This is a genomic window from Pseudomonas sp. D(2018) (assembly GCF_005502555.1).
Classification (GTDB): domain Bacteria; phylum Pseudomonadota; class Gammaproteobacteria; order Pseudomonadales; family Pseudomonadaceae; genus Metapseudomonas; species Metapseudomonas resinovorans.
This window is the reverse complement of sequence record NZ_SCOK01000001.1, coordinates 114,530-345,215: the sequence shown is the minus strand read 5'-3', so window position 1 is coordinate 345,215 and position 230,686 is coordinate 114,530. Positions and strand designations below refer to the sequence as shown.

The 230,686-nt window shown below is 63.3% G+C and carries 191 protein-coding genes, 6 pseudogenes and 1 riboswitch (2 of these 198 cut by a window edge); of the genes and pseudogenes, 104 read left to right on the top strand and 93 right to left on the bottom strand.

What is annotated here, in order from left to right; genetic code table 11:
* The 4 genes from FFS60_RS01445 to FFS60_RS01430 all read right to left on the bottom strand — a co-directional run.
* Positions 1-178, bottom strand: partial view of an NAD(P)/FAD-dependent oxidoreductase gene (locus FFS60_RS01445; protein WP_137820901.1) — the beginning only. Its footprint begins 1,070 nt before the window's first position; 178 of the gene's 1,248 nt are visible here — the first part of the coding sequence; its start codon is at positions 176-178; the stop codon falls past the left edge of the window.
* 3 nt (positions 179-181) lie between these two features.
* Positions 182-937 carry an SDR family oxidoreductase gene (locus tag FFS60_RS01440; protein ID WP_028630131.1) on the bottom strand — a complete coding sequence of 252 codons (756 nt, stop codon included), beginning with the start codon at positions 935-937 and terminating at the stop codon, positions 182-184.
* Complete coding sequence (locus FFS60_RS01435) at positions 934-1,356, bottom strand: nuclear transport factor 2 family protein (protein ID WP_137820900.1); 423 nt, start codon at positions 1,354-1,356, stop codon at positions 934-936. The genes FFS60_RS01440 and FFS60_RS01435 overlap by 4 nt, the downstream gene beginning before the upstream one ends.
* Positions 1,357-1,624: 268 nt before the next feature.
* Positions 1,625-2,380 (bottom strand): SDR family NAD(P)-dependent oxidoreductase, encoded by a 756-nt coding sequence (locus FFS60_RS01430; RefSeq protein ID WP_137820899.1) that lies wholly within the window; start codon positions 2,378-2,380, stop codon positions 1,625-1,627.
* A 235-nt stretch (positions 2,381-2,615) separates the two neighbouring features.
* On the opposite strand from FFS60_RS01430, the gene FFS60_RS01425 reads away from it, so the two are divergent.
* From FFS60_RS01425 to FFS60_RS01415, 3 genes are all read left to right on the top strand, one after another.
* Positions 2,616-3,503 carry an AraC family transcriptional regulator gene (locus tag FFS60_RS01425; protein ID WP_137820898.1) on the top strand — a complete coding sequence of 296 codons (888 nt, stop codon included), beginning with the start codon at positions 2,616-2,618 and terminating at the stop codon, positions 3,501-3,503.
* Between the two features lie 405 nt (positions 3,504-3,908).
* Positions 3,909-4,115, top strand: a complete 207-nt coding sequence (locus tag FFS60_RS01420) for a hypothetical protein (RefSeq protein ID WP_137820897.1) — start codon at positions 3,909-3,911, stop codon at positions 4,113-4,115.
* 75 nt (positions 4,116-4,190) lie between these two features.
* Positions 4,191-4,415 (top strand): hypothetical protein, encoded by a 225-nt coding sequence (locus FFS60_RS01415; RefSeq protein WP_137820896.1) that lies wholly within the window; start codon positions 4,191-4,193, stop codon positions 4,413-4,415.
* Here the strand turns inward: FFS60_RS01415 and FFS60_RS01410 are convergent.
* Positions 4,357-4,715 (bottom strand): annotated as a pseudogene (locus FFS60_RS01410) (transposase); the annotation flags it as partial. The gene FFS60_RS01415 and the pseudogene FFS60_RS01410 overlap by 59 nt on opposite strands.
* A gap of 211 nt (positions 4,716-4,926) precedes the next feature.
* Here FFS60_RS01410 and rsxC point away from each other — a divergent pair.
* Both rsxC and FFS60_RS01400 read left to right on the top strand, forming a co-directional pair.
* Entirely contained in the window at positions 4,927-6,330 is a 1,404-nt protein-coding gene (gene rsxC, locus FFS60_RS01405; RefSeq protein ID WP_137820895.1) for an electron transport complex subunit RsxC, read from the top strand.
* Entirely contained in the window at positions 6,327-7,379 is a 1,053-nt protein-coding gene (locus FFS60_RS01400; RefSeq protein ID WP_256658016.1) for an RnfABCDGE type electron transport complex subunit D, read from the top strand. The genes rsxC and FFS60_RS01400 overlap by 4 nt, the downstream gene beginning before the upstream one ends.
* Before the next feature lie 34 nt (positions 7,380-7,413).
* Here FFS60_RS01400 and FFS60_RS01395 read toward each other — a convergent pair whose 3' ends face one another.
* The 11 genes from FFS60_RS01395 to FFS60_RS01350 form a co-directional block, all read right to left on the bottom strand.
* Positions 7,414-9,006: a PAS domain-containing methyl-accepting chemotaxis protein gene (locus tag FFS60_RS01395; protein ID WP_137820894.1), complete on the bottom strand. Its 1,593-nt coding sequence runs from the start codon at positions 9,004-9,006 to the stop codon at positions 7,414-7,416.
* The gene (locus FFS60_RS01390) at positions 9,003-11,252 is read right to left on the bottom strand and encodes a bifunctional diguanylate cyclase/phosphodiesterase (protein WP_137820893.1); all 2,250 of its coding nucleotides are present in this window, start codon (positions 11,250-11,252) and stop codon (positions 9,003-9,005) included. The genes FFS60_RS01395 and FFS60_RS01390 overlap by 4 nt, the downstream gene beginning before the upstream one ends.
* A gap of 157 nt (positions 11,253-11,409) precedes the next feature.
* Entirely contained in the window at positions 11,410-11,721 is a 312-nt protein-coding gene (locus FFS60_RS01385; protein ID WP_137820892.1) for a hypothetical protein, read from the bottom strand.
* 47 nt (positions 11,722-11,768) lie between these two features.
* Positions 11,769-11,912 (bottom strand): hypothetical protein, encoded by a 144-nt coding sequence (locus FFS60_RS28595; protein WP_171016465.1) that lies wholly within the window; start codon positions 11,910-11,912, stop codon positions 11,769-11,771.
* A gap of 68 nt (positions 11,913-11,980) precedes the next feature.
* Complete coding sequence (locus FFS60_RS01380) at positions 11,981-13,300, bottom strand: outer membrane protein transport protein (RefSeq protein ID WP_137820891.1); 1,320 nt, start codon at positions 13,298-13,300, stop codon at positions 11,981-11,983.
* A gap of 213 nt (positions 13,301-13,513) precedes the next feature.
* On the bottom strand, positions 13,514-14,872 hold the full coding sequence (locus FFS60_RS01375; protein ID WP_137820890.1) for a DUF1329 domain-containing protein: 1,359 nt from the start codon (positions 14,870-14,872) through the stop codon (positions 13,514-13,516).
* A 15-nt stretch (positions 14,873-14,887) separates the two neighbouring features.
* The gene (locus tag FFS60_RS01370) at positions 14,888-16,771 is read right to left on the bottom strand and encodes a DUF1302 domain-containing protein (protein ID WP_137820889.1); all 1,884 of its coding nucleotides are present in this window, start codon (positions 16,769-16,771) and stop codon (positions 14,888-14,890) included.
* 124 nt (positions 16,772-16,895) lie between these two features.
* Positions 16,896-18,821 (bottom strand): acyl-CoA synthetase, encoded by a 1,926-nt coding sequence (locus FFS60_RS01365; protein ID WP_137820888.1) that lies wholly within the window; start codon positions 18,819-18,821, stop codon positions 16,896-16,898.
* Positions 18,821-19,777, bottom strand: coding sequence for a fumarylacetoacetate hydrolase family protein (locus FFS60_RS01360; RefSeq protein ID WP_137820887.1), 957 nt, complete (start codon positions 19,775-19,777; stop codon positions 18,821-18,823). Before FFS60_RS01360 ends, FFS60_RS01365 begins: the two co-directional genes overlap by 1 nt.
* Before the next feature lie 175 nt (positions 19,778-19,952).
* Positions 19,953-21,041 (bottom strand): VOC family protein, encoded by a 1,089-nt coding sequence (locus FFS60_RS01355; protein WP_137820886.1) that lies wholly within the window; start codon positions 21,039-21,041, stop codon positions 19,953-19,955.
* Between the two features lie 87 nt (positions 21,042-21,128).
* Positions 21,129-21,743 carry a TetR/AcrR family transcriptional regulator gene (locus FFS60_RS01350; RefSeq protein WP_137820885.1) on the bottom strand — a complete coding sequence of 205 codons (615 nt, stop codon included), beginning with the start codon at positions 21,741-21,743 and terminating at the stop codon, positions 21,129-21,131.
* 325 nt (positions 21,744-22,068) lie between these two features.
* On the opposite strand from FFS60_RS01350, the gene FFS60_RS01345 reads away from it, so the two are divergent.
* The 7 genes from FFS60_RS01345 to FFS60_RS01315 all read left to right on the top strand — a co-directional run bounded on the left by FFS60_RS01345 (position 22,069) and on the right by FFS60_RS01315 (position 31,023).
* Entirely contained in the window at positions 22,069-23,304 is a 1,236-nt protein-coding gene (locus tag FFS60_RS01345) for an NADH:flavin oxidoreductase/NADH oxidase family protein (RefSeq protein WP_137820927.1), read from the top strand.
* Between the two features lie 244 nt (positions 23,305-23,548).
* Positions 23,549-26,521, top strand: coding sequence for a molybdopterin-dependent oxidoreductase (locus FFS60_RS01340; RefSeq protein WP_218570585.1), 2,973 nt, complete (start codon positions 23,549-23,551; stop codon positions 26,519-26,521).
* Positions 26,514-27,386, top strand: a complete 873-nt coding sequence (locus FFS60_RS01335; RefSeq protein WP_137820883.1) for a 4Fe-4S dicluster domain-containing protein — start codon at positions 26,514-26,516, stop codon at positions 27,384-27,386. Before FFS60_RS01340 ends, FFS60_RS01335 begins: the two co-directional genes overlap by 8 nt.
* Complete coding sequence (locus tag FFS60_RS01330; protein WP_137820882.1) at positions 27,383-28,522, top strand: VOC family protein; 1,140 nt, start codon at positions 27,383-27,385, stop codon at positions 28,520-28,522. Before FFS60_RS01335 ends, FFS60_RS01330 begins: the two co-directional genes overlap by 4 nt.
* Positions 28,523-28,546: 24 nt before the next feature.
* A complete protein-coding gene (locus FFS60_RS01325; RefSeq protein ID WP_137820881.1) occupies positions 28,547-29,518 on the top strand; it encodes a fumarylacetoacetate hydrolase family protein in 972 nt (323 codons plus the stop codon).
* Positions 29,519-29,570: 52 nt separating this feature from the next.
* A complete protein-coding gene (gene moaA / locus FFS60_RS01320; RefSeq protein ID WP_137820880.1) occupies positions 29,571-30,572 on the top strand; it encodes a GTP 3',8-cyclase MoaA in 1,002 nt (333 codons plus the stop codon).
* 82 nt (positions 30,573-30,654) lie between these two features.
* The gene (locus FFS60_RS01315) at positions 30,655-31,023 is read left to right on the top strand and encodes a DUF5064 family protein (RefSeq protein WP_137820879.1); all 369 of its coding nucleotides are present in this window, start codon (positions 30,655-30,657) and stop codon (positions 31,021-31,023) included.
* Between the two features lie 71 nt (positions 31,024-31,094).
* Here the strand turns inward: FFS60_RS01315 and FFS60_RS01310 are convergent, their stop codons facing one another.
* Both FFS60_RS01310 and FFS60_RS01305 read right to left on the bottom strand, forming a co-directional pair.
* Positions 31,095-31,748 (bottom strand): TetR/AcrR family transcriptional regulator, encoded by a 654-nt coding sequence (locus tag FFS60_RS01310; RefSeq protein WP_371926346.1) that lies wholly within the window; start codon positions 31,746-31,748, stop codon positions 31,095-31,097.
* Positions 31,745-33,400, bottom strand: a complete 1,656-nt coding sequence (locus FFS60_RS01305) for a bifunctional 3-(3-hydroxy-phenyl)propionate/3-hydroxycinnamic acid hydroxylase (protein WP_137820877.1) — start codon at positions 33,398-33,400, stop codon at positions 31,745-31,747. The genes FFS60_RS01310 and FFS60_RS01305 overlap by 4 nt, the downstream gene beginning before the upstream one ends.
* A 330-nt stretch (positions 33,401-33,730) precedes the next feature.
* Between FFS60_RS01305 and FFS60_RS01300 the strand changes: the two genes are divergently transcribed.
* From FFS60_RS01300 to FFS60_RS01265, 8 genes are all read left to right on the top strand, one after another.
* Complete coding sequence (locus tag FFS60_RS01300) at positions 33,731-36,628, top strand: AAA family ATPase (protein WP_137820876.1); 2,898 nt, start codon at positions 33,731-33,733, stop codon at positions 36,626-36,628.
* 222 nt (positions 36,629-36,850) lie between these two features.
* Complete coding sequence (locus FFS60_RS01295; RefSeq protein WP_137820875.1) at positions 36,851-37,066, top strand: hypothetical protein; 216 nt, start codon at positions 36,851-36,853, stop codon at positions 37,064-37,066.
* 117 nt (positions 37,067-37,183) lie between these two features.
* Positions 37,184-38,698 (top strand): efflux transporter outer membrane subunit, encoded by a 1,515-nt coding sequence (locus FFS60_RS01290; RefSeq protein ID WP_137820926.1) that lies wholly within the window; start codon positions 37,184-37,186, stop codon positions 38,696-38,698.
* A gap of 29 nt (positions 38,699-38,727) precedes the next feature.
* Positions 38,728-39,843, top strand: coding sequence for an efflux RND transporter periplasmic adaptor subunit (locus FFS60_RS01285; protein ID WP_137820874.1), 1,116 nt, complete (start codon positions 38,728-38,730; stop codon positions 39,841-39,843).
* Complete coding sequence (locus FFS60_RS01280) at positions 39,840-42,935, top strand: efflux RND transporter permease subunit (protein WP_137820873.1); 3,096 nt, start codon at positions 39,840-39,842, stop codon at positions 42,933-42,935. Before FFS60_RS01285 ends, FFS60_RS01280 begins: the two co-directional genes overlap by 4 nt.
* A gap of 518 nt (positions 42,936-43,453) precedes the next feature.
* A complete protein-coding gene (locus FFS60_RS01275) occupies positions 43,454-43,909 on the top strand; it encodes an Hsp20/alpha crystallin family protein (RefSeq protein WP_028630126.1) in 456 nt (151 codons plus the stop codon).
* Positions 43,910-43,936: 27 nt separating this feature from the next.
* Positions 43,937-44,308, top strand: a complete 372-nt coding sequence (locus FFS60_RS01270; RefSeq protein WP_137820872.1) for an Hsp20/alpha crystallin family protein — start codon at positions 43,937-43,939, stop codon at positions 44,306-44,308.
* A gap of 27 nt (positions 44,309-44,335) precedes the next feature.
* A complete protein-coding gene (locus FFS60_RS01265) occupies positions 44,336-44,839 on the top strand; it encodes an Hsp20/alpha crystallin family protein (RefSeq protein WP_137820871.1) in 504 nt (167 codons plus the stop codon).
* A gap of 300 nt (positions 44,840-45,139) precedes the next feature.
* On the opposite strand, the gene FFS60_RS01260 is transcribed toward FFS60_RS01265, so the two are convergent.
* A complete protein-coding gene (locus FFS60_RS01260; protein WP_081668130.1) occupies positions 45,140-45,493 on the bottom strand; it encodes a YkgJ family cysteine cluster protein in 354 nt (117 codons plus the stop codon).
* A 548-nt stretch (positions 45,494-46,041) separates the two neighbouring features.
* Entirely contained in the window at positions 46,042-46,974 is a 933-nt protein-coding gene (locus FFS60_RS01250; RefSeq protein WP_137820869.1) for a LysR family transcriptional regulator, read from the bottom strand.
* A 102-nt stretch (positions 46,975-47,076) separates the two neighbouring features.
* On the opposite strand from FFS60_RS01250, the gene FFS60_RS01245 reads away from it, so the two are divergent.
* The 3 genes from FFS60_RS01245 (at position 47,077) to FFS60_RS01235 (ending at position 49,149) form a co-directional block, all read left to right on the top strand.
* Entirely contained in the window at positions 47,077-47,403 is a 327-nt protein-coding gene (locus FFS60_RS01245) for a nuclear transport factor 2 family protein (RefSeq protein WP_137820868.1), read from the top strand.
* The gene (locus FFS60_RS01240; protein ID WP_137820867.1) at positions 47,400-48,182 is read left to right on the top strand and encodes an SDR family oxidoreductase; all 783 of its coding nucleotides are present in this window, start codon (positions 47,400-47,402) and stop codon (positions 48,180-48,182) included. Before FFS60_RS01245 ends, FFS60_RS01240 begins: the two co-directional genes overlap by 4 nt.
* Positions 48,183-48,651: 469 nt before the next feature.
* Positions 48,652-49,149: a ProQ/FINO family protein gene (locus tag FFS60_RS01235; protein WP_028630120.1), complete on the top strand. Its 498-nt coding sequence runs from the start codon at positions 48,652-48,654 to the stop codon at positions 49,147-49,149.
* Positions 49,150-49,329: 180 nt separating this feature from the next.
* Here the strand turns inward: FFS60_RS01235 and FFS60_RS29330 are convergent.
* Together FFS60_RS29330 and FFS60_RS01225 are read right to left on the bottom strand one after the other, a co-directional pair.
* A pseudogene (locus FFS60_RS29330) lies at positions 49,330-49,437 on the bottom strand (integrase); the annotation flags it as partial.
* 270 nt (positions 49,438-49,707) lie between these two features.
* Positions 49,708-50,955: a ribonucleotide-diphosphate reductase subunit beta gene (locus FFS60_RS01225; RefSeq protein ID WP_028628950.1), complete on the bottom strand. Its 1,248-nt coding sequence runs from the start codon at positions 50,953-50,955 to the stop codon at positions 49,708-49,710.
* Positions 50,956-51,437: 482 nt separating this feature from the next.
* On the opposite strand from FFS60_RS01225, the gene FFS60_RS28940 reads away from it, so the two are divergent.
* Positions 51,438-51,911 (top strand): HNH endonuclease, encoded by a 474-nt coding sequence (locus FFS60_RS28940; RefSeq protein ID WP_256658015.1) that lies wholly within the window; start codon positions 51,438-51,440, stop codon positions 51,909-51,911.
* Positions 51,912-52,132: 221 nt separating this feature from the next.
* Positions 52,133-52,660 carry a hypothetical protein gene (locus FFS60_RS01215; protein ID WP_137820866.1) on the top strand — a complete coding sequence of 176 codons (528 nt, stop codon included), beginning with the start codon at positions 52,133-52,135 and terminating at the stop codon, positions 52,658-52,660.
* Between the two features lie 63 nt (positions 52,661-52,723).
* Here FFS60_RS01215 and FFS60_RS01210 read toward each other — a convergent pair whose 3' ends face one another.
* The 5 genes from FFS60_RS01210 to FFS60_RS01190 all read right to left on the bottom strand — a co-directional run bounded on the left by FFS60_RS01210 (position 52,724) and on the right by FFS60_RS01190 (position 60,977).
* Complete coding sequence (locus FFS60_RS01210; protein ID WP_137820865.1) at positions 52,724-53,134, bottom strand: hypothetical protein; 411 nt, start codon at positions 53,132-53,134, stop codon at positions 52,724-52,726.
* A complete protein-coding gene (locus tag FFS60_RS01205) occupies positions 53,135-55,342 on the bottom strand; it encodes a hypothetical protein (RefSeq protein WP_171016468.1) in 2,208 nt (735 codons plus the stop codon).
* Positions 55,236-56,696 (bottom strand): site-specific integrase, encoded by a 1,461-nt coding sequence (locus FFS60_RS01200; protein WP_137820864.1) that lies wholly within the window; start codon positions 56,694-56,696, stop codon positions 55,236-55,238. The genes FFS60_RS01205 and FFS60_RS01200 overlap by 107 nt, the downstream gene beginning before the upstream one ends.
* Complete coding sequence (locus FFS60_RS01195) at positions 56,689-57,942, bottom strand: site-specific integrase (RefSeq protein WP_256658014.1); 1,254 nt, start codon at positions 57,940-57,942, stop codon at positions 56,689-56,691. Before FFS60_RS01195 ends, FFS60_RS01200 begins: the two co-directional genes overlap by 8 nt.
* A 143-nt stretch (positions 57,943-58,085) precedes the next feature.
* Complete coding sequence (locus FFS60_RS01190) at positions 58,086-60,977, bottom strand: ribonucleoside-diphosphate reductase subunit alpha (protein ID WP_137820863.1); 2,892 nt, start codon at positions 60,975-60,977, stop codon at positions 58,086-58,088.
* A gap of 711 nt (positions 60,978-61,688) precedes the next feature.
* Here FFS60_RS01190 and FFS60_RS01185 point away from each other — a divergent pair.
* Together FFS60_RS01185 and FFS60_RS01180 are read left to right on the top strand one after the other, a co-directional pair.
* The gene (locus FFS60_RS01185) at positions 61,689-62,411 is read left to right on the top strand and encodes a response regulator (protein ID WP_137820862.1); all 723 of its coding nucleotides are present in this window, start codon (positions 61,689-61,691) and stop codon (positions 62,409-62,411) included.
* A gap of 39 nt (positions 62,412-62,450) precedes the next feature.
* Positions 62,451-64,067 (top strand): annotated as a pseudogene (locus FFS60_RS01180) (ATP-binding protein).
* Between the two features lie 111 nt (positions 64,068-64,178).
* Here the strand turns inward: FFS60_RS01180 and FFS60_RS01175 are convergent.
* Positions 64,179-64,895: a 4'-phosphopantetheinyl transferase gene (locus tag FFS60_RS01175; protein WP_137820861.1), complete on the bottom strand. Its 717-nt coding sequence runs from the start codon at positions 64,893-64,895 to the stop codon at positions 64,179-64,181.
* A 410-nt stretch (positions 64,896-65,305) separates the two neighbouring features.
* Here FFS60_RS01175 and FFS60_RS01170 point away from each other — a divergent pair, with 410 nt between their 5' ends.
* The 3 genes from FFS60_RS01170 (at position 65,306) to FFS60_RS01160 (ending at position 68,026) form a co-directional block, all read left to right on the top strand.
* The gene (locus FFS60_RS01170) at positions 65,306-65,911 is read left to right on the top strand and encodes an outer membrane beta-barrel protein (RefSeq protein WP_137820860.1); all 606 of its coding nucleotides are present in this window, start codon (positions 65,306-65,308) and stop codon (positions 65,909-65,911) included.
* 61 nt (positions 65,912-65,972) lie between these two features.
* Positions 65,973-66,650 (top strand): response regulator, encoded by a 678-nt coding sequence (locus FFS60_RS01165; protein ID WP_028628956.1) that lies wholly within the window; start codon positions 65,973-65,975, stop codon positions 66,648-66,650.
* The gene (locus tag FFS60_RS01160) at positions 66,647-68,026 is read left to right on the top strand and encodes an ATP-binding protein (RefSeq protein ID WP_036997435.1); all 1,380 of its coding nucleotides are present in this window, start codon (positions 66,647-66,649) and stop codon (positions 68,024-68,026) included. Before FFS60_RS01165 ends, FFS60_RS01160 begins: the two co-directional genes overlap by 4 nt.
* Positions 68,027-68,131: 105 nt before the next feature.
* Here FFS60_RS01160 and FFS60_RS01155 read toward each other — a convergent pair whose 3' ends face one another.
* A complete protein-coding gene (locus FFS60_RS01155) occupies positions 68,132-69,130 on the bottom strand; it encodes an AraC family transcriptional regulator (RefSeq protein WP_028628958.1) in 999 nt (332 codons plus the stop codon).
* A 323-nt stretch (positions 69,131-69,453) separates the two neighbouring features.
* Between FFS60_RS01155 and FFS60_RS01150 the strand changes: the two genes are divergently transcribed.
* The 5 genes from FFS60_RS01150 (at position 69,454) to FFS60_RS01130 (ending at position 76,020) form a co-directional block, all read left to right on the top strand.
* Complete coding sequence (locus tag FFS60_RS01150; RefSeq protein WP_028628959.1) at positions 69,454-70,749, top strand: dicarboxylate/amino acid:cation symporter; 1,296 nt, start codon at positions 69,454-69,456, stop codon at positions 70,747-70,749.
* A 311-nt stretch (positions 70,750-71,060) separates the two neighbouring features.
* Positions 71,061-72,200 carry an acyl-CoA dehydrogenase family protein gene (locus FFS60_RS01145; RefSeq protein ID WP_028628960.1) on the top strand — a complete coding sequence of 380 codons (1,140 nt, stop codon included), beginning with the start codon at positions 71,061-71,063 and terminating at the stop codon, positions 72,198-72,200.
* A 91-nt stretch (positions 72,201-72,291) separates the two neighbouring features.
* On the top strand, positions 72,292-73,119 hold the full coding sequence (locus tag FFS60_RS01140) for an amidohydrolase family protein (protein ID WP_137820859.1): 828 nt from the start codon (positions 72,292-72,294) through the stop codon (positions 73,117-73,119).
* Between the two features lie 52 nt (positions 73,120-73,171).
* Positions 73,172-74,809, top strand: a complete 1,638-nt coding sequence (locus tag FFS60_RS01135) for an AMP-binding protein (RefSeq protein WP_137820858.1) — start codon at positions 73,172-73,174, stop codon at positions 74,807-74,809.
* A 29-nt stretch (positions 74,810-74,838) separates the two neighbouring features.
* Positions 74,839-76,020, top strand: coding sequence for a CaiB/BaiF CoA-transferase family protein (locus FFS60_RS01130; protein ID WP_137820857.1), 1,182 nt, complete (start codon positions 74,839-74,841; stop codon positions 76,018-76,020).
* Between the two features lie 136 nt (positions 76,021-76,156).
* On the opposite strand, the gene FFS60_RS01125 is transcribed toward FFS60_RS01130, so the two are convergent.
* From FFS60_RS01125 to FFS60_RS01115, 3 genes are all read right to left on the bottom strand, one after another.
* Positions 76,157-76,648, bottom strand: a complete 492-nt coding sequence (locus tag FFS60_RS01125) for a SprT family zinc-dependent metalloprotease (RefSeq protein WP_028628963.1) — start codon at positions 76,646-76,648, stop codon at positions 76,157-76,159.
* Between the two features lie 126 nt (positions 76,649-76,774).
* Positions 76,775-77,374 carry a Yip1 family protein gene (locus FFS60_RS01120; protein ID WP_028628964.1) on the bottom strand — a complete coding sequence of 200 codons (600 nt, stop codon included), beginning with the start codon at positions 77,372-77,374 and terminating at the stop codon, positions 76,775-76,777.
* Between the two features lie 155 nt (positions 77,375-77,529).
* A complete protein-coding gene (locus FFS60_RS01115; RefSeq protein ID WP_028628965.1) occupies positions 77,530-78,129 on the bottom strand; it encodes a DNA-J related domain-containing protein in 600 nt (199 codons plus the stop codon).
* Positions 78,130-78,229: 100 nt separating this feature from the next.
* Between FFS60_RS01115 and ttcA the strand changes: the two genes are divergently transcribed.
* The 18 genes and pseudogenes from ttcA to FFS60_RS01030 all read left to right on the top strand — a co-directional run bounded on the left by ttcA (position 78,230) and on the right by FFS60_RS01030 (position 94,090).
* Complete coding sequence (gene ttcA / locus FFS60_RS01110; RefSeq protein WP_028628966.1) at positions 78,230-79,054, top strand: tRNA 2-thiocytidine(32) synthetase TtcA; 825 nt, start codon at positions 78,230-78,232, stop codon at positions 79,052-79,054.
* Between the two features lie 89 nt (positions 79,055-79,143).
* Entirely contained in the window at positions 79,144-79,815 is a 672-nt protein-coding gene (locus FFS60_RS01105) for a DNA-3-methyladenine glycosylase I (RefSeq protein WP_028628967.1), read from the top strand.
* A 42-nt stretch (positions 79,816-79,857) separates the two neighbouring features.
* The gene (locus FFS60_RS01100) at positions 79,858-80,622 is read left to right on the top strand and encodes an NAD-dependent deacylase (protein WP_137820856.1); all 765 of its coding nucleotides are present in this window, start codon (positions 79,858-79,860) and stop codon (positions 80,620-80,622) included.
* A gap of 69 nt (positions 80,623-80,691) precedes the next feature.
* Positions 80,692-81,318 carry a C40 family peptidase gene (locus FFS60_RS01095; protein ID WP_137820855.1) on the top strand — a complete coding sequence of 209 codons (627 nt, stop codon included), beginning with the start codon at positions 80,692-80,694 and terminating at the stop codon, positions 81,316-81,318.
* 143 nt (positions 81,319-81,461) lie between these two features.
* Positions 81,462-81,989, top strand: coding sequence for a C40 family peptidase (locus FFS60_RS01090; protein WP_028628970.1), 528 nt, complete (start codon positions 81,462-81,464; stop codon positions 81,987-81,989).
* A gap of 7 nt (positions 81,990-81,996) precedes the next feature.
* Entirely contained in the window at positions 81,997-82,647 is a 651-nt protein-coding gene (locus tag FFS60_RS01085) for an O-methyltransferase (protein WP_137820854.1), read from the top strand.
* 5 nt (positions 82,648-82,652) lie between these two features.
* On the top strand, positions 82,653-82,973 hold the full coding sequence (locus tag FFS60_RS01080) for a hypothetical protein (protein WP_137820853.1): 321 nt from the start codon (positions 82,653-82,655) through the stop codon (positions 82,971-82,973).
* Positions 82,974-83,019: 46 nt separating this feature from the next.
* Positions 83,020-83,231, top strand: a riboswitch (cobalamin riboswitch).
* A gap of 65 nt (positions 83,232-83,296) precedes the next feature.
* Complete coding sequence (btuB, locus tag FFS60_RS01075; protein WP_371926337.1) at positions 83,297-85,168, top strand: TonB-dependent vitamin B12 receptor; 1,872 nt, start codon at positions 83,297-83,299, stop codon at positions 85,166-85,168.
* An 11-nt stretch (positions 85,169-85,179) separates the two neighbouring features.
* Positions 85,180-85,791, top strand: a complete 612-nt coding sequence (gene cobO / locus FFS60_RS01070) for a cob(I)yrinic acid a,c-diamide adenosyltransferase (RefSeq protein WP_137820852.1) — start codon at positions 85,180-85,182, stop codon at positions 85,789-85,791.
* A gap of 63 nt (positions 85,792-85,854) precedes the next feature.
* Positions 85,855-87,183 carry a cobyrinate a,c-diamide synthase gene (locus tag FFS60_RS01065; RefSeq protein ID WP_137820851.1) on the top strand — a complete coding sequence of 443 codons (1,329 nt, stop codon included), beginning with the start codon at positions 85,855-85,857 and terminating at the stop codon, positions 87,181-87,183.
* On the top strand, positions 87,180-87,830 hold the full coding sequence (gene bluB / locus FFS60_RS01060; protein WP_028628978.1) for a 5,6-dimethylbenzimidazole synthase: 651 nt from the start codon (positions 87,180-87,182) through the stop codon (positions 87,828-87,830). The genes FFS60_RS01065 and bluB overlap by 4 nt, the downstream gene beginning before the upstream one ends.
* The gene (gene cbiB, locus FFS60_RS01055; RefSeq protein ID WP_137820850.1) at positions 87,827-88,735 is read left to right on the top strand and encodes an adenosylcobinamide-phosphate synthase CbiB; all 909 of its coding nucleotides are present in this window, start codon (positions 87,827-87,829) and stop codon (positions 88,733-88,735) included. The genes bluB and cbiB overlap by 4 nt, the downstream gene beginning before the upstream one ends.
* Positions 88,728-89,720 (top strand): threonine-phosphate decarboxylase CobD, encoded by a 993-nt coding sequence (cobD, locus tag FFS60_RS01050; protein ID WP_137820849.1) that lies wholly within the window; start codon positions 88,728-88,730, stop codon positions 89,718-89,720. Before cbiB ends, cobD begins: the two co-directional genes overlap by 8 nt.
* A pseudogene (locus FFS60_RS01045) lies at positions 89,717-91,162 on the top strand (cobyric acid synthase); the annotation flags it as partial. The gene cobD and the pseudogene FFS60_RS01045, both read left to right, overlap by 4 nt.
* A 63-nt stretch (positions 91,163-91,225) precedes the next feature.
* Positions 91,226-91,747 (top strand): bifunctional adenosylcobinamide kinase/adenosylcobinamide-phosphate guanylyltransferase, encoded by a 522-nt coding sequence (gene cobU, locus FFS60_RS28590; RefSeq protein WP_162144821.1) that lies wholly within the window; start codon positions 91,226-91,228, stop codon positions 91,745-91,747.
* A complete protein-coding gene (gene cobT / locus FFS60_RS01040; protein WP_137820847.1) occupies positions 91,744-92,799 on the top strand; it encodes a nicotinate-nucleotide--dimethylbenzimidazole phosphoribosyltransferase in 1,056 nt (351 codons plus the stop codon). The genes cobU and cobT overlap by 4 nt, the downstream gene beginning before the upstream one ends.
* The gene (gene cobC, locus FFS60_RS01035; protein WP_137820846.1) at positions 92,796-93,362 is read left to right on the top strand and encodes an alpha-ribazole phosphatase family protein; all 567 of its coding nucleotides are present in this window, start codon (positions 92,796-92,798) and stop codon (positions 93,360-93,362) included. Before cobT ends, cobC begins: the two co-directional genes overlap by 4 nt.
* Positions 93,359-94,090, top strand: a complete 732-nt coding sequence (locus FFS60_RS01030; protein WP_137820845.1) for an adenosylcobinamide-GDP ribazoletransferase — start codon at positions 93,359-93,361, stop codon at positions 94,088-94,090. The genes cobC and FFS60_RS01030 overlap by 4 nt, the downstream gene beginning before the upstream one ends.
* Here FFS60_RS01030 and FFS60_RS01025 read toward each other — a convergent pair.
* From FFS60_RS01025 to FFS60_RS28935, 3 genes and pseudogenes are all read right to left on the bottom strand, one after another.
* Entirely contained in the window at positions 94,087-94,488 is a 402-nt protein-coding gene (locus FFS60_RS01025) for an endonuclease domain-containing protein (protein WP_028628984.1), read from the bottom strand. The two genes, FFS60_RS01030 and FFS60_RS01025, sit on opposite strands and share 4 nt — an antisense overlap.
* A gap of 95 nt (positions 94,489-94,583) precedes the next feature.
* A pseudogene (locus tag FFS60_RS01020) lies at positions 94,584-95,097 on the bottom strand (acyl-CoA dehydrogenase C-terminal domain-containing protein); the annotation flags it as partial.
* A gap of 45 nt (positions 95,098-95,142) precedes the next feature.
* Positions 95,143-95,229: pseudogene (locus FFS60_RS28935) on the bottom strand (acyl-CoA dehydrogenase N-terminal domain-containing protein); the annotation flags it as partial.
* Positions 95,230-95,402: 173 nt separating this feature from the next.
* Between FFS60_RS28935 and FFS60_RS01015 the strand changes: the two are divergent.
* The 3 genes from FFS60_RS01015 to FFS60_RS01005 all read left to right on the top strand — a co-directional run bounded on the left by FFS60_RS01015 (position 95,403) and on the right by FFS60_RS01005 (position 97,791).
* Complete coding sequence (locus FFS60_RS01015) at positions 95,403-95,816, top strand: MarR family winged helix-turn-helix transcriptional regulator (protein WP_028628987.1); 414 nt, start codon at positions 95,403-95,405, stop codon at positions 95,814-95,816.
* Between the two features lie 44 nt (positions 95,817-95,860).
* Entirely contained in the window at positions 95,861-97,066 is a 1,206-nt protein-coding gene (locus tag FFS60_RS01010) for an MFS transporter (RefSeq protein WP_028628988.1), read from the top strand.
* Positions 97,067-97,236: 170 nt separating this feature from the next.
* A complete protein-coding gene (locus FFS60_RS01005) occupies positions 97,237-97,791 on the top strand; it encodes a glutathione peroxidase (protein ID WP_137820844.1) in 555 nt (184 codons plus the stop codon).
* A gap of 57 nt (positions 97,792-97,848) precedes the next feature.
* Here FFS60_RS01005 and FFS60_RS01000 read toward each other — a convergent pair whose 3' ends face one another.
* From FFS60_RS01000 to FFS60_RS00980, 5 genes are all read right to left on the bottom strand, one after another.
* On the bottom strand, positions 97,849-99,117 hold the full coding sequence (locus FFS60_RS01000) for an OmpP1/FadL family transporter (RefSeq protein WP_137820843.1): 1,269 nt from the start codon (positions 99,115-99,117) through the stop codon (positions 97,849-97,851).
* 181 nt (positions 99,118-99,298) lie between these two features.
* Complete coding sequence (locus tag FFS60_RS00995; RefSeq protein WP_028628991.1) at positions 99,299-99,778, bottom strand: hypothetical protein; 480 nt, start codon at positions 99,776-99,778, stop codon at positions 99,299-99,301.
* Positions 99,779-100,019: 241 nt separating this feature from the next.
* The gene (locus tag FFS60_RS00990) at positions 100,020-100,874 is read right to left on the bottom strand and encodes a sulfurtransferase (RefSeq protein ID WP_028628992.1); all 855 of its coding nucleotides are present in this window, start codon (positions 100,872-100,874) and stop codon (positions 100,020-100,022) included.
* Positions 100,875-100,979: 105 nt separating this feature from the next.
* Positions 100,980-102,155 (bottom strand): cystathionine beta-lyase, encoded by a 1,176-nt coding sequence (metC, locus tag FFS60_RS00985; protein ID WP_028628993.1) that lies wholly within the window; start codon positions 102,153-102,155, stop codon positions 100,980-100,982.
* Between the two features lie 203 nt (positions 102,156-102,358).
* Positions 102,359-102,835, bottom strand: a complete 477-nt coding sequence (locus FFS60_RS00980; protein ID WP_028628994.1) for an Lrp/AsnC family transcriptional regulator — start codon at positions 102,833-102,835, stop codon at positions 102,359-102,361.
* Between the two features lie 125 nt (positions 102,836-102,960).
* Here FFS60_RS00980 and FFS60_RS00975 point away from each other — a divergent pair, with 125 nt between their 5' ends.
* Positions 102,961-103,770 (top strand): 1-acyl-sn-glycerol-3-phosphate acyltransferase, encoded by an 810-nt coding sequence (locus FFS60_RS00975; protein ID WP_137820842.1) that lies wholly within the window; start codon positions 102,961-102,963, stop codon positions 103,768-103,770.
* Between the two features lie 102 nt (positions 103,771-103,872).
* Here FFS60_RS00975 and FFS60_RS00970 read toward each other — a convergent pair whose 3' ends face one another.
* The gene (locus tag FFS60_RS00970; RefSeq protein WP_137820841.1) at positions 103,873-104,934 is read right to left on the bottom strand and encodes an SMP-30/gluconolactonase/LRE family protein; all 1,062 of its coding nucleotides are present in this window, start codon (positions 104,932-104,934) and stop codon (positions 103,873-103,875) included.
* A gap of 415 nt (positions 104,935-105,349) precedes the next feature.
* Here FFS60_RS00970 and dapA point away from each other — a divergent pair, with 415 nt between their 5' ends.
* The 6 genes from dapA to FFS60_RS00935 all read left to right on the top strand — a co-directional run bounded on the left by dapA (position 105,350) and on the right by FFS60_RS00935 (position 110,756).
* On the top strand, positions 105,350-106,204 hold the full coding sequence (dapA, locus tag FFS60_RS00965; RefSeq protein ID WP_028628996.1) for a 4-hydroxy-tetrahydrodipicolinate synthase: 855 nt from the start codon (positions 105,350-105,352) through the stop codon (positions 106,202-106,204).
* A 111-nt stretch (positions 106,205-106,315) separates the two neighbouring features.
* Positions 106,316-107,443: a ribonuclease D gene (rnd, locus tag FFS60_RS00960; RefSeq protein WP_137820840.1), complete on the top strand. Its 1,128-nt coding sequence runs from the start codon at positions 106,316-106,318 to the stop codon at positions 107,441-107,443.
* A gap of 47 nt (positions 107,444-107,490) precedes the next feature.
* The gene (locus FFS60_RS00955) at positions 107,491-107,784 is read left to right on the top strand and encodes a YcgL domain-containing protein (protein ID WP_137820839.1); all 294 of its coding nucleotides are present in this window, start codon (positions 107,491-107,493) and stop codon (positions 107,782-107,784) included.
* Entirely contained in the window at positions 107,784-108,713 is a 930-nt protein-coding gene (locus FFS60_RS00950; RefSeq protein WP_137820838.1) for a D-2-hydroxyacid dehydrogenase, read from the top strand. The genes FFS60_RS00955 and FFS60_RS00950 overlap by 1 nt, the downstream gene beginning before the upstream one ends.
* 92 nt (positions 108,714-108,805) lie before the next feature.
* Positions 108,806-109,255, top strand: coding sequence for a YcgN family cysteine cluster protein (locus FFS60_RS00945; RefSeq protein WP_137820837.1), 450 nt, complete (start codon positions 108,806-108,808; stop codon positions 109,253-109,255).
* 277 nt (positions 109,256-109,532) lie between these two features.
* On the top strand, positions 109,533-110,756 hold the full coding sequence (locus FFS60_RS00935) for a hypothetical protein (protein WP_137820836.1): 1,224 nt from the start codon (positions 109,533-109,535) through the stop codon (positions 110,754-110,756).
* 78 nt (positions 110,757-110,834) lie between these two features.
* On the opposite strand, the gene FFS60_RS00930 is transcribed toward FFS60_RS00935, so the two are convergent.
* Both FFS60_RS00930 and FFS60_RS00925 read right to left on the bottom strand, forming a co-directional pair.
* The gene (locus FFS60_RS00930) at positions 110,835-111,530 is read right to left on the bottom strand and encodes a type 1 glutamine amidotransferase domain-containing protein (protein WP_137820835.1); all 696 of its coding nucleotides are present in this window, start codon (positions 111,528-111,530) and stop codon (positions 110,835-110,837) included.
* A 41-nt stretch (positions 111,531-111,571) separates the two neighbouring features.
* On the bottom strand, positions 111,572-111,946 hold the full coding sequence (locus FFS60_RS00925; RefSeq protein WP_137820834.1) for a YajD family HNH nuclease: 375 nt from the start codon (positions 111,944-111,946) through the stop codon (positions 111,572-111,574).
* 133 nt (positions 111,947-112,079) lie between these two features.
* Between FFS60_RS00925 and FFS60_RS00920 the strand changes: the two genes are divergently transcribed.
* On the top strand, positions 112,080-112,406 hold the full coding sequence (locus tag FFS60_RS00920; protein WP_028629004.1) for a hypothetical protein: 327 nt from the start codon (positions 112,080-112,082) through the stop codon (positions 112,404-112,406).
* A gap of 3 nt (positions 112,407-112,409) precedes the next feature.
* On the opposite strand, the gene FFS60_RS00915 is transcribed toward FFS60_RS00920, so the two are convergent.
* Entirely contained in the window at positions 112,410-114,443 is a 2,034-nt protein-coding gene (locus FFS60_RS00915; protein ID WP_137820833.1) for a S9 family peptidase, read from the bottom strand.
* Positions 114,444-114,544: 101 nt separating this feature from the next.
* Between FFS60_RS00915 and FFS60_RS00910 the strand changes: the two genes are divergently transcribed.
* The 4 genes from FFS60_RS00910 to FFS60_RS00895 all read left to right on the top strand — a co-directional run bounded on the left by FFS60_RS00910 (position 114,545) and on the right by FFS60_RS00895 (position 116,815).
* Positions 114,545-115,030: an MFS transporter gene (locus FFS60_RS00910; RefSeq protein ID WP_137820832.1), complete on the top strand. Its 486-nt coding sequence runs from the start codon at positions 114,545-114,547 to the stop codon at positions 115,028-115,030.
* A 128-nt stretch (positions 115,031-115,158) separates the two neighbouring features.
* A complete protein-coding gene (locus tag FFS60_RS00905; protein ID WP_137820831.1) occupies positions 115,159-115,932 on the top strand; it encodes a class II glutamine amidotransferase in 774 nt (257 codons plus the stop codon).
* 18 nt (positions 115,933-115,950) lie between these two features.
* Positions 115,951-116,469 (top strand): DUF2937 family protein, encoded by a 519-nt coding sequence (locus tag FFS60_RS00900; protein ID WP_028629008.1) that lies wholly within the window; start codon positions 115,951-115,953, stop codon positions 116,467-116,469.
* 37 nt (positions 116,470-116,506) lie between these two features.
* Positions 116,507-116,815, top strand: a complete 309-nt coding sequence (locus tag FFS60_RS00895; RefSeq protein ID WP_137820830.1) for an NIPSNAP family protein — start codon at positions 116,507-116,509, stop codon at positions 116,813-116,815.
* A gap of 136 nt (positions 116,816-116,951) precedes the next feature.
* Here the strand turns inward: FFS60_RS00895 and FFS60_RS00890 are convergent, their stop codons facing one another.
* Positions 116,952-118,376, bottom strand: a complete 1,425-nt coding sequence (locus FFS60_RS00890; RefSeq protein WP_137820829.1) for a PLP-dependent aminotransferase family protein — start codon at positions 118,374-118,376, stop codon at positions 116,952-116,954.
* Between the two features lie 57 nt (positions 118,377-118,433).
* Between FFS60_RS00890 and FFS60_RS00885 the strand changes: the two genes are divergently transcribed.
* Positions 118,434-119,393 (top strand): DMT family transporter, encoded by a 960-nt coding sequence (locus FFS60_RS00885; protein WP_137820828.1) that lies wholly within the window; start codon positions 118,434-118,436, stop codon positions 119,391-119,393.
* Positions 119,394-119,459: 66 nt separating this feature from the next.
* Here the strand turns inward: FFS60_RS00885 and FFS60_RS00880 are convergent, their stop codons facing one another.
* Entirely contained in the window at positions 119,460-121,217 is a 1,758-nt protein-coding gene (locus tag FFS60_RS00880; protein ID WP_218570584.1) for a SulP family inorganic anion transporter, read from the bottom strand.
* A gap of 190 nt (positions 121,218-121,407) precedes the next feature.
* The gene (locus FFS60_RS00875; protein ID WP_137820827.1) at positions 121,408-122,490 is read right to left on the bottom strand and encodes a hypothetical protein; all 1,083 of its coding nucleotides are present in this window, start codon (positions 122,488-122,490) and stop codon (positions 121,408-121,410) included.
* A gap of 601 nt (positions 122,491-123,091) precedes the next feature.
* Between FFS60_RS00875 and FFS60_RS00870 the strand changes: the two genes are divergently transcribed.
* On the top strand, positions 123,092-124,507 hold the full coding sequence (locus tag FFS60_RS00870) for a DUF2252 domain-containing protein (RefSeq protein WP_256658013.1): 1,416 nt from the start codon (positions 123,092-123,094) through the stop codon (positions 124,505-124,507).
* 540 nt (positions 124,508-125,047) lie between these two features.
* Here the strand turns inward: FFS60_RS00870 and FFS60_RS00865 are convergent.
* On the bottom strand, positions 125,048-125,710 hold the full coding sequence (locus FFS60_RS00865; RefSeq protein WP_137820826.1) for a hypothetical protein: 663 nt from the start codon (positions 125,708-125,710) through the stop codon (positions 125,048-125,050).
* 325 nt (positions 125,711-126,035) lie between these two features.
* On the opposite strand from FFS60_RS00865, the gene FFS60_RS00860 reads away from it, so the two are divergent.
* Entirely contained in the window at positions 126,036-126,707 is a 672-nt protein-coding gene (locus FFS60_RS00860) for a DUF3313 domain-containing protein (protein ID WP_028629018.1), read from the top strand.
* 248 nt (positions 126,708-126,955) lie between these two features.
* A complete protein-coding gene (locus FFS60_RS00855) occupies positions 126,956-127,981 on the top strand; it encodes a sterol desaturase family protein (protein WP_137820825.1) in 1,026 nt (341 codons plus the stop codon).
* A gap of 37 nt (positions 127,982-128,018) precedes the next feature.
* Here the strand turns inward: FFS60_RS00855 and FFS60_RS00850 are convergent, their stop codons facing one another.
* The 3 genes from FFS60_RS00850 to FFS60_RS00840 form a co-directional block, all read right to left on the bottom strand.
* Positions 128,019-128,513, bottom strand: coding sequence for a PaaI family thioesterase (locus FFS60_RS00850; RefSeq protein ID WP_137820824.1), 495 nt, complete (start codon positions 128,511-128,513; stop codon positions 128,019-128,021).
* Positions 128,514-128,594: 81 nt separating this feature from the next.
* Complete coding sequence (locus FFS60_RS00845) at positions 128,595-129,773, bottom strand: VWA domain-containing protein (protein WP_028629021.1); 1,179 nt, start codon at positions 129,771-129,773, stop codon at positions 128,595-128,597.
* A 140-nt stretch (positions 129,774-129,913) separates the two neighbouring features.
* Positions 129,914-130,759, bottom strand: a complete 846-nt coding sequence (locus FFS60_RS00840) for a MoxR family ATPase (protein ID WP_028629022.1) — start codon at positions 130,757-130,759, stop codon at positions 129,914-129,916.
* Between the two features lie 220 nt (positions 130,760-130,979).
* On the opposite strand from FFS60_RS00840, the gene cysK reads away from it, so the two are divergent.
* Positions 130,980-131,954, top strand: coding sequence for a cysteine synthase A (gene cysK / locus FFS60_RS00835; protein ID WP_137820823.1), 975 nt, complete (start codon positions 130,980-130,982; stop codon positions 131,952-131,954).
* A gap of 262 nt (positions 131,955-132,216) precedes the next feature.
* Positions 132,217-133,302, top strand: a complete 1,086-nt coding sequence (locus FFS60_RS00830; protein ID WP_028629024.1) for a polyamine ABC transporter substrate-binding protein — start codon at positions 132,217-132,219, stop codon at positions 133,300-133,302.
* Between the two features lie 135 nt (positions 133,303-133,437).
* On the opposite strand, the gene FFS60_RS00825 is transcribed toward FFS60_RS00830, so the two are convergent.
* The 3 genes from FFS60_RS00825 to FFS60_RS00815 form a co-directional block, all read right to left on the bottom strand.
* Positions 133,438-134,346, bottom strand: a complete 909-nt coding sequence (locus FFS60_RS00825; protein ID WP_137820822.1) for a DMT family transporter — start codon at positions 134,344-134,346, stop codon at positions 133,438-133,440.
* Positions 134,347-134,562: 216 nt separating this feature from the next.
* Positions 134,563-135,294: a TorF family putative porin gene (locus FFS60_RS00820; protein WP_137820821.1), complete on the bottom strand. Its 732-nt coding sequence runs from the start codon at positions 135,292-135,294 to the stop codon at positions 134,563-134,565.
* Positions 135,295-135,396: 102 nt separating this feature from the next.
* Entirely contained in the window at positions 135,397-137,139 is a 1,743-nt protein-coding gene (locus FFS60_RS00815) for an amidohydrolase (RefSeq protein WP_028630394.1), read from the bottom strand.
* 105 nt (positions 137,140-137,244) lie between these two features.
* On the opposite strand from FFS60_RS00815, the gene FFS60_RS00810 reads away from it, so the two are divergent.
* The gene (locus FFS60_RS00810; protein WP_137820820.1) at positions 137,245-138,162 is read left to right on the top strand and encodes a LysR family transcriptional regulator; all 918 of its coding nucleotides are present in this window, start codon (positions 137,245-137,247) and stop codon (positions 138,160-138,162) included.
* A 242-nt stretch (positions 138,163-138,404) separates the two neighbouring features.
* On the opposite strand, the gene FFS60_RS00805 is transcribed toward FFS60_RS00810, so the two are convergent.
* Together FFS60_RS00805 and FFS60_RS00800 are read right to left on the bottom strand one after the other, a co-directional pair.
* Entirely contained in the window at positions 138,405-139,136 is a 732-nt protein-coding gene (locus tag FFS60_RS00805) for a TorF family putative porin (protein WP_028630396.1), read from the bottom strand.
* Positions 139,137-139,240: 104 nt separating this feature from the next.
* Entirely contained in the window at positions 139,241-140,983 is a 1,743-nt protein-coding gene (locus tag FFS60_RS00800; protein WP_137820819.1) for an amidohydrolase, read from the bottom strand.
* 107 nt (positions 140,984-141,090) lie between these two features.
* Between FFS60_RS00800 and FFS60_RS00795 the strand changes: the two genes are divergently transcribed.
* From FFS60_RS00795 to FFS60_RS00775, 5 genes are all read left to right on the top strand, one after another.
* A complete protein-coding gene (locus FFS60_RS00795; protein WP_028630398.1) occupies positions 141,091-142,005 on the top strand; it encodes a LysR family transcriptional regulator in 915 nt (304 codons plus the stop codon).
* Between the two features lie 97 nt (positions 142,006-142,102).
* A complete protein-coding gene (aceK, locus tag FFS60_RS00790) occupies positions 142,103-143,839 on the top strand; it encodes a bifunctional isocitrate dehydrogenase kinase/phosphatase (RefSeq protein WP_137820818.1) in 1,737 nt (578 codons plus the stop codon).
* Positions 143,840-143,844: 5 nt separating this feature from the next.
* Positions 143,845-144,864, top strand: a complete 1,020-nt coding sequence (locus tag FFS60_RS00785) for an AraC family transcriptional regulator (RefSeq protein WP_028630400.1) — start codon at positions 143,845-143,847, stop codon at positions 144,862-144,864.
* Positions 144,865-145,525: 661 nt separating this feature from the next.
* A complete protein-coding gene (locus FFS60_RS00780) occupies positions 145,526-146,566 on the top strand; it encodes a histone deacetylase family protein (protein ID WP_137820817.1) in 1,041 nt (346 codons plus the stop codon).
* The gene (locus tag FFS60_RS00775) at positions 146,563-147,648 is read left to right on the top strand and encodes an extracellular solute-binding protein (RefSeq protein WP_028630402.1); all 1,086 of its coding nucleotides are present in this window, start codon (positions 146,563-146,565) and stop codon (positions 147,646-147,648) included. Before FFS60_RS00780 ends, FFS60_RS00775 begins: the two co-directional genes overlap by 4 nt.
* A 210-nt stretch (positions 147,649-147,858) precedes the next feature.
* Here FFS60_RS00775 and FFS60_RS00770 read toward each other — a convergent pair whose 3' ends face one another.
* Complete coding sequence (locus FFS60_RS00770) at positions 147,859-149,052, bottom strand: YbfB/YjiJ family MFS transporter (RefSeq protein ID WP_137820816.1); 1,194 nt, start codon at positions 149,050-149,052, stop codon at positions 147,859-147,861.
* 109 nt (positions 149,053-149,161) lie between these two features.
* On the opposite strand from FFS60_RS00770, the gene FFS60_RS00765 reads away from it, so the two are divergent.
* Together FFS60_RS00765 and FFS60_RS28585 are read left to right on the top strand one after the other, a co-directional pair.
* Positions 149,162-150,031 (top strand): LysR family transcriptional regulator, encoded by an 870-nt coding sequence (locus FFS60_RS00765; protein WP_028630404.1) that lies wholly within the window; start codon positions 149,162-149,164, stop codon positions 150,029-150,031.
* A gap of 202 nt (positions 150,032-150,233) precedes the next feature.
* On the top strand, positions 150,234-150,371 hold the full coding sequence (locus FFS60_RS28585; RefSeq protein ID WP_169338778.1) for a PA1414 family protein: 138 nt from the start codon (positions 150,234-150,236) through the stop codon (positions 150,369-150,371).
* 5 nt (positions 150,372-150,376) lie between these two features.
* On the opposite strand, the gene FFS60_RS00760 is transcribed toward FFS60_RS28585, so the two are convergent.
* The 7 genes from FFS60_RS00760 to speB all read right to left on the bottom strand — a co-directional run bounded on the left by FFS60_RS00760 (position 150,377) and on the right by speB (position 157,038).
* Positions 150,377-151,102, bottom strand: coding sequence for an MBL fold metallo-hydrolase (locus tag FFS60_RS00760; protein WP_028630405.1), 726 nt, complete (start codon positions 151,100-151,102; stop codon positions 150,377-150,379).
* Between the two features lie 141 nt (positions 151,103-151,243).
* On the bottom strand, positions 151,244-152,629 hold the full coding sequence (locus FFS60_RS00755) for a sodium:solute symporter (protein ID WP_028630406.1): 1,386 nt from the start codon (positions 152,627-152,629) through the stop codon (positions 151,244-151,246).
* A gap of 108 nt (positions 152,630-152,737) precedes the next feature.
* Positions 152,738-153,460, bottom strand: coding sequence for a class II aldolase/adducin family protein (locus FFS60_RS00750; RefSeq protein ID WP_137820815.1), 723 nt, complete (start codon positions 153,458-153,460; stop codon positions 152,738-152,740).
* Positions 153,460-154,191: an amino acid ABC transporter ATP-binding protein gene (locus FFS60_RS00745; protein ID WP_137820814.1), complete on the bottom strand. Its 732-nt coding sequence runs from the start codon at positions 154,189-154,191 to the stop codon at positions 153,460-153,462. Before FFS60_RS00745 ends, FFS60_RS00750 begins: the two co-directional genes overlap by 1 nt.
* 10 nt (positions 154,192-154,201) lie before the next feature.
* Positions 154,202-154,945, bottom strand: a complete 744-nt coding sequence (locus FFS60_RS00740) for an amino acid ABC transporter permease (protein ID WP_028630409.1) — start codon at positions 154,943-154,945, stop codon at positions 154,202-154,204.
* Positions 154,946-155,023: 78 nt separating this feature from the next.
* Positions 155,024-155,848 carry an ABC transporter substrate-binding protein gene (locus FFS60_RS00735; RefSeq protein ID WP_028630410.1) on the bottom strand — a complete coding sequence of 275 codons (825 nt, stop codon included), beginning with the start codon at positions 155,846-155,848 and terminating at the stop codon, positions 155,024-155,026.
* A 230-nt stretch (positions 155,849-156,078) separates the two neighbouring features.
* Positions 156,079-157,038, bottom strand: a complete 960-nt coding sequence (speB, locus tag FFS60_RS00730; protein ID WP_137820813.1) for an agmatinase — start codon at positions 157,036-157,038, stop codon at positions 156,079-156,081.
* 218 nt (positions 157,039-157,256) lie between these two features.
* Here speB and FFS60_RS00725 point away from each other — a divergent pair, with 218 nt between their 5' ends.
* Both FFS60_RS00725 and FFS60_RS00720 read left to right on the top strand, forming a co-directional pair.
* Positions 157,257-158,150, top strand: coding sequence for a LysR family transcriptional regulator (locus tag FFS60_RS00725; protein ID WP_028629714.1), 894 nt, complete (start codon positions 157,257-157,259; stop codon positions 158,148-158,150).
* Between the two features lie 138 nt (positions 158,151-158,288).
* Positions 158,289-158,891, top strand: coding sequence for a tRNA-uridine aminocarboxypropyltransferase (locus FFS60_RS00720; protein WP_028629715.1), 603 nt, complete (start codon positions 158,289-158,291; stop codon positions 158,889-158,891).
* Positions 158,892-159,199: 308 nt separating this feature from the next.
* Here the strand turns inward: FFS60_RS00720 and FFS60_RS00715 are convergent, their stop codons facing one another.
* From FFS60_RS00715 to FFS60_RS00705, 3 genes are read right to left on the bottom strand one after another with little or no spacing between them, the layout of a single operon-like run.
* The gene (locus FFS60_RS00715) at positions 159,200-160,552 is read right to left on the bottom strand and encodes an HlyD family type I secretion periplasmic adaptor subunit (protein WP_137820812.1); all 1,353 of its coding nucleotides are present in this window, start codon (positions 160,550-160,552) and stop codon (positions 159,200-159,202) included.
* Positions 160,553-160,563: 11 nt separating this feature from the next.
* Positions 160,564-162,723 (bottom strand): type I secretion system permease/ATPase, encoded by a 2,160-nt coding sequence (locus FFS60_RS00710; protein WP_028629717.1) that lies wholly within the window; start codon positions 162,721-162,723, stop codon positions 160,564-160,566.
* A 22-nt stretch (positions 162,724-162,745) separates the two neighbouring features.
* Entirely contained in the window at positions 162,746-164,101 is a 1,356-nt protein-coding gene (locus FFS60_RS00705) for a TolC family outer membrane protein (protein ID WP_137820811.1), read from the bottom strand.
* A 467-nt stretch (positions 164,102-164,568) separates the two neighbouring features.
* Here FFS60_RS00705 and FFS60_RS00700 point away from each other — a divergent pair, with 467 nt between their 5' ends.
* Positions 164,569-176,499, top strand: coding sequence for a retention module-containing protein (locus FFS60_RS00700; RefSeq protein ID WP_137820810.1), 11,931 nt, complete (start codon positions 164,569-164,571; stop codon positions 176,497-176,499).
* A 60-nt stretch (positions 176,500-176,559) separates the two neighbouring features.
* Positions 176,560-176,898, top strand: coding sequence for a hypothetical protein (locus tag FFS60_RS00695; protein WP_028629720.1), 339 nt, complete (start codon positions 176,560-176,562; stop codon positions 176,896-176,898).
* 188 nt (positions 176,899-177,086) lie between these two features.
* Here the strand turns inward: FFS60_RS00695 and lapD are convergent, their stop codons facing one another.
* The 4 genes from lapD to FFS60_RS00675 form a co-directional block, all read right to left on the bottom strand.
* A complete protein-coding gene (lapD, locus tag FFS60_RS00690) occupies positions 177,087-179,033 on the bottom strand; it encodes a cyclic di-GMP receptor LapD (protein WP_137820809.1) in 1,947 nt (648 codons plus the stop codon).
* A gap of 3 nt (positions 179,034-179,036) precedes the next feature.
* Entirely contained in the window at positions 179,037-179,732 is a 696-nt protein-coding gene (lapG, locus tag FFS60_RS00685) for a cysteine protease LapG (RefSeq protein WP_051246764.1), read from the bottom strand.
* Between the two features lie 61 nt (positions 179,733-179,793).
* On the bottom strand, positions 179,794-180,195 hold the full coding sequence (locus FFS60_RS00680) for a YbaN family protein (protein WP_036997579.1): 402 nt from the start codon (positions 180,193-180,195) through the stop codon (positions 179,794-179,796).
* A gap of 12 nt (positions 180,196-180,207) precedes the next feature.
* Positions 180,208-180,795, bottom strand: a complete 588-nt coding sequence (locus FFS60_RS00675) for a YecA family protein (protein ID WP_028629724.1) — start codon at positions 180,793-180,795, stop codon at positions 180,208-180,210.
* A gap of 144 nt (positions 180,796-180,939) precedes the next feature.
* Here FFS60_RS00675 and recQ point away from each other — a divergent pair, with 144 nt between their 5' ends.
* The 6 genes from recQ to FFS60_RS00645 all read left to right on the top strand — a co-directional run bounded on the left by recQ (position 180,940) and on the right by FFS60_RS00645 (position 189,754).
* A complete protein-coding gene (recQ, locus tag FFS60_RS00670) occupies positions 180,940-183,063 on the top strand; it encodes a DNA helicase RecQ (protein WP_137820808.1) in 2,124 nt (707 codons plus the stop codon).
* 164 nt (positions 183,064-183,227) lie between these two features.
* Positions 183,228-184,340, top strand: a complete 1,113-nt coding sequence (locus tag FFS60_RS00665; protein WP_051246779.1) for a diguanylate cyclase — start codon at positions 183,228-183,230, stop codon at positions 184,338-184,340.
* An 87-nt stretch (positions 184,341-184,427) separates the two neighbouring features.
* Complete coding sequence (locus FFS60_RS00660; protein WP_137820807.1) at positions 184,428-185,444, top strand: DUF2804 domain-containing protein; 1,017 nt, start codon at positions 184,428-184,430, stop codon at positions 185,442-185,444.
* Positions 185,445-185,521: 77 nt separating this feature from the next.
* Complete coding sequence (locus FFS60_RS00655) at positions 185,522-185,956, top strand: MarR family transcriptional regulator (protein WP_028629728.1); 435 nt, start codon at positions 185,522-185,524, stop codon at positions 185,954-185,956.
* Entirely contained in the window at positions 185,956-187,359 is a 1,404-nt protein-coding gene (locus FFS60_RS00650) for a DHA2 family efflux MFS transporter permease subunit (RefSeq protein WP_028629729.1), read from the top strand. The genes FFS60_RS00655 and FFS60_RS00650 overlap by 1 nt, the downstream gene beginning before the upstream one ends.
* 364 nt (positions 187,360-187,723) lie before the next feature.
* Positions 187,724-189,754, top strand: a complete 2,031-nt coding sequence (locus FFS60_RS00645; RefSeq protein ID WP_305955941.1) for a FimV/HubP family polar landmark protein — start codon at positions 187,724-187,726, stop codon at positions 189,752-189,754.
* Between the two features lie 134 nt (positions 189,755-189,888).
* On the opposite strand, the gene FFS60_RS00640 is transcribed toward FFS60_RS00645, so the two are convergent.
* The 6 genes from FFS60_RS00640 to gcl all read right to left on the bottom strand — a co-directional run bounded on the left by FFS60_RS00640 (position 189,889) and on the right by gcl (position 197,627).
* Entirely contained in the window at positions 189,889-190,797 is a 909-nt protein-coding gene (locus FFS60_RS00640) for an urea transporter (RefSeq protein ID WP_051246770.1), read from the bottom strand.
* Positions 190,798-190,941: 144 nt separating this feature from the next.
* Positions 190,942-192,357, bottom strand: a complete 1,416-nt coding sequence (gene pyk, locus FFS60_RS00635) for a pyruvate kinase (protein ID WP_028629732.1) — start codon at positions 192,355-192,357, stop codon at positions 190,942-190,944.
* Positions 192,347-193,627: a glycerate kinase gene (locus FFS60_RS00630; protein WP_028629733.1), complete on the bottom strand. Its 1,281-nt coding sequence runs from the start codon at positions 193,625-193,627 to the stop codon at positions 192,347-192,349. Before FFS60_RS00630 ends, pyk begins: the two co-directional genes overlap by 11 nt.
* A 403-nt stretch (positions 193,628-194,030) precedes the next feature.
* Positions 194,031-194,921 carry a 2-hydroxy-3-oxopropionate reductase gene (locus FFS60_RS00625; RefSeq protein ID WP_028629734.1) on the bottom strand — a complete coding sequence of 297 codons (891 nt, stop codon included), beginning with the start codon at positions 194,919-194,921 and terminating at the stop codon, positions 194,031-194,033.
* A gap of 16 nt (positions 194,922-194,937) precedes the next feature.
* Positions 194,938-195,720, bottom strand: a complete 783-nt coding sequence (gene hyi, locus FFS60_RS00620; RefSeq protein WP_137820805.1) for a hydroxypyruvate isomerase — start codon at positions 195,718-195,720, stop codon at positions 194,938-194,940.
* Between the two features lie 131 nt (positions 195,721-195,851).
* The gene (gene gcl / locus FFS60_RS00615) at positions 195,852-197,627 is read right to left on the bottom strand and encodes a glyoxylate carboligase (protein ID WP_028629736.1); all 1,776 of its coding nucleotides are present in this window, start codon (positions 197,625-197,627) and stop codon (positions 195,852-195,854) included.
* 361 nt (positions 197,628-197,988) lie between these two features.
* Here gcl and FFS60_RS00610 point away from each other — a divergent pair, with 361 nt between their 5' ends.
* On the top strand, positions 197,989-198,426 hold the full coding sequence (locus FFS60_RS00610; RefSeq protein ID WP_028629737.1) for a heme-binding protein: 438 nt from the start codon (positions 197,989-197,991) through the stop codon (positions 198,424-198,426).
* A 102-nt stretch (positions 198,427-198,528) separates the two neighbouring features.
* On the opposite strand, the gene FFS60_RS00605 is transcribed toward FFS60_RS00610, so the two are convergent.
* Positions 198,529-199,158 carry a TetR/AcrR family transcriptional regulator gene (locus tag FFS60_RS00605; protein WP_137820804.1) on the bottom strand — a complete coding sequence of 210 codons (630 nt, stop codon included), beginning with the start codon at positions 199,156-199,158 and terminating at the stop codon, positions 198,529-198,531.
* Positions 199,159-199,359: 201 nt separating this feature from the next.
* Here FFS60_RS00605 and moaA (FFS60_RS00600) point away from each other — a divergent pair, with 201 nt between their 5' ends.
* From moaA (FFS60_RS00600) to FFS60_RS00580, 5 genes are all read left to right on the top strand, one after another.
* Complete coding sequence (gene moaA, locus FFS60_RS00600) at positions 199,360-200,355, top strand: GTP 3',8-cyclase MoaA (protein ID WP_028629739.1); 996 nt, start codon at positions 199,360-199,362, stop codon at positions 200,353-200,355.
* Between the two features lie 159 nt (positions 200,356-200,514).
* Complete coding sequence (locus tag FFS60_RS00595) at positions 200,515-201,873, top strand: 8-oxoguanine deaminase (protein WP_028629740.1); 1,359 nt, start codon at positions 200,515-200,517, stop codon at positions 201,871-201,873.
* 74 nt (positions 201,874-201,947) lie between these two features.
* Positions 201,948-202,766: an ABC transporter substrate-binding protein gene (locus FFS60_RS00590; protein ID WP_028629741.1), complete on the top strand. Its 819-nt coding sequence runs from the start codon at positions 201,948-201,950 to the stop codon at positions 202,764-202,766.
* A 236-nt stretch (positions 202,767-203,002) separates the two neighbouring features.
* Positions 203,003-203,323, top strand: coding sequence for a hypothetical protein (locus tag FFS60_RS00585; protein WP_137820803.1), 321 nt, complete (start codon positions 203,003-203,005; stop codon positions 203,321-203,323).
* A gap of 123 nt (positions 203,324-203,446) precedes the next feature.
* Entirely contained in the window at positions 203,447-204,256 is an 810-nt protein-coding gene (locus FFS60_RS00580; protein ID WP_051246772.1) for an outer membrane protein OmpK, read from the top strand.
* Between the two features lie 238 nt (positions 204,257-204,494).
* On the opposite strand, the gene FFS60_RS00575 is transcribed toward FFS60_RS00580, so the two are convergent.
* The 6 genes from FFS60_RS00575 to puuE form a co-directional block, all read right to left on the bottom strand.
* A complete protein-coding gene (locus tag FFS60_RS00575; protein WP_256658020.1) occupies positions 204,495-205,307 on the bottom strand; it encodes a nucleoside-binding protein in 813 nt (270 codons plus the stop codon).
* 212 nt (positions 205,308-205,519) lie between these two features.
* Complete coding sequence (locus tag FFS60_RS00570) at positions 205,520-206,866, bottom strand: nucleobase:cation symporter-2 family protein (protein ID WP_028629744.1); 1,347 nt, start codon at positions 206,864-206,866, stop codon at positions 205,520-205,522.
* Between the two features lie 216 nt (positions 206,867-207,082).
* A complete protein-coding gene (locus FFS60_RS00565) occupies positions 207,083-208,399 on the bottom strand; it encodes a urate hydroxylase PuuD (protein WP_028629745.1) in 1,317 nt (438 codons plus the stop codon).
* Positions 208,400-208,451: 52 nt separating this feature from the next.
* Positions 208,452-208,955: an ureidoglycolate lyase gene (locus FFS60_RS00560; protein WP_028629746.1), complete on the bottom strand. Its 504-nt coding sequence runs from the start codon at positions 208,953-208,955 to the stop codon at positions 208,452-208,454.
* A gap of 162 nt (positions 208,956-209,117) precedes the next feature.
* Positions 209,118-209,633 carry a 2-oxo-4-hydroxy-4-carboxy-5-ureidoimidazoline decarboxylase gene (gene uraD, locus FFS60_RS00555; protein WP_137820801.1) on the bottom strand — a complete coding sequence of 172 codons (516 nt, stop codon included), beginning with the start codon at positions 209,631-209,633 and terminating at the stop codon, positions 209,118-209,120.
* Positions 209,630-210,559 (bottom strand): allantoinase PuuE, encoded by a 930-nt coding sequence (puuE, locus tag FFS60_RS00550; protein ID WP_028629748.1) that lies wholly within the window; start codon positions 210,557-210,559, stop codon positions 209,630-209,632. Before puuE ends, uraD begins: the two co-directional genes overlap by 4 nt.
* Positions 210,560-210,982: 423 nt before the next feature.
* Here puuE and uraH point away from each other — a divergent pair, with 423 nt between their 5' ends.
* Positions 210,983-211,336 (top strand): hydroxyisourate hydrolase, encoded by a 354-nt coding sequence (uraH, locus tag FFS60_RS00545; protein WP_028629749.1) that lies wholly within the window; start codon positions 210,983-210,985, stop codon positions 211,334-211,336.
* Positions 211,337-211,480: 144 nt separating this feature from the next.
* Here uraH and dctM read toward each other — a convergent pair whose 3' ends face one another.
* The 4 genes from dctM to FFS60_RS00525 form a co-directional block, all read right to left on the bottom strand.
* Entirely contained in the window at positions 211,481-212,764 is a 1,284-nt protein-coding gene (dctM, locus tag FFS60_RS00540; protein WP_028629750.1) for a C4-dicarboxylate TRAP transporter large permease protein DctM, read from the bottom strand.
* The gene (locus tag FFS60_RS00535; protein ID WP_028629751.1) at positions 212,761-213,408 is read right to left on the bottom strand and encodes a TRAP transporter small permease; all 648 of its coding nucleotides are present in this window, start codon (positions 213,406-213,408) and stop codon (positions 212,761-212,763) included. Before FFS60_RS00535 ends, dctM begins: the two co-directional genes overlap by 4 nt.
* Positions 213,409-213,483: 75 nt before the next feature.
* A complete protein-coding gene (gene dctP / locus FFS60_RS00530; RefSeq protein WP_137820800.1) occupies positions 213,484-214,479 on the bottom strand; it encodes a C4-dicarboxylate TRAP substrate-binding protein DctP in 996 nt (331 codons plus the stop codon).
* 368 nt (positions 214,480-214,847) lie between these two features.
* A complete protein-coding gene (locus FFS60_RS00525) occupies positions 214,848-216,197 on the bottom strand; it encodes an NCS2 family permease (protein ID WP_028629753.1) in 1,350 nt (449 codons plus the stop codon).
* A gap of 617 nt (positions 216,198-216,814) precedes the next feature.
* Between FFS60_RS00525 and FFS60_RS00520 the strand changes: the two genes are divergently transcribed.
* Positions 216,815-217,585, top strand: coding sequence for a GntR family transcriptional regulator (locus FFS60_RS00520; RefSeq protein WP_028629754.1), 771 nt, complete (start codon positions 216,815-216,817; stop codon positions 217,583-217,585).
* A 357-nt stretch (positions 217,586-217,942) separates the two neighbouring features.
* Here FFS60_RS00520 and guaD read toward each other — a convergent pair whose 3' ends face one another.
* The 5 genes from guaD to xdhA all read right to left on the bottom strand — a co-directional run bounded on the left by guaD (position 217,943) and on the right by xdhA (position 224,251).
* Positions 217,943-219,250: a guanine deaminase gene (gene guaD / locus FFS60_RS00515; protein ID WP_028629755.1), complete on the bottom strand. Its 1,308-nt coding sequence runs from the start codon at positions 219,248-219,250 to the stop codon at positions 217,943-217,945.
* A gap of 135 nt (positions 219,251-219,385) precedes the next feature.
* Positions 219,386-220,219, bottom strand: coding sequence for a xanthine dehydrogenase accessory protein XdhC (gene xdhC, locus FFS60_RS00510; RefSeq protein WP_137820799.1), 834 nt, complete (start codon positions 220,217-220,219; stop codon positions 219,386-219,388).
* Positions 220,216-220,365 (bottom strand): hypothetical protein, encoded by a 150-nt coding sequence (locus FFS60_RS28580; protein ID WP_155945741.1) that lies wholly within the window; start codon positions 220,363-220,365, stop codon positions 220,216-220,218. Before FFS60_RS28580 ends, xdhC begins: the two co-directional genes overlap by 4 nt.
* Positions 220,366-220,422: 57 nt before the next feature.
* On the bottom strand, positions 220,423-222,819 hold the full coding sequence (gene xdhB, locus FFS60_RS00505; protein WP_137820798.1) for a xanthine dehydrogenase molybdopterin binding subunit: 2,397 nt from the start codon (positions 222,817-222,819) through the stop codon (positions 220,423-220,425).
* Entirely contained in the window at positions 222,812-224,251 is a 1,440-nt protein-coding gene (gene xdhA, locus FFS60_RS00500) for a xanthine dehydrogenase small subunit (protein ID WP_028629758.1), read from the bottom strand. Before xdhA ends, xdhB begins: the two co-directional genes overlap by 8 nt.
* A 579-nt stretch (positions 224,252-224,830) precedes the next feature.
* Between xdhA and FFS60_RS00495 the strand changes: the two genes are divergently transcribed.
* The 4 genes from FFS60_RS00495 to ligA all read left to right on the top strand — a co-directional run.
* Complete coding sequence (locus FFS60_RS00495) at positions 224,831-225,490, top strand: GntR family transcriptional regulator (RefSeq protein ID WP_137820797.1); 660 nt, start codon at positions 224,831-224,833, stop codon at positions 225,488-225,490.
* A gap of 13 nt (positions 225,491-225,503) precedes the next feature.
* The gene (smc, locus tag FFS60_RS00490; protein ID WP_137820796.1) at positions 225,504-228,992 is read left to right on the top strand and encodes a chromosome segregation protein SMC; all 3,489 of its coding nucleotides are present in this window, start codon (positions 225,504-225,506) and stop codon (positions 228,990-228,992) included.
* Positions 228,993-229,222: 230 nt separating this feature from the next.
* Positions 229,223-230,038 (top strand): cell division protein ZipA, encoded by an 816-nt coding sequence (gene zipA, locus FFS60_RS00485; RefSeq protein ID WP_028629761.1) that lies wholly within the window; start codon positions 229,223-229,225, stop codon positions 230,036-230,038.
* A gap of 68 nt (positions 230,039-230,106) precedes the next feature.
* A protein-coding gene (gene ligA / locus FFS60_RS00480; RefSeq protein WP_137820795.1) for an NAD-dependent DNA ligase LigA crosses the window boundary here: on the top strand, positions 230,107-230,686 show its 5' end (the start). It continues 1,796 nt past the right edge of the window; only the first 580 of its 2,376 coding nucleotides appear in the window; the start codon lies at positions 230,107-230,109; the stop codon falls past the right edge of the window.

Genomic DNA, 230,686 nt, shown 5'->3' with positions numbered 1-230,686 from the left:
TGAACACGATGAAACCGGTGTCGACCGCATAGCTTCGCCCCTGCCACTCGACGTCGACGGTATGGGTGTGGCCGCCGACCCAATGGGAGGCTTCGAACACCGTCACTTCATGGCGACGCGCCAGCAGGTGCGCGCAGGTGAGGCCGGATATACCGCTGCCGATAATTGCGATGCGCACGATTCAGTCCATTTGTTGAGGGCGTGCCAGACGTCGTCCCAGCGCCAGGCGCCAGCGCACCGGAAGGCTGCCGAACAGGCGAATGGCAAGGATGAAGGGCTGCGGGAAGTTGATCTCAAGAGGCCGATTCCGCAGGCGAGTGGCGATACGTCTGGCTGCGCGCGGTGCTGACCAGCACATGGGCATGGGAAAGTCGTTGCGGCGAGTGAGCGGGGTGTCGACGAAACCGGGGCTGACCAGGGTTACGTCGATGCCTTCGGCGGCAAGGTCGATGCGCAGGGACTCGATGAGATAACGCAGCGCCGCCTTGGACGCGCCGTAGGCCCCCGCACGCGGTAGAGCCAGCCAGGTCACCGCGCTGCCAATGACAACCAGGTGCGGGCGCTTGCCGCGGCGAAGCAGAGGCAACGCCGCCTGTACACAGTGGCTGGCGCCGAGCAGGTTGGTGCGAACCACTCGCTCCACCAGCTCAGTGTCGAAGTGCCCCGGCTCCAGATATTCGCAGGTGCCGGCATTGAGGATCACCAGATCCAGGGCACCCCACGTGCGTTCGATTTGCCGGCCGATCTCTGCGACCTGCTGCCATTCGTTGATATCGCCTGCTACAAGCAGAACCTGGCTGGGAAAGCGCGCGGCCAGTGCCTGCAAAGGCGCAATCTGGCGGGCACTCAAGGCCAGTTGATGACCCTCTTCGAGCAGGATTTCCGCCAGCGCCGCCCCTATGCCGCTGCTGCCGCCAGTCAGCCAGATGCGGCTCATGCGAGCCTCCGCTTGAGCCAGGCAATCAGCCGCCCCATCAAGGGCAGGTGTTCGTAAAGGAGAGCCCCGGCGTCGAAGTAGTCGTGGTGCAGGTAAACCCGCTCGCGCCAGCGCAGATAGCTGCAGCCCTCCACCTGGATGACGGCACCTCCCGCCAAGCGCGGGTGACGAAAGCACAGGGTCCAGCGAAGGTAGCCTTGATCGGGGCCTGCTTCATCGAAGCCCTGGAATTCGTAATGCAGATCCTGGACGCCGGCATACATCTGCCCGAAGTACTGTCGAAGCGCGGGGAGGCCATTCAGGCTGTGTAGCGGATCGCGGAACTGCACATCCGGGGTGTACAACTCCTCCAGCGCGCCCAAGCGGTTCGCATCCAGCGTGGAGAACGACTGCGCAAAGCGTTGCAAGAAAACAGACATCCCGGTGTCTCCTGAATATTTGTACATCATGTGATGTTTGTACAATATTTTAGGAGCGTAACGCGAAATTTGTACAAGTCAAAGTGCTTTATAAGAGGCCGGCGTGGTGATGACGCGGAAAACCCTCGCCCGAGCGCACTAAGCAGGATTGGTGGAGGAACGAAGCCCAACGCTCCGTCAGGAACGTTGGGCTTCGCTTTGCTCGGACCAACCTACGGGGGCACCGATTGTCCTGGGCGGCGCCGTAGCACGATGGACCCAGGTCACTTCAGATGGTCTGGCCGCCCGACACTTCGATTCGCTGAGCGGTAACCCAGCGATTGTCCGGGCTCAGCAAGCTCGCCACCATCGGGCCGACATCATCCGGCACACCTACCCGGCCCAACGCCGTCATATCGGCGAACTGCTTGTTCAGGTCAGGGAGGTCGCGCACCGCGCCACCCAGGAAATCGGTCTCGATGGCTCCGGGAGCCACAGTGTTTACCGCAATGCCACGGCTGCCGAACTCCTTGGCCATATAAACCGTGAGGACCTCGACTGCGCCTTTGGCCGCCGAATAGGCGGAGAAGCCTGCGACCGATACACGGGTCAGACCTGACGAGAAATTCACGATTCGCCCACCATCCTCGATCAGTGGGAGCAACGCCTGGGTCAGGAAGAAGACGCCTTTCACGTGTGTGTTGAACAGCGCGTCGAACTGCGCTTCGGTTGTGTCGGCGATGGACGCCATCTCGCCCTGGCCGGCGTTGTTGATGAGGTGGTCAAAGGTGCTGCGGTTCCAGGTGGTGGACAGTGCCTCGGCGACGGCGTTGGCGAAGGCCGCGAAGGACGAGACATCAGTGACGTCCAGTTGCAGCGCTACCGCTTTGCGTCCGAGCGTCTCGATCTCGGCGACTACGGCTTTGGCTTCCTCGGCGCCGTTGCGGTAGGTAAGGATGACGTCGCCGCCATGGCGGGCGATGCTGACAGCGGTGTTGCGGCCAAGGCCACGGTTGGCGCCGGTGATAATCGAGATGGTGGTCATCGGGGGTCTCCTGGGGTGGACGTTGCAGGTGCTGCAACTATGGGGAGCGATGACCTTTCCAGGTTGCGTGATTATCGACATGTCTTGCCTATTAATACGAGGCAGCACTTGCACATGAAGATCACGCAGGTATCTCAAGAAGGCTTAACCACTTCCTTTGCCTATTCCTATTTGGTTGTTGCCAATTCTTCCGGCTCGTATTGATCTGTATCGATTCACCGGCAAGATTCCATTCATGACGAACAATCTGCTCGAAGCCGCACGCCGCTATGCCGACGCGAACCACAGGAATGGAGTCGCGCAGACGCCATTTCCCGGACTGGTCATCCTCCGTGAGACGATGCCCACACCGCTGCAATATGCGATCTCGAAACCGCTGGTTGCCCTGGTACTTCAAGGGGGCAAGCGTGTCGCGATGGGCAACAGCACCTTCGATTTCAGTGCAGGTGAGTCGCTGCTGATCACGACCGATGTGCCGACGGTCAGCCAGATCACCCGAGCCTCCCTCGGCGAGCCGTACTACTCCTTCGTCGTTGAGCTGGACCCTGCGCTGATCGAATCACTCGTGGTCGAGATGGGGTCGGCGCCCTTCTCCATTGGAGCGCCAGTCCGGGTGGAGCCGACTGACGCGGAGGTCGCGGACGCGGCGCGTCGCCTGATTCGCCTATTGGAACGCCCTGCCTCCGTTCCGGTGCTGGGGAAGCAACTCCTGCGCGAACTGCATTACTGGTTGCTGTCGGGCAAGCACGGCAGCGCGATTCGCTCACTCGGGGTCACCAACAGCCATGCCCAGCGCGTCGGCCGCGCAGTTGCCAGGATCCGTGCCGACTTCGCCAAGCCGTTACGAATGGAGCAACTTGCAGAAGCTGCAGGAATGAGCATTTCCGCGTTCCATGCCCACTTCCGCGCCATTACCTCGCTGACCCCGCTGCAGTTTCAAAAGCAGCTGCGGCTGATCGAAGCCAGGCGCTCCATGCTCGAAGGCACTGCGATCAGCAAAGCCGCGTCCGACGTCGGATACGAGAGCGTCCCGCAGTTCACACGGGAATACGGTCGAATGTTCGGCACCTCGCCCGCCAAGGACATTCGCGAAACCAGGGTGCACCTGCAGGCCTCGACCTGATGCTCTGCTAACGCAACAAGCTGCCCTTGACGAGCAAGGGGCCACGCACCGGGTACGTGGATTTGCCGTGGGCCGCTGGACGGTCGCAATCGGCGCATGATGTCTGCGCCTGCTTCACCGCCGCAGTTGTAGGAGCGAGCTTGCTCGCGAAAGATCGGCGCGGACTGTTCGCGAGCAAGCTCGCTCCTACAGAGACTTCATCCTGCGATCCACATACGCCTGTCGTCGGGAGGCAGCGTCAAGAGGCAGTGCATATGTACAGGTTGTAACACCCAGAAAAGTGCGTCAGTGCTTAACCGTGCTTATAGTTTGTTTGTAGTAGTCAACCTATGTGGTTGGCTTTTTTTTGCCTGCCATTTGGCTTGGCTCATCAGGCTGATTGGCCTTTCACTTTGGAGGTTGTCTATGCACATCGCGGTTCAGCGGCTCGACGACCAGGGACGAGATGTCTGGCAAGTGGAAGCCTGCGGAATGGCGGTGTCGTTCAAGGACCAAGCCTCAGCCATCTCTTTCGCAGAGAAGTGGAAAGCGCGCGTAGAGGCGCCCCACTGCATACCGGAAGATGTTCTTCACCGTTGGGCTGAAGAGCACGCCCGGATGCTGGAGGGCTAAACACCTTACCGAGCGGGTGGCGTGCTTCACGATGCTGTGCCTAACTCTCTTGTCCCTACCCTGGAGGATCAGAGCATGGCGGAAACCTATTGGCAGAAAGCCGACAGGCTCGCGCGCGACGCAGCGAATGCGTTCAACGCGGTTGCGGATTTCCTCAGTTCTGGGCCAGACCTGAGCGATGACGATGTAAGGGTCGACTACTGGGAACTCCAGTGCAAAGCGATTGTGGCTGCCGAGACATTCAAAGAGCACTACGAGCATTCGTTGACCGGTGCCGGCGGGCTGGATACCGACGATTAGGCGGCAAATGTCGGCGCGCCATCCACAGGTTCGAACGGGCGAACAGCGTCATCAGATGTGCAGTGTTCTTGGCCAATGCACGGAAGCGCGCCTTCATGTAGCCAAACTGGCGTTTGATCACCCGAAACGATGCTCGACCTTCGCCCGTAACTGCGCCTTGGCCGTCTCGATCGTGCGCCTGGCCTTTTACAGTGCGCTGCGTTCGTCCAACTGCTTGTAAGTACTGCGCCGGGCTGCGACCTGCCAGATGACCTGGCGCCCTGCGTGCTCTTCGCGTTTCTCTACGCCGGCATAGCGCGCCGGTGGGCCGTATCGCAGGTCGGCAATAGACCTACCATTTGTCAGGTTTTTGATTAAAAACTGAACAGGTCACCCGTTCGACACTCTGAGTCCCGTGAGTGATCGAGTACCCCGCCTCGTTATTCCCTCAAAGACCCCGGAAGCAAAAACCTCTTATGTGCATGAGCGCGCAGGGGGTGTTTTATGTCCAAAAAAAATTGGAGGACAGAAAATGTCTAGCCATTCGTTGCAGGGCGTCGAGCGCATACAGCACCTCGTCCGCGCCCAACGTCAGCCGCAACAGAAACCCTTCTGGCGCCGCCTGCTTGCCATCGCCTCACCCTCACAGCGCAGCTGGCATGGAGGGTTGAAGCTCAGAGGCTACAAGGAGCTATCCAACGCCGAGCCGATTGCTCCAGTGGCGGTCGGACAGGTCCAGCTGGCAATCCCACTCGGGCGGGGTCGCCGTAGTGCCCAGCCTTGTGTGCAGCCGGGACAGCTCGTGCGCAAGGGCGAGGTGATCGGTATCGGCGATGACAACACCCCGTGGGTGCATGCCAGCACCTCCGGCATCGTGGAACAGATCGGCCTCGCCTTCGCGGCTGACTCGGCCGAGCCGGTGATGGCCGTCATTCTGAACGCAGATGGTCTGGATGAGTGGATCGAGCGCCCGGTGATGGAGGCACCGCAAACGCTCGAGGCACTGGTCGAACGGGCCTTGCAGATGGGCATAGTTGGCCTGGGTGGGGCGGGTTTCCCGACGGCTCTCAAGCTGGCCGGCGCCCAGCAGCCGGACCTGCTGCTGATCAACGGTGCCGAATGCGAACCCTTCCTGACCTGCGATGACCGCCTCATGCGCGAACGTGCCGAGGCGCTGATCGAGGCCGCCGACTATCTCGCCGATTTGCTGGGAATAACACTGACGCGCTTCGGTATCGAATCCAACAAACCCGAGGCGATGGCCGCGTTGCGTGCCGCTTCTCGCCAGGCGCGTACCCCAGTCGAGATCTGTCCGCTACCGACGCGTTACCCGGCCGGGGGCCAACCGCTGATGATCAAGAGCCTGAGTGGCCGCAACCTGGCGCCAGGGACCCTACCCGCCGAGATTGGCGTGCTGGCGCTGAATGTCGCAACGCTCTACGCACTGGGACGGGCCGTCTTCCACGCCGAACCGCTGATATCACGCGTGCTGACGCTCACCGGGGTCTGTGAGCGGCCCGGGAATGTCGAGGTGCCGGTGGGTTATCCGGTCAGCGCGTTGCGCGCGGTTGCCGGCGCCGACCCCGAAGGCCAGTTGACCCAGGTCGGCGGCCCGATGATGGGACAGCCGCTACCGGACCCCACTGCGGTCATCAGCAAGACCACTAGCTGCCTGATATTCGGCGCGGAGCGCTACCTGCCGGCCGCCAGCCAATCCTCGGGCAGTTGCATTCGCTGTACGCGCTGCGTGGATGTCTGCCCGATGTCGCTCAGACCGCTGGACCTCTACGCCGCTGCCGAACGCCATGACAAGGTGAGCTTGCAGGCGCTGCGACTGGATGCCTGTATCGAATGTGGCAGTTGCAGCAGCACCTGTCCGAGCCATTTGCCGCTGCGCGAACGCTTCCGCCAGAGCAAGACGGAGCTACGTCCATGAGCCTGATTTGCCGTCCTACCCCGTACCGACTCCGCACGGTAATGCTCCTGGTCAGCGTTTGCCTCATGCCGGGCACAGCCCTGTACGCCTGGCAATTCGGCATCGTGGTCTGGCTGCAGACCTTCTGGTGCCTGTTGCTCGCCGTGGGCTTCGAAGCCGGCCTGCTACGCCTGCGCGGACGTAATGTGCGCGAGGGGTTGAGCGACCTGAGCTGGCTGGTGCTGGGCCTGATACTGGCTCGGGCACTGCCGCTGCTGGTGCCGCTGTGGATGATCGCCCTGGCCAGTTTTGCCGCCCTCGCACTGTGTAAACACGGCAGCGGAGGCCTTGGCCGCAACCGTCTCAACCCCGCCATGGTCGGCCTCGGGATCATCGCCATCTGCTTCTACCAGCAGTTGTACCCCGCGCCATCGAACTATGCCCCCTGGACCCTCGGCCTGGACGCCAAGGCGGTTCTTCTACAACAGTTGCAACTGGCGCCCCCCCTCAACCTCGATGCGTTCGCCGGTGCCACTCAGCTGGCTCGGGATCAGTTCACACCGACCTCCCCCAACCTGTCGGGGTACGGCTATGTTGCCGGCGGTTTAGTACTGGCCGTCCTGCGGGTGATCCGAATCGAAATTCCGTTGGCGATGCTCGCCAGCACGGTATTGCTGTGCCTGGCAGCCGGCCATAGCCCACAGGAAAGCCTGTACAGCCTCAGCCTCGGCGGCCTCCTGTTCACCGCCTTTTTCATCGCCACCGATCCAGTCACCAGTCCCGATACACGTGCCGGCCGCATCCTCTTCGGCGCAGCCATTGGCGTGCTGACCGAGTTGATTCGCGAATTCGGGCTTTATGTCGACGGTCTCTGCTTCGCCGTGCTAGCCGCCAACCTGCTGGTGCCACAGATCGACCAGCTGGTGCTGCGGATACAACGACCTTGGTACTCAGCGAACCGGACCGAAACCGCGCGCAGCGACGCAGGCGGACGCGAAGGGAACCTGAACTCCAGCAGCAGGGGGAAGGCTGTTAAGCGCCAGCTCATCGCGGAACCTGGGCAACACTGACGGTAGCCCGGTGGGCTGGCGGGCTGGCAATGCCTTATCCGTGCCTGCGTTGGCGGTCCCAAAACTGCTGCGCCAACTCCCGCAGGCCCGTCGCCAGCTCGGCCACCCGGTGCGCGCTTTGCTGGCTGCGGCCGCCGCTCTCGGCATTGCTGTCGGCAGCGTTGCGGATGCTCGCCAGGCTGCGCTGGATTTCCTCGCTGGCGGCGCTCTGCTCTTCCACCGCGCTGGCGATCTGCAGGCTCATGCCGCTGATTTCGCTGACCTGGCTTTTGATCCGCGCCAGTGAGTCGCTGGCGCGCAACGCCTGATGCAGGCTCGCGGTCGCCTGCTGGCAGCTCTGCTGCATCGCCGTCACGGCCTGGCCGGCGCCCTGCTGAAGGTTGTCGATCAGCGCGTGAATCTCCTCGGTGGAGCGCTGAGTGCGAGAGGCCAGGGCGCGTACCTCGTCGGCGACCACGGCGAAGCCGCGACCGGCATCGCCAGCGCGGGCGGCCTCGATGGCGGCGTTCAGCGCCAGCAGGTTGGTCTGCTCGGCGACGCCGCGGATCACCGCCAGCACCTGACTGATGTCGCCGCTGTGCCCCTGCAGCGCCTCCACGGCCTGGCTGGCCTGGTGCACTTCCGCCTCGAGGCCGGCGATGTGCGAGCGGGTGGCGTCCACCTCCTCGCAGCCGAGGCTGGCCGCGGCGTCCGTCTGGTCGGCGGCGTTGGCACTCTGCTGGGCGCTGCGCGCCACTTCCTGGACGCTTGAGGCCATCTGCTCGATGGCGCTGGCTACCTGCTCGGTATCGCTCTGCTGCTGGCGCGTGGCCTGGCTGCCGCTGGCTACTGAGGCAGCCAGGTCTCCAGCATGCTCGGCCAGCTGCCGGGCGGACTCGCTGATACGCCCGACTACGGCGCCCGCCTCGGCCTCCAGCATGCGCAAGGCGAAGGCCAGCTCGCCGAATTCATCGCTGCGGCCGCAGTAGAGCAACTGGCCCACGGGGTTATCGGCGATCGCCCTGGCTTTGCCCAGCAGCGCCGCCAGGGGCCGCAACTGCCAGTGGACCCAAGCGGCGCAGAGCCCGAGGCCGCCCACGGCCGCCGGTAGCCAGGCATGGGGCCACTGGCCATGCAGGCTCGCGGCCAGGCCTGCGGCAAGCAGGCAGGCGGCAGCACAGCCGGCCAGCAGGCGCGCTCGCAGGCCCAGAATCGGGCGCCTCAGGGCGCGCGGCGTGCGGCCTTCGCGCAGTTCGGCATAGAGGCGTTCGGCGGCGGCGACCTGGGCCGGCTCCGGACGGGTGCGCACCGACTGGTACTCCACCACCTGGCCCTCGCGCAGCACCGGCGTGACATAGGCGCTGACCCAGTAGTGGTCGCCGTTCTTGCAGCGGTTCTTCACCAGGCCCATCCAGCTGCGGCCGCCCTTGAGGGTCTGCCAGAGATGGGCGAAGGCCGCCTGGGGCATGTCCGGATGGCGCACCAGGTTGTGGCTGCGGCCGAGCAGGTCGTCCCGGTCGAAGCCGCTGATGGCGAGGAAGTCGGGGTTAACGTGGGTGATTACGCCCTTGAGATCGGTGGTGGAGAGGATGTTGGCGTTGGCGTCGAATTCGACTGCCTGACCGCTGACCGGCAAGTTGATTTTCATTGGCTGATTCCCTGGTTGCTCCCGTGGGCCCATCCGGCGCTGGCCGGAAGGCATCCTTCACCCTCGAAACCTTCTTTGCCGCGCAGCAGGGGCTCCAGGCCCTCCGGCGGGCGCGGCCGGCTGAACCAGAAACCCTGGGCATAGCGACAGCCCTCGCCCTGGAGGAAATCCAGTTGCGTTGGGTTTTCCACGCCCTCGGCCACCACTTCCAGGCCGAGGCTGCAGCCCAGGCCGATGATGGCGCGAGAAATGGCGTTCAGCTCCGGGTCGTCCGGTACGCCGCCGATGAAGCTGCGGTCCACCTTGAGGATCTGCAGCGGGAAGCGCTTGAGATAGCCGAGGGATGAATAACCGGTGCCGAAGTCGTCCAGGGCCAGGCGCACCCCGAGTACCGCGAGCTCACGCAGGCAGGCCAGGGTTTCGGCGCTGTCCTGCATCAACAGGCTCTCGGTGATTTCCAGCACCAGGCTGGCGGGCGCCAGGCAGGTTTCCCGGAGGATCACCGCGACCCGCTGGGCGAAGCCCGGCTGCAGCACCTGGCGGCTGGACAGGTTCACCGAGCAGCGCAGCTGCGGCTGCCCGCCCAGCTGCCACTCGCGGGTCTGCCGGCAGGCCTCGCGCAGCACCCAGTCGCCGACGGCGACGATCTCGCCGGACTCCTCCAGCGCCGGAATGAAGTGCAGCGGCGATTCCAGCCGGCTGTTGCGGCGCCAGCGCAGCAGGGCCTCCACCGCAGTGACCTGCGGGCGCGGCCCGTCGATGCGGCAGATCGGCTGGTAGTGCAGCTCGAACTCCTGGCGAGCCAGGGCCTGGGCCAGGGCGTTGTGCAGTTCCAGGCGCTTCTGGGCGGCGGCCTGGAGTTCGACGCTGTACCGGGCGAACTGCGCCTTGCCGGCTTCCTTGGCGCGGTACAGGGCCAGGTCGGCGGCCTGCAGGGTGTCCACCGCCTGGCCTTCGGCGAGCAGCCCGGTGATGCCTATGCTGGCGCTCACCGCGAGGTTGTGTTCGTCCAGGCGCAGGGGTTGGTGCAGGCTTTCGAGCATGCGCTTGGCGACCTGCTCGGCGTCGGCCAGGCAGGCCAGGTCATCCAGCAGGACGACGAATTCGTCGCCGCCGAAGCGCACCAGGTGGTCCCCCGGCCGCAGACAGCTCGACAGGCGCTGGGTCACCGCCATCAGCACCCGGTCGCCCATGGCGTGGCCGAAGCTGTCATTGATCAGCTTGAAACGGTCGAGGTCGATGAACAGCAGCGCCGCTTCCCGCGTGCCGGGCCGCTGGCGGCGCTGCAGGGCCTGCTGCAGCAGTTCGTCGAGGCGCAGCCGATTGGCCAGGCCGGTCAGCGGGTCCTGGCGCGCGGCGTGGCGCAGTTGCTGCTCGTAAGCCTTGCGCTGGCTGATGTCGGTCTGCGAGCCGGCCATGCGGCCGTCCTCGGCCACCCCGCGCACCAGCACCCAGAGGTAGCTGCCGTCGCGCTGGCAGATGCGGTACTCGTGGTGCAGCCATGGCGTTTCGCCGCGCACGTGGGTGTCTATCGCCTGGCGCAGGCCGGGCAAGTCGTCCGGGTGGACCCGGGCGAACCAACTGGGGCTGCCCTCGCCCAGGCTGTCGCGGCTGAGGCCTAACATATTCGCCCAGCGTTCCGAGAAATACAGCCGGTCCTGGTCCAGGTCCCAGTCCCAGAGGCCGTCGTTGGCACCGCGCAAGGCACGGGCGAAACGCGCTTCGCTGTCCTCCAGGGCCTGGCGCTGGGCGCAGCTGTAGGTGTCGATGGCCAGCGCCATGTCGAAGAACACCGCTTTCAGCAGGCTGGCGTAGGTGTCGCGGGTCTCGCCCTGCTCGAGCAGCGCGTCGAGCATGTGGTCGAGGTAGAGGCGGTAGGCGCCCAGGTACCACTTGAGGTCGACGCCGACATGCTGGTGCACCAGCCCCACGCGCAAGCGGTTGAGCACGTAGTCGTGGTCGTAGGGGCCGCGCCAGAGCCGCTGGTAGTAGTCCAGCTGGCTGTGCTTGAGGCGTTGCAGGGTAGCGGGCTCGCGGAGGATGCCGGCGATGGAGTCGAACTGGCCCAGGTGCTCGTAGAGGCGCTCGACGAAGGCCCGGTGGCAGCCGTCCATCTCTGTCGCATGGGCACCCAGGCGCGCGGCGTCCACCTCGCTCCACTCCAGGTAGTGGCGGCGAGTGTCGATTTCCTCGCATGACAGGCCGATCCGGTCGAGCATTTTTGCTAAACGCTGCCCAAGCTCCATGTCTCTTCCTTCCGTAGATTCCGGGCATAAAAAAAGCACCGTGTCGGGAGTCCTGGAGAGAACTCACGCTCACGGTGCTCTGTCTTGCAGGCCCTTGCGTCCTGCCCGGCAAAGCCGGCTTCCGCCTTGGCGGAACCTTGCACAGGCTGGTTTTACATCAGTCAAGCGGTTCCGACAACTCCCTGATAGCTTTCTGCAGGCGCTTGCGTAGCTTTGCTAGATCCGGGGACTTGAAGGCATGGCGCGTGCGCTCCAGGGTTTCCACCGTTTCACCCAGCAGGGCCTGGATACGCCCTGGCTGGTTCAGCGGGGCGTCGCTGATCCAGCGGCAGAGGGGCATCTGCCGGCAGTCTTCGCTCTTACTGATGAGGGTGCAGTCCAACTCGCTTTGGCGCAGCAGGGTGCTGGCCTGACAGGCCGTGTTGGGGTCGTTGCTGGAAAGGATCAGGTAGGGTTGCACTGGTTTCATGGCGCTTTGTGAATGAATGATATCAGTGTGCTATTACGCTAGGTAACTTATCGCGCGCGGATGCTGATCCGGATCAATGAATTGAGCGAGCAGGACCAGCCCATGGCCAGCTTGCCGGTTCTGCCGAACCAGGGCAGCCAGGCGCGTTCGCCGGGAGACAATTGCATGTGGGAGCTTTGCAGCACAGTCATAGTGAACCCCTATTCACTAACAGCGACAGGTTCCGGCACAGGTGAGAAATCACGGACAGAACCGCCTTTTAGAAGTTGTAGGAAAACTGCACGGCCAGTCCGTTTGCCCTGTTGTTGAACTTTGCGCTGTATTCGGGCTGAAGCGCTGGATCTCCCGATTGATGTACCGAAGCCTCGGAGTCCCAGAGATAGCCGTAGGCAATATCCACCGTCAGGTCGGGGCTTGGTGAATAGGCGGCGCCGAATGTCACGGCCTTTCGGTTGCCCACGGGGATTCGTACACTGCGGTCCGCATTGCCAACCGGAGCGGGATCGTATGCGTAACCTGCTTTCAGTACCCACTGCGGGTTGAGTTGATAGGCCACGCCAATGGCCGTTGTCCAGGTGTCATGCCAGTTCAGTGTCTCGCCAACCCGACCCAGGCCTGCACTTTGGCCAATGGCGGAAACATTGCTATTGATGGCTTCGAACTTCTGAAGTCGGCTCCAGCGAGTCCAGGTGGTACCCAGGTATCCAGTCCAGCGGCTATTGAAGCGGTGGGTGATGGATGTATCCACCGACTCGGGCATTTCCAGGTCGATCTTGGCGTCATACTTCCCATCAAGAGCGAGAAAGGCCGGAGCGCCGGATACCTCGGTGTGCCCCTCGAGTTGATAGCTTCGCTTGGAGTGGTAGGTAATGCCCCAGGTGGTTGAATCACTCAGGTCGACCAACAGGCCGATGTTGTAGCCGATGGCGGTGTCGTCTCCCTTGATGGCGACCTCCGTTTCCGTGCCGTTGTTCAGGCTACCGGTCGCCAGGTTGTTCCGGAGGTCCGCTTCAAAATGGTTAAAAGTCAGGCCGCCGCCGATGGATAGGAAGTCATTGACGCGATAGGCAATGGTCGGTTGCAGGGTGATTTCTTTCGTTTCGCTATAAGAACCATGGTGACGGCCCTGGAACGTGCTCTCGTAATCATTGATCAGGCCACTCGGAACATAGAGGCCAAGACCAATCGAAAAACGATCATCAAGTGGCGTGGAGATATAGGCGAAGGGCATGACTCCAATGGGGACCGAGTCTCCTTTATTTGTCCCTGAAGCGTCGCTGCTCGCATCGCTGATATCGTTGCTGACCGATATCAAGGCCGCTCCGCCACTGATCTGGCTGCGCTTCAGCTTGGTCAGGCCGGCAGGATTTCCATAAATGGTGCTGGCATCCAATGCAGATGACGATCTACCGGCATAAGCGGTTCCAGCGCTGCTGGCGCTCTGCTCGTTAAGTGCAATGCCATTGGCACTTGCTGTCGTTGAAAGGCTGAACAGGGCAGTGGCAAAGGTGAGCCTGGTCAACAGAGATTTATCCAGGGATTTGGAAGTGTATCGAGTTGCACGGCTATTAGTTTTCATCTTTCATATCTTTTTTGTACTGGTTTGTTTAACGCTGGCCAAGCTTTAGGCAATGACTTGCTTTTCCGAGCACTTTTCAGTGTCAGTTGGAGTTTTCCTAAGTTGTGCGTAATTCCCTGATTGCCCGTACTTGAAGGCGACTGAGTTGGTAAATGGCACGTAGAAGGCCGCCAGTCGTGGTGGCGGCCTGGGACTCGGGACTGGGGCGCGCTTTTAACGAACCCCGGCGTTGCGCAAGGCGGCAGGGGTGTAGTCGGCGGCAAGGGCTTTGACCCCGAACTCGACACCCTTACTTTCCTCGTTCTTCATGCCTGAAACGATGTAGCGGCCATTCAGCAGGTCATACACGGTTTCCACGGCCAACCAGGGCACCTGGACGTTGTAATAGGGCTGTAGATGGCCTTCGCCAATTCTCCAGAGCGTGCCGCGTGCGTCGTAGTGGTCGGCCAGGACGATTTGCCAGGAGTCCTCATCAATGAAGAACACTCGCTTGGCATAGACGTGTCGCTCGCCGGGTTTCAGGGTGGCCTCCACTTCCCAGACCCGATGCAGCTCGTAACGGGTGAACTCCGGGTTTAGGTGGCCTGCCTTGACGATGTCATCGTATTTCAGCTTGGGAGAGTCCAGCTTGAAGCTGTTGTAGGGGATGTAAAGTTCACGCTTGCCGACCAACTTCCAGTCGTAGCGGTCCTGCGCGCCGTTGTACATGTCGAAGTTGTCGCCGACGCGCAGGCCCTCGGAAGCGGGATAGGGGCCGTCGTATGCCACCTGGGGCGCACGTCGCACGCGGCGTTGGCCTGCGTTGTAGAGCCAGGCCAGGCGTGGCTCCTTTACCTGGTCGAGGGTTTCGTGAACCAGCAATACACTACCGGCCAGGCGCGCGGGGGAGATGACTTCCTCCTTGTAGTAGAACAGCACATTGCCCGGATTAGCTGGATCGAAGTCCTTTAGCTGATCGCGGTAGGTGAACTCCATCTTGAATGTCACCGGCGTGAAGGCACCGCTTTTCTCCGGGGTAGCCTGCACGCTGGTGCGTTTCATGCTGCCGCCGCGGTAGCGAGTGAGGTGGTTCCAGACGACTTCCTGGCCATTCTGTGGGATGGGGAAGGGGTAGGCGGTCTGGAAGTTGGTCAGGCCATTGCCACCTGCCACGAGCTGGGTGTTCTGTGCGTTGGACCGTGCTGCGGCGTAGACGGAGTCCGGGAGTGCGACGCTGCGGTGGCTGGGGTAGACCGGCAGCCGATACGAGTCGGGATAGCGCTTGAACATGGCCAACTGGCCGGGGCTCAGCTTGTCCTTATATTGCTCCGCGTTCTGTGCAGTGATGGTGAAGAGCGGCTGTTCACTGGCGAAGGGGTCGTCGAGAAAGCCTTGGGCGTTCTGCTTGCCACTGTTCTTGTCGAGGCCGCCAGTCCAGGCCGGAATGCTGCCGTCGGCATTGCCCGCTTGCTCTGCGCCGAGCGGGGTCAGGGTCTTGCCGAGCTGGGCGGCTTGCTCCGGGGTGACGGCGGCCAGCGCCGTGCCGGCAAGCAGGGAGAGGCTCAGGGTCGTGCTTTGCATCAAGAATTTCATGGTCTGCTCTCCTGCTCAGAAGGACAAGCCGACGCTGAGCGCGATGAAATCGCGATCGACGCTGGTGTTGTAATCGCCGCCGAAGAAATCGGTGTATGACAGGCTGGCGTTGTAGGTATTGCGGTACTCGGCATCCACGTCCAGGCTGATGGCCTTGCTGCCTTCGTTGAAGCCCGGCTCGGGACCATAACCGTCAACATCGTGGGACCAGGCCAGGTTCGGCTTGAGGGTCACCGCCGGAATCAGGTTGGTGTATTCCCAGATCGCGCGTGCGCGATAGCCCCAGGAGGTGGTGGTGAGGAAACCCTTGTCGTTGCAATTCTGCGGCGTGGCGGAGCTGGTAAGGCACAGGTTGTTTTCCGGGAGCAACTCGCCCTGGCCGAACACCGCATCGCGGCCATAGCGCAGGCCGCCTCGGCCTTCCAGATCACCGACATGCACCATGCCGACTTCGCCGACCAGGGTCAGGCGGTCGGCCCCCATGACTTGATCGAAGAAGTGCACGGCGGTGATCTGCGCCTGAGTCACGGGTTTGCGTTGATAACCCTGCACCAGCCCATTATTCGTCGCCTGATAAGTCCCCGAGGAGAGCAGCGGCGAGACGGCGGTAATGCCCGTGCCGGCGAGGACCTGATCGTTGCCGTTGAGTTGCAGTGGCAGGTTGGGTCGGTAGCTGATTTCCCCGGACAAGGCGGTGCCGGTCGGCAGGGTGGTGGCGAAGCTCAGGCCATAGAGGCGGATATCCTCCGGGTAAGTCACCTGATACTGCGAGGTGCCAAGGCGATAGGCACCGATCAACTGCTGGCCAATGGCCGAGCCGGCGACGCCGGCACAGGCCGCAGGGTCGACGATGCCGACGTTGGCGCAGAGCTGTGGGACGACGGACAGGTCGGTGACGTTCGGGCTGGAGATAGAACTGACGTAGGGCTGACGGCTGTGATAGTTGAGGAAGTAGGCGCCAAATTCGGTATCCAGGCTGGGCACGAACCAGCGTAAGGCGGCGCCCCATTGGCCGCCATCGCGCGCATCGTCATCGGCAGCGCGCGGCACCTCGATGCCTTCCGCGCCCAGGCTTATGCCGAAGGGGCTGAGGGCGGCCTGGGCCAGCGGGTTGGCACTGAGATTCGGGCCAACCGTAAGCGGCTGGCAGCCATCGGCGACGAAGTCGCTTTGCGAGAAGAAGGTGCCGCAGTTGTCCACCACGGTCTGCTGCCAGTCCAACTGGTAGAAGGCTTCGGCCGTCAGGTTCTCGGTCAGGTTCTGCGACAGGTAGAACATATTGACCGGGATCAGGCCTTCCTTGATCTCGGCACCGGGGCGGCGGAAGGCGGACACGTCCACCGGGTTGATGCTGTTGATCCCGCCCTGGATAAAGGTGCTCTCGCCCCAACTGACCACCTGCTTGCCCAGGCGCACGATGCCGGGTAGTTCGCCGATCACGTAGTTGTGATAGACGAAGGCATCCAGCAACTCGGCGCCAGAAGACTTGGCGCCTTCCTTGCGACCGCTGTCGTCGATGTCCTTGAACAGGCGGCTCTCGTCCTTCAATTCGAAGTCGTACCAGTACTTGCCACGCACGAAGAGCCCGGTCTCGCCGTACTTCAGCTCGAGGTCGTGGATGCCCTTGAAGATCTTCGAGAAGGTCTCCCCCTTCTTGAAGTTCAGTCGGCCGTCGTCCGTGACGCTGGCATCGCCCTTGCCGCCGTTGGTGGCGCCGATCAGCTCGGGATCGGCGCCACGCAGTGCCCAGCTGGCGCCGACGCTGAGCGAGGAGTCGAATTGCCCTTCGATCTCACCGAGGTTGAAGTTCAGGCCGAACGCTGGCGTGGCCAGGCTGCCGGCCAGCGCAGTGGCCAGCGGTAGGCGGGCGCGCCGCCAGGTAAATCGCGTGTTGCTCATGTTCGCTACCTCTTGTTGTTGTTTTGCACGCTGACTGACAGGGATTTGCGGTACTGACTCCGGTGCTAAAGGTGGAACTGACGGGAATGCATAGGCTCTGCGTCGACGCTGGCAGTGCTGCCGGCTACGGCGTGGAAGTCGATGCGGTTGCTGGCAGCCACTCGACCTGGAAGCTGTAACGCCCAAGACGAGGGGCCAAGGTTTCCTGGTTGGCGCAACCTCGGATGCAGGCGACCAGTCCACGGCGACTGTCCTGAACGACCTCCACCGTGATGCCGGACAGCCCCAGGTGTTCGACTTCCTGCAGAACTACCCTGGCAACCTCCTGCTGCTGCAAGGCAGGCTTGAAAATCTTGCCCACGGCAGTCAGCGGCAGTGCGTCGAGTATTTCGATTCGTTTGGGCACGGCGGCCCGCTCGCTGATGTTGTGACTGGCGAACGCCTGCAGTTCTTCCACGGTGCAAGCCTGCCCCTGGCGCAGTTGGATAAAGGCCACGGGAACTTCGCCCGAGTAGGCGTCCGGGCTGCCCACTGCCGCGGCCATGGCGACCGCCGGATGGGCCTGCAGGGCCTCCTCGATCTGTTTGGGATCGATGTTGTGGCCGCCGCGGATGATCAGTTCCTTCTTGCGGCCGGTCAGCCAGAAGTAGCCCTGCTCGTCCTGGCGACCCAGATCACCCGTGTTCAGCCAGCGCTGGCCGTTGATATCGATCCAGACGCCGCGGTTATGGCTCTCGTCCAGATACCCGTCGAACAGGTTCGGGCCGCTGATGGTGATCACGCCGATCTCGTCCACCTCTGCATCGCGCACGTAGGCTCCGGCATCATCCAATACGACGGCGCGCATATCCTGGTAGGCGATTCGTATCCCGATCGAGCCAACGTGGCGTTCGCCATGGGGAGGATTGACCGAGGACGCACAGGCGCCTTCGGTAAGGCCGTAGCCTTCGAGGATCTTCACTCCGGTCCGCTGCTCGAACTCGCGGAAGAGTTCGACCGGCATCGGTGCGGCGCCACACAACGCATAGCGCAGGCTGGACAGATCGCGGTCCGACAACTCGGTCTGCAGGAGCGCGGCATAAACGGTGGGAACGGCGGAGAAGAAGTTGATGCCGAAGTGTTCCACCATCTCTCCGAATCGGGCGATCACGCCCTCGCCACGGTAGCCTTGCGGCGTACCGAGAATCACGTGGTCGCCGAGGGTCCAGGGCATCAGACCCGTCACCAGTTGTCCGTTGACGTGGAACAGCGGCAGTCCGCAGAAAATGACCTGGCCATTGTTGCGGGGGGCCAGGTGGGCGGCCATGGCCCAGGCGTTGAACACTTCAGAGCCATGAGTTCGGGTGGCGATCTTGGGCAGTCCGGTCGTGCCGCCGGTGCAGAAGAAAGAGGAACGCTCCTCGGGGCGGATTTGCCGGCCGCTTTTGAGGTGCGTGCCGGGCTGCGCGTCCATCAGCGCGCGAAGATCATGGATCTCGGTACCCTTGCGCAGTTCGCGCTCCTTCTCAGCCAGGGAGCGGAGGGCTTCGCCTTGAGCCTTGCCGACATAAGGCTCCATGCTGACCCAAACGATGTGCTTGATCGAGGGCAGCTGATCCAGTTGCGAGGCCAGCTTGGGCCACAGGTCGCTGCCTGGCATCGGCGCGAGCGTAACCACTACAGTCGCCTTGGCGGCCTGCAGCAAGCTGGCGATCTGCCCGGCCTCCAGCAGCGGATTGATCGCCATGACGATGCCCGCCGCCTCGCCCCCCCAGATGGTGAAGTGAGTCTCCGGCAGGTTGGGCAGGATGAAGGCGATCACTTCGCCGGGCGTAATGCCCAGGTCATGGAAGGCATTCGCTGCGCGAGTGATATCCGCGAAGAGCTCGGAATAGCTCCAGTCGTGGGTGTTCCTGAAGTGTGTGGCGTCGGCGAAGAAGCTCAGCGCGGGCGCATCCGGGGTGCGCTCGGCGGTGCGTCTCAGTGCTTCATAAGTACTGGAAGCCAGGCCCCGCTCCGATAGGGGGACTCGCTCGAGCTCCTTGATGTCGTTCAGGCACTGCACGGTCATCAGGCTTCCCCCACGACTCGGTTACGTTGCACACCCAGGTCGATCACGCCATCCGCGCTGCGAATGCGCGCCTCGACCACGTCGCCAGGCTTGAGGTACTGCGGCCGGCTCTCCTGGGCCTTGAGAAACATTTGCCATTTGGTGGCTTCCGGCAGCAGGGCCGCGATGCGCTGTTTGGCGGGGGAGGGGATCGACAGCGCACAGCCCGCCGGAGTGCCGGTGGCGATCAGGTCGCCGGCGTCGAGATCTTGTACGGAGGACAGTTCGGTCAGGGTTTCAGCGGGGCCGTAGACCAGGTTGGCCGTGCTGTCGCTCTGACGCACCTGGCCATTGACCGTCAGGCGCAGCTGCAGGTCTTTCAGGTAATGCATGTCCTTGGCATCCAGCAGGCAGAGGTAGGGACCGACCGGGCCGAAGGTGCGGAAGCTCTTGCCCTTGTAGAACTGCATCTGGGGAATCTGGATGTCGCGGGCCGAGTAGTCGTTGACAATGACGACGCCGGCGATGAACTCATGCAGGTTGGCGTCGGTAACGGCAACGGCGCCGTTGATCGCGCGCTTCATCACCAGCCCAAGTTCGATCTCGTAGTCCAGGAAACGCACGTTGCGCGGCTTGATCAGGTCGCTGTCCGCCGCCACGAGGCAACTCGTCGCCTTGGTGAAGATCATGTTGTACTTCTTCGCGTCAGGGTCCATGCCCGACTCGATCATGTGCTGACGGTAGTTGGCGCCCTGGCAGACGAACTGCTGATTGCGTGTCAGCGGCGACAGGAGCTTCACCTCGCCCTCATCCAGCTCGGTACCTCTCACTTGAGCGAGCTCATCGATGCTGTTCTGGCGAATGAAGTCACCGGTGGTTTCAAAGGTACCGGGGACGACGGTGATACGGCCCTTGCGTATCACGCCCCAGTGGATACCGTTCTGATATTCAAAGCGGACTACATGTACAGCAGACATTGAAGGCACTCCTGGAGCAGCGTTTGTCTCGAGCTCGGTGGCGCGATGACTGTGGTGTTGTTCTGGATTGGGGCCGGCGAAGCGGTAGACCAGTGAGCCGCCGGCGATCAAGGCACCGGCTTTGAGCAGATGCCGCCGGCCTAACCAGGTTGAATTGCCCGACATGGCGTGACCTCTACCCGAACATCCGCATGAGGGTTATCAGCTTGCGCAGCGACAGGTCCGGGCTGCGTCGCAGGTTGCGGAACAGCGCGCGCAAACTGGCCAGGCTCAGCGTGGGCTTGGTGAAACTCTTGGGCATGCGTTGCCCCCACTGCGCCATGGCCTCGGGGCTGACGAAATGAATGCCAGCGGGTTCTGTGGCGGTGAAGATGTCGCCGTCGCAGCAGTGCTCGTGCTTGTCGCCCCAGGGGTCCTGCCAGTAGTCGAAGATCTGGCTGCCCAGGATGTGGCGGCCGATTCCCCAGGCGTGACGCCAGCCCCGTTCCCGCAAGACGCGCTGTCCCATACCCACTGCATCGGCATCCACGACCTCGTAGGCGCTGTGGCTATAGGCCGCCATGAAGCCTTGGGCGATGGCGAGGGTATGGTGATCGGCGGGAGTCTCACCGAGGTCCAGGCGCAGGAACGTGACGATGGGCGAGCCATCCGGGAGCACCTGTACGTCGCTGGGAATGAACCCCAGATGCTGCGCGTACCAGGCACAGGTCGCTTGGTACTCAGCGACTTCCACAACGACATGGCCGAGTTTCAGGACGTCCGGCGGCGCTACCGGCGGCCGCTGAGTGGTGTTGACTCGCGGATGCTCGATCAGATTCAGCAGAAGGGCGGCTCTATGCGGCAGAGCTTCACAAGGGGCCTGCCCGTAGATGGCTTCGACGATGAATCCGGAGGGGTCAACCAGCCTGACCTGCATTCCGCCACCGGGATGCATGCACGCTTCGACGGAAGAAGCTCTGCTGAGCTGGCTCAGGTGGTTCAGGTCATCCAGGCTGCGAACCTCCAGTCCGAAACCGAGAAAACGCGCCTGCGCCGCGCGATGGATGCGGTAGCAGTAGGGCGAAGGTGCGGCCGCACGGAGATAGAGCGTATCGGCATCCCGATGGCTGACCGTCAGACCGAAGTCGGTCAGGAAGCGTGCCGCCTCATCAAGGTCAGGACGCTCGAAGATCAGGTGAGCAAGGCGTTGAGCCTTGGCCGTGGGCGCGGGATGACGGGCAGGTTGCTGCGTCGTCAGCCGGGGCATTTCAGTTCTGCTGCTCATTGTTCTTGTTGTCCGGTTTTTTGGAGCAAAGCCGATCCCGCACCCCTGAAATGCCAGGGGTGTTGTTGGGTCGGGTCGGTTACGAGATCAGTCGAGGGCAGGAAGTGCGGGCAACTCTTCGGTCGCCAACGCACGAGCCTCCTCTGGCGGCACACCCAAAGCCCGGAGCACTAGCTCGGCTGTGTCAGAGCCTGATTCGCGCCACGTCTTGTGCCCTTCCAGCACCAGGAAAATAGCGCCCAGGACGCTGCTCGAAATCAGTGTCATGACTGAGATCAATTGCTCCTGCTGAAACCTGTATCGCCCACTGGAGAGTCCGCTCAGGAGGTCTGTAGTCGCCTGGCTGGCAAACATTTCGCGCAACGACGTATTGCTCATGGCGAACTTATGGATGAACGCCCCCCACTGGGAGTCCTCGTGAGCGCGACGAATGAAGAATCGAATGCCGTTGGCAAGGCGTTGAGCCGGGTCGGAGAGGGTGTCGAAGCTCTTCTTGACACGTTCATGCATCTCCCCTGCGAGGTGGCCGGCGACCGTCTCGAACAGGCTCTCCATGCTCTCGACGTTGCTGTAGATGGTTCCGCGCGCGACTCCTGCCTCTTGCGCAAGGTCAAGGATGTTCACTTGGGAGGTGCCTTTTGCAGCGAATAGGCGAAAGGCGGCCTGATGAATGCGGCGCTGTGTGGGATTCAGGGATTCCACGCTTTTTCCTCCAGGATTGCTCATGGCTAGATTGAACACGCGTGTTCTGTTGTCGTCAACATGGTTTTTGAATGGAGAACCTGTCTTTCAAAGTTGAGAATGTTCTAAGCCCTGTTTGATGGGCTTCATGAGCGGATTAGCGGTGTTTGTGAAGGTCTATGAGGACCTGCGTATTGACATGATTGAACACGCGTGTTCAGCTCTTGGCGTTTCTGGCTCACCCATCGACTGGGCCACCCGGCTGTCGGCTGGACGTACCTCAGAGGGGCGAAAAGCCCGAAGGAGCACCGTGCTTGCCGACTTTTCATCTGCTGAAGGACAGAACATGACCAGCTCAACGCTCTTCGAACCGCTGCGATTGCCCAATGGCGCGGTGATTCCAAACCGCATTGCCAAGGCGGCCATGGAGGAGAACCTGGCCGATGCGGATCACGCACCGGGAGAGGGGTTGGTCAGACTGTATCGGCGTTGGGCGGAAGGTGGGGCTGGCCTGATCATCACCGGCAACGTCATGGTCGACCGCCATGCCCTGACTGGACCGGCTGGCGTGGTGCTCGAGTCCGACCTGTTCCTGGATCAGTTCAGGTCATGGGCCGATGCCTGCCGTAGTCACGGCGCACAGGCCTGGATGCAGATCAATCATCCCGGTCGGCAGGTGCTGGCTGCGCTGGGGCAGCCGGCGCGAGGTCCGTCGGCTGTGGCGGTCGACATTCCCGGTCTGTCCAAGGCCTTTGCGCCGCCCAGGGCGCTGAGTGAGCGCGAGATCGAGGCGTTGATCGAGCGCTATGCCCGCACGGCGGCATTGGCCGAGCGCGCAGGATTCACGGGGGTGGAGATTCACGCCGCGCATGGCTACCTGTTCAGTCAGTTTCTCTCGCCCTTGACCAACAAACGCGCTGATGCCTGGGGCGGCACTCTGGAGAACCGCGCGCGGATTCTCCTGCGAACCATCGACGCGGTGCGCCAGCGCGTGGCGCCGACCTTCTGTGTGGCGGTGAAGCTCAATTCGGCGGATTTCCAGCGGGGGGGCTTCGAGACCGAGGATGCGTTGCGTGTGGTGGAAATGCTCAACGCCATGCCCGTCGATCTGGTTGAGCTGTCCGGTGGGAGCTACGAAAGTCCGGCCATGCAGGGACAGCCCCGTGACGGCAGTCGATTGGCCCGGGAGGCGTATTTCCTCGAATTCGCAGAAAGGATAGGGGCGGTGGCGCGCATGCCCCTGATGGTTACGGGTGGGGTGCGGCGCAGAGCGGTTGCCGAGCGGGTCGTGAACAGTTCGGTAGCGATGGTGGGGTTGGCCACCGCGCTGGCGCTTGAGCCGACGCTGCCAAACCAGTGGAAAGAGGGACAAGACACCGAAGTGGAGCCCATCGTCGTCCGCTGGAAGAACAGGGCGTTGGCATCCCTTGCTCTGGCTTCAGTGGTCAAGAAACAGCTCGGGTTACTGAGCCAGGGGAAACGAACTCGACCCGGGACATCACCGCTGGTGGCCTTGATTGGCAACCAGCTGAAGTCTCGTCGTCAGGCGAAACGCTACAGGCAATGGATTGGCCAAGCCTAGTGGCCACTCGAAACGCCCGGCCCATCTGTCCCAGCCCGTCGGGAGGCGATGCGTTCTCAAGCAATCAACCCAGGGAGCCGGCCTTCCCCGGCGTGTGAGCCCAGCGGGCGGACGGCAATCGCCGGATGGAGGGAACCGCCCCGCAAACAGGACGCAGTGGCGCCGAGAAGTCGTCCTGCTGCAGTGCCTCGAAACCCAAACACCAGTGGCAACCTGAATGAAAAAAATTCTTCTAAAAACAATATTGTTCGCTTTACCGAAGGTACTCGGCTTCACTGCCCGCAAACATCCGCAATTTCACGCCCGGCTCAAACAGAAAAACTGCACCGCCTATATCGGCCTTCAGGACGGCAGCATCGGCCGCTTCCTGGAAATCCGCGGCGGTAAAGTGTTCTCGCGCGTTGGCAAGGCGGCAGAGGCGGATGTCAGCATGCTGTTCAAGGACCTGCCGACGGCGCTGAAATTCCTCTCGCCCAACCCGGATATGGGCGAGATCGTCCACGCCGCCAAGAACTTCAAGGTCGTCGCCAAGGGTCCGGACCCTCTGGTGGTGTGGTTCACCCAGACGCTCAACCTCAGCCAGACGGTTGGGCTGGAGATGGGTCGGCCGATGCGCGACGGCACCCGGCGCTACACCACCTGCACCAACGGTGGCCCGCTGTTCATCTACGTGAAGGGTGGGCGCATCCAGCGCGTCACGCCGCTGGAGTTGGATGAGAAGGATGCGCCGAGCTGGGAGTTGCAGGCGCGCGGCAAGACCTTCCGTCCCAAACGCCGAGCCCTGGTGGCGCCGCATGCCCTGTCGCTCAAATCCCTGGTTTATTCGGACAAGCGCATTCTGCACCCGATGAAGCGGGTCGATTTCGACCCGGACGGCGAGCGCAACCCGCAGAACCGCGGCAAGTCGGGCTATGTGCCTATCAGCTGGGATGAAGCGCTCGGCATCGTCGCCAAGGAAATCAACCGGCAGAAGCGCGTCCACGGCCCGGGCTCGATCACCTTCCCGATGTCGTCCCACCACCAGTGGGGCAATGTCGGCTATTACCTCAGCTCGCTGATGCGCTTCGCCAACCTGATCGGTTTCACCCGCGTCGCCGCCAACCCGGACAGCTGGGAGGGCTGGTACTGGGGCGCCATGCACCATTTCGGCAACTCCATGCGCGTCGGCGTGCCGGCCGGCTATGGCGCCGTTGAGGACTGCCTGAAGGAAGCCGAGATGATGGTCTTCTGGTCCTGCGACCCGGAGAGCACCAACGGCGCCTATGCCGGCTTCGAGGGTACGACCCGCCGCCTGTGGGCCAAGGAGCTGGGCATCGAGTTCGTTCATATCGATCCGCATAACAACCCCACCGCGCAGCTCCTCGGCGGGCGCTGGATTCCCATCCGCCCGCAGACCGATGCCGCCCTGGCGACCGCCATCATGTATGTGTGGGCCGTCGAAGGCCTGTATGACGCGGATTACGTCGCGAAACGCACCACCGGCTTCGACGAGTGGAAGCGTTACCTGCTGGGCGAAACCGATGGAATCCCCAAGACTCCCGAGTGGCAGGAAGGGGAGACCGGCGTGCCGGCCAAGGACGTGCGCGCGCTGGCCCGCAAGTGGGGCAACCGCAAGGTCTATCTGGCGACCGGCATGACCGGGGCTGGCTTTGGCGGCGCCGGCCGCGGCGCGACCGGGCAGCAGTGGGCGCGTTGCATGATCATGATGATGGCCATGCAGGGCTGGGGAAAACCCGGGGTCAATTTTGGTTGCCTGCAGATCGGCTCGCCGGTGGACCATCATTTCTACTTCCCCGGTTATGCCGACGGTGGCATCTCCGGCGAACTGACGTGGACCGGCAACGCGGTGAACAACTACCAGCGCATGCCCCACATCCTGACCATGAACCCGGTCAAGCAACTGGTGCCCAGGCAGCAGTTGCCTGACGCCATCATCAATGGCCATGCCACGGGCTATCTGTGGGACGGCATGTCGCAGGAGGCGCAATTCGCCCCCTTCACCTATCCGATGGCGGGTTACTCGCCCATCCACATGATCTACCGCTACGGTGGCTCGTCATTCAGCACAGTGACGAAATCCGGCCGCTGGGTCGAAGCCTACCGCCATGACAGCATCGAGTTCGTGGTCAACCAGTCCATCTGGATGGAGGGCGAGGCCCAGTTCGCCGACATTATCCTGCCGGCCTGCACCCAGCTCGAACGCTGGGACATCGGCGAATGGTGCAACTCAGGCGGTTATGCCCACCATGGTTACACCCTGGTCAATCACCGCCTCGTGACGCTGCAGCACAAGTGCATCGAACCGCTCGGCGAGTCGCGTTCGGACTACGACATCTTCGCGGCCATCCTCGAGCGCCTGGGCTTGGGTGGGGTGTTCACCGAAGGTTGCAGCGAGCTCGATTGGGTCAAGCGGGTATTCGACTCCTCCGACCTGCCGGATCACATTTCCTGGCGCGAGTTCTGCCGCAAAGGCTATTACGTCGTACCGCCGGAAAGGCCCGAACTGCGCCCCCCGGTGGACATGCGCTGGTTCGCCGAAGGCCGTCAGAAGGATCTGCCGGAGCCGTTTCCGCTGCCGTCGCAGTGGGCCGAAGAGTTTGGCAAGGGCCTGCAGACGCCCAGCGGCAAGCTGGAGTTCGTTCCCGAAACGCTCAAGCGCCACACCAAGGACAATCCCGACCGGCCGGCGCTCAACCGCTACATCCCCTCCTGGGAAGGCCTGGGGACGACCGAGCTGGTCGGCAAGTATCCGCTGCAGATGATCGCGACCCATTCGCGCTACAGCTTCCACACCTCCAGCGATGGCAAGAACGGCGTGACCAGTCGAGTGGCGGATCATCGTGCCCGCATCCTTGACCACGATTTCTGGCTCTTGCGCATCAGCCCTGGCGACGCGGCAGCCCGAGGCATCGCCCATCGTGACCTGGTCAAGATCTACAACGACCGCGGGGCGGTGATTTGCGCCGCCGATGTATCGGCCCTGGTGGTGCCGGGGGTGGTCAAGTCCTATGAAGCGAGCGCCGAGTTCCAGATGCTGGAAGTGGCCGGCGAAACGGTGGAAATCGGCGGCTGCCTGAACATCCTCACCCCGGATCGGCCGCAAACCCAGGGCACCAGCAGCATGAGCCCGAACTCCTGCCTGGTGCAGATCGAAAAATGGCAAGGCGCCGAGGCGTTCAAGCACCTGCGCGCCGTGGTGGGAGTCGCTCATGAGTAAGTGGAACCTGATCATCAACGTGGGGCGTTGCGAGAACTGCTACAACTGCGTGCTCGCCGAGCGGGACGAACACGTTGGCAACGACTATCCGGGCTATGCAGCCCCGGCCTCCCTCGCCGACGAGGCACCGATCCGCATCCTGCGGCGAGTGCAGGGGGCGGCGCCGATGGTCGAGACGACCTACCTGCCGGTGATGTGCAACCACTGCGACGATGCGCCGTGCATGAAGGTCGGCGGCGACGCGATCAGCAAGCGTGCCGATGGCATCGTCGTGATCGATCCGGTGAAGGCCAAGGGGCGCAAGGACATCGTCCGCTCCTGCCCCTACAGGGCCATCGTCTGGAACGAGGAGCAGCAGCTGCCGCAGACCTGGATCTTCGACGCCCATCTGCTCGACGACGGCTGGAAAGGCCCGCGTTGCCAGCAAGTGTGTCCGACGGACGTGTTCGAGGCCGTGAAGCTGGACGACGTGGCGATGCAGCAGAAGGCACGCCAGGAAGGCTTGCAAGTCCTGCTGCCCAAATTGAAGGCCAAACCCAGAGTCTATTACCGGGGCCTGGAGCGCTGGGACACCTGCTTCATCGGCGGCAGCCTCAGCGCCAGCGTTGACGGCGTGGTCGAATGCGTCGCCGGTGCCGAAGTCACGCTTCTTCAGAACGGGAAATCAATCGCGGTCACCCACAGCGACGCCTTTGGCGACTTCCGCTTTGGCGGCCTGGCCAAGAAAAGTGGCGGCTATCGCATTGAAGTCCGCCACGACCTGGGCGAGGCGCAGCGCGACTGCGACATCGACGAAAGCCTCTATCTCGGCGAGATCCGGCTGGTGAGCAGCCATCAGGAATGCATTGAGGAGCAAACCGTATGAATCACACCCAGGAACTGAGCGTGCCGCCGGAATATCCGGAAAGCGCGGCACCCGCCCACGTCAAGAAGCTGGTCCGGCCAAAGGCCTGGCAGAAGGCTACGCAGCTGGCCTTCCTGCGCTTCGAAAAGAAGGATCTCGCCGAGGCTGAGCGCTTCTGGAACGACTTCGGCCTGGTGACGGTGTCGCGCACCGCGGAGCAACTGGTAATGCGCGGCGCCGGGACTGCGCCGGCCATCCTGGTCGCCACCAAAGCTGAAACCTCGCGCTTCGTCGGCTCGGTCTTCGTGGTTCCGACCGATACCGATTTCGCGCGGCTGGAACGCGAAAGCAATGCCAAGCCGCTATCGCCCGAGCGCATTCCTGGCGGCGGGCGCGGCGTCACACTCAATGACCCGGACGGCACTGAACTGTGGTTGATCACCGACTGGGGTTCGGTGCCGGCATTGCCGACCCGGCCGCCGATCCATCGGGAAATGAACGTACTGGGCGAGATCCAGCGGGTGAACCGCACGGTCCGTTCGCCCATCGAGCCGGCACTGGTCGGTCGCCTGGGGCACGTTGTCTACCAGACCAGCAATTTCGAGGTGATGTCCGAGTGGTACATGCGCCACCTCGGCCTCATTCCGACGGACGTGCAGTACCTGGAGGACGGCTCGCCGCTGGTCACGTTCTTCCGTCTGGACCTGGGCGACCAGCCGGCGGATCACCATACCTTCGTCATGGCGAGCGCTCTGCAGCCGCGCTACGAACACAGCGCCTGGGAAGTGATCGACCTCGACGCCCTGGGGCAGGGGCAGCAAGTCATGCATGCCCGTGGCCACAAGCACTTCTGGGGCATCGGCCGGCACCTGCTCGGCAGCCAGCTCTTCGACTACTGGAAAGACGCGGACGGCTTCGACTTCGAGCACTACACCGATGGCGACGTATTCACCGCCGATCACGAGACGCGCTACGTGCCGTTCTCGACGGGCAGCATCTGGGCCTGGGGGGACGACGCGCCCAAGGCGATCTTCCCGGCCAAGTCGCTTGGCCTGGTCTGGCGCGCATTGAAACTGATCCGCCAGGGGCGCCTGAGTCTGGCCAAGCTACGGATCATCGGCAAGACGCTCGATACCCCGGCGCGTCCCTGGCTCTGAAATCGACACACTAGGACTTGATCCATGGCTATCACCCTTATTCGCTTCATCCCCGCCAACGCACCGGCCGACGCCGATCCCCGCTGGGGGGTCGTCTTCGGCGAAAAGGTCGCACCGCTGGACGGCAGCTACCCGACCACCGCCGACCTCATCCGGAACGGCCGCGAGGCCGCCCGTCAGCTCACGCCAGCCCAGGCAACGCTCGACCTGGGCAGCGTCCGCGTCCTGCCTCCGGTCACCTCGAACCAGCAGTTCATCTGCCAGGGCGTCAATTACGAGAGCCATGTGCGGGAGTCTGGCCTCGATCCGAAGAACTTCCCGTTCAACACGATCTTCACCAAAGCGCCTTCTTGCATCAGCGGCCCGTACGACGACGTAGTGCGCCCCTCCCACGTGAAACTGCTGGACTACGAGATTGAGCTGGGTCTGGTCCTCGGGCGCGATCTGGTTCCCGGTGAGGTTGTCACGCCGGACAAGCTTCACGAGGTCCTGGCCGGCGTGACCATCGTCAACGACATCTCGGCCCGCGATGTCCAACTGCCTCAGGGCCAGTTCTACAAGGGCAAGAGCTACCAGACCTTTGGTCCGGTCGGCCCGGTGCTGCTCCTGCTCGAACCCCAGGAGTGGCAGCGCTGGCGCGAGCTCAAGATGACCCTGACGGTCAATGGCATCGCCCGGCAGCAGGCCTACTGCGGCGAAATGCTGTTCAAGCCGCATCAGACGCTGACCGAACTCGCCTCGCTGCACGGCATGCACGCCGGTGACCTGGTGGCGACCGGGACGCCGGCCGGTTGCGCCGCAAAGGCACCCGGCAAACTGGTCATGTTCATCCTCAAGCATTTCATGTCCGATGCCGGGAAATGGAAGGCCTTCATCGCCAAGGCGAAGAAGAACCCGCTCTACCTAAAGCCCAGCGATGTCATGGCCCTGAGCATCCGTACCGACGACGGCGCCCTGGATCTCGGCCAGCAGCGCACGCGGGTGGTGTCGGCATGACCGTGGCCGAACGGCTGCTCTGCCTGCGTCCGGCCGCATTCATCCCAGTGTGATGGATAGCGTTCTGCAGGATGGCTTCGGTCGCAGCATCGATTACCTTCGCATGTCGGTGACTGATCGCTGCGACTTCCGCTGTGTCTACTGCATGGCCGAGGACATGACGTTCCTACCGCGCCAGCAGGTACTCGCCCTGGAGGAGTTGTATCGCTTGGCGGCGCTGTTTGTGCGCAACGGGGTGAAGAAGATCCGCCTCACCGGCGGCGAGCCGCTGGTGCGCAAAGGCATCGTCCAACTGTGCGCGCAGATCGCCGCCTTGCCGGGGCTGCGCGAACTGGTGATGACCAGCAACGGCTCGCAGTTGGTCAAGCTGGCGCAACCGCTTGCCGATGCCGGGGTCAAGCGCCTCAATATCAGCCTGGACAGCCTGGACAGCCTGGATGCACAGCGCTTTCAGGCGATTACCCGTACCGGCGACCTGGCCCAGGTGCTGGCCGGCATCGACGCGGCGAGCGCCGCCGGCTTTGCCCGGGTCAAGCTCAATACCGTGGTGATGCAGGGGCGCAATGCCGACGAGGTGCTCGACCTGGTCGACTATGCGGTGAACCGCGGTCTGGACATCAGCTTTATCGAAGAAATGCCGTTGGGCGAGGTGGGGCGGTCGCGTGGCGAAAGCTATTGCTCCAGCGACTGGGTGCGCGAGCGTATCGCCGAGCGCTACAGCCTGCTCGATAGTGCCGAACAGAGTGGCGGACCGGCCCGTTATGTGCGCCTCAAGGAGTTCCCTGAAAGCCGTATCGGCTTTATCTCACCGCACAGCCACAACTTCTGCAGCACCTGCAACCGCGTGCGCCTGACCGTGGAAGGGCGCCTGCTGTTGTGCCTCGGGCACGAGAACGCCATCGACCTGCGCGCCTTGCTGCGCCGCCATCCGCAAAGCGATGTGCCCTTGCTGCAGGCGATCCACGCCGGCCTGGCGCGCAAGCCGTTGCGCCACGAATTCAGCGTTGCCGGCGAGGTGCAGGTGCTGCGCTTCATGAACGCCAGCGGTGGTTGACCCACTTGAACAAGATGCATCAAGCACCGCTACCTCCCAAGAAACTGTCGTCCATCCGTTCTGCCATACCAAAGGGGCAAGCATGTTCAAACCAGGCCATCTGCATCTCATCAGTCCGCTCGATATGCCGCACCTACCGGAGTTCGACATCGACGTGTTCTACGAGGTCCACCGCGACGCGGTCGAAGGCGCGCTGATGCATTTCAAGGTGGTCGGCACCATCGGGGGGCGCGAGTTCTGCGAAGAATTCGATCTGCATCGCGATACCGCCTTCAACTTCGCCAGCCCGATAACCAAGGCATTGGCCAAACACGGCCTGCCGCCCAACGTCGGGCCGATCATGCCCGAGCACACTGACTACGACGCCATGTTCGAGGATATCCGCCAGCAGCTCGGCGCGCGGACGGGTGAACCCGTCGATTTCGATCATCTCGACAAGGATGGCTTGTAAGCTCTGCGATTCTTGAGCGTTTTTCCAGGCGCCTGCCCGGAAGCGGGTACCCCAGTGGGTTCGCGAGTGGGTCAGGCGATGGTGGGTAACGGCAGGCTGGCGATCTTCCTGGCCCTGGCGGGGGTAACGCCCAGAGCCTTGAGGACCATCTCGGCGACCAGCACATCGTGCCCCGTCGCCGCGCGACCCTCGACGACCGAACGCATCGCGCCGGTTGTGCAAGACACGACGATGTCCATGGCGATGCCTTCGTCCGCAAAGGTGAAAGCACCCTCGCGCAGGCCTTCACGCAGGTCGTCAAGTACATGGGTGGCCAGCCGGGAGCGAATGGCCTGGTCGAAATGAATGATGCGCAGCAGTGCATTGGCCCACTGGTGGTCGTTGGCGGCGCGGCGGATGAACATGCGCACGCCTATCGAAAGCCGCTGGGCACCGCTTTTTACGTTCGCGCTGAGGGCGGAGATGGCGTCGGAGAACTCGGCAGCCAGGGTAATTCCCACTGCCTCCAGCACTTCGTCGCGGGTGCGGAAGTAGTTGTAGATGGTGCCGTTGGATACTTCTGCTTCGGCGGCGACTTCGAGCAGGGCGATTTCCCCCACCTCCTTGCGTGCGATAAGGCGCAGCGCCGCGTCCACCAGGCCGCGGCGAGTGCGCTCACGCTTCTTGTGGCCTCGCGTGAGAGGCTGGTTCTCGTCCAGGTCTGATGGGGGAGTGGGCATACTCAGGCTCTCAATCGGGGAAGCTCGCCGATGGTAAAGGAAACACTGTCGGCCGTGGAGTCGCCGCTGGCCATCAGGTCCATGCAGGTTTGAACCAGTTTCGCGGCCTCTGTACCGGAGGCATGGTGCATGACGTGGCGGTCGGGGCGTACCACGACAAGCGTGCCCTTGGGCGCCAGCGGCAGGATGGCGTGGTTGAGATCTTCGATGAATGCGGAGTTCCCGCCAGGGTGCTGGCCGCAGGCGCCTACTTGCACGAAGCTGCCACCCAGTTTGAGCCAGGAGGCGATCTGGGCGGGGGATAGCAGCGACATCGGGTCTACGCCGAAGCCGACCAGGGTGAGGTGGTCTCCGAGCGCTTCGTCACTCAGGTGCACCCGCTGCTGAGCGTTGCGAACCCAGGCTTGAGGAAACAGCCCCCCGCGAATCAGTTTGTCGCCGCGCAGATGGGGCGCAAATAGGCCGTGCCTGAAGATGTTCTTCGGCTTGATCTCCAGCTCCTCGAAGTACTTCCGGGTAAATGGCGTCAAGGTGAGTGTGCGCATCAGTCCATGAATCAGGAAGGCGGCCAGCTTGTTCCTGGGCATCACCAGGCGGCCCATCAACTTGGCCATGTCGATCATGGCTTTCGCGTGGGGGCGGCGCTCCTCGTCATAGGTGTCCAGCACCGAAGGCGAGGCTTGACCGCGCAGGACCCAGGCGAGTTTCCAGGCGAGGTTGGCGACATCGCGAAGCCCGGCCACGAGCCCCTGGCCGACGAAGGGGGGCGTGATGTGGGCGGCATCCCCCACGAGGAAGATGCGTCCTTTGCTGAAACTGTTGCAGCAGCGTGCGTGGAATCGATAAACGGCTTTGCGCTCGATCTGCAGCTCCCGTGAGTCGACCCACGGGGCGACCAGCCTGGCGATGTTCTCCGGGCATTCCATCTGCTCGCGTGTTTCGCCAGGGTGCAGCATGAACTCCCAGCGCTCCCGGCCACCCGGGGCGGGCATATGCGGAGCGGGGCGCTCGGGGTCGCAGAGGAACTCGACATGATCGATGGCCGATTGGCGCCGGTTGCCGGCGTCGACGATCAGCCAGTCTTCGGCATAGGTCTCGCCTTCGAAGTCCTGGCCGATCAAGCTTCTGACCCTGGAGCTGGCACCATCGGCACCTACCAGGTATCGGGCGCGAACGAAGTGTCTCTTGCCTTTCTGGTCCTTGACCGAAGCGACCACGCAATCCGGCTCTTCCGACAGGCTTTCGAGCGCGAGTCCGCCCATGCTGGTCACGGACTCGAGCTGTGAGACCCGGTCGCGCATCGCGTGCTCGAGGTCGGGTTGGTAGAAGGTCACCAGCTTGGGATGGCCGTCGACGCACCCCGCTGTATTGGCCCGCGCGAACTGCCCGAGCACCGGAGAGTGCATTCGCACCTCGGGAATCACGATCTTCTCGAAAGCGTCTTCGGCCAATCCGGCAAGTTGCAGGATGCGCAGCGCTTCGTTGTCCAGGGCAATGGCTCGGGGCATCAGCAAGACCTCATGGGTCTTGTCCAGAACCAGCGTGCTTACGCCATAGCGACCCAGTAGTGCGGCGAGTGTAGCCCCTGCGGGGCCGTAGCCCACTACCAGTACATCGACCTCGTCCGGCGGCAGTGCGGAGCATTTCTTGTTGTTCATATCGAGCCCTTGTTGTGATTGAAATCGTGAGACGCGAGGTCTCATCGTCAGGCAGGGTCAAGGTATGTAAAATTGAAGTATTTTTCAATATTGGTGTTTTTGTCATGTTTTCGCGGGATCATTCCCCCGCCAGGGCGAGACCGCGCAGTCTCTGCCGAAGACGGTCCGATGACCGATGTCGTGCGCGACCGCTCACCTGCCGCCGGCCTGTAGGTTTCCGACCGGCGAGGCTTGGCTTGCGCGTCGATAAGCGTTGTCATCGGAGCAATGGAGCAGGTTCCAGCCGCCGAGGCACAACGGTGTTTTTGTCTTAGATTTCAGGAATCAAGCGTGGCGCGTCCGCAGCTCCAACCGAGTCCAGTCCAGATCCGCTTCGTCGACTTCGAACTCGACGAGGCCAATGCCTGCTTGTTGCACCATGGGAAGGCCGTGGCGCTGGCACCCACACCCTTCATGCTGCTGTGCGTGCTTGCCCGCCAACCGGGCGCCCTGTTGAGCAAGGATGCTTTGCTTGACGCTGTGTGGGGCCACCGGCATGTCAGCGATTCGGTACTGAAGACCGCCATCAGCGAACTGCGCACAGCGCTGGGTGACGATCCCAGGCAGCCGCGCTTCATCGAGACCGTGTCGCGGCGGGGCTATCGCTTCATCGCCGCGCTGTCGCCTGGCGCTACGTTGCTGCCTGAACCCACTGTGGCTCCGGCGGCCGACGGGCAACCGTCGCCACCCTTCGTCGGTCGCGTCGATGCGGTCGCAAGGCTGCATCGGGCGTGGGAGCGGGCGTGCGGCGGCCAGCGCGCAGTGGTCTGGCTAGCCGGCGAACCGGGGATTGGCAAGACCACGTTGATTGAGCATTTCGTCTCCGGCCTTGGCAGCGTCGCTTGCGCGCGCGGCCATTGCGTGGAGCACTACGGCGCCGGCGAGCCCTACCTGCCGGTGCTGGAGGCGCTGGCCGATCTGTGCCGGACTGACCCCGCGCTGCCGGTGCTGCTGCGCACAGTCGCACCGACCTGGCTGCTGCAACTGCCGTGGCTGAGCACTGCCGAGGAGCGAGACGGATTGCGACGTGAACTTGCCGGCGTTGGTCCGGAACGCATGCTGCGGGAAATGGGCGAACTGCTCGACCGCTACACGGAGCAGCGGCCGCTGTTGCTGGTGACCGAAGACCTGCACTGGAGCGATCGGGCGACTGTCCAACTCATCGATTACATCGCGCGGCGACGTGGCCGCGCACGGCTGATGTGGCTGGGAAGCTTCCGCGTCGCCGAAGTGGTGGCGCTCGATCATCCGCTCAGTTCGTTGCGCCACGAACTGCGCCTGCAACGGCTGTGCGAGGAAGTCGTGCTCGATCCCTTCTCGGAGATAGAGGTTGCCGACTATGTCGCGCAGCGTTCGGCCTCGCTGGCGCGCGATGAAGCCTTCGTGCGTGCCCTGCACGAACGCACCGACGGAGTGCCGCTGTTCGTGTCGTCCGTCATCAGTGAAGTCATGGACCAAGCCGACGACGACGTCACCATCGAAGCACGACTGGCGAATCTGGCGGTCCCCGAGAATCTGGCGGCCATCATCGATCACTACATCGCCAAACTTGGGCAGGAGCAGCGTGCGCTGCTCTCGGCAGCAGCGGTGTGCGGGGCCGAATTCCGTGTTGAGACGGTTTCGCTGGTCCTCGAGCGCGACCTCGCTTCGCTGTCCCACGCCTGTGAGGAGCTGGTGCGCGAGCAGGTGTGGCTCATGCGGTTGCGCGCTGGCGAAGGTGAAGAGGCGGAGGAGCTTCCCTACTCGTTCCGGCATGCGCTCTTCCGTCAGGTGCTGTACGACCGCACGCCGCGCTCATTGCGCACCCACCTCCATCGCCAGGTTGGCGCTGCCCTCGAACACGAGCGAACGGCCGGCGTGCCGGTTGCTGCCTCGGAACTGGCGATGCACTTCGACCGGGCCCGGCAGCCAATGATTGCGCTGCGCTACTACGCCGAGGCTGCGGAAACCGCGCTGCTGCACTTCAGCCCGGCCTCGTGCGTCGGTCTCACCGAGCGTGCGTTGGTCCTGCTGCAGCAGGCGCCAGAAGGGCTGGAACGCGACGCACTGAAGATCACCCTGGCCACGCTGCAGGGCGTGTCGGCCTTCCATACGCTCGGTGTCGGCAGCGAAGCCAGGAATGCGTTTGAACGCGCGTACACGCTGCTGGCCAACGTCCCCGAGCATCCGATGCGCGGTCGTCTGCTCCACGGGTTCGGCGATCTGCTGGGTATGCGCGGGGACTATGCATTGGCGCTGGCGGTAGCGGAGCGCGCCGAAGCCCTCTCGTCTGAAACGAACGATCCCGCGCTCATGCTGGCGGCGTGCATCGTGAATGGCGGGGTGCACCATCTCCAGGGGCGCACGCAGGCGTGCCGCAGTTGGTTGGAGCGCGCCCTGGCGATTGCTGAGCCGTTGGACATCGGGACGAACGAGATCTTCGCGGTCGATCCCCAGGTCATGCTGCACGGCATGCTGGCCATCGAGCTGGTGCGCTCCGGCCTGCTCCAGCAGGGCCGAGTCCATATACAGCGGGCACGGGCCCGCGCGCAGGCGCTGCGCCAGCCCATGACCGGGCTGGTCGCCGCCTGGCACGAGGTGCTGATCGAGGTGCGGATGGGCAACCATGTACGCGTGGCAGCGTTGGCCGACGACATGCAAGCGCTGGTCGATGAGTATTCGCTCGCACTGGGGCGTACGGCTTGTCGCTGGTGGCGTGGCTGGGCCGACGCGCGCAATGGTGCGCCTCTCGATGGCTACCGCTGCATCCGCGAGGCCTACGAAGAACACGCCCGGCTCGGCATGCGCTCCGGTGCCAGCGAGGTGCTCGGTTACGCTGCCGAGGCCCTGCTGCTGGCGGGCGATTTCGACGGCGCGATGGCTGAGTTGCAGGAAGCATTGAGGGTAGGGGAGGAACTGGGCGAGCGCGTGTACCTGCCACAGCTGTTGCTGCTGGAGGCTGCGATCGCGCGGGCGCAGGGCCGGTCCGACGCCGGTGGTCTTGCAGTGCGCCGCGCGGTCGAGGAGGCGCGCGCCCAGGAAGCCCCGTGGCTGGAGCTGCTCGCCCTGGTCGAGCTGTGCGGGCACCACGACGCCGTGGCCGCGGAGCGGCAGACCCTGGCGGCGCTGCTTGACCAATTGCCCGAAACGGAAGGCACTGAACTGGCGAAGCGCGGGCGTTTGCTGCTGCAGGCGGCCAGTTCGGCTTGAGGCGACAGGGGTGCCCTCGATCGCCAGGTGCCCTGATATCGCGCGCATAGGATGAGCTTGAACTGGCTCTTTCGGGGCGCGAGGGCGCAGTGCTGCAACGCTGACAAGCCACGATCTCTGCGGGTGGGCGCCATCACGACCGAAGTCTGACCTTTCGCTTACGACTCGATCTGGGGGGCGGGCTTACGCTGTCGCCGAACTTCCTCGATCCCCTGGTCTGCCATGATCCTGAATCCTGAATCCAAGTACCCGAGCCGCCGTTCGTATGTCGTGAAGTTGCGTAGCGACTCCACGCCGGGGGTCCTCGTGGGGCGCCTCGAGAACCTGGTCACCGGGCGTCAGCGCGAGTTTTCGTCCGCCGAAGAACTGCTGGTATCGATTGCCGCCGACCTCGTGTCGGCGGCTTGCGAGGACGCAGCGGATGTGGCCGGCGAGTGACCTCTCCAACCTCAATGAGCGCTCTACATGGCGACCGAACTGCGACGCTTCGCTGACAACTTTGCGCGCACCGGGCCCTACGCTGCTGCAACCTCGAATCTGCACGAGTCCAATCCGATGCCGCGACTTCCAACTCACTATCCGTTGACCCGCTACGCCGGGCAGACGCCCCTGAAACATGCCGAACGCCTGGTCGGTGCCTTCGTCGGCGCGGCGCTCGCCGCTTCTATCGCCCTGGCCTTGACCGGTTGCTCCACGGAGGTCGCCAAGCCGTCTGTGGAGTTGCCGGCCAAGTTCGCCGCAAGCACGGCCTCGCAGATGGAGCCTGAAGCTGCCTGGTGGGAAGCTTTCAACGATCCGGTGCTGACGGATCTGGTGCGCCGCGCGATGCGCGAGAACCGTGACATCAAGATCGCCGCCGAGCGAGTGAGCGCCGCACGCGCGGGTGAAACGATCAGCCGTTCCTGGTTGTTCCCGACTGTCGGAGTGTCCGCCTTCGGTGCCGATCGCAGCACCGGATATGACACCGCCAAGAAGCAGGGCGCCCCGGACATCAATACTGCCGGCGCGGGCCTGGACGTCTCGTGGGAGCTTGACCTGAGCGGACGACTGCGCGCGGGCGCGGCCGCAGCGGACGCCGAGGCTCTGGCTGCGGAGCACGGCGTGCGCGGCGTGCGCCTGCTGGTGATGAGCGACGTCGCCAGCAACTACTTCACGCTGGTCGGCGCGCAGCGCCAGGTCGACACCCTGCGTGCCATGTCGGCGATGCAGGATGAGACGCTGCGCCTGGTCACGGCGCGTCACCGTGTCGGGCTGGCGACCGAATTCGACGTCGAGCGCGCACAGACCGATGCCGAATCGGCGCGCGCGCAGATTCCGCCCATGGAAACCGTAGCGGCTGTGGCACGCCATCGCATCGCGGTGCTGATTGGTGATCAGGCCTTCAATGCCACCTCCATCGTGACCTCCCGTGACGATCAGGTCGTGCCTCAGGCGCGGCCGGGCCAGCCTGCCGAGTTGCTGCAGCGCAGGCCCGACGTGCTGGCGCTGATGGCGCAGCTCGACGCGGCCAATGCGCGCCGCCAACAGGCCGCCGCCGAGTGGTTCCCGCGGCTGTTCCTCGGTGCCTCCTTCGGGCGCCAGAACCTGGAGCTGAACGGTCTGGATCTCGGCGCCGCGCGCTTCACCAACGTCGCTGGCTTGCTGGCGATGCCGATCTTCAACGCCGGGCGCACGCGCGCGATCAACGAGGTCGCCGAGAGTGGCCAGCGCGAAGCGCTGCTGCGTGCCGAAGACGGTATGGCACGTGCGCTCGAGGACGTGGAGAACTCGCTGATCAGTCTTTCCCATGAGCGTCGCCGCTCGCAGTCGCTGCAGTTGGCGGCCGCCGCTGCGGACTCTGCGCTGGACCACTCGCAGTCGCTTTACGACCGTGGACAGATCGACCTGCTGCCGCTGTTGGACGCGCACCGTGTGCGCCTCACGTCGCGTCTTTCCGCTAACGAAAGCAAGACGCGGCTGCTGCTCGACAGCGTGCAGCTCTACAAGTCGCTGGGCGGGGGCTGGCAGGTGTTCGATGAACCTGTCCAGCCCACTGCGACGACCGATACCGATCATCCGCCCCTTTCCTGAGAACCTGTCGTCTTCAAAGAGGAATCACCTTGAAGAACTCCAATACTGCGGCCGCTGCCCTGGCCGTAGCCTTCCTGCTGTCCGCGTGTAGCCCGGACCAGCCGACTGTGCAGGCGCTACGACCGGTACGGGTCGTTGAAATCAGCTACGACAATGCCCGTGAGATCAATCGCTACGTGGGAACCGTGCAGTCACGGCACCAAGTCGACCAGGCCTTCCGCGTCGGCGGTAAGGTCACGCAGCGCAAGGTCGATGTAGGCCAGATCGTGCGCGAAGGCGACGTGCTGGCAGTGCTCGATGACAGCGACTACCGCCTTGCCGCTGAAGCGTCGCGGCAACAGTGGGCGGCTGCCGTCGAGCAGGCACGTCAGGCCGAGTCGGACCGCCAGCGCCTGACTGCGCTCAAAGAGGACGGCTCGGTCAGTGCGGCCGACGATGAACGCGCGCACACGACGGCGCAGACTGCCGTTGCGACCGCCGAGGCCGAGGCACGAAAGCTCGAGCTCGCGCGTAACCGGCTCAAGTACACCGTGCTGCGCGCCTCGCGCAGCGGCGTCGTCACGTCCGTGCGCTTCGAGGTCGGGCAGGTCGTGGCGGAGGGTCAACCGGTTGTCTCGATTGCGAATCCCGGCGAGCCGGAAATCGTCGTCGACGTGCCCGAGGATCATCTGGCCGCCTTCAAGGCGGCGCAATTCAAGGCCACGCTGGCCAGCGCGCCGAATAAGGCCTTCGATGTTGCACTGCGTGAGTTGTCGCCGCAGGCGGCAGAGCAAACGCGCACCTACCGCGCGCGGCTGAAGCCTGTGAGTGCACGGTCGCTGCCACTAGGTGCCACCGCCACCCTGGTCGCCGAGCGTGAGATGGAAGAGGTTCCGGTGGCGGCGGTGCCGGCATCGGCGCTGACGCAAGACCGCGGCCAGCCGGCGTTGTGGGTCGTCAAGCCCGAGGATTTAAAGCCTGTGGGCACCGTCAGGCTGGAGCCTGTGGCGGTTATGGGGTATCGCAATGACGAGGTGCTCGTCTCCGGGCTTTCTTCCCGAGCGCTGGTCATTACCGCCGGGGTGCAGAAAATGGCGCCTGGGCTGAGGGTCGCGTTACCAGGTTTCGGGGACGCTAAAACTAATCCCCAGCAGGCCGCCCGATGAGCAACTTCAACCTTACCGATTGGGCGCTGCGCAATCGCGCCATCGTCCTGTTCATGCTCATCCTGGTTGCGGTAGCCGGCACCTTCAGCTTTACCAGGCTCGGTCAGCTCGAGGACCCGAACTTCTCCGTGCCCTCGATGACGGCCATCGTCATCTGGCCGGGCGCGACCGCCCAGCAGTTGCAGGACCAGGTCCTCAACCGCATGGAGAAGAAGTTCGAGCAGATCGACAACTTCGAGAAGGTGGTCACCTACGCGCGGCAAGGCTATGCGGGCATGACGCTCACCGTGCGCGGCGGCACCTCCAAGGCCGACCAGCGCGAGGCCTGGTACCAGGCGCGCAAGAAGCTCAACGACCTGAGCCTCGAGCTGCCCGACGGTGTGATCGGTCCGATCGTCAACGACGAGTACGGCGACGTGTACGGTCTGATGTACGCGGTCAAGGGCGACGGCGTCGGCCAGGCCGATCTGTCCGATGCGGCCGAGGACATCAAGCGCCGCATGCTGAAGGTGCCGATGGTCAAGAAAATCGATGTCATCGGCAAGCAGGCTGAGCGTATCTATGTCGAGTTCTCGCATGAGCGCCTGGCCGCGCTGGGTATCACCCCGTTGGCCATTGCCGAGAGCCTCAAGAGCCAGAACGCCATGCTGCCCGCGGGCCAGATCGACACCCGCAACGACCGCGTCATGGTGCGCGTGAGCGGCCAGTTCGACAGCGAAGACGCCATCCGCAACGTGCCCATCTCCGCAGGCGGCCGGCTGATCAAACTCGGCGACATCGCGACCGTCACCCGTGGTTTCGAAGACCCGCCGACCTACACCGTGCGCCACAACGGTCAGCCGGTGCTGATGCTCGGCATCACCATGACCAGCGACGGCAATATCGTGGACCTTGGCCAGGCGATGGATCAGGCCGTCGCCAAGACTCAGTCTGAACTGCCATACGGTGTGGAGCTGGAGCTCGTGGCCGACCAGCCCACCACGGTGAAAGACGCGATCCATGACTTCGTGCATGCGCTGGCCGAAGCGCTGATCATCGTGATTGTGGTCAGTCTGGTCAGCCTGGGCTGGCGTGCCGGCCTGGTGGTCGCGACCACGGTGCCGCTGGTGCTGGGTGGCGTGGCGCTGGTGATGCTGGCGATGGGCTGGAACCTCGAGCGCATCTCGCTCGGCTCGCTGATCATCGCGCTGGGCCTGCTGGTGGACGACGCCATCATCGCCATCGAGATGATGGTGGCGAAGATGGAAACCGGCTGGGACCGTGTGCGGGCGGCTGCCTTCTCCTACTCGGCCACCGCCATGCCGCGCCTGACCGGCGCGCTGATCACCGTCGTGGGCTTCCTGCCGATTGGCATGTCGCAATCCACCACGGGCGAGTACGCGGGTGGCATCTTCTGGATTGTCGGTGCCGCCGTACTGTTCTCGTGGATCTGCTCCGGCATTTTCACGCCCTACCTCGCGGTCAAGATGCTGCCCAATGACCTGGGCAAGCACCAGCATGGCGATGATCTATACGATACGAAGTTCTACCGCGGCCTGCGCCGTCTCATCGACGCCGCCATCGAGCGCCGCTGGGTCGTCATCGGCGCAACGTTTGGCGCGCTGGCGCTCGCTCTGGCTGGCATGAAACTGGTGCCGCAGCAGTTCTTCCCCAACAGCTCGCGACCTGAGTTGGTTGTCGACGTGCGCGTCAAGGAAGGTGCTTCGTTCGCTGCGACGACCGAGCAGGTCAAACGCATGGAGGCAATCCTGGCGAAGGACGACGACGTACGTTTCTTCACCGCCTACACCGGCGCTGGCGCACCGCGCTTCCTGCTGTCGCTCAACCCCGAGCTGCCGAACCCGGGCTTTGCCCAGTTCGTCGTGATGACGAAGGACCTGGAGGCGCGCGAGCGAGTACGTGAGCGGCTGATGACCATGGCCGACCAGCAGTTCCCGCAGGCGTGGTTGCGCGTGACCCGCCTGGAGCTGGGGCCACCCGTTGGCTACCCGGTGCAGTTCCGCGTCGTCGGTCCCGACACCCAGGTGGTGCGTCATATTGCCCGCGAGGTGGAGGCGGTGGTCGCGTCCAGCCCGAAGGTGCGGGACGTCCAACTGGACTGGAACGACCCGGTGCGCACGTTGAAGGTGGAACTCGACCAGGACAAGGCGAGCGCGCTGGGCCTCACACCGGCCGACGTGTCGCTGGTGACCCAGTCCGTGATGAACGGCGCGACCTTGTCGCAGCTTCGCGAGCACGAGGAACTGATCGACATCGTGGCCCGTGCCGTGCCTGAGGAACGCCTGAGCCTCGACACACTCAAGGACATTAACCTCTACACCCGCGAGGGCACCGTAGTGCCGCTGTCGCAGGTGGCACAGGTGCGCAACGAGCTGGAAGAGCCGGTACTGTGGCGCCGTAACCGCGACATGGCGATTACCGTGCGCGCCGACGTGAAGGATGGCGAGCAGGGCGTGTCGGTGACGCAGCAGATCCAGCCGCTGCTGAAGGACATCGAGGCGAAGCTGCCCTCGGGCTATCGCATCGACGTGGGCGGAGCGGTGGAGGAGAGTGACAAGGCCAACCAGGCGCTGTTGGCGGTTGCCCCGCTGATGCTGGTCACCATTCTGTTGCTGCTGATGCTGCAACTGAAGGACTTCTCGCGCATGTGGATGGTGGTGTTGACTGCGCCGCTGGGCCTGATTGGCGTAGTGCCGGCGCTGCTGGTGTTCCAGTCGCCGCTGGGCTTCGTCGCGATCCTGGGGATCATCGCCCTCGGCGGCATGATCATGCGTAACTCGGTGATTCTGATCGACCAGGTGCAGATCGAGATTTCGCAGGGCCGCGACCCGTGGAATGCGGTGCTGGATGCTGCCATCTGCCGGGCCCGCCCGGTGATGCTGACGGCGCTGGCGACCGTGCTGGCCATGATCCCGCTGACGCGTAGCGTGTTCTGGGGGCCGATGGCCATTGCGATCATGGGTGGCCTCTCCGTGGCGACGTTGCTGACCATCTTCTTCGTCCCGGCGTTGTATGCCGCCTGGTTCAAAGTGCGCCGCCATGTGGCTGCCGGTGACCAGCAGGTGACGGCCGATGCTGCGCTTAGTTCCTGAGTGACGGCATTGCGCCTCGACCTCAGCGACGAAGGCTGATCGGGTCCGATCAGCCTTCGTCGAGTCAAGGTCAGGACGCCGCCCGCGATCATTTGAGCCGTGAGTGAGGCGCTTGCGGACGAAGCCAAGAAAAGCGGTTGCCAAGGTCATCGCCGAGAAGCTCAAGCCCGTTGTCCAAAGGCTCCAGCCTCACGCTGGTGAGCTGCCAAAGACTCTGCCGCCCCTGCCCGGCTTTTAGGGCCGGCCCGCACGAGTAAAGGCGAGGCGTGTTTGGCTTCATCGTCGAACTTGACCGAGCTCGAGAATCCCGGATTTGAGCCGTTCCCCGGGCTACATCCAGTGGGGCCAGGGCAAAGATTCAACGTGCAAAGGGGGGGAAATATCTAATTCCATATTCGTTTAAGCCAGGACTTGAAAACCTCGAAATCGTTTACATATTTCACGTCGACAGGGGCTGGAGCCGGGAGCTTCGAGCCTTCTGTTCGAGATCATGTCCGTCAGCCGGGAGGAGGTTTGTCATGTACGAGTCCCTTCTTAATCTGTCGAGCGATCCTATTGCCGAGTTCGAGAGGCTGCAGCGCGAACTGCAACAAGTCCTGGGACCTGGGCTCGGGCGTCCGGGCAGCATTCGTGCCTTGGCCAGCGGTGCTTTTCCTGCGATCAACGTGGGAAGTACACCGTCCAGCATGGAAGTCTACGCCTTCGTTCCTGGTGTCGATCCGAACGACCTCGACCTGCAGATTCACCGAGGGTTGCTATCGATATCCGGCGAGCGCCGACCCGCGCGCAGCACGGATGAGAGCAATTGCTCCGTGTACGCCAACGAGCGTTATTCCGGACGCTTCAAGCGCACGGTGAGCCTCAACGATGAGGTCGATACCGACAAGGTCGAGGCTCACTATTGCGACGGCGTTCTGCGCATCTCTCTGCCTCGGCGGGAGGCTGCGCAACCCAGGCGCATAGCCATTCAGTAACAGCATCGGTTTGAAGGAGGAATCACCATGAACGACAAGCAAGCGGTCGTGCGCGGCGAGACTGAAACCCAAACACTGCTGCCGCGTGTCGATGTTTTCGAAGACGACAACGGAATCCAATTGTTTGCGGACCTTCCGGGTGTGCCCAAGGAGCGTCTCGTGGTCAATGTGGAAGGTGACACGCTTGTGCTGGAAGGGGAGATCATGCCAGAGATGTCCGGACAGCTGGAGGCCGTCTATGCCGAAGTCCAGCTCTCGCGATTCCGGCGAGCCTTCACCTTGAGCTCCGAGCTGGATACCACCCAGATCGACGCTGAGCTACGAGACGGCGTGCTGAACTTGCGCGTTCCCAAGCATGCGCATGCCCAGCCGCGCAAGATCGTCGTGAAAAGCGAATAGGGCCTTGAGTGTGTGGAGGTCGACCCCATGGACAAACTAGCTGAACTCAAGCATGGCCTGGAGGAAACCTGGCATTCACTGGGTGAGGGCTGGCGCCAGCTTCGTGAGCGTGCCAGCGAGGCGCTGACGCGTTTCACGCCCATCAATCGGAGCAGGAGCGCACTGGAAGATGGCGCTTCACCACCCACACTCGCCTCGAACTGGGGATTGCTGGCCGGCGATCTTTACGAGGATGGCGACCAGGTCGTCGTTCGCCTCGAGGTACCCGGAATGGTGAAGGAGGATCTGAATCTTGAAGTGCGGGGAGATGCCCTGATCATTCGCGGTGAAAAGCGCATCGAGCAGGAGCAGGGCAATGGGCGTTATCGCGTCCGGCAGTGCACCTTCGGCAGTTTCCGGCGCACCTTCCAGCTTCCCGCTCCGGTCATTGCCGAGAAGGCCAGAGCCAGATGCAGTAACGGTGTGCTGCGTATCGAACTGCCCAAGGAAGAGCGCGCGCGTGGCAGGCGCGTCGAGGTTCGCTCGGGTTGATATTGCAACCTCATCTTATCCGTCACAGGCAAGGGACAACCCTCGTCACTTGGACTACCCGCCCGCGGAAATCTCGCGGGCGGGCCGTTCTTCAGCCGGGGAAGTAGACGGCCCCGGGATGCTGGCTGGCGTAGCGACTGGTAGTCGTTGACTGGAGTCGATATCGAATGGGTTCTAGCCACGTGGATTTATTAGTGCGTCTGGTGGATGACGCTCTTTTCATCCACCAAACAAAGCCCTTCCCCCGCTCACTCGCCCCAACTTCTCGCTTCGTTCTCCAATGCACTTTACGCTGGCCGGCTAAACAAGCACTTGGCGGGTGCTGGCAATCAGCTCATGCACCTGGCGTACAACATGCGCCTCCGTCGATGTTTCCGGCCCACGGCCGCGCGGGCAGGCCAAGCTCGGGGTAGTCCCGAACAAGCGGCAGATTAACGGGCGCTGCTCGTAGGCTTCGCAGCCCTGCGGGCCAAGATGTACGCAGTTCCACTGCGCAAGAGCCGCGTCATGCTCGGCGTCGCTTTTCACCGGTAGTCGTGACATTTCTTCGGACGACGCGGTTACCGGCCCGCAGCAATCGTGGCAGCCGGGCTCGCAGGCGAAAGCCGGGATCTGCCGGCGCAACTGGTCGATCTTTCGACTGGTGCAGCTCATCTGGCTGGCCGGCCAAGGTCACTAGCCGCTATCCGCGGATAGCTATGCGATGCCTCGATCCGTTGCTTGAGTTTGGCCGCGAAATCCCTGGCGCAACGCTCATGGCGAAATTGCGCCCGGCGGACACCAAAGCGGACTGTCCAGAGCTCTTCACTCTGACTGGTCGGATGTTCGACTTTCACTGACATGACTGTGCCTCCAAATCGGTCGACTGGTTAGAAATGTGCATTGGCGTGGCAACCTCTTCAGTGCTTTTGCGTCGGTGCGCTGAAGTCTGCCAAGCCCTCTAACCGCGGATTAGCTACGTCTGATCTGCGGTTCTTTTTTCGGGGTGAGAGTTCGCGATGCAGCGTGGAAGAAATGGCGCTCTTTTGAAGCCTGCAATAAAATGGGCCGGTGAACAATGCTCATCGGCCCTTTCGTTTACTCCTGAACGTCCCCACTCCCTTGGGGTCAATGGTCTCGGCAAGCGCTCAATAGCTACCGTCGCGTCCCCTGTTGCTTCGAGATGCTCAATGTCATATTTCCCGCTACTCCTTGCCTCGCGCTTATCGTCGATGGGTTTCGGAACAGGGCTGATCGAACGGGTTGCGATCCAATAGACAGTCTATGAACGCACCCAGGGCGGCTGGCCGGTGTTGCCTATTCGGGTAATAGAGGAACAGCCCTGGACGCGAGATCGACCAGTCAGCAAGGACTTGGATCAGCCGTCCCTGGGCCAAAAGCTCACCCACGCCTTCTTTCTCGAAATGATAGGCAATGCCGAGCCCGTGTAGAGCGGCAGTGATGCCGATGTCAGGGTGATTGGTGACGACGGGGCCGTCGACCGCCACTTCCAGCGGCTGCCCCCGTTCCTGGAACTCCCAGCGATAGGGCCTACCGTCCATCTGCAGCCGCCAGTTGATGCATGCATGATCCTGCAACTCAGCAGGTGACTGGGGGATGCCTCGACGTGCGAGGTAGTCCGGAGATGCCACAGCGACCATGTTCAGGTCTGGGGTGAGGCGGACGGCCACCATGTCTTTCTCAAGCCGGCCACCCACACGGATGCCCGCGTCAAAACGGCCAAGAACGATATCGGCCAGTGCGTCGTCGACCACGATGTCGAGCACCACATCAGGGTGTGCCTGATGGAAGCGTGCCAGCCGGGGCGCAATGAGGGTTCTCGCGGCGATCCCCAGCGTATTGATACGCAGCGTGCCGCTTATCTGTCCTGTCGCCTCACTGGCTTCGGCGACGGCAACAGCCATCTCTCGAAACAAGGGGGCGATACGCCTGTAGAGCAGCTCGCCACTCGTCGATGGCGCGACGCTTCGGGTCGTGCGATTGAGCAGGCGTGCGCCAATGCGACCTTCGAGCTGTCGAATGGTCTGGCTGAGTGCAGAGGGTGATAGGCCCAGATGCTCTGCGGCCCGCGCGAAGCTCTGGCGCTCCACGACGGCCACAAAGGCTTTTAGCTCAGCAAATTCGGATCCACGCATTATGTATTCATTTCTACACAGTCCATCCAGATTCTAGAATATTCAATTAATTCTGTCCGGTACGCATCCTAAGGCTGTCACTGACCCCATGGAGCCAACAACATGCATACCTTGACCCTGCCCGAGCCAATTGCTGCGTACTTCGCTGCCGAACACAACCCTGAGGCATTAGCACATTGCTTCACGGCGCAAGCCGTCATGAAGGACGACGGTCACACCTACACGGGCATCAACGCCATCAAGGCCTTTATGGCCGAGGCATCGGCCAAGTACAACGCGACGAGCGTGCCCTTTGCCATTGAGCGAGAGGACGGATTCCAACTCGTCCGCGCCAACGTCACCGGCAACTTTCCTGGCAGCCCGATCGTTCTGTCGTACCGCTTTCGTCTTGAACGCGGCCTGATCGCATCGCTGGAGATCACGGCATGAGCTTCGACCTTCAACTCAATGGCCTGCGCACAGTCGTCACCGGCGGCACGATGGGCCTTGGCGCTGCAGTCGTGCAGACCCTCGTGGAGGCTGGCGCCCGGGTGGCAACATCGGCGCGCGACGTGTCAGTACGACCTGTGGATGGCGTCACCTATATCGGTGCCGATCTGACAAAGGCACAAGGCGTGGCTCACGTCGCGCAGACTGTGCTCCAGAGCTGGGGTGGTGTCGATATCGTGATTAACGTGGTCGGTGGTTCAGGCACTCCTGGCGGTGGCTTTGCCGCCATCAGTGACGAGCAGTGGCTAGCAGAGCTGAACTTGAATCTGATGCCTGCCGTACGCCTGGATCGCGCGCTATTGCCATCCATGCTTGCCCAGGGCTCAGGCGTCATCATCCATGTGAGCTCGATCCAGCGCATGATGCCTCTGCCTGAGTCCACCACCGCCTACGCCGCCGCCAAGGCAGCGCTCACCACCTACAGCAAATCCCTTGCAAGAGAAGTAACCCCCAAGGGGGTTCGTGTGCTGAGCGTCGCGCCAGGGTGGATTGAGACCGAGGCGTCCGTAAGACTGGCAGAGCGGTTGGCTGCCCAGGCAGGAACGGACTACGAAGGAGGCAAACGAATTGTCATGGAGTCGATAGGCGGAATCCCACTGGGTAGGCCGGCCAAGCCTCAAGAGGTTGCCGATCTGATCGTCTTCCTCGCGTCCCCCCGTGCCGCCTCGATCTCAGGATCCGAGCACCGTATCGACGGCGGTACCATCTCAACGCTGTAATCGACAGCCGCAATCAACTGAACGACGGCGAGCCCTCAGGGCTTGCCGCTTCCCTGGCTCTCTCGGGATGTTCTCGGCGCTATGGGCCGATGCCATTGCATGTTTCGGGGATGTCGGACCGTCCATACCCTCAAGCCTGCAGCACCGCCTCTGTTCTTAAGTCCAGAGAGCCTCTAGCGCCCCATGCTGTCTATTGCTTCCGGCGGCTATTGGCCGGTTTCTGCGTTATCACCGGCCGTTTTGGGTCGACTGCTGCCGGCCGCGACAGACCGGAGTCGGCCCGAAGCAGCCCCTTGTCCTCAATCAGACCGGAACTGCCGCATACCCTGCCGCTCCATTGCTCGTCGGCGAGCGACTGGGATGCCGCGATCACTTGCCTTGATCGTGCCGACGACTGATTAGGCTGTTCCAAAAGACTGTATGAGATAACCTTGCCGCACGAATCAACCATGACGCTGTGAACTGAACGATGGGTTTTGAACAACTAGCTGAGCTGCGTGACCGCCTGCGGGCTGAAAAAGAGCAGGCAAAGACCGATAACTCGAAGCCGCGCAAGCGGAAGTCCGCCCCGCCAACGATGCCTCGTGAGCAGGACCCTGCGGTGGAAGCGATCTGGCGATTGCAGAAGCACTTCCCATTGGCCTTCCCGGTCAATCCGGCCCCCAAGGTTCCGCTCAAGGAGGGCATCTTCAAGGATGCCGAGCAACACCTGGAGCTGCTGGGGATCACCAGCGAACAACTCAAGCTGGGCATCGCTACCTGGTGCCAGGGAAGTCGATACTGGGCAAGCATGACGGAGAATGCGCCGCGCCTGGACTTGAGCGGTCAGGCAGTTGGCACGGTGACGGCGGCTCAGGCGCTGCATGCGAAGCGGCAGGCTTCGCGGCAGCGCGGGCAAGCGCGACGTCTTCAGTCAAAGCCGAAACAGCATACACAGGCCCCCGCCGCCGATACCGCTGCGGAATAGATCGTGGATTGAAATCACTCGCCCGGCATCGAGTCGCCCAATCATTCAAGTCACTAGCAAGGCGCACGAGTGACTGCTAGCCCGCGCCCTCGATGGCGCGGGAAGTGATGGTGAGGTGATTCGAATAGCAGCCAATGGCTGGGTTAGCGACGGCCTCACTTCGACCGTCGCTATGCATGGTCAAACCTCTGTCTGTTCCGCCATTTCCAAGGCGTCGTCGACCTCAATTCCTAGGTATCGAACGGTACTCTCAAGCTTCGTATGGCCGAGCAGGAGTTGGACTGCCCTCCTGAAAACAAGGGCGAAGGTGTAAACCTTATTCAGGACGGGACACAGAAATGAAAAAGGGCCGGTGAGCGTTGCTCACCGGCCCTTTTCTCTTACTCCTTTCTACCCCAGTTCCTTTGGGGCTAATGGTCTTGCCCTGTTGCTAAGGCCATCCGAGGATGGCCAGCGCCGCTGCCTCCCCAGGTAGCGGCTATGCACCGACTCGGTGCATTTGTTTCAACATTCAGTGAAAAAGTTTCAGTGTTTGTTGAAAAACTACGTGACCCGGACTCAATCCCAGCTCAGTGCGCCACCCGTTTGGTATTCAATGACGCGCGTCTCGAAGAAGTTCTTTTCTTTCTTCAGGTCCATGATTTCGGACATCCACGGGAACGGGTTGGTCGCGCCCGGGTATTCCTCTTTCAGGCCGATCTGGGTCAGGCGGCGGTTGGCGATGAATTTGAGGTAGTCCTCCATCATCGCGGCGTTCATGCCCAGTACGCCGCGCGGCATGGTGTCGCGAGCGTATTCGATCTCCAGCTGGGTGCCCTGCAGGATCATCTGGGTGGCTTCGTCCTTCATCTGGGCATCCCACAGGTGCGGGTTTTCGATCTTGATCTGGTTGATCACGTCGATGCCGAAGTTCAGGTGCATGGATTCGTCGCGCAGGATGTACTGGAACTGCTCGGCGGTGCCGGTCATCTTGTTGCGGCGGCCCATGGAGAGGATCTGGGTGAAGCCGCAGTAGAAGAAGATGCCTTCCAGTACGCAGTAGTAGGCGATCAGGTTGCGCAGGAACTGGCGGTCGGTCTCCGGGGTGCCGGTCTTGAACTCGGGGTCGGAGATCGAGCGGGTGTACTTGAGGCCCCAGGACGCTTTCTTCGCGACGCTTGGAATCTCGTGGTACATGTTGAAGATCTCGCCTTCATCCATGCCCAGCGACTCGATGCAGTACTGGTAGGCGTGGGTGTGGATCGCTTCTTCGAAGGCCTGGCGCAGGATGTACTGGCGGCATTCGGGGTTGGTGATCAGGCGGTACACGGCCAGCACCAGGTTGTTGGCAACCAGGGAGTCGGCGGTGGAGAAGAAGCCGAGGTTGCGCATCACGATGCGGCGCTCGTCTTCGGAGAGGCCGTCCTTGCTCTTCCACAGGGCAATGTCGGCGTTCATGTTCACTTCTTGCGGCATCCAGTGGTTGGCGCAACCATCCAGATACTTCTGCCAGGCCCAGTCGTACTTGAAGGGTACGAGTTGGTTGAGGTCGGCGCGGGCGTTGATCATCTGCTTGTCGCCAACCTGTACGCGCGCGGCGGAGCCTTCGAGGTCGTCCAGGCCTTCCTGGATGTCGAGGGCGTCCAGGGCCTTCTTGGCGCGGGCGACGGCGTCGGAGTCGTCGGCCGATACGGCGCGGGCGTCTTCAACGGAGCCGGCGGCTTCGTCGTCGAGCTTGTCGATGTTCTTGGCGGCGGCCTGGGCAACAGCGGGAGCTGCCTTGGCTTCGGTGGGGTCTTCTTTGTCGAATTCGTCCCAGCTGAGCATGGTTCCTCTCCTGGTATCTGGATGCGTGAATGACGGTGCACGCTAAAGCGGTGGTTCATGGCCGGGCGGTGAATTGCCCTGGCTTGTGCACACCCGGTTTGTGGGTGTGGCTGTTCGGATATCGGTGCTGGATGAGTTTTCCCTCACCCCCGGCCCCTCTCCCAGAGGGAGAGGGGAGGGAGCGGCCCCGTGCGATGCCTTATTGGCAAAACGCCGATGCTGATTTCGTAAACATTCATCAAAACTCCTGTAGGTATGAGGGTTCATGAAGGTCAGCATCTTGAACAGCGGAAAAACGTAAACATTGCTGTTTTCGACCGCCTTTTTGGGTGGCGGAAGTATACGCAAATTTGAGGAGGGGCGACGACCGTCTGTGCCATTATTCAGCTCATATTTTGATCTGAGTGAGGGGTGAGCGGTGTTAGGGGTAAAGCTGCCAACGGAGCCATTGCTTGAGGTTGTCAATGAATGGGGGCGCCCTGATGGCAAATAGCTGGAAAATTCCAGCCTGGCTGGAAGCAGAGGTTCGGGCGAGAGACGCAGCATGCGTCTACTGCGGCTGCAAATTTCTATCGCCTGCGGAGTCGATTAAGGCTTCGGCCAGCTGGGAGCACATCATCAATGATGAAACGATCATTACCAGGGAAAATATCGCCTTGTGCTGTCGCGGCTGTAATGCCAGCAAAGGGCAGAAATCAGTCTCCGAGTGGCTGAGCACAAAGTATTGCCAGGATCGCGGCATCACGGCGGAGTCGGTCGCACCTATCATCAAGGCAGCTATTGCTAATGGGGGTAATGACAAGGCCGTGCGAGCCAAGCCAGTCGACAGCGAGTTAGCACTGGCCCGCCAGCTTCTGATCGCCATAAGCCGCAACCTCAGCAGGGGCGATCTGCCGTCAGAGTTGCACGGCATGCTGGACGATTACGTCGAGCGCTTGGAGCTATCCAGCACCTAACTCCCCGTAGGGTAGACCCTATCCCCCGCGAAGGCAGGTATGCGCTGGCGGCTCGGAACGTCGCAATGCCCCTTCAAATCATTGGGGGCAAACTGCTCTCCAGGCAGTGAAGGCCACTACTTGGTGACCTTCTTCTCTGCGAGGGGCAACGGCTTGTCGAGGTCGGTCAGGGGAGTGGGCTCGACAGATTTGCTTTTGACTGATTGGAGGCTTCTGTGTCTATGAGCGAGGTGGAGGATGTGTTGGGGGAGTACGAGCTATGGCTGCTGAGAGACTGCCTTAGCCTGCTGGATGCAAAGCTTGCCGAGCTGTCGACACAGATCGAAATCGCAGGTCATCCAGAGGTGGATGGCCTTGCGGACAAGGCTGAATACTATGCAGGGCTTGGCTTTGTAGCTATGCAGCGATACCTGACCAGTATCCAGTCGCGCTCGGCTTTCCAAGGCGATTCGCTTAGGTTCGGTGCGTCATATGGCGGCGGGGTGTTTGTTGTAGAGGTGATTAATGCGGCGGCTAACTACTGGAAGCACGAGGATGAATGGGGGCTGCTGAACATCGTTAGGCGCGACACCTCTGCTTTGAAATATAGATCGCGCACAACCGTGGAGGCACTGGAAAAAATCACCCCTTGGGATGCCTATACGTGCAGCAATATCGTTGCAGCCCTGAACTCTGATGGGGAGGTAAGGATGCTGCCTCTCCTCGGGTACTTGGAGGGCTGGCGTCTTGCGTTGATGGGGGGTGGCTAGCCCTGATGGCGAGTAGCAAGAAACTCAGGCCTGGCTCTACGCAGACACCAGGCCATGAACCCCCTACTTGGTGACCTTCTTCTCTGCGAGTGGCAACGGCTTGTCTAGGTCGGTCAGGGAGAGGCCTCGACGGGTTGCGTTGTGAGACCACCGCACGAACTGCTCAAGCAGCTGATTGTTTTCAAACGTAAGGCGCTCTACGCGCCTCTCCAGCTCGCGTATCCGCTCTGCTGAGAGGGACATGGCGACATTGCCATAACCCCCGCGAGGCGCACTGTCATGCACCCTGTCCTTGGCCAGATCCCAGGCCGCCTTGATCCTCGGCTGACGCAGCATGGCCACCTTGGTGTAGGTGTGGCCTATCTCCACTGCCAGCACGGCTAGATAGCGATCCCAGGTGAGTTTGCCTGACCAGCCATCAAGCAGCAGGACTGCCTTCTCAATGTCTTTGTCAGTGAGCTTAGGGGCACCCATTTAGAAGAACTCCAGATCAAGTAGGGCCTTCAAGTCGTCATCAGCCTCGTCTTCGGGCTCAGCGGCGTTGACGATGCGCACCGCCTGGGCAAGCCCGGTTTTGGATTGAGAGTGCTCTGGAGGCGGCAGAGTGATGAACGTGCCGTCCGGGGTATCAGGGTCTGTCAGGAGCTCCAAGACAAGCCTCCAGCGTTGCAGGCGGCCCTCGTTGTGCTTGATCCAGCGGGATGCACCAGGCTCCCCGTTCTCCAAGGCTTTCTGGGCCATCTGGAGGGCTTTCTCGTGGATCTCCGTCTGGTATCTCGCCTCTGCCAGATGCTTCGGCTCTCCCTTCACCACGGCGTGTTCTCCGCACATGGTGCAGTCCTTGTCCTTCGGGCAAGGCGTCAGTGCGTAGTCGTGTCGGCAGATGCCGTACCGTGTGCTGTGGATGGCCCCCAGCTCGATCTTGAGGGCCTGACTCTGCGTTAGGCCGTTGTTCTCGGCCATGGCCTTAGCCTTATCGGCAATTGGCCCTTGCACGTTCAATTCAGGGGCGTTGCCGCCTAGCTTGGTGTACGCCTCGATGAAGGCTTCCTGCGGCAGGTGGTCGTACCACGCGTTCTGGGTGATGTGCTTACGGCCCGACCAGAATGCAATTAGGGACTCCGACAGGTGCTTGGACTGGGCCAGGGTGTTCAACAGGTGTCGGAACTGGTGCGTCGTGATGGCGATAGGGCTGCCATCCTTGTGCGTCATGCCGTTGCGCGAGAACACCGTCACCCCGTCTGGGTTGGCGCCCAGCTGGTTGTTCAGCATGTTAGTGGTGATCGTGAACGGCACGTTCATGTTGACCTCTACGTTCGGTCGTAGGGTGTGCTCAGGAATCAGAAACAGTGCTTCATGCCACATCAGGCCTGACATCCCGTCCAGAATTGGGAACGTGGCCGGCAGCTTCGCCAGAACGAATTGCTCCAGGGAGTCCCAGCTAAACAGGGAGGTGCCCCTCGCGCCGCTTAGCTCATCCAGGCGCGCAGGGTCATGCGTCTTCTCACCTATGGGTTTAAGGCCCAGCCTTTTAGCGTGGCCGCTCTGGATAGGGGTTTTCCTGCCCAGGATGAAGCTTGCCTCTCGCAGAGTAAGCGGCTGGCCTCGAAGGTGTTCAAAGCCGGGTGGCAGGTAAAGCTGGCCTGGGTTCTCTGCATACCACTTCGCTGCTATACGGGCACTGGCGCCCAATTCAGTGAAGAACTTCACTGCCTCTTGGGCGATATCTTCCGATGCATCCGAGGTGGAGAATTTGGTCATTGGAGAGCCCCCTTTTGCGGGCCTCCAAGATATTCCCATTATCTCGCCTTCATCGCCCTGCGAAGATGTAATGCAGTCAACTGGTAAAGTCAGTATTTCTGATACCCGGCTAGGTGCAAACATCGCCAGAGAAACGAAGCTAGTGACGATTTTGTCGGGCAGGTGTTTCGATTCGTGATGGATCTTTGCCAGATTCAGAATTGATTGGATGTCAGGAAGCTTAGAGGTGTTCTCCTCACGCATCGTCGGATCGAGGCGATCATTCCTCACTACCTGCTGATAGGGTATTGACGACTTCCACGATAGGTTGTGGTTAACAAGTCTTGCCGGAATGATGATCTCAGTGACAATGCGCTCCAGGCACCTTCCGACACTCCAGGCATCCTTAAAGCGAGCCCGGAGAATATCCGAGGCGCTATCTAATATGTTTGCGTTTACTCTCGTTATGCAGGGCTCTACTTTTGCGTCCAGCAGCGATTGCTCAATGGCCTGTAGGGCATAAAGGAATCGACGGTACTCTTGGAGCTTAAAGCGTCGCATGATTTCGCTGAAGGTGGATTTAGCGAACTCAAGGAATGGCATATCATAGGGCGTCTCGACCGCCGACTTGTTGCCCGACTTATCCCTTAGTGATTTGAAGTGAGCGATCTTCTTGGTTCGCCCTTGATTGCGCCCAATCAGAAAGGTTGAGATATCCCAGCTATTCTCCGCCCAGACAATATCTTGAAATGGGCAGTTGGCTGCGGCATGACGATTGAAGTCGCTCAAGTTCTGCTTGGCTGTAAGATCGGCCTTGCCAGCGAAGTAGACTAACTCACCCATTGGTATCGTCATCCGTGCTGCTGCGCTTTGTATCGCGGGCAATAATAATTTCGTTAATTGCTGACATGGCGTTGTGGTTGATCTGGCGAATCCGATCATCTTTCTCCATGTCTTGATCGGCCTTCAGCGAGGCCATCAGCGTCTCCCAAGGGGCGTCCATCAGGGGCTCAAAGTGATGGCAGTACAGGCACGCAATGGGCGCGTTCTGATGGCACTCAGCGCGAGTGCCGCAAGCCCCCACTGTCTGGCCCGTTAGGCGCAGGAAGTCGGCAATGACCGAGGCATCGTCACCGGCCCGCGTGGACTCGTCCAGAGACGTAATAAGGCGCCCCTGGAAGGCTCTGGCAAAGAACTCCATCTCCTTCCCTATGGCCTGGCGGATGGGGTTCTGAAGCTGCGGCATGGAGGCACGGTAGAACTGGATGCAGCTTGTGCTCCGGTGCGTCAGAAGCCTTGCCACTTCGAAGTCGGAGGCGCCATGGGCCAGGGCACGTGTCGCTAGGGTGTAGCGGAAGCGGTATGGAGAGATTGGGACTCTTTGCTCCAGCCGATCTGAATAGGTATTCAGCGGACTCAGAGTGTCAGTTAGTCGTTTGCCAATAGCGCCTGGTGTGCCATCGAAGAGTTTCGATTCACTGGATATATCGACTCGGTTATCAAGGTAGCTAATCAAACAATCGGCTAGAACGGTAGGGGCCCGCCTTAGCCAATATTCTTGCTTTCCGCCTCCTTCCCCTTTGGCTAGGGGGATGCGCAAAGTAACCTCTTTGCCTTCTGCTCCTTCAGATATCTGTACGTCAGATATAGCCATGCGCGAAACTTGCACAGGGCGAACGCCAGTGCCTATAAAGAACCATGCGAGAGTGTACTCTTCCTGGGTAACTGCGCCCTGAGAATATGCATAGTTCAGTTCGCCATGAATACTGTTTAGCTCTTGGTCGGTCAAGGCGCCACTTACTGGGTCGTTAGTGATGAGTGTGTAGTAGGCGCCATTGCCCTTTTCTTCCCACTTATGGTCGTTCTCTAGGAAGTCAATGACTTCTGGTGACATGCCTTCCAGTCTTTGGTCTTTGATCCGCCTTAGTGCTGGAATGATAAAGGCGGTGTAGTTGGGTGGTATTTTTGAAATTAATCCAATATGCTCAATTTGAATAACTTCATTCTGTCCGCAGTTTTCTACGGATAACCAATTTTGGAGTGCTCGCACAATCCCGCTGTTATATTGCAAGCTGTGGGTTGAAAGGGTTCCGCATATGACTTTGAACAGGGATTGGTGAAAGGAGTTGTTCTCGTTCAGTATGTCTAGGTGGAGAACAATCGGTGTGCCGTCGTTATTGTGTGTGCGGAATGGTTCGCCCATTTTGATAGTGGCCAATCTGCCATCCAGTAAAACCAGCGTGTTTTCTGTGGTGGCTGCGACTTCGCTTCGTTGAACTAGCACTTCGTTATTCATCATCTTTCTTCTTGCCTGTCGCAATTTCGTTCGCTAGTTCTTCTGCAATTTGGTCTGACTTCACTCTGATAGTTCTGCGTGAGTAGCGAGCGCTCATCTCAGAGTCTTTCCGCCAACCCATCAGGCGGTTTCTCACCTGCTCCTCTTCGTTCTTGGCGAGGCGCTTCTCAGGCGGGGCCTTATCAACCTTTGTGCTGAATCTGTCATTCCACGTCCGTCTCAGGGCGTGCGGTGCAAAGTCCTCGGGCAGCTCGTGGGCCTTCTTCCTGGCCGTCCTGAAGATGAGATTGATCGTGTCCGCGCAGATGTGGCGGCCCTCTGCGGTGGTAAGGAGGTAGCCGTGGGCTCGTTGCTTAGCAGGGATTTTCGACCAGTGCTCAAGGACGAAATGGTGAAAGGCGAGCGCTGTCGTACTGGAGATAGGGACGGTGCGACCCTGGGTCTTGGAGACTCGAATACGCACACGATTATTGGCATAGCTGACGTCTTCGATCTGCACGAAGCGCAGTTCACTCCGGCGCATGCCGCTGTCAGACAGCATTCTGTAAACCAGATGGTTCCGGTGCTTGATGAAGTCTGTGCTGAACGGGTTGATCTCTGAGGCAGGATCGAAGATCTGGTCTGCGAAGGCCATCGTGACCTCATCCATGCCCTCCAGCGCGTCGCTCTCATCCGCGTTGCTGACCTTCGGGATCAGTGCCTTCAGTCGGCGTATGGACGGGTGTGCGGCCTTGTCCTTCGCTGTGCCTGGGACTGGGCGCGGCAGGCCTTGCTCAACCCTCTCCAGCTGGAACTCTAGGAAGGCTGCAACGATACGGATTCGATAGGCACCTTCCTCAGCAGAGCAGGCTGTGCGTTCTGCGGCTTTCTGATGGAACCCGCCACGTACCTGCTCAAGCCGAACAACCCGAGACGGCAGCTCTTCTAGGCTCACAGCCAGTTCACGGTCTTGCGAGGCCCTGTCCAAGCGAAGGAAGAAAGCCAGATCCTCACATTGCTCGATGGAGAGTAAGGCTTCTGAGCTGAGGGCTGCATGCAGATCAAGCTTTCTGGCGGAGGCCCACAGATAGGCCATGCCTAACGCTCTGAGCGCTTTCTTGATCGTTGCTGAAGAGGAACCGACATCGCGGTAATGGAACGTCGCGTAGACGTTGGGGAGGAAGAGCGGGCTGCCCTGGTCATCAACCAAGACAGCCATCTCTACACCATCCGAAGCAGTAAATGAACGAATGGAGAAGGCTTGCAATGTATACGTTTCCTAGTCATCAGGTGTAATGGCTAGGAGTATAGATTTTCTCTATACCCCCTGTAAACGATTAAAACCTAGTGTTTACAGGGGTTAGAGAGGATCAAGTAAATCTAAAGTATACGTTTATTACTACATCGGCTTCATTGGCACGCTTCGCAGTCGGGGTTATCGATGGAGCACGCGCTGGGCACCGGAGCCGGTGCCGGCGCTGCAGCAGGAGCGGCTTGCAGGGTTTCGCTGCCACCTGCGGATACGGCGTTCAGCTTGCCGGTGTTGATGGTCGACTTCTCGGTGCTGGTGGCGGCCAGGGCGCGGAGGTAGTAGGTGGTTTTCAGGCCACGGTACCAAGCCATGCGGTAGGTCACGTCCAGCTTCTTGCCGGAGGCACCGGCGATGTAGAGGTTCAGGGACTGGGCCTGATCGATCCACTTCTGGCGGCGGCTGGCGGCGTCGACGATCCACTTGGTCTCGACTTCGAAGGCGGTGGCGTACAGGTCTTTCAGGTCTTGCGGGATGCGCTCGATCTGCTGCACGGAACCGTCGTAGTACTTCAGGTCGTTGACCATGACCGGGTCCCACAGGCCACGGGCTTTGAGGTCGTGTACCAGGTAGGGGTTGATCACGGTGAATTCGCCGGAGAGGTTCGATTTCACGTAGAGGTTCTGGTAGGTCGGCTCGATGGACTGCGATACGCCGGTGATGTTGGCGATGGTCGCGGTCGGCGCAATGGCCATGATGTTCGAGTTACGAATACCTTTCTTGACGCGCTCGCGAACCGGGGCCCAGTCCAGGGACTCGGTCAGGTCGACGTCGATGTATTTCTGGCCACGGGCTTCGATGAGGATCTGCTGGGAGTCCAGCGGCAGGATGCCCTTGGACCACAGGGAGCCGTCGAAGGTCTCGTAGGCGCCACGCTCGTCGGCCAGGTCGCAGGACGCCTGGATGGCGAAGTAGCTCACCGCTTCCATGGACTTGTCGGCGAACTCGATGGCCGCGTCGGAGCCGTAGGCGATGTGCTGCAGGTACAGCGCGTCCTGGAAGCCCATGATGCCGAGGCCAACCGGACGGTGCTTGAGGTTCGAGTTGCGCGCCTGCGGGACCGAGTAGTAGTTGATGTCGATAACGTTATCGAGCATGCGCACTGCGGTCTTGACGGTCTTCTCGAGCTTGGCGGTGTCCAGCTTGCCATCAACGATGTGGTTGACCAGGTTGATCGAGCCCAGGTTGCAGACCGCGATCTCGTCCTTGTTGGTGTTCAGGGTGATCTCGGTGCACAGGTTGGAGCTGTGGACCACGCCCACGTGCTGCTGCGGGCTGCGCAGGTTGCACGGGTCTTTGAAGGTCAGCCACGGGTGGCCGGTCTCGAAAAGCATCGAGAGCATCTTGCGCCACAGGTCTTTGGCCTGAATGGTCTTGAACAGCTTGATCTTGCCGTACTGGGTCAGGGCTTCGTAGTACTCGTAGCGTTCTTCGAAGGCCTTGCCGGTCAGGTCGTGCAGGTCCGGCACTTCGGACGGCGAGAACAGGGTCCACTGGCCATCGTCGAACACGCGCTTCATGAACAGGTCCGGAATCCAGTTCGCGGTGTTCATGTCGTGGGTACGGCGACGGTCGTCACCGGTGTTCTTACGCAGCTCGATGAACTCTTCGATGTCCATGTGCCAGGTTTCGAGGTACGCGCAGACGGCGCCCTTGCGCTTGCCACCCTGGTTCACGGCTACCGCGGTGTCGTTCACGACTTTCAGGAACGGAACCACGCCCTGGGACTTGCCGTTGGTGCCCTTGATGTAGGAGCCCAGCGCACGTACCGGCGTCCAGTCGTTGCCCAGGCCGCCAGCGAATTTCGACAGCATGGCGTTGTCGTGGATCGCGTTGTAGATGCCCGACAGGTCGTCCGGCACGGTGGTCAGGTAGCAGGAGGACAGCTGCGGACGCAGGGTGCCGGCGTTGAACAGGGTCGGGGTCGACGACATGTAGTCGAAGGACGACAGCAGGTTGTAGAACTCGATGGCGCGTTCTTCTTTCTGCTTCTCTTCGATGGCCAGGCCCATGGCCACGCGCATGAAGAAGACCTGCGGCAGTTCGAAGCGGATGCCGTCCTTGTGGATGAAGTAGCGGTCGTACAGGGTCTGCAGGCCGAGGTAGGTGAACTGCTGGTCACGCTCGTGGTTGATGGCCTTGCCCAGTTTTTCCAGGTCGAAGGTTTTCAGTTGCGGATCGAGCAGCTCGAACTCGACGCCTTTTTCCACGTAGGCCGGCAGGGCCTTGGCGTAGAGGTCGGCCATCTCGTGATGGGTGGCGCTCTCGGCAACGCCGAGGAAGCCCAGGGCTTCGGCGCGCAGGGTGTCCATTAGCAGGCGGGCGGTGACGTAGGAGTAGTTCGGCTCGCGCTCTACCAGGGTACGGGCAGTCATCACCAGGGCGGTGTTGACGTCCTTCTCGGCTACGCCGTCGTAGAGGTTCTTCAGGGTTTCACGCTCGATCAGCGAGCCGTCGACTTCGGCCAGGGCTTCGCAGGCTTCGCTGATGATGGTGTTCAGGCGGCCCATGTCCAGCGGCTGCTGGCTGCCGTCGGCGCGGGTGATGCGAATGCTCGGGTGCGGCAGGGCGACGTCGCTGGCGGCGCTGCGCTTGGAGCGCTCCTGGGCGCGGGATTCGCGGTAGATCACGTAGTCGCGGGCGACTTTTTGCTCGCCGGCGCGCATCAGGGCCAGTTCGACCTGGTCCTGGATTTCTTCGATGTGGATGGTGCCACCGGAAGGCATGCGGCGCTTGAAGGTCGCGGTGACCTGTTCGGTCAGGCGCGCGACGGTTTCATGGATACGCGAAGAAGCAGCGGCAGTACCGCCTTCCACGGCGAGGAACGCTTTGGTGATGGCAACGGTGATCTTGTCGTCGGTGTACGGGACGACGGTGCCGTTGCGTTTGATCACGCGCAGCTGGCCGGGCGCAGTGGCGGCCAGATCCTGGTTGGAATCTGCTGCCTGCGGCGCTGCGGCCTGCGGGTTCTCGCGAGTGGTGTCGGTCTGCATGGGGTTCTCCATGTTCTGTATTTATGTAAGGGCGCCCGAGTCGCCTTCATTCCTTTTCACAACGCGATACGCACGGCGAGGTGCCGAGCGCAAAACGTGGTGCTACGAGGCAGAAGGACAGGACTCAAGTGCCTTCCTGGCCCTACAAGTCAAACGTCACGGTGTTAAACCGCCGTGACAACACAATACCTAGTGGTGGGCACTGTTCGCGCCGCACCGGCTTCCGGCCCCCAGTCACGTTCTTTGTGTCCTGGGCCGGCACCACTCGCCTGGGGCGGATGGTGGGTGAAATACCGCAATTGACACACCGGTGGTCAGGCTCTGAAAAAGCCTTTGGCGCTTGATTCTAGTTGTGTCCGGTGGTACGCCCTCACCCCAATATGTAGGGGCTGGGCTCGATGGGGGTACAAGATAATGCGCTATTGGGGGCATTGCAAGGCGACCCACTACATCTAGCCTGTGGATAAACTGTGGGTGATTTGTGGGTGACTGCGGAGTAACGGAGGCAAAGGCCCGGTGGCTCTAGGCTCTGCCGTTCGTCGCCGCCAAATGGTGTGTTTTTCGGCGGCGGCGGTGCTGTAGACGGTGTCGCAAGCTAACACAATATCTTGTGTTTTAGCCTTCATTTGGCATGCGCTGTGCTATCGAGCCGGCATTGCTACAATGCGAGCCCTTTTTCGATGGTCCTGACGCTGTCTGCGGGAGTGTGTGGTGGAGCAAGAAGCCTGGCGAATCCTCATAGTCGAAGACGATCAGCGACTGGCCGATCTGACGCGCGAATACCTGGAAGGCAACGGCCTGCGGGTGGCCATCGAGTCCGATGGTGGCCAGGCTGTGGCGCGCATTCTCAGGGAGCGCCCGGACCTGGTGGTGCTGGACCTGATGCTGCCGGGCGAGGATGGTCTGTCCATTTGCCGCAAGCTGCGCGGCCAGTACGAGGGGCCGATCCTGATGCTCACGGCCCGCACCGACGACATGGACCAGATCCTTGGCCTGGAACTGGGCGCCGATGACTATGTCTGCAAGCCGGTGCGCCCGCGTGTGCTGTTGGCGCGCATCCGCGCCCTGTTGCGGCGCAGCGAAGCTGTGGCAGAAGCGCCAGTGGTGGAAAACCAGCGCCGCCTGGAGTTCGGCCCGCTGGTGATCGACAACGCCATGCGCGAAGCCTGGCTGAACGAGCGCAGCATCGAGCTGACCAGCGCCGAGTTCGACCTGCTGTGGCTGCTGGCGGTGAATTCGGGGCGCATCCTCTCCCGCGAGGAGATCTTCAACTCCCTGCGCGGCATCGAGTACGACGGTCAGGACCGTTCCATCGACGTCCGCATTTCGCGAATCCGCCCGAAGATTGGTGATGACCCCATGCACCCGCGCCTGATCAAGACGGTACGCAGCAAGGGCTATCTATTCGTAAGAGAGGCCGCCGAGGGCCTCTGACGGACCGGCTGACGGTCCACAGCTTCCGGGCAACAGTCCATGAATTCGATCTTTCTGCGCATCTATGGCGGCATGCTGGTCACCCTGGTGCTGGTGGCGCTGCTTGGCGTCTTCACCATTCACCAGGTCAACCAGGTGCGTGCCGACCAGTACCGCGAGAGTCTGGCGCGCGGCACGTTTCGCCTGATGGCCGATAACCTCCAGCCTATGAACGAAGTGGAGCGCCGCCGCGCCGTGGTGCTCTGGGGGCGGCTGTTGGGCATACCCCTGGAGCTGCAGCCCATGGAGGGCTCGAAGCTGGACAACAGCGCCCGCAACCGGCTGATACGTGGCCAGGTACTGGTGGAGGAGACTGGCCCTCATGCCGCGCGGGTGTTCGGCCTGGTCAGCGTGAGCGAGCGGCTGATGCTGACCGGCGAGGTCGAGCAGATCAGCGAACAGCTGGCGCGGGCCACGGTTTACCTGTTGATGGATGAACTGGTGCGCTTCCCGGTCAACGAGCAGCCGCAACGTCTGGCATCCATCAAGGACAACAAGCAGTTCGGCTTCGACCTGCGGCTGATCCCGCTGAGGGAGGCGGACCTCGACGCCGATCAACGTCGGCGAGTGGACGAGGGCGATACCGTGATGGCGCTGGGCAAGGATGGCGACTCCATCCGCGTGTTCGCCGGTATGGTGGACACGCCCTGGGTACTGGAAATGGGCCCGCTGCACCAGATGAACCCTTATCCACCGCAGATGCTGGTGCTGATCGGCTTCCTTGGTCTGACCCTGATCGGCCTCACCGTCTACTTCCTGGTGCGCCAGCTGGAGCACCGGCTGATGGGGCTGGAAAGTGCCGCCACCAGCATTGCCCAGGGCAAGCTGGACGCGCGCGTACCGGCCAAGGGGGCTGACTCGGTGGGACGCCTGGCTGCGGCCTTCAATGGCATGGCCGAGCAGTTGCAGCGGCTGTTGATGCTGCAGCGTGAGCTGATCCGCGCTGTATCCCATGAGTTGCGTACCCCGGTGGCGCGACTGCGCTTCGGCTTGGAAATGATTGCCGACGCTGAAAGCGAGAGCGCCCGGCGCAAGTACATGGACGGCATGGACGGCGACATCCAGGAACTGGACAAGCTGGTGGACGAGATGCTGACTTACGCGCGCCTGGAACAGGGGGCGCCGGCCCTGCATTTTCAGCGCGTGGACCTGGATGCGCTGTTCGACCAGGTGATCGCCGAGCTTTCTCCGTTGCGCGCCACCGTACGCATCGAGCGCGGTCTGTGCCTGAACGTCGGCAGCGACGGCGCCTGGGTGGAGGCCGAGCCGCGCTACCTGCACCGCGCCCTGCAAAACCTGGTGAGTAACGCCATGCGCCATGCGGAGTCACGGGTGCAGTTGAACTATCAGATCGGCCACAAGCGCTGCCGCATCGATGTCGAAGATGACGGCCCCGGTGTGCCGGAGAGTTAGTGGGAGAAGATCTTCAAGCCCTTCATGCGCCTGGACGACAGCCGTACCCGCGCTTCCGGTGGTCATGGCCTTGGCTTGTCCATCGTGCGGCGGATCATCTATTGGCACGCCGGCCGCGCGCAGATCGGCCGCAGCGAAACGCTGGGCGGTGCACGTTTCAGTCTGGTCTGGCCGCGTCGGCAGAGCGAGGCGGAAACGCTGTAGGTTCGTCGGGGGATTGCTTTTCTGTGGGGGCGAATTCATTCGCTTAGCAAACCTAACGTTTTTCCCACAGATGATTGCGCCAGCTGCGCTGCCCAGGGATTTCCACCAGCCTCAGGCAGCGATTGCTACAAGGCTCAGCACCCGCCCCTGGAATTCGCAGTACCAACCCGCCAGTTCACTCCCCGCCGTCCATTCCGCCGACAGGTCGATCAACAGCCGCAGGCGCGCTTGTGCGCCGTTGCAGTCCAGCAGCTCCGCGTCATGGAAATAGAAACGCTTGCGCACCAGCGGATAGAGCGCCTTGAACAGGCTCTCCTTGATGGAGAAGGTCAGGGTGATGCGTTCAGCCTGCTGTTCGGGCGTGAGGCCATCCAGCCGTTGCAGTTCTGCCGGGGTGAGGATTTCTTCCGCCAGGCGCAACGCCCGGTCGCTGGCCAAGGGTTCTTCCAGGTCCAGGCCGAGGCCGCGCCACTGCCTGCTATCCGCAACCAGGGCAGTGGCCAGCCCGTGGCTGTGGCTGATGGAGCCGCTGACGCCGGCCGGCCAGACCGGTGCGCGATCTTCACCCAGGGCGGGCGCGTCGGCGCGGCCGGTGAGGGCGAGGAGGGCGATGCGGGCACAGAGGCGGCCGGCAAGGTACTCCGCCTGCCGCTTGGCCACCGAGCGCTGGATGTTGGCTGGCGCGGGAATGGCACTGCGAGAGAAGTCTTCGGCGACGAGCAGGGCCGGATCGAAGTGGCAAGAGCGCATGACCACGCCGGGCAGGGCTTCAGCGAAGGGCCAGGTGAAGTCGAAGGGGCTGCAGCAGGCGGGGTGGTTCGAAGTCATCGCGGCATTCTGCCCGGCGTCGGTGGAATCGGCCAGCGGCGCGGCCGTTTACATATGTTTGCAAATGGCAAACAAAGCGAAACGGAACCCGGACCGTGCTTTTTGCCAGACTAGCCCGGCGTTTCTTCTGGAACGCAGGTGAGGTTGTAGTCTGGAACCTTGGCAATGCCGGTTTCGGACATTTTCTCTGAATTGAGTGCGGGAGCCCGGATGGGCTCCCGTTTTTTTTGCCTGTATTTCAGGTTCAGATGGCGAGCGGGCTGAAGCCAACCCTACAAAAATGTCTTAAGACGACGTAGGACATTTCGTTCAGCTTAGGTTCAAGGAGGGTTCAGGAGCGGTTCAGTGGTCGGCGGGCAATCTAGCCCCGAGTTCAGCCAATCACTCGATCACTCGAAGAGGAACATCCCATGAACCACACTCTGAGCCGTATCGCCCTCGCTTCCGCCCTGGCCTTTGCTGCTGTTGGTGCCCAGGCCGCAGACAACTTCGTTGGCCTGACCTGGGGTCAGACCAACAACAATATCCAGAAGTCCGATTCGCTGAACGCGAACCTGAACAACCCCAGTCTGGACAAGGTCATCCACAAGACCGATACCTGGGGCGTACGTGCCGGCCAGCAGCACGACAGCGGCCGTTACTACATGACCTACGAGAACTTCTCCGATAGCGACAGCGGCTACAAGCTGCGCCAGCAGAATCTGCTCGGCAGCTACGATGTGTTCGTGCCGGTGGGTGACTACAACACCAAGCTGTTCGGCGGTGCGACCCTCGGCCTGGTCAAGTTGGAGCAGGAAAGCAAGGGCATGAGCCGCGACAGCAATATCAACTACGCGGCTGGCCTGCAGGCCGGTATCCTGCAGGACCTGAGCAAGAACGCCTCGATCGAAGCCGGCTACCGTTACCTGCGCACCAATGTCAGTACCGACATGGGCGAGCACGGCGGTCCCCGCCTGGGCTCCCTGGACCTGCACAGCAGCGGCCAGGCTTACCTCGGCGCCAACTACAAGTTCTGAGTCGTTCTTAACAGCAGGCCGGGCAATTGCCCGGCCGCCTTATTGATAGGGGGAACAGCCCATGAAACTGCTGGTTGTGGAAGACGAGGCGTTGCTGCGCCACCATCTCTACACCCGCCTGGGCGAGCAGGGCCACGTGGTAGACGCTGTGCCCAACGCCGAGGAAGCGCTCTATCGCGCTGCGGAGTACCACCATGACCTGGCCGTTATCGACCTTGGCCTGCCCGGCATCAGCGGGCTGGATCTGATCCGCCAGCTGCGCAATCAGGGCAAGAGCTTCCCCATCCTCATTCTCACCGCCCGTGGCAACTGGCAGGACAAGGTCGAAGGCCTGGCTGCCGGTGCCGACGACTATGTGGTCAAACCGTTCCAGTTCGAAGAGTTGGAGGCGCGGCTCAATGCGTTGCTGCGGCGCTCCTCGGGCTTCGTCCAGTCCACCATCGAGGCCGGCCCGCTTCTGTTGGACCTCAATCGCAAGCAGGCACAGCTCGAGGGCGAAACGGTGGCGCTTACTGCCTACGAATACCGCATCCTCGAATACCTCATGCGTCATCACCAGCAAGTGGTGGCCAAGGACCGGCTGATGGAGCAGCTGTATCCCAATGACGAAGAGCGTGATCCCAACGTGATCGAAGTGCTGGTCGGCCGCCTGCGTCGCAAGCTGGAGGGCGACAACGGCTTCAAGCCGATCGAAACGATTCGCGGCCAGGGCTACCTGTTCACCGAGCGCTGCCGATGACCAATGGCTGGCGCGGGTTCTACCGTTCCACGGCGTCGTCACTGCGCCTGCGGCTGATGCTCGGCGCCGCGGTGATGGCGGTTCTGTTCATGCTGGCCCTGCTGCCCGCGCTGCGCGGGGCCTTCGTGATCGCCCTGGACCAGTCCATCCAGCAGCGTCTGGCTGCGGATGCCAGCGCGCTGATCGCGGCGGCCAGGGTGAATAACGGCCACCTGCAAATGCCAGACAAACTGCCGGACGAGGAGTTCGACAACCTCGAAGCCAGCCAACTGGGCTACATCTACGACAGCGAGGGTGGGCTGGTCTGGCAGTCCCGTTCGTCGCGAGATGAGCGAGTGGACTACCGCCCGCGCTACGACGGCCTGGGGCACGAGTTTCTCCGGGTCGCCGATGGTGGGGGGCGCGAGTTCTTCGTATATGACGTCGAGGTCGATCTGCTGCGCGGACAAAAGGCCGCCTACAGCGTCGTCACCATGCAGCCGGTGAGCGACTACCAGTCCATGTACGACGGTTTCGTCGAGCAGCTCTATCTCTGGCTCGGCGGTGCCCTGTTGGTGTTGCTGGGGTTGCTCTGGTTCGGCCTGACCTGGGGCTTCCGCAGCCTGCGTGGGCTCAGCGCCGAACTGGATGAGGTGGAGTCCGGCAACCGCGACAGCCTGAGTGACGAACACCCTCGGGAGCTGTTGCGCCTGACCCAATCCCTCAACCGCCTGCTGGACAGCGAGCGCCGCCAGCGCGAACGCTACCGCAACTCCCTGGATGACCTGGCGCACAGCCTGAAGACACCGCTCTCGGTGCTGCAGGGCGTCAGCGAGAACATTGCTGTCAGGCCAGATGATCGCGATCAGGCGCGGGTGCTGCAGAGCCAGATCGAACGCATGAGCCAGCAGATCAGCTACCAGTTACAGCGGGCTTCCTTGCGCAAGAGCGGCCTGGTGCGTCACCGGGTACAGCTGGCGCCGCTGCTGGACACGCTTTGCGATGCCCTTGACAAGGTCTATCGGGAAAAGCGCGTGCGGGTGACGCGGGATCTCGACGAGGGACTGATGATTCCCATGGAGCAGGGCGCTTTGCTGGAGTTGCTTGGCAACCTGCTGGAGAACGCCTTCCGCCTCTGTCTGGGCGAAGTCCGCGTCAGCGCCCGTGTGCGCGATGGCTACTGCGAACTCAAAGTGGAAGACGACGGCCCCGGCGTACCGGAGGATCAGCGTGATCGCATTCTCAAGCGGGGCGAACGCCTGGATGCCCAGCATCCCGGGCAGGGCATTGGCACCGCCGTGGTCAAGGACATCATCGAAAGCTACGACGGCGAGCTGTTCCTTGAAGAGTCCCCCCTGGGCGGGGCGGAGTTCAGGATTCGCTTTCCGTTGCTTTGAGCGAGTCGGCCGCTTTTCTGTGGTGGCGAGTTCATTGTAGGAGCTGCCTACAACACGTAACGCAGACTGCAGGTTTGCCATTCGCCCCCACAGGAAAAGCGCGGCTCAAGCCTCTTGCGCTCGATACGCCCCTGGCGTCAGTCCCGTCCATTTCTTGAACGCCCGATGGAACGCCGACGGCTCGGAGAATCCGAGCTGCTCGGCGATGTCCTGGATCGACAGCTCGTCCCGGCCCAGGTGGTAGATGGCCAGGTCGCGGCGCAGGTGGTCCTTCAATTCCTGAAAGCTCGAGCCTTCCTCCCGCAGGTGCCGGCGCAGGGTCTGCGGGCTGATGTGCAGGTGCTGGGCCACCGCTTCCAGGTCGGGCCAGGTGCGGCAGTCTCTGCCGAGCAGGCGGCGGATCTGGCTCGTCAGGCTGTCGCCGCCGTCCGGGCGGGCCAGCAGGTCGGCCGGGGAATGCTCGAGGAAGTGCTTGAGGGTGCGCTCGTCCTGCAGCAGCGGCATGGCCAGGTAGCGGGCGTGGAAACGCAGGCTGATGCACGGCGCCCCGAAGCGCCGGTTGGTGGGGAAGAGCAGTTCGTATTCGCTGGCGTGGGCCGGTTCTGCGTAGCTGAAGGTGGCCTCTTCCAGGCGAATGCGTTGGCCGATCAGCCAACTGCCCAGGCGGTGCCAGATCACCAGCAGGCTTTCCACCAGGAAGTGATCCGGGTCCTGGAGCGTCGAGTCGTCCACCGTCAGGACGGCGAACTCGCCCTCTCGTTCCAGCCGGATGTGCGGAGCATCGGGGAACAGCCCATAGAAGAGGGTGCCCCGGCCCAGGGCCTTTTCCAGGGTGCGGCAGTGGATGATGGCGTGGCACATCATGGCGAAGGTGCCGCGTTTGCTTGGTTGCCGGCCAAAGCCCATGTACTCGTCGTCCAGCGCTTCCCAGAGCAATTGCATGAGTCGTGCGAACTGCTCGGGTGCCACCCGCGCCCGGGGTTCGTCCAGCAGTGCCGGCTGGATGCCGGCGGCGCTCAAAAGGGGGGCGCAATCCACACCATGACGCAGGGCACCGCGCAGGGCGGCACGAACGAAGTGGCTGGCGATGGTGCGCTCGCGCATAGGGGCTGTTCCGTGGTCGGGGAGGCCGATGGTAGGTCGCGGTCGAGCGCGGCCACAAGGGCGCACGTGGCGGAAATCCCCCCGGGGGCTTGGCGGAAACCCGCCTGAAGGGTTTGCTGAAGGTGAGGGGTTCTTTGTTAAGCTATTGAAATATAAGGGTTTTAAGAAATTATTGAGATTGGCACAGCAGCTGCAATAGGGACATCGCCGTCCATTCGACTGGACCGCACAACAACAAAAGTCTCCCAGACAGGGAGATGTGTCGATCACGGTGACGCCAGGCCTTACGGAACGGGTCGGGATCACTTGAAAGGAACACTGCCATGTCCCGCCAACCGTTCTACAAGAGCCTGTACGTCCAGGTCATCGTCGCTATCGCCATCGGCATTCTCCTGGGCCACTTCTATCCGGAGACCGGTGTTGCGCTCAAACCCCTGGGCGACGGCTTCGTCAAACTGATCAAGATGGCCATCGCGCCCATCATCTTCTGCACCGTGGTCAGCGGCATCGCCGGCATGCAGGACATGAAGGCAGTGGGCAAGACCGGCGGCTACGCGCTGCTGTACTTCGAAATCGTTTCCACCATTGCGCTGATCATCGGCCTGGTCGTGGTCAACATCGTCCAGCCGGGCGTCGGCATGCATATCGATCCGGCCACCCTGGACACCAAGGGCATTGCCGCGTTCGCCGCAGCCGGCGAGCAGCAGAGCACCATCGCGTTCCTCCTCAACGTGATTCCCAGCACGATCGTTGGTGCATTCGCCAGCGGCGACATCCTGCAGGTGCTGTTCTTCTCGGTGATCTTCGCCTTCGCCCTGCAGCGCATGGGTGACTATGGCAAGCCGGTGCTGGAGTTCATCGACCGCATCGCCCATGTGATGTTCGGCATCATCAACATGATCATGAAGGTCGCCCCCATCGGTGCCTTCGGCGCCATGGCCTTCACCATCGGCCAGTACGGCGTGGGCTCGCTGGTGCAGCTTGGCCAACTGATGCTGTGCTTCTACATCACCTGCGTGTTCTTCATCCTGGTGGTGCTGGGCGGGATCGCTCGTGCCCATGGCTTCAGCATCATTCGCTTCGTCCGTTACATCCGCGAAGAGCTGCTGATCGTGCTCGGCACCTCGTCTTCCGAATCGGCCCTGCCGCGCATGCTGAACAAGATGGAAAAGCTGGGTGCGAACAAGTCGGTCGTCGGCCTGGTGATCCCCACCGGCTACTCCTTCAACCTGGATGGCACCTCCATCTACCTGACCATGGCCGCCGTGTTCATTGCCCAGGCCACTGACACTCCGATGGACATCACGCACCAGCTGACCCTGCTGGCCGTGCTGCTGGTTGCCTCCAAGGGCGCCGCTGGCGTCACCGGTTCCGGCTTCATCGTGCTGGCCGCCACCCTGTCCGCTGTCGGCCACCTGCCGGTCGCCGGCCTGGCACTGATCCTCGGCATCGACCGTTTCATGTCTGAAGCCCGCGCGCTGACCAACCTGATCGGCAACGGCGTGGCCACCATCGTCGTCGCCAAGTGGTGCAAGCAACTGGACGAGAACACCCTGCAGAACGAACTGGCTGCCGGTGGTAAGCCCGAAGTGGCGACCGCCCCGCAGACTGCTGCCTGATCGACAACTGCTACAGCGTTCTCCTCCTGGTGAGGAGACTTTCTCAAGCCCGGCCCCCGTAGCCGGGCTTTTTTTGCCTGGGGGATGGCTCCAAAGGAGCCGCGCGACCGTAGGATGGGTAGAGCCGTGATACCCATCAGATCCTGCCAACCATGCTTGTCGCGCCGTTCCACCCATCCTGCTGGCTCCCTCAAAGGCCGCCGCGCGCCCCTGAACGATTGAGTCAATTCGCACTGAGCGCTTGCGTCATTGAGGGCGCCCGCTGCTGGCGCCTAACCTGCGGCACGACTTCGGCCCAGGGAGGCAACGCCATGCAGCGCATTCATTTCGAGACTGAGCACAACTTGTTCCGCGAGGCCTTCCGCAGCTTCCTGCAGAAGGAGGTGGTGCCGCACCAGGACGAGTGGGAGGCCGCCGGTGTGGTCGACCGCAGTGTCTGGAAGAAGGCTGGCGAGATGGGCTTCCTGCTGCCCTGGGCGGACGAGGAGTACGGCGGCGCGGGGCTGAAGGACTTCCGCTACGAGCAGATCATGTGTGAGGAGCTCGCCTACATCAACGAGCCGGGTTTCATGATTCCTCTGCACTCGGCCCTTTGCGGTCCCTACATCGCCGAGTACGGCAACGCTGAGCAGAAAGCCCGCTTCCTGCCGGGAATCATCCGTGGCGAAACCATTCTCGCCGTGGCGATGACTGAGCCCAGCGCCGGCTCGGATCTTGCCGGCATGCGCACCACCGCCGTGGACAAGGGCGACCACTACCTGCTCAACGGTTCCAAGGTGTTCATCTCCAACGGCCTGCTGGCCGACGTGGTGATCGTCGCCGCCAAGACTGATCCTTCGAACAAGCACGCCATGGGCCTGTTCCTGGTGGAGCGGGGCATGGAAGGCTTCGAGCGCGGACGCAACCTTGAGAAGCTGGGCATGAAGAGCCAGGACACCGCCGAGCTGTTTTTCAACAACGTCAAGGTGCCGAAGGAAAACCTGCTGGGCGATGCCAAGGGCGGCTTCTTCTACCTGATGAACATGCTCGCCCAGGAGCGCCTGACCAATGCCTGCGGCGCGGTGGCCGGCGCCGAGGCTGCGCTGCTCACCACCATCGACTACGTGAAGGAGCGCAAGGCTTTTGACCGGCCGATCGCGCACTTCCAGAACACGCGCTTCAAGCTGGCCGAGATGCGGACGCAGATCGACGTGGCCCAGGTGTTCACCGACCGCTGCGTGATGGACCACAACCAGAAGAAACTCACCCCGGAAGTCGCCGCCGAGGCCAAGCTGTTCACCACTGAGCTGTTGTGCAAGGTGGTAGACGAAGGCGTGCAACTGCACGGTGGCTGGGGCTACATGTGGGAATACCCGATCTGCAAGATGTACGCGAACGCGCGCATCCAACGCATCTTCGCCGGCACCTCGGAGATCATGAAAGAGATTATCAGCCGCGGTATGAAGCTCTGAGCCGTGCGCTCTTTCGGCTGATCCGCATGGAGCGGGCGCCGCACTGGGTGCAGCGAAGCAGATCTTACGAAGAACTGAGGAGGAGTCTCCCATGTCCAGATTCGGCGCCATCGACGCCTGGGCCCAACTGGCCACAGGTCGTACCCGCGAGCTGATACCTGAGGCCGTGCGGCTGTTTGAGAAGTCCGGCACCACGGCCCTGCTCGACAAGGGCTTGAGTCCCGAAGAAACCGTTGCCGAGATGGATCGCGCGGGTATCGAGAGGCTGATGGTCAGCGCCTGGTGCCGACCGGAGCGCTGGGTCAGCACCAACGACGAGGTGGCCGAGTACACACGAGCCTTCCCCGGCCGTTTCGTCGGTGTTGCCGCGGTGGATATGAGCAAGCCAATGGCCGCCCTGCGCGAGCTGGACCGCGCGGTGAACGAACTGGGTTTCAAGGCGCTGCGGGTGGTGCCCTGGTTGTGGAAGCTGCCGCCCAACCATCGGCTCTACTACCCGCTCTATGCGAAGTGCATCGAGCTGGACATCCCGTTCTGCACCCAGGTCGGCCACACCGGTCCGCTGATGCCGTCGGAAACCGGCCGGCCGGTACCCTATCTGGACGAGGTGGCGCTGGATTTCCCCGAGCTGCGCATCGTCGCAGGGCACATCGGCCACCCCTGGACCGAGGAAATGATCGGCGTCGCCTGGAAACACGACAACATCTATATCGACACCTCGGCCTACCTGCCGCGCTATTACCCGCAAGCCTTGCTGCAGTACATGAAGACCTACGGCCAGGACAAGGTGCTGTTCGGCAGCAACTTCCCGCAGCTGTCGCTTTCCCGTTGTATGGAGCAGGTGGCCGAGATGGGGCTGCCGGAGGACGTGCAAGCGAAGTTTCTGTATGGGAATGCGCGGAGGGTGTTCAAGCTCTAGAGTGATGGTCCATCGGGCAATGAGCCGATAACAACAATAAGAGGGCTGCAGGATGAGCGAAGCACTGCCGTTGCAACGTTTCTCCCACTGGGTGGCGACCACGCCGGATCGCGTCTGGCTGCGTCAGCCGGTGGCGCGGACGTGGCATCCCATCACCTGGCGCGAGGCCGATGACCGCGCGCGGCGGCTGGCCGGTGCGCTGCGGGCCCTGGGCTGCGAGCCGGGAGACCGGGTAGCGATCCTGGCGAAGAACTGCGCCGAATGGATAGTGAGTGACCTGGCGATCATGCTCGCCGGGCTGGTCAGCGTGCCGCTCTATCCGCTGCAATCGGCCGAGAGCATCGAATACGTCCTGCGCCATTCCGCCTGCAAGGTGATCATCCTCGGCAAGCTGGACGACGCCGAGCGCCTGGAGCCGGGTATCCCGGCTGATGTGGTGCGTATCGCGATGCCCTATCCAACCTTGCACGCCGACTACACCTGGGGCGAACTGTTGGCTCGGCATGCGCCCCTGCGTGAGGTCCACGAGCAGCGCCCGGACGACCTGCTCAGCATCCTCTATACCTCCGGGACCACCGGCCAGCCCAAGGGCGTGATGCAGACGGCGCGAGCGTTCGCCTTCGCCTCCAGCCGCTCGGTGAGGGAGATGGGGCTGGGAGAAGGCGACCAATTCTTCTCGTACCTGCCGCTGTCCCATGCCGCCGAGCGCTTCCTGGTGGAAACCAACAGCCTCTATTGTGGGTGCGGCATCGGCTTCGCCGAGTCTCTGGAGACCTTCGCCGAAGACCTGCGGGAAATCCGCCCGACCCAGTTCTTCTCCGTGCCGCGTTTGTGGACGCGCTTCCAGCAGGGGGTTCTGGAGAAGCTGCCGCAGCGTCGACTCGACCGCCTCCTGGCGGTTCCGCTGCTGGGCGCCCTGGTGGCGCGGAAAATACGCCGAGGCTTGGGGCTCGACCGCGCGCGGGTGCTGGTGAGCGGCGCCGCGCCCATTCCCGTGGCGCTTCTGGAATGGTACCGGCGCATCGGTCTGACCATCTGCGAGGGTTACGGCATGACCGAGAACTTCGCCTACGGCAACTTCAACCGGCCGGGGCAGGTGCGTTTCGGCACGGTGGGCCGGGTGATGCCGGACAACGAACTGCGCCTGGCCGAGGATGGCGAGATTCTCTACCGCAGCCCGTCATTGATGACCGGCTACTACCTGGAGCCGGAAAAGACCGCCGAGACCCTGCGCGATGGCTGGCTGCACACGGGTGACAAGGGGCAGATCGACGCCGATGGCTACCTGCGTATCACCGGCCGGGTGAAGGACATCTTCAAGACCAGCAAGGGCAAGTACGTGGCGCCGGCGCCCATCGAAGGCGAGATCGCCAAGAACCTCTGGGTGGAGCAGGTGTGCCTGATGGGCAGCGGCCTGGATCAACCCCTGGCATTGATCGAGCTGAGCCCCGCCGCCCGCGGGCAGGCTCGCGCTGAGGTCGAGGCTGACCTCTTGGCCACCCTCGAGCAGCTCAACGGCAAACTATTGCCTCACGAGCGCGTCAGCCACCTATTGCTGGTTCGAGAGCCCTGGACGGTGGATAACGGTTCCATGACCCCCACCATGAAGATTCGCCGTAACGTGCTGGAAGCTCGTTACGCCCCAGCGGTCGACCGCCTCGATGCGCGCCAGGCGCTGCATTGGGAATGACCGCCAGAACACACGCATCAGGAGTTGCCATGAAAGGCCCGCTGTCTTCGCTGAAAATCCTCGACTTTTCCACTCTGTTGCCAGGGCCCTTCGCCTCGTTGTTGCTGGCGGACATGGGGGCTGATGTGCTGCGGGTGGAGTCGCCCACGCGGATGGACCTGGTGCGCGTGCTGCCGCCCCACGACGGCGGCCAGTCCACCAGCCATGCGTATCTCAACCGCAACAAGCGCAGCATCGCCCTGGACCTGAAGCGGCCCGAGGCGGTGGAGTTGGTCAAGCAGCTGGTGAGCGACTACGACATCGTGCTGGAGCAGTTTCGCCCCGGCGTGATGGAACGTTTGGGCCTTGGCTATGAGGCGCTGAAAGCGGTCAATCCGAAGCTGATCTACGTATCGATCACCGGCTACGGCCAGACCGGCCCTTACCGCGACCGCGCCGGGCACGACATCAACTACCTGGCCCTGGCCGGCATTGCCAGTTACACCGGGCGCCGCGACAGCGGGCCGCTGCCCTTGGGCGTGCAATTGGCGGACATCGGCGGCGGCTCCCTGCATGGGGTGATGGGGCTGTTGGCAGCGGTGATCCATCGCCAGGCGACAGGGGAAGGGCAGCACGTCGACGTGAGCATGACCGACTGCGCCTTCGCCCTGCACGGCATGGCAGGGGCGGGCTACCTGGGTGCCGGCGTGGAGCCGGACATGGAGAACCAGGCGCTCAATGGCGGAAGTTTCTACGACTACTACCGCACCCGAGATGGCCGCTGGTTCTCGGTGGGCAGCCTGGAACCGCAGTTCATGCAGCAGTTCTGTGCTGCTATCGGCCAGCCTGAACTGGCAGCCAAGGGCCTGTCACCCAAGCCCGAAGACCAGCGCGAACTGAAACGGGCCATCGAGATCGAGTTCGAGAAGCGCGACTTTGCCGAGTGGGCGGAGGTATTCGCCGCCCTGGACGCCTGCGTTGAGCCGATGCTGCCGCTGTCCGAGGCGGTGGAGCACCCGCAGATCAAGGCCCGCAACCTGGTGGTGGAGGTGCCGCGCGACGGCCTTGCGCCGCAGAAGCAGATCGCCTGCCCGATCAAATTCTCCGCAGGACTGCCTGCACCGCGCCATACCGGCGGGGCCGTGGGGTCACATACCACTGAAGTGCTGGCTGGGCTGGGGTTGAGCGCAGAGCAGATCGAGGCACTGAAAGCCGCGAAGGTGGTGGGGTAGGGAATGCGGGAGTCCTGTGGGGGCGAATGAATTCGCTCCCACAGGAAAAAACTCGACTCGTAGGATGGGTGGAGCTTGCGATACCCATCGATCCGGGCCGCATGGGTTTCGTGTCTCAACCCATCCTACAGCCCTCTTAAACCCGGCTCTGTTCCCCGCTGAACACCAGCGTTACCCGGCAACGCCTGCAGTAGTAGCGGCGGCCGCGTGCGACCAGGGCGTGGCGCTGCGCCGAGAAGGGGTGGCCGTCGGGACAGGCGCAGCGGTAGAGGTAGCGTGTCACCTGCCGCCGTTTCACCTCATAGGTGTGGCAGCGATTGGGCGGCAGTTCGTAGACCCCGCGCATGATCAGCTGCCACTCCTCGCCATGGGGCTGGATGCGTGGGCCGAACAGTTGGTGGGCCACCAGGTGCGCGACTTCGTGCGCCACTGTCTGGCGCAGGAAGTCTTCCTGGTTTTCGCGGTAGAGCTGCGGGTTGAAGCGCAGCTTGTTCTCGTCCAGATGGGCGACGCCGGCCTTCTGCCCACGCAGCTTGAAGCTCACTTCGGGGCGGGGGAACCGGCATTTGAAAAAGGCTTCGGCCTGTTGGTAGCAGGCCTCGACGCGGGCAAGTAGCTGCTCGGGCATAGGGCACTCCGTTGGCGCGGAATTATGCCGCAAAGCGGTTGCTGCCCAAAGGTGGTGACGCCGAGCGGTCATTCCCGGCCAAAACAAAAGGCCGCCCGCAGGCGGCCTCCTGGTCAGCGAGAGTTTTCAGCTGGTGTACACCGGCCCCAGGCCGAAGCCCCAGAGGATTACGGCGGAGGCGATCATCGCCACCAGCACCACCAGGCCCACTGCCAGCACCGAGCTGGAGAACAGGAAGCCTTCGTCCTTCGGAATGTTCATGAAAGTCGGTATGCCCACATAAAGCAGGTAGACCGTGTAGCAGATGGCTAATGTGCCGACTGTTGCGCCGAACCAGAGGTGCGGGTAGAGCGCCGCGAGACCGCCGATGAACAGCGGGGTCGCGCAGTAAGCGGCAAACACGATGCACTCGGTAACGCTCGGATTGGCGTCGTAGGTGCGCGCCATCCAGTGGATGAATCCGCCCATCACTGCCACGCCGGCGAGCATCGCCAGGTAGGACATGATGGACATCTGCAACGCGCTGGCCTGGGTGAGCATCACGGGATCGCCCTTGCCCAGTACCCAGCCGACCTGGGTGGTGCCGATATAGGCAGAAATCACGGGAATTGCAGCAAGGATCAGGACGTGGGTGAGGTACATGTGGCTGACGCTTTCCTCTTCGCCACGGATCTCTTGCCACTCTTGATCGGGATGGGTGAAGAGCCCCCAAACGTGGTGGATCATGCTGAACACCTCCTCATTATTATGAGGTCGCCCCCCAGACAAGCGCCGGGGGTGCGTAGCCAGCGCCACCCGGTGCCCGGCCGACCTATGCGACCTTATGTCGCAGTATAGGCAGGCTGATCGGCGTCGCCTTAGAGCGAATCGAAGATTCAGCCTCAGCTGTAATAGCGTTGAAGTATTTCCATGGCCTTGTTGATCGATTGCAGGCGCGACGTGCTGCCACCGCGATCAGGGTGGTGCTGGCTCACCAGTTGCCGGTAGCGCTGCTTGATCACGGCCAGGCTGAGGGGCTGGCTGCCGTTGTGCAGGCCGAACAATTCCAGCGCCGCGAGCTTCTCCTCGCTGCCCTGCATGCGGGTCCAGAAGCTGGCCAGCAGGCGTTCCACGTCTTCTTCGGTCGTGTCCCGCAGGTTCTTCAGGTCCAGGTAATAGTCGCGCAGCGGGTCCAGCTCGCTGAGGGAGGAAGTGGTGCCGGGCTTGTATGGCAGTAGCTGCACGCACAAGGGGCTGATGGCGAGCTGCGCCTGGCCCGCAGCGTTGAGGTGGTCGCGCAGTCGGTAGAGGGCGTTGAACACCAGGAAGTGGGTGCGGAACAGCACCAGCCTGTCGGTGAGTTCCAGATGGGGAATGTGGGTGGAGTGGTGAGCCTTGAGTGCCTGGATCAGCTGATACTCGCTCAGGCCCTCGGGTGCCCCGCGCAATAGTTCGTGGAGCTGATCGCTCAGGTCTTGGTTGGGGTCGAGGTCGTGGCTCATCGGCGGGAGCCTAGCACAGGCTGATAATGGGGCTGGGGCCGCGCGCGCTTTGTGCGTAAAATAGCCAGCTTTTCGCATCTCCCCCGGATTTCAGAGCACCATGGGCACCCTTTCGGTCAACCAGAACAAACTGCAGAAACGCATCCGCCGCCTGGCCGGCGAAGCCATCGCCGACTTCAACATGATCGAGGATGGCGACAAGGTCATGGTCTGCCTGTCCGGTGGCAAGGACAGCTACACCATGCTGGACGTGCTGCTGTACCTGCAGAAGGTTGCGCCGATCAAATTCGAGATCGTCGCAGTGAACATGGACCAGAAGCAGCCCGGCTTCCCGGAACACGTCCTGCCGGCCTATCTGGAATCCATTGGCGTTCCGTACCACATCATCGAGAAGGACACCTACTCGGTGGTGAAGGAGAAGATCCCGGAAGGCAAGACCACTTGCTCGCTCTGCTCGCGCCTGCGCCGCGGCACCCTCTACACCTTCGCCGACGAAATCGGCGCGACCAAGATGGCCCTGGGTCACCACCGCGACGACATCCTGGAAACCTTCTTCCTCAACATGTTCTACGGCGGCACCCTCAAGGCCATGCCCCCGAAGCTGCGTGCCGACGACGGCCGCAACGTGGTGATTCGTCCGCTGGCCTACTGCAACGAGGCCGACATCGAGGCGTACTCCATCCTCAAGGAGTTCCCGATCATCCCGTGCAACCTCTGCGGCTCCCAGGAAAACCTGCAGCGCCAGGTGGTCAAGGAAATGCTCAACGACTGGGAGCGCAAGTCCCCGGGCCGTACCGAGATCATGTTCCGCGCCCTGCAGAACGTGGTGCCCTCGCAGCTGGCCGACCGCAACCTGTTCGACTTCGCCAACCTGCGCATCGACGAAACCGCGGCGCCGCGTACCCTCGACGTGGTCAATATCTGACCTGCCCTTGTAGGAGTGAGCTTGCTCGCGAAGGCTCGCCAGCAAGCTGGCTCCTAAAGGGAATCGTTTCCGCATCGAAAGGACACTGCATGCGCGACTACCGTTGGCTCCACGAGTACTGCCTGAACCGCTTCGGCTCCGCCGAGGCCCTGGAAGCACGTCTGCCGCAACCGCGCAGCGAAGCCGAGCTGCGCGCACTGAGTGACGACCGTTATCTGTCGCTGATGGCCTTGCGGGTATTCCGTGCAGGCCTCAAGCACAGCCTGGTGGACGCCAAGTGGCCCGCCTTCGAAGAGGTGTTCTTCGGCTTCGACCCGGAGAAAGTGGTGCTGATGGGCGCCGAGCATCTGGAGCGTCTAATGCAGGACGCGCGACTGATCCGCCACCTGGGCAAGCTCAAGAGTGTGCCGCGCAATGCGCAGTTCGTGCTGGACGTGGCCCGGGAGAAAGGCAGCTTCGGCGCGCTGATCGCCGACTGGCCGGTGACCGACATCGTCGGCCTGTGGAAGTACCTGGCCAAGCATGGCAACCAGTTGGGCGGGTTGTCGGCGCCGCGCTTCCTGCGCATGGTCGGCAAGGACACCTTCATTCCGACCGATGACATGGTTGCGGCCCTCAAGGCCCAGGACATTATCGACAAGGCGCCCACCAGCCAGAAAGATCTGGCCCAGGTCCAGGCGGCCTTCAACCAGTGGCATGCCGAAAGCGGCCGCCCGCTGTGCCAGCTGTCCGTGATGCTGGCCCATACCGTCAATCACTGAGCCGCGACGGGCGCTCGGCGCCGGCCGGCAGAGGAGGGGAGCATGTCGGATATCCAGCGCGTGGCATCAGCCATCAAGGCGGCCGAGCGAATCCTGGTCATCACCGGGGCCGGGCTGTCGGCTGATTCGGGGTTGCCCACCTATCGCGGATTGGGTGGGCTCTACAACGGCGTGACGGAGGAGGGGTTGCCTATAGAAGAGGCACTCTCCGGGCCGATGCTGCGGCGCAACCCGACGCTCTGCTGGAAGTACCTCGCCCAACTCGGCCGCGCCTGTCTGGGCGCCCGGCCGAACGCCGGTCATGAAGCAATCGCCCAGCTGCAGCGGCTCAAGCCCGAATGTTGGGTGCTGACCCAGAACATCGATGGCTACCACCGCCAGGCGGGCTCGCCGCCGGAGCGGCTGATCGAGATCCATGGCGACTTGTCGCCGCTCTACTGCCAGTCCTGCGGGGCGGAAAGTTCTGACCTTGCCCGACATCTGGCAGGAGAAATGCCTCCCAAATGCCATGAATGTGGTGGTATTCTCCGCCCACCCGTGGTGCTGTTCGAAGAAATGCTCCCAGAGCAGGCCATCGACAGCCTCTACGCCGAGCTACGCAAGGGATTCGATGCGGTGATCTCGGTGGGAACCACGGCGAGCTTTCCTTACATCATCGAGCCCGTCATCCGCACCCGCCAAGCAGGCGGTTTCACCGTGGAAATCAATCCGGCGCTCACCGACCTCAGCCCCGTCGTCGATGTTCACCTCAGAGGAAAGGCCTTAGATGTTTTGCAAGGACTGCTGAGTCACATTTCGGGCGATTAAATTTGCAAATGGATTTGATAGCGGGCATAGTCGCGCCTTCATCAGAAACCATTCGACACGGTCGTGCCCATGCTGAAGCGCTTCGCACCCCTCGTGCCTCTCACCTTCGCTCTGTTTCTCGCCGCTTGCGCAGGCAATGTGCAGCAGCAACCGCAATCCCAGGCCCAGGCCCAGGCTCCCGTAGCCGACGGCGCACCCGATTCGCTGCTGGCGGATCGTGGGCCCACCGCCCTGGATCTTGCCAACCTCACCGACGATGAGCCCTACCAGATGCCGTCCCTGGCCGATGGCCTGCTGGAGCGTGGTTTCGAGCTGGTGGGTACTCCGTATCGCTTCGGTGGCCGTTCCATGAAGACCGGCTTCGATTGCAGCGGTTTCGTCGGTTACCTGTTCAAGGAAGAGGCTGGTATCCAGCTGCCGCGTTCCACTCGCGAAATGATCAACCTGGATGCTCCGGTGATCGCTCGTAGCGAGCTGAAGCCCGGCGACATCGTGTTCTTCAACAATCGTGGCCGCGGCCGCGTCAGTCACGCCGGCATCTATATCGGCGATGATCGCTTCATCCACTCCAGCAGCAGCCGCAGCGGTGGTGTGCGCGTCGACAGCCTCGACGACCGCTACTGGAAGGCCAGCTACATGGAAGCCAAGCGCGTCCTGGCCATGAATACCCCGACTCGCCACCTGCTGCATCGCTGATCCAGCCGGCGCGAGACGACAAGCCGAGGCGGCCCCAAGTGGCCGCCTCGGCTTTTTTCTGCCCAGTCGTGCAGCTTTCGCTTGCAATATCATTGTGAGATCAGCAAATTAGCGTGCATTCCTCAAGTCAGGACTGACTTGCCATGCTCGCACTGAACCGCCTCGCCATCATCACCCTGGCTGCGCTGCTCACCGCTTGTGCGGGCAAGTCACCGCCGCCTTATTCCCCTCCCGCTGTCACCAGCCCTGCCCACTCGTTCTCGCCCGTAGCCGAAGACGTGTTGTTCCGTGCCCTGGGCCTGGTGGGCACGCCCTATCGCTGGGGCGGCAACACCCCTGACAGCGGGTTCGACTGCAGTGGCCTGATCGGCTACGTCTACCGTGACGCCGCGGGTATCGCCCTGCCGCGCTCGACGCGCGAACTGATCTCCATGCGTACACCCAGCATCAGCCTCAATGCCCTGCAAAGCGGCGACCTGGTGTTCTTCGCCACCAATGGCGGCGGGCAGGTCAGCCATGCCGGTATCTATGTAGGCGAGGGGCGTTTCGTCCACGCGCCGCGCACCGGCGGAACGGTGCGTCTGGACAGCCTGTCGAACAGCTATTGGCAACGCAGCTATCTCAGCGCCAAGCGCGTAATCTTCGATCCACGCCTGGCCCAATCCCACTGAGGTTGTCATGACCAACCGCACGCTGAACCTCGACGACGCCCTCTACGGCTATCTCCTCGATGTTTCGCTACGGGACACGCCGCTGTTGCAGCGGCTGCGCGCCGAAACCGCCGTCATGCCCATGGCGCGCTGGCAGATCGCCCCGGAGCAGGGCCAGTTCATGGCCTTGCTGGTCAAACTCACCGGCGCTCGTCGCATTCTCGAAGTGGGCACCTTCACCGGTTACAGTGCCCTGTGCATGGCGGCGGAACTGCCGGCTGACGGCCGGATGATCTGCTGTGACCTGCCCGGCGACTACAACGCCATCGCCCGTCGCTATTGGCAGGAGGCGGGGCTGGCCGAACGCATCGAGCTGCGCCTGGCGCCGGCACTGGATACCCTGGCGAGCCTGGAAGATGACAGCCTCGACCTGATTTTCATCGACGCCGACAAGGCCAACTATCCGGCCTACCTGGAAGAGGCCCTGCGCCTGGTGCGCCAGGGCGGGATGATCCTTTTCGATAACGTGCTCTGGAGCGGTCGCGTGCTGGAAGCCGAGCCGGACAGCGCCGACACCCGCGCCATTCAGGCCCTGAATCTGACCCTGAAGACTGATGAGCGCATCGACCTGTCGCTGCTGCCCGTGGGCGATGGCCTGACGCTCTGCCGCAAGCGCTGACGGGTATGCCCGAACCGATACGCCTGCCGCCCCAGCCCGATGCCTGCGAGTTGTGTGGCCGGCCTGCCGCGCTCACCCGTCATCACCTGATTCCCAAGGCCCTGCACGACAAGCCCTACGTGCAGAAGCGCTACGCGAAAAACGAGCGCATCACCGCCACCCTCTGGGTGTGCAGGCCCTGCCACAACCAGATCCACAAGCTGTTCAGCGAAAAGGAGCTGGCCCTGAACTACAACAGCCGGGAGGCCCTGTTGGGTGACGAGCGCCTGCGCACCTTCGTCGACTGGCTGGCGGGCAAACCCGCCGGCTTCAATCCGAGGCACTGAATGGCACGTGTCCGCTAGCATTTGACGCTACCCCGCGCACCCTCTAACCTTCGCCGCTGCCTCAGGTGCCCCGTGGTTCTGAACTACGGGGTGAAACAGGGAAGCCGGTCCATTCCGATGAAGAATCCGGCGCTGCCCCCGCAACGGTAGGCGAGTAGAAGTCGCAATCGGCCACTGTGCTAACGCATGGGAAGGCGCGGCACAGGAGCTCAGCTCCACTCGCAAGCCCGGAGACCGGCCTGTCGCAACCTGGGCATCGCGGAGCCTTCCGCATGCAGTACCCCCTACAGATGTCGCGCGGGTGGCACGACGGAGATCCAACCTTGATTCGCAAGCCTTTCATCAGGCCGGCGGCGCTTGCGCTGCTCGGCGGTACGTCCGTTTCCCCTTTCCTGGCCGCAGCGCCCCTGACGCTGGATGAGCAGGTCGTCACCGCCACCCGCAGCGAGCAGCCGGTGCGCGCCAGTCTTGCTGCCACCACCGTGATCGACCGCGAAGAGATCGAGCGCAGCCAGGCACAGTCCGTCCCCGACCTGCTGCGCAAGGTGCCGGGCGTCACCCTCAGCAATAACGGTGGGCCGGGCAAGAACACCACGCTGTTCATGCGCGGCACAGAGTCCGATCACGTGTTGGTGCTGATCGATGGCGTCAAGGTCGGCTCGGTGAGCGCCGGGCTGACGGCCTTCCAGGACCTGCCTGTCGAGCTGATCGAACGCATCGAGGTCGTCCGTGGGCCGCGCTCCAGCCTTTATGGCTCCGAAGCCATTGGCGGCGTGATCCAGATATTCACCCGCAAAGGTGGCAAGGAAGGGGCCAAGCCTTGGTTCTCCGCAGGCTACGGCACTCACGACAGTTATGAAGGCAGCGCTGGCGTGTCCGGTGGCGATGGCAAAGCCTGGTACAGCCTCGGCGTTAGCAGCCAGGACACCGACGGCATCAATTCCCGGCGCCTGGGCAGTGATTACTACGAGCCCGATGCCGACGGCTACCGCAACCTTTCCGGCAGCCTGCGCGCCGGTTACCGGTTCGAGAATGGTCTGGAACTGGACGGCACGCTGATGCGCGCCAAGGCGCACAACGACTACGACGACATCGACCAGTTCGGCTTCTTCCACCCGCTGGGCGGCCACAACGCTAATGCCGACAACCGCCAGGAACTGTTGGGTGGTCGTGCGCGCTTCAGTCCGGTCGAAATCTGGGATGTGACCCTGCAGGCCGGCCGTAGCGAAGACAAATCCACCAGTTGGACCGACGGCGTGTTCGATGCGCGCTTCGATTCCAAGCGGGACAGCGCCTCCTGGCTCAACGACCTTACCCTGGCCGAAGGGCATGTACTGACCCTCGGCTACGACTGGCAGCGTGACCGGGTCAGCAGCTCCACGGCCTTCGAGAAAGATTCCCGCCTGAACAAGGGCTGGTTCGCCCAGTACCTGGGTGAGTACGGCCGCCAGGACTGGCAACTCAGTCTGCGTCGCGACGACAACGAGCAGTTCGGCACCCACGACACCGGCAATGCCGCCTGGGGCTACGCCCTGACCGACGCCGTGCGCTTCAGCCTGAGCTACGGCACCGCCTTCAAGGCGCCCAGCTTCAACGAGCTGTACTACCCGGGCTACGGCAACCCCGACCTGGACGCGGAAACCTCGGAAAGCTTCGAAGCTGGCCTTGCCGGTCAACACGACTGGGGCCGCTGGTCGATCAACGCCTACCGTACCCATGTGGACGACCTGATCGCCTACGACTCCACCCTCGGCCTCTATGGCGGCCCCAACAACATCGGCAAGGCGCGCATCGACGGCCTGGAGCTGGTCCTCGGTAGCCAGTGGCTGGGCTGGGACTGGAACGCCAACGCCACCTTCCTCGATCCGCAGAATCGCGAGTCCGGCGCCAATTCGGGCAACGATCTGCCGCGTCGTGCGCGCGAGGTGTTCAATCTGGACCTGGACCGCCGCTTCGGCCGCTTCGGCATCGGCGCCACGCTGCATGCCGAGGGTCGCAGCTACAACGACCTGGCCAACCGCGAACGCGTGGCCGGCTACGCTACCGTCGACCTGCGCGGCGAGTACTGGCTGACCGAGGAGTGGCGCCTGCAGGCCAAAGTGACCAACCTGCTGGACGCCGACTATGAAACCGCTCTGGACTACAACCAGCCGGGGCAGGCAGTGTTTTTCAGCGTTCGCTATCAAGCGCTTTGAGGGGATCACCCATGACCGAATCCGCAGATCGCGATGTCCGCCACAAGGCCCGCATGCAACGCAAGAAGGCCGTGGTCGACGAGAAGATCGCCCAGGCCCAGGACGAATACGGCCTGCTGCTGGTTCATACCGGCAACGGCAAGGGCAAGAGCAGTTCGGCCTTTGGCATGGTCGCCCGCGCCTTGGGGCACGGCCTCAAGGTGGGGGTGGTGCAGTTCATCAAGGGCGGCATGTCCACCGGTGAAGAGAACTTCTTCCGCCGCTTCCCCGAAGAGGTCAGCTACCACGTGATGGGCGAGGGCTACACCTGGGACACCCAGGACCGCCAGCGCGACATCGAGAAGGCCCGTGCCGCCTGGGCCGTTGCCCGCAGCCTGCTGGACGACCCGCAGATCGGCCTGGTAGTGCTGGACGAGCTGAACATCGCCCTTAAGCACGGCTACCTGGAGTTGGACGAGGTGCTGCGCGACATTGAGTCCCGTCCTGAACACCAGCACGTGGTCGCGACCGGCCGGGGCGCGCCCCAGGGCCTGATCGACGCCGCCGACACCGTTACTGAGATGAGCCTGGTCAAGCACGCCTTCAAGGCCGGCGTTAAGGCCCAGAAGGGCGTGGAGTTCTGATGTCGGGCACCGTCGCTGCATTTACCCCCTCTCTCCGGGAGAGGGCCGGGGAGAGGGCCACCCATGCCTGACGCGAAATCCCTCACTCCTCTCCCAGCGGGAGAGGGGAGACAATGTCCCGCCCTGCTGATCGCCGCTCCCGCTTCCGGCCAGGGCAAGACCACGATCACCGCCGCGCTCGCACGCCTGCACACCCGACAAGGCAAGCGGGTACGGGTGTTCAAGTGCGGGCCGGATTTCCTCGACCCGATGATCCTCGCTCGCGCGTCGGGCGCACCGGTCTATCAGTTGGACCTGTGGATGGTGGGCGAGGCGGAAAGTCGCCGCTTGCTCTGGGAAGCCGCAGGGGAGGCCGACCTGATCCTGATCGAGGGCGTGATGGGGCTGTTCGACGGCTCGCCCTCGGCGGCCGATCTGGCGCGTCACTTTGGCGTGCCGGTGCTGGGTGTGATCAATGGCGCCGCCATGGCGCAGACCTTCGGTGCCCTGGCCGTGGGGCTGGCCACCTACCAGCCCGGCCTGCCTTTTGCCGGCGTGCTCGGCAACCGGGTTGGCAGCCAGCGCCACAGTGACCTGATCCGCAACAGCCTGCCGGACTGGATCCGCTGGTACGGCTCCCTGCCGCGCAGCGCCGATGTGGAGTTGCCCAGCCGCCACCTGGGCCTGGTGCAGGCCGAGGAACTGGCCGACCTGGATGCGCGCCTCGACGCCGCCGCCGACGCCCTGGCTGCCAGCGCGGAAGTGGCCCTGCCCCCGGCGGTGAACTTCAGCGCCCCCGAGCCGCAGGCGCTGGGTGACGGTCTGGCTGGTGTGCGCATCGGCGTGGCGCGGGATACCTCCTTCGCCTTTCTCTATCAGGCCAACCTGGACTTGCTCCAGCGCCTGGGGGCCGAGCTGGTGTTCTTCTCGCCGCTGGCGGATGAGCGCCTGCCCGAGGTGGACAGTCTCTACCTGCCGGGCGGCTACCCCGAGCTGCACCTGCGCCAACTGGAAGGCAACCGCGCCATGGCGGAGGCCATCCGCGCCCACCATGAAGCGGGCTGGCCGATCCTCGCCGAGTGCGGCGGCATGCTCTACCTGCTGGAAGCCCTGACCGACGTGGCTGGCGAATCCGCTGAGCTGGTCGGTCTGCTGCCCGGTCGCGCTACCCTGCAGAAGCGCCTGGCGGCCCTGGCTCTTCAGGAAGCGCCACTGCCGGAAGGCAGCCTGCGCGGCCACACCTTCCACCATTCGTTGCTGGATTCGCCGCAGGAACCCCTGGTGCGCGGCCTGTGCCCGAACGACAAACCGGTGGCCGAGGCAGTGTTCCGCAGGGGCCGTTTGACCGCCTCCTACATTCACTTCTACCTGCCGTCCAATCCACGGGCGGCCGTGGAGCTGTTCCGACCATGAGCGAGCATGCCTTCAGCCCTGACGAACGGGCAGCGGTCTACCGCGCCATTGCCGAGCGCCGCGACATGCGCCACTTCAGCGGCGGTGAGGTTGCGCCCGAGGTGCTGGCTCGGCTGCTGGAGGCGGCGCACCATGCGCCCAGTGTCGGGCTGATGCAGCCCTGGCGGTTTATCCGCATCACCTTGCAAGGGCTGCGCGATGGTATTCACGCGCTGGTGGACGCCGAACGGATAAGCACCGCCGAAGCCCTGGGTGAACGCTCCGACGAGTTCATGAAACTCAAGGTAGAAGGCATCCGCGATTGTGCCGAACTGCTGGTGGCCGCCTTGATGGACGGACGTGAGGCCCATGTATTCGGCCGCCGCACCCTACCGGAAATGGACCTGGCCTCGCTCTCCTGCGCTATCCAAAACCTCTGGCTGGCCGCCCGCGCAGAAGGCTTGGGAATGGGCTGGGTTTCGCTGTTCGATCCCGCTGCCCTGGCTGACCTGCTCGGCATGCCCGCAGGCAGCAAGCCCATGGCGGTGCTCTGCCTGGGGCCGGTCACCGAGTTCTACCCGGCGCCCATGTTGGCGCTGGAAGGCTGGGCCCAGCCGCGTCCGCTGGCCGAGCTGGTGTTCGAGAACCAATGGGGGGAGCGCCCATGAGCCTGGGTTTCCTCACGCTCGGCGCCGTGGCGCTGGATGCCCTGTTTGGTGAGCCCAAGGGCTGGCACCCGCTGGTGGCTTTCGGCAGGCTCGCCAACCGCCTGGAGCAACGCTTCAACACGGGGGGCCGTGGCTGGCGCAGTCATGGCGTGAGTGCCTGGGTACTCGCCGTGCTGCCGCTGACCTTCGCTGCCTGGCTGCTTTCGGAACTGCCCTATATCGGTTGGCTGGTGGGCGTTATTGCGCTCTACGCCGCCATTGGCCTGCGCAGCCTCAACGAGCACGCAGAGCCGGTGGCCAACGCGCTGCAAGCGGGGGACTTGCCGGAAGCACGCAAGCGCGTCGGCTACATGGTCAGTCGCGAAACACGCGAGCTGGACGAAGCGGCCGTGGCCCGCGCCGCTACCGAGTCGGTGCTGGAAAACGGCAGTGACGCGGTGTTCGCTGCGCTGTTCTGGTTCGCCGTGGCAGGTGCGCCCGGAGTGGTGCTGTACCGCCTTTCCAACACGCTGGACGCCATGTGGGGTTACCGCAACGAGCGCTTCGAGCGCTTTGGCTGGGCCGCTGCGCGCATCGACGACGTCCTCAACTACATCCCGGCCCGGCTTGTGGCCCTGACCTACGCGGTGCTCGGCAAAACCAGCCTGGCCCTGCGCTGCTGGCGCAGCCAAGCGCCGCAGTGGGACAGCCCCAACGCCGGGCCGGTGATGGCCGCCGGCGCGGGCGCCCTGGGCGTGGCCCTCGGTGGCCCGGCGGTCTACCACGGCGAACTGCACGACCGCCCGGTACTGGGCGAAGGTCCGGCTGCTCGCGCCGAAGACATCCGTCGTGCGATGGACCTGGTGCGCCAGGGGGTGATGCTCTGGCTCGCGGCGCTGATCATCGGAGGCTGGCTCCTTGCTTGAACATGGCGGGCGGCTGCGCGCGGCGGCGCAGCGCTGCGGCATAGCCGAGGCCGATTGGCTCGACCTGTCCACCGGCATCGCCCCCTATGGCTGGGAACTGCCGGCCATCCCCGCGGCAGCCTGGGCGCGCCTGCCCGAGCTGGACGACGGCCTGGAACACGCGGCCCGGCGCTACTACGGCTGCGAGTCGCTGCTGCCCGTTGCCGGTTCCCAGGCGGCGATCCAGGCCTTGCCGCGACTTCGCGAGCGCAGCCGGGTCGGGGTGATCTCACCCTGCTACGCCGAGCACGCCCACGCCTGGCGCCGCGAAGGGCATGAGCTGGAAGCGCTGGACGCCGACACTGCCGAGCGCGAGCTGGAACGATTCGACGTGCTGCTGGTGGTCAACCCGAACAACCCCACCGGAGAGCGACTGGCGCCACACACCCTGCTGGCCTGGCGTGCGCGTCTGGCAGAGCGCGGTGGCTGGTTGCTGGTGGACGAAGCCTTCATGGACTGCACTCCGGAGCTGAGCCTGGCGCGCCATTGCCCCTTGCCAGGGCTGTTGGTGCTGCGCTCCTTCGGCAAGTTCTTCGGCCTGGCAGGCATCCGCCTGGGCTTTGTCCTGGCCGAACCTCAACTGCTGGATCGGCTCGCCGAGTGGCTCGGCCCCTGGACGGTGAGCGGCCCGGCCCGCGCCCTGGCCAAGGCGTTGCTCCAAGACAAAGCGGGGCAGGCTCGCCAGCGGCAATCCCTGCTGCGGGACGGTCAGCGCCTGGTAGCCCTGCTGAACGACTGCGGATTGCCGCCATCCGGTGGCACGGCACTGTTCCAGCGCCTGGTCCGCGAGGACGCAACGGCCTTGCACGAATTTCTCGCCGCGCGCGGCATTCTCACCCGGCTATTCAGCGTGCCGGCCAGCCTGCGCTTCGGTTTGCCGCCGGACGAGGCGGGTTGGGAAAGGCTGCGGCGGGCCCTGATCGACTATTCCAAGGAGCGTCCATGACCACCCTGATGGTGCAGGGCACCACCTCCGACGCCGGCAAGAGCACCCTGGTGACGGCGATTTGCCGCTGGCTCAGGCGCCAGGGCGTGGCGGTGGTGCCGTTCAAACCGCAGAACATGGCCCTGAACAGCGCGGTGACCGCCGATGGCGGCGAAATCGGCCGCGCCCAGGCCGTGCAGGCTCAGGCATGTGGCCTGGCACCTCACACCGACATGAACCCGGTGCTGCTCAAGCCCAACACCGACATCGGCGCCCAGGTGATCATCCATGGCCGCGCCGTCACCAGCATGAATGCCGCCGCCTACCACGACTACAAGAAGGTCGCGATGGCCGCGGTGCTGGAGTCCCACCAGCGCCTTGGCAGCCAGTATCCGGTGGTGCTGGTGGAGGGCGCTGGCTCCCCGGCAGAGATCAACCTGCGCGCCAACGACATTGCCAACATGGGCTTTGCCGAGGCGGTGGACTGCCCGGTGATCCTGGTCGCCGATATCGACCGGGGCGGCGTTTTCGCCCATCTGGTGGGCACCCTGGCGCTGCTCTCGCCCAGCGAACAGGCGCGGGTGAAGGGCTTCGTCATCAACCGTTTCCGGGGCGATATCGGCCTGCTCAAGCCGGGCCTGGACTGGCTGGAGCAACGCACCGGCAAGCCGGTGCTCGGCGTGCTGCCGTACCTCACCGACTTCCACCTGGAGGCCGAGGACGCCATTGACCTGCGCCAGGCAGCCAAGGCCGGAGAACTGCTGCGGGTAGCGGTGCCGGTGTTGCCGCGCATCAGCAACCACACCGACTTCGACCCGCTGCGCCTGCACCCGCAGGTACAACTCAGTTTTGTCGGCCCGGGCCAACCCATTCCGCCGTCGGACCTGATCATCCTGCCCGGCTCCAAGAGCGTGCGCGCCGACCTCGCGCGCCTGCGTGAACACGGTTGGGACCAGGCGCTGCAGCGTCATCTGCGCTACGGCGGCAAGGTGCTGGGCATTTGCGGTGGCTACCAGATGCTCGGCCGCCGCATTGCCGATCCCCACGGCCTGGAAGGTCCCGCCGGGGAGAGCGCCGGCCTCGGCCTGCTGGACATCGACACCGTGCTGGAGCCCGAGAAGCAGCTGCGCAATGTCGCCGGCCACCTGCGCCTGGAAGACGCGGCGGTGAGCGGCTACGAAATCCATGCCGGTGTCACTACCGGCATTGGCCTGGAAAACCCCATGGTCACGCTGGACGACGGCCACACCGATGGCGCTCGCAGTTCCGACGGCCAAGTCATGGGCACCTACCTGCACGGCCTGTTCGAATCCTCCGAGGCGTGCGCCGCCATCCTGCGCTGGGCGGGTCTCTCCGCCGTGCAAAGCGTCGACTACCACGCCCTGCGAGAACGCGATATCGAGCGCCTTGCCGACCAGGTGGAACAGCATCTGGATACGCGGAGGCTGCAGTTACTGTGCGGGCTGTCCCCTACGGGCATGCACTCGAACCACGGCAGAACGCCCCACGAATTACGAGGTTTACCGATGCCTGAACTCATCCTCGGCGGTGCCCGCTCCGGCAAGAGCCGGATGGCAGAGAAGCTCGCCGCTGAAAGTGGCCTCAAGGTCATCTACGTCGCCACCAGCCAGCCGCTGGACGGTGAGATGAGCGCGCGGGTCGCCCATCACCGCGCCCGCCGTCCAGAGCACTGGGGCCTGGTGGAAGAGCCGCTGGAACTGGCCCGCGTATTGCGCGAGAGCGCCGCCGCCGATACCTGCCTGCTGGTGGATTGCCTGACCCTCTGGCTGACCAACCTGCTGATGCTGGACGACCCGGCGCGGCTCGATGCTGAGCGCGAAGCGCTGCTCGGTTGCATCGCCGAGCTGCCGGGCCGCGTGCTGCTGGTGAGCAATGAAACCGGGCTGGGCGTCGTGCCCCTGGGCGAGCTGACCCGTCGCTATGTCGACGAAGCCGGCTGGCTGCACCAGGCCCTGGCCGAACGCAGCGAACGGGTGATCTTCACCGTCGCTGGCCTGCCCATGATTCTGAAGGGAGAGCCCCTATGACACTCGATTGGTGGTTGAAACCCTGCCAGCCGCTCGACCCGGTAGCCCGCGCCAAGGCCCAGGCCCGCCAGGACCAATTGACCAAACCGCGTGGCGCGCTCGGCCAACTGGAAGACCTGGCCATCACCCTTGCCGCCCAGCAGGGCCGTGAGCGGCCGTGCATCGACCGCCCCTGGTTCGCGGTGTTCGCCGGCGACCATGGCGTGGTGGAGGAGGGCGTATCCGCCTACCCGCAGGCGGTGACCGGCGAGATGCTGCGCAACTTCGTCCGCGGCGGGGCCGCCATCAGCGTGCTGGCGAAGAGCCTGGGCGCCACCCTGGAGCTGGTGGATCTGGGCACCGCCGTGCCATTGCAGCCGCTGCCAGGCGTGCTGCATTTGCAGGTGGGAGCGGGCACCGCGAACTTCGCCCGAGAGCCGGCGATGACCGCGGCCCAGTGCCTGATCGCCCTGCAGGCCGGCCATGCCAGCGTGGAGCGCGCCCTGGAAGCGGGTGCCGACCTGTACGTCGGCGGCGAAATGGGCATCGGCAATACGACCACTGCCAGTGCCTTGGCGTGTGCCCTGTTGGACCTGCCGGCCTCCTCGCTGGCTGGGCCTGGTACCGGGCTGGATGGCAAGGGTGTGGCGCACAAGATCCAGGTGATCGAGCACGCCCTGGCCCTGCACCGCGATCACTGCGACAGCCCGCAGGAAACCCTGCGTCGACTTGGCGGCTTCGAAGTGGCGGCGCTGACTGGCGCCTATCTCGCGTGCGCCCAGCAGGGCCTGCCGGTCCTGGTGGATGGCTTCATCTGCAGCGTCGCTGCGCTCTGTGCCGTACGCCTGAACCCCGCGTGCCGCGAGTGGCTGTTGTTCTCCCACCGCTCCGCCGAGCCCGGCCACATGGCCGTACTCGATGCGCTGGAAGCCCAGCCGCTGCTGGACCTGGGGCTGCGCTTGGGCGAAGGCAGCGGCGCGGCGATCGCCCTGCCGTTGCTGCGCCTGGCGTGCGAGCTGCATGACGGAATGGCCACGTTCGCCGAGGCTTCGGTATCGGACCGACCTGCATGAAGCTCGACCTTCTGCGTCATGGCGAAACCGAGCGCGGCGGCGGCTTTCGCGGCAGCCTGGACGACGCCCTGACCGATACCGGCTGGGCGCAGATGCGCTCCGGGGTCGCAGAGGCGGGCCCGTGGGATGTGCTGGTGAGTTCGCCCCTGCAACGCTGCGCGGCCTTTGCTCGCGAGCTGGAGCAGCGTCTTGGCCTGCCGCTGCACTTCGATGCCGATCTGCGCGAACTGCACTTCGGCCAGTGGGAAGGCCGCAGCGCCGCTGAGCTGATGGAAGAGCACGGCGAAGGCCTGGGCCTGTTCTGGAACGACCCCTACAGCTTTACCCCGCCGGACGGCGAGACATTGCAGGACTTCGAAGCGCGGGTCATGGCCGCAGGCGAACGCCTGCATGAGCGTTTTGCCGGTCAGCGGGTGCTGCTGGTTACCCACGGCGGGGTGATCCGCCTCCTGGTGGCGCGCGCCCGGCAACTGCCGCGTGCCCAACTGATGCAGGTGGAGGTCGCCCACGGCGAACTGTTCCGCCTGGCCGTCGACGAAATCGGCCTGCGGGAACGCCCATGACGCCCCTGCTGATCGCCCTGCAGTTCCTCACCCGTCTGCCTGTCCGCCTGCCGGGTATGCCCGAGCCGCGAGAAATCGGGCGCTCGCTATTGTGGTACCCGCTGGTCGGCCTGCTGATCGGGGGACTGCTGCTGGCCGCAGCCTGGCTGCTGGATGGGCAGCCGATGCTGTTGTCCGCGGCGCTGCTGCTCGCGCTCTGGGTGGGGCTGTCGGGCGGTCTGCACCTGGACGGCCTGGCCGACACGGCGGATGCCTGGGTGGGCGGCTACGGCGACCGCGAACGCACCCTGACGATCATGAAGGACCCACGCAGCGGCCCCATCGCGGTGGTCGTGCTGGTGGTGGTGCTGTTGCTCAAGTTCGCGGCGCTCGCGGCTGTGCTGCAGGCAGGGCAATGGCTGCCCCTCGTGCTGGCCCCCTGGCTGGCGCGCGGAATGCTGCCCTTGTTGTTCCTGACCACTCCGTACGTGCGCCCGGGTGGCCTGGGCCAAGCGTTGGCCGAACACCTGCCACGCCGGGAACTGCGCCTGTGGCTGGCTGCGCAGGGTGTGGCAATGCTGGTGCTGGGCTGGTCGGCCTGGGTTGCCCTGGCCGCAGCGCTGGTGGTGTTCGGCTGGTTGCGCGGACGCTTCCTGCGGCGGCTGGGCGGCACGACAGGGGATACGGCGGGGGCGCTGGTGGAGTTGGTGGAGGTGGGGGTGCTGGTGGGTGTGGCGCTTGTCGGTTAGGCCCTCACCCCTAGCCCCTCTCCCGGAGGGAGAGGGGCTAGGGGTGAGGGCGGTTTGATAGAGAGCTCCGGCTCCTGCGTCGTCAGCCAGATTGCTTCAAGCACGGCGTTCGTCTGTTGCAATACGTCGTGGTTCCAGAAGCGCAGCACGCGATATCCGTTCGTTACGAGCCAGGCATCGCGTCTAGAGTCGACGGGATTCTCCAGGTGCTGGCCGCCGTCGAGTTCGACGACGAGTTTGTGTTCATGGCAGTAGAAGTCTGCGAAGTAGGGCCCCAGCGGTTGTTGCCGACGAAACTTCAAGCCGGATAGCAAGCGATTGCGCAGATGCTGCCATAGCAGACGCTCCGCATCCGTCTGCTCCACCCTGAGTCTCCTGGCAAATTCGAGCCTTTCCATAAGCATCCTTGCTCAGTGAATAAAGACTCGATTGTCCGGGGTTAGCCGGCAGGAAACTTCCGATATCCGCCCCCGATTCCCCCGATTCCCCCGATCTACTCAAACACAAAATGCTCGCTCGCCAGCCCCATCACCGACGCGGTCGGCTTCAGCATGGCGGCTGCATGCCCCTTGGCACGGGGTAGCGGGCGGGCGAAGTAGAAGTCGCTGGTGGCCAGCTTGGCGCGGTAGAACTCGGTGGATACCACGCCGCCGTCACGCAGTCGTTGGCGGGCCGCGCGTTTCTGCAGGGCCCAGGCGTAGGCGAGGGCGGCGTAGCCGGAATACATCAGGAAGTCGTGACTGGCGGTGCTCACCACGTCGCGCTCCTTGCGGGCGCGTTTCTCAGCAGGTCGACGGCCAAGCGAGCGATCTGGCCGGTGATGTCACGCACGGCCTTGCCTTGGGTCATCAGCAGCACCTTGCGGCCGAGCAGGTCGAGTGCCTGGATTGCCAGTAGTGCCTTCGTAAAGGGGTGGCGATGCGGGCGTCGCGGACGATCTGCTCCATGCCGTGCTCGCGGATGTAGCCATGGCCGCCAAACACCTCTTCGTAGAGCCGGGCGCATTCGCCGAGGATGGCTTCGACCATGTCCGGAGTCGCGTCGCTGCCATTGGCCAGCGCGCGGTAATGGGCGGGGAAATCGAAGACTTCGTTGAGCAGAAAGCGCATGTCGCGCAGCGGTGCTTTGTAGCTGGGCATGGTGACCTCGGCGTGCGTTGATGGCCCGGTTTATATGGGGCGGGCAGGACGCCGGCCTTGGCAGCGGCAACGAGGTGTTCTGGCAGTTGGGACAATCGGGTCCGTTCCCGGCCACCTGCCATCGGCAGGATTCGATTGACGCTCAGGGAGATGCGGGTATATACATGCAACCCATGTTGCCGACTCAATGTCTCTGTACCAAGCTGCGCCGCGCCACACGTAACGTGACCCGGCTCTACGACGATGCCCTTGCCGGCGTCGGGGTGAATGTCGCCCAGTACTCGCTGTTGAAGAACCTGGCGCGGCTCGACCAGCCGAGTATCACCAGCCTGGCCGAAGCCATGGGGCTGGACCGCAGCACCTTGGGGCGCAACCTCAAGGTGCTGGAGGCCAAGGGGCTGGTGTTGCTGGAGGGCGGCGAGGACCAGCGCAATCGGCTGGTATCGCTGACGCCGGCTGGCCGCAACAGCCTCGACCAGGCTTTGCAGGCCTGGGAGCGTGTGCAACAGGACATGGGGCAACGCATGGGGCCGGAGAAGCGGGCAGCACTGATGGCGCTGCTGGACGATCTGGAACATATCGCCTGATATTTTCGCTGGAAAACGGGTATCTACCCGTAAAGGAATTTTCTATGACATCGGTATGGCGTACGAGTGGCTGGGTCCTCCTGGGGGCGTCGTTGATCCTGGCCTTGTCGTTAGGCATTCGCCATGGATTCGGCCTGTTCCTGGCGCCCATGAGCAGCGAGTTCGGTTGGGGCAGGGAAGTCTTCGCGTTCGCGATTGCCCTGCAGAACCTCATCTGGGGTCTGGCGCAACCCTTCACCGGCGCTCTGGCCGACCGCTTCGGCGCGGCAAAGACCGTGGTCGTCGGTGGCGTCCTGTATGCCATTGGCCTGGTGCTGATGGGGTTTTCCGATTCGGCATTGTCGCTGTCCTTCAGCGCCGGCCTGCTGATCGGCATTGGCCTGTCGGGCACCTCATTCTCGGTGATTCTTGGCGTGGTGGGTCGCGCCGTGCCGGTGGAAAAACGCAGCATGGCCATGGGGATCGCCGCAGCCGCCGGCTCTTTCGGCCAGTTCGCCATGCTTCCCGGTACCCTCGGGCTGATCGGCTGGCTCGGCTGGTCGTCCGCACTGCTGGCGCTGGGTCTGCTGGTTGCGCTGATCGTGCCGCTGGTGGGGTTGCTCAAGGACAATCCGCCGCCGCCCCAGGCTCATGAACAAAGCCTTGGCGATGCCCTGCGTGAGGCGGCGGGTCACTCAGGCTTCTGGCTGCTGGCGCTGGGCTTCTTCGTCTGTGGCTTCCAGGTGGTGTTCATCGGCGTGCATCTGCCGGCCTACCTGGTGGATCAGCACCTGCCGGCTGCGGTGGGCACCACGGTGCTGGCGCTGGTGGGGTTGTTCAACGTATTCGGCACCTACATCGCCGGCTGGCTGGGCGGCCGCCATGCCAAGCCCAGGCTGTTGACCGCGCTTTATCTGCTGCGCGGCGTGGTCATCGTCGCCTTTGTCTATTCGCCGCTGACCATCTGGAGTGCCTATGCCTTTGGTATGGCCATGGGGCTGCTGTGGTTGTCCACCGTGCCCCTGACCAACGGCACCGTCGCAACCCTGTTCGGCGTGCGCAATCTGTCCATGCTCGGTGGTATCGTTTTCCTGTTCCACCAGTTGGGCGCCTTCCTCGGCGGCTGGCTGGGGGGCTACCTTTATGACCACACGGGCAGTTACGAACTGGTATGGCAGATTTCCATCTTCCTCAGTCTGCTCGCCGCCGTGCTGAACTGGCCGGTGCGGGAGCAACCGGTGGCGCGCCTGCAGCCCGTCGGGGCCGTATGAGCCAGCGTCTGGGCTGGGCGTTGGGAGCACTGGTGCTGGGGCTGCTGCTGGCCCTTGTATGGTGGGGCTGGCAGCAGGGTGGACTGGCGCTGATGCAGTTGGGATTCAATTGCTAGGCGGGTCGCTTGGCAGTAGCGTAGACAGATCGCCCGATCGTGCCGGAGTCCGCCATGAAAGCTTTGCCCGCCCTGTCTTTGCTACTGCTCGCCTTGTTCGGCGGCCAGGCCATGGCCGCCGAGTGTCCCTCGCTGCTGCAGCATGAATTGCCGCAACTGCGCTCCAAGAACACCCTCGACCTTTGCCAGCGTTTCGCTGGCAAGCCCCTGGTGATCGTCAACACCGCCAGCCATTGCGGATTCACCCCGCAGTTCAAGGGGCTGGAGGCGCTCTACAAGCGCTACAAGGATCGGGGGCTGGAGGTGTTGGGCGTACCCTCGGACGACTTCAAGCAGGAAGCCGCCAGCACTGAGGAAACTGCCAAGGTCTGCTACGTGAACTACGGTGTGACGTTCGCCATGACCCAGCCACAGCACGTGACCGGTGACGAGGCGACGCCGCTCTACAAGGAATTGATCGCCCAGTCCGGGCAGACGCCGCGCTGGAATTTCTACAAGTACGTGGTGGACCGCCAAGGCAAGGTAATCGCCCATTTTTCCAGCCTTACCAAGCCGGATGACCCGGATTTGCTGAAGGCCGTGGAGCAGGCGCTGGCCAGTCAACCCTGAATGACAGATAGAAGAAAGCCCGGACTTGTCCGGGCTTTCTTTTTTTCTGCTGCCTGATCAGAAGCGATAGGTCAGCTGCGCACCCAGGCCATGGGCGCTGTTCTTGTAGGTGGCGCTGTATGAACCCTTGATCGGGCTGGTCTGATCGATCTTGGCGTCGTCTTCCTTCAGGTAGGAGTAGGCCACGTCGACGGTCACATCGTCGTTGGGGCTCCAGGCGGCACCCAGGCTGAAGATCTTGCGATCGTCGGTGGGAATGCGCGGCGAGCGCAGCTCGTTGCGGGTCGGGGACTGGTCGTAGGCCAGGCCGGCGCGCAGGGTCCACTGCGGGTTCAGCTTGTAGGCGGCGCCGACGGCATAGGACCAGGTGTCGCGCCAGTCCTGTTCTTCAGTGATGGTGCCGAGGGCTGGGCCGAGCAGACCGCCAACGCCCTTGTTTTCCACCTTGATCTCTTCCAGGCGGCTCCAGCGGGTCCAGGTGCTGCCGGCGAAGAGGGTCCAGGTGTCGTTCAGGTCGTGGGTGACGGAGAAGTCGACGGATTCGGGCGTTTCCAGCTCCAGCGAAGCGTCGTACTTGCCAGCGGAGCTGCCCAGGATGGGGCCGCTACCGGAGATGGTGGTGTCACCGCGCAGCTTGTAGTCCACCTTGGAGTGGTAGGTCAGGCCGAAGCGGGTGCTTGCGTTCAGTTCGTAGAGCACGCCGGCGTTGAAGCCCAGTGCGGTGTCGTCGCCCTTGACCTTCACCTTGCCGTCATTGCTGCCCATGGACAGCGGGTTGAGCACGGCGGAAGTCAGTTCGCCGTCGATGCGGTTGATGGTGGGGCCGAAGCCGACGGACAGCTGATCGTTGATGCGGTAGCTGACGGTGGGCTGCAGGGTGATTACGCGTACTTCGCTCTTGTCGCCGTAGTAACGGCCGGCGAAGCCGGTTTCGTAATCGGTGATCAGGCCGAAGGGTACGTACATGCCGAAGCCGATGGCCCATTTGTCATCGATCGGCTTGACGTAGTAACCCATCGGCACGCCCACGGTGGGAACCATGTCGCCATCGTTGCTGCCGCGGAAGGAGCTGCGGGCGTCGTCGATGTCGGTCTTGGCGAAGATCGCGGCGGCGCCGACGCTTACCTGCTCGCGCTTGAGACGGGCCATGCCGGCGGGGTTGCCATAAACGGTGGTGGCGTCATCGGCGGAGGAGGAGCGCCCGGCGAAGGCGGTACCCATGCCGCTGACGCTTTGCTCGTTGAGGGCGAAGCCAGCGGCCAGGCTGTAGCTGGAAGCGGCGCTAATGGCCAGGGCGAGGGCGGTCTTGAGGGCTCTGCTGGTCACGGTGAACTCCTGAACGATCGTGCAAAAGGGCGGCACGCTAACAGGATTCAGGAGGGCTTTCCAGCCTGGAAGAATGTAAGGAAAATCCTTGTAAGATTGTCGAACAAAAGGCAAAACGATGGCATCTTCGCTGATCGTGCAGATTGCCTTGTACGCTCGTTCCTGACTGGTTGGTCAGTGATCAGGCGGCCTGGCTGAGATGGGCAACATGACGCTGCCAGGCATCGATGAAGTCCCGCGGGCTGCCATCGGGCTGGAAGACCTGGCGCCAGATCATGGCCATGCCGACCAGGTCGTCGGCGGCGGGAAGCACCAGGACGCTCGACTCCACCAGCATCCACGCGATGGCGGTGGCGTAGCGCAGGTTGACGGTCAGTTCCAGGTGCGGTGAAGCGAGGAAGGCGTGCTGGCTGGCGAGCCCGCGCACCTGGCTGGCAAGTTCCGGGTCACGGGCCAGGTGCTGGTCCCAGAGCTGCTGGTGGCGCTCATCGCTGATGCAATAGAGGCCGCGTCCCGTGCCGCCGTCCAGTGCCGCGCCGAGGGCGGACTGGCAGGCGGCAGCGCCTAGCAGCAGGCTTTCGGCGGTGGAGGAGGGGCGCTGCAGGTAGAGCAGCGTCGGTCGTATCACATGTTGGCGGAGATCGCAGGCGGCAATTCCCATATGGCCCTCGCGAAAGGTGCCGGCGGGGCCGGGCGCTTTGGCAGCTTCTCATCGTTCTAAGGAAGGCCCCAGCGGGAGCGGAGTTAGCCGCTCGATTTGAAGTCTAGTGGGATATTTGTGCTGTAAAGGCCTGTTTTTAAACTGTTTCAGGCTTCTGGTTATTGTCTATATAGCTGCCTGTGATTAAAAAACAGCCAGCAGGGCGAGGCCGCCAAGCTCATCGCCCGCTGGTTTCTCGGTCTTACTCGCCCTTGGCCTGAGGGCGGGCGGGGTTGGTGATCCACTCGCTCCAGGAGCCGGCGTAGAGCCGCGCCAGCGGGTAACCGGCGAGATTCAGGGCGAAAAGGTTGTGGCAGGCGGTGACGCCCGAACCGCAGTAGGCCACCAGCTCGTCCACCGGGCGGTCGCCGATCATCGCGGCGAAACGTTGCTTCAGCGCCTCGGCCGGAAGGAAGCGGCCATCGCTGCCGAGGTTGTCGGTGAAGGCTGCGCATTGGGCGCCGGGGATATGGCCGGCCACCGGGTCGATGGGTTCCACTTCGCCCTTGAAGCGCGGCAGGGCGCGGGCGTCCAACAGAGTGAGGCTGGCATTGCCCAGGCGTTGCTGGAGGCTGTCGGCGTCGATCAGCAGGCTGTCGTCGGGCTGGCCTGCAAAGTTGCCCGGCTGCACGGACGGCTCCACGGCAGTCAGCGACAGACCGGCATCGCGCCAGGCCTTCAGGCCGCCATCCAGCAGGAATACGCCATCGCGCTTGCCCAGCCAGGTCAGCAGCCACCAGGCGCGGGCGGCAAAGGCGCCGGGGCCGTCGTCGTAGAGCACGATGGCGCTGTCGGCATTGACGCCCCAGTCGCGCAGCCTTGCGGCAAGTACCGCAGCGTCTGGCAGCGGATGACGGCCGGTCACACCCTTGCTCACCGGGCCAGAGAGGTCACGCTCCAGGTCAGCGAAGCGGGCCTTGGGAATGTGGCTTTCGGTGTAGCTGCGCTGGCCGTAGGCCGGGTCGTCGAGGGAGAAACGGCAGTCAAGGATGACCAGGCCCGGTTCATCCTGGCGGGCACTGAGTTGGGCAGGGCTGATGAGTTGCGCGAGCGACATGGCGGGGTCCTTGTCGTGACCATTGTTGTGGCGAGCATCATAAGGACGCCCGCATGGCCTGTCGCGCGCTATTGGCGGCGGCGCGGAGCCCGCGCCGCCTGTGCGTCAGCGGCAGGCGCTGCGCAGGCGCTGGAAGCCGGCGTCGAGATCGGCGATCAGGTCGTCCGGATGCTCCAGGCCGATGTGCAGGCGCACCAGCGGGCCACTCGCCTTCCAGGTGGTGGCGCTGCGGTGGGCGCTGGGGTTGGTCAGCAGGATCAGGCTTTCGAAACCGCCCCAGCTGAAACCCATGCCAAACAGTTGCATGTTGTCGAGCATGGCGCGGATAGCCTGCTCGGGCATCGCCTTGAGGACCACGCTGAACAGGCCGCACGCGCCGCTGAAGTCGCGCTTCCACAACTCATGTCCAGGGGCGCCGGGCAGTGCGGGGTAGAGGATCTGTTCCACTTCCGGTTGCTCGGCCAGCCACTGGGCGACCTTCTCCGCGTTGCGCTGGTGCCGCTCCAGACGGGTCGAGAGCGTGCGCAGGCCGCGCAGGGCGAGATAGGCATCGTCGGCACTGACTGACAGGCCGAGCTGTTTGTAGAAGCCACGCACCTGCGGGAACAGCGCTTCGGTGGTCATGATCACGCCCATCAGCACATCGGAGTGACCGACGATGTACTTGGTCGCGGCGTGGATGGAGATGTCCACGCCGTGCTTGAAGGAGGCGAAATGCACCGGCGTGCCCCAGGTGTTGTCGAGCATCACCAGGGCGCCGTGGGCATGGGCGACTTCGGCGATGCTGGGCACATCCTGCACTTCGAAGGTGAGCGAGCCCGGGGACTCAAGGAACACCACGCGGGTGTTGGGGCGCATCAGTTCGACGATGCCACCGCCGATCAACGGGTCGTAGTAGGTGGTCTCGATGCCGAAACGCTTCAGGGTTTCGTCGCAGAAGGCGCGGGTCGGGTCGTAGACCGAGTCGGTCATCAGCAGATGATCGCCAGGCTTGAGCGTGGCCAGCAGGGCCGTGGTCAGAGCGCTCAGGCCGCTGGGGGTGAGCATGGCGCCGTAGGCACCTTCCAATTCGGCCAGGGCGCTCTCCAGGGAGCGGGTAGTGGGGTTGCCGTGGCGGCCATAGGTATTGAGGGTGCCATTTTGCGCGTGCAGGGCTTCCACGGTGGGGAAGAGCAGCGTGGAGGCGCGATAGACCGGGGTATTCACGGTGCCACCGACGCGGCCCCGTTCGCGGCCTTCATGGGCCAGCAGCGTTTCAACATGCAGCTTGCGGTCGTCCACCTGGGTGTTTCCTCTGAATCCGAATGACGAGATGGGGCGGTGCCTTCCGTTAGGAGAGGCAACTGGCGTGGGGGAAAGATTACCGATGGGCGCGGGGAAATTCTTTGCTTTGATTTGCTGGGAATGGCGGTTTTGTAGAATCAAAATCTACTTATTCATTATTTTATAGAAATATTTTTCGGTTGTGCGTCGTGATGCGGAAATCATGGGTCGCCGGCCTGCTCCAGGTGACCGAGTGGCAGGGCCGTGGTGTGCTTGATCACTTCCATGGCGAAGCCGGAGCTGACGTCGGACAGGTCGGCAACGCGGATCAGGCGCTTGTACACCGCGTCATAGCCCTTGATGTCGGGCACCACGATCTTCAGCAGGTAGTCCACGTCCCCGGTCATGCGGTAGATCTCGACGATCTCGGGGATGTCGCGGGTGCCTTCGATGAACTGGCGGGTCCAGTCGTCGCTATGGCGGCTGGTGCGGATGGTGACGAATACGGTGACCCCGAGCTTGAGCCGTTCGGCATCGCAAAGCGCCACCTGCTTCTGGATCACGCCGTCCTCGCGCAGCTTCTGCAAGCGCCGCCAGCAGGGTGTAGGAGAGAGGTTCACCGCCTCGGCCAGTTCCGCGAGTGAGATGGAAGCGTCCTGCTGCAGGAGGGCGATGATCTGCAGGTCTTTCTTGTCCATGGGCTGGGTCCGTGCGGATGCGTTTGGTCGGGAGGCTGGCGGGCCAAGTGTGTCGAAACGATGACAATCGGCATCATAAAGTCGCTCGTGCATGAAGTCGCGCGGGTAGAAGATGGGAGAGCTCGATGCCAAGCCTGCAAATACTGAGCGAACGTGCCTCGTTGGTCCGCCGTCTTGGCGTGATCCTGGGGACTTTGTCGGTGGTTTTCTACTACTGCTGCCTGGTGCTGGTGCGCGCTCTGCTGGGGCGCCTCGACCGCGCCTGCGTGGACCGCTATACCCGCGCCATGTCACGCCTGCTGCTGCGTCTGGTACGTATGGACCTGTCGGTGCACGGGGCGATTCCCGACTTCAACGATGGTCGCCGCTACCTGATTCTCTGCAGCCATTCCAGCCACTACGACATTCCGGCCAGCTTCGTCGCCCTGCCGGGGTCGATCCGCATGCTGGCGAAGAAAGAGCTGTTCCGCATCCCCTTCCTCGGCCCGGCCATGCGCGCAGCGGAGTTTCCCTCCATTGACCGGCACAACCGCCGCCAGGCCCTGGCTGACCTCGACACCGCCCGGCGCATGATGGAGAGCGGCATCGTCCTCTGGGCCGCGCCCGAGGGCACGCGCTCCGCTGATGGTCGCCTGTTGAAATTCAAGAAGGGCTGCTTCCACCTGGCACTGGATACCGACGCGGTGATCATCCCCGTGTCCATCCGCGGCATCCACCGCGTGCTGCCGGCGCGTACCTTCCGCCTGAACCTGGGGCAGAAGGTGGAAGTTCACGTCGGTTCGCCCATCGATGCCAGCCAGTACGGCCCGGAACGGCTCGGTGAGCTGATGGCCGACACTCGCGAGCGGATGGAGGGGTTGCTGGGGCAGCCGCCCGGTGACGCCACGAATCCTGTCGGCGTGACTTCCGAACTGCCGCCGGCGCGAACCTTGTAGGAGCTGGCAAGCCAGCTCCTACGGGCAATGCAGCTGCTTGCAACATGTAACGCAGGCATAGCCATTTCATTCGCCGGGCAGGGCAAAGGCTCGCCCCGGTGATCAACGAATCTTCAATTTCCCGATCCGGTCATTGTCCAGGCTGCCCAGGTAGAGGTAGTCCCCCACCGGCTTGACCGAGGTCACCATGCGCAGGTGGGTGCCGCTGGTGTCGTGCAGGCTGTGGACGATCTCGCCATTCTCGTTCAGTTGCAGCACCAGGCCGTAGGGCACCGGCTTGGGCCAGAACATGCGCGGCAGCTTGGCGATCTGCGCCTTCAGCCAGGGCTGGGTGTGCATGAAGTCGGCATCGGCCTTGCGCGGGGAGGGCAGTGCGACCCAGAAGGTGCCTTGGTGGTCACCCTGCAGGTTGTCCGGCAGGCCCGGCAGGTTGTCGATGAATACATCGTGGGTGCCGGCCTTCTCGCCGCTCAGCCAGTAGCGGGTGATGCGGTAGCGGTAGGTTTCGTTGACCAGCACGAAATCCTCGTTGGCCGACAGCGCCACGCCGTTGGCGAAGTAGAGGTCCTTGAGCAGCACGTCGGTCTTGCCGGTGGCCGGGTCGAAGCGCATCAGGCGGCCATGGGGGCGGGCTTCCAGCAGGTCCAGCAGGTAGTCCGGCTGCTGGAACTTGCTCGAGGCGTCGGTGAAGTAGATGCGGCCGTCCTGGGCGATGTCCAGGTCGTCGGTAAAGCGGAAGGGCACGCCCTCGGCCTCGCTGGCGAGCACCGTGATCTTTCCTTGCGGGTCGATGCGCAGCAGGCCCTTGTAGGCATCGCCGACGATCAGGTTGCCGGCGGCGTCGAAGTCCATCCCCAGCGGCCGTCCGCCGGTGTCGGCGAAGGTCTCGACCTGGCCGTTCTCGGCGATGCGCACGATGCGCCCGTCATGCAGGCCGGCATAGAGGCGGCCCTGGCCGTCGACGGCAGTGTCTTCCGGGCCATGCACCTGGCCCTGGGCGACCAGCTCGGCCTTCATCAGGGTGTCGTTGGGCTCCAGCACACCGGTCATGTCCGGCGCCTTGGGTGCATCCCAGGCCAGCGGGTCGATGGGAGACGGCGTGATGGCGAGATAGACCGTCAGCGCGACGATCAGCAGGGCGAATATGCCCAGCAGCTTCTTCATCTTCTTGTATCCATTCAGGTGAGGGGGTGGCCGGAGCCTTGTTCTTCTTCGCGCGGGCTTTTTAGCAGTCGTCCGCCCCCGGCGCCAGGGCTGAATGTTGCGGCATTAGACAGGCCGCAGTTGACAGGCGCCGGGTAGCTTTCGCAGTATCGGTGCCTTCGCTGCATTCAACCGAGCTTTCAATGCCCGCCATCGCCTCCAACGCCGTTCTTGCCCTGGACCTCCCGGCCCAGGCGTCGGCTATTGGCGTTGCCGCGGACAAATCGAAGAAACAGTCGCTCATTTGACCGGGGCGCGCTGTCCCGTCAGATGGGCTGACAGGACAGTAGGCGCGAAGTAGGTCGATCCTTCCTCGAATCTCCCTCCCTGCATCCCTCCGACGGTGACTCTGACGGTCAACCAAAGGAGATCTGCAATGCCTGTGTTTTCTGGAATCTGGGTTGCCCTGGTAACCCCCTTCAATGAAGGCGCCATCGACTTTCCCGCCCTGCGCCGCCTGGCCCGGCACCTGCTGGACGCCGGCGTTTCCGGCCTGGTGGCCTGTGGCACCACGGGGGAGGCGGCGGCCCTGTCCAAGGATGAGCAACTGGCGGTGCTCGACGCGCTGCTCGACGAGGTGCCCGGCGACCAACTGGTGATGGGCGTGGCAGGCAACAACCTGACGGAGGTGCTGGCCTTCCAGCGCGAGGTGCAGCGCCGCCCCATCGCCGGCGTGCTGGTGCCGGCGCCTTACTACATCCGTCCGTCCCAGGACGGTCTGCTGGCCTGGTTCGGTGCCATTGCCGATGCCTCGACGGTGCCGGTGATCCTCTATGACATTCCCTATCGCACCGGCGTGCGCCTGGAGCTGGACACCCTTCGCCAGTTGGCCCGGCACCCGCGCGTGGTGGCCATCAAGGACTGCGGCGGCAACCCGGAAACCACCCTGGCGTTGATTGCTGACGGCGAGCTGGACGTGCTGACGGGCGAGGACGGGCAGATCTTCAACACCCTGTGCATGGGCGGTCGTGGAGCGATTGCCGCTTCGGCTCACATCCACCCGCAGGAGTTCGTGCGCATGGCCGATTGCATTGCCAACGGTGAACTTGCTGCCGCCAGAGTGATCTTCCAGAAACTGCAGCCGCTGATTCGCCTGGCCTTTGCCGAGCCCAATCCGGCCCCGGTGAAAAGCCTGCTGGCCATGCAAGGGCTCATCGTGGATGAGCTGCGCCTGCCCATGCAGCGCAGCTCCGCAACGCTGCTGCAGCGCCTGCGTGCCGAGCTGGCCTAGGCGCCGGCCCGCCTCACGCGAATCAGCCGCGACGGGGCGGGAGCGATGCAAGGCGCGAAGCGAGGACCCGGCGCGATATATACTGCGCGCCACTGATTCTAGGAGAGCCCTGTGGCCATCGACATTATCTGGATTCGCGACGACGCTTCGCTGGCCAAACACTGCGCCGAGTGGCGGCGCCTGCCCTTCGTGGCCCTGGACACCGAGTTCATGCGGGTCGACACCTTCTACCCCAAGGCCGGCCTGGTACAGGTCGGTGACAGTGAGCGGGCCTTCCTCATCGATCCGCTGCTGATCGGCGACTGGTCGCCCTTCGCCGAACTGCTGGAAGACCACGCCGTGCTCAAGGTCCTGCATGCCTGCAGCGAGGACCTGGAAGTCTTCATGCGCCTGACTGGCGCCTTGCCACAGCCGCTGCTGGATACCCAGCTGGCCGCCGGTTATCTCGGCATCGGCTATTCCATGGGCTATTCGCGCCTGGTGCAGGCGGTGCTCGGCATTGAGCTGCCCAAGGACGAAACCCGTTCCGACTGGCTGCAGCGCCCGCTCACCGAGATGCAGGTGCGTTACGCCGCCGAAGACGTGCAGCACCTGGCCGAGCTCTACGCCGCCCTGGAGCCGCGCCTGACCGACCCGAAACGTGCCTGGGTGCTGGAAGATGGCGCCGAGCTGGTGGCCAACCTGCGCCGCGAAGTCATTCCGGAAGAGCTCTACCGCGAGGCCAAGCTGGGCTGGAAACTCACTCGCGCCCAGCTCGCCGTGCTGCGCGAACTCTGCGCCTGGCGCGAGATCGAAGCGCGCCTGCGTGACCAGCCGCGCAACCGCATCCTGCGTGAGCACAGCCTCTGGCCCCTGGCGCGCTTCCAGCCGGACAACCTCGTGGCCCTGGCGCGAATCGACGACATGCACCCGCGGACCGTGCGCCAGGACGGCAATACCTTGCTTAAATTGATTCGCGAGGCCGCCGAAACGCCGCCTGAGCAGTGGCCCGAGAAGCTGCCCGAGCCGCTGCCGCCCGAAGCCTCGCCGCTGCTGAAACAGCTGCGCGCCGTTGGCCAGGCCGAAGCCGAGCGCCTGGGCATGGCCCCGGAACTGATGCTGCGCAAGAAGCACCTAGAGGCCCTGCTCAAGACCGGCTTCCCCGACGGCCCCTACAGCCTGCCCGAGGGCCTGCGTGGCTGGCGCCGCGAGCTGATGGGCCAGGCCCTGCTGGACACCCTGGCCACGGCCGGCCAATGAACCCTTCCGCCGTGCCGCCTGGCACGGCTCGCCCCACGAGCCTGACCATGAAACGTATCTGCTCCATCTACAAAAGCCCGCGCAAGAACGAGATGTACCTCTATGTCGACAAGCGCGAAGCCCTGAGCCGCGTGCCCGAAGGCCTGCTCAGCGCCTTTGGCGCCCCTCAACACACCTTCGATCTGGTGCTTAGCCCCGAGCGCCAACTGGCCCGTGAAGACATCGGCAAGGTGCTGGAGAACATCGAGAAACAGGGCTATCACCTTCAGATGCCGCCGGCCCAGGATGAGTACATCGAGCACCTGCCGGAAGAACTCTTGCGGATGAACGATCCTCTCTGATGAAAATCCTCATCGCCGAAGAAGAGTTCGCGCTTTACGCCGATCTGCTGCGCACCGAAACCGGTCTGCAGTTGCATGGCGGCAGCGAGGCCGAGCGCCTGCTGGAGGCCGCGCGGGAATGCCCGGTCTGGCTGGGCCAGCCCGACCTGCTGGCGCAACTGTTGCGCCAGGGCCGCAAACCGGAGTGGATGCAGTCCACCTGGGCGGGCATCACGCCGCTGCTGGCGGCCGACCTGCCCAACGACTACCAACTGACCCGCGCAGTCGGCATCTTCGGCCAGGTCATGGCCGAGTACGTACTCACCTACCTGCTGGCACACCAGCGGCAAACCCTCTCGCGGGTTGCTGCCCAGGCCGAGAAGCGCTGGGATAACCGCCTGCCGAGCAGTCTGGTGGGTAAGCGGGTGTTGATCGTCGGCAGTGGTGATATCGGCCAGAGCGTGGCGGGCTTCCTCGAACCCTTCGGCGTCGAACTTCACGGCATCGCCCGCGAGCCCCGTCAACTGGAGCCCTTCGAGCGGGTCTTCGGCATGGAGTCTCTAGTGGAGCAGGTGGGGTGGGCCGACTGCGTGGTGAACCTGCTGCCCGATACGCCGGCCACCCGCGATATCTACGATGCCGCGATTTTTGAGCGCATGCGCCCGACCGCGCTGTTCATCAACGCCGGTCGCGGCGTGGCAGTGGTGGACCACGACCTCGTGGCGGCGCTGCAGGCCGGACAGCTGGCCGGTGCTGTGATCGATGTCTGCCGTGAAGAGCCGCTGCCCACCTGGCACCCGTTCTGGACCGCTCCCAACCTGCTGGTCACGGGCCACAGCTCGGCGCCAACGCTGCCCAGCGCCATGGCGCGGCTGTTCGTCGATAACCTGGGGCGCTACCGCGCCGGGGAACCGCTCAGGGGGCAAGTCAGCTTCGAGCGCGGCTACTGAGTTCGCCGCGCTGTAACCAATGGTCAGCTATGCTTGGCCGACACCCTGGACCCGACTAGACTACGCGCCCCCGAAATAACCCCCCGTACGCCATGGCCGCCAAAGTCGAACCCTTCTGGAAGCGCAAGACCCTCGATCAGCTCGATCAGGAGGAATGGGAGTCCCTCTGCGATGGCTGCGGACTTTGTTGCCTGCAGAAGCTGGAAGACGAGGACGACGGCAGCGTCTATTACACGCGCATCGCCTGCAAGCTGCTGGATCTGAAGACCTGCCGCTGCACCGACTACGCCAATCGTCGCCAGTTCGTTGCCGACTGCATCCAGCTCACCCCGGCCCAGGCCGATCAGTTCAGCTGGTTGCCGCCCACCTGCGGCTACCGCCTGGTGGCCGAGGGCAAGGACCTGCCGCCCTGGCACCACCTGGTCTGCAATGACCCCGAGGCGGTGCACAAGGCCGGCATCTCCCAATCCGGACGCATGCTCAGTGAAAACAGCGTGGCCGAGGATGATTGGGAGGAGTATCTGATTTTTCGCGCAGGCTAGCAGGCAGTTGAAAAACTACCTGCGTTGCCGAAGCGTCGTTAAAAATCGACTCAAATTGCTCATTTACAACACGTAAACTCCGCATTTTCGTCGGTTTGATTTGCTGGCGCTCACCCTTCGGGCCAGCCTTTGGCTGTTACTCCCGTTGGTCGTTGCGCCTCGCCTCGGCTGCCTCGCTCACGTTTTTCAATGAGCTGCTTTGGCCGGTCACGGATCAAACCACTGCCGTTCGAGTCTCAGGGACTGACTGTCACACCCACCAAGGAAACCATCCTCGATGTCCGCCCGTTCCCAGCTCCTGCTGTCCACCGTCCTGTTGACCCTCAGCGCCCCGCTGTGGGCAGCGAAGAAGGTCGATCTCGACTATCAGGTGCGCTTTCTGCCCGAGAGCGACCAGGCCGAAGTCAGCCTGGTACTGGAGAAGGGCGACAGCGTGCGCAGCCTGCGTTTCGACCTGGGTGACAAGGGCTACTACAGCGACTTCAAGGCCAGCGGCAGCTGGACTCAGGATGACCCGCAACACGGCACCTGGGTGCCCGGCGACGGCCAGGCCAGCCTGAGCTACAAGGTGCGTGTCAGCCACCCGCGTGGCGATGGTCGTTTCGATGCCCGCATGACCCCCGATTGGGCATTGCTGCGGGGCGATGACCTGGTGCCGGCGGCGCGCCTGGACATGGTGGATGGCATCGAGCTGGTGGCGCGCCTGCAGATCGATATGCCCAAGGGGTGGAAGTCGGTGGAAACCGGCTGGCCACGCGTCGGCAAGAACCGCTTCCGCATCGACAACCCCGAGCGCATGTTCGACCGTCCCACCGGCTGGATCCTGGCCGGCAAGCTGGGCAGTCGCCGTGCCACCCTGGGGGCTACCGACGTCACGGTCAGTGCGCCGGTGGGCGAGGGCATGCGGCGCATGGACATCCTCACCTTGCTGACCTTCGTCTGGCCCCATGCCCAGGAAGTCTTCCCCCGCGAGCCGGGCAAGCTGCTGATCGTCGGGGCCAACGACCCCATGTGGCGAGGCGGCCTGTCTGCTCCCAACTCCTATTTCATGCACTCGGCGCGACCACTAGTGAGCGAAAACGGCACCAGTTCCCTGGTGCATGAGCTGGTGCATGTACTCAGCCGGATCAGCGATACCGACAAGAGCGACTGGATCAGCGAAGGGGTGGCCGAGTACTACGCCATCGAGCTGCTGCGCCGTGCCGGTGGCCTGAGCGACGATCGTTACGAGGCCATTCGCAAGCAACTGCGCCAGTGGAGCAAGAAGGTGGGCAGCCTGCGCGGCGAACACGCCAGCGGCCCGGTCACCGCACGCGCCGTGCTGCTGCTGCAGGACCTGGACAAGGAAATCCGCCTGCGAACTGACGGCCTGCGCTCCATGGACGACGTCGCCCGCGGCCTGATGCGCCTGGACAAGGCCAGTACCCAGGACTTCATCGAAATCACCGAAAACATCATGGGAGGCGCGTCGGACGTGCTGGATACCAAGCTGTTGCGTTGATACCTCGTCCACCGCGACTACCCATCCTACGAACTGGCCGGCGCTTTTGCCTGTAGGGGCGAATTTCCCACTGTCGGCCTACATCTCCCCCCGCCGCCCGCTCAACAGTTCCAGCATGGCTGCCGCCGTCGGCTCGGACGAGGCCGGGTTCTGCCCGGTGATCAGGTTGCCGTCGGTGACCACATGGGGCTGCCAGTCCGCCACCTTGGAGTAATGGCCGCCGTTCTCCTTGAGCGCATCTTCCAGCAGGAAGGGCACCACGTCGGCCAGGCCCACAGCGGTTTCCTCGGAGTTGGAAAAGCCGGTCACCGCATTGCCCTGCACCAACGGCGCGCCGTCCGGCGCCTTGGCGTTAAGCAGCACGGCTGGTGCGTGGCACACGGCGCCCACCGGCTTGCCGGCGGCGTAGAAGCTTTCGACCAGCACGATGGAGTGCAGGTCGTCCACCAGGTCCCACATCGGGCCGTGGCCGCCGGGGTAGAAGAGGGCGTCGTAGTCCCCCGGCGCCAGCCCGGCCAGCAAATGGGTGTTGGCCAGTGCACGGCGCGCCTCGTCATCCTCGCGGAAACGGTGCGTTGCCTCGGTCTGGGCGTCCGGGTCGTCGCTCTTCGGGTCCAGCGGCGGCTGGCCGCCCCTGGGCGAGGCCAGCACCACCTCGGCGCCGGCATCGCGAAAGGCGAAATAAGGCGCGGCGAACTCCTCCAGCCAGAAACCGGTCTTCTTGCCGGTGTTGCCCAACTGGTCGTGGGAGGTCAGTACCATCAGGATCTTCATCGTGATCTCCTTGCGGACTCGGTGACGAACGGCCCGGCGGGCTATTCCTCGCGCTTCAACAGGTTGCCGATGTCGGCGAACGCCTTGTAGGTGGTACGCGGACCCTGCCGCGCGCCGGGTTCTTCCTCGCTGTGCCACTGCTGGTCGGTGTAGCGGGCGTGCTCGTTGTCATGACAGTAGAGGCAGAGCAGCTCCCAGTTCGAACCGTCCGGCGGGTTGTTGTCATGATTGTGATCGCGGTGATGCACCGTAAGTTCGGACAGGCGCTTGCCGCTGAACTCGCGCCCACAGCGGCCACATACCCAGGGAAACAGCTTCAGTGCCTGTTCCCGGTAGCTGTGTTCGCGCCGCTTGCGTTCGTCGGCGAGCAGTTTGTCCAGCTTGCTTGTGGGCGGTGCTGATCGCTCTGTGCCCATTGGTTGCGCTCCCGAGTCTGGATCTGTGAAAAGTCTAGTCCGGGCATGCCGGATCGCGGGTATCCCGTCGCACGGGGCGTCGCGCCGGCCGTCGGGGTTTAGACTCAGACAAGGTATGAACCGGAGGCAGCCCATGAAGCTTTCGCACAGGTCGTTGCTGCTGGCGCTGGCCCTGATCGCCGGCAGCGCGGCCGCGCAGAATCCACCGCTGCTGCGTGCGCCCTTGCAGGCGCCGGCCGGATCGCCCGGCACCGTCAATCCGCAGCCCTACCCGCAAGTGACGCCGCGTGCGATCACCAGCCCGGCGCCGCAGAGCGGCAGCCCGCAGATGATGAAGCGGCCAGACCAGGAGCAACGCCTGCGCCAGTCCCTGGAGCAGCGCGACCAGCCGATCCCGGTGCTGGAGCAGCAACTGGAGCGCAACACCAAGGGACTCGGGACCGGCACCGGCAATCCCTGATCGTTACTGGGGCAGCCCCAGCACCTTGAGCAGGAAGGCGTACTCCAGCGCCACGTCGCGTAGCGCCTGGTAGCGGCCGCTCATGCCGCCATGGCCGGCGCCGAGGTCGGTCTTGAGCAGCAGCGGGTTGTTGTCGGTCTTCGTTGCGCGCAAGCGGGCCACCCATTTGGCGGCTTCCCAGTACTGCACGCGGCTGTCGTTGTAGCCGGCCACCACCAGCATCGCCGGGTAGGCCTGTGCGCTCACGTTCTCGTAGGGCGCGTAGCCCTTGATCCGCGCGAACACCTCAGGCTCGTTCGGGTCGCCCCATTCGTCGTACTCGGTCACAGTCAGCGGCAGGTCGGGGTTCTGCATGGTGTTCAGCACATCCACGAACGGCACTTCGGCGATGGCCGCGGCGAACAGCTCCGGGCGCAGGTTCAGCACCGCCCCAATCAGCAGGCCCCCGGCGCTGCCGCCACTGATGGCCAGTTGCGCGGAGGTGGTGTAGCCCTCGGCGATCAGGTGCTCGGCGCAGGCGATGAAGTCGCCGAAGCTGTTGGTCTTGTGCTCCAGCTTGCCGGCGCGGTACCAGGCCTCACCCAGCTCGCCGCCGCCGCGCACGTGGGCGATGGCGAAGACGAACCCGCGCTCCAGCAGGCTCAGCCGTGCATGGGAGAACCAGGGGTCGAGGCTCTCGCCATAAGCGCCGTAGCCATAGAGGTAGAGCGGGGCGGGCTTGCCCAGCGTGTCGCGGTGCGCCACCAGGCTGATGGGGATGCGCGTACCGTCCGCCGCCGTCGCCCAGAGACGCTGGCTGACAAAGGTGTCCGCATCGAAGGGGCCTTCCACCGGCGTTTCCTTGAGCACCTGCTGCGCGCCTGTGGCCAGCTCCAGTTGGCGCACCTGCGCCGGCCGGTTGAGGGCCTCGTAGCGCAGGCGGACCACCGGGCTGTCGAACTCCAGGCTGTCCTGCACGTAAAGGCTGTAGGCCGCATCCGGCAACTGGAGCGGGTAGGGCGCCGCACCTTGCGGGTGCACCTGGATGATCGGCAGGCCCCCTTCGCGCAGGCTCAGGACGAAGCCGCCGGCATTCAGGCTGACGCCTTCCAGCATGCGCGTCTCGTCATGGGGGATCAGCGTCTGCCAGCGGTCGCGAACGGGTACCGCTTCGGTGCTCTGGTAGAGCGCGAAGTTGATGCCGCTCTGGTTGCTGCGGATCAACCAGGCCCACTGGCCGTCCAGCTTGCCGTGGTCGATGTAGTACTCGTGCTCTTCTTCGCGCTCGGCCACGCAGGCCCAGGTACCGTCAGGGGTGTCGGCATCCAGCACCCAGGCTTCGCTGGTGGTCTTGCTGTTGAGCAGGAGGATCAGCTGGCGCTCGGAGCTGGCACGGTAGCAATGCAGGAAAAAGCGTCCGTCGCCTTCCTCGAATACCAGTGCCGCGCCGGGCTCGCCCAGGCGGGTGCGGTACAGGCGGTGCGGGCGATGGGTGTCGTCCAGTTCTCCAAAGAACAGCGTGGCACTGTCGTTGGCCCAGGTCATGCTGCCGTCGCAGTGCTCGAAGGGCAGGGCGGTGATTTCTCCCGTCGCCAGTTCCTTGACGAACAGCTGGTAGATCTCGTCGCCGCTGGTATCCAGGCTGTAGGCCAGGCGTGCGTGGTCCGGGCTGATGCTGAAGGCGCCAATGGACAGGAAGCCGCCAGCGGCCAGCTCGTTCGGGTCCAGCAGCAGTTCCTCGCCGGCGTCGTCCAGGGTCAGGGAGCCGTCGGTCGGGCGCGGGCAGCGGTAGTGGCGCGGGTACTCGTCACCGGCAGTGGTGCGCTGGTAGTAGAGCCAGGGGCCCCAGGGCACCGGCAGGGACAGGTCGGTTTCGCGGATGCGGCCCTTGATCTCCTGGAACAGCGTCTCGCGCAGCGCCTTCTGATCGGCCAGCACGGTTTCCAGCCAGGCGTTCTCCGCCTCGAGGTGGGCGAGCACGTCGGGCGCATCGCGCTCCTCCAGCCAGCGGTAGGGGTCGTCACCGGGTTCGATGCGGGCGATGGGGGCTTGGGACATGGGTACTCTCGAAGGCAGGCGGGGCGGCGACGGCAGGAGCGCCGGAACCGTGAAAAGCGTTTATCATAAGCGCCCTTTTGCCAGCCTTGCCACGGACGCCAATGACTGAAAACGACTACCTGCTCGCCTGGGCTGCCTATGGAGTGGCCGCGCTCGGCTGCCTGCTGGTCTGGTTCCGCCTCACGGGCTGGATGTGGCGTTGGCTGCGTGAGCCGATGCGTTTGCTGGTGGCAGTGCTGTTGCTGACCCCCACCATCGTCGACCCGGCCAAGGACATGTTCGCCCCGGCAGTGGCCATCACCGCGCTGGATGTGCTGTTCAAGGTCGGCAACAACGCCTGGAAGGCTACCCTCGATCTGACCATGTACAGCATCATTGCGCTGACCCTGTACCTGGTATATGCCAGCATCCGCTGGCCCATCGAGAACAAGCTCAAGGCCCGCCGTGCCGAACGCGAAGCGGCCCAACAGGCCGAAGCCGAAGAAGGGCCGACCCTGCGCGAAATCATGCGCGACAGCAAACCCGAAGCGGACACCCGCTACGACCAGAACGGCGACCGCCGCTTGCGCATCGAACCCCGCCTCTGATGCACCGGGCCTTGCGGCCCGGACACGGGACGTTCAGCATGGGCCACCCCGGCCCGGAACGTCCCTTTCACTTCCCGGTGCGGGAAGTCGCCTCCTTCCAAGAACGCCTGACGCCAGAGTCCTGAACCATGTGCGAATTGCTCGGCATGAGCGCCAACGTCCCCACCGATATCGTTTTCAGCTTCACCGGCCTGATGCAACGCGGCGGCGGCACCGGCCCGCACCGCGACGGCTGGGGCATCGGCTTCTATGAAGGGCGCGGCCTGCGCCTGTTCCAGGACCCTGCCGCGAGCATCGAGTCCGAGGTGGCGCGCCTGGTCCAGCGTTACCCGATCAAGAGCGAAACCGTCATCGGCCATATTCGCCAGGCCAACGTCGGCAAGGTCTGCCTGTCCAACACCCATCCGTTCGTCCGCGAGCTCTGGGGCCGCAACTGGTGCTTTGCGCACAACGGCCAACTGTCCGGCTTCGAGCCGCCCAAAGGTTTCTATTGCCCGGTGGGCGATACCGACAGCGAAGCGGCCTTCTGCAACCTGCTCAACCGTGTGCGCGGTGCCTTTCCAGAGCCGGTCATGGCGGAGATCCTCCTGCCGGTGCTGATCCAGGCCTGCTTCGAATTTCGCCAGAAGGGCGTGTTCAACTGCCTGCTCAGCGATGGCGACTGGCTGTTCAGCTTCTGCTCCACCAAGCTGGCCCACATCACCCGCCGCGCGCCCTTCGGCCCAGCAAGCCTGAAGGACGCCGACCTGACCGTGGACTTCCAGGCCGAAACCACCCCCAACGACGTGGTCACGGTGATTGCCACCGAACCGCTGACCGACAACGAAAACTGGAACATCTTCCAGCCCGGCGAGTGGATCCTCTGGCGCCGCGGCGAGATCGTCACCCAGGGCCGGGCCTGACAACAGGAGATACAGGGAATGTTGCGAAGCTACCTGCGCCTGATCCTGTTCACCCTGGGCTTGCTGGTCGGGGTGCAGGTGCCGGGCTTCATCGAAGACTACGCCCAGCGCGTCGACGCCCACCGGCTGGAAGCGGAGCAGGGCCTCAAGGGCTTCCGTGAAACCGCCCAGCGCTTCTTCGAGGGCGACCTCGACGCCCTGGTCGCCCACTACCGCGCAAGCGCCGACCCGGTCATGCGCAGCGACGCCGACAGCGTGGCCCACCTCGTCACCCGTAACGACCTGATGCAACGCGAATGGCGCGCCCTGCAAGGCCCCTGGTACCAGCGCGCCTGGCATGTACTGGCCATGGCCAACCCCGAGCTGCGCCAGGAAACCCTCACCGCCTACAGCTATCAACTGCTGCTCAAACCCGAAGCCATCGCCTGGGGCCTGGCCTGCGGCCTGCTGCTGGCGTGGCTGGTGGAAAGCCTCCTCCTGCTCATCGGCGCTGGCATCGGCCGCAGCAAGAAGGTGCAGCAGCGGCATTGGCGGTGACGCTCATGCCACCCATCCATTGCCAGAGAGGGAAGAAATGGTCACCTGTTACCTGAGATACGTCCTGGACCCGTACAAGCTGAGTGAATTCGAGCACTACGGGAAACTGTGGATTCCGCTGGTGAAGAAGTTCGGCGGCCAGCACCACGGCTACTTCCTGCCATCCGAAGGCGCAAACAACATCGCGCTCGCGATGTTCACCTTTCCCAGCCTGGCGGACTACGAGCGCTACCGGCAGCAATCCATGAACGACCCCGAATGCGTCGCCGCCTTCAAGTACGCGGAAGAGACCCGGTGCATCCTCAGCTACGAGCGCTCGTTCTTCAGGCCTGTGTTTGGCGCGTAGAGAGCGCCGGCAGTGCTCCATCGGACCGTCGCTGATGGGTATCGCTGTGTTCCAGCGGAACGCTGCCCGCCCCATCCTGCGAGTGGCACGTCTCGAATCCGGGTGTTGCGGCTGAGTTCGATGCGCTGCCAGCCGATCACGTATCCACCGTTCTGACTTCCTGCCGCAATGCATCGGCCAATGCCTGAAAGGCCTCAATCAGCCGCCCATCGTCCCCAGAGGCATTGCTGACGCTGGCTCGCACGAACTGCGGCACCGCTGCCCGGCCAATCGCAAAGGCTTCGGCTGTTGCGATCAGGTAGTGCTTGAGCTTCAGGTCCGCCTCCACATCCGAGGCGCGCCAGGGCTCCGGCACTTCGATCCAGAAGTGCGGGCTCTGCGGATGCGTCCGGTAAGCCAGCCCCTCCAGCAGACCCTTCACCAGCGCCTTGCGTCGTTCGATCTCGCTGATCTGCTGGCGCAGCAGCTGCTCCGCGATACCGTCCTCGATCCACTGGCTGGCCAGCTCCATCGCCAGCGGCGTTGCCATCCAGCAGGATGCGCGCAGTGTTGCCGCCATTCGACCCACCAGCGTCACCGGGGCGTGCAGGTAGCCCACGCGCAAGCCCGCCGCCACGGCCTTGCTCAGGCTGCCGATCAGGATGCTGCGTTCCGGCGCGTAATGACTCAGGGGCAGCGGCCGGTCTGCCACCAGCACGGCGTGGGCTTCGTCCTCGATGAGCAGCAGGTTGTGCGCTCGGCAAAGTGCGGCAATGGCCTCCCGGCGGGCAGGCGACATGACTGCCGCCGTGGGGTTCTGCAGGGTCGGGGTGCAGTAAAGGGCGCTGACCCGATTGTGCCGGCAGAGCTCATCCAGCGACGCCGGAATCAGGCCTTCCTCATCCATCGCCACGCCCAGCAGCCGGATGCCCAGCATGCGCGCGGCGCTGATCAGGCCGGGGTAGGTCAATTGTTCCGTGACGACCGTATCGCCCGGCCGCAGCAACGCCATCAGCGCGCAAAGGAGGCCGTGCTGGCCGCCATTGGTGCAGAGCACCTGTTCGGCCTGTGGCTGAAACGCGCCGTGGGCCAGCCAGTGGGCGCCAGCCTGGCGATGGCGCGAAAGGCCCTGTTCCGGGCTGTAGGTCGTCAGCTCGTGCAAGCGCTGCGGCTGCTCGGCCAGCGCCATCAGGCTCCTGGCGAGAAACACCGTTTCCTGCCCGGGGATATGCATGTTGCGGCTCATGTCGAAGAACGCGGCCGTCTCTTCCTCGGCGTTGCGAAAGCCTGCATCCCTTTTTCGCTCAAGCGCCCGATGGCACACGAAGGTCCCGTCGCCCACCCGTGCCGCCACCAGCCCAAGATGCTCCAGCTCGGCATAGGCGCGGCTCACCGTGCCCGCGGTAACGCCCAGTTGATCGGCCAGGATGCGATGAGGCGGCAACTTGCTGCCGGCTTCCAGGCTGCCACCGCGAATCAGTTTCTCCATCGCGTCAGCCAGGCGCTTGTACTTGGTTCCCTGGCCCGACTCCAGCGCATCCTTGAGCAATGACAGGGTGTCATTAATCAGTTTGACAGTCATTTTAAGTCCAAATAGCGTGAGTTGACTGCATAAATCTAGCAAATTGGATGCTTTGATATGGTGTCAATTACCGAGCGCGGCGTTGGACGGATCACAACAAAACAGCGTTGGCTGGCAGGGCTGCTCAGCGCGCTGCTGTTTCTCATCGTCTGCCTCAGTTGGGGCACTACTTGGCTGGGCATCAAGATCGCCGTGGAAACCGTGCCACCGCTCACCGCCTCCGGCCTGCGCTTTCTGATCGCGTTCCCTCTGTTCCTCGGCTTCGCCCTGTTGCGGGGCGACCCGGTCTTTTTTCCGAGGGCGCGGCTGGGCTTCTTCGTCTTCGTGACCCTGTGCTACTTCAGCCTGCCGTACTACCTGCTGAACTACGGCGAGGTGTACGTCTCATCGGGACTCACCGCCTTGCTGTTCAGCTGCATGCCGGTGTTCATCCTGATCTTCTCGTCGCTCTTCCTCCGCGAACGCATCCATCTCTCGCAAGTGCTGGGCATCGCCATCGGCTTCGGCAGCCTGTTCATGATCCTCCGCAGCCAGGGCCTGAGCCTGGAACATGCGGGGTTCGGTGGCGTGCTGGCGATCCTCGGCGCCGCGCTCATGCATGCGCTGTGCTACGTGGTCACCAAGCAGAAGGGGGCCGAAATCAGCGTCATCACCTACAACACGCTGCCAATTGGCGTCGCCGGACTGATGCTATTTTTCGCGGGGTTCATCCTTGAGCGGCCGGACTTCGACGGCATCAGCGTGCGTTCCTGGGGCGCGCTGGCCTACCTCGGGCTGTGCGCCTCGGTCGGCGGTTTCATCGTCTACTTCTACCTGCTCAAGCGCATGAGCCCGGTGATGCTGTCCTTCATCTTCATCATCTTTCCGGTGTTCGCCGTGCTAGTCGGTACCTGGTACGAGAACCAGCCGATTGCCAGCGACTTCGCGCTGTACGCCTCCACGCTGCTGATGGGCTTTGCGGTGACCAAGCTGCCGCTGGAAAAGCTGGTGCGCCGCCGGCCCGGATTGCAGGGTTGATGCTCGGGCGCCTCGCCCCCGGCCCCTCTGCGCTTCCAGCTCGGCTCGTCCTTCAACCACGGGTCATCATGTGCCAGCTACAGCCTTGCCCTGGAACTCGTCGATGACATCGGCCACCGAAACCGTGTGGCCGAAGTTGCCGAAGCGTTCCTCCAGCCCTTCGGTGCGCAGTATGTCCCGTACTCGCGCATGGGCCCCGACGGGTCGCAAGCGTATCCCTAACCCCTGCAGTTCCCCATGCAACGCCTCAAGCATACGTACGCCGGCCAAGTCGACGAGCGGGGAGGCGGACATGTCGCAGACCACCAGTTTCAACGCGTCGGGGGTAGAGCGGATTCTCTGCCAGAGCACATCGCGCACGTGCTCGACGTTGAAGTAGAGCAACGATGCTTCGACGCGGAACACCAACACGCCCGGTACGGCCAGATTGTCGGAACTGCGATCCATGTCGGAGTAGCTCCGGGTGCCGGGGATCTGGCCGAGAAACGCCACGTGGGGGTGCGCGACACGATGTATCAGCAACAGGAGCGACACCAGTACCGCCAATAGCACACCCTTGAGAATCCCCAGCAGTAGCACGGCGGCGAAGGCGACCATCGACACGCTGAACTCGAAGCGACTCACACGCCAGACGTGGCGCAGCTCGGGGATGTTGATCAAACCTTTGACGGCCACCAGCACGATGGCTGCAAGCACCACATTGGGCAGGTTGGCCAGTAATCCCGTCAGGAACATCAGGCACAAGGCGATGGTGATCGAGGCAAAGACCAGTGCCAGCGGCGTCTTGGCGCCGGCTTTGTCATTCACCGACGATTGAGACAGACCGCCGGCCACCGGATAGGCCTGGAACAAGGCTGCACCCAGATTCGCGGCACCCAGGCCAAGCAGTTCCTGGCGTGGATCAATTTCCTGCCCGTGCGCCTGGGCCAGGGCTCGGGCCGCTGAAACGCTTTCCACATAGGCCAGCAGCATGCACGCGAACGCGAGGGGGATGACCCCGTCCACGTCCCGCAGTCGCAGCTCCGGGGGGTGGAAGTCGGGGAGGCCGGTCGGCAAAGCCCCGACCACCTTGAAGCCAAGGCTGCTCAGCGGTGTCACCGACAGGGCGATGATCGATATCACCACCACGAACAAGGCCACCGGGCGGCCTGGCAGAAACCTTTCCCCGAGCATCAGCGCCGCGATGGCTGCCAGGCCGAATATCAGTACAGCGAAGTTGGTGTCGGGAAGTTGGCCGGCCAGGACAACAATGCGCTCGAAGAAGTCTTCCCCGCCTCCCGGGACCCCGAACAGCTTGGGCAACTGGGTCATCGCAATGGTCAGCGCTGCGCCGGCCTTGAAACCCAGCAGAATGGTCTCGCTGATGAAGTTGACCAGCGAGCTCAGGCGCAGCAGCCATGCCAGCGCACACATGGCGGCGATGACCAGCGCTGTCAGTGCCGCTATGTCGGCCCAACGTGTCGGATCGCCCCCCGCCATGCCCGCAACCGTGACGCCGATGAGCATCGAGATGGCGGATGTGGGGCCGATGGCCAGCTGGCGAGAAGAGCCGAACAGCGCATAGAACAGGCCGCCGACCAGATAGCAGTAGATGCCGTACTGCGGCGGAAGACCCGCGAGCAAGGCGTAGGCGAGGGAGACCGGAATGCCGTAGGCCGCCAGGGTCACACCCGCGACAACGTCATTGCGAAGCCACTTCACCTGGTAGGTCGGGAGCCACTGGGCCGGAGGAAAGGCCGCGCGCCAGCCGCGAACCGGCGCATGGGCGGCAGGCATCGTTGCGGGCGTGGCCTTATTGGTCGCGGGGGGATCGTTTCTTGGCATGAGTCCATCCGTCCTGCATGCGGAGCGTCAGTCTTCTACCACCTCGACTGCGACATGACCGCGGTGGGCCTCAGCTATCCGTGCAGATTAGATCGCCCCGATTGGGCCAGCAAAGGCGGGTGGGCCGCTTTCCGCTGCCTTGTCGACGGCGTCGGTTCGCAAAGGGGCAGGTCATTGCTGGTGTACGCCATCACTGCGCCGGGATGGTGATCAGCGGCAGACTGTTATTCCCCTTGGCCTCCGACAACGTGAAGAAAAACATGATGGCGGCCAGTGCCCGCTTCGCCTGCCAGTTGCTGTGATCTATCCAGAACCAGTAATCGCGATAACGCACGGCCGTGTAAGCGTGCTCGGGCTTTTCCTTTCCGCTGTGAACGAGCGTTCCAGATGCGGGATTATCCGCACTGCCCGTGTCGACGGTCGGTACGGCGCTTCGGTCCTGAATATGCGCTTCGGGCACGTTTATGTAACTGGAGAAGGCCGTCATGATCTGCAGCATCGAACGGCTGTTGACCGACAGTTCGCCCTCTTCGCCCCGTGATGGCGAGTACTTGAGCACGAAGCGCTGGCTGTCTTCAGGCAAATGAAGCAGGCGACGGAGCTGATTCTGCTTTTCCAGTATGTCCGGTTCTACGTCATCTCGACGCATGATCAGCAGCGCGGTCGTGCCCGTGGCCTTGTTTTCATCCACGCGCAAACCCACGGCGCCCGCTGCCTGGATTTCGCGCAGTAACGCCAGGGCACGCAGGAAATCCGGTTCGGCCTCACGCACGGCGCCAGCCAATGCCGTGCGATTGCGGACACCGTTGAGCGACTCGACCGTCAGCCCGAGGATGAAGTCCGCCGCATAGCCTGACTGGAGCAAGGAGAAAATGTTCTTTGGGTCGATGGGCGTCAGCAGTCCGATCAGGAACTTCTCACCGGTCATCGGCACATAGGTAATCGTGGGGCGATCGGTGTATTTGCCGTTGGCACCGAGTACGACGCTGTTGCCCTGAACGGCATCGGCCGAGGAAATCTGGCCGCCGATGTTGCCTCCGGTTTCCAGCGAGTAGCCGGCGACGATCGAGGCAACGTCGACAAATACGGGCATGTCCATGTAGCGCAGCTTGACGATGTTGAGCAGGGTCTGCTGCTTCCAGGAATCGGCGATGGCCGAACTGTAATCGAAGCGATCCACCGTCACGGTACCGGGGCCGATGCTCGCGCAACCCGACAGCACCAGAGATGCCAACACGGCGGCAATGAGAAGGATCGTCTCGTTCGGAGTCACTCTCACCATCCTCAGCTGGGGGCGGGCATCAGCGCTGCATCAACGGGTGCGCGCTCGACTTCCGCGTACCGACTGCGCCATGCCGATCCGGCCAGGGAAACATCGTTCTCTTGATCGCACTGAGTCAGCGGCTCCGTAGATGCCACGCCACAGCGCAAGGTGTCGGCCGGTGCATTGATCCGGGTCCTGATGATGCTGGCAGTCCGATCACGGGCCTCAACCTGAGAGGTTAGCCCAGCTCCGCAGGCCTCAGCGTCGCTGCGCATCATCCGCTCACGCGGATATCCGGGCCGAGGGCGTGCATAAGGTCGAATGTTCAACTTTCATTTGAACGTGGGAAGCCACTTCCTTAGGGCGTGGTCATGAGTCATCGGCTCTGCCTGTGACGATCGAAATGCCTGATTTAAAGGATGAAACCGGATTGTCAGTAGGAGCGAGCTTGCTCGCGAACAGCCCGAGCACGATCTTTCGCGAGCAAGCTCGCTCCTACACGTCGGTAGCGCGGATGAAATCCGGGCCACGATCTGGCCGGCTGCATCCGCGATGCCCCCTTATGGGGGCCAACCGACGATTACTGTGAGCGGGAACGCGGGGCGCAACCATGGCAGCCAGCAAGAAAACCACCCACATGGCAAAGGGCAAAGCCACCAAGGCAGCAGCGGCCCTACCGCAATTCCGCTCTCGCGAGGAACGACTGAATGCCGGGAAGCTGCTGCGTGACAGGGTGCCGCGCAGCAGCCACGCCGCCTGGACAACAAAGGACAAGCGACGGGACCCGATCGCGATCCTCGAAAAGTCGAACAAGGATCGGCTTCAGGAGCTGGTGCCGATCCGCTACGGACGCATGCTCCGCAGCCCCTTTACTTTCCTCCGGGGCTCGGCGGCGCTCATGGCCCATGACCTGGCCAGCACCCCCGACATCGGGGTGCAAGTGCAGGCCTGCGGCGACTGCCACCTCTTGAACTTCGGTCTGTTCGCCACGCCAGAGCGCAACCTGGTGTTCGACCTCAACGACTTTGACGAAACCCTTCCCGCCCCCTGGGAGTGGGATATCAAACGGCTCGCCGCGAGTTTTGCGGTTGCCGGACGCGATAACGGGCTGTCCGATGACCAGGCACGGGAAGCCGCGGTGGCATGTGCGCGCGCCTATCGGGAGAACCTGCACGAATACTCCAGGAAGAACCCGCTGGAGGTCTGGTATTCGCGCCTGGACATGGACACCCTGATCGAGCTGGCGCCCGATGAAAAGATTAAAAAGAGTCGCCAGCAACTTGCCGATAAAGCCCGCGCGCGGGTGGTCGAAAACGTCTTTCCCAAGATTACCGAGCAGGTTGCCGGGTACCCGCGCATCGTCGATCAACCCCCGATCCTGTACCACGTCGACACGCCACGATTCCTGGAAACGGCCCACCGTGCGATGGCGGACTACCGTTCGACGCTGTCCGACGAACGCCGCGTTCTCCTGGATCGCTATCGCCTGGTGGACGTAGCCATGAAAGTCGTGGGCATTGGCAGCGTTGGCACCCGCTGCTTCATCGGATTGCTCTTCTCCGAAGAAAACCATCCGCTGATTCTTCAGTTCAAGGAATCCTGTCGCTCGGTTCTCGAACCCTATGCGGGGAAAAGCCAGTACACGAACCAGGGGCAGCGCGTCGTCATGGGGCAGAGGCTCATGCAGTCCTCCAGCGACATTTTCCTGGGCTGGACGCGTGGCCAGGGTGGGCATGATTACTTTGTCCGGCAGATGCGCGACATGAAGATGTCCGTGCCCATCGAGGGGGTTTCAGCCACGCGGCTCAAACGCTATGCCGGAGTCTGTGGCATTACCCTGGCTCGCGCCCATGCCAAGTCGGGTGATAGTGCGACCATCACGGGTTACCTGGGCAACGGCGACAGTTTCGATGAGGCACTGGGTGACTTTTCCCTCGCCTATGCCGATCAGACGGAGCAGGATCATGCGGCCTTGGTGAAGGCCGTGAAGTCCGGGCGATTGGAGGTCCTTATTGAGGAGGAGTAATGATCAGATCGGGTGTTCGGAGACAGGGTGGACACATCATGGATTCGTAATCCGGGCTGTTCAGGTCCATCGTTCTGAGCCGGTGATGACAAAAACAGACGTCGAACCGCCCATCGCTATCCTGGCAGGGTTGCAACACGGGCGCCTCGCCCCCTACCCCGCTCCATACTGCGAGGGGCCGGGGGAGGGGAACCAGTCCAACCTCGGAGCCGCTAGGCTCTGTACGAAAAGTGCCTGCGGGCTTCGCGCGTGATGCTGCGTTGAAATCGGCCTCAGAATGCTCATTTACAACGCGTAAACTGCGCTTCTTCGGCCGATTGATTCACTGGCGCTCACCCTTCGGGCCAGCCCCTGGCTGTTACTCCCGATGGTCGTTTCGCCTTGCCTGGCCTTCGCTCGACGACTTTTCGTACAAAACCTAGCGATGCGTACGGGGGCTCGATTCTTCGCTTTTTTGTAAGCCTTGGCACCGGGGGACGGGCGCGGCGTGTTGTGGGTAGTCCGTCCGTTGGACTTCGCTGCTTGTTTCAGGCAATGCCATCACCCACCCAGCGCAATGATCGCGAATATCAGTGCCGTGCCGACGAGCGCCAACACCGCGCCTGTCGCCCAAGGGTTGCCGCCGGAATAGCGGGCCAGCAGCCAACCTGAAAGAAACAGCATTGCCAGCGACACCAGGTTGGACGTTCGAATCGCCGGTCCGGTCTGGTCTATCAACAGAAAAGGTATGACCAGGGGGAACGTTGCCAGCACGACCAGCAGGAAGGTGCCCAGTGCACCCGCGAAATCCCTCAGGTCCAACCGCGCGCGAAGGGTTTTATCCGCGTTGGCCAGCAGGCGCAAACGCAACAACTCCAGGCCGTCCGGACCTGCCGCTGCGGAAATGCTCAGTGGCAAGGCGTCGGCAATCAGCTCCTGACCTTTGGCCGGACTTGCATCGCTTTGCAGGCGGAGGAGCAATGTGCGGCTGCGAGTGCGTTCAGTCCAGGTACGCAGCAGGTAGATGAGGGCATCGGCCAGGCCCCATGCGAGGTTACAGCCGAAAGCCGCGATCAGCATGGTTCTTGCCTCTTCACGGCCTGCCGTGGCAACGCTCAGCGATCCAATGAAGGTCATTGCCATCAGCAGTCCGAATATCACTTCGGTGATGCGGTCGACGGGTTCGAGTATTCGCTGCCGGGTGCCTCTTTCCTCGTGTTCCATCGCAGACCCTCGCTTTTTCAGCTTCGCGAGAGAAGTGTAGGCAAGGCGTCGGACCCGCGTGGGTTTCAGGGTCGACCCAGACCCAGACCGGCTTCCTACCCGCACTCGTAATCCCGTGGTCGCCCTTGATTAACGTGTGATCCGGACTGGAACTCGGCATGGCGCCAACTACGCTTGAGCTTGTCCCCACAGCGGGGATCGCCCTGACTCCCGACCTGATAGCGGGAGCAGAAGCGAGGAGTCCGATTCTCTTTTCCGCACTTTGCATCCTGCTTTCCAGGCAACTGGAGGGCGGACATTCAGATTTTTCCATCGGGGGTTCACCATGCGTTCTCACGTGATTGCTGTAACGGTCGCTGCACTTCTGGCTACGGGGGGATGCTCGAGCACAATGGTCGAGCCCGCCAATTACTCGGGGTTCCTTCCTAACTACCAGGTGCTGGAAAAGCAGGAGTCCGCCAGTGGGGTGAAGGTAGCCCGCTGGATAGATCCCGACATCGACCTGTCGCGCTATAGCAGCATTTATCTGGAGCCCAGCCAGTTCTACCCGCGTCCCCAGCCCAGCTCGCAGATACCCCAGGCCACGCTGGATGACATCACCCGGTACTACGATGCGGCGCTCAGGCGAGAGCTCGGATCGGTGGTGAGGATCAGCGATTCGCCCACGGCCGACAGTGTCATCGTGCGCCCGGCCATTACCGCTGTTTCGACGTCCACCGAGGGGCTCAAACCTTACGAGGTGATTCCCATCGCGCTTGTCGTCGCCGCGACATCTACAGCGATTGGCGCCCGGGACCAGCAAGTGGAAATCGCCACCGAAGCGATGTTCCTCGATGGAGGCAATACCAAACTCCTGGCGGAGGTGGTGCGCCAAGGCACCGGCGAAAGTTTGGAGAACAAGGAAGCGGTGCTTTCGGTGAAGAACATCCAGCCCGTAATCGACGGGTGGGCAAGTGACATGAGACTCGCCTATCTCCAGTTCCATAAACGTCCCTGACTGAGGCCGGCTGCCACAAGCCGACCAGCAAAGAACTCAGCAGGCTTCGTGCAAACCATCGTCGAGGGTGATGCCCTTTGCTCGCATCTGCTTGATCCGGAGAAAAAGGGGACCGGCTAATGGGTGTCCCCTTTTTGCCCCACTCGTTCCCTCCAGCCCGCTGGGATGCAATTTGATCGCGGAATGCAGCGGCGGATGATTCCGATTTTGATTTAGAATGCGCCTCTTTTCGTCGAGGCCAGCCATTCATGGATGTGCTCTTGTACGTCCATGAGCGCGTGGCCCAGTGGACGATCGATCCCGTAATCACCCAGTTCGCCGGCATTTTCGATCTGAATGGCCGCTTCGGCGTGTTGTTCCTGTGCATTTCCTATTGCATCGCCTACGGGCTGTTCCGATTCAGGAAGCATCGCGGGCTGACCGACGCGAGTTCGTTCTGGCAGTTCATCGGTGGCAGCGGGGTGTATTTCCACAGGTCGGCGTTGCTGGATTACCGCTACTACTTCGTGCGGGCGGTGCTCAAGGTGGCGCTGGTGGTGCCCATTGTCGGCCTGGTCGACCCGTACATCCTGAAGTCGGGGGACTACATCGCTTTTTTCACCAACCTCTGGGGCGAGCGCCCGCGGCTGGGTGAGAACCTCTCGCTTTCGCTGCTCTACGGGTTGGGCGTGTTCCTGGTGAAGGACTTCGTGCACTACTGGGCGCACCGGGCTTTTCATTCCCGCTGGCTCTGGGCGTTTCACAAGGTTCATCATTCGGCGCCCGTGCTGGTGCCGGCGACGGCGAGCCGGGTGCATTTTGTGGAGAAGATCGTCGAGAAGCTGAGCACCGGCGTCTTCCTGGGCCTCTATGCCGGCACCTTCTGGTATGCCTGCGGTGGGGAGATCAGCCGCTATACGTTGTTCGGCGTTACCTACCTGGTGTTCATCTGCAATGCCCTGGCGGCCAACCTACGGCACAGCCATGTGTGGCTGTCGTTCGGGCCTGTGGTCGAGCATGTGCTGAACAGTCCGGCCCAGCATCAGATTCACCACAGCGACGCGCCCAAGCACTTCAACAAGAACTTCGGCACCAACCTGTCGATCTGGGACTGGATGTTCGGCACGCTCTACGTCACCACCTCGAAGCCTGAGGACATCCGCTTCGGCACCTTGGAAAAGGACCACGACCGCTACCTGACGATCTACAGCCTGATCGTCACGCCATTCGTGGATACCGCGCGCAAGCTCGCCAGGGTGAAACGCCCGCAGCGATTTCCGCTGCGCAATGGCTGAGCCGATTGGCTGATGGTCGGTTGGGCTCCCGCGTTGCTCAAGATTCGCGACCGTGGGCCGACGCAGCCAGCTGCCCGGTGTCCACCCGCACGAACACGGAATCGCCGACGGCGGTCAGCAGCTCTCCCGCATAAACCTCGCAGATCACCCGGGTCTTGCGGCCCAGTTCGCCCTCCAGCCGGGCGCGCAGCAGCAGCGGTACGCCCATGGGCGTCGGCTTGATGAACTTGATGCCGAGGTTGCCGGTGACGCACTCGATGCGCGGCAGGCTACCGGGTTCGCGGCCCTCGGCGCGGTAGTGGTAGGCCATGGCGGTCCAGTTGGAGTGGCAGTCCACCAGCATGGCGATCAGCCCACCGTAAACCAGGTCCGGCCAGCCGCAGTACTTGGCATCCGGTACGTGCTCGGCCACGACATGGACGCCGTCTTCGTGCCAGTGGCTCTTGATGTGCAAACCGTGATGGTTGCGACCGCCGCAGCCATAGCAGACGCCATCCGGCGCGGCGGCGTCCTGCAGGGAGATGTCGTGCATGATCGACTCGTTTCGAAGGAATACGCGCCAAGCCTAGCGGCTTTGGCAACAAAGCAGAACGGGCCCCGCAGGGCCCGTTGCTCATTTCGACAGAAACTTCATCCCGTCTTCCAGGCCCCGCAGGGTCAGCGGGTACATCTGGTCGTTGATCAGCTCGCGGACGATGTTGGTGGAGGCGGTGTAGTTCCAGGTGTCTTTGGGGTAGGGGTTGATCCAGATGAGCTTCTTGTACTTCTCCATGAAGCGCTTCATCCAGGCGTAGCCCGGTTCTTCGTTCCAGTGCTCGACGCTGCCGCCGGCCTGGGTGATTTCGTAGGGGGCCATGGCGGCGTCGCCGACGAAGACCACTTTGTAGTCCGGGCCGTACTTGTGCAGCAGGTCCATCGTGGCGGTGCGTTCGGAGGTGCGGCGCAGGTTGTTCTTCCACACGGATTCGTAGACGAAGTTGTGGAAGTAGAAGTATTCGAGGTGCTTGAACTCGGTCTTGCAGGCCGAGAACAGCTCTTCGCAGACCTTCACGTGGGCGTCCATGGAGCCACCGATGTCCAGCAGCAGGAGCAGCTTCACGGTGTTGCGGCGTTCCGGGCGCATCTGGATGTTGAGCAGGCCGGCGTCCTTGGCGGTGTGGTCGATGGTGCCTTCCAGGTCCAGCTCTTCCGCCGCGCCTTCGCGGGCGAACTTGCGCAGTCGGCGCAGGGCGACCTTGATGTTGCGGGTGCCGAGTTCCACCTGGTCGTCGAGGTTCTTGTATTCGCGCTGGTCCCAGACCTTCACGGCCTTGCCCTGGCGCTTGCCGGCATCGCCGACGCGAATGCCTTCGGGGTTGAAGCCGCCAGAGCCGAAGGGGCTGGTGCCGCCGGTGCCGATCCACTTGTTGCCGCCAGCGTGGCGTTCCTTCTGCTCTTCGAGGCGCTTCTTGAATTCCTCGATCAGCTTGTCCAGGCCGCCGAGGGACTGGATCTGCGCACGCTCTTCATCGGTGAGCATGCGTTCGAATTCCTTGCGCAGCCATTCCTCGGGAATCAGCGCCTGGAGGTAGTCGTCGAGCTTTTCCAGGCCCTTGAAGTAGGCGCTGAAGGCACGGTCGAACTTGTCGAAATGGCGCTCGTCCTTGACCAGCACCGTGCGGGCGAGGAAGTAGAACTCGTCCATGTCGGCGAACACCACGTTGTGCTTCAACGCGTTGATCAGGTCCAGCAGCTCGCGGACCGAGACCGGCACCTTGGCTGCGCGCATTTCGTTGAACAGGTTGAGCAGCATTTATGCGCCCTCATCAATAACCGTAGGGTGGGTTAGCCGCGTAGCGACGTAACCCACCTTCGATGCCACAGGCATCGTTTTGGCCAGCCTGGCGGCCGGTTGGTGGGTTACGCTTCGCTAACCCACCCTACAAGCGCTTCTTAGCGGCTCGCGCGACGGCTCATGAAGGCCAGGCGTTCCAGCAGTTGCACGTCCTGCTCATTCTTCACCAGGGCGCCAGCCAGCGGCGGGATGGCCTTGGTGGGGTCGCGCTCGCGCAGCACGGCTTCGCCGATGTTGTCGGCCATCAGCAGCTTCAGCCAGTCCACCAGTTCGGAGGTGGAGGGCTTCTTCTTCAGGCCCGGCACCTTGCGCACGTCGAAGAACACGTCCAGCGCCTCGGCCACCAGCGAGTTGCTGATGTTCGGGTAGTGCACGTCGACGATCTTCTGCAGGGTGTCGCGGTCAGGGAAGGCGATGTAGTGGAAGAAGCAGCGGCGCAGGAAGGCGTCCGGCAGTTCCTTCTCGTTGTTCGAGGTGATGATGATGATCGGGCGCTGCTTGGCCTTGATGGTTTCGTTGGTCTCGTAAACGTAGAACTCCATCTTGTCGAGTTCTTGCAGCAGGTCGTTGGGGAACTCGATGTCGGCCTTGTCGATCTCGTCGATCAGCAGGATGACGCGCTCTTCGGATTCGAACGCCTCCCACAGCTTGCCTTTCTTGATGTAGTTGCGAACGTCGTGGACCTTGTCGGAATCCAGCTGGGAATCGCGCAGGCGGCTGACGGCGTCGTATTCGTACAGGCCCTGGTGCGCCTTGGTGGTGGACTTGATGTGCCAGGTGATCAGTTTGGCGCCGAAGGAGGCGGCCAGTTGCTCGGCCAGCATGGTCTTGCCGGTACCCGGTTCACCCTTGACCAGCAGCGGGCGCTGCAGGGTGATGGCGGCATTCACCGCGAGCTTGAGGTCGTCGGTGGCGACGTAGGACTGGGTGCCTTCGAACTTCATCAGTGAATCCTCGGACGTGAGACTCCGGTTGGAAAACCGGGCGGTTCAGTATTTGGGAAAACGCTGACTATAACGCGCGCACGAGTCGACTGTGAACGCAGACGATTCATTCAGTCACTGAATGGCAGGAATGCCCTCAAACCGCCCCCGTGGAGCGCTGGACGCTCCTGAGGATGGGCCGTAGGCTTGGGCACTTTTCCGCCATGACAAGGATTCCGCCATGAGCCGCATTTTCGCCGACAACTCGCAAGCCATTGGCAACACTCCCCTGGTGCGTATCAACCACCTGGGGCCGCGCAGTGTGACCATTCTCGCCAAGATCGAGGGCCGCAACCCCGCTTACTCGGTGAAGTGCCGCATCGGCGCCAGCATGATCTGGGACGCAGAGGCTTCCGGCCGACTCAAGCCGGGCATGACCCTGGTGGAACCCACCTCCGGCAACACTGGCATCGGCCTGGCTTTCGTCGCCGCCGCCCGTGGCTACAAGCTGATCCTCACCATGCCGGCCTCCATGAGCCTGGAGCGGCGCAAGGTGCTGAAGGCGCTGGGTGCGGAGCTGGTGCTCACCGAGCCGGCCAAGGGCATGAAGGGCGCGATCGAGAAGGCCAATGAACTGGTCGCGTCCAATCCCGAGCAGTACCTGCTGCTGCAACAGTTCGAGAACCCGGCCAACCCGGCGATCCACGAGAAGACCACTGGTCCGGAAATCTGGAACGATACTGATGGCGCGGTGGATGTACTGGTGGCCGGCGTCGGCACCGGCGGCACCATCACCGGTGTGTCTCGCTACATCAAGCAAACCTGCGGCAAGCCGATTCTTTCGGTGGCGGTGGAGCCGGTGTCTTCGCCGGTGATCAGCCAGACCCTGGCCGGCGATGAAGTGAAGCCCAGCCCGCACAAGATCCAGGGCATCGGCGCCGGCTTCGTGCCGAAGAACCTCGACCTGACTCAGGTCGATCGCGTCGAGCAGAGCACCGATGACGAAGCCAAGACCATGGCCCTGCGCCTGATGCGCGAAGAGGGCATCCTCTGCGGCATCTCGTCCGGTGCTGCAATGGCAGTCGCCGTGCGACTGGCCGAGCGTCCGGAAATGCAGGGCAAGACCATCGTGGTGATCCTGCCGGACTCGGGCGAGCGCTACCTGTCCAGCATGCTGTTCGACGGCCTGTTTACCGAGCAAGAGCTGCAACAGTAGGTTGGCGTTGAGCGCAGCGAAACCCAACGTGGGCATCCGTGCCACTGGCGTTGGGCTTCGCTCCGCGCTGTCACGACCTACATAGTTTCCTGGCATTTGGCACACCCTGCGGCATGCGGGGTGGGCCATCTCCTTCTTATGGTCTGGTTTCCTCGCGGGCACGCTGGGACTTGTCGCGCATTGTCACTGGCAGCGGTGATGGCGAAGCTGGAAACCCCGCACGACGGGGTCTCGATCCACAAGCAGCCAGGACAAAAAGACAATGACACGTTCCTTCGCGCCCCTCCTTCTGACGCTGGCCATGTCCGCCGCCGCCCAGGCGGCCGATACGGTGAAGATCTACAACTGGAGCGAGTACATCGCCCCGGACACCGTGGCCAACTTCAGCAAGGAAACCGGCATCCAGGCCAGCTACGACGTCTACGACAGCAACGAGACCCTCGACGGCAAACTGATGACCGGCAAAACCGGCTACGACGTGGTGGTGCCGTCCAACCACTTCATGGCCAAGCAGATCCAGGCCGGTGCCCTGAAGAAGCTGGACAAGGCCCAGCTACCCAACTGGAAGAACCTCAACCCGGTGCTGCTCAAGGCGCTGGAAGTGAACGACCCGGGCAACCAGTACGGCTTCCCTTACCTCTGGGGCAGCACCGGCATCGGCTACAACGTCGACAAGGTGAAGGCGGTGCTGGGCGATAACGCCCCGGTGGATTCCTGGGACCTGTTCTTCAAGCCGGAGAACATGGAGAAGCTGGCCAAGTGCGGCGTTGCTGTGCTCGACAATGGCCCGGAGCTGCTGCCCATCACCCTCAACTACCTGGGCCTGCCGCACCACAGCCAGAAGCCGGAAGACTACAAGACCGCTCAGGCCGAGCTGCTGAAAGTGCGCCCCTACATCACCTACTTCCATTCCTCGAAGTACATCAGCGACCTGGCTAATGGCGATATTTGCGTGGCGGTCGGCTTCTCCGGCGACATCCTCCAGGCGGCCACCCGCGCCAAGGAAGCGGGCAACGGTGTGAACATCCAGTACTCCACGCCGAAGGAAGGCTCGCCCATGTGGTTCGACATGGTCGCGATGCCCGCCGATGCGCCCGATGAAGCGGCTGGCTACGCCTTCCTCAACTACCTGCTGCGCCCGGATGTGATGGCCGGCATCAGCAACTCGGTGCACTACGCCAACGGCAACGCGGCCGCTGACCCGCTGGTGGAGGCCGCGATCAAGGCCGACCCGGCCATCTACCCGCCGGCCGACGTGATGAAGAACCTCTTCGCCTTGGAGTCCATGCCGCAGAAGATCGACCGCGTGCGGACCCGTACGTGGAATGCGGTGAAGACGGGGCGCTAGGGCTCGTCCCGCACGATCTCGTGTAGGGGCGAATTCATTCGCCATGCGGGCCGAAGGTCCGCCCCTGGGGGATTCGGTGGAGCACGGTGTGCTCCTTGGCGAATGAATTCGCTCCCACAGAGAAGCGCACTGCGGTTACCCCGCCGATTTTGCTGCAGCCGGCACCGCCGCCGGCTTGAGCACCAGCCAAAGCGCCAGCGCGATGAGCACGCCGCCTTGCAGGTGCGCCATCGACACCGACTCATCGAGCAGCAGCACACCCCAGAACACGCCGAACGGCGGGATCAGGAAGGTCACGGTCATGGTCTTCACCGGTCCGACGTTGGCGATCAGGCGGAAGTAGAGGATGTAGGCGAACGAGGTGCAGACGAATCCCAGCGCTGCCAGGGCCAGCCAGGTTGCAGGATGCAGCAGGGGCTCCAGCGGCATGCTCGGGGCTTCCCAGGCGAATGCCGGCACCAGGCAGAGCGTGGCGCCGATCTGGCAGCCGAGGGCCACCATGCCGCTGTCCATGCCGCCTGCCTCGGTGATCCAGCGTTTGGTCATGAAGCCGGCGAAGCCATAGCAGGTGGTGGCCACCAGGCAAGCTGCCGCGCCCCAGAGCAACTGAGCGTCGAAGGCCACCGGCCCGGTGCGGGTCAGCACCGCCACCCCGGCCAGGCCCATGAGCACGCCAGCGGCCTTGGCGCCTGTGAGTTTCTCGGCGAAGAACAGCGCGCCGATCAGCACGCCCATCAGCGGTGTGGTGGCATTGAAAATGGCGGAGTAACCGGCCGGCAAGACCTGCGCCGCCAGGGCGTACATGGCGGCGGGAACCCCGGAGCTGACGATGCCGATCACCATCGTCTTGCCCAGCTTGCCGCGAAAGTCCCAGTTGCTGCGCAGCACTGCAAGAATCACTGCCAGCCCGATGGCCGAGAGCAGTACCCGCAGGAAGGCCGTGGGCAGTGCACCGATGTCCGGCACCAGCATGCGGATGAACAGGAAGCTGGCGCCCCAGATGGCGGCAAGGCTCAACAGGCGGATGAGGTCGGCGGGTTTCATGGCGGGCTCCAGGCAGTGGAGCCGGCACGATGCGCCGCCGTGAACAGCGGCGCAATCCACAACTTGCTTTCAAATTGGCGGAACAGTTTGGCTGGGGCGAAATCGCCTTTTTGTAGGGGCGAATTCATTCGCCAAGGGCGGCGTAGCTGCCCCATGGATGCTTCCTGGGCAGGTCTTCGACCTGCATGGCGAATGAATTCGCCCCCACAAGAGCCATCAGAAACTCTTGCTCACGCTGGCCACCCAGGTCGCCGTGCAGACGTCGGTGAAGCCGTAGTTGCTGGCGCACTCGGACTCGGACAGGTCGGTGTCGACGTAGGCGATGCCCCAGGTGGCGCCGATGAAGTCGCGGGTCAGCTTGGCTTGCCACTCGCGGTAGTCGTCGGAGCTGGTGCCATTGTTGGACCAGAACATCGGGTCCTTGAAGTCCACGCGCCCGTAGCGCAGTTCCAGGCCGACTTCCAGCGGCAGGGTGGTCTGATAGCCGACGTAGGTATACAGAGAATCCTGGTCTTCGCCGAACACGGTGGACGCGTCGTTGGAGTAATACGCACCCATCTGGAAGCCATAAGCGCCGAGGATGGCGTACACCTCGCTCATGTTGAACTGGCTTTCCTTCGGGTAGCTGTACTTGATGTAGCCAAGGTCCAGGTTCACATCGTCCGTGGCCTGCCAGTACCAGCCGGCGTAGTAGTCCACCTCCTGGCGGGTCTTGAGGCCGAAGCCGAAATCCACGTTCGAGGTCCAGGCGCCCGCGTACAGGCCGCTGCTGTGGAGCAGGGTGGCGCCACCTTGGGCGGCCGGGTCGTTCTGGGTCTGGGAAATGCCGCGGGTGCGGTAGTCGCTGGCCAGGGTCAGGTCGATCTGCACGGCGAAATCGTCGTTCAGTTGCACGGCCTGGCAGGCGAAGGGAGCCAGGGTCAGGGCGAGGAGCGTGATGCGGCGCATGGGGTGTCCCGTTGTTGTGGTTGTTATGGCAGATGCGGGCAAGGCTCCGCCCGGCCCCCGCCATGCGGCGGGAGCTGAGCGTGGAGCAGAGGTTTCTTGTGCTTAGCGGTCGGCGCTGAAGACTTCGCGACCGGCGAACCAGGTCTTGAGAACGCGAGTTTCGGCCAGGTCCTTGTCGGGCACACTGAGCACATCGCGGTCGAGCAGGATGAAGTCGGCCTGCTTGCCAGGGGTGAGGGAGCCGATCTGCTTGTCCAGGCCGATGGTGCGGGCGGCATTCAGGGTGTAGGCCTGGAGCATGGTTTCCCGGTCGATGCGCTCGTCGGCATTCAGTACGCCTTTGGGACCATCACGGCTTACGGCCTGGTAGATCGCCAGCCACGGGTTGGGCGACGACACCGGCCAGTCACTGGCGCCGGCGATGGTGGCGCCCTGGCTCAGCAGCGAGTGGGCCGGGTACTGGTAGCGGAAGGCGAAGGCGCTGACGTAGGGCTTGACCAGGTCCAGCGTGTAGTCGTCGCCGGAGGCCCAGAGCAGTTGCATCGAGGCCGTCACGTCAAGCGGCTTGAAGCGCGCGAATTCCTCGGGGTTCACCAGTTGCAGGTGGGTGATGGAGTGGGCGATGCCGCTCTGCCGGTCCTTGCGTGCCTGTTCGATACCGTTGAGGGACTCGCGCACCGCGCGGTCGCCGATGGCGTGGATATGCACCAGCCAGCCACGGGCGTCGGCGGCGCTCACCAGCTCACCGAAGTGCGCCGGGTCGATCAGCAGTTCGCCGCGCTTTTGCGAGTTGTTGTACGGGTCGATCAGCGCCGCGCTCTGGGCTGGATACTCCAGCACGCCATCGGCGAAGACCTTGATGCCCGGCAGGCTGAGGTTGGGGATGCCCTGGAACTGCTGGCGCACCTTGTCCAGTGTTTCGAGGTCGGCGGGGCGGCTCTTCGGGTTGGCCACCAGCAGTGCGGCGACGTGGGCGTTCAGCTCGCCTTTGTTGGCCAGGGCCTTGTACACCGGCAACACACCCACCGTCTTTTCCGTGGGTTTGAGGGCGAATACCGCCTCACCCGGCGCAGCGTTCGCGGCCGGGTCCATCCAGGCAGTGATGCCCTGGCTGTTGTTGAACTTCACCGCCGATTCGCCAGCGCGCAGCAACTCGTCGGCGCTGGCGGCTGGTATCACTGCAGCCAGGCGGTCCCAGCCGGCGTCCACGGCAAAGCCGTTGGGCTGACCGTCCTTGCTCACGCCCAGGGTGCCGCGCTCGGCTTCCGGCAGGGAGGCGACCAGCTTCGCGTCGATACCGGCACGCTCCAGCATGGCCTGGTTCGCCCAGCCGGTGTGGTGGTCGCTGCCACTGAACACCACCGGCACCTTCGCCCATTCGCCGTTGTTGAACACCTGGCGCAGCTCCTCGGCCTTGCCCCAGTAGGCCGAACTCATGCCGGCGATGTTCAGCACATCGCCGTGGCGGGCGCTGCCGTCGTCGCGCCAGGTGCGCAGGCGCTTCTCCAGTTCGGCCAGCTCGACCACCTCGTCCTCCATGTTGGCGGACATCATCTCCAGGCCGCCGAAGATGGCGTGGGAGTGGGTGTCCACCAGGCCCGGCAGCAGGCGCTTGCCGGCCAGGTCGATGATCTGGGTGGAAGCGTCGGCCAGGGCCTTGATCTCGGCGTCGGTGCCCACTTTCAGGACTTTGCCGTCAGCCACCGCCATGGCTTGCGCGTCGGGTTGGGACGGGTCGGCGGTGTATAGCTTGCCGTTGAGCAACACCAGGTCGGCGGCTGCCATGGACGCCGTCGAGGAAAAAGCCAGTGCCACGGCCAGGAGGGTGGGCGTGAAGCCTTTCATTGGTAAACCCCTTGTTTTTATTGATCTGGCAGCGAGACTAGCGATTGGCCCGGGCTGGCAGAACGCCCGAATCGCGCAAAACCCTTTTTCCTGAATGGAAAAACCATGGACAAGCTCGGCGCTATCAGCATGTTCGTTGTCACGGCGGAACACGGCAGTTTCAGCCGTGCTGCCGAGCAACTGGGCAAGACCCCTTCGGCCCTGACCAAGGCCGTTACCCATCTGGAAGATGAACTCGGCGTGCGGCTGTTCGAGCGCAGCACGCGACGCACGGTGCTGACCGAGGCCGGGCGGGTCTACCTGGAAACCGCGCGCCAGGTACTCCAGCGCCTGCATGAGGTGGGTGAGGAAGTGGGGCAGTTGCAGCATGGCCTGTACGGCAATCTGCGGCTCACCGCGCCACTGGCGTTCGGGCGGGCCTTTCTGGATGACGTCTGCGCCGGCTTCCTCGCCGAGTACCCGCAGATTCGCCTGCGGGTGGACCTCAGCGACTCGTTCGTCGATCTGGTGGAAAGTGGCTATGACCTGGCCCTGCGCGAAGGCCGTGGTGATCAGCCGGGGTTGATCGCCAAGGTGGTCGGGCGCAATCGCCTGGCGTTGTGCGCCAGCCCGGCCTATCTCGCGCGCAAACCCCTGCCGGTCACCCCGGAAACCCTCGACCAGCACGACTGGCTGCTCTACCGCCACGCGGCGCTGAGCCGGACCTACTGGTGGGTGGAGAAGGACGGACAGCGCCTGAGTCTCCTGCAGCCTGCAGCACCACGTCTGGAAAGCGACAACTACGACCTGCTGCTGGCCAACGCGCTGGCCGGTGCGGGCCTGTTCCATGCACCGCTCTGGAGCGGCGCCCCTTACTTCGCCGACGGCCGCCTGGTCCGCCTGATGGCTGACTACGAGATCGACCCGGACGCCTTCGGCCCGCAGATCCTCGCCGTCTACCCCAGCCATCGCCGCGCCACCGGCAAGGTGCTTGCCTTCATCGACTATCTGGCTCGCTACCTGGCGCAACGCGGGCTGGCGTGAAGGATGGCTTCTCGTTGTTGTGGGGGCGAATTCATATGAACGTGGGAAACCACGTCCTTAGGGCGTGGTCATGAGTCATCGGCTCTGCCTGTGATGATCGGAATGCCTGACTTACAGGATGAGGTCGGATCGTCAGTAGCCCGGATGATATCCGCGGAAAGTCCAATCGCCGCTCCCGGACTTCATCGGGGTTACGGCGAACCTGCGGTCCGCTTGGCGATTGAAATCGCCCCCACAGATGACTAGAAACGCTTGCTCACGCTCGCGACCCAGGTTGCCGTGCACACATCGGTGAAGCCGTAGTAGCTGGCGCACTCGGACTGGGACAGGTCGGTATCGACGTAGGCGATGCCCCAGGTGGCGCCGATGAAGTCGCGCGTCAGCTTGGCTTCCCACTCACGGTAGTCGTCCGAGCTGGTGCCGCCGTTGGACCAGAACAGCGGGTCTTTGAAGTCGTTGCGCCCGTAGCGCAGTTTCAGGCCCACCTCCAGGGGCAGGGTGGTTTCGTAGCTGACGTAGCTGTAGAGCGTGTCCTGCTTCTCGCCGAAGAAGTTCTTCGCGTCGTTGGAGTACTGGGCGGCGAGCTTGAAGCCGTAGGCGCCGAGGATGGCGTAGACCTCGCTCTGGTTGAACTGCCCTTCCTTCGGGTAGCTGTACTTGATGTAGCCGAGGTCCAGGCTTACATCGTCGGTGGCCTGCCAGTACCAGCCGGCGTAGTAGTCCACTTCCTGGCGGGTTTTCAGGCCGAATCCGAAGTCGACGTTCGAGGTCCAGACCCCGGCGTACAGCCCGCTGCTGTGGAGCAGGGTGGCGCCGGCCTGGGCGGCGGGGTCGTTCTGCGTCTGGGAAATGCCGCGGGTGCGGTAGTCGCTGGCCAGGGTCAGGTCGACCTGCAGGGAAAGGTCGTCGGAAAGTTGCACGGCCTGGCAGGCAAAAGGGGTCAGGGCAAGGGCGAGGAGGGTGAAGCGTTTCATCGAGGGGTTCCCGTTGTTGTGATTGTTCGGGCAGGTGCAGGCAAGGCTCCGCCAGGCCCCCGCAGGTGGCGGGAGCTGGGCGCGGAGCAGGGACTTTCTTGTGGTTAGAGGTCGGCGCTGAAGACTTCGCGGCCGGCGAACCAGGTTTTCAGCACGCGGGTGTCACGCAGGGCTTCGGGCTCTACCTGGAATACGTCGCGGTCCAGCAGGATCAGGTCGGCCTGTTTGCCGGGGGCGAGGGAGCCGATCTGCTTTTCGAGGCCCATGGTGCGGGCGGAGTTGAGGGTGTAGGCCTGGAACATGGTTTCCCGGTCGATCTCCTCGTCGGGGTTCAGCACGCCCTTTGGCCCCTTGCGGCTGACCGCCTGGTAGATCGCTTTCCAGGGTTCGGGCGTGGTCACCGGCCAGTCGCTGGCGCCGGAAATGGTGGCGCCGTTCTTCAGCAGAGAGCGGGCGGGGTACTGGTACTGGAAGGCCATGGCGCTGATGTAGGGCTGCACCAGGTCCAGGGTGGAGTCGTCGGCGCTGGCCCAGTAAAGCTGCATGGAGGCGATGACATCCAGCGGCTTGAAGCGGGCGAACTCCTTGGGGTTGACCATCTGCAGGTGGGTGACTGAGTGGGCGATGCCGCTCTGGCGGTCCTTGCGCGCCTGCTCGATGCCATTGAGGGCTTCACGCACCGCACGGTCGCCGATGGCATGGACATGCACCAGCCAGCCACGGTCATCCGCCGCGCTGACCATCTCACCGAAATGCGCCGGGTCGATCAGCAACTCGCCGTACTTTTTCGAGTTCTTGTAGGGCTCCAGCAGGGCGGCAGTCTGCGCGGGAAACTCAGGCACGCCGTCGGCGAAGATCTTGATGCCCGGCAGGGTCAGGTTGGGCAACCCCTGGAACTGCTGGCGCACTTGGTCGAGCGTTGCCAGGTCGGCCGGGGTACTGCGCGGGTGGGCCACCAGCAGGGCGGCGACATGGGCGGTCAGCTCGCCTTTCTCGGCCATGGCCTTGTACACCGGGAGGATGCCGAGCGTTTGGGCAGTGGGCTTGAAGTCGAACAGCGGCTCGCCCGGCGCGGCGTTGGCGGCCGGGTCCATCCAGGCAGTGATGCCCAGGCTGAGGTTGTAGCGCAGGGCGGCGCGGCCGGCTTCCAGCAGTTGCTCGGCGGTGGCCTGCGGGAACTGCGCCAGTACCGGGTCGAGGCCTGCATCGGCGAGAAAGCCGTTGGGGCGTTTGTCTTCATGGTGGCCGATGGTGGCCAACTGTTCGCCCTTGAGGGCTTTCACGGTTTCGGCGTTGATACCGGCCCGTTTGAGCATGGCCTGGTTGGCCCAGCCGGTGTGGTGGTCCCAGCCGACGAACACGATGGGCTCATCGGCCCATTCGCCCTGATTGAAGCGTTGCTCGAACTCCGCAACCTGGCTCCAGTAGGCCGAGGGCAGGCCACCGACGCTGAGGATGTCGCCATGGCGCGCCTTGCCGTTGTCGCGCCACTCGCGCAGCCGCTGCTCCAGCTCCGCCATGGGGAGGAGCTGCGTGTTGACGTTGGCCGCGGCGAGCTCCAGCCCGCCCATCACGGCGTGGGAGTGGGAGTCCACGAAACCCGGCATCAGCACCTTGCCGTCGAGGTCGATTACCCGGGTGCCGGATTCCTTCAGTCGCAGCACCTCGGCGTTGTTGCCGACGGCGCGGACTTTGCCGCCCTCGACTGCCACGGCCTGTTGCAAGGGTTGGCCGGGTTCGGCGGTGTACACCTTGGCGTTATGCAGAATGAGATCGACAGCCGCCATGCTTTCCATCGAGGAACAAGCCAGCGCGGCGGCCATCAGGGTGGGGACGAAGGTTTTCATCGGGTAGTTTCCGGTTCTTGTTGGTCTACTGGTGAGCCTAACCAAGCCGGTCGTGCGGCAGAATGCTATGTTCTCGCACAACTTTTGTGCCGATTCGGAATAGATCAATGGACAAGCTCAGCGCGCTCACCATGTTCGTCGCCACCGCCGAGCACGGCAGCTTCAGCCGTGCCGCCGAGCAATTGGGCAAGACGCCCTCCGCGCTGACCAAGGCGGTGGGGCACCTGGAAAGCGAGCTGGGCATCCGTCTGTTCGAGCGCACTACCCGACGCATGGCGCTCACAGAAGCTGGGCACATCTACCTGGAAGGCGCGCGCCAGGCACTGATGCAGTTGCAGTTGGCTGGAGAGGAGGTGGACCAGTTGCAGCACGAGCTGCGCGGTAGCCTGCGCCTCACGGCGCCGCCGTCGTTCGGGCCGGCCTTTCTCAATGAAGTCTGCTGTCGCTTCATGCTCGAGCACCCCCAGGTGCGCCTGGAGGTGGACCTGAACGACGCCTTCGTCGACCTGATCGACGGCGGCTACGACCTGGCCCTTCGCGACGGGCCAACGGACTTGCCGGGGCTGATTGCCCGGCCGTTGACGGAGAACCGCATCCTGCTCTGCGCCAGCCCGGCCTATCTGCAACGCAAGGGAATGGACCTAAGCCTGGAAAATTACGAGCAGCACGACTGGCTGGTATTCCGCCATCCGTTGCTCAACCGGCACTTCTGGTGGGTGCGGCTGGGTGAAGAGCGTATCCGCCTGCAACAGCCGGCGCCCAGGCTGGCCAGCGACAACTACGACTTCCTGCTCGCGTGCGCGCTGCGCGGCCAGGGTCTGCAGTTCCTCCCGCAATGGAGCGCCGCCCCGTACCTGGAGCGAGGTGAGCTGGTGCGGCTGTTGCCCGACTACCTTCTCGAGCCCGATGCCTTTGGCCCCTGGGTGCATATCCTCTACCTGGCCCACCGCCGTCGTACCCGCAAAGTGCGGGTATTCATCGAGATGCTGGAGGGGTACATGCGGGAGCGGGGGATAGCCTGAAAGTACAGGCGCAAACGGGCGAATGAACTCGCCCCTACAACCCGCAATTTTTTCTGGCTAAGCTCGCCTTTCCCGTTCCGCAGCCGAGACATCCCACATGGCGCAGCAATGGCCGGCCGAAGGCATCGCCCGACTGATCCTCGAAGGCTTCGACGATTACCGTGAGCATTTCCGCCAGATCACCGACGGCGCCCGCGCCCGCTTCGAGCTGGCGCAGTGGCAGGCCACTCAGCAGGCGGCAGCCGAGCGGATTGCCTTGTATGAGGTGAAGGTCAGCGAAACCAGCGAGCGACTGCGCGCGGCCTATGCGATGGATGAGTTGCTGGACGTACAGCTCTGGCCTCTGGTGAAGAGCGCCTATATCGGTCTGATCGACGTGCGCCTCGACGATGAACTGTCCGAGACCTGGTACAACTCCGTGTTTTGCAGCCTGTTCAGCCATGACCTGATCAGCGACGGCTGCATGTTCATCCATACCACCCGGCCTTCGCTGCGCGCCCATGAGCGCGCGCCCCAGACTCGCAATTACCGTCCCGAAGGGCGGCTGCACGCGGTGCTCTCGGCGATACTCGACGACTTCCGCTTCGACATGCCCTACGACGACCGCGCCGGTGATCTCGAACGCCTCGAAACCCAACTGCGCGAGCACCTGCCGGACTGGGTGTGCAAGGACCCGGAGTTGCGCATCGAGCTGTTCGCCGCACCCTTGTTCCGCAACAAGGGCGCCTACCTGGTTGGCCGCATCTACACCCGCGACGAACAGTGGCCGCTGGTGATCCCGCTGTTGCACCGCGAGGATCGCGGCATCCAGGCCGACGCCATAATCACCGACGAAGCGGAAGTGTCGATCATCTTCTCCTTCACCCGGTCCTACTTCATGGTGGACGTGGCGGTGCCCGCCGAGTTCGTTGGCTTCCTCAAGCGCATCCTGCCGGGCAAGCACATTGCCGAGCTGTATACCTCCATCGGTTTCTACAAGCACGGCAAGTCGGAGTTCTATCGCGCGCTGATCAACCACCTGGCCAACACCGACGACCGCTTCATCATGGCCCCCGGCGTGCGTGGCATGGTGATGAGCGTGTTCACGCTGCCGGGCTTCAACACCGTGTTCAAGATCATCAAGGACCGCTTTGCCCACGCCAAGACGGTGGACCGCAACACCGTGATCGAGAAGTACCGGCTGGTGAAGACCGTCGACCGGGTAGGGCGCATGGCGGACACCCAGGAGTTCGCCGACTTCCGCTTCCCCAAATCCAAGTTCGAGCCGGAGTGCCTGGCCGAGCTGCTGGAGGTGGCACCGTCCACCGTCGCACTCGAAGGCGACGTGGTGCTGATTCGCCACTGCTGGACCGAGCGTCGCATGACGCCGCTGAACATCTATCTGGAAAGCGCCAGCGAGGCCCAGGTGCATGAGGCGCTCTACGACTACGGCCTGGCGATCAAGCAGCTGGCAGCGGCCAATATCTTCCCCGGCGACATGTTGCTGAAGAACTTCGGTGTTACCCGTCACGGCCGCGTGGTGTTCTACGACTACGACGAGATCTGCTACCTCACCGAGGTGAACTTCCGCGTCATCCCGCCGCCGCGCTACCCGGAAGACGAAATGTCCGCCGAGCCCTGGTACTCGGTGGCGCCCAACGATGTGTTCCCCGAGGAATTCCCGCGCTTCCTCTTCGCTGATATCGGCCAGCGCCGCTTGTTCAACAAGCTGCATGGCGACCTCTACGAAGCCGCGTACTGGAAGTCCCTGCAGGATGCGATCCGCTCCGGCAAGGTCATCGACGTCTTCCCCTATCGGCGACAGGAACGGGAACTCACCGAGGCCATCCAGTAAAGGCCATGGTCGAGCACATCTTCTCCCGTGCCACCTGGCTCAACTCCCTGCACATGTCGGCGCTGACCGTGGCGCTGTTGCAGGAGGAGGGCATCGACGCGTGCGACGTGCTGGCCGGCAGCGGCATCAGCGAGCAGGATCTCGTCGAGCTGCAAAAGCTGGTCAACCCCGAGCAGGAGCAGCAGGTTTACGCCAATGCCGTGCGCCTGGCGCCGCGCGTGGCCCTGGGCCTGACCCTTGGCCTGCGCACGCGTATTTCCGCCTATGGTTTGCTCGGTTACGCGATGCTTTCAGCGCCCACCTTCGGCGAGGCACTGCGCGTGGGCTTGAACTACCCGGTGCTGCTGGGCACCTATTTCCGCCTGGCGCTGGAGCAGGACGGCGATACCGTCTGGCTGACTGCCGCCGGCTATGGCGAAGAGGAGTCGCTGCGGGCCTTCAATACCGAGCTGTGCCTGGGCTCGCTGAAAGTGATCTTTGCAGACCTGCTGGGCCAGCCTCTGCCGCTGCGCTCGGTGCAGCTGGACTACCCGAGCAGCAGCGGCATGGCGCGGCCCTACGCCAAAGGGTTCGGTTGCCCGGTTACCTTTGGCGCGGCCCACAGCGCTATCGGTTTCGATGCTGCCTGGCTGGCCCGGCGCCTGCCCCTGGCGGACCCGGTGACCCACAAGGAAATGCTCGAACAGTGTCGCCGGCAGAACGTCGAATTCGCTGCCCGCCGCGCCTGGCTTGAGCGGGTGCGCGGCCTGCTTGCCGCCCGACTACAGGACCCGCCGGGGCTGGAAGAGCTGGCGCGGCAGATGAACTGCTCGTCGCGCAGCCTGCGCCGCCACCTGGCCCAGCAGCAGACCAGCTACCAGCAGTTGCTCGATGAGCTGCGCTTCACCCGTGCCAAGGAAATGCTCCAGAAAGGCGACATCCCCATCTACCGCATCGCCGAAGAACTCGGCTTCAGCGAAACCGCCAGCCTGCGCCATGCCTTCCAGCGCTGGAGCGGCCAGCCGCCGAGTCATTTCCGGGGTTAATGGCGGCAGGGGAGTCGCTTGTCCATGTGGGGGCGAATTCATTCGCCCCCACAGTACGGCTACGCGGCGCTCAGTGCCGGCACCACTTCCTGCGTCAGCCAGTGGCGCAGGTTGCGGTTTCCGGGTGGTAGAAGCGGCGCAGGAGCGGGTCGTAGCTGCCCGATTCGCTGATCATCCACCCGGATAGGTCCAGAGAAGGGTGGCGGACTGTGCAAGGTTGGAACCACCGGTGTAGCAACCGGCCGGGCGAATGCCCGCCTCGCACAGTCCGCCATGACTGCCAGATGACTGAAGGTGATGCCCAGTCGACCTGCATGGCTTTCTGCGCGCTACATTCCGGGGTTCCAGCCCGGGTCGCGACCAGCGTCGCAACGAGGCCGGATGCTGCCCAAGGGGCTTGTAGGACGGCAATGCGGTTGGAGGATTGGCTCGGAGCGCTGCTTCGGTAGGATGGGTAGAGCGAGCGAAACCCATCAATCCGGCAGCATGGGTTTCGCAGGCTCGCGGAGTGCCGCCCGATCCATCCGATGATGGCTGGATTGTTTTGTGGCCACATATGTTGGCCATTTAGATCCCCTATTGGCCGTCCCTGCCACTGCGCAAACACCCATGGTTCCGCACAGAATCCCCCATCAATAACAAGACCGATGAGGTGCTCCCCATGCTGACCGTCTATAGCGACGATCACCGTCTCCACTTTGGCCAGTCGGAACTGGTCGATGGCAAGCTCCAGCCCTGCTTCGAAATGCCCAGCCGCGCGGACACCGTGCTGGCGCGGGTACGCCAGCAGGCAATCGGTGAAGTGATCGAGCCGAAGGACTTCGGCCTGGAGCCGGTCCTGCGCGTGCATGACGCGGCTTATGTGGAGTTCCTCAAGGGTGCCTGGGACCGCTGGGCCGCCGAAGGCCATAGCTGCGACATGCTCCCCACCACCTTCCCGGCACGCCGCCTGCGCCGCGATGGCCCGATCCCCACCGCGCTGCATGGCCAGCTCGGTCACTACTGCTTCGACACCGAGGCGCCGATCACTGCCGGCACCTGGCAGGCCGTGTACAGCTCCGCCCAGGTGGCGCTGACCGCCCAGGACCACATGCGCCAGGGCGCCAACACCGCCTTCGCCCTTTGCCGTCCGCCGGGCCACCACGCCGGCAGCGACTTCATGGGCGGCTACTGCTTCTTCAACAACGCCGCCATCGTCACCCAGGCCTTCCTCGACCAGGGCGCCAAACGCGTGGCCATCCTCGACGTCGACTATCACCACGGCAACGGCACCCAGGAGCTGTTCTACGATCGCAGCGACGTGCTCTTCGCCTCCATCCACGGCGACCCGCTGGTGGAGTACCCCTACTACCTGGGGCATGCCGATGAGCGCGGCGAAGGCGAAGGTGCCGGCTTCAACCACAACTACCCGCTGCCCCATGGCACCGGCTGGGACGGCTGGTCCGCTGCGCTCGACGACGCCTGCCGGAAGATCGCCGCGTACGCGCCGGATGCGCTGGTGATCTCCCTGGGCGTGGACACCTACAAGGACGACCCCATCTCCAAGTTCAAGCTGGACTCGCCCGACTACATCCGCATGGGCCAGCGCATCGCCGCCCTCGGTCTGCCGACCCTGTTCATCATGGAAGGCGGCTACGCGGTGGAAGCCATCGGCGTGAATGCGGTGAACGTGTTGCAAGGCTATGAAGGAGCTGCGCAATGAAGGCGCGCATCCTGCTGGCGGGGGCCCTGCTGGGCGCTTCGTTGAATGCCGTCGCCGAGCCCCAGGTACGCATCTACAACTGGTTCGATTACATCGGCCCGGACACCCTGAAGAACTTCCAGGCCGACAGCGGCATCAAGCCCCAGTACGACGTTTACGACAGCAACGAAGTGCTGGAGGCCAAGCTGCTTTCCGGCAATTCCGGCTACGACCTGGTGGTGCCCAGTGACAGCTTCCTGCCCAACTACATGAAGGCCGGGGTGTTCCAGCCGCTGGACAAGAGCAAGCTGCCCAACTGGAAGAACCTCAACCCGGCGCTGCTCAAGGTGCTGGCCGCGAAGGACCCGGGCAACCAGTACGTGATGCCCTACATGTGGGGCACCAATGGCATCGCCTACAACGTCGACAAGGTGAAAGCGGTACTGGGGGAGAACGCCCCGGTTGATTCCTGGGAGCTGATCTTCAACCCGGACAACCTGGCCAAGTTGAAGCAGTGCGGCGTTGCCTTCCTCGATTCGCCCACCGAGGTGATCCCGGAAGTGCTGCACTACCTGGGCCTGTCGCCTAACAGCCACAACCCGGACGACTACAAGAAGGCCGAGGAGCTGCTGGCGAAGCTGCGGCCTCACGTCAGCTATTTCAGCTCGTCGAAGTTCGTCACCGATCTGGCCAATGGCGAAGTCTGTGTGGCGCTGGCCTGGTCCGGCGGCGCGATGCAGGCGGCAGCGCGGGCGCGTGAGGCCGGCAACGGGGTGAAGGTGGAATACCGCATTCCCAAGGAAGGCACCGCCGCCTGGTTCGATGTGCTGGCCATTCCGAAGGATGCGCAGAACGTCGAGCAGGCCCACGCCTTCCTCAACTACCTGCTGCGCCCGGAAGTGGTGGCGCCCATCTCCGACCACGTGGCCTACGCCAACCCCAACCAGGCGGCGGATCAGTTGACCTCTGCGGAGCTGCGCGACAACCCCAACGTCTACCCGCCGGCCGAGGTGCAGGCCCGGCTGTTCTCGGTGGAAATGCTGCCGCCGAAGCTGGAGCGCATCCGGACCCGCACCTGGACCAAGGTCAAGACCGGCACCTAGCGCCGGCCCTTTGCAGGATGGTGCGGACGGCGTACCACTAGGGCAGCGATACCCATCAGTGTTGATCGATGGGTATCGCTGCGCTCCACCGCATCCTACGGGCCCGGTTCCCACACTGGAACTTCGTAGGATGGTGCGGGCGGCGTACCGCTAGAGCGAAGCGAAACCCATCAGTGCGAGTCGATGGGTATCGCTGCGCTCCACCGCATCCTACGGGGCGGGGTCCCATTCAGTTTCGGCCTGCTTGGCGAATGAACTCGCCCCTACAGGGTTGGCGCCCGGACGAGCCATCAATCCCCCCGCCAGCACCAATCCCGCCCCCGCTAAATAGAGTGCCGGTTGCAGGCTACCGCCGAGGTGGCTGCTGACCGCTGCCAGCAGCGGGCCGAGCAGTTGCCCAAGGGCGAAGGCGGCGGTCAGCAGCCCGACATTGCGCGAATGGCCGTGCGGGTCCAGTTCCCGTGCGTACTGCATCACCAGTTGCATACCGGCAAGGAAGGGACCGCCGCTGAGGATCACGCCCAGGGTCAGTCCAGCCATGCCCGGCAGGGTGCAGGCGAGGGTGCCGAGCGCCTGCAGCCAGAGCGCTACCACCATCCAGCGCCGTGTACCGCCGGGGCTCCGCCGGCGCAGGCTGACCAGCACTACGCCCAACGCAGCCGCCAGGCCGAAGGCCGGCCAGAACAGGTCTGCCTGCCATTGTCCGTGGAAGCGCGCGGCTGCCATCTGCGAGAGGAAGGTGGCCGGGATGATGTAGCCCAAGCCCACCAGTCCGTATGCAACCAGCAAGGCGTAGAAGGCTTTTGGCCGGGCGCGGGCCGGCGTTTCCATCTGCGGCGCTGCTGTCGGTGCGGAGGGCAGCAGTGGCTGGGTCAGCAGGGTCAATACGAGTGCCAGCGCGCCGAACGCCAGCCAGAGCGCGGCAGAGCCTTGGCCTTGCAGGTTCAGCTGCAGGGCCAGCAGGCCGGTCAGCATCACGCCAAAGGCCGGGCCCGCGAATACCAGGCTGCCCAAGCGAGGCCGATTGGCGTCCGCTGCAATACGCTGGCTGAGGCCGGTGACCACCACCAGCACCCAGGCGCTGGCGACGCCCAGGGCGAAGCGCAGCAGGACGTGGGGCCAGAGACCTTCCGCCGGCACCGAGGCCAGGGTCAGCAGCGCAGTGGCCCAGAGTCCGATCACCAGACGCAGGCGAGCCTGGCCCGGCGACCTGACATTGAAGGCATCCAGTGCGCCGATCAGGTAGCCCAGGTAGTTGGCGGCGGCCACCAGGCCGGCGCCGGTCAGGCTTACCTGGCCTTCGGCGATCAGGTGCGGGAGTTGCGGGGTGAGGGCAAAGCGGCCAACGCCCATGGCGACGAGCAGGGCCAGAAAGCAGGCGAATAGACGGATCAGCGTGGGCATGGGAGTTCTCCGGTGCTGGTCATCGGGATTTCCATGCTAGGGGCTGGATGTATTCATTAAAAACGAATAAAAATGAACGTATATGTTCTCTTTTATTGAATGGTTTGCCATGGAACTCAGCCAGCTCCGCATCTTCCAGGCCGTCGCCGAGGAAGGCTCCATCACCCGCGCTGCCACGCGTATGCATCGGGTCCCGTCCAACCTCTCGACGCGCTTGCGCCAGCTCGAGGATGCCCTGGGTGTCGAGCTGTTCCTGCGCGAACGGCAGCGCCTGACGTTGTCTCCGGCGGGCAAGGTGCTGTTGGGTTACGCCGAGCGCATGTTTGCCCTGCAGGCCGAGGCCGAGGCGGCCTTGCGTGGCGGTGAGCCGGCTGGGGACTTCGTGATTGGGTCCATGTTCAGCACCGCCGCCATCCACCTTCCACCCATGCTGGTGCGCTACCACCGCACTTGGCCCGCGGTGAACCTGCAGGTGCAGACCGCACCCAGTGGCGAGCTGCTGGAAGGCCTGCTCGGTGGCCGGCTGGATGCCGCTCTGGTAGACGGCCCGGTGGAATTCGCCGAGCTCGACGGCCTGCCGATGTTCGAAGAAGAGATGGTGCTGATCACCGAGGCTGCCCATGGGCCGGTGAAGTCGGCTCAGGATGTGGCCGGGCTGGAGGTCTACGCCTTCCGCCAGAGCTGCTCCTATCGCCGCCGCCTGGAAGGCTGGTTCGTTGCCTCGCGGGTGCCCATGGCGCCGCCCATGGAGATCGAGTCCTACCACAGCATGCTGGCCTGCGTGATCGCCGGCGGCGGCATTGCCCTGGTACCGCGTTCGATGCTGGAAAGCCTGCCCGGGCGGGACGAGGTGCGGGTTCACCAACTGGACGCGCCATTCAATCGCACCACCACCTGGCTGATGTGGCGCAAGGGCATGCTCGGCGCCAACCTGCGTGCCTGGATCGACCTGCAGCAGGACGGCCGCCAGGCGCAGTAGGATCACGCGCCACCGATCCATCATCGGTGTCATGCATGGTTGTAGGGCGGCTCCGTAATACCGTTCAGCGGTTTGATTCAGGTCAGTAGGAAATTTCTGGGCGAGCGTATTTTGGATCTTGCCCGGAGCAACTAAGCTCCAGACAAGGGTGGCCGAAGAAGCACGGGCCACCCGACCAATGTCCCAGGAAAGGGGGTCAAGCATGAAGAAACGACTAGAAGCGTGGATGTGGCAACTGGGTGTCGCGCTGGGTCTGATCGAAGCACCGCGCCTGCAACCCATCCCAATCCGTAGCGAAGAGCAGCGCCGTCTCGCCGAGCAGCGCCGCTTGAGGGAGTAACCGGCTTACTCGTGAGCCCTGAGCCAGTTGTCCGCCAACTCGCGCAGGCGCTCACCCGAGAAGCTCGGGAAATGACCACCATGCACGGTGCGCACCGGAAGGTCGCGCAGCCGTGCGAGGCTTTTGGCGTAGTCATCCAGGTTCGAGTGGTAGGCGTTATCGATCAGCGGACCGTCGTAGATGATGTCGCCGCTGAAGAGTGTGCCTGTCTTCGATTCCCACAGGCTGATGCCGCCGGGTGAATGCCCGGGGGTATGCAGCACCTCCAGGACCCGGTCTCCCAGGTCCAGCACATCGCCCTCATCGATCAACCGCGTCGCCGGCGCCGCTTTCACGCGGTATTCGGCGTAGCACAGCGGGCAGTCCGGGTGCGCTTCGAACATCTCATCACCGACGAAATCCGCCGACAGGGTATTGGCCCCGGTGGGCGTGGCCAGTATGTCCGCTTCCGCTGGGTGAACCAGGCGTTCGGGGAATTCGTGGTGGCCGGCGATATGGTCGAAGTGGGTGTGGCTGGCCACGGCCAGCAACGGCCGCTGGGTGAGCCAGGGCAACTGTTCGCGCAGGCTGACCAGGCCCGATCCGGAGTCGATCAGCAGGTCCTTGTCGCGGCCCTGCACGTGCCAGAGGTTGCAGCGGTAGAAGGGGCGCACGAAGGGCTCGCTGATCAGGCTGATGCCGTCGTAGCAGTGCTCGACGTCGAACCATTGGTCACGACTGACGATTTTCATGGGGTGCTCCGTGCCTGGATTGCATGGGCTGAATCTGTAGGGTAGGTCGCCCAGGGGGGGCTATCGAATAAAAAAAGCCCCGGTCGGCAGGGCCGGACCGGGGCGGGAAATGCCGCCTCCGGGGAGAGGCGGCAGTGCATGTCAGGCCAGTTCGCCCGTTGCAGCCGGGCGGCGGGACAGCAGGCTGATGACCACGAAGCTCACCGCGCCTACAGCCAGGCTGTAGTAGATCGGGGTGTTGGCTTCGAGGCCGTCGGTGTACATGAAGACGCAGGCGGTGATGCTGCCCAGGACCATGCTGGCGATGGCACCGGCGGTGCTGGCGCGCTTCCAGTAGATGGCACCCAGCAGCGGAATCAGCATGCCGCCTACCAGCAGGTTGTACGCCAGGGTCAGGGCGCTGATCACGTCGCTGACGACCAGGGCGATACCGAGGACCACCAAGCCGAGCAGCAGGGTGAAGACGCGGTTTTCATGGGCACTGCCTTCCTCGTCCTTGCGGCCGGTGAACAGCGGCCACAGGTCCTGCGCGGCGGTGGTGGAGGCGGCCAGCAGGCCGGCGCTGGCGGTGGACATCAGGGCGGCCAGGGCAGCGGCGATCACCAGGCCACGGATGCCATCCGGCAGGCTCAGTTGAACGATGCTGGCGAAGGCGTTGTTGACGTTGTCCAGGTCGGGCAGCAGCACCTTGGCGGCCATGCCGATCGCTGCGGCGGCCAGACCGTAGAGCACGCAGTAGACGCCAGCGGCAGTGCCGGCGACCTTGGCCACGTTTTCGCTACGGGCCGTGAACACGCGCTGCCAGATGTCCTGGCCGATGAAGATGCCGAAGAAGTAGATCAGGAAGTAGGTGATGATGGTGTCCCAACCGATGGCGGTCATGGAGAAGTAGCTTGCCGGAAGCTTCTCGACCAGAGCGTCCCAGCCACCTGCGTCACTGATGGACATCGGCATCAGGATGAAGACCAGGCCGATGGTCATGATCAGGAACTGCACGATGTCGGTCAGCGTCAGGGACCACATGCCACCGATGGTGGAGTAGGCAACCACGATGCCGCCGCCGATCAGGATGGCGATCCAGAAGGGCATGTCGAACAGCACCTGCATGACGGTGCCGATGGCGATGGTGGAGGTCGCGCCGATCATCAGGGCGTAGACCAGCATGATGGCGGCGCTGGCGTGGCGCGCCGTTGGGTTGTAGCGACGTTCCAGCACCTGGGTGACGGTGTAGATCTTCAGCTTCAGCAGCGGCTTGGCGAGGAACAGGCTGATACCGATGATGCCCAGGCCCAGGGCGGCGCAGAGCCAGAAACCGGAAAGGCCGTGGACGTAGCCCAGGCGAACGGTGCCAATGGTGGAGGCGCCGCCGAGAACCGTGGCGGCCATGGTGCCGAGGTAGAAGCCCGGGCCCAGGTTGCGCCCGGCCACCAGGTAGTCTTCACGGGTCTTGGCGCGGCGCATGCCGTACCAGCCCAGTGCGAGCATGGCAGCTACGTATAGGAGTACTACGAATAAATCCAAAGCCATTTCAGGTCTCTCTTACTATTGTTGTTGTCGCGGTTCGCAAGTCCACGACTGGTGTTGCAAGGCGCGCAACGCTTCACACTGCGCCGTTATCAAGCAATCCCGCTTGTCCTAGTCCTTGTATTCGGGGCACTCCCGCTCGAGCTTTCTCAGCCAGGCTTCCCAGACCAGCTGGCGTTGCCACTCGCTCGCCTGGAACTGCTCGCACGCGTGCACGCTGAGCTCGTTGGGCATCTCACGGATGCCCCGCAGGGTGGAGGCGGCGATCTGTATCTCGCACGCCTTGTTCAGGTAGTACATGACGTAGAAGGCGTCGGCGACGCTGGCGCCCACGCTGAGCAGGCCGTGATGGCGCAGCATCAGGGCGATGTTGTCGCCCAGCGATGCCACCAGCCGCTCGCGCTCACCCAGGTCCAGGGCGATGCCTTCGTAGGTGTGGTAACCCACCCGCTGGTGGAACTCGGCGCTGATCTGGTTGAGCTGGGCCAGGCCGTTGTCCGCCGCGGCCACCGCCATGCCCGCCAGGGTATGGGTGTGGATCACGCAGTGGGCATCGGCGCGGGCCATGTGCACGGCGCTGTGAATGGTGAAGCCCGCGACGTTGTAGTCGGCGTTGCCTTCCAGCACCCGGCCATGCATGTCGACCACGATCAGGTCGCTGGCGCGGATTTCCTCGAACATCAGCCCGAAGGGGTTGATCAGGAACCGCGGCTCGACGCCCGGCAGGCGCACCGAAAAGTGGGTGTAGAGGGTGTCGTCCCAGCCGAAGAGGGCGGCCAGCCGGTAGGCGGCCGCCAGGTCACGGCGCAGGATGGCTTCGTTCTGTGCGTTCATCAGTGACGGATCTGCGAAAGGAATGCGCGGGTACGCGGATGCTGTGGGTTGTCGAAGAACTCGCCGGGCGTGGCGGTTTCCACGATCTGGCCGGCGTCCATGAACACCACGCGGTCGGCCACCTTGCGGGCGAAGCCCATCTCGTGGGTCACGCAGAGCATGGTCATGCCGTCCTGGGCCAGCTCGGTCATCACTTCCAGCACTTCGCCGACCATTTCCGGGTCCAGCGCCGAGGTGGGCTCGTCGAACAGCATCACCTTGGGGTTCATGCACAGGGCGCGGGCGATGGCCACGCGCTGCTGCTGGCCGCCGGAGAGCTGGCCGGGCTTCTTGTGCGCCTGGGAACCGATATGCACGCGGTTGAGGTAGCGCAGGGCCAGCTCCTCGGCTTCCTTGCGCGGCATGCCACGGACCTTCATCGGCGCCAGGGTGCAGTTCTCGAGCACCGTCATGTGGGGGAACAGGTTGAAGTTCTGGAACACCATGCCCACTTCGCGACGCACGTGGTCGCTACCGGCCTTGGTGGAGATGTCCTGGTTCTCGACAATGATGGTGCCGCTGTCATGGGGATTGAGGCGGTTGATGCAGCGGATCAGGGTCGATTTGCCGGAGCCTGACGGGCCGCAGATGACGATTTTCTCGCCCTGGCGCACCGACAGGTCGATGCCCTGCAGCACCTGGAAATCCTCATAGCGCTTGCCGACGTTCTGCAGACGAATGATTTCGTTCATGGCGGGGTCCTCAGATACGACGCATGCGAGCCAGGGTGCGTTGCACCAGGCCGACGGATTTGCTGCTGGCGCTGCCCTGGGCATCCCAGGAGAGGCGTCGTTCGAGTCCGCTTTGCATCCAGGTCAGGGTGTAGACCATGGCGAGGTAGTAAACGAGCGCGACGGCGTAGTACTCGGAGAACTGGAAGGTGGTGGAGACCGTCTGCGAGGTCACCGCCATCAGTTCCTGCAGCGAGATGACCGACGCCAGCGAGGTGATCTTCAGCAGGGTGATGAATTCGTTGGCGGTCGGCGGTACGGCGATGCGCGCGGCCTGCGGCATGATGACGTAACGGAAGGTGTGCCAGCGCGACAGGCCCAGGGCGTGGCCGGCGGCGTACTGGCCCTTGTCCACGGATTTCAGCGCGGCGCGGTTGATCTCCACCTGGTAGGCGGCTTCGTTGAGCGACAGCGCGATCCAGGCAGCGATGAAGGGGGTGAACCATTCTTCACGGAACACCGGGAAGAACTGCGGCAGGGCGTTCCACACGAACAACAGTTGCAGCAGCGTCGGGGCGCCGCGGAATACGCTGAGTACGCCGCGCAGCGTGCTGCGCCACACGCTCGCCGGACCGTCCAGGGCCAGGGCGCAGGGAATGGAAATCAGGATGCCCACCGAGTGGGACACCAGGGCCAGCACCAGGGTGATGCAAGCGCCCTGGAAGAAGTGCCAGGACGTCAGGGCGTCCCAGAAGACAGTCACATCGAAGTTCATGTACGTGTCCTGCGTGAATGGAAGCGTGCCGTTGCACCCTCCCCCGCGAGCGGGAGAGGGGCGGGCCGTTGGCCTTGCTTACTGCGCGGCGGTTTCCAGGTTGGCTGGATCGAGCTTCCATTTCTCGGCGATGGACTTGAGGGTGCCGTCGGCTTTCAGGGCCGACACCGCGTCCTCGACGGCTTTCTTGTCTTCCGGGCTCGGACGCATGTAGGCGCCGAAGATGTCCTTTTCGGGGAACGCGTAGAGGGTCTTGAACTGGCCAGGGGTCTGCAGTTCGCGGTAGGCCAGCTCGGTGTCCTGGGACAGGCCGGCGGCGGCGCGGCCAACCAGTACCTGCTGGGCCACGTCACTGCCTTTCGGATAGGTCTGCAGGGTGGCCGGGGCCTTGCCAGCGGCCTTCAGGTCAGCATTGAGCTTTTCCATGATGGTCACGTAGCGGGTGCCGGACTGCACCGCCACTACCTTGCCGGAGAGGTCGTCCAGGCTGTTCAGTGTGAGGTCGCTCTTGCCGCTGCCAAAGACGATGGTGGCGCTGGAGAGGTAGGCCACGGCGTTCAGCTTCTGGGTGCGCTCGGGTGTGATCAGCGTGCCGCTGATGACCGCGTCGCAACGCTTGGCATCCAGGCCCGGGAGCAGGCCGGTGAACTCGGTGACGATGAAGCGAGGTTTTACGCCCCAGTGCTTGGCCAGGGCGCGAATCAGGTCCGCGTCGAAGCCGCTGGGTTCGCGGTCACCGGTTTTCTCGAAGAACTCCAGCGGCGGGAACGTCGGGTCGGAACAGACCTGGAAGCTTCCCGAACTCACGAACGAGGGCTTGGCATCGGCGGCCATGGCGCCACCGCTGAGGGTGGCGGCGAACAGACCGGCGAGGGCAAACAGTTTCAGCGGACGATTGCTCATCGTTAACTCCTTCAAGGCGTATTGCAGTGGTTGTTGTTGTAGGCAGTCGCAATAAAGTGGAGCTGTTTCGTTCTTATGCAGCGTCAGGAGAAACCTGAGCGGTCGTTTCGGATGTCTTGCCCGCCGGGAGCCAGCGCGGGCCCTTGGGGCCGTTGTTAAGGGCCGGTTCCTGAACAGTTGTCAGCAGTGCCAGTGGGCAGCGGCTCGTTGCTGCCCGGTCATGGCTGCGTTCAACGACGCACAACGCCCGGCAGGACGCAGAGCATTTCGTAGAGCAGGTTGGCGCCCAGCAGCGAGGTGTTGCCGGTGGTGTCGTAGGGCGGGGAGACTTCGACCAGGTCGCCGCCGATGACGTCCAGGCCCTGGCAGCCACGGATGATTTCCATCGCCTGGATGGTGGTCAGGCCGCCGATTTCCGGGGTGCCGGTACCGGGCGCCCAGGCCGGGTCGATGCCGTCGATGTCGAAGGAGAGGTAAACCGGGCCGCCGCCGACTTTCTCGCGGACTTCGGCCATCAGCGGTGCCAGCGACTTGTGCCAGCACTCTTCGGCCTGGACCACGCGGAAGCCCTGCTTGCGGCTCCAGTTGAAGTCTTCGGCGGTGTAGCCCTGGGCGCGCAGGCCGATCTGCACCACGCGGTCGCAATCCAGCAGGCCTTCTTCCACGGCGCGGCGGAAGGTGGTGCCGTGGGCGATCTTCTCGCCGAACATGTGGTCGTTGACGTCGGCGTGGGCGTCGATGTGCACCAGGCCCACCTTGCCGTGCACCTTGTTGATAGCACGCAGGATCGGCAGGGTGATGGTGTGGTCGCCGCCCAGGGTCAGCGGAACGATGCCGTGGCCGAGGATGCGGTCGTATTCCTGCTCGATGATGCGCACGGCTTCCAGCAGGTTGAAGGTGTTGATGGCCACGTCGCCGATGTCGGCCACGTTCAGCGAATCGAAGGGCGCTGCGCCGGTCGCCATGTTGTACGGACGGATCATCACCGATTCGGCGCGGATTTCGCGGGGGCCGAAGCGGGTGCCGGAGCGCAGGGAGGTGCCGATGTCCAGCGGAACGCCGACGAAGGCGGCATCCAGGGCGTCGAGTTCGGCGGGAGTTTGAATGTGGGGCAGGCGCATCATGGTGGCGATGCCGCCGAAACGGGGCATTTCATTGCCGCCCAGGGGCTGATGGAGTTTCTTGTCCACGGGGTGGCCTCACGGTTGTTGTGGTTGTAGGTAGTGGGGGGATTCTGGTGACAGTGCCATCACGGACAAATCGCTGGCGGCAAATAATTACTTCAAGGATTTCTAAACTATCGGGAGCGGGTAAGATGCCGTCCTACCGGCAGGGGCTCTGCTTCCTGTAGGGCCGAATGAATTCGCCCCTACATCGTTCAACCGCACCCGGAACCGTGAGTACTTCCATGTCCACCGCCATGCCTGATCTGAAACTCCTGCGCATCTTCGCCAGCGTGGTCCGCAACCAGGGCTTCGCCGCCGCGCAGCAGGAGCTGAACCTCTCCACCTCGGCCATCAGCACCTATATGAGCCAGCTGGAAGGGCAGGTCGGCCTGACGCTCTGTCACCGTGGGCGCGGCGGGTTCAGCCTGACCAGCAAAGGCGAACTGTACTACCAGGAAACCCTGCGTCTGTTGGGTGAACTGGAAAGCTTCGAGCGCTACTCCGCCTCCCTCAAGGGCGAGCTGCGCGGCACGCTGAACCTCGGCGTGCTCGACTCCACGGTGAGCGATCCCGCTTTGCCGCTGGCTGAAGTGATCGGCGCCTACAGCCAGGAACACGCAGCGGTGCACCTGCACCTCTCGGTGATGAGCCCTTACGACCTGCAGCTCGGCGTGCTCGACAACCGCCTGGACCTGGCCATCGGCGCGTTCTCCACGCGGATGAACGGCCTGGTCTACCAGCCGCTCTACCGCGAACAGCACTGGCTCTACTGCAGTGAACGCCACCCGCTGTACAACGAGCGGCGCATTCCCGGCGAGCTCATCACCCAGCAGCGCATGGTGGGGCGTGGCTACTGGAGCCAGGCAGAACTGGCGCGCCACGGCTTCAAGCACAGTGCGGCGACCGTGGAATCCATGGAAGCGCAACTGATCCTGGTGCTGTCTGGCGCCTACATCGGCTACCTGCCCGAGCACTATGCCCAGCCCTGGGTCGAGCAGCAGCGTCTGCGGGTTCTGCTGCCGGCCACCTTCGGCTACCAGGCACCGTTTTCCATGATCCTGCGCCGGGGGCGGGCGAAGGAACCGTTGATCCTCACCTTCCGTGACCTGCTGCGGGCCCAACTGAACCTGCGCTGACGCACGCGGAATCATTGTGATGTGCTTTGCGTTTGGCGACCTCACCCGCGAGTTCCTTGCAGGGGCGAATTCATTGGCCAAGGGTGGCGTAGCCGCCCGGACACCCTGTGGCAGAATGCGCCTCTCAGGAGACCCTTCATGCCTCGCCCTCAATGCCCGCGTTGCCAGCGCCCCGAAACCCATTGCCTGTGCCCGCTGATTCCGTATCTGGCCAGCCGCACCCGCGTGCTGCTGTTGCAGCATCCGAGCGAGGTGAACCATGCCCTGAACACCGCGCGCCTGGCTGCCCTGGGACTGGCGAATGCGGAGTTGCGCGTGGGCGAGCGCTTCACCGATCTGGCCGAGACCCTCGCCGATTCCCGGTTCCGCGCCTGCCTGTTGTTCCCCGGCGAGACGGCCCGGCCGGTGGGTGAAATGGGGGCCGCCGATCCGCGCCCGCTGCTGCTGGTGGTGCCCGACGGCACCTGGCGCAAGGCGCGCAAGTTGCTCTACCTCAACCCCGAACTCGAAGCGCTGCCACGAGTGACCCTGCCCGAGGGGCTGACCTCCCGCTACCGCCTGCGCAAGGCACCCATGGCGGGTGCCCTGTCCACCCTCGAAGCCATCGTTGCAGCCCTCGACATCCTCGAAGCGCCGAATCGTTTCGATGAACTGCTGCGGCCGTTCGAGGCGTTGATCCAGGGACAGATCGAGGCGATGGGGGAGGAGACCTTCAGGAAGAATCACGGCGATGGTGAGTAAATCCCGAAGGGATGCACAAGCCAGCTCCCTCTCCCTTTGGGAGAGGGTTGGGGGTGAGGGTCGGTGGGAAATGCAGGGACTCGAAGGGGCAGGACTTCGTCCTGCTTGGCGATTGAAATGGCTCTGTCTGCATTACATGTTGCAAGTAGCTGCATTGCCCGTAGGAGCTGGCTTGCCAGCGAATGGCCGCGTTTCGCTGGCAAGCCAGCTCCTACAAGGCTCTTGGCCCGATGGTAAGTCTCTCGCAACCGCTAACGCAGACCTAGCGATTGAAATCGCCCCCACAGTGCCCAGGGGACTGAATCGCCTTACCGCTCGCGCATGGCTTCCTGCCGGGCTTTCAGCACCGGCTTGAGCAGGTAGTCGAGCACGCTCTTCTGGCCGGTGATGATGTCCACCGTGGCGACCATGCCGGGGATGATCAGCAGTGGGTGGTCGTCCTGTCCCAGGTGATTCTTATCGGTACGCACCTGGATCAGGTAGAAGCTCTTGCCTTCCTCGTCCTGGATGGTGTCGGCGCTGATCAGCTCCAGGCCGGCCTTGAGGCCGCCGTAGATGGTGTAGTCATAGGCCGTGAACTTGACCATGGCTTTCTGGCCGGGGTGCAGGAAGGCCACGTCCTGCGGGCGGATGCGCGCTTCGATCAGCAGGCTGTCTTCCAGCGGCACCACTTCCACCAGATCGCTGCCGGGCTGCACCACGCCGCCGATGGTGTTCACCTTGAGCTGCTTGATCACCCCGCGTACCGGAGACACCACGGTGGTGCGGCTTACGCGGTCATCGATGGCCTTGCCGGTGGAGGTTATCTTCGACAGCTCGGTGCGCACCTCGTTGAGTTCCTTGAAGGCGTCGGAGCGGAAGGCAAGCTGGCTTTCCTCCATCTTCCGCTCGATCTCGGACATGGCCGATTCGGCGCGAGGGATGGCCAGGTTGGTCGCCTCCAGTTCGCCACGGGTTTCCACGGCGCTGCGCTGCAGGCGGAGGATCTCCACCTGGGAGATGGCGCCGGCCTTCACCAGGGGCTGGGACATGTTCAGCTCCTGCTGGATCAGCCCCAGGCTGGAGCGGTACTGCCCGCTCTTGGAACGGAACTCGGCCAGTTCTTGCTTCTTCTGCCGCAGCTGTTCGCTGAGAATGCGCTGCTCGCTTTCGAGGCGCTGGGCGCGTGCCCGGTACAGCGATGTTTCGTCCTCGGCCAGTTGCGGCGCCTCGCGGATGATCTCTTCGGGCAGGGCCAGTTCGCGGCCCTCGGCTTCGGCTGAAAGGCGTTCGACGCGGGCCGTCAGGGCCAGCCTGTCAGCCTCGCTCTCGCCCTTGTTGGAGAGGAAGCGGGTGTCGTCCAGGCGCAGCAGCACGGCGCCCTTGTCCACCACCTGGCCCTCGCGCACGAGGATTTCCGAGACGATGCCGCCTTCCAGGTTCTGGATCACCTGCACCTTGCTGGAGGGGATCGCCTTGCCTTCACCGGTGGTCACTTCTTCCAGCACCGCGAAGTGCGCCCAGATCAGCGCCACCAGCAGCAGGGTACACGCCACCCAGACCGTGATGCGGGTGGCCCGTGGCGAGTCTTCCAGCATGGCGCCGGCCACTTCCGGCATGAACGCGGTATCGGCGCCGTTGCGGCGACCGAAGTAGGGGGTGGACTTTTCTGCGCTGGCCATGGCGTGTCTCCTCAGGCATTGCCCTGGCCGATGCGGCCTTTGCGCAGGGCGTCGATGACGGTGTCCTTGGGCCCGTCAGCGACCACCTGGCCGTTGTCCAGTACCACCAGGCGATCGACAAGCGCCAGCATCGAGCTGCGATGGGTGATGAGGATCAGTGTCTTGCCCGCCGACCAGGTCGCCAGGCGCTGCCGCAGTTGCTCTTCGCTGCTGTTGTCCATGGCGCTGGTGGGTTCGTCGAGCACCAGCAGTGGCGGGTCGAGCAGCAGTGCGCGGGCCAGCAGCACGGCCTGGCGCTGGCCGCTGGAGAGCAGTTGGCCACGTTCGCCCACCGGTCGGTCGTAACCTTGCGGGTGCTGGCGGGCGAGCTCGCCGACGCCGGTCATTTCCGCGACTTCGAGCATGCGCTCGTCGCTGACGTAGCGTGCGCCCAGGGTCAGGTTGTCGCGCAGGCTGCCGGCCAGCAACGGCAGGTCGTGACTGACGTAGCCGATCTGCTGGCGCAGGTCGCCGATGTCGGTCTGCCGGAGGTCGATGCCATCCAGCAGCAGTTGGCCTTCGTCTGGCGCGTAGAAACCGAGAATCAGGCGTGCCAGGGTGCTCTTGCCCGAGCCGCTGCGGCCTATGATGCCGACGCGTTCTCCGGCGGCCAGGCGCAGGCTGACTTTGTTGAGCGCCGGGGTGGTTTGCCCTGGGTAGCGGAACTCCACCTGACAAACGTCCAGGTTGCCCTTGAACACCTGGTGTTCCAGCGGCTGCTGGATGGCCTCGCGCTCCTGGGGCAGGGTCATCAGGGCGTCGGTGGATTTCATGGTCAGACGCGCCTGCTGGTAGCGGGTTATCAGCCCGGCGATCTGCCCGAGTGGCGAGAGCACGCGGCTGTTGAGCATGTAGCAGGCCACCAGTGCACCGACGCTGAGGTTGCCGGCGATGATGCTGTAGACCCCGGCGACGATCACTGCCAGGCCGGCGAACTGCTGCATGAACAGGGTGCCGTTGGTGGCCAGGGCAGAGAGGAAGCGGGCATGGCTGTCGAGCCGGGTGAGGGCGCCGTGGGTGTGTTCCCAACGATGCTGGCGCTCGCTTTCGGCGCCGCAGGCCTTGAGGGTTTCCAGGCCCGAGAGGGTTTCGATCAGCAGCGCCTGGCGTTCGGCGCCCAGGGTCAGGCTGCGCTGCACCGTGTCACGCAGGCGCGTCTGGATGATCCAGGCGAAGAGCGCGGTGAGCGGGAAGGCGAGGAGCGGGATCACTACCAGGGGCCCGCCGAGCAGGCCGATCACCAGCAGCATCAGCACCGAGAAGGGCAGGTCGATCAGGCTGGTGAGGGTCACCGCGGTGAGGAATTCCCGCAGGCCCTGAAAGTCGTGGATGCTCTGGGCAAAGCCCCCGATGGTGGCCGGCCGCGCCTTGATCGACATGCCGATGATGCGCTCGAACAGCGTCGCCGAAAGCACCACGTCGGTCTTCTTGCCGGCGTTATCCAGCAGGTTGGCGCGCAGCACCCGCAGCAGCAGGTCGAAGCCAGTGCCAATGAGCAGGCCGATGGTCAGTACCCAGAGCGTCGAGGTGGCCTGGTTGGGCACTACGCGGTCGTAGGTCTGCATCACGAACAGCGGCACCAGCATGCCCAGCAGGTTGATCAGCAGGCTTGCCAGCATGGCATCGGCATAGAGCCAGCGGGATAGCCGCAAGGTGTCGCGGAACCAGGAGGTTACCCGTGGCACGAGCGGCGCGTGGGCATCTTCCAGTTCATGGCGCGGGCGAGCGAACAGGGCCTGGCCGCTGTACTCCAGGGCCAGTATGTCGCGGGGCACCCATTGCTCGCCGCCGTCGGCTTCGCAGGGCAGGATCAGCGCGCGGCCCTTGTCGTCGAACCGGGTCAGTACCGCGCTGCGGCCGCCCTTGAGCAGCAGCAGCAGCGGCAGGTTGAGTGGCGAGATGGCGTCCAGTTCGCGGCGCAGCAGACGACCCTGCAAACCGGCGCGCGCCGCCGCGCGAGGCAGCAGTTCCGCTGACAGGCGCTGGCCCGGCAACGGCAGGCCGCTGCTCAGGCTGGCGCGGCTGGCGGCACGACCATGCAGCCGGCACAGGATCAGCAGGCCGTCGAGCAGCGGGTCGTCATGGCCCTGGCGCGGATCTCTGGGACTGTCAGTCCGTTCCATGGTGGTCATGGTCCTGGACTCCCATGCGGGTTCACTTCATATCCGGCAACTGGGCTTCGCTCCTCACCTCGGTGAGGGCGACGGCTTCGGCCGGGACCACGACTTTCTGGCGGCGCAGCAGGTCGCCCATGGCCGAAATCACCCGGTACATGGAGAACTCTTCGGTGTAGCGCACCTCGACATAGCGGCGGTTGGCGGTGAAGAGCTCGTTCTCGCTGTCCAGCAGGTCCAGCAGGGTGCGCTGGCCGAGGCCGAACTGCTGCTGGTAAGCCTCGCGGACGCGGGCCGTGTAGTCGGCGTAGGCGCGTGCCTCGGGGGTCTGCTTGCGGGCGTTTTCCATGGCGTTCCAGGCCAGGGCAAGGTTTTCGTTCAGCACCCGCAGTGCGTTGTTGCGGATGTCCATCGACTGGTTGATCTGGTGGGCGGCGGCTTGCAGCCGGGCTTTGTCGCGCATGCCGTTGAACAGGTTGTAGTTCATCACCACACCGGCCCGCCAGGTGTTGTAGTGACCCTCGTCGCCCTGCACGTTGTCGTCAGCGGTGGTGGCCAGCTCGGCGTCCACGCGCGGGTAGAAGGGTGCCTTGGCGGATTCGTACTGGCTCTCGGCGGCCTGCACATCGGACTGGGCCGATTTCAGCAGGGGGTTGGTTTCCATCACGCCCTGGCGCGCGGCCACGAGGTCGGCGGGCATCTCACCCTTGATGGTGGCCGGTGTCACCAGTTCGTCGGCCGGCACGCCTACGGCGCTATAGAAATTGGCTTCGGCGTCGGCCAGGTTCACTTCCTCGGTGTAGAGGTTGTTCTTGGCCAGGGCCAGGCGCGCTTCGGCCTGGTCGAGGTCGGCGGTGCTGCCCACACCGCGCTCGCTGCGCAGGCCGATCTGGTCGTGGATACGCTCGTGGGCCATCAGGTTGTTCTTGGCCAGTGCCACCATCTCACGACGCTTGAGCACGTCCAGGTACACCTCCACGGTGCGCAGTGCCAGGCTCTCGGCGGTACCCAGGGTGAAGTAGGCGCGTGAATTGACCACGGCCTTGGTGCGATCCACCTCGTTGGGCGTGTTGAAACCATCGAACAGCATTTGCCGCAGACGCAGTTCGGCATCACGGAAATTCAGGGTTTCCTTATTGTGATCGCCGAGCGCTCGTGTGGACGGGCTGTCGCTCTGCTCCCGACCTACACCGGTTATCAGGTCGACGGTCGGCAGGTACCCACCTTTGGCGACTTTCGCTTCTTCGTCGGCGACCAGTCGATTCTGGGCGCTGGCGAGGAGTTCGGGGTGTTTGTCCAAGGTGCTCTGGATCGCGTCCGTGAGCGTCATGGCCTGGATTTGCGTGGCAGCCATGGCAAGCAGAATGCTGGACCACAGGGGAGTGAAAGTGCGCATTTTTTGTCGTTCTCCATGTCGGATTCTTGCTTCCTGGCGCCGAAAAATTGGCGAAAATCCATGGCAAACCGTTTCAGGCTTGTAACATCAGAGCTAAGAACAACTTTAGAAGGGGCTAAGAAGAATTTTTCACATGGATTATCAGGAAAAATTCTTATGCACTCGTCGGAAATTCAAGACATCTTTTTGCCAGCAGATCGCATGTTTTGGGGCTTCCAGGCCCCACTTGTGGGTGCCAAATGTGGTCAAGCACATATCAAGGAACTCAGGGCGGGGTAAATCCGACGGAGAAGGGCGACGTCGGACTGCGTGACGTTTTATTGACATTGCGTGGTTTTGTGCGGGTGTGAGCCTCTTCTCTCTGACGCTTCTTCATCGGACCGATGTCCGGTTTGACGTGCTGTGACTCTCATTGACTAGTGTCGGCGCTGCCCGTTTGGCAGCACGCGGTGCGGGAGGAAGGAGTCATGGCTGGATCAATCGGGGTCGTTCGGCAGGTCGTAGGTGAAGTCTTCGCCGTGGCAGCGGATGGTTCGCGTCGCTTGCTCACCGAAGGCGATCGGGTATTCGCTGGCGAGCAACTGGTCACCGGCGCCCAGGGCGCGGTGGCAGTGGCCCTGGCCAACGGCCAGGAATTGGTGCTCGGCCGCGAGAGCAGCATGGCGCTGAACAACAGCTTGCTGGCCGGCACCCCAGATGCCACCCAATCTGCCGCCGCTGATTCCGCCGCCACACCCAGCGAGCAGGACCTCACCGACGTCGAGAAGCTGCAGGCCGCCATCGAGGCGGGCGTAGACCCGACCCAGGCAGCCGAAGCAACTGCGGCAGGGCCGGGCTCGGGTGGCGGTGGTTCCGGTAACGCCGGTGGCGGTCACTCCTTTGTGCTGCTGGGAGAGACCGCAGGCAGGGTCGATCCCAATATCGGCTTCCCTACTGGCCCGATCGGCTCCGTTCCCGAGTTTCCCAATCCCGATGTCGCCATCGCGGCAGAGGAACTGGAGGTCGTCGTCCCTCCGGTCAATGGTGTGCCGGTCGCCGAAGATGATGCCCAGACGGTCGGAGAGGGCGGCGAAGGCGTGCAGGGCAATGTGCTGGATAACGACGACGGCGGCCCCGATCTGCCGACGCAGTTCCTTTCCTGGCAAGCCCCCGGTGCATCCAGCGGTCCGAACGGCAGCCTGCTGGTGAGCACCCCGTATGGTGTGGTGACCCTGAACCCCGACGGCAGCTACAACTTCGAACTGGCCAACGGTACGCCGGCAGTCGAAGGACTGGGCGAAGGGGAAACCGTCAATATCGACTTCGGCTACAGCATCCAGGACGGCAATGGCGACCAGAGCTCCGCAAATCTGACCATTACCATCGTCGGCCAAAATGACGTTCCAACCGTGGAAGTCAATTTCCCCAATGCCGAGGGCGGTGTCGTCCGGGTGTTCGAGCGTGGCCTGCCTGGCGGCTCCAGCGAAGGCGATGGCAGCAATGTGGTGCATGGCACCTTCACGATTCGGGACCCTGACGGCCTGGATAAGTTGAAGAGCCTGGGCGTTGGTGGCCTGGACCTGCAGATCGACCCGGATCACCCGCTTGCCAGCTTGATCGGCGGGGGGTTCGAAGCGGCTTTTGGCACGGTTCGGATCACAGGATTCGACGCTTCCACCGGCACCTTCAGCTTCAGTTACACGCTGACCAGGCCCATTTCCGACCTCGCCGCAGGCGACGAGCGAGATGGATTCCTCATCAGTTTGAGCGACGGCCTGGGTCTCCCGATTTCTACCAATGTCAGCATCGAGATCGTCGACGATGTGCCGCAGGCCAACCCGGACAGCGGCAGCCTGACCGAGAACGGCGTGCCGTCGAGCCTGTCCGGCAATGTGCTGGGCAACGACGTTGGCGGTGCCGACCAGCCCAAGGCCTTCACCAGCTGGAACGGTGTGGCAGGTGCCACCACGGGCGAGAATGGCAGCCTGCTGGTGAACACCCCGTATGGCGTGGTCACCCTGAATGCCGACGGTAGCTACAGCTTCGCGCTGGCCAACGGTTCGGCCGCGGTGGAAGCCCTGACCGAAGGCCAGCAGGTGACCCTGCAATACGCCTATTCGATGCAGGACGCCGACGGCGACCCGAGCAATTCGACGCTGACCCTCACCATCATCGGCAGCAACGACATCCCCACCATCGAGGTCAGCACCCCGGATGCCGAGAACGGGCTGGCCCAGGTCTTCGAGAAGGGCCTGGCGGATGGCAGCAGCGCGGGTGACGGCAGCACGGTCACCACTGGCAGCTTCAGCGTCGCGGACTCCGATGGCCTGGCCAACCTGAAGACCCTCAGCGTCGGCAGCCTGACGGTCGACCTGACCACCAGCGGCTTCGCCAGCCTGGTCGGGCAAAGCTTCGCGGCTGCCCATGGCACGGTGCTGATCACCGGCTACAGCAACGGCACCTACAGCTTCAGCTACACCCTGACCGAAGCCATCACCGACACCGCTGGTCCGGAGACGGACGGCTTCCTTATTAATGTGGGCGACGGGCTGGCCAATGCGTCGGCCACGGTGACCATCGAGATCGTCGACGATCTGCCACAGGCCAATCCCGACAGCGGCAGCCTGACCGAGAACGGCGTGCCGTCGAGCCTGTCCGGCAATGTGCTGGGCAACGATGTGGGCGGTGCCGACCAACCGAAAGCCTTCACCAGTTGGAACGGCGTGGCCGGTGCCACCACGGGTGAGAATGGCAGCCTGCTGGTGAACACCCCCTATGGCGTGGTCACCCTGAATGCCGACGGTAGCTACAGCTTCGCGCTGGCCAACGGTTCGGCCGCGGTGGAAGCCCTGACCGAAGGCCAGCAGGTCACCCTGCAATACGCCTATTCCATGCAGGACGCCGACGGCGATCCGAGCAATTCGACGCTGACCCTTACCATCACCGGCAGCAACGACATCCCCACCATCGAGGTCAGCACCCCGGATGCCGAGGGCGGGCTGGCCCAGGTCTTCGAGAAGGGCCTGGCGGATGGCAGTAGTGCGGGTGACGGCAGCACGGTCACCACCGGCAGCTTCACGGTCGCGGATTCGGACGGCCTGGCCAACCTGAAGACCCTCAGCGTCGGCAGCCTGACGGTCGACCTGACCACCAGCGGCTTCGCCAGCCTGGTCGGGCAAAGCTTCGCGGCGGCCCATGGCACCGTGCTGATCACCGGCTACAGCAATGGCACCTACAGCTTCAGCTACACCCTGACCGAAGCCACCACCGATGCCACTGGTCCGGAGACGGACGGCTTCCTTATTAATGTGGGCGACGGGCTGGCCAATGCGTCGGCCACGGTGACCATCGAGATCGTCGACGATGTGCCGCAGGCCAACCCGGACAGCGGCGGCCTGACCGAGAACGGCGTGCCGTCGAGCCTGTCCGGCAATGTGCTGGGCAACGATGTGGGCGGTGCCGACCAGCCCAAGGCCTTCACCAGCTGGAACGGTGTGGCCGGTGCCACCACGGGCGAAAATGGCAGCTTGCTGGTGAACACCCCCTATGGCGTGGTCACCCTGAATGCCGACGGTAGCTACAGCTTCGCGCTGGCCAACGGTTCGGCCGCGGTGGAAGCCCTGACCGAAGGCCAGCAGGTCACCCTGCAATACGCCTATTCCATGCAGGACGCCGACGGCGATCCGAGCAATTCAACGCTGACCCTTACCATCACCGGCAGCAACGACATCCCCACCATCGAGGTCAGCACCCCGGATGCCGAGAACGGGCTGGCCCAGGTCTTCGAGAAGGGCCTGGCGGATGGCAGCAGCGCGGGTGACGGCAGCACGGTCACCACTGGCAGCTTCAGCGTCGCGGACTCCGATGGCCTGGCCAACCTGAAGACCCTCAGCGTCGGCAGCCTGACGGTCGACCTGACCACCAGCGGCTTCGCCAGCCTGGTCGGGCAAAGCTTCGCGGCGGCCCATGGCACCGTGCTGATCACCGGCTACAGCAATGGCACCTACAGCTTCAGCTACACCCTGACCGAAGCCACCACCGACACCGCTGGTCCGGAGACGGACGGCTTCCTTATTAATGTGGGCGACGGGCTGGCCAATGCGTCGGCCACGGTGACCATCGAGATCGTCGACGATGTGCCGCAAGCGAAGGCCGACGATGCTTCGGTCAGTGAAGGCAGCAGCGTCAGCGGAAACGTGGTCAGTGGCGCTGGCTTGGGATCAGTAGCGGACGTGTTCGGTGCCGATGGCCGACCCTCACCGGCGACCGGTGTTGTGGGCGTGCGTACCGGTGGCGATGTTTCGACGCCGGCCGCTGGCGGCGTGGGGGTGCCAATCGATACCGGCCTGGGCACCCTGGTGCTGCATGCCGACGGCAGTTACACCTACACCAGCCACGCCAACGCCCTGGGGCAGGCGGGTGCAGTGGATACCTTCACCTACACCATCGTCGACGCCGATGGTGACCTGAGCACCACGACCCTGACCATCGACCTGTCGAACATCACCGTGGTTGGCGACGTGAAGGCCGGCTCGGACGACGACGTCCGCGAGGCAGCCCTGGGCTTCGGCAGCGAACCCACCAGCAATGACGAATTCGCCAGCGGCACCCTGGTAGCCAACGGAGGCAACGGCCCCTACAGCTTCAGTCTGGGCGTTGGCGCCGGCACCGGCCAGTACGGCCAGTTGGTAGTCAACAGCAATGGGTCTTACACCTACACGCTGATTTCTGCGCCCAAGGTCAATCCGGACAACAACGGCAACAACCTGCAGTTCACTGAAACCTTCACCTTCACGGTGACCGATGCCAACGGCAATACCGGCATCGGCACCCTGACCATCGACATCATCGACGATGTGCCGAGCATCAGCGTGAGGGGGCTGGAAGGGCTCGACCTGCAGGTCGACGAGACCACCCTGGGCGCCACCGACAGCACCAGCTTCGCCGGAGCCTTCTCGTCGGTGTTCGGCGCCGATGGCGCGGCCCTGAGCAATGCCATTACCTACAGCCTGGATGTGAAGTCGCCAGGGGTGGACAGCGGCCTGCGCGATACTGCGACCGGCAGCAGCATCCTGCTGTTCAAGGAAGGCGCGGATATCGTCGGCCGCGTGGTTGGAGGAGGGCAACTGGCCTTCCGCCTGAGTGTGGCCGCTGACGGCACGGTAACCCTGGAACAATCGCGCGCGATCTTCCACACCCCCAATGACGGGCCGGACCAGGCCGCAGGGCTGGCCGGTACCGATCTGATCACTCTGAACGCCACCATCACCGACGGCGATGGTGACCAGGACAGTGCCTCGCTCGACCTGGGCAACGCCATCAGCTTCAAGGATGACGCGCCCTGCATCGATCCGTCCGTGAAGGTCTATCTCGACGATGACGCCTTGCCCTATGGCAACCCCGGCGGCGAGGGCGACAGTGATCCCGACACCCGGAACACCAGCGGCACCATCGCCCATGATTTCGGTGCTGATGGCCCGGGTGAGATCGAGTTGCAGGATAGCGGCGCACCCCATGGTTTCACCTATGTGGAAACCCAAGGCGGCCTGCTGATCAAGCAGGGCGACGTGACCGTCATCACCATCACCCTGGACAAGTTCACCGGCGCCTACACCGTCACCCAGAACGCACCGATCCTGCATGCCAACGGTTACGACGAGAACGACCTGACCTTCGAGGTCGAGTACAAGATCGTCGACCGCGACGGCGACCGCGCCGATGGCTCGCTGTACATCAAGGTGGATGATGATACGCCTGTGGTGACCAGCCACCTGGCCCAGAGCGGCTCGCTGGAAGTGGACGAGAGCTACCTCGGGCAGTCCGCTTCCACCGATTTCTCAGGGCTTTTCAGTGGCGGTCATGGCGCCGATGGCGCGGGTTCCAGCCAGTACAGCCTGGGCATCAGCGGCGAAGGTGCCGACAGCGGCCTGGACGACTCCGAGACCGGCGTCGATATCCTGCTCTACACACTGGGCGACGGCGTCGTTGGCCGGGAAGGTGGTGAGGATGGCGAGATCGTTTTCAAGGTTTCGGTGGACGGTTATGGCAACGTCAGCCTGCAGCAACTACGCGCCATCCTGCACACCCCCGACAGTGGGCCGGATCAGGCCGCCGGCCTGGCGTCGGCCGATCTGGTCACCCTGACCCTGACCCTGACCGACCGCGATGGTGACAGCGCTTCGGCCTCGATTGGGCTGGGCAATGCCATCAGCTTCCGTGACGACGCGCCCAAGGTCAGCGCCAACGAGGCCGTGCAGCTGGACGACGATGCCCTGTACGGTGGCAACCCGAGCGGCACGGGCGACATCGACCCGAACACGGCGAACCTCACCGGTACCCTGGCTCACAGCTTTGGCGCTGATCGGCCGGGCTCCATCAGCCTGCTCACCAGCGGCGCACCGGACGGCTTCAACTATGTGAAAGACGGCGACAACTTGCTGATCAAGCAGGGTGGGGTGACCGTCATTACCGTGACCCTGGACTCGCTGAGCGGGGCCTATTCCGTTACCCAGAACGCCGCCATCCAGCATCCGGACGGTTACAACGAGAACGATGTCAGCTTCACCCTGACCTACAAGGTCACCGACCAGGACGGCGACTGGGCGCCGGGCAGCCTGACCATCAATGTCGATGACGACACCCCGACCGTCGGCAGCAATGCAGCGGTGCAGCTGGACGATGATGCGCTGTACGGCGGCAACCCGAGCGGCACGGGCGACGTCGACCCGAACACGGCGAACCTCACCGGCACCCTGGCTCACAGCGTTGGCGCTGATCGGCCGGGCTCCATCAGCCTGCTCACCAGCGGCGCACCGGACGGCTTCAGCTATGTGAAAGACGGCGACAACTTGCTGATCAAGCAGAGTGGGGTCACCGTCATTACGTTGACCCTGAATTGGGCCACCGGCGCCTACAGCGTGGTGCAGAACCTGCCCGTCAGCCACCCGGCCGGTGGGGATGAGAACGATCTGAGCTTCACCATCGGCTACAAGGTGACTGATGCAGATGGCGACTCGGCACAGGGCAGCCTGACCATCAACGTCGACGACGACATGCCTACCGTGACGACGACTGCGCCGGTGCAGCTCGATGATGATGCCCTGTACGGCGGAATTCCCTACGGCACGGGCGACGTCAGTCCGGACACCAGCAATCTGGGCGGAATTCTGGGTCACAGCTTTGGTGCCGACGGCCCCGGCGCGGTCAGCCTGCTCGCCACAGGTGCGCCGGATGGCTTCAGCTACGTGAAGGACGGCCATAACCTGCTGATCAAGCAAGGGGGGCAGACTGTCATCACCTTGACCCTGAACCCGGCCACCGGTGCCTACCAGGTGACCCAGAACAAGCCGATCCTGCATGAGGACGGCCAGCACGAGAACGATGTCAGCTTCACCATCAACTACCAGGTAAGCGACAAAGATGGCGACACCGCTGACGGCAGCCTGACCATCAATGTCGATGACGATACGCCCCAGGCAAAGAACGATTCGGCCTGCGTCAATGAAGCCCGGACCGAGGACTTCAATGTGGTCTTCGTGCTGGACTTCAGCGGCAGTATCGACAACGCCGAACTGGACCAGATGCTCACCGCGGTGCGTGCGGCCGGCCAGGCGCTGTTCAACGGTGCCAACGGTGATGTGAAGGTGCAAATCGTCGCGTTCTCCGGCACCGCCGGGTCCTATCCGGTGGCGACTGACTTCACTACCTTCTCCAACCAGATCAAGGCACTCAACCCGGCCGAGAGCGGCAGCCGGCCTTTCAATGGTCAGACCGACTTCACGGCCGCCATTGAAAAAACCATGACCGACTATCACCCGATTGCCGGCTACAACAACCAGGTGTTCTTCATCAGCGATGGCAACCCCAACGAGCAGACCGGTACGGGCGACAACTCCCTGGACGATGGAACCGCTGGCGACTGGAGCGACTTCATCGCCGAGCACGGCCTCCATGTCACCGCCATCGGTGTGGGTAACGGCATCAGTACTCCGCGCCTGCAGGATGTGGATCTCGACGGCTCGGGAATGCCCATCGCCGTAGGTAATTTCTCCGGCCTGATCAACACCCTGCTTGGGCAGGTCAGCAATGGCCTGGTCAGCGGCAACGTGCTGCGTGGCAACGATGGTGCGGTAGGGGGGGGCGATGACGATAACTTCGGCGCCGACGGGGCCGGCTACATCAAGTCCATCGTGATTGGTGGCAACACCCACAGCTGGAACGGCGACTCGGCCAGCGCGCAACTCAGCAACATCCTCACCACCGCAGGCGGCAAGCTGAGCTTCAACTTCGCCACCGGCGCGTGGAGCTATGTGGCACCCAGTGGCATCAGCGCCGACGTGCTGGAGCAATTCACCTACACCCTGGTGGATGCCGACAACGACCCCTCCAGCGCGGTGCTGAGCATTACCGTCAAGGCGCTGGACGATGCGCCCATGGCCAAGGACGACTTCCTGAGCACCAGCGAGGACCAGGCCCTCACCATCACCGCCCAGCAGCTGTTCGGCGCCGATGGAACCGGGCCGCTGAACGACAGTGATGGCGACTCCGCCAGCTTCACCAGCATCCGTATCACCCAGCTGGCCAGCAACGGCGTGCTCAAGCTGGATGGCACCAACGTGAACCCGAACCAGGTGATCTCCCTGGCCGACATCAACGCCGGCAAGCTGGAGTTCGTGCCCGACGCCAACGAGCACGGCGACCCCTACGCCACCTTCAAGTACCAGGTGAGCGACGGCACCAGCTACAGCAACGTGGCGACTGTAACCATCGAGGTCACGCCGGAGAACGATGCGCCGGTGGCGAAGGACGACAGCTTCAGCACCCACGAGGACTCGGCCGTCACCATCAGCTACAGCGGGTTGTTCGGTGCCGATGGCACAGGCGGCAACAACGACTACGACATCGATTCGGCGAGCTTCACCAAGATCAAGATCACCCAACTCCCGGTCGATGGACAACTGCAGCTCAACGGCGTACCCGTTGGACCTGGCGCCGAGGTGACGGTCGCCGATATCAGCGCCGGCAAGCTGAAGTTCGTGCCGGATGCCGATGAAAGCGGCAATCCCTACGCCACCTTCAAGTACCAGGTCAGCGATGGCGCGCTGTACAGCAACGAGGCCTCCGTCACCATCAAGGTGGACCCGGTCAACGACAAGCCACTGCTGGACCTGGACGACAACGACAGCAGCGGTGCCACGGGTGCCAACTACCAGTCCAGCTACACCGAAGGTGGACCGGCGGTTGCCATCGCCGACCTGGATACCCGTGTGACGGACGTAGACGACAGCAACATCGAGTCGGCCACCATCGTACTGACCAACGCCAAGGCGGGTGATGTGCTGTCTCTCGGCACCCTGTCGGGCGGTATCAGCGGTGTGGTGAACACCAGCGTGGCGGGCAAGATCACCGTCACCCTGACCGGCTCGGCCACCAAGGCGGCCTACGAGACGGCCATCGAGTCCATTCGCTACTCCAACAGCAGCAATACGCCGGATACCACGCCTCGCAACCTGACCGTGGTGGTCAACGACGGCAACCTCAACTCCAATGTCGCCGAGTCGCGCATCAGCGTGAGCGCCGTGGACAATGCGCCGGACGCCAGGAACGACCAGGCTTCGGTCACCGAAGGACAGGGCCAGGATTTCAACGTGGTGTTCGTTCTGGACTTCAGCGGCAGCATCAGCAACACCGAGCTGAACCAGATGCTCAGCGCCGTACGCGCGGCGGGGCAGGCGCTGTTCGATGGCACCACGGGTGACGTCAAGCTGCAGATCGTAGCCTTCTCCTCCACCGCGACCTCCTACCCGGTGGCGACTGACTTCAGCACGTTCTCCGCGCAGATCGCCGCCATCAACCCGGCCGAGGACGGCTCGCGACCGTTCAATGGCAATACCGACTTCACCGCTGGTATCGAGAAGACCATGGATGCCTACCAGCCGCTGTCGGGCTACAGCAACCAGGTGGTCTTCATCAGCGACGGCAACCCGAACGAACAGACCGGGAGCAACAACAATTCGCTGGCCGACGGCACGGCGACGGACTGGAACAACTTCGTCGACGGCTATCACCTGAACGTGACCACCGTCGGTATCGGCGACGGCATCAACTCCAACCGCTTGCAGGATGTCGACCTGGATGGTCAGGGCTCGCCGCTGACCGTGTCCGGCTTCGAGCAGTTGGTCGGTGCATTGCTCAGCCAGGTAGTCGGCGGCGACGTCTCGGGCAATGTGCTTCACGGCAACGACAACACACCGGGGACTGCCGACGACGACAGCTTCGGGCTGGATGGTGCCGGCTACATCAAGTCCATCGTCATCAATGGCGTCACTTACACCTGGAATGGCTCGGACAACATCGACGCCAGTGCGGGCCAGGACATTGCTGGCAGTGTCCTGAGCAATATCGGTACGACCGCCGGCGGCAAGCTGACCTTCAACTTCGCCAGTGGCGCCTGGAGTTATGTGGCGCCCCAGGGCATCACGGCCAATGTCACCGAACACTTCACCTACAGCCTGGTGGACGCCGACGGCACCTCGGATTCGGCGACCCTCAGCGTGACGGTGGTGGATGTGAACACGGCGCCCACCGGCGCCGACAAGAGCATCAGCGTGCTGGAGGACGGCAGCCGTGTGCTGACTGCGGCGGACTTCGGCTTCAGCGACTCTGACGGCGACAGCCTGCTGGCCGTGAAGATCACTACGTTGCCGGGTGCCGGCAATCTGGTGCTGGCTGGCGGTCCGGTGCTGGTTCCCGGCGCCAGTGTGAGCGTGGCGGATATCAACGATGGCAAGCTGAGCTTCGTGCCCACGGCGAATGGCTATGGCAACGGTTACGCCAGCTTCTCCTTCCAGGTGCAGGACAACGGCGGCACCGGCAACGGCGGGATAGACCTGGACCAGAGTGCCAACCTCATCACCTTCAATGCCACACCGGTGAACGATGCGCCGTTGCTGGGCAGTATGGGCGGCACCCTGATCTACACCGAGAATGCCAGCGCCAAGGTGATCGACAGCAGCGTGACCCTGAGCGATATCGATTCGCCCAACTTCGACGGCGGTAAACTGACCGTGGCCTTCAGCGCGAACGGCACTGCGACGGACCAGCTGTCGATACTGGCGGGCGGCAACATCACCCTGCAGAGCAATCAGAACGTGCGCTACAACGGCAACACCATCGGCACCTGGGGCGGCGGCAGTAACGGCAGTGGGTTGGTTATCAGCTTCAACAGCGCGGCGACTCTGGTTGCGGTGCAGGCGCTGATCCAGCGAATTGCCTATGCCAACAGCGACGATGCGCCGAGCGTGCTCGACCGCACCCTGAGCTTCACGCTGGACGACGGCGACGGCACCGCCAACGGTGGTCAGAACCTTGCCACGGCCTATGCACTGGTGCAGGTCAATGCGGTGAATGACATACCGGTGGCTCAGAGCGACCGGGTGGTCACCAACAGCTCCGGCTCGGTTGCCATTCCCGAATGGGCCATCGTATGGAACGACCGCGATCCCGAGGGCAGCCCCCTGGATGTCGCCTACGTCGGTGGCGGCAGTGGCGGTTCGCCCACCCACAACCCGGGCGCGGGCTACCTCGGTAACGTGACCTTCAGTGATGCCAGCGGCAGCTTCACCTACCGCACCGGGGACGAGAACGGCGCAAGCAGTGCCAACTCCACCATCACCGTGACCTCGGACACCAGTGGCGCACTGGGTAACAGTGGTACCAGCACTGACCAGATCGTTATCGATGCCGGTAATGACGGCAAAACCTTGCGAGGTGGCAGTGGCGAGGATGTGCTGATCGGTGGCGTCGGTGACGACACCCTCGAAGGCAATGGTGGCGATGATCTGCTGGTGGGCGGCGCGGACGACGATATCCTGCGCGGCGGTTCGGGTTCGGATACCGCCGCCTACCTCGATGCACCCGGCGGGGTGACGGTCAACCTGGCGCTGACCACTGATCAGGACACCGGGAACGCCGGACTGGATAGGCTGATCGACATCGAGAACCTGCTGGGTTCGCGCTTCGATGACGTGCTCACCGGCAACAGCGGCGACAACGTGCTCGCTGGCAATGGCGGCGACGACCTGCTCGATGGCGGCGCCGGGGCGGATACCTTCAAGTGGTTGCCTGGCGACAGTGGCGTCACCACCATCGCCGGCTTCAACCCGGGCGTGGACAAGCTGGACCTGTCGCAATTGCTCAGTGGCGAGCACAGCGATGTAGGCAGCCTGGACGATTACCTGACCATGGCCTTCGGTGCCAACACCACCATCACGGTGGACAGCAACGCGGCCGCGACGGGCGGGGAAGGACAGACCATCGTGCTGCAAGGGGTGAATCTGATGGCCGCATATAGCGCGCCGGATACCGCCTCGGTGATTTCGCACATGCTCGATGACGGTTCGTTGAAGGTGGATGTCTGATCGGCAGAAGGGGGCCGCTCTCAGGGCGGCCCCGATTCTCGATGGCAAAGGGAGGGAACCATGGTTTTCGTGCAACGCGACGAAAAAGGAAGAGTGCTGCGGGTGGAACACGAGCCCTTCGAGAGCATGACCCAGAGCATGCCGGCCAACGACCCGGAGGTGCAGAGCTGGTTCGCCAGCCGCAGCCTGCATGACCACCTGATGTCCTTGCAGCATTCCGACCTGGAATTGGTGCGGGTGATCGAGGACCTGGTGCAGGTACTGGTGAGTCGGGGCTTGATGAACTACACCGACCTGCCGGAACCTGCTCGTCACAAGCTCCAGCACCGTGCCTACGCCCGTGCGCAGGTGGAGGATCTGGGCGGATTGGTGCCCGACGAGACGCGCTTGCCGCAGTGAACGGGTTGCACCTGGACGCGTGCAAAGCCAACGCTCGCGCGTCTACGCCGGGTTCACCTCCGAACTTGTAGGAGCGAGCTTGCTCGCGAACAGTCCGAGCGCGATCGTTCGCAAGCAGCTCACCACCTACCGAAACGCCGACTTCACCCGGCTAGTCAGAGTCTTTCAATCATCACAGGCAGGGCCGGTTACTCATGCCAGGGCGCCGGTGCGCCGATCAGTCGGCCCATGGCCCCCTGGATTCCCAGTTCCTTGAGCACCTCCAGCTCGCCCTCGGTTTCCACCATCTCCGCGATCAGTGGCAGGTCGATGCTGTTGGTCGCACGGTACAGCGCTTCGATGAACAGGCGTTTGTCGCTTTCCTGGTCGATGGTGCGGATGTAGGTGCCGTCGATCTTCAGGTAGGCCAGCCCCAGGTGGGCCAGGTTGCCGATCAGGCTGAAGCGTCCGCCGAAGTGCTGCAGGCCCACGCTGTAGCCGGTTTCGCGAATTGCCTGGCAGATCTGCCCGAGCTCGTTCGCGGGCGGTAGATGGCGCTCATCCAGTTCCAGCGTGAGCAGCGCCGCTTGCTGTGGATGGCTCTTCAGCAACGCGAGCAGGCGTTCGCGGTTGTCGCCCTGCCGCAGGCTGGCGGCTGACAGACTGAGGGCGATAGGAGAAGGCGTCTGCTGCAGATGCGCCAGGCAGTGCTCCAGCATCGCCAGGTCGAAGCGCGCGGCCCAGCCCAGGCGTTCGATCCAGGGCAGGAAGCGTCCGGCGGGGACGGCTTCGCCCTGAGGGTCGAGCAAGCGCGCCAGCACTTTGTGGTGCAGGATTTGCGCGGTATTTGTGCAGAGGCCCACTGGCTGGAAGTAGAGGCGCAGCTTGCCCTTGTTGAGGGCGTCGTCGATCCAGACCCGCCAGTCGTGCAGGCTCTGGCCGGGTGCGGCGTCGTAGTCGTCCAGGCGGACCCAGGGTCGGTCCGTGCTTTGGGCCGCCTGGGCCAGCGCCTGATCGGCACGGCCCATGACCTTATGGATGTCTTCCCCCGGTCGGTAGGCGGCGATACCCAGCAGGGCTACCGGGCTGCGGTCACTGGCGCCAGTGGCATGCAGGTTCTCCAGGCGATCAGCGAGCTCTGCGGTCAGGTGCTCGATGTCTTCGCTGTTGAGACCGGGGGCGAGCAGCGAGAATTCACCGCCGCGGCTGCGTGAGGCGAGCCAGTCCGGGGTGCCGCGCTTCTGTTCAAGGTCCTGGAGGAGCTCGCCGATATCCCGAATCAAGGCGTCGGTGCGCTGACCGCCGAGGCGCTGGTTGAGCCCAGCCAGGTCGTTGACCCGCAGCAGCAGCAGGTAGCCGGCGGCGTTCTGGTCGTTGGGCACCAACTGGTTGGCCAGGCGAATGTCGAACTGACGACGGTTGGCCAGGCCCGTGAGGCTGTCTTGATAGGCTTCTTCGCGTAGGCGTTCGCTGCGTGCGGCTTCTTCGGCGAAGAGGTTGCGCAGCTTGTCCACCATCTGGTTCATGGCCAGTACCACGCGACGCAGCTCCGGCGTGCGCGGCACTTTCGGCAGGGCTAGAAATTCTCGGCGGCTGATGGCTTCGGCTTGCTGGACCATGTTGTCCAGCGGCCGCAGTTGGGTACGCAGCAACCACGCGCCGACCAGCGCGCTGAGCAGGCCACAGAGCAGCAGCCAGGCGAGACTGCCGACTGCGCTGTCCCAAAGCTTGGCCAGGGCGAACTGGGGATGGCTGAGCACCTCCACCCGCGCCGCCTGTTGCCAGCCGCGCATGATCAGCGCATCGCCTCCCTGGGGCCGCAGATCGACCAGGTTGGCGAACCAGCTGGGCACCTGTTCGCTGGTCGTGGTGGTGCGGCGCTCGGCAATGACGCCGCCATCGGGGATGCGCACCACTCGGATGCTGGCGAAGTAACCGCTGTCGAAGATGGAGCTGACCATCAGTTCGATCATTGCCGCGTCGTCGACATGGGGCGTCATCGACAGGCCAAGCGCCGTCGCCGCGTCCTGGGCATGGGAGCGCAACTGGCTGAGCAACTGCTCGCGGGAGCTTTCGACTCCGGCGAGGAAGCTGCCGGCGAAGGCCAGTGCGAGCAGCAGGCAGATGGCCAGGAACAGTTGCTTGAGTAACGACATGAACTAACCCTCTCCAATGGCGAAGCCCTCGGCTCGCATCTTTTTCAACAGGTCCTGCCAGCGCGACAGTTTCTTGGTATCACCGGCGCGCTTGGCGCCGGTGTAGAGGCCCTCGGCATTGAAGGCATACACCGGCAGCAGGTCGGTGCGCTGGGAGGCGGGACGGATCTCGCCGATCAGGTTGTCCAGCACCAGGGGATCGGCGGTCGGGGTCTTGTAGTAGGTGAGCACCATATGCGCCTGGTTCTGGCGCAGGGCCTTGACGTAGGTGATGCGCAGCTTCTCGGCGGGAATGCCGAGCCGGCGCAGGGTGAAGTACTTGGCGATGGAGTAGTCCTCGCAGTCGCCTGCCCCCTTCACCAGGGCCTCGACCGGGGTGGCCCAGTAGTCGTTCTCGCGCCAGGTGCGGATATCGTCGGTGAAGCGGATCTGGCGGTTGAAGAAACGGTTCACCGCGCTGAGCTTGTCGGCCTCGGGCAGGTCGGCGCTGCCCTGGATCAGCTCGCTCCAGGCAAGGATGCGCGCCTTGGCCGGGCCGAGGTCGCCGTAGCGTTTCGAGGCGTTCTGCAGGATCAGCTCGAAGTCCCAGTTGGCCAGCACGCTGGCCAGGCAGAGCAGCAAACCGGCGAGCAGGCAGCCGCCTTGCCATGCCAGCCACGAGGGGTTCCGCAGTTCCTTTGCTGCCCACCGTTGCCGCATCAGCCGTCTCTCCGCCCAGGATGCTCAGAGTCTAGGCGGAAATCGGCGATCTGCCGGGGCTTCAGTGGCTGCGCAGGGTTTTCTGGCGAAGGATGTAGACGCTGACCAGCACGGCGCTGGTGAGCATGAAGCCACGGGCCCAGGGCAGGGGCACGAGGAAGCAGGAGAGGGTGATGCTGGTCCACATCAGGCCCAGGGCGTAGACCTTGCCCTTGAGGGGGATGCCCTGGCCTTCCAGGTAGTCGCGAATCCAGGGCCCGAGTTTCGGGTGTTCCACCAGCCAGAGGTAGAAACGCCGCGAGCTGCGTACGAAGCAGGCCGCGGCGAGCAGCAGGAAGGGCGTGGTAGGCAGCACCGGCACGAAAATGCCGATCACGCCCAGCACAACGCTGAGCCAGCCGATGATCAGGAGGACCATGCGCAGCGCCGGGTGGCGCTGTTGCTGGATATCGCTGTGCGCCATGCGCGCCTGGCCTTAGTGGTGGCGGGGCTTGAGCAGGGCGGGCTTTTCTTCCGGGGCGTTGCAGAGCAGGAAGAGGGCGGTCAGCAGTTCGGGGATCTGCTCGATCATCTCGTCCACCAGGTTGCGGTCCTTGGCGATGTCGGCGAACTCGGGCTGCTCGTCGAACAGGCCGGAGCCCACCATGATCGGCAGCAGCAGTTCACTGACTTCTTCCTCGGCGTTCTCGAACCAGGCTTCTTCACGCAGGAACACGCCTTCCATGAAGCCGATGCACCAGCCGCGCAGGTCGGAGTCGTCCGGGTCACTGCCCAGGTCCAGGTCGCACGGCAGTTCGGGGTCTTCATCGCTGGCCAGTTGGCGGGCGATGTGGGCCTTGAGGGCCAGCAGGGTGGTTTCGATCTCTTCGCGCTCGGCGTCGCTGCGGTAGTGCGGCGGCTCTGCGAACAGGGCGTCGATCCATTCACGCTCGGGCACCTGGTCCGGGCAGATCGACAGGGCGGTCAGGTAGCCGTGGGTGGCCACATAGTCCAGAGCCTCCTCGTGCAGGTCATCGGCGTCGAGAAAGGCTTGCAGGCGGGACAATTGCGCAGCGAAGGACATCGTGGGACTACCTTGAGGGATAAACGACGCTGAATTCTAGTCGAGTGCGAGGTCCGCGGCAAAAGGCACGCGCGATGGGCGATGGGCGTGGCCATCTTGCCGGTGCGGCTGACGTATAATGCGCGGCTTGTTCCGGAGACCCCCATGCTCGATCAGGCACTGCGCATCCTCAAAGACGTATTCGGCTACGACGCTTTCCGTGGCAACCAGGCCGCGATCATCGAACGTGTGGCGTCGGGTGGCGATGCCCTGGTGCTGATGCCCACCGGCGGCGGCAAGTCGCTCTGCTACCAGGTGCCGGCGCTGCTGCGCGAGGGCCTGACGGTGGTGGTTTCGCCGCTGATCGCGCTGATGGAGGACCAGGTTGCCACCCTGGATGAACTGGGTGTGCCGGCCGTGGCGCTGAACTCCATGCTGACCGCTGAAGCCCAGCGGGAGATCGCCGATCGCATTCGCCGGGGCGAGATCAAACTGCTCTACCTCGCGCCTGAGCGCCTCGTGCAGCCGCGAATGCTGGCATTCCTGCAGCGGCTGCAGATCGGCCTGTTCGCCATCGACGAAGCCCACTGCGTATCCCAGTGGGGGCACGATTTCCGTCCGGAATACCTGCAACTCGGCCAGTTGGCCGAATTGTTCCCCAATGTCCCGCGCATGGCGCTGACCGCCACCGCCGACATGCGTACTCGCGAGGAGATGGTCCAGCGCCTGCACCTGCAGAACGCCGAGCGTTTCCTGTCCAGCTTCGACCGGCCGAACATCTTCTATCGCATCGTCGCCAAGGATCAGCCGCGCAAGCAGCTACTGGGCTTCCTGGCCGAGCGGCGGGGCGATGCCGGCATCGTCTACTGCATGTCGCGCAAGAAAGTGGAGGAGGTGGCGTCCTTCCTGTCCGAGCAGGGATTCCCTGCGCTGCCCTATCACGCGGGCCTGCCCAACGACCTGAGGGCGTTTCACCAGAAGCGCTTCCTCAATGAGGAAGGGCTGATCATGGTCGCCACCATCGCCTTCGGCATGGGCATCGACAAACCCAACGTGCGCTTCGTTGCCCACCTGGACCTGCCCAAGTCCCTCGAAGCCTATTACCAGGAAACCGGTCGCGCCGGCCGCGACGGCCTGCCGGCGGATGCCTGGATGGCCTATGGCCTGCAGGATGTGCTGCTGCTCAAGCAGATGTTGAGCAACTCTGAGGGTGACGAACGCCACAAGCGCATCGAACAGCACAAGCTGGACGCCATGCTGTCGCTCTGTGAGGAAACCCGCTGCCGCCGCCAGGCACTGCTGACCTACTTCGACGAGGAGTTGCCCCAACCCTGCGGCCACTGCGATATCTGCACCGACGGCGTACAGACCTGGGATGCCACCGAACCGGCGCGCCAGGCGCTCTCGGCTATCTACCGCAGCGGCCAGCGCTATGGCGTCGGCCATCTGGTCGACCTGTTGCTGGGGCGTGACAACGAAAAGGTGAGGTCCTCTGGCCACCAGCACCTGTCGGTGTTCGGCATGGGCAAGAGTCTGTCCGAGAATGAATGGCGAACCCTTTACCGGCAGTTGGTCGCCCGCGGCCTGGCCGATGTGGACCTGGAAGGCTTCGGCGGCCTGCGGTTGACCGAGGCTTGTCGCCCGCTGCTGCGCGGCGAGGTGCGACTGGAGTTGCGCCGCGACCTGTCGACCAAGGCACCCAAACCAACCGCCAGCGCTGCCAGCCAACTGGTGCGGGGCGAGGAGCGCGAGCAGTGGGAAGCCCTGCGTACGCTGCGCCGCAAGCTGGCGGAAGAACACAGCGTGCCGCCCTACGTCATCTTCCCCGATGCGACCTTGCTGGAGATGCTACGCAGCAAGCCGCGCAGCCTGTCCGAAATGGCCCAGGTCAGCGGTGTGGGTGCGCGCAAGCTGGAACGCTATGGAGAGGCCTTCCTCGAGGTACTGAGCGGTACCGGAGAAGCGCCGCCGGCCGTTGCCGACCTGCGCCACGAGTTGGTGAGCCTGGCTCGTGCGGGCATGACCCCGGCGCAGATCGCCCGTCGGCTCAATTGCAGCGAGAAGAATGTCTACAGCCTGCTGGCCGAGACCATCGGCAACCAGCAACTGAGTCTGGAGCAGGCGCTGGACCTGCCGGAGGAACTGCTGGGCGAGATCCAGGATGCCTTCCTGGACGGCGAAGGTGAGCTGCCGCCGGTGGCAGAAGTGGCCGAGCTTTTCGCAGGCCGGGTGCCTGATGGCGTGCTGCATTGCGTGCGGGCGGCCCTGCAGGCGGAATTCGAGACCTGATTGGTTCGAACTTGACGTAAAAATGGCGGGATAAAGCGACAAACTTGTGACGCCGCGCACGACCGGCTAATGTGCGTCAGAGGCCTCCGACAGAAGAGGTAGACGTGTCCTACAGCAATACTGCCTGGCTCAATGACGTCCGCCCCAATCCCTATGCCGATCAAATGGCCCTGGGGTTTCGGCATCTGCGTTTCTCGCCCTCCCTGGAGCGTGAGTACCGCGACTATTTCCTTGAAGAGAATTTCGATCTCAAGCGCATTGCCCTTGGCGTCGGCCTGCTGATCTGGCTGGCGTTCGCCGTGCTCGATTTCTATCTGATCAGCAGCGAGGAGCGCTGGTGGATGCTGGCCGTGCGACTGGGCGTGCTGGGCTTGTTGCTGGTGTGCGGCGTGCTGATGCTCCAGCGGCGCCACCGCAACTTGCTGGCGCCGCTGAGCCTGGTTTGTATCGGTGCTCTGGGAATAGGCGCCGGTGCGGTGGTAGCCATCGCCCATCGCAGCGATCCGTCATTCCCCTATGAAGGGCTGGTGCTGGTGTGCATGGCTGCCTATTTCCTGGTGGGGCTGCGGCTGGTGGAGGCCTTGGGCGTTTCGCTGGTGATCCTGCTGGCCTATGTGGGCCTGGAGCTCTGGGCCGGGCTGCCCTGGCCGCGATTGATCAACAACCTGTTGTTCCTGTTGTTCGGCAATGTGGCGGGCGCCGTCGGTTGCTACCTGCTGGAATTCAAGTCTCGCGAGCACTTCCTTATCAGCCGCCTGATGCGGGTCCTGGCGGATCATGACAGCCTGACCGGTCTCCATAACCGCCGCAGCTTCAATCGTCAGCTGGAGCGCCTGTGGCGCCAGGCCCAGCGCGAAAAGCACGGGCTGGCGCTGTTGCTCTGCGACGTTGACCACTTCAAGGCGTACAACGACCGCTACGGTCACCAGGCCGGCGACCAGGTACTGCAGCAAGTGGCCCGGGTGCTGGAAGGAACCGCGCGCCGGCCCCTGGACATGGCTGTGCGTCTGGGAGGCGAGGAGTTTGCCGTGCTGCTCTATGACATCGGCGAACAGGAGGCGCGTCGCTGCGCCGAGACACTGCGCGCGGCGCTGGAGGGCCAGTCCATTCGCCACGAGGCGTCACCCACCGCGCCGGTGTTGACCATGTCCATCGGCGTTGCCTGCATTCATCCGATTCCAGGCATGCCCCTGGGCAAGCTCTACGAGCTGTATGAACACGCGGATCGTGCGCTCTATGAAGGCAAGGCTTTCGGCCGTAACCGGGTCGTGGCATAGATAGTCGCTCCGGATGGCGCGCGCCGTGACTGCCCAAGGCCGCGGCCGGTGCTAGCATCGCCGCTCCTCCCGCCTTGAGCGACCTGCATGGACAAGCTGATCCAGGCCGATGGCCGACCGCATTACGGCATCTTTCCCGCCGCACCGGGCGTCATCAACTACCGCGACTTCGACTTTCGCTCGCCCATGGGGCGCCGCCGCGGTGCGCTGGCCAAGTGGCGTCGCTTCCACCAATTCCAGTACTTCGGCCTGCTCAGCAACGAATTGATCGGCGGCTGCGCCCTGGCCGACCTGAGCCTGGCGGGCGTCGGCTTCGTCTATCTCTTCCACCCAGCCAGTGGGCGCATGATCGAGCGCCAGTTCAAGCTGCCGCTGGGGATGGGCACCTCGTTTTCCCAGACGCCGGACGAGGGTGTCTGCGAGCTACGCCAGGGCCGCAACCTGCTGCGCCTGGAGAATCGTGGCGATACGGGGGAGAAGCGGCTTCTGGTGGAGCTGGATGACGGCACTCGCATCGACGCGCGATTCAGCGAGCGGGAGCCTGCCTTCCAGCCCATGTGCATCTGCACGCCGACGGCGGTGAACGGTTGGGTATATGCGCAGAAGGTGGCGGGCGTCACCTGCCGGGGGCAGGTGAGCAGTGTCCTGGGCAACTTCGATCTCGGGCAGATCGGCGCCTACGCCCACCACGATTGGTCGGCCGGCTATATGCGCCCGGAAACCCACTGGAACTGGGCCTGCCTGTCCGGCCTGGCCGATGGGCTACGGGTTGGACTGAACCTGTCGTGCGGGGTGAACGAGACCAGTTTTACCGAGAACTGTTTCTGGCTGGATGGGGAGCTGCTCAAAGTCGATTCCGTGCGTTTCGCCTTCGATCGTGACCAGCCCCTCAAGGCCTGGACCATCGCCTCGCATGACGGCCAGGTGGCGTTGACTTTCGAGGGGGCAGGGTTGCATCAGGAGCGGCTGAACCTCGGTTTCATTGCAAGTAATTTCAAGCAGGTGTTCGGCTGCTTCAGCGGCACCCTGCGGCCGATCGGGCGTCCGCCGGTGCGAATCGAGCGTATGTGGGGTTTCGTCGAGGACCAGTATGTGAAGTGGTAGGGCAGGGGGGCTTGCTCGCGGCATTCGGCTATGATTAGCTGGCTAATTATTAGTATAAGAAGTCCGAGTCAATTTCGATGTCCTATCCCGATCAACACCGTTTCGCTATGCAGCTTGCGCAGATGTCTCGCGCTTGGCGCGCCGAGCTCGACCGTCGTCTCGCCGGCCTCGGGCTGTCCCAGGCTCGTTGGCTGGTGCTGCTGCACCTATCCCGTTTTGAAGAGTTGCCCACCCAGCGCGAGCTGGCCAAGAGCGTCGGCGTCGAAGGCCCGACCCTGGCTCGCCTGCTGGACAGCCTCGAAGCTCAGGGCCTGATTCAGCGCATGGCCGTCATCGAGGACCGCCGGGCGAAGAAGATTGCCCTGTGCCCGCCGGCTCGCCCGTTGATCGAGAAGATCGAAGCCATCTCCAGCCAATTGCGCCAGGAGCTCTTCGCCGGTATCGACGAAGAAGAATTGCGCCATTGCCAGCAGGTTCACGCGCGGATACTGGCGAACCTGGACAACTTCTGATGGGGCAGGACCTTGAGGCGCTGCACGGGCGCTTCGGTGCCCGCTATCCGCAATGGCTACTGGCTTTGTTGATGCTCGGCAGCATGGCGATGATCCTTGCTTCCACCAGTATCAACGTCGCACTGCCGGCGATCATGGACGACTTCGACATCGGCCGGCCGCTGGCGCAATGGCTTGCCACCGGATTCCTCGCCGCCATGACGGCTGGCCTGCTGCTGGCGGCCTGGTTTCAAGCGCGGCTGGGGGCACGGCGTACGGTGCAGCTCGGACTCGGCTTGTTCGGCCTGGCGTCGCTCCTTGCGCTGGTGGCGACGTCCGCCTGGCAGCTGATTGCGCTGCGCATTGTCATGGGGGCCTGTGCCGGCATCATCCAGCCACTGGCGATGGTGCTGATCTTCCGCGTCTATTCCGAGGGTGGCCGTGGCCTGGCCCTGGGGATCTATGGGCTGGGCATCATGGTGGCGCCGACGCTGGGGCCGACCATTGGCGGTTATCTGATCGACCAGTTCGGTTGGGGCGCGGTGTTCTGGCTGCCGCTGCCGCTGTGTTTGTTGGCGCTAATAGGCGCGCAATGGTTGATGCCCAGTGTTCGCGACCGCAATACACCCGGCGTGGACCTGCGGGCATTCGCCCTCCTTTGCATCGCACTGTTCGCCCTGCTCGGCGCTCTGGCCGAGGCCCAGCGCTTCGGCTGGCTGGCGCCGAGCACCTGGTTGACGGGGACGCTCGGCCTGGTATGTGCCGCGGCTTTCCTGCACCGCAGCCGTGCCTGCGAGAAGCCTTTGCTGCCGCTGCAGCTCTGGCGCCATGCTGCGTTCCGCAACGCCAGCTGGGTCGCCCTGGTGCTCGGTCTGGGGTTGTACGGGTCTACCTACCTGATCCCGCTCTTCCTGCAAACCGTGGAGGGTTACAGCGCGGGTCAGGCCGGTCTGCTGCTGTTGCCGACCGGCGTTGTGCTGGGGCTGGCATCCTTTCTCGGTGGATGGGCCAGCGACCGTCTGTCGGCTGCTTTCATGCTGGTCGTGGGCCTGCTGGTGTTCGCGCTCTCTTCGGCCGCACTGGGTCTGATGGGGGAGGGGACATCCTTCCTGGCGCTCTGTGGCTGGGCCTGTGTCGGCCGGCTTGGGCTCGGGTTGCTGCTGCCGGCCATGAGCACAGGGGCGCTGGATGTCCTCAGTCCGGAAGAACTGGCCCTGGGCGCCGGCGCCATCACGTTCGTTCGTCAGCTGGGAGGCGCATTCGGGGTCAACCTGCTTACCTTCTTCCTGGAGTGGCGCCACACCGCCGGAGGCGGCGATGCCGTGGCCGAAGCGCTGGCGTTCGAGCAGAGTTTCTGGCTGGTTGCGCTGCTTTTCCTCCTGGCGGTAGTGCCGGCGCGAGGCGTGCGTCCTGCAAGGAAGTGAGGTTGCAAATCGCACGACGAAAAATTTGTCAAGCCCAATAGCGAAATTCTGTGGATTGTGGAGTAAGCTACAACGCAGGTCTGTGGCCAGCTGCCATTACGACGGGCAAGGGAGCGAGAAGCCCGGTGCCATGGGTCTTGAGTGGGATGGATAGGGAGCGGCATCCCGCTATCATTGTTGTTTTGAGGTCAAGGTTTTCACGACGTTTCGAGGATGCCCGGGCGGGACATCAGAGGCGTGATTCGTGAGTGCGAATGACCGGGGAGGACGTATGGCAAGGGTTCACAAGCTCCTTCTGACGCTTGCATCTGGCTCTGCACTTTATTCAGGCCTGGTGCCCGCGCTGGGGCTAGGCGAAATCACCTTGCACTCCGCCCTCAACCAACCGCTGGATGCCGAAATCGAGTTGCTAGAGGTCGGCGACCTCAATGACAGCGAGATCAAGGTCAGGCTGGCGTCCGCCGACGATTTCGAGCGTGCCGGTGTCGACCGTTTCATCTTCCTCAACGACCTGCGCTTCAGCCCGGTGATCCGTGGCTCGGGAAGTCGCATCCGTGTGGTGTCGAACAAGCCGGTCCGAGAGCCCTACCTGAATTTCATCGTCGAAGTGGCCCGCCCCAATGGCAAGCTGCTGCGCGAATACACCTTGCTGCTGGACCCGCCCGGTTCCGCCTATACCGCCAATGCGGCGCCGATCAACCCAGCCCGCGCGGTGCCTGTCGCAACCTCGAGCGTGGCGCCGGTACAACCCAAGCCGGCCCCTGCGGCCACCCAGGGCAAGTCCTACCAGGTTGCACGGGGTGACAGCCTTTGGTTGATCGCCAAGCGACTCAGTTCGGGCAGTGGCGTGACCCAGCAGCAGATGCTGGACGGCATTTACGCCCTGAATCCCCAGGCTTTCCCCGGTGGTGATATCAACCTGCTCCATGCCGGCCAGTCGCTGCTGCTGCCGGATAGTGCCGTGCTGGCCAGTGCCCCGGCACCTGTCGCCACAATCCCGGCGGCCGTACCGATCGAGGCGCCAGCCCCTGCTGTCGTGGCACCGTCCGGTCCGACCCTGGAAGCGTTGACCCAGGCCCAACAGCGGGTAGATTCCAGCATTGCCGAGGGTGACGCCGAGCGCGCTGAACTGCGCCAGCATATTGCTGAGTTGCAGGCCAAGCTTGACGCCATGCAACAGCAATTGAGTGGCAGCGATCAGCAGATGTCGGCATTGCAGACCCAGGTCCAGCAAATCACCACCGCTCCAGCTGTCGAGGCACCGCAAGTCCAGCCGTCCCCGGCTCCCGCAATGATCCCTTCCGCCCAGGCCGCCGAGCAAACCGCGCCGATGCCGGTGCAGGAAAACAGCTCCGGCATCAGCCCCTTCTGGTGGGCGATCATGGTGTCCGGCCTGGTTCTGTTGTTCCTGCTGGATTGGGTGCTGCTGCGTCGCTCCCGTCGCGAAGCCCAGGAGCAGGAGCTGGAAGAAGCCCAGACCACAGGCAAGGCCAAGGTGGCCTTCCAGCATCGTCATCAGGACGTGCAACCGGCCGCCCCTGCTCCGGTATTCGCCCAGGCTGCCGTTGCGCCGTTGCAGGTCGTCTCGGTGCCCAGTGCCAAGGCCCACTCCGATGCCCTGGAGGGCGCCAACATCTACATCGCCTATGGCCGCTGGCGGGAAGCCCTGGCCGTACTGCGCCCGGCTGTCGCCCAGGAGCCTCAACGCCTGGAGCTGCGTTATCGCCTGCTGGAAGTGCTTGGCGAACTGCGTGAGCCGGTGGCCTTCACCCTTGAAGAGGCGGCCCTGCGCGAGCTGCACGCGGATGAAGATCGACTGGCCACCATTCGTGCCCGCTACGCCGGCGTGGCGTCGGCGACTGCTTCGACAGATCCCGTATTCGTGCTGGAAGAAGCCACACCGACACTGGCAGCAGCGAGCAACGAGCCAATCGATGGCCTGCAAGCCGACTTCGACGGCTATCCGCTGGATGCCGACTGGGAAGAGGTCAGCCCCTTCAAGACCGCAGAACCCAAGCGCAAGGCGTCTGTGGTCCAGGCCTTCCCGACGGTGGACGACGACGTGGGCTTCCCCACCAATCTCCAGGAGCTGCCGGAAGTCTACGAGCTGACCCTGGATGCCGACACGCTCAGCCCGTTCGGTGAGCTGCCGGAGCTCGCCCAGGCGGAGAGCCTGGACGAACTCACCGCCGAGTTCGTCGACCCTATCGCCAGCCTGGACGATTTGGACAAGCTGGATGCTCGCCAGGAGAACCTCATCAAGCTCAATCTGGCGCTGGCTTATATCGAGCAAGGCAATATCGAAGCGGCCTGCAGCATCCTCAACGAGGTCATCAGCGAAGGTGACGATCAGCAGAAACAGGAAGCGCGCGACCTACTCGCGAAGATTGCCTGAAACGCCTCAGCCTGAATGAAGAAGCCCGGACTTGATCCGGGCTTCTTCATTCGGGGAGATTCCATAGATCGGATGCAGTCCATGCCCGGCTCTCGATGGGTAGCCCTCCGGCCTGCTTGGCGAATGAACCCGCCCTACGACGTCCGCGACGGTGCAGGCTGTGCCAGCCCGATCACCCGCTTGGTGGCCAATACCAGCCAGCAGGCAAGGATGAAAGGGGCGGTCATGGCTGGCAGGCCGATGGCCTCGAAACCGGGTTGCAGCGTGACGCCCAGCAGGATGCCGGCGAGGGCGCACCAGGGACGGCGCAAATCCTTGCCCAGGGCCAAAGCGATCAGCGCGCCATTCAGGCTGAACAGGCCACCCAGTACCGCCTGCATTGGCATGCCCTGGAGCAAGGCGAGAACCAGCGCGGTAATCGAGCCCAGCAGCGCCCAGAGCGCTACCCGCCAACCGGCAAGGAAGAGCGCGCCCAGCACCAGGGCTCCGGCGAGGGGTTGGTCGAGGAACATTACCTGGCCGATGCCCCGCACGAACGCCAGCGCCGTGTTGATCCAGCCGGGTTGCAGCGTTGCGGCGGCTTCAAGGGCTGGCGTCAGCTCCAGCGGGCCACTCAGGGTCAGCAACAGCCAGCCGAGGCCGACGAAAGGCGAGGTGTAGGCCGGCAGCCAATTATGTTGGCGCGTCGCCTTGAGCAGGGGGTTGAGCAGCAGGCTGGACAGGCCGCTGGCGCAGAGGATCAGCAGCGCGAGGTAGAGCGAAGGCTCGAAGCGGGCGCTGAGCAGTAGGCCGAGCAGGACACCGTTGTAGCCGTAGAGTCCGGCCTCGATGTCTTCAGGGGCAAAGCGACGGCGCACGGCCGTAAGCCAGGAAGCGGCACCTCCGAGCAAGGCACCGCCCAGCAGGTTGGGGGCGCCGACGGCGATGGCGAGCAGGATCAGCGCGCCGCAAGCAGGGTGGCGCTGGAGGAAAATCTGGCTGAAACCGTTCAACTGGGCAGTCGCCCAGCTACGGACTTCGGGTCGTAGAGGCAGTCGATACATGGCAGCTTGAAAAAAGAGGCGCCCCGGTGAAAGGGCGCCGACTAACTGGCCGTGGCCAGATGGGATTTCTGTTAACGCCCGGCATCGGGGCCGGTGCGGGGAGCGCGGGTTCTCTTTGGACCCCGTCGCTCGGGGTGCTTTACATCAGTTCAGGGTTTCGATCCGCAGGCTGTTGGTGCTGCCCGGCTGACCGAACGGCACGCCAGCGGTGATCACCACGGTGTCGCCACGCTTGGCCATGCCCTGGGCCTGGGCGATCTCCAGCGCGGTGCTGGTGACTTCCTCGACCTTGTGCAGGCGTTCGTTGACGACCGAATAGATACCCCAGGCCACGGTCAGGCGACGCGCGGTGTGGAGATTCGGCGTCAGGCTGAGGATCGGCGCCTTGGGCCGCTCGCGGGAAGCGCGCAGGCTGGAGCTGCCGGACTCGGTGTAGTTCACCAGGGCAACCACCGGCAGGATGCTGCTGATGCGGCGGATGGCGCAGCTGATGGCGTCCGAGGAGGTGGCTTCGGCCTGCGGGCGGCTGACGTCGAGCTGGCTCTGGAAGTCCGGACCGTTCTCCACCTGGCGGATGATCTTGCTCATCATCTGCACGGTTTCCAGCGGGTAGTCGCCAGAAGCGGTCTCGGCGGAGAGCATCACTGCGTCGGTGCCTTCAGCCACGGCGTTGGCCACGTCGGTCACTTCGGCACGGGTCGGTGCCGGGGAGAAACGCATGGATTCCAGCATCTGGGTGGCCACCACCACCGGCCGGCCGAGCTGGCGGCAGGTGCGGATGATGTCTTTCTGGATGCGCGGCACATTCTCGGCCGGCACTTCAACGCCCAGGTCGCCGCGGGCAACCATGATGGCGTCGCAGAGGCGGGCGATCTCTTCCAGGTGCACCACGGCAGATGGCTTCTCGATCTTGGCCATGAGGAAGGCGCGCCCCTGGATCAGCTCGCGGGCTTCGATGATGTCTTCGGGGCGCTGCACGAAGGACAGGGCCACCCAATCCACGCCCAGCTCCAGGCCGAAGTCCAGATCACGACGGTCCTTGGCGGTCAGCGGCGAGAGTTGCAGTACGGCCTCCGGCACGTTGACGCCTTTGCGGTCGGACAGTTCGCCACCGGCGATCACGGCGGTTTCCACTGCATCGGCGTGCTTGGCGGTCACCTGCAGGCGCAGGCGGCCGTCGTCCAGCAGCAGGTTCATGCCGGGTTCCAGGGCTTCAATAATTTCCGGATGCGGCAGGTTGACCCGGCGTGCGTCACCCGGGGTGTTATCCAGGTCCAGGCGGAAGGCCTGGCCACGCTCGAGGTTGACCTTGCCGTCGGCGAAGCGGCCCACGCGCAGCTTCGGACCTTGCAGGTCCATCAGGATGCCGATGGGGTAGTTGAGCTGACGCTCTACCTCACGCACCCACTGATAGCGCTGGGCATGGTCGGCGTGCTCGCCGTGGCTGAAGTTCAGGCGAAACAGGTTGACGCCGGCTTCCACCAGTTGGCGGATGTCGTCGATTCCTTTGATAGCCGGACCGAGGGTGGCGAGGATTTTTACTTTCTTGTCAGGCGTCATTTTCAGGGCTCTCGAGAATCAGGATGGCGCGGAAGTCGTTGACGTTGGTGCGGGTCGGGTCAGTGACGATCAGGTCGCCGAGGGCGGCGAAATACCCGTAACCGTTGTTGTTGTCCAGTTCGTCGCTGGCGGAAAGGCCTTGCTTGGCCGCGCGGCCGAAGCTGCACGGGGTCATGATGGCGCCGGCGTTGTCTTCTGAACCGTCGATGCCGTCGGTGTCGCCGGCCAGTGCGTAGACGCCGGGCAGGCCCTTCAGGGTGTTGGTCAGGCTGAGCAGAAACTCGGCGTTGCGCCCGCCACGGCCGTTGCCGCGTACGGTCACGGTGGTCTCACCGCCAGAGAGGATCACGCACGGCGGCGTGATCGGCTGGCCGTGAAGCACCACTTGGCGGGCGATGCCAGCATGAACCTTGGCCACCTCGCGGGATTCGCCTTCCAGATCGCCGAGGATGAGCGGGGTGAGGCCGGCGGCGCGGACTTTCTCGGCGGCGGCATCCAGGGACTGCTGGGGGGTGGCGATCAACTGGAAGTGGCTGCGGGAAAGGCAAGGGTCGCCCGGCTTGACGGTTTCCGAGCGCGGGTCCTGCAGCCAGGCGCGCACGTGGGCCGGTACGTCGATCTCGTAGCGGGCGAGGATTGCCAGGGCTTCGGCTGACGTGGTCGGGTCAGCCACGGTCGGGCCAGAGGCGATCACCGTAGCCTCGTCACCCGGTACGTCGGAGATCGCGTAGGTGTAGACGGTGGCCGGCCAGCAGGCCTTGGCCAGGCGGCCGCCCTTGATTGCCGAGAGGTGCTTGCGCACGCAGTTCATCTCGGAGATCGCGGCGCCGGATTTCAGCAAGGCCTTGTTGATGGCCTGCTTGTCTTTCAGGGTCAGGCCTTCGGCGGGCAGGGCGAGCAGGGAAGAACCACCGCCCGAGAGCAGGAAGATCACCCGGTCGGACTCACTGAGATTGCTCACCAGCTCAAGTACGCGCTGGGCGGTTTCCAGGCCGGCGGCGTCGGGCACTGGGTGGGCGGCCTCGACCACTTCGATCTTCTTGCAGTTGGCGCCATGGCCGTAGCGGGTCACTACCAGGCCGGAGATTTCGCCTTGCCATTCACGTTCGATCACTTCGGCCATGGCGGCAGCGGCCTTGCCGGCGCCTATGACGATGACGCGGCCGGAGCGATCGGCGGGTAAGTGATCAGCCAGCACCTGGCGGGGGTGGGCGGCGGCGATGGCGGTGGCGAACAGGTCGCGCAGGAAGGCTTTGGGATCGAGGGGCATGGCAGGCTCCGGGGCGCTGGATTCTTGTTGGAACCCGCTCAAGATCGGCTGCGCGTCGGAATAACTGCGTTGAGAAATGGCTTCGGACTGCTCATTTACCGCTCGTAAACTCCGCGTCTTCAGCCATTCTCGCCTTGTTCTTCTCTAGCTCGCTCGCTCTTGAACGGGTCCTTTGTGTGCTGCGTGCCAGGCATCGGCAATGCCTGGCCTTCAGGCCGATTTCAGTCCCGAGCCGCCGCGTACAGCGGCTCGGGACTGGAATCGACCTTCCTGATCCTTGGCGCCGTGTCACCGCGGATCAGGAGGGTCGAAAGGGGTCGTAGGACGGGGAGGGCGGGCGCTGGCCATCGCGGGAGCTGCCGGCTCGAGGGGCAGTGCTTCGTCCGCCCCGTCCTACGAAACATCACTCCTCGCGAATCGAGAAGTTGGCCATGTGCTCCAGGCCCTTGATCAGGCCGGAGTGGTCCCAGTTGCTGCCACCCAGCGCCGCGCAGGTGCTGAACACTTGCTGGGCGTTGGCGGTGTTCGGCAGGTTCAGGCCCAGCTCGCGGGCGCCGGACAGTGCCAGGTTCAGGTCTTTCTGGTGCAGGCTGATACGGAAGCCCGGATCGAAGGTGCCCTTGATCATACGCTCGCCATGGACCTCGAGGATCTTGGAACCGGCGAAGCCGCCCATCAGGGCCTCGCGCACCTTGGCCGGGTCGGCGCCGTTACGGGCGGCGAACAGCAGGGCTTCAGCAACCGCCTGGATATTCAGGGCGACGATGATCTGGTTGGCCACCTTGGCGGTCTGGCCATCACCATTGGCACCCACGCGGGTGATGTTCTTGCCCATGGCCTGGAACAGCGGCAGGGCGCGTTCGAAGGCGTTCGGGCAGCCACCGACCATGATGCTCAGGGTCGCGGCCTTGGCGCCTACTTCACCGCCGGAAACCGGGGCGTCCAGGTAGGCGGCGCCGGTGGCCTTGATCTTCTCGGCGAAGGTCTTGGTTGCGGTGGGAGAGATGGAGCTCATGTCGATCACGACTTTGCCAGCACCTACGCCTTCAGCTACGCCGTCCTTGCGGAACAGTACGTCTTCGACCTGAGGGGTGTCCGGCACCATGATGATGATGAACTCGGCTTCCTGGGCAACCTCTTTCGGGTTGGCCAGGCCGATGCCGTTGTCACCCAGCAGGTCGGCCGGGGCCTTGTCGAAATGCTCCGAGAAGAACAGGGTGTGGCCGGCTTTCTGGAGGTTCTGAGCCATGGGCTTGCCCATGATGCCGGTGCCGATGAATCCGATCTTGGCCATGTGATGTACCTCTTTCTTAGATGGCGTTATGGGTTTTCAGCCAGCCCAGGCCGGCAACGGTAGTGGTAGCCGGCTTGTACTCACAGCCGACCCAGCCCTGGTAGCCGATGCGGTCCAGGTGCTGGAAGAGGAAGCGGTAGTTGATCTCGCCGGTGCCCGGCTCGTTGCGGCCCGGGTTGTCGGCGAGCTGCACATGGTTGATCGCAGCGAGGTTGGACTCGACGGTACGCGCCAGGTCTCCTTCCATGATCTGCATGTGGTAGATGTCGTACTGCAGGAACAGGTTGGCGCTGCCCACTTTCTCGCGGATGGCCAGGGCCTGTTTGGTGTTGTTCAGGTAGAAGCCAGGGATGTCGCGCGTGTTGATGGCTTCCATCACCAGCTTGATGCCAGCGGCCTGGAGCTTCTCGGCGGCGAACTTGAGGTTCTCCACGAAGGTTTGCTCGATGGTGGCGCAGTCAAAGCCCTGCGGGCGGATGCCGGCCAGGCAGTTGATCTGCGAGTTGCCCAGCACTTTGGCGTAGGCGATGGCCTTGTCCACGCCAGCGCGGAATTCTTCCACGCGGTCGGGGTGGCAGGCGATGCCGCGCTCACCCTTTGCCCAGTCGCCGGCGGGCAGGTTGAACAGCACCTGCTCCAGTTTGTTGGCGTCCAGGCGGGCACGGATTTCCTCTACCGGGAAGTCGTAGGGGAAGAGGTATTCGACACCGCTGAAGCCGGCTTCGGCAGCAGCGGCGAAACGGTCCAGGAAGTCCACTTCGGTGAACAGCATGGAGAGGTTGGCAGCAAAACGGGGCATGAATGTCTCCTCAAATCTAGCTCCCTCTCCCACCACGAATAGGCGAGGGATTGGGGTAGGGGGGCACCGAGTCGCCTCGAACATCCCTTACCCCCGGCCCCTCTCCCAATGGGAGAGGGGAGTCAGAGCGATCAATCCAGCAGCGAGATGGCGGTCGGGGCGTCGACGCCGCGCTGGGCCAGTTCCTCGAACTCGTTGATGGCGTTGATCTCGGTACCCATGGAGATGTTGGTGACGCGCTCCAGGATGACCTCGACCACGACCGGCACGCGGAACTCTTCCATCAGTTGCTTGGCCTTGGCGAAAGCGGCCTGCAGGTCGTTGGCGTCGAACACGCGGATCGCCTTGCAGCCCAGGCCCTCGACCACTGCGACGTGGTCCACGCCGTAGCCGTTGAGTTCCGGTGCGTTGATGTTCTCGAAGGACAGCTGCACGCAGAAGTCGATCTCGAAGCCGCGCTGTGCCTGGCGGATCAGGCCCAGGTAGGAGTTGTTCACCAGTACGTGGATGTAGGGCAGGTTGAACTGCGCGCCCACGGCCAGCTCTTCGATCATGAACTGGAAGTCATAGTCGCCGGACAGTGCCACGACCGGACGGGTCGGGTCGGCCTTGACCACGCCCAGGGCTGCCGGAACGGTCCAGCCCAGCGGGCCGGCCTGGCCACAGTTGATCCAGTGGCGCGGCTTGTAGACGTGCAGGAACTGTGCACCGGCGATCTGCGACAGGCCGATGGTGCTGACGTAGCAGGTGTCCTTGCCGAAGAACTCGTTCATTTCTTCGTACACGCGCTGCGGTTTGACCGGCACGTTGTCGAAGTGGGTCTTGCGCTGCAGGGTGCGCTTGCGCTCGCGGCAGGATTCGACCCAGGCGCTGCGATCTTTCAGCTTGCCGGCGGCTTTCCACTCGCGGGCGACTTCGAGGAATGCGTCCAGTGCGGAGCCAGCGTCGGAAACGATGCCCAGGTCCGGGGTGAATACACGGCCGATCTGGGTCGGTTCAATGTCGACGTGGATGAAGCGGCGGCCCTGGGTGTAAACGTCGACGGAACCGGTGTGGCGGTTGGCCCAGCGGTTGCCGATGCCGAATACCAGGTCGGATTCCAGCACGGTGGCGTTGCCGTAACGGTGCGAGGTTTGCAGGCCGCACATGCCCGCCATCAGCGGGTGGTCATCGGGGATGGTGCCCCAGCCCATCAGGGTCGGGATGACCGGAACACCGGTCAGTTCGGCGAACTCGACCAGTTTGTCCGACGCGTCGGCATTGATGATGCCGCCACCGGCTACCAGCAGCGGACGCTCGGCATCGTTCAGCATGGCCAAGGCCTTCTCGGCCTGGATACGGCTAGCCGCCGGCTTGTTGACCGACAGCGGCTGATAGGCGTCGATGTCGAACTCGATTTCAGCCATCTGCACGTCGAACGGCAGGTCGATCAGCACCGGGCCGGGACGGCCGCTGCGCATCTCGAAGAAGGCTTTCTGGAAGGCGTAAGGCACCTGGCCCGGTTCCAGAACGGTGGTTGCCCATTTGGTGACCGGCTTGACGATGCTGGTGATGTCGACGGCCTGGAAGTCTTCCTTGTGCAGACGAGCACGCGGAGCCTGGCCAGTGATGCAGAGGATCGGGATGGAGTCGGCGGACGCCGAGTACAGGCCGGTGACCATGTCGGTGCCGGCGGGGCCGGAAGTGCCGATGCAGACGCCGATGTTGCCCGCGTTGGTGCGGGTGTAACCCTCAGCCATGTGCGAGGCGCCTTCGACGTGACGGGCCAGTACATGGTCAATGCCGCCGATCTTGTTCAGGGCCGCGTACAGCGGGTTGATGGCGGCGCCGGGAATGCCGAACGCGGTGTCGATGCCTTCGCGGCGCATCACCAGGACGGCAGCCTCGATTGCTCTCATTTTGGCCATGTTTTGTGCCTCTTTCTTGTGAAAATTGTATACAAGCTACGTGACTGGATTCTATTCAGCACCTGACTGAAGGGTCAAGGCCATTTGTGAGGCTAAAGGTCGCAGGGTGGCGACTCTTTTAAAACGCCCGTTTCACGGGCCTCACCATGGAGACTCAAAGCGCTGACGAACACACTGTATACAAAAAATAATCTGATTGTATCTATCTGTTGATTTTTTTGTGTTCGATGGGATAGTGGGCTACAGCTTTCGGATGCGTCGCAGGACGGGCTGGAAAATGCCCGCGTGGATCCAGGGGTGCGCCAGCCCTGGCCCGGACGACGCCGCACAAGGTTCAACCACTCACGAGGAACGCTTGAAAATGACCACTCTGACCCTGGAAACCGCTGTGAGCATTTCCAATCACGCCCTGGCCGTTGGTCGGGAGCTGCGCACGGCGCCGCTGACCATCGCTGTGCTGGATGCCGGCGGGCACCTGATCACCCTGCAGCGCGAGGATGGCGCCAGCATGCTTCGCCCGCAGATCGCCATCGGTAAAGCCTGGGGCGCCGTGGCGCTGGGTAAGGGGTCGCGCCTGATCGCCGCCGACGCCCAGCAGCGACCGGCCTTCATTGGCGCGGTGAACAACCTCGCCGACGGCAATCTGGTACCGGCGCCAGGTGGCGTGCTGATCCGCGATGGTCAAGGTGCCGTGATCGGCGCCATCGGCATCAGCGGTGACACCTCGGATATCGACGAGCAGTGCGCGGTGAGTGCGGTGGAAGCGTTGGGCCTGCAGGCGGACGCCGGCGCGGCCTGATACGAGGCAGGGGCTGCTGCGCAGCCCTCGGCGAATGAATTCGCCCCCACAGGGTTGGTACCTTGTGGGGGCGATTTTTTTCAGGGGATTTTTGTCGGGGTATCAGGCACTCTTGGCCTGAACCTTTTCCTCGACCTCACAACCCTTGATCACCAGGCGGATGATGGTTTCCGCGGCGGCATCGTAGTCGGCATCGCTGAGGCTGGACTTGCCGGTAACGGTAGATATCTGCCAATCGAAGTCAGCGTAGGTCTGGGTTGCGGCCCAGATGCTGAACAGCAGGTGATGAGGGTCGATCTTGGCCATCAGGCCCTGGTCGATCCAGCGCTGGATGCATTCGATGTTGTGCTTGGCCTGCAAGTTGAGCTGCTCGGTCTGTTCGGGCGAGAGGTGTGGTGCACCGTGCATGATCTCGCTGGCGAACACCTTGGAGGCGTAAGGAAGGTCGCGGGAGATGCGGATCTTCGAGCGAATGTAGGCGGTTAGCACCTCAAAGGGGTGGCCGGTCTGGTTGAACGGCGCTGACGCCTGCAAAAGCGGCTCGACGATGCTCTCGAGCACCTCGCGGTAGAGGTTCTCTTTCGACTTGAAGTAGTAATAGACGTTGGGCTTGGGCAGGCCAGCCTTGGCCGCGATGTCGCTCGTCTTGGTGGCGGCGAACCCTTTGTCGGCGAATTCCTCGCTGGCCGCGCGCAGGATCAGGTCTCTGTTGCGCTCGCGAATACTGCTCACATCGGCTCCTTTTTTGGCTCGCCCGGGCGCCAGGAAGGCCGGCCGGCGAGAGGTCGGGCATGTTATCACCCGCTTTGCGAGGCCCTCAAGCGAGACACTGGATGAATTTCCTGTATACAAAATTACGGTCTTCTGTTTCCATTCGGCATCCGTCCATGTCACCGGAGTCCTGTCCGGTGTGTGTTGCGGCAGACTTCACCCATGCAAGACAACCACTTGCTCGACCCCTTCGGGCGTCGAATTTCCTACCTGCGCCTCTCGGTCACTGACCGTTGCGACTTCCGTTGCACCTATTGCATGAGCGAGGACATGGTCTTCGCTCCCCGCGCGCAGATCCTCAGCCTCGAAGAGCTCTATGCCGTCGCCGATGCGTTCATTGGCCTCGGGGTTTCGCGCATCCGCATCACCGGTGGTGAGCCGTTGGTACGCAAGGGCCTCACCTCGTTGTTGGCGCGTCTGGGCGCCCGTGAGGAACTGGAAGACCTGGCCATCACCAGTAACGGTTCCCAGCTCGGGCACATGGCTGCTGACTTGCGCCGGGCTGGGGTCACTCGCCTGAATATCAGCCTCGACTCCCTGAAGCGCGAACGCTTCGCCGCCTTCACCCGCCGTGACCGCCTGGAGCAGGTACTGGCTGGAATCGACGCGGCTCGAGCGGCTGGCTTTCGTCGCATCAAGCTCAATACTGTCGTGCAGAAAGGCCGTAACGACGATGAAGTCCAGGAACTGGTGGCCTTCGCTGTGGAACGCGGCCTGGACATCAGTTTCATCGAGGAAATGCCGCTGGGCAGCGTTTCCAGTCACGAGCGCAAGGTCACGCTGTGTACGTCGGACGATGTGCGCGAGCGGGTGGAGCAGCGCTTCCAGTTGCTGCCCAGCAGCTATCGCACGGGCGGGCCGTCGCGCTACTACCAGGTGGTCGGCAGCGGCACCCAGGTCGGTTTCATTTCCCCCCATAGCCGCAACTTCTGCGGCGACTGCAACCGGGTGCGCGTCACCGCCGAAGGCAAGCTGGTGCTCTGCCTTGGCCACGAAGGCGCGCTGGACCTCAAGTCGCTGATCCGGCGGCATCCCGGTGACCGCGAGCGGCTGCGGGCGGCGCTGATCGAAGCGCTCAGGCTCAAGCCCGAGCGGCATTTCTTCGAAGCAGACCAGCAGGTGCAAGTGGTGCGCTTCATGAGCATGACCGGCGGCTGATCGAGTTCCCTGGATCAGCGCTGGCTGCGTGGCTTCAGCTCGCCGCAGGAAACCTGCTGTGTTCGATGAAGCGCCTTGCCATGGCGTCCCAGGGGCCTCGATTCCTTTCTGATCAGATCCTGATAACAAGAGCGCCCGCCAGGGCGAAGGAGAACACACATGGGCAAGACGCTACTGGTAAAGAACGCTGACCTTCTGGTGACCATGGACGGCCAGCGCCGGGAGATCCGGCAGGGCGGGATGTTCATCGAGGACAATCGCATCGTTCAGGTCGGGCCAAGCAGTGAGCTGCCTCAGACCGCTGACGAAGTGCTGGATATGAAGGGCAAGGTCGTCATTCCTGGCCTGGTCAACACCCACCACCACATGTACCAGAGCCTGACGCGCGTGGTGCCAGCCGCCCAGGACGGCGAGCTGTTCAACTGGCTGACCAACCTCTATCCAATCTGGGCGCGGTTGACCCCAGAGATGATTGGCGTCTCGACCCAGACGGCCATGGCCGAGTTGATTCTTTCCGGCTGCACCACCTCCAGCGACCACCTCTACATCTACCCCAACGGCTGCAAGCTGGATGACAGCATTCACGCCGCCGGCGAGATCGGTATGCGCTTCCATGCCGCACGCGGCAGCATGAGCGTTGGCCGCAGCCAGGGCGGCCTGCCGCCGGATTCGGTGGTGGAGAAGGAAGCGGACATCCTCAAGGAGTCCCAGCGCCTGATCGAGGACTACCACGATGCGTCCCATGGCTCGATGCTGCGGGTGGTGGTGGCGCCGTGCTCGCCCTTCTCGGTGAGCCGCGACCTGATGCGCGAAGCCGCTGTGCTGGCGCGTCAGTACGGCGTATCGCTGCACACCCACTTGGCCGAAAACGTCAACGACATCGCTTACAGCCGGGAAAAGTTCGGCATGACGCCGGCCGAATATGCCGAAGACCTGGGGTGGGTCGGCCACGACGTCTGGCACGCCCACTGCGTGCAACTCGACGAGCATGGCATCGAGCTTTTCGCCCGCACCGGCACGGGCGTTGCCCACTGCCCCTGCTCGAACATGCGCCTGGCCTCCGGCATCGCGCCGGTTCGTCGCATGCGCGATGCCGGTGTGCCGGTCGGCCTGGGCGTGGACGGTTCGGCATCCAACGACGGTGCCACCATGATCGGTGAAGTGCGCCAGGCACTGCTGCTGCAACGGGTTGGTTTCGGCCCCGACGCCATGACCGCCCGCGAGGCGCTGGAAATTGCCACCCTGGGTGGCGCCAAGGTGCTCAATCGCGACGACATCGGCGCGCTTGCGCCGGGCATGGCGGCCGACTTCGTCGCCTTCGACCTCAACCATATCGCTTACGCCGGCGCCCTCCATGATCCGCTCGCGGCGTTGGTGTTCTGCACGCCGACCCAGGTTTCCACCAGCGTGATCAACGGCAAGGTCGTGGTACGCGACGGCCAACTGGTCACCGTCGACCTGCCGCGTGTACTGGAACGCCACAACCAACTGGCGCGGCAACTGGTACTGGGCGAGTAAATCGTCCTGATGGGGCGTGGCCGGGTGCCGCGCCCCTTTTCTGTTCGTGCCCACATGAGAACAAGGAGAAGGTCATGAAACCTCAGGTTTTCGGCTGGCTGGCTGCCGGCCTGTTGTCCGCGAATGGCGCCTTGGCGCAGACCTACGTAATCGGTGTCGAAAAGCAGTCGTTCCAACCCCATTACTGGATCAGCGACCAGGGCGAGTACCAGGGCTTTGCCCGTGATGTGCTCGACTTGTTCGCGCGCGAAGCCGGGCTGGACATTCAGTACCAGGCCCTGCCGGTCAATCAGCTCACTCAGCACCTGCTCAATGGCAGCATCGACTTCAAGTACCCGGATAACGCCAAGTGGGCCGGTGACCTGAAGGGCAACAAGGACATCGCCTACAGCCTGCCGGTGGTGCAGTACGTCGACGGTGTGCTGGTGCCGCCCAAGCGGCAGGGCAAGGGAATCGATCAGTTGGCGAGGCTGGCGGTGGTGGATGGCTGGACGCCCTGGACCTACCAGGACCGTATCGATGGCGGTCAGACCCAGGTGGTGCGCAGCGCCGATCTGGGCCAGATGATCAAGCAGGCAATGAAGCAGCAGGCAGACGGCGCCTACTACAACGTCGTGGTCGCCACCTACTACCTGGACAACATCCGTGCGCGCCCCGGTGCCCTGGTGTTCGATCCGAACCTGCCCCACACCCGTGGAACCTTCAATCTCTCCAGCCTCAGGTATCCGGAGCTGATAGCGCGCTTCGATCGCTTCCTCGCTGAGCACCGGCAGGAAGTCGATGCGCTTAAGGCGCGCTACCAGGTGGAGTCCAACCTGGATTCCGAGTACCTCGGCATGGAGCAGTGGAAGATCGACTTCCTGAAACGCCAGAAAGAGAAGGATAACCCCTGACTGCGATTGGCCTGGAAGTGCCGCAGCAGAGCGCTCGGAAGGCTGTTTGGTTATTCTGTTTGGCGGTTTTGTACACAATTCTGAAAGAAAGTGTTGTTTGTGACGTTCGCCGCGTGTATATAATTCGGAAAATCCTGACCGCAAGATCAGCTTTTTCTGATGAAGTAACTACATGGGGTGTTCATCGGCACCCGTGTAAGCCAACGACCGACAAGAACAATAGGCAGGCTTTACCCATGAGTTCATCCGACATTTCCGGGGTTCGCTCCGACCTCAGTCACCACCTGGAGGATCGCCCAGGGACGAGGTACTCCCGCTTCACAGCTTTCGGCCGACTATCTGCATGCTTCTCCGGCATTGCCGCGTCGACGCTGATTGTTGGCGGCCTGCTCGGACCGCCCGGCCTCGTCCTTAATGACGCAAGCGCACACGTACTCGAAGCCCTGGCCTCGATGAGCGAGGTCCAGCGGAACGCCTTGGACGCAGCCGAACGGCGCAACGCTGAAGACAGCCCGTCCAGCATCGTCCGCCACTCCAGCCTCGACCTGACCGGCTGACACTCGGCGCGCGCAACCCCCTTCAATCCCGAACCTGCCTGCAGCCTGCCTTCATGCCCAGGGCGGTCTTTGGGTGGGCGCGGGGCGGAAAAACCTGAAACCCACTAAAACAAGGAAAAAACCATGAAAGCCAAGTATCTGCCGCACTGCCTCGCCCTCACGACCGGATTGCTCGGTGGCGGCCAGGCGATCGCCGGTGACCTGCTGTTCTGGCAGAACAACAGCCTGAGCTACCTCTACGGCCAGAACTTCAAGATCAACCCGGAGATCCAGCAGACGGTGACCTTCGAGCACGCGGATGGCTGGAAGTACGGCGATAACTTCTTCTTCCTCGACAAGATCTTCTACAACGGTGACAAGGACGATCTCGTTGGTGACAACACCTATTACGGTGAATTCCAGCCGCGCCTGTCGCTGGGCAAGATCTTCGACCAGAAGATCCAGTTCGGTCCGGTTACCGACGTACTGCTGGCCATGACCTACGAGTTCGGTGAAGGCGACGTCGAGTCCTACCTGATCGGCCCGGGCTTCGACCTGGCCATTCCTGGCTTCGACTTTTTCCAGGTCAACTTCTACAACCGCACTACCGATGGCAGCCGCCCGGGCGACAACGTCTGGCAGATCACCCCGGTGTGGAGCTACACCATTCCGGTGGGCAATTCCGACATCCTGATCGATGGCTTCATGGACTGGGTGGTGGACAACGACGAAAACAGCCGCGGCACCTACCACGCCAACCTGCACTTCAACCCGCAGGTGAAGTACGACCTGGGCAAGGCTATGGGCTGGGGTGAAAAGCAGCTCTACGTCGGTTTCGAATACGACTACTGGAAGGACAAGTACGGTATCGACAACGACAGCTTCCTGGGTGACGTGATCCTCGATGGCACCGACCAGAACACCGCCAGCCTGCTGGTCAAGGCGCACTTCTGATCGCATTGCGTAACAAGACGAGGGGGACGGCGCGCGGCGCCGTCCGCCCGTTCAGGATGGGAGGGGAGCCATGGCTGTTTCTGTAGGGGCGAACTCATTCGCCAGGGGCCGCGCAGCGACCCCCAGCCTGGTATTGCACCGGAGGGCAGGCCGTTGGCCTGCTTGGCGAACAAATTCGTCCCTGCAACAGATGAGGTCACTCCACCACAAACCGAGCGATTTTGCGGCGGGCCTTAACTCAGAAGGTGAACTCCAGGTTCACCGTCGGCGTCGAGGTGCGGCTGCCACGGCCACCGTCGACACCGAACTTGTTGTGCCAGTACTCGTAGCCGACACCCAGCCACAGGTTCGGCTTGCGCTTTGCTCCGGGCATGGCAGCGACCATGAGCGAGGTGCGCATCAGGGTTTCCGGGGCGGTGTCCTTGTCGAAGTAATCCTCGCCCTTCTCACCGACGTAGTTGACGAACCCCTGGAACTTGGCGTCGTGCTCGCCGAGCTGGAAGGGCTTGAGCCACGTCAGGTTGACCATGTACGTGGCGTCGAAGGTGTGGTCCGGATGCTTGGCGTTGGGGATGCCCGAGTGGTTCTTCTCCCGGTAGTACATCAGGCTCAGGTCGAGCACGCCGGAACCGTTGAACTTGAGGGTAGGGCCGAACACCAGGGCGCGTTTCTTGGCCGAGGCCAGGTTGTTGTTGCGGCTGGCGTCGAAGCCGAAGGTGAAGGCGTAGTCCTTGATCAGGCCGGTCCCCAGCGGTTGGTCGAATACCCGTGAGGCAAACAGTTGATGGCGGTAGACCGCGTAGACCTCGCTGCCACCGTGGTCGGTGCCCTTGCGCGGGTCGCGACTGTCGGAGAGGAATACATCGAGGTTGAAGAAGTTGCTGCCGTACCGGTAGCCGTCGGCATGGGTAAAGCTGTAGGCCCGTTTCGCAAACTTGTTCGGGTTGTTCGGATTGGTGAACTGCTGGCCGTAGCGGAAGCCGACGCTGTTGTTCATCCACTCGAAGAACTTGCCGTCCTCCGCGGCGAAGCCGGTTGGGCCCGCGGCCATCAAGGCGGCGCCAAGCGCCAGACTGGTGTAACGACGCATTCGGGTACTCCTTCTTTTTGTTGTTGAGCTGAAAGCGGAAAAGTCTTCCCCTCAACGGCAGCGCGCGAGGGCGGCCGTCACCGGGGGCTGAGGTTAAAAGAGCCCGCCGGGTAGGCGGGCTGTTGAAGTCCGGCTGTACCTCATGGGAACGGCCGGATGGGAGCAACTTCAAGTCAGTGGGCGACGTACTGCCGGCTGCGACCCTTCTCCCCGAGAATGTTGAACAGCAGATTCAGGGTGAGGGCGCTGACGGTGGCCATGGCGATGCCGCTATGGGTGATGGGCTCCATCCAGTGGGGGAGCTGGGCGAAGAGTTCGGGGCGTACGACCGGCGCCATGCCCATGCCCATGCTCACAGCGACCAGCAACTGGTTGCGGCGATCGCCGATGTCGGCCTCGTGAAGGATCTTGATGCCGGTGGCGGCCACCATGCCGAACATCGCCAGGCCCGCGCCACCCAGCACTGCTGGCGGGATCGAGGCCACCAGGAAGGCGGCCTTCGGGAGCAGGCTGAGGCCGATCAGGAAGGCGCCCGCAGCGACCGTCACGTAGCGGCTGCGCACGCCGGTCATCTGTACCAGGCCGATGTTCTGGGCGAAGGAGGAATGGGTGAAGGTGTTGAAGAAGCCGGCCAGGAAGGACGCGCCAGCGTCACACATCAGGCCGCGGCGCAGGGCGTTGGGGCAGACCTCGCGACCGGTGATCTTGCCCAGGGCCAGGAACATGCCGGTGGACTCGACGAAGATGATCACCACCACCAGGCACATCGACAACACGGAGGCCAGCTCGAACTTCGGCATGCCGAAGTGCATGGGTTCCACGATCTGGAACCAGGGCGTTTCGTCCAGGCCATCGAGGTTGACCATCCCGCAGGCGCCGGCCAGGGCGTAGCCCAGGGCCATGCCGACCAGCACCGAGACATTCACCCAGAAGCCCTTGAGGAAGCGGTTCACCAACAGGATGGTGCCCAGTACCAGGGCCGCGATAGACAGGTATTCCAGCCCGCCAAACTGCGTGGCCGTGTTACCGCCGCCGGCCCAGTTGACTGCAACCGGGAAGAGCGTGAGGCCGATGGAGGTGATCACGGTGCCGGTCACCAGCGGCGGGAAGAAGCGCACGATGCGCGACATGAAGGGGGCCAGCAGCAAGCCGAAGAAGCCGGCGGCAATGGTGGCGCCGAAAATACCCTGGATGCCGACGCCGGGCATGCCGGCCATCACGACCATGCTGCCGACGGCGGCGAAACTGGCCCCCATCATCACCGGCATGCGGATGCCCACCGGGCCGATGCCGATGGATTGCACAATGGTGGCGATGCCGGCAACCAGCAGGTCGGCGTTGATCAGGAAGGCGATTTCTTCACGGGAAAGACCGGCGGCCTGGCCGACGATCAGGGGTACGGCAACGGCGCCGCCGTACATAAGCAGGACATGCTGGAAGCCGACAAGCAGCAATTGCATCAGGGGCAGGCGCTGGTCAGCGGGCGAAAGGGCGATCTCTCGCTCTGTCGGAGTGGTCATGCAACACCTCGGGCGCTTTTGTTCTTGTAAGTCGCTTGGCAATGCCGCGCCTCGTGGGTGCGGCGTGCCGGGTATTCATGTTGCTGGCCGGGTGGGTGACACCTGGCAGGGGTACTGCGGGTACTGCTGGAAGAAAAAAAGCCTGCCTGGGGCAGGCTTGAAGCGCGGGTGGTGCTTGGGGTCACCACCCGCCGTGGTCTTGCTTGCAGGGGGCGCTTAGTTGGTCTTCGCGCCTTGTGCGATCCAGCGGCCGATCAGGTCACGCTCTTCCTGGGTCATCTGGGTGATGTTGCCCAGCGGCATGATCTGGGTGGCGACTGCCTGAGCCTGGATCTTCGGTGCGAGCATCTGGATCTGCTGCGGGGTGTCGAGCATCACGCCGCCCGGCGCCGAGGTGAACATCGGACTGGTGGGCTTGGCGGAATGGCAGACGGTGCAGCGTTCCTGAATCACGGTGTGGACCTTGCCGAAGTCATTGCCGCTGGCGCTGGCCTGGGCCGGGGCGGCCTGAGCGGATTGCGCCGGGGCGGCAGCCTGCGGCTTGCTTTCGGCGCTGGCGGGGGCAGCGCTGGTGCTGGTTGCCGGAGCAGCATGCTCCTGGTGGGCAGGCTCTACGGCCAGGCTCGGTTCAGCGGCCTTGTAGTTCGGCGCGGTGACGAAGGCCAGGCAGATCATGCCAAGGGCGCCGGCGGGGAGAGTCCAGGCGAACTTGTTGCTCTCGTGGCGGGTGTTGAAGTAGTGGCGCACCAGCACTGCGATTACCGCGATTCCGGCCAGGATCAGCCAGTTGTACTGGCTGCCGTATGTGCTCGGGAAGTGGTTGCTGATCATGATGAACAGCACCGGCAGGGTGAAGTAGTTGTTGTGGCGCGAACGCAGCAGGCCCTTGGCCGGCAGGGTCGGGTCAGGGGTGCGGTTCTCTTCGATCGCCTTAACCAGGGCGCGCTGCGCCGGCATGATGATGCGGAACACGTTGCCCACCATGATGGTGCCGATCAGGGCGCCGACATGAATGTAGGCACCACGGCCGCTGAATACCTGGGTGAAGCCCCAGGCCGCGCCGATCACCAGCACGAAGAGGATCAGGCCGAGCAGGGCGGGGGTCTTGCCCAGCGGCGAATCGCAGAGGAAGTCGTAGATGAACCAGCCTGCGACCAGCGAGCCGATGCCGATGGCGACGGCGGCAGCCGGGGCGATATCCACGCCGGGTGCGATCAGGTACAGGGTCGGATTCAGGTAAAACACCACGGTCAGCAGGGCGACGCCTGACAGCCAGGTGAAATAGGCTTCCCATTTGAACCAGTGAAGGTTGTCGGGCATTTTCGGCGGAGCGAGCTTGTATTTCTCCAGGTGGTAGATGCCGCCACCGTGGATGGCCCAGAGATCACCCGACAGACCGTCGCGCGGGTTGGCGCGGTTGAGGTTGTTCTCGAGCCAGACGAAATAGAAGGACGCGCCGATCCAGGCGATACCAGTGATCATGTGAACCCAGCGAATGCCCAGGTTCAGCCATTCGGTCAAATGTGCTTCCACAGTTGTTACCTCTTTCCCGCCGACCGGCACGCCGATCGTTGGGCTTCTCTTATTAGTGGTGGGGGTTGAGGAGGAGCTGTTCGTCCTCGGTGAAGTAATGCTCGTCGCAGTTGTTACCGGAACCACTGCGATCAACCACCAGGAAGTCATCCCGCTTTTCGATCGTCAGCACAGGGTGGTGCCAGACGCCGCGATGGTAATTAACGCCCTGCCTGCCATTGGAAATGAAGGCACGGACCAAACCCGGTACAGGCACATCGCCAAGTGGCGCGACCACGACCAGAAAGGGATTGCCGAGCAGCGGAATGAAAGCCTGGCTGCCCTGCGGGTGTCGTTCCAGCATGCGGATGCGCAGGGGCATCTCGAGGGATTCGGCGCTGAAGATGCTGATGATCGCCTTGTCGTCGGGCTGGGCGGTCTCGACCGTTGCCAGCTTGTGATAACGGCGGGTGGAGCCGTTGTTGATCATGAAGTACTCGCTGCCTTCGGTTTCGATCACATCTCCGAAGGGGGCGAAGGCTTCTTTGGTCAGGGGCTCGATCTTCAGGGTTCGCATGGCTGTTCTACTTGTTCGTTGCTGGTTCCCATCCCGCGAGCGGGGGAGGGGCCGGGAAAGAGGGTGGTCATTCCATCCTCTCTCCTGGCTCTCCGAATCGGTGGAGAGCCGATGGGCGGGCCTAAGGCCGCCCGGTCTTGATTGGGGCGGTGCGCCTGCGGCTTACATCTGCTGCAGACGGAACAGCGCGATCTTGTTGATCTCGGCCAGCGCCCTGGAGAACTCGGCTTCAGGAGTGTTGTGGATCCGCTCCTCGAAGGCCGCCAGGATCTGGTGCCGGTTGCTGCCTTTCACCGCCATGATGAAAGGAAACCCGAACTTGACCTTGTAGGCGTCGTTCAGTTCGGTGAAGCGCGCGAACTCTTCAGCCGTGCACTCGTGGATACCGGCACCGGCCTGTTCGCTGGTGCTGGCTTCGGTCAGCTCGCCGCGGACGGCAGCCTTGCCGGCCAGGTCCGGGTGAGCATTGATCAGTGCCAGCTGGGCTTCATGGCTGGCGCTGAGCAACAGGTCGGCCATGCGCTGGTGCAGGCCGTCGATGTCGTCGATGTGGGCGTCCTGGCCCAGGTCGAAGGCCTTCTCGGCGACCCAGGGCGAGTGTTCATAGATGTCGGCGAACGCCTTGACGAAGGCATCGCGGGACAGGGTGGACGGGGTCAGGGTCTGGAAGCGGCTCATTTCGCTTGCTCTTTGAAAGGGTGGGTGGCGTGCCAGTGACGGGCGATGTCGGCGCGGCGGGCGAACCAGACTTTCTCATGGCCCTTAACGTATTCGATGAAGCGTGCCAGGGAGGCGAGGCGTGCCGGGCGGCCCAGCAGGCGGCAGTGCATTCCGATGGAGAGCATCTTCGGCGCGCCAGCGGCGCCTTCGGCATAGAGCACGTCGAAGGCGTCCTTCAGATACTCGAAGAAGTCGTCGCCCTTGTTGAAACCCTGCACCTGGGTGAAGCGCATATCGTTGGTATCCAGGGTGTAGGGGATGACCAGGTGCGGTTTTTCCGTGGTACTGGCGGCGTCCCAATAGGGCAGATCGTCGTCGTAGGTATCCGAGTCATACAGGAAACCGCCTTCTTCCATCACCAGGCGGCGAGTGTTCGGACCGGTGCGGCCGGTGTACCAGCCCACCGGGCGTTCGCCGGTCAGTTCGGTGAGGATGCGGATGGCTTCGAGCATATGCTCGCGCTCCTGGGCCTCGTCCATGTACTGGTAGTCGATCCAGCGGTAGCCGTGGCTGCAGATCTCGTGGCCGGCCTCGACCATGGCGCGGATCGCGTCCGGATGGCGCTGTGCGGCCATGGCGACGGCGAAGACGGTCAACGGAATGTCGTGCTGCTTGAACAGGTTGAGCAGGCGCCAGACGCCGACGCGGCTACCGTATTCGTAGAGGGATTCCATGCTCATGTTGCGCACGCCCTGTAGCGGTTGGGCGGCCACCATCTCTGACAGGAAGGCTTCGGACTCCTTGTCACCATGGAGCACATTGCGTTCGCCGCCTTCCTCGTAGTTCAGGACAAAGGACAGGGCGATGCGGGATTCACCCGGCCAATGCGGGTGGGGAGGGTTGTTGCCGTAACCGATCAGGTCGCGTGGGTACTCAGCGCTCACTGCAGTCTTCCTTTCTTGTCTGTTGGACGATCAGCGACAGCCTGGGGAGTGGTGCGCGACCGTGGATGGGGTGATTGTATACAAACTGTCTTGTGTTTTGTAAATCAAAAAATCACCTGATTCGTTATCCAGACACCAAGCAAGAAACCTGCCCATATGGTCAGGTAGATTCGATGTAAGGCCCGCTGGGTGGACGGTACGCGTAAATTTCGAATGACTGTGGTGCGACGCAGGCTCGGCGGGATTTGTTGCTGTAATTGTGTACAATTTGTCTTGTTTATGTCTTACATTCTGTCAGGTGCATGTTATTCTGCGCACCGTACCGGGGCCTCAGCCCTGACCACGCACCGATATGAACAAGCAGAGGAGGTGTGGCGTTTCGATCGCGGCCAGCGCACCGGCCCGAAGAACGCCCAGCGAGCAATGGGACGTTTGACCACGCATGTACTGGATGCCGCCCACGGTTGCCCTGGCCGTGACATCAAGATCGAGCTCTATCGCGTAGAAAACGCGGGCCTGGAGCTGGTCGCCACCACCACCACCAATGACGATGGTCGCTGCGATGCGCCCCTGCTGCAGGGTGCCGACTACCAGAGCGGCGTCTACCAGATCCATTTCCACGCGGGTGACTACTACCGCGCGCGTGGCGTTCAGCTGGCCGAGCCGGCTTTCCTCGACGTGGTCGTGCTGCGCTTCGGCATCTCCTCCGAACAGGACCACTATCACGTGCCGCTGCTGATCTCCCCTTACAGCTACTCCACTTACCGCGGTAGCTAGTTCGTTACCCTCGACTCACTGGAGTCTTTCTAGCCCGTTCACACTGCGGGCTTTTTTTCGTCTGCAGGAAAGTGCAGACGGTGCTCATAAAAAAGCCCGGCGCAAGGCCGGGCTGAAACGCATCACGGGGAGATGCGCAAGGGATCAGGTCATGCCCAGCCAGTTCGGCAGGGCCAGGGAGATCCAGGGTACGTAGGTGACCAGGATGAGGAAGGCCAGCAGGATCATCAGCCAGGGCATCGCGGCCCGGATGGTGGAGGTCAGCGGCATGCCGGTCACGGCCGAGGTGACGAAGAGGTTCAGCCCCACGGGCGGTGTCACCAGGCCGATCTCCAGGTTCACCACCATGATGATGCCCAGGTGGATGGGGTCGATGCCCAGTTTCATCGCGATCGGGAAGAGGATCGGGGCCAGGATCAGGATGATTGCCGAGGGTTCCATGAAGGCGCCAGCAATCAGGAGCACGATGTTCACGACCAGCAGGAAGGTAACTGGCGTCAGGCCGGCATCGATCACCCATGCAGTGATCTGCTGGGGCAGTTGCTCTGTGGTCAGCACGTGTGCGAAGAGCATGGCGTTGGCGATGATGAACATCAGCATGATGGACAGCTTGCCGGACTCCAGCAGCACCTTCGGCGCCTCGCTGAGCTTCATGTCCTTGTAGACGAACAGGGCAATGAAGGCCGAGTAGACGGCTGCCACGGCCGCGGCTTCGGTTGGCGTGAACATGCCGCTGTAGATGCCGCCCAGGATGATCACCATCAACAGCAGGCCCCAGAGGGCCTTGCGCCCGGCGTTCAGCCATTCGCGGAATGTGGCGCGCGGTAGCGCCGGCAGGTTCTTTTTCACGGCGATGATGTAGATCGCCACCATCAGCACCAAGCCAAGCAAGACGCCGGGAATCACGCCGGCCATGAACAGCTTGCCCACCGAGGTTTCGGTGGCGGCGGCGTAGACCACCATCACGATTGAAGGCGGAATGAGAATGCCCAGGGTACCGGCGTTGCAGACGATGCCCGCGCCGAAGGCCTGCGGATAACCCGAGCGCACCATGCCGGCGATGGCGATGGAGCCCACTGCGGCCACCGTGGCCGGGCTGGAGCCGGACAGCGCGGCGAAGAGCATGCAGGCCAGCACCGCGGCAATCGCAAGGCCGCCGCGGATGTGGCCGACGCAGGCGTTGGCGAAGTCGATCAGGCGCCGCGCCACACCACCGGTGGTCATGAAGGCCCCAGCCAGCAGGAAGAAGGGGATTGCCAGCAGGGTGTAGTGCTCGGACGTCTCGAACAGCTTGATCGCCAGGGATCGCACCGAATCCGGGCTGAACAGCATGATGGTCATCGAACCGGCAAGGCCAAGCGAGATGGCAATGGGTACGCCAATGAACATCAACAGGAAGAGCAGGAAGAAGAGAAACAGGACAGTCATTGCTTGTCTTCCTTGTGCTGTGGCTCGTCGTGCTCGGTCAGCTTGAGCGCCTCGGCAGCCTCATCGGCGAGGCCTAGACCGGTCTGCCGGTTCTGCAGGATACGAACGAAAATTTCCGCGTAGCGGATGAAGACCAGGCCGAATCCCACGGGCACGATCAGGCCGATGTGCCATTGCTGGACGCCGTAGTGGCCGAGGTCTTCGGCGCCGATTCCCGCCGTGAAAAGGGTTTGCACCCACTCGAAGCTGGCAACAGCCAGCAGTCCCGCATAAAGCAGGCAGCACAGGCAGGCGATGATTCCCAGGGCTCGCTGCACCGGGCGGGTGGTCAACTTGACCAGGGCATCGACGCCAATGTGGCCGGCGGTACGCACGCCGTAGGAAAGGCCGAAGAAGATCAGCCAGGCGAACAGCGCCTTGGTCAGCGAGTTGCTCCAGGTCATGGCCTGGGCCATGGCAAGGATGCTGTCGCCGATGCCGAAGAGCGCTTCGCTGGCGGCCTCCCAGCGGTCGGCCAGGTCGTAGAAGACGGTGTAGAGGTTGTTGAGGATGACGTAGACGAAGGTCACCAGCGTCATGGCCGCCAGAAGGAAGGCGATGAAACCTTCCTCGAAGTGGTCCCAGACGCGCCGCAGAGCGTTCATGGATGGCATCTCCCGATGGCAGAAGCGTCGTTTGCTCGGGGCTGGCGGAAAACCGCCAACCCCGGGCGGGGCGTCTTACTGGGCCTGATTGGCGGCTTCGGCAGCCTTGATCAGATCAGGACCGATTTCGGCTTCGAACTTCTTCCACACCGGCTTCATGGCCTCGCGCCATTCGTTGCGCTGCTCGGGAGTGAGCTCGATGATCTCGCTGGTCTTGGCATCGATGATGCGCTGCTTGTCGCCCTGGTTCAGCGCCTCGGCCTGCTTGTTCACCTCGTTGGTCACTTCCACGGTGATCTTCTCCAGTTCGGAGCGAACGTCCGCCGGCAGGCCGTTCCAGAACTTGGTGTTGGTGATCAGCATGTAGTCGAGCACGCCGTGGTTGGACTCGGTGATGTACTTCTGCACCTCGTGCATTTTCTGCGAGTAGATGTTCGACCAGGGGTTCTCGGCACCGTTGACCACGCCGGTCTGCAGCCCTTGGTACACCTCGGCAAAGCTCATCTTGCGCGGGTTGGCACGCACGGCCTTGAACTGCTCCTCCAGCACGGCCGAGGCCTGTACGCGGAACTTCAGGCCGCGGGCGTCCTTCGGTTCGCGCAGGGGTTTGTTGGCCGAGAGCTGCTTCATGCCGTTGTGCCAATAACCCAGCCCGGTGATGTTCTTGCTTTCCATCGACTTGAGCAGGTTCTGGCCTTCGGGGCTGTGCTGGAAGCGATCCACGGCCTGGATGTCGTTGAACAGGAAGGGCAGGTCGAACAACTGCACCTGCTTGGTGTACTGCTCGAACTTGGCCAGGGACGGTGCGATCAGCTGCACGTCGCCCAGCAGCAGGGCTTCCATTTCCTTGCCGTCACCGAAGAGCGACGAGTTGGGGTAGACCTCCACCTTCACCTTTCCGGGCAGGCGTTCTTCCGCAAGCTTCTTGAAAAGCAATGCGCCTTGACCCTTGGGGGTGTGCTCGGCCACGACGTGGGAGAACTTGATCACGATGGGGTCGGCGGCCTGGGCCAGGCCGGCGGCACCCAGCGCGAGGGCGCAGGCGAGCGCTTTCAGAGCAGGTTTGAACATTGATGCATCCTCTTGTTGTTCTAGATCAGGTCCGGACAGCCGGGGGCGGTCCGAGCGAGGCAACAAGAAGGAGTCTAGGCGGCAACCGCGATTTGGTCGGTTGGATCGTGAAAACGCGGCTTGGCTTGTTCTTGTTGGCTCGCTTGCCGATCACATGGCAAGCACTGTGCCAGCAGTCTGCAAGCCACGATTATCAAGGGAGGGCGGGTGCTGAAGGGGCGTGAAGAGGAGGTTTGCGTGGCGGGTTTCCGCCGTATTGCGTGCGGTTGGTGGCGGAAATCCGCCAGGCTTGGTCGGGCTTTTCATCAGGCGAAAATGAAAAGCCCTGTCGCATTGCGACAGGGCTCGGTTTCGCGGTGGCTGATCGGTTACAGGAAGATGAACTTCGCCACGAAGATGGCGCAGAGTGCATACAGGCTTACCGACACATCCTTGTACTTGCCGGTGAAGGCCTTCATTACGACGTAGGTCACGAAGCCCAACGCGATGCCGTCGGCGACCGAGAAGGTCAGCGGCATCATGATCACGGTGACGATGGCCGGAATGGTCTCGGTGTGTTCTTTCCAGTCGATGTGGGCCATGCCGCCCATCATCAGCATCGCAACGTAGATCAGTGCGCCGGCGGTGGCGTAGGCGGGGATCATGCCGGCCAGCGGGGCGAAGAACATGGCGGCGATGAACAGGATGCCCACGGTTACGGCAGTCAGACCGGTGCGACCGCCAGCGGCCACGCCGGCAGCACTCTCAACGTAGCTGGTGACCGGCGGTACGCCGAGCACGCCGCCGAACACGCTGGAGGCGCTGTCTGCCTTCATGGCTTTGGACAGGTTCTCGATGCGGCCGTCTTCCTGCACCAGGTTGGCACGTTGGGCCACGCCCATCAGGGTGCCGGCGGTGTCGAACATGTGCACGAAGAGGAAAGCGAGGATCACGCTGACCATGGTCACGTCGAACGCGCCGGTGATGTCCATGGCCATGAAGGTCGGGGCCAGGCTCGGGGGCATGGAGAACACGCCGCCGAACTTGACGATGCCCAGACCCACGCCGACCAGGGTGACGGTGAGGATGCTGATCAGGATGCCGCCGAAGATACGACGGTATTCCAGCACGGCGATCATCAGGAAGCAGATGGCGGCCAGCAGCGGACCGGGGGAGGTCAGATCACCGATGTGCACCAGGGTGGCCGGATGGGCAACTACGATACCGGCGGTCTTCAGGCCGATGAGCCCGAGGAACAGGCCGACGCCAGCGCCCATGGCGAACCGCAGACTGCTTGGGATGCTGTTGAGCAGCCATTCGCGGATGCGCGAGAAGGTGAGGATCATGAACAGCACGCCGGAGAGGAACACCGCGCCAAGCGCGATCTGCCAGCTGTAGCCCATGGTGTTGACCACGGTGTAGGTGAAGAAGGCGTTCAGGCCCATGCCCGGGGCGAGACCCACCGGCCAGTTGGCGTAAAGACCCATGAGGAGGCAGCCGAAGGCTGCGGCAAGGCAGGTAGCAACGAAGGCTGCGCCATGATCGATCCCGGCATCGGCCATGATGTTCGGGTTGACGAAAATGATGTAGGCCATGGTGATGAAGGTGGTCAGACCTGCAGCCAGTTCGGTTCTCACGGTGGTGCCGTGAAGGCTGAGCTTGAAGAGACGTTCAAGCAGGCCATTGGAGGGCGGTGTTGCGGCGTACGTTCCTTGTTCTTGTTGTTTGATGCTTTCCACAGCGTGGTACTCCTCATCTCTTTTGTTTTGTTCACCCAGAGCCTGGAGTTGGCTCCGGACTGACTGAGGCGGATGGCGTGAGTGGTGCACTCCCCTTAATACTTGACCGCAGGGTCAGGAAGTCACGGCGCGATTATGCCTTTGTATACAAAAAAAACAAATAATGTTTTCAATGTTCGAAAAATCGCACCAATTCGTTAAAGCTGACCATGAGGGCAGATTTTGCTGCGACAATTCGTTGGACGATGAATTAATAAAGTCATTTAAAAACAATGGGTTGAGAGGAGTGGCTTGTGCGAGGGCAGGAAAGGGAAGGAAGCGCCAAAGCACTGAATGGCACTGGAGCAATTGCGCTTATGACAAAAAAATGTAGGGAAATCTGTCTTTCTGTCGCTTATGCCTTCGTCGACCGGAGCCATTCGAGAAGTACTGGAAAAACCTGTGCAACTGGTCAGGAATGGGGCTTGAGCTGAGGCGAAACTGTTCAAGGCTGGATGATTGTGTACAATATCACTCGCTTTTTCCCTGATTTCCCTCGCTGACACACCTGCTCAGCCCGGCGGAGAGGGGCAAAAAGGGCCCTGGAAGACCGCCGAATCCCTTTGACGCGAGCCCCCATGAACGAACAGTTGCAGCCACTCAAGAAGCAGCCGCGCACCGCCAAAAGCACCCGCAGCGGCACGCAGGACGATGTCGTCTATGCGCATATTTTCGATGCCATTCTCGAGCAGCGCCTCGCACCCGGTACCAAGCTGAGCGAGGAGGCCCTGGGCGAGATATTCGGCGTCAGCCGCACCATCATCCGCCGCTCGCTGTCGCGCCTTGCCCATGAAGGTGTGGTGCTGCTGCGACCGAATCGCGGCGCTGTGGTCGCGAGCCCCAGCGTCGAGGAAGCCCGCCAGATCTTCTACGCCCGCCGCCTGGTTGAGCGAGCCATTACCGAGTTGGCGGTGGAACACGCCACCGCCGAGCAGTTGCAGGAGCTTCGGCAGATGGTCAGCGAGGAGCAGGCCTGCTTCTCTCGTGGCGACCGTGGTGCTGGCATCCGTCTTTCCGGTGAGTTCCACCTGAAGCTGGCCGAGGCGGCGAAGAACGCTCCCTTGGTCAGTTTCCAGCGCAGTCTGGTGTCCCAGACGTCGCTCATCATTGCCCAATACGAGAGCGGTAGCCGCTCCCACTGTTCCTTCGATGAACACAATCGCCTGATCGATGCCATCGAGTCGCGCGACGCCGAGCGCGCGGTGATGCTGATGATGCATCACATGGATCACATCGATGACAAGTTGAATCTGGATGAAGGCGGCGCTTCGGATGACCTGCACGCGGTGTTTTCGCACCTGCTGCAGACCAAGAAGAAGCCAGGCCGCAACACGCCCCGCAGCGCCTGAGCCAGCCTGACGAATGAGCCCCGCGCATGCGGGGCTTTTTGCTTTCTGTAGGGGCGAATTCGTTCGCCAAGCAGGTCGAAGACCTGCCCCCGGACCAGCTTCCAGGGCCACTGCGCGATCCTTGGCGAATGAATTGGCTATGTCTGCGTTAGCCACCCGGTGAGCGTGAGCGCCTGTTGGAGCCTGTAGGACGCCGAGTTCTTGCGGGGGAGAATGTCCGCATTCGCTAGCAAGCTAGCTCCTACAAAGGATTCCTGGACCTTCAACACTTTACGCAGACAGAGCGAATGAGTTCGCCCCCACTGGGGCGCCAAAAGAAAACCCCGCCGAAGCGGGGTTCTTTTCATCATGCGAGCGTTAGCCGCGCTGATGCACGCTGCGGCCGGCGGCGAAGGTTTCCTTCACGGTACGGTCGTCGCCGAGGATGGTCAGGGCGAACAGCTTTTCCTCGAGGCTGCGAGCTTGCTGCAGGCGGTAATCCATCAGCGGGGTGGCTTTGTAGTCAAGGACCACGAAGTCAGCGTCCTTGCCGCTCTGGAAGTTGCCGATCCGGTCATCCAGGTAGAGCGAGCGGGCGCCCCCGAGGGTGGCCAGGTACAGGGACTTGAACGGGTCGAGCTTCTTGCCCTGCAATTGCATGACCTTGTAGGCCTCGTTCAGCGACTGCAGCTGGGAGAAGCTGGTGCCGGCGCCGACATCGGTGCCCAGGCCCACGCGCACGCCGTACTCTTCCAGCTTCTGCAGGTCGAACAGGCCGCTGCCGAGGAACAGGTTGGAGGTGGGACAGAACGCTACCGCCGAACCGGTTTCCGCGAGGCGTTTGCACTCGTCATCGCACAGGTGCACACCGTGGGCGAATACCGAGCGCTCGCCGATCAGCTTGAAGTGGTCATAGACGTCCAGGTAGCCCTTGCGTTCCGGGAACAGCTCCTTCACCCACTCGATTTCCTTGCGGTTCTCGGACAGGTGGGTGTGCATGTACAGGCCCGGGTACTCGGCATACAGCTTGCCGGCCAGCTCCAGCTGTTCCGGGGTGCTGGTGGGGGCGAAACGCGGGGTGACCGCATAGTGCAGGCGACCCTTGCCGTGCCAGCGCTCGATCAATTCCTTGCTGTCGGCATAGCCGGATTCGGCGGTGTCGGTCAGGTAGTCCGGGGCATTGCGGTCCATCAGCACCTTGCCGGCGATCATCCGCAGGTTGAGCGCTTGCGCGGCTTCGAAGAAGGCGTCCACCGACTCTTTGTGCACCGTGCCGAACACCAGGGCCGTGGTGGTGCCGTTGCGCAGCAGCTCCTTGATGAAGATGCCAGCAACGTCAGCAGCATGGGCCTTGTCGGCAAACTGCTTTTCGGTGGGGAAGGTGTAGGTGTTCAGCCAGTCCAGCAGTTGCTCGCCGTAGGAGGCGATCATGCCGGTCTGCGGGAAGTGGATGTGGGTGTCGATGAAGCCGGGGGTGATCAGGGCGTCGCGGTACTCACGCACTTCGACGCTGGCATCCAGGCCTGGCAGCAGGGACTTGGCTTCGCCCACGGCCTTGACGCGACCGTCCTCGACCACCAGCAGGCCGTCGTCGAAATACTGGTAGGACTGCTCGACGCCCACCAGGGCTGGGTCGGCGATGCTGTGCAGGATGGCGGAGCGGTAGGCGGTTACGTGGCTGGTCATGTCAGTCTCGTTCGTTAGCATTACGATTCTTGCGTCCTCGCCCAAGGGGAGGGGCCGAAGTGGGGGACGCCCTGTCACGCGGCTCCCCCCACCCGGCACTACGCGTCATCCACTTCCCAGGGAAGAGGAAAAAACTCAGGCCTGTTCGCGGCGGGAGGAAGGAATCAGCTTGGCGACCGTCTCGCCCTTTTTCACTTCCTGGCCGAAGTTGGCGTTGTAGGTGGCGACGACTTCACCGGCGATGGAGATGGCGATCTCGATCGGCAGCTTGCCTTTGACGTCCTGGATACCCATAGGGCAACGCATGCGCTGGACGGTTTCGGCGGCGAAGCCACGCTCGCGCAGACGATGTTCGAACTTGACGCGCTTGGTCTTCGAGCCGATCAGGCCGAAGTAGGCGAAGTCGTTGCGCTTGAGGATTTCGGCTGTCAGTTCCAGGTCCAGCTGGTGATTGTGGGTCATGACGATGAAGTAGCTGCCCTTGGGCATCTCGGCGATCTCGTCGATCACGTCTTCGTTGACCACTTTCTCCACGCCGGCCGGAATGTGCTCCGGGAACTCATTCTCCCGCGAGTCGATCCAGCGCACCTTGCAGGGCAGGCTGGCGAGCAGCGGCACCAGGGCGCGGCCGACGTGGCCAGCGCCGAACACGGCGATATGCGCCTGGGGCTGGCCCATGGGTTCGAACAGCAGCACGGTGGCGCCGCCGCAGCACTGGCCGAGGCTGGCGCCCAGGCTGAAGCGCTCCAGGCGGGTGTCCTGGCTGCGATTTTCGAGCATCTCGCGGGCGATCTCCATCGCCTTGAATTCGAGATGACCGCCACCGATGGTCTCGAAGATTCGCTCGGCAGTGACAACCATCTTGGAGCCGGCATTGCGCGGGGTCGAGCCGCGCTCCTCGATGATGGTCACCAGCACGCAGGGTTCACAGCGTTGCTGCAGGTCGGCGAGGGCGCTGATCCAACTCATTTGCTCAGTCTCCAGCTACGCAGTGGCCTGGTGGTTCGCGACAGGCGCCAGTCGTCCTTGGGACGTACAGGTGCCGGCAGCGTTTCCAGCAGCACCGCTTCGGTGTCTTGCTGCATTGTCTTCGGTCGATCGGTGGATGTTGTCATTGTTCTTCACCGTGGGTTTCGTGTGGCGGCCGACCCTTGCGGGGCGGCCGCCACGGGTCATGCCGGTTCGGGCTGCGTCTGCGTGGCAGCCTTGGCGGGTTGTTGCAGTTTCTTCATCTGCTCGACGCCCCAGAGCACGCGTTCGGGGGTGGCCGGCGCGTCGATGTTCGGCTGGGCCTTGTAATCCCCGAGGCTCGCCACGGCGTCCTTGATGGCGCACCAGACGGCGATGCCCAGCATGAAGGGCGGCTCGCCCACTGCCTTGGAATGGAACACCGTCTGCTCGGGGTTCTTGCGGTTCTCCACCAGCTTCACGCGCAGATCGATGGGCATGTCGGCGATGGCCGGGATCTTGTAGCTGGCCGGACCGTTGGTCATCAGCTTGCCTTTGGCGTTCCAGACCAGCTCTTCCATGGTCAGCCAGCCCATACCCTGGACGAAGGCACCTTCCACCTGGCCGATGTCGATGGCCGGGTTCAGCGAAGCACCCACGTCATGCAGGATGTCGGTACGCAGCATCTTGTACTCGCCGGTCAGCGTGTCCACGAGGACTTCGGCGCAGGCTGCACCGTAGGCGAAGTAATAGAAGGGGCGGCCGGCGGCCTTGTCGCGGTCGTAGAAAATCTTCGGTGTGCGGTAGAAACCGGTGCTGGAGAGCGAGATCTGGTTGAAGTAGGCGAGCTGAATCATTTCCTCGAAGGAAAGGTAGCGGTCGCGCACGCGCACCTGCTCGTTCTTGAACTCCACATCCTCGGTCGTCACCTTGAAGTGATTGGCGAGGAACTCCACCAGCCGTCCCTTGATGGTTTCGGCCGCGTTCTGCGCCGCCTTGCCATTCAGGTCCGTACCGCTGGACGCTGCGGTCGGCGAGGTGTTGGGCACCTTGTCGGTGTTGGTGGAGGTGATCTGGATGCGGCCGATATCCACCTGGAAGACTTCGGCCACGACCTGGGCGACCTTGGTGTTCAGGCCCTGGCCCATCTCGGTGCCGCCGTGGTTCAGGTGAATGCTGCCATCGGTGTAGACGTGCACCAGCGCGCCGGCCTGGTTGAGGAAGGTGGCGGTAAAGCTGATGCCGAACTTCACCGGGGTCATCGCCAGGCCTTTCTTCAGCACGGGGCTCTTGGCGTTGAACTCGCGGATTTCCTCGCGGCGCTTGGCGTACTCGCTGCTGGCTTCGAGCTCAGCAGTCATTTCGGCGAGCATGTTGTGCTCGACGGTCTGGTAGTAGTGGGTAACGTTGCGCTCGTCCTTGCCGTAGTAGTTCAGCTTGCGAACTTCCAGCGGGTCCTTGCCGAGGCTGCGGGCAATGGCGTCCATGATCTCTTCGATCGCGACCATGCCCTGTGGGCCACCGAAACCACGGTAGGCGGTGTTCGAGGCGGTGTTGGTCTTGCAGCGGTGACCATTGATGGTGGCGTTTTCGAGGAAGTAGGCGTTGTCCGAGTGGAACATCGCGCGGTCGACGATGGAGCCAGACAGGTCGGGCGAATAGCCGCAGTTGCCGGCCAGTTCCAGTTCGATGCCGGTGAGCAGGCCGTTATCGTCGAAGCCCACGTCGTACTCGACGTAGAAGGGGTGGCGCTTGCCGGTGATCGACATGTCTTCCATGCGCGGCAGGCGCATCTTGGTCGGGCGCCGGGTCAGGTGCGCGATCACGGCGCACAGGCAGGCCGGGCCGGCCGCCTGGGTTTCCTTGCCGCCGAAACCGCCGCCCATGCGGCGCATGTCGATGACGATCTTGTTCATCGGCACGCCCAGCACTTCGCCGACCAGCTTCTGGACTTCGGTGGCGTTCTGGGTCGAGGTGTAGACGATCATGCCGCCGTCTTCGGTGGGCATGACGGAGGAGATCTGGGTCTCCAGATAGAAGTGCTCCTGGCCGCCGATGTGCAAGGAACCTTGCAGCCGGTTCTTCGCATTGGCCAGTGCGGTGGTCGAGTCACCGCGCTTGTGCTGGTGGCTGTCCAGCACGAAATGCTTCTTGCGCAGGGCGTCGACAACGTCCAGCACGGGCTCCAGGTCCTCGAACTCGACGATGGCTGCCATCGCGGCCTTGCGCGCGGTCTCCAGGCTGTCGGCACCGACGGCCAGTATCACCTGGCCGACATACTCGACCTTGCCGTCTGCCAGCAGCGGGTCACCGGCGACCACCGGGCCGATGTCCAACTGGCCGGGTACGTCCTTGGCGGTGATGGCAATCGCCACCCCCGGGAACTGGTAGCAGGGCGTGGTATCGATGCGGGTGATGCGCGCGTGGGCGCGGTCGCTCATGCGGGCGTAGACGTGGAGCTGGTTGGGGAACTCCAGGCGGTCATCCACGTACACGGCTTCGCCAGTCACGTGTTTCGGCGCGCTCTCGTGCTTGACGCTGCGGCCGACGCCGGTGGTGATGTCGGCACGGAACAGTTCCGCGAGTTCTTCCTGGGTTTTGTGATGGTGATTGTTAGACATACGCGGTCACCCGGGTTTCGACTTCTGGGGATTGCAGTTCGAGGAAGAACTTGCGCAGCAGGTTCTGCGCGGTCAGCAGGCGGTATTCCTTGCTGGCGCGGAAGTCCGAGAGCGGGGTGAAGTCCTTGGCGAGGGCCTCGCAGGCGCGCTCGACAGTGCCCGGATACCAGGAGGCGCCTATCAGGGCCTGTTCACAGGCGCTTGCGCGCTTGGGAATGCCGGCCATGCCGCCGAAGGCGACTCGGGCCTTGCGTACCACACCGTTCTCGATCACCAGGTTGAAGGCGGCGCAGACAGCGGAGATGTCGTCGTCCAGGCGCTTGGACACCTTGTAGGCGCGGAACGCCTGGTTCTTGCGGGCGCGGGGCACGCGCACCTTTTCGATGAACTCGGAATCCTGGCGGGCAGTGACCTTGTAGTCGAGGAAGTATTCGTCCAGCGGCAGGATGCGGGTCTGGTTGCCTTTGCGCAGAACAATCTCGGCGCCCAGGGCGATCAGCAGCGGCGGGGCGTCGCCAATGGGCGAGGCGTTTCCAATGTTGCCGCCCAGGGTGCCCTGGTTGCGAATCTGCAGGGAGGCGAAGCGGTGCAGCAGCTCGCCGAAGTCCGGGTACTCGCGGGACAGGGTTTCGTAGCAGTCGGACAGCGAAGTGGCTGCGCCGATCTCGATGAAGTCGCCGTTTTCCTCGATGCGCTTCATGGCGTCGATATGGCCGACGTAGATCATCACCGGCAGCTCACGGTGGAACTGGGTGACTTCCAGGGCCAGGTCGGTGCCACCGGCCAGCAGGCGGGCCTGCGGGTTGGAGACGTAGAAGTCGGCCAGGTCTGCCACGGTCAGCGGCACCAGGCAGCGCTTGTCGCCGCTGTTCAACTCAGCGGTTTCGCGCGGGGCAATGGCCTTCAGCTGGGCGACGGTCTGCGCTTCGGCATTGTCGAACTGGTCCGGCTGCTTCTGGCAGCAGGCCTGCTCGGCGGCGTCGATGATCGGGCGATAGCCGGTGCAGCGGCAAAGGTTGCCGGCCAGGGCTTCCATGGTCTGCGCCTTGTCGAAGCCGTTGCTGTTTTTTTGCAGCGCGAACAGCGACATGACGAATCCAGGGGTGCAGAAGCCGCACTGGGAGCCGTGGCAATCAACCATGGCCTGTTGCACGGAGTGCAGTTGGCCCTGGTGCTTGAGGTCTTCCACGGTGATCAGTTGCTTGCCGTGCAGCGAGGACACGAAGGTCAGGCAGGAGTTGAGGGTGCGATAGCGGACGCGGTCCCCGTCCAGCTCGCCGACAACGACGGTGCAAGCACCGCAATCGCCCGAGGCACAGCCTTCTTTGGTACCGGGTTTGCCGACATGCTCACGCAGGTAGTTGAGCACCGTGACATTGGGATCGAGGGCTTGCTCGGTGCGCAGCTCCCGATTGAGTAAAAACTGGATCAAGGACGACCTCCAGGCACTTTATTGTTTTTACGAGGGCTCGTATGGGGGCAAATTTAGAGGCGTCTGACTTTTGGGTCAATAAATATTTGACTCGAAAGTCAGGAAATCTTCATCTCTTTCGGTTATTAGCCCGCCGTACCGGCTCTGTCTCAAGGTTCAAGCGCAATTCGTGCCACCTGTCCTAAGTGTAGGTAAGGGAGGGCAGGGCGCTTTTTGTCGGGGTGAATTCATTGGCTCTGTCTGCGTTAGCTGTTGCGAAAGATTTACCATCGGGCCAAGAACCTTGTAGGAGCTGGCTTGCCGGCGAAACGCGGCCATTCGCTGGCAAGCCAGCTCTTACGGGCGATGCAAGTGCTTGCAACACGCAATGCAGGCGTAGCCAATGAGTTCGGCTCTACAGGAGCTCTTGCTGCCTTGTGATAGACTCCGCGCCCTGCCAGCGTCCTGCGGCAGAGTCGGACATTTCCCCCCTTTTGCTCTTGCGTCCACTGCCCGTACCCGTAGTACTGTCAGCGCCGGAGCTTTGGCGTGGGAAAGCTCCGGCGCAGCGCACAACGTTCCCCAGTTCAAAGGAAAACCATGACGTTCAAGGCACCGGACAGCCTCTCCGAGCAGATTGCCCGCCATTTGGCCGAACGCATCATCCGCGGCGAGCTTAAAGAGCGTGAGCGTATCCAGGAACAGAAAGTCACCCAGGCCATGAATGTCAGCCGGGGTTCCGTGCGCGAGGCGCTGCTGATCCTCGAGCGTCGCCACCTGATCACCATCCTGCCGCGCCGTGGCGCCCAGGTGTCCGAGCTGACGCAGCAGCATGTACGCAGCCTCTATACCCTCGTGATGGAGCTCTACATCCTGCTGGGTTACGCCGTTGCCGAGCATTGGCGCGGGGAGGACGATCTCGCGCCATTCCGTTCGATTCAGCAGCGCCTGGCAGAAGCGCGCGAGCGTGAAGACATCCTGGCGTTCGTCGACTCCAGCTTCGCCATCATGCAGGCGGCCTATCCGTTCGCCGATAACCCTTACCTGCAGCAGACCCTGGACAACCTGCAGCCGGCCATCGCGCGTACCTACTACATCGCCCTGGAGCGCCGCCGAGGCCAGATGAGCCTGTTCGGTGCGGTTTTCGACGACCTGTTGATGGCCGTGATCGGCCGCGACCAGGCGAAGATTCGCGAAGTACTGCTGGGCTACGGCAAACAGAACTGCGAGCTGGTGCTCGCGGCCCTGGCCGAGCGTTGAGCGGAGCGCACCGATGCGGCTGAAGTGCATCAAGCTGGCCGGGTTCAAGTCCTTCGTGGACCCGACCACCGTCAGCTTCCCCAGCAACATGGCGGCCGTGGTCGGCCCCAATGGTTGCGGAAAATCGAACATCATCGACGCCGTTCGCTGGGTCATGGGTGAGAGTTCGGCGAAGAACCTGCGCGGTGAGTCGATGACGGACGTCATCTTCAACGGCTCCAACACCCGCAAGCCGGTGGCTCAGGCCAGCATCGAGCTGATCTTCGACAACTCCGACAACAGCCTGGTAGGCGAATACGCCGCCTTCGCCGAGATTTCCATTCGCCGCCGCGTCAGCCGCGACGGCCAGAACACCTACTTCCTCAACGGCACCAAGTGCCGCCGTCGCGACATCACCGATATCTTCCTCGGCACCGGCCTGGGGCCGCGCAGCTACTCGATCATCGAGCAGGGGATGATCTCCAAACTGATCGAGGCCAAGCCTGAGGACCTGCGCAACTTCATCGAAGAAGCGGCCGGCATTTCCAAGTACAAGGAGCGCCGCCGCGAGACCGAGAGCCGCATCCGCCGCACCCAGGAGAACCTGGCGCGCCTGACTGACCTGCGTGAGGAATTGGAGCGCCAGCTGGAGCGTCTTCATCGCCAGGCCCAGTCCGCCGAGAAGTACCAGGAGTACAAGGCCGAGGAGCGTCAGCTCAAGGCCCAGCTCGCCGCCCTGAAATGGCGGGCGTTGAACGACCAGGTCGGCCAGCGCGAGGCGGTAATCGGCAACCAGGAAGTCAGCTTCGAGGCCCTGGTGGCCGAACAGCGCAATGCCGACGCGAGCATCGAGCGTCTGCGCGATGGGCATCATGAACTGTCCGAGCGCTTCAATCTGGTGCAGGGCCGCTTCTACTCCGTGGGTGGCGATATCGCCCGCGTGGAGCAGAGCATCCAACACGGCCAGCAGCGCCTGCGTCAGCTGCAGGACGACCTGCGCGACGCCGAGCGCGCGCGCCAGGAAACCGAATCCCACCTGGGCCACGACCGTACTTTGCTCGCCACGCTGAGCGAAGAGCTGGACATGCTTGGCCCTGAACAGGAAATGAGCGCCGCCGCTGCGGAAGAAGCCTCCGCCCAGTTGGAAGAAGCCGAAACCGGCATGCACGCCTGGCAGGAACAGTGGGATGGTTTCAACCAGCGAAGCGCCGAACCGCGTCGCCAGGCTGAGGTGCAGCAGTCGCGCATCCAGCAGCTGGAGCAGAGCCTGGAGCGTCTGCTGGAGCGCGAGCGCCGCCTGAGCGATGAGCGCGCTCAATTGGCCGCTGATCCGGAAGATGCGGCGGTGCTGGAGCTGAGCGAGGAACTCGCGGTAGGCGAAATGCGCCTGGAAGAACTTCAGGTCGCGGAGCAGGGCCTGGCGGAACGCCTGGACGAGCTGCGTGAAGAATTGCAGCAGGCCAATCAGACCCAGCAGCAGGCCCAGGGCGAGCTGCAGCGGCTGAATGGACGTATCGTTTCGCTGGAAGCCCTGCAACAGGCTGCACTGAACCCTGGCAAGGGCGCTGCCGAATGGCTTCGTGAACAGCAGCTGTCCGAACGTCCGCGTCTGGCCGAAGGCCTGCGGGTGGAGCAGGGCTGGGAGCTGGCGGTGGAAACCGTGCTCGGCGCCGATCTGCAAGCCGTATTACTGGAGGAATTCACCGGCCTCGATCTATCCGGCTTCAGCCAGGGTGAGCTGCGCCTGGCCAGCGCCGGCAGGGGCGGGGCGCGAGCCCCCGGCAGTCTGTTGGAGAAGGTAGAGGCGCCCATTGATCTGGCGCCCTGGCTGGCCAAGGTCCTGCCGGTGGAGAACCTGGATCAGGCCTTGGCCCAGCGCGGCATACTCGGCGAGGGCGAAAGCCTGATCAGCCGTGACGGTTACTGGGTCGGTCGCAACTTCCTGCGGGTTCGCCGCGCCAGCGAAGCGGAGAGCGGCCTGCTGGCCCGTGGTCAGGAGCTGGAACGTCTGCATGCCGAACGCGAGGAGCGCGAAGCCGCCCTGGAGAAGCTGGAAGAACGCCTGCACCAGCTGCGCGACAGCCAGCGTCAGCAGGAGGAGTCCCGCGAGCAGCAACGTCGTCTGTTGCAGGAAGAGTCGCGCAGCCTGGGCGAACTGAAGGCTCGCCTGTCCGCCCAGCAGGCGAAAGTGGAACAACTGACCTTGCGTCGTCGTCGCCTGGAAGACGAAGTCCGAGAGTTGGACGAGCAGCGTGCCCTCGAGCTCGAGCAGTTGGGCGAGGCGCGCCTGACCCTGCAGGACGCCCTGGACGCGATGGCCAGCGACACCGAGCAGCGCGAAAAACTGCTCGCCGAGCGCGACAGCTTGCGCGAGCGTCTCGACCGGATTCGCCAGGAGGCTCGCCAGCACAAGGACCATGCCCACCAACTGGCCGTGCGCGTCGGCTCGCTGCGAGCGCAGCATGATTCGACGCGTCAGGCTCTGGAACGCCTGTCGTTGCAGTTCGAGCGCCTCAACGAGCGGCGCGAACAGCTCAGCCTGAACCTGGAGGAGGGCGCTGCGCCGTTGGAGGAGCTGCGCCTGAAGCTGGAGGAGTTGCTGGATAAGCGCCTGGGTGTAGAGGACGAGCTCAAGCTGGCAAGGCTGGCGCTTGAAGATGCCGACCGTGAACTGCGCGACGCCGAAAAACGCCGCACCCAGGCCGAGCAGCAGGCGCAATTGCTGCGTGGCCAACTGGAGCAACAGCGTCTGGAATGGCAGGCCCTCACGGTTCGTCGCAAGACGCTGCAGGATCAACTGCATGAAGACGGCTACGATCTGCACGGAGTGCTCGCCACGCTTCCGGCTGAAGCCAGCGAAAGTGCCTGGGAAGAGGAACTCGAGCGACTGGCGGCGCGCATCCAGCGCCTCGGACCGATCAACCTCGCGGCCATCGACGAATACCAGCAGCAGTCCGAGCGCAAGCGCTATCTGGACGCGCAGAATGACGACCTTGTGGAAGCCCTGGAGACGCTGGAAAACGTCATCCGCAAGATCGACAAGGAAACCCGCAATCGCTTCAAGGAAACCTTCGACCAGATCAACGCCGGCCTGCAGGCACTGTTCCCGAAAGTGTTCGGCGGTGGCCATGCTTATCTGGAATTGACAGGCGAAGACCTGCTGGACACCGGTGTGGCCATCATGGCGCGGCCGCCGGGTAAGAAGAACAGCACGATTCACCTGCTGTCCGGTGGTGAGAAGGCGCTCACCGCGTTGGCCCTGGTCTTCGCGATCTTCCAGCTCAATCCGGCGCCATTCTGCATGCTGGACGAGGTAGACGCGCCGCTGGACGACGCCAACGTCGGCCGTTATGCGCGTCTGGTGAAGGAAATGTCCGAGAAGGTGCAGTTCATCTATATCACCCACAACAAGATCGCCATGGAAATGGCTGACCAGTTGATGGGTGTGACCATGCACGAGCCCGGATGCTCGCGCCTGGTAGCGGTGGATGTCGAGGAGGCGATGTCGATGGTTGAGGCCTAGTAGCCAGTCGAATGCGAACTCCAGATGGGTCTGGAGATCAAATTCGCGTTGGCATCGGTGTAAGCCTCTATCAGAGGTTTCTCTGCTGGGCTGGTCGTGCTAGCTTTATGCCCAATTTTGTCGCACGTGGAAAACGCCATTCAGAACATGGAGTTGGGCGCCACGTTTCAGGGGACGGGATGTCCTTTCTTCACCATTGTTTGCATTTTCACTAGGGGACACAGGACTACATGGATATCGGTCTGCGCGAGTGGCTGATTGTCATTGGCATCATCGTAATCGCCGGCATTCTGTTCGATGGCTGGCGCCGCATGAGTGGCGGCAAGGGGAAACTCAAATTCAGACTGGATCGCAGTTTTTCCAATGCCCCGGGCGATGAAGACGATCCGAACCTGCTTGGTCCGGCGCGGGTCAAGGATCGTGCTCATCAAGAGCCGTCTCTGGACGAGGAAGACCTGCCTTCCCTGAGCGCCCGCGAAGCCGGCAAGCGTCGCGGCGAGCCGCAACAGGGCGATCTGAACCTCGATGAGCCGGTACCGACCCTGCTCAACCCGGTTGATGAAGGGAAAAAGAACGGCAAGCCCCATCCGCAGCTGCAGACCCCGGAAGTTCCGGTTGAGGAAGTCCTGGTGATCAACGTCGTTGCACGCGACGAAGCCGGCTTCAAGGGACCGGCTCTGCTGCAGAACATCCTGGAAAGCGGTCTGCGCTTCGGTGCCATGGACATCTTCCATCGCCACGAAAGCATGGCCGGTAATGGCGAAGTGCTGTTTTCCATGGCCAACGGTGTCAAGCCCGGCACCTTTGACCTGGACGACATCGACCACTTCAGCACCCGCGCTGTGAGTTTCTTCCTCGGTCTGCCGGGCCCACGCCATCCGAAGCAGGCCTTCGACGTGATGGTTGCCGCCGCCCGTAAGCTGTCCCAGGAGCTGAACGGCGAGCTGAAGGATGATCAGCGCAGCGTGATGACTGCCCAGACCATCGAGCACTACCGCCAGCGCATCGTCGAATTCGAGCGCAAGCACCTGACCCATAAGCGCTGATCCAGCGCGCAGTCAACGAAAGAGCAGCCCCGGCTGCTCTTTTTGTTTCAAGAGAACGAGCCTGAACCATGATCGATGCCCAAACTGCCGCCGAACGCATCTACGCGCTGCGCTCCGAGCTGGATGCGCACAACTACCGTTACTACGTGCTGGATGAGCCCAGCGTGCCGGACGCCGAGTACGACCGCCTGTTTCGTGAGCTGCAGGCCCTGGAGGCGGAGCACCCTGAACTGGTGACCCCGGAATCGCCGACCCAGCGGGTCAGCGGTACGGCCCTGTCGGCCTTCGGCGAGGTGCGCCACGAAGTGCCCATGCTCAGCTTGGGGAACGCCTTCGAGGAACAGGACCTGCTGGACTTCGATCGGCGGGTGCGCGAAGGGCTGGGTGAGTTGCTTCCAGGCGGCGACCTGTTCGGTAGTGGCCCGGAAGTGGAATACACCTGTGAGCCCAAGCTGGACGGCCTGGCCGTGAGCCTGCTGTACGAGAACGGCTTGCTGGTGCGCGGGGCGACTCGCGGCGACGGCACCACGGGCGAGGACATCAGCAGCAACGTGCGCACCATTCGCAATGTGCCGCTGAAGTTGCAGGGCGAGGGTTGGCCCGCCGTGCTGGAGGTGCGGGGTGAGGTCTTCATGTCCAAGGCCGGCT

What these genes read in the sequence shown, in the direction of transcription:
- FFS60_RS01305 (WP_137820877.1), bottom strand. Translation starts at nt 33,400, where the DNA reads ATGAACAACAAGAAATGCTCCGCACTGCCGCCGGACGAGGTCGATGTA.
- FFS60_RS01095 (WP_137820855.1), top strand. Translation starts at nt 80,692, where the DNA reads ATGCTGAAGCGCTTCGCACCCCTCGTGCCTCTCACCTTCGCTCTGTTT.
- FFS60_RS01240 (WP_137820867.1), top strand. Translation starts at nt 47,400, where the DNA reads ATGAGCTTCGACCTTCAACTCAATGGCCTGCGCACAGTCGTCACCGGC.
- FFS60_RS00725 (WP_028629714.1), top strand. Translation starts at nt 157,257, where the DNA reads ATGTCCACCGCCATGCCTGATCTGAAACTCCTGCGCATCTTCGCCAGC.
- FFS60_RS00785 (WP_028630400.1), top strand. Translation starts at nt 143,845, where the DNA reads ATGGTCGAGCACATCTTCTCCCGTGCCACCTGGCTCAACTCCCTGCAC.
- FFS60_RS01290 (WP_137820926.1), top strand. Translation starts at nt 37,184, where the DNA reads ATGCCGCGACTTCCAACTCACTATCCGTTGACCCGCTACGCCGGGCAG.
- FFS60_RS00715 (WP_137820812.1), bottom strand. Translation starts at nt 160,552, where the DNA reads ATGGCCAGCGCAGAAAAGTCCACCCCCTACTTCGGTCGCCGCAACGGC.
- FFS60_RS01170 (WP_137820860.1), top strand. Translation starts at nt 65,306, where the DNA reads ATGAACCACACTCTGAGCCGTATCGCCCTCGCTTCCGCCCTGGCCTTT.
- FFS60_RS01235 (WP_028630120.1), top strand. Translation starts at nt 48,652, where the DNA reads ATGGGTTTTGAACAACTAGCTGAGCTGCGTGACCGCCTGCGGGCTGAA.
- FFS60_RS01355 (WP_137820886.1), bottom strand. Translation starts at nt 21,041, where the DNA reads ATGAGCAGCAGAACTGAAATGCCCCGGCTGACGACGCAGCAACCTGCC.
- xdhC (WP_137820799.1), bottom strand. Translation starts at nt 220,219, where the DNA reads ATGAGTTGGATCAGCGCCCTCGCCGACCTGCAGCAACGCTGTGAACCC.
- xdhB (WP_137820798.1), bottom strand. Translation starts at nt 222,819, where the DNA reads ATGTCTAACAATCACCATCACAAAACCCAGGAAGAACTCGCGGAACTG.
- guaD (WP_028629755.1), bottom strand. Translation starts at nt 219,250, where the DNA reads ATGACCAGCCACGTAACCGCCTACCGCTCCGCCATCCTGCACAGCATC.
- cbiB (WP_137820850.1), top strand. Translation starts at nt 87,827, where the DNA reads ATGAGCCTGGGTTTCCTCACGCTCGGCGCCGTGGCGCTGGATGCCCTG.
- FFS60_RS01145 (WP_028628960.1), top strand. Translation starts at nt 71,061, where the DNA reads ATGCAGCGCATTCATTTCGAGACTGAGCACAACTTGTTCCGCGAGGCC.
- FFS60_RS00885 (WP_137820828.1), top strand. Translation starts at nt 118,434, where the DNA reads ATGGTGTCAATTACCGAGCGCGGCGTTGGACGGATCACAACAAAACAG.
- FFS60_RS01190 (WP_137820863.1), bottom strand. Translation starts at nt 60,977, where the DNA reads ATGCAGACCGACACCACTCGCGAGAACCCGCAGGCCGCAGCGCCGCAG.
- FFS60_RS00905 (WP_137820831.1), top strand. Translation starts at nt 115,159, where the DNA reads ATGTGCGAATTGCTCGGCATGAGCGCCAACGTCCCCACCGATATCGTT.
- FFS60_RS00720 (WP_028629715.1), top strand. Translation starts at nt 158,289, where the DNA reads ATGCCTCGCCCTCAATGCCCGCGTTGCCAGCGCCCCGAAACCCATTGC.
- FFS60_RS00865 (WP_137820826.1), bottom strand. Translation starts at nt 125,710, where the DNA reads ATGGAACACGAGGAAAGAGGCACCCGGCAGCGAATACTCGAACCCGTC.
- FFS60_RS00795 (WP_028630398.1), top strand. Translation starts at nt 141,091, where the DNA reads ATGGACAAGCTCAGCGCGCTCACCATGTTCGTCGCCACCGCCGAGCAC.
- FFS60_RS00915 (WP_137820833.1), bottom strand. Translation starts at nt 114,443, where the DNA reads ATGTCCCAAGCCCCCATCGCCCGCATCGAACCCGGTGACGACCCCTAC.
- uraH (WP_028629749.1), top strand. Translation starts at nt 210,983, where the DNA reads ATGGGACGTTTGACCACGCATGTACTGGATGCCGCCCACGGTTGCCCT.
- FFS60_RS01440 (WP_028630131.1), bottom strand. Translation starts at nt 937, where the DNA reads ATGAGCCGCATCTGGCTGACTGGCGGCAGCAGCGGCATAGGGGCGGCG.
- FFS60_RS01400 (WP_256658016.1), top strand. Translation starts at nt 6,327, where the DNA reads ATGAGCCTGATTTGCCGTCCTACCCCGTACCGACTCCGCACGGTAATG.
- FFS60_RS00610 (WP_028629737.1), top strand. Translation starts at nt 197,989, where the DNA reads ATGACCACTCTGACCCTGGAAACCGCTGTGAGCATTTCCAATCACGCC.
- lapG (WP_051246764.1), bottom strand. Translation starts at nt 179,732, where the DNA reads ATGCGGCAACGGTGGGCAGCAAAGGAACTGCGGAACCCCTCGTGGCTG.
- FFS60_RS01205 (WP_171016468.1), bottom strand. Translation starts at nt 55,342, where the DNA reads ATGATCGGATTCGCCAGATCAACCACAACGCCATGTCAGCAATTAACG.
- FFS60_RS00910 (WP_137820832.1), top strand. Translation starts at nt 114,545, where the DNA reads ATGACTGAAAACGACTACCTGCTCGCCTGGGCTGCCTATGGAGTGGCC.
- FFS60_RS00830 (WP_028629024.1), top strand. Translation starts at nt 132,217, where the DNA reads ATGACACGTTCCTTCGCGCCCCTCCTTCTGACGCTGGCCATGTCCGCC.
- gcl (WP_028629736.1), bottom strand. Translation starts at nt 197,627, where the DNA reads ATGGCCAAAATGAGAGCAATCGAGGCTGCCGTCCTGGTGATGCGCCGC.
- FFS60_RS00770 (WP_137820816.1), bottom strand. Translation starts at nt 149,052, where the DNA reads ATGCCCACGCTGATCCGTCTATTCGCCTGCTTTCTGGCCCTGCTCGTC.
- FFS60_RS00820 (WP_137820821.1), bottom strand. Translation starts at nt 135,294, where the DNA reads ATGCGCCGCATCACGCTCCTCGCCCTGACCCTGGCTCCCTTCGCCTGC.
- FFS60_RS00800 (WP_137820819.1), bottom strand. Translation starts at nt 140,983, where the DNA reads ATGAAAACCTTCGTCCCCACCCTGATGGCCGCCGCGCTGGCTTGTTCC.
- bluB (WP_028628978.1), top strand. Translation starts at nt 87,180, where the DNA reads ATGAGCGAGCATGCCTTCAGCCCTGACGAACGGGCAGCGGTCTACCGC.
- FFS60_RS00700 (WP_137820810.1), top strand. Translation starts at nt 164,569, where the DNA reads ATGGCTGGATCAATCGGGGTCGTTCGGCAGGTCGTAGGTGAAGTCTTC.
- uraD (WP_137820801.1), bottom strand. Translation starts at nt 209,633, where the DNA reads ATGAGCCGCTTCCAGACCCTGACCCCGTCCACCCTGTCCCGCGATGCC.
- FFS60_RS01265 (WP_137820871.1), top strand. Translation starts at nt 44,336, where the DNA reads ATGGACAAACTAGCTGAACTCAAGCATGGCCTGGAGGAAACCTGGCAT.
- cysK (WP_137820823.1), top strand. Translation starts at nt 130,980, where the DNA reads ATGAGCCGCATTTTCGCCGACAACTCGCAAGCCATTGGCAACACTCCC.
- FFS60_RS00760 (WP_028630405.1), bottom strand. Translation starts at nt 151,102, where the DNA reads ATGAAAATCGTCAGTCGTGACCAATGGTTCGACGTCGAGCACTGCTAC.
- FFS60_RS01385 (WP_137820892.1), bottom strand. Translation starts at nt 11,721, where the DNA reads ATGAAACCAGTGCAACCCTACCTGATCCTTTCCAGCAACGACCCCAAC.
- FFS60_RS00850 (WP_137820824.1), bottom strand. Translation starts at nt 128,513, where the DNA reads ATGCACGACATCTCCCTGCAGGACGCCGCCGCGCCGGATGGCGTCTGC.
- FFS60_RS00745 (WP_137820814.1), bottom strand. Translation starts at nt 154,191, where the DNA reads ATGAACGAAATCATTCGTCTGCAGAACGTCGGCAAGCGCTATGAGGAT.
- FFS60_RS28585 (WP_169338778.1), top strand. Translation starts at nt 150,234, where the DNA reads ATGAAGAAACGACTAGAAGCGTGGATGTGGCAACTGGGTGTCGCGCTG.
- cobU (WP_162144821.1), top strand. Translation starts at nt 91,226, where the DNA reads ATGCCTGAACTCATCCTCGGCGGTGCCCGCTCCGGCAAGAGCCGGATG.
- cobC (WP_137820846.1), top strand. Translation starts at nt 92,796, where the DNA reads ATGAAGCTCGACCTTCTGCGTCATGGCGAAACCGAGCGCGGCGGCGGC.
- FFS60_RS00735 (WP_028630410.1), bottom strand. Translation starts at nt 155,848, where the DNA reads ATGAGCAATCGTCCGCTGAAACTGTTTGCCCTCGCCGGTCTGTTCGCC.
- aceK (WP_137820818.1), top strand. Translation starts at nt 142,103, where the DNA reads ATGGCGCAGCAATGGCCGGCCGAAGGCATCGCCCGACTGATCCTCGAA.
- FFS60_RS00560 (WP_028629746.1), bottom strand. Translation starts at nt 208,955, where the DNA reads ATGCGAACCCTGAAGATCGAGCCCCTGACCAAAGAAGCCTTCGCCCCC.
- FFS60_RS01370 (WP_137820889.1), bottom strand. Translation starts at nt 16,771, where the DNA reads ATGAGCAACACGCGATTTACCTGGCGGCGCGCCCGCCTACCGCTGGCC.
- hyi (WP_137820805.1), bottom strand. Translation starts at nt 195,720, where the DNA reads ATGCCCCGTTTTGCTGCCAACCTCTCCATGCTGTTCACCGAAGTGGAC.
- FFS60_RS01010 (WP_028628988.1), top strand. Translation starts at nt 95,861, where the DNA reads ATGACATCGGTATGGCGTACGAGTGGCTGGGTCCTCCTGGGGGCGTCG.
- FFS60_RS00520 (WP_028629754.1), top strand. Translation starts at nt 216,815, where the DNA reads ATGAACGAACAGTTGCAGCCACTCAAGAAGCAGCCGCGCACCGCCAAA.
- FFS60_RS00585 (WP_137820803.1), top strand. Translation starts at nt 203,003, where the DNA reads ATGAGTTCATCCGACATTTCCGGGGTTCGCTCCGACCTCAGTCACCAC.
- FFS60_RS01395 (WP_137820894.1), bottom strand. Translation starts at nt 9,006, where the DNA reads ATGAAAATCAACTTGCCGGTCAGCGGTCAGGCAGTCGAATTCGACGCC.
- FFS60_RS00780 (WP_137820817.1), top strand. Translation starts at nt 145,526, where the DNA reads ATGCTGACCGTCTATAGCGACGATCACCGTCTCCACTTTGGCCAGTCG.
- FFS60_RS01030 (WP_137820845.1), top strand. Translation starts at nt 93,359, where the DNA reads ATGACGCCCCTGCTGATCGCCCTGCAGTTCCTCACCCGTCTGCCTGTC.
- FFS60_RS00570 (WP_028629744.1), bottom strand. Translation starts at nt 206,866, where the DNA reads ATGACCACTCCGACAGAGCGAGAGATCGCCCTTTCGCCCGCTGACCAG.
- FFS60_RS00930 (WP_137820835.1), bottom strand. Translation starts at nt 111,530, where the DNA reads ATGAAGATCCTGATGGTACTGACCTCCCACGACCAGTTGGGCAACACC.
- FFS60_RS00655 (WP_028629728.1), top strand. Translation starts at nt 185,522, where the DNA reads ATGTCCTATCCCGATCAACACCGTTTCGCTATGCAGCTTGCGCAGATG.
- FFS60_RS00950 (WP_137820838.1), top strand. Translation starts at nt 107,784, where the DNA reads ATGAAAATCCTCATCGCCGAAGAAGAGTTCGCGCTTTACGCCGATCTG.
- FFS60_RS01135 (WP_137820858.1), top strand. Translation starts at nt 73,172, where the DNA reads ATGAGCGAAGCACTGCCGTTGCAACGTTTCTCCCACTGGGTGGCGACC.
- FFS60_RS00825 (WP_137820822.1), bottom strand. Translation starts at nt 134,346, where the DNA reads ATGAAACCCGCCGACCTCATCCGCCTGTTGAGCCTTGCCGCCATCTGG.
- FFS60_RS00925 (WP_137820834.1), bottom strand. Translation starts at nt 111,946, where the DNA reads ATGGGCACAGAGCGATCAGCACCGCCCACAAGCAAGCTGGACAAACTG.
- FFS60_RS00695 (WP_028629720.1), top strand. Translation starts at nt 176,560, where the DNA reads ATGGTTTTCGTGCAACGCGACGAAAAAGGAAGAGTGCTGCGGGTGGAA.
- FFS60_RS00660 (WP_137820807.1), top strand. Translation starts at nt 184,428, where the DNA reads ATGGACAAGCTGATCCAGGCCGATGGCCGACCGCATTACGGCATCTTT.
- FFS60_RS00895 (WP_137820830.1), top strand. Translation starts at nt 116,507, where the DNA reads ATGGTCACCTGTTACCTGAGATACGTCCTGGACCCGTACAAGCTGAGT.
- FFS60_RS00995 (WP_028628991.1), bottom strand. Translation starts at nt 99,778, where the DNA reads ATGGGAATTGCCGCCTGCGATCTCCGCCAACATGTGATACGACCGACG.
- FFS60_RS01065 (WP_137820851.1), top strand. Translation starts at nt 85,855, where the DNA reads ATGCCTGACGCGAAATCCCTCACTCCTCTCCCAGCGGGAGAGGGGAGA.
- FFS60_RS01080 (WP_137820853.1), top strand. Translation starts at nt 82,653, where the DNA reads ATGCCCGAACCGATACGCCTGCCGCCCCAGCCCGATGCCTGCGAGTTG.
- FFS60_RS00980 (WP_028628994.1), bottom strand. Translation starts at nt 102,835, where the DNA reads ATGGACAAGAAAGACCTGCAGATCATCGCCCTCCTGCAGCAGGACGCT.
- FFS60_RS01435 (WP_137820900.1), bottom strand. Translation starts at nt 1,356, where the DNA reads ATGTCTGTTTTCTTGCAACGCTTTGCGCAGTCGTTCTCCACGCTGGAT.
- FFS60_RS01225 (WP_028628950.1), bottom strand. Translation starts at nt 50,955, where the DNA reads ATGCTCAGCTGGGACGAATTCGACAAAGAAGACCCCACCGAAGCCAAG.
- FFS60_RS01275 (WP_028630126.1), top strand. Translation starts at nt 43,454, where the DNA reads ATGTACGAGTCCCTTCTTAATCTGTCGAGCGATCCTATTGCCGAGTTC.
- FFS60_RS00810 (WP_137820820.1), top strand. Translation starts at nt 137,245, where the DNA reads ATGGACAAGCTCGGCGCTATCAGCATGTTCGTTGTCACGGCGGAACAC.
- FFS60_RS00575 (WP_256658020.1), bottom strand. Translation starts at nt 205,307, where the DNA reads ATGGCCGCGGGCCCAACCGGCTTCGCCGCGGAGGACGGCAAGTTCTTC.
- ttcA (WP_028628966.1), top strand. Translation starts at nt 78,230, where the DNA reads ATGGGCACCCTTTCGGTCAACCAGAACAAACTGCAGAAACGCATCCGC.
- FFS60_RS01005 (WP_137820844.1), top strand. Translation starts at nt 97,237, where the DNA reads ATGAAAGCTTTGCCCGCCCTGTCTTTGCTACTGCTCGCCTTGTTCGGC.
- FFS60_RS00650 (WP_028629729.1), top strand. Translation starts at nt 185,956, where the DNA reads ATGGGGCAGGACCTTGAGGCGCTGCACGGGCGCTTCGGTGCCCGCTAT.
- zipA (WP_028629761.1), top strand. Translation starts at nt 229,223, where the DNA reads ATGGATATCGGTCTGCGCGAGTGGCTGATTGTCATTGGCATCATCGTA.
- FFS60_RS00880 (WP_218570584.1), bottom strand. Translation starts at nt 121,217, where the DNA reads ATGCCAAGAAACGATCCCCCCGCGACCAATAAGGCCACGCCCGCAACG.
- FFS60_RS01160 (WP_036997435.1), top strand. Translation starts at nt 66,647, where the DNA reads ATGACCAATGGCTGGCGCGGGTTCTACCGTTCCACGGCGTCGTCACTG.
- FFS60_RS01215 (WP_137820866.1), top strand. Translation starts at nt 52,133, where the DNA reads ATGAGCGAGGTGGAGGATGTGTTGGGGGAGTACGAGCTATGGCTGCTG.
- FFS60_RS01345 (WP_137820927.1), top strand. Translation starts at nt 22,069, where the DNA reads ATGACCAGCTCAACGCTCTTCGAACCGCTGCGATTGCCCAATGGCGCG.
- recQ (WP_137820808.1), top strand. Translation starts at nt 180,940, where the DNA reads ATGCTCGATCAGGCACTGCGCATCCTCAAAGACGTATTCGGCTACGAC.
- FFS60_RS00580 (WP_051246772.1), top strand. Translation starts at nt 203,447, where the DNA reads ATGAAAGCCAAGTATCTGCCGCACTGCCTCGCCCTCACGACCGGATTG.
- FFS60_RS00990 (WP_028628992.1), bottom strand. Translation starts at nt 100,874, where the DNA reads ATGTCGCTCGCGCAACTCATCAGCCCTGCCCAACTCAGTGCCCGCCAG.
- FFS60_RS01260 (WP_081668130.1), bottom strand. Translation starts at nt 45,493, where the DNA reads ATGAGCTGCACCAGTCGAAAGATCGACCAGTTGCGCCGGCAGATCCCG.
- FFS60_RS01150 (WP_028628959.1), top strand. Translation starts at nt 69,454, where the DNA reads ATGTCCCGCCAACCGTTCTACAAGAGCCTGTACGTCCAGGTCATCGTC.
- FFS60_RS00675 (WP_028629724.1), bottom strand. Translation starts at nt 180,795, where the DNA reads ATGTCCTTCGCTGCGCAATTGTCCCGCCTGCAAGCCTTTCTCGACGCC.
- FFS60_RS01425 (WP_137820898.1), top strand. Translation starts at nt 2,616, where the DNA reads ATGACGAACAATCTGCTCGAAGCCGCACGCCGCTATGCCGACGCGAAC.
- FFS60_RS00625 (WP_028629734.1), bottom strand. Translation starts at nt 194,921, where the DNA reads ATGGCCAAGATCGGATTCATCGGCACCGGCATCATGGGCAAGCCCATG.
- FFS60_RS00900 (WP_028629008.1), top strand. Translation starts at nt 115,951, where the DNA reads ATGTTGCGAAGCTACCTGCGCCTGATCCTGTTCACCCTGGGCTTGCTG.
- FFS60_RS01280 (WP_137820873.1), top strand. Translation starts at nt 39,840, where the DNA reads ATGAGCAACTTCAACCTTACCGATTGGGCGCTGCGCAATCGCGCCATC.
- FFS60_RS01015 (WP_028628987.1), top strand. Translation starts at nt 95,403, where the DNA reads ATGTTGCCGACTCAATGTCTCTGTACCAAGCTGCGCCGCGCCACACGT.
- FFS60_RS01140 (WP_137820859.1), top strand. Translation starts at nt 72,292, where the DNA reads ATGTCCAGATTCGGCGCCATCGACGCCTGGGCCCAACTGGCCACAGGT.
- cobT (WP_137820847.1), top strand. Translation starts at nt 91,744, where the DNA reads ATGACACTCGATTGGTGGTTGAAACCCTGCCAGCCGCTCGACCCGGTA.
- FFS60_RS01155 (WP_028628958.1), bottom strand. Translation starts at nt 69,130, where the DNA reads ATGCGCGAGCGCACCATCGCCAGCCACTTCGTTCGTGCCGCCCTGCGC.
- FFS60_RS01085 (WP_137820854.1), top strand. Translation starts at nt 81,997, where the DNA reads ATGACCAACCGCACGCTGAACCTCGACGACGCCCTCTACGGCTATCTC.
- FFS60_RS01200 (WP_137820864.1), bottom strand. Translation starts at nt 56,696, where the DNA reads ATGAATAACGAAGTGCTAGTTCAACGAAGCGAAGTCGCAGCCACCACA.
- FFS60_RS00680 (WP_036997579.1), bottom strand. Translation starts at nt 180,195, where the DNA reads ATGGCGCACAGCGATATCCAGCAACAGCGCCACCCGGCGCTGCGCATG.
- FFS60_RS00970 (WP_137820841.1), bottom strand. Translation starts at nt 104,934, where the DNA reads ATGAAGAAGCTGCTGGGCATATTCGCCCTGCTGATCGTCGCGCTGACG.
- FFS60_RS00755 (WP_028630406.1), bottom strand. Translation starts at nt 152,629, where the DNA reads ATGGCTTTGGATTTATTCGTAGTACTCCTATACGTAGCTGCCATGCTC.
- FFS60_RS00945 (WP_137820837.1), top strand. Translation starts at nt 108,806, where the DNA reads ATGGCCGCCAAAGTCGAACCCTTCTGGAAGCGCAAGACCCTCGATCAG.
- FFS60_RS00705 (WP_137820811.1), bottom strand. Translation starts at nt 164,101, where the DNA reads ATGCGCACTTTCACTCCCCTGTGGTCCAGCATTCTGCTTGCCATGGCT.
- FFS60_RS00840 (WP_028629022.1), bottom strand. Translation starts at nt 130,759, where the DNA reads ATGAAGTTCGAAGGCACCCAGTCCTACGTCGCCACCGACGACCTCAAG.
- FFS60_RS01335 (WP_137820883.1), top strand. Translation starts at nt 26,514, where the DNA reads ATGAGTAAGTGGAACCTGATCATCAACGTGGGGCGTTGCGAGAACTGC.
- FFS60_RS01175 (WP_137820861.1), bottom strand. Translation starts at nt 64,895, where the DNA reads ATGACTTCGAACCACCCCGCCTGCTGCAGCCCCTTCGACTTCACCTGG.
- FFS60_RS01130 (WP_137820857.1), top strand. Translation starts at nt 74,839, where the DNA reads ATGAAAGGCCCGCTGTCTTCGCTGAAAATCCTCGACTTTTCCACTCTG.
- smc (WP_137820796.1), top strand. Translation starts at nt 225,504, where the DNA reads ATGCGGCTGAAGTGCATCAAGCTGGCCGGGTTCAAGTCCTTCGTGGAC.
- FFS60_RS01090 (WP_028628970.1), top strand. Translation starts at nt 81,462, where the DNA reads ATGCTCGCACTGAACCGCCTCGCCATCATCACCCTGGCTGCGCTGCTC.
- FFS60_RS00890 (WP_137820829.1), bottom strand. Translation starts at nt 118,376, where the DNA reads ATGACTGTCAAACTGATTAATGACACCCTGTCATTGCTCAAGGATGCG.
- FFS60_RS00845 (WP_028629021.1), bottom strand. Translation starts at nt 129,773, where the DNA reads ATGCTGCTCAACCTGTTCAACGAAATGCGCGCAGCCAAGGTGCCGGTC.
- FFS60_RS00775 (WP_028630402.1), top strand. Translation starts at nt 146,563, where the DNA reads ATGAAGGCGCGCATCCTGCTGGCGGGGGCCCTGCTGGGCGCTTCGTTG.
- FFS60_RS00815 (WP_028630394.1), bottom strand. Translation starts at nt 137,139, where the DNA reads ATGAAAGGCTTCACGCCCACCCTCCTGGCCGTGGCACTGGCTTTTTCC.
- FFS60_RS01375 (WP_137820890.1), bottom strand. Translation starts at nt 14,872, where the DNA reads ATGAAATTCTTGATGCAAAGCACGACCCTGAGCCTCTCCCTGCTTGCC.
- FFS60_RS00870 (WP_256658013.1), top strand. Translation starts at nt 123,092, where the DNA reads ATGGCAGCCAGCAAGAAAACCACCCACATGGCAAAGGGCAAAGCCACC.
- FFS60_RS01100 (WP_137820856.1), top strand. Translation starts at nt 79,858, where the DNA reads ATGTCGGATATCCAGCGCGTGGCATCAGCCATCAAGGCGGCCGAGCGA.
- FFS60_RS01360 (WP_137820887.1), bottom strand. Translation starts at nt 19,777, where the DNA reads ATGTCTGCTGTACATGTAGTCCGCTTTGAATATCAGAACGGTATCCAC.
- FFS60_RS01415 (WP_137820896.1), top strand. Translation starts at nt 4,191, where the DNA reads ATGGCGGAAACCTATTGGCAGAAAGCCGACAGGCTCGCGCGCGACGCA.
- FFS60_RS01330 (WP_137820882.1), top strand. Translation starts at nt 27,383, where the DNA reads ATGAATCACACCCAGGAACTGAGCGTGCCGCCGGAATATCCGGAAAGC.
- FFS60_RS01390 (WP_137820893.1), bottom strand. Translation starts at nt 11,252, where the DNA reads ATGGAGCTTGGGCAGCGTTTAGCAAAAATGCTCGACCGGATCGGCCTG.
- FFS60_RS01365 (WP_137820888.1), bottom strand. Translation starts at nt 18,821, where the DNA reads ATGACCGTGCAGTGCCTGAACGACATCAAGGAGCTCGAGCGAGTCCCC.
- FFS60_RS01250 (WP_137820869.1), bottom strand. Translation starts at nt 46,974, where the DNA reads ATGCGTGGATCCGAATTTGCTGAGCTAAAAGCCTTTGTGGCCGTCGTG.
- FFS60_RS00975 (WP_137820842.1), top strand. Translation starts at nt 102,961, where the DNA reads ATGCCAAGCCTGCAAATACTGAGCGAACGTGCCTCGTTGGTCCGCCGT.
- FFS60_RS00750 (WP_137820815.1), bottom strand. Translation starts at nt 153,460, where the DNA reads ATGAACGCACAGAACGAAGCCATCCTGCGCCGTGACCTGGCGGCCGCC.
- FFS60_RS00860 (WP_028629018.1), top strand. Translation starts at nt 126,036, where the DNA reads ATGCGTTCTCACGTGATTGCTGTAACGGTCGCTGCACTTCTGGCTACG.
- FFS60_RS28595 (WP_171016465.1), bottom strand. Translation starts at nt 11,912, where the DNA reads ATGACTGTGCTGCAAAGCTCCCACATGCAATTGTCTCCCGGCGAACGC.
- FFS60_RS00590 (WP_028629741.1), top strand. Translation starts at nt 201,948, where the DNA reads ATGAAACCTCAGGTTTTCGGCTGGCTGGCTGCCGGCCTGTTGTCCGCG.
- FFS60_RS00935 (WP_137820836.1), top strand. Translation starts at nt 109,533, where the DNA reads ATGTCCGCCCGTTCCCAGCTCCTGCTGTCCACCGTCCTGTTGACCCTC.
- FFS60_RS00665 (WP_051246779.1), top strand. Translation starts at nt 183,228, where the DNA reads ATGGCCCTGGGGTTTCGGCATCTGCGTTTCTCGCCCTCCCTGGAGCGT.
- FFS60_RS00855 (WP_137820825.1), top strand. Translation starts at nt 126,956, where the DNA reads ATGGATGTGCTCTTGTACGTCCATGAGCGCGTGGCCCAGTGGACGATC.
- FFS60_RS01165 (WP_028628956.1), top strand. Translation starts at nt 65,973, where the DNA reads ATGAAACTGCTGGTTGTGGAAGACGAGGCGTTGCTGCGCCACCATCTC.
- FFS60_RS00955 (WP_137820839.1), top strand. Translation starts at nt 107,491, where the DNA reads ATGAAACGTATCTGCTCCATCTACAAAAGCCCGCGCAAGAACGAGATG.
- FFS60_RS01270 (WP_137820872.1), top strand. Translation starts at nt 43,937, where the DNA reads ATGAACGACAAGCAAGCGGTCGTGCGCGGCGAGACTGAAACCCAAACA.
- dctP (WP_137820800.1), bottom strand. Translation starts at nt 214,479, where the DNA reads ATGTTCAAACCTGCTCTGAAAGCGCTCGCCTGCGCCCTCGCGCTGGGT.
- FFS60_RS01430 (WP_137820899.1), bottom strand. Translation starts at nt 2,380, where the DNA reads ATGACCACCATCTCGATTATCACCGGCGCCAACCGTGGCCTTGGCCGC.
- FFS60_RS00740 (WP_028630409.1), bottom strand. Translation starts at nt 154,945, where the DNA reads ATGAACTTCGATGTGACTGTCTTCTGGGACGCCCTGACGTCCTGGCAC.
- FFS60_RS00920 (WP_028629004.1), top strand. Translation starts at nt 112,080, where the DNA reads ATGAAGCTTTCGCACAGGTCGTTGCTGCTGGCGCTGGCCCTGATCGCC.
- moaA (WP_028629739.1), top strand. Translation starts at nt 199,360, where the DNA reads ATGCAAGACAACCACTTGCTCGACCCCTTCGGGCGTCGAATTTCCTAC.
- FFS60_RS01325 (WP_137820881.1), top strand. Translation starts at nt 28,547, where the DNA reads ATGGCTATCACCCTTATTCGCTTCATCCCCGCCAACGCACCGGCCGAC.
- FFS60_RS00595 (WP_028629740.1), top strand. Translation starts at nt 200,515, where the DNA reads ATGGGCAAGACGCTACTGGTAAAGAACGCTGACCTTCTGGTGACCATG.
- moaA (WP_137820880.1), top strand. Translation starts at nt 29,571, where the DNA reads ATGGATAGCGTTCTGCAGGATGGCTTCGGTCGCAGCATCGATTACCTT.
- pyk (WP_028629732.1), bottom strand. Translation starts at nt 192,357, where the DNA reads ATGACGCCTGACAAGAAAGTAAAAATCCTCGCCACCCTCGGTCCGGCT.
- dctM (WP_028629750.1), bottom strand. Translation starts at nt 212,764, where the DNA reads ATGACTGTCCTGTTTCTCTTCTTCCTGCTCTTCCTGTTGATGTTCATT.
- FFS60_RS01125 (WP_028628963.1), bottom strand. Translation starts at nt 76,648, where the DNA reads ATGCCCGAGCAGCTACTTGCCCGCGTCGAGGCCTGCTACCAACAGGCC.
- rsxC (WP_137820895.1), top strand. Translation starts at nt 4,927, where the DNA reads ATGTCTAGCCATTCGTTGCAGGGCGTCGAGCGCATACAGCACCTCGTC.
- FFS60_RS00765 (WP_028630404.1), top strand. Translation starts at nt 149,162, where the DNA reads ATGGAACTCAGCCAGCTCCGCATCTTCCAGGCCGTCGCCGAGGAAGGC.
- FFS60_RS00630 (WP_028629733.1), bottom strand. Translation starts at nt 193,627, where the DNA reads ATGCCCCTCGATCCCAAAGCCTTCCTGCGCGACCTGTTCGCCACCGCC.
- FFS60_RS01245 (WP_137820868.1), top strand. Translation starts at nt 47,077, where the DNA reads ATGCATACCTTGACCCTGCCCGAGCCAATTGCTGCGTACTTCGCTGCC.
- dapA (WP_028628996.1), top strand. Translation starts at nt 105,350, where the DNA reads ATGCCTGTGTTTTCTGGAATCTGGGTTGCCCTGGTAACCCCCTTCAAT.
- cobO (WP_137820852.1), top strand. Translation starts at nt 85,180, where the DNA reads ATGACCGAATCCGCAGATCGCGATGTCCGCCACAAGGCCCGCATGCAA.
- FFS60_RS01120 (WP_028628964.1), bottom strand. Translation starts at nt 77,374, where the DNA reads ATGATCCACCACGTTTGGGGGCTCTTCACCCATCCCGATCAAGAGTGG.
- FFS60_RS01210 (WP_137820865.1), bottom strand. Translation starts at nt 53,134, where the DNA reads ATGGGTGCCCCTAAGCTCACTGACAAAGACATTGAGAAGGCAGTCCTG.
- FFS60_RS00710 (WP_028629717.1), bottom strand. Translation starts at nt 162,723, where the DNA reads ATGACCACCATGGAACGGACTGACAGTCCCAGAGATCCGCGCCAGGGC.
- FFS60_RS01315 (WP_137820879.1), top strand. Translation starts at nt 30,655, where the DNA reads ATGTTCAAACCAGGCCATCTGCATCTCATCAGTCCGCTCGATATGCCG.
- FFS60_RS00535 (WP_028629751.1), bottom strand. Translation starts at nt 213,408, where the DNA reads ATGAACGCTCTGCGGCGCGTCTGGGACCACTTCGAGGAAGGTTTCATC.
- FFS60_RS01295 (WP_137820875.1), top strand. Translation starts at nt 36,851, where the DNA reads ATGATCCTGAATCCTGAATCCAAGTACCCGAGCCGCCGTTCGTATGTC.
- lapD (WP_137820809.1), bottom strand. Translation starts at nt 179,033, where the DNA reads ATGTCGTTACTCAAGCAACTGTTCCTGGCCATCTGCCTGCTGCTCGCA.
- FFS60_RS01025 (WP_028628984.1), bottom strand. Translation starts at nt 94,488, where the DNA reads ATGGAAAGGCTCGAATTTGCCAGGAGACTCAGGGTGGAGCAGACGGAT.
- FFS60_RS01115 (WP_028628965.1), bottom strand. Translation starts at nt 78,129, where the DNA reads ATGAGCCACGACCTCGACCCCAACCAAGACCTGAGCGATCAGCTCCAC.
- FFS60_RS28580 (WP_155945741.1), bottom strand. Translation starts at nt 220,365, where the DNA reads ATGACAACATCCACCGATCGACCGAAGACAATGCAGCAAGACACCGAA.
- FFS60_RS28940 (WP_256658015.1), top strand. Translation starts at nt 51,438, where the DNA reads ATGGCAAATAGCTGGAAAATTCCAGCCTGGCTGGAAGCAGAGGTTCGG.
- FFS60_RS01420 (WP_137820897.1), top strand. Translation starts at nt 3,909, where the DNA reads ATGCACATCGCGGTTCAGCGGCTCGACGACCAGGGACGAGATGTCTGG.
- FFS60_RS01105 (WP_028628967.1), top strand. Translation starts at nt 79,144, where the DNA reads ATGCGCGACTACCGTTGGCTCCACGAGTACTGCCTGAACCGCTTCGGC.
- FFS60_RS01380 (WP_137820891.1), bottom strand. Translation starts at nt 13,300, where the DNA reads ATGAAAACTAATAGCCGTGCAACTCGATACACTTCCAAATCCCTGGAT.
- FFS60_RS00805 (WP_028630396.1), bottom strand. Translation starts at nt 139,136, where the DNA reads ATGAAACGCTTCACCCTCCTCGCCCTTGCCCTGACCCCTTTTGCCTGC.
- FFS60_RS00640 (WP_051246770.1), bottom strand. Translation starts at nt 190,797, where the DNA reads ATGTATCGACTGCCTCTACGACCCGAAGTCCGTAGCTGGGCGACTGCC.
- FFS60_RS00495 (WP_137820797.1), top strand. Translation starts at nt 224,831, where the DNA reads ATGACGTTCAAGGCACCGGACAGCCTCTCCGAGCAGATTGCCCGCCAT.